The sequence below is a fragment of the Actinoplanes sp. NPDC000266 genome (assembly GCF_042899005.1).
Lineage (GTDB): Bacteria > Actinomycetota > Actinomycetes > Mycobacteriales > Micromonosporaceae > Actinoplanes.
Window position 1 is genome coordinate 56,827 of record NZ_JBIAZI010000005.1, and the last position, 223,469, is coordinate 280,295.

Below are 223,469 nucleotides of genomic sequence, written 5' to 3' on the forward strand. Positions count from 1 at the left end.
CATGGACGAGTGGATCAAGAAGTACCAGTCGCAGTGCTCCGACGCGAAGGTCGACTACCAGGCCACCGCCTCGGGCGCCGGCATCCAGGCCTTCATCGCGGGCACCGCCGACTTCGCGGGCTCCGACTCGGCCCTCAAGGAGGAGGAGCAGCCGCAGGCCGACGCCAAGTGCGCCGGTGGCACCGCCCTCAACCTCCCGATGGTCGTCGGCCCGATCTCGGTCGTCTACAACCTGGACGGTGTCGACAACCTCCAGATCGACGCGCCGACCCTGGCCAAGATCTTCGACAGCAAGATCACCAAGTGGAACGACCCGGCGATCGCCGCGCAGAACTCGGGCGCCAAGCTCCCGGACACCGCCATCACCGCCGTGCACCGCTCGGACGAGTCGGGCACGACCGACAACTTCACCAAGTACCTGAGCAAGGCCGCCGAGAAGGACTGGACCTACGGCAACGCCAAGGCCTGGAAGGCCAAGGGCGGCACCGGCGCGGCCAAGTCGGACGGTGTGGCCAGCGCGGTCAAGAGCACCGCCGGCTCGATCTCGTACGTCGAGCTCTCCTACGCGGAGAACAGCGACCTGCAGAAGGCCAAGGTCAAGAACGGTGCCGGCGAGTACACCGAGCTGACCGGCGAGTCGGCCGGTAAGGGCATCGAGGGCGCCAAGATCACGGGCACCGGCAACGACCTCAAGCTCAGCATCGACTACAACGCCACCACCGCCGGCGCGTACCCGATCGTTCTCGTGACCTACGAGATCGCCTGCAGCAAGGGCAGCGCCAAGGCCGCCTCGCTGAAGAACTTCTTCGCCTACACCTCGAGCACCGGTGGCCAGGACGCCCTGGGCGACCTCGGCTACGCGCCGCTGCCGGAGACCATCCGGGCCAAGGTCGAGACCGCCGTCGCCTCGATCTCCTGACCGTCACCAGATAGTCAAATCCCTCCGAGACGACAGCGAGCGAGCAGATGGGTGACTACCCCTCCCGCTCGGAGAACGCCACCGCCGGCGACCTGGGTGTGACAGAAAGCCACACCCGGGCCGCCGGCCTCGGCGTATCCCCGAGCAGTTACGAAGAACCCCCGTTCGGCGGCGGTGGCGCCCTCCCCAGGAAGAAGCGCTTCTCGATGGAGAGCGGCTTCCGGGGCCTCTCCGTCGGCGCGGGCGCGATGGTGCTGGTCATCATCGTGGCCATCGCGGTCTTCCTGATCTCGAAGGCCGCGCCGGCCATCAGCGCGGACAAAGAGAACTTCCTGACCTTCAAGCAGTGGTTCCCGAACGAGACCGAGCCGCGGTTCGGCATCGCCGCGCTGGCCTTCGGCACCGTGCTGACCTCGGTGATCGCCCTGCTCGTGGCGGTGCCGATCGCCCTGGGCATCGCTCTGTTCCTGTCGCACTACGCGCCCAAGCGGCTGGCCACGCCGCTGGGCTTCGTGATCGACCTGCTGGCCGCCGTGCCCAGTGTCGTCTTCGGCCTCTGGGGCCGCGACGTCTTCATGGAGCCGGTCCGCAACTTCTCCGAGTGGCTCAACAAGTACTTCAGCTGGATCCCGATCTTCGGCGGCGACGGCCCGTTCGGCCGCTCGGTCCTGCTCGGCAGCCTGGTGCTGGCGATCATGGTGCTGCCGATCGTCACCTCGCTCTCCCGCGAGGTCTTCCTGCAGACCCCCGGCATGAACGAGGAGGCCGCCCTCGCCCTGGGCGCCACCAAGTGGGAGATGATCCGCACCGCGGTCCTGCCGTACGGCAAGCCCGGCGTCATCGCCTCCGTGATGCTCGGCCTCGGCCGCGCGCTCGGCGAGACGATCGCCCTGGCGCTGACCCTCGGCGTGGTCTTCAACATCTCGTTCAACGTCATCGAGAACGGCGGTAACTCGATCGCCGCCAACATCGCCAACGCCTTCGGCGAGGCCAACGAGACCGGCCGCGGCGCCCTGATCGCCTCGGGTCTCGTCCTCTTCGCCATCACCCTCGTGGTGAACATGGCGGCTCGGGCGATCATCTACCGTCGGCGCGAGTTCCGGGACAGTGCGGCATGACCCTTCTGCAGAACGAGGCGTCCGACGTCGTCATGACGCCGGACAACATCCGGACCAGGAAGCTGCCGGTCGCCTACAACATCGGCATCGCCGTGGCCGCCCTGGCCATCGCCGCGGCGATCGTGTTCCCCACCGGCATCGGCAACTGGGTGCTCGTCGTCGTCCTCGGCGTCGTGTTCTACCTGGTCGGCCTCCAGATCGTGGCCGGCCGCATCGAGGGCCGGCGCGCGGCGCGCAACCGCATGTGGCAGGCCGCCATCTACTGCGCCTGTGTGCTGGCGATCCTGCCGCTCGCCTCGGTCGTGTGGACGCTGGTCTCCAAGGGCGTGTCCCGCCTGGACGGTGACTTCTTCGGCAGCTCGATGAACAACATCGGCGCCCGCGACCCGAACGGTGGCGCCTACCACGCCATCATCGGCACCCTGGAGCAGGTCGGCATCGCCACGCTGATGGCCGTGCCGCTCGGCGTGCTCGGCGCGATCTACCTGGTCGAGTACGGCAAGGGCAAGTTCGCCAACACGGTCCGCTTCTTCGTCGACGTCATGACCGGCATCCCGTCGATCGTCGCCGGTCTGTTCGTCCTGTCGTTCTGGGTGCTGATCGTCAGCCCCTGGTTCAACAACGGGACGCCGCGCTTCTCCGGCTTCGCCGCCTCGCTGGCGCTGACCGTGCTGATGCTGCCGACGATCGTCCGGTCCACCGAGGAGATGCTGCGGTTGGTGCCCGGCCCGCTGCGCGAGGGCGCGTACGCGCTCGGAGTGCCGCAGTGGAAGACGATCGTCAAGGTCGTCCTGCCGACCGCCCTGCCCGGCATCGTCACCGGCGTCATGCTCTCCGTCGCCCGCGCGGCCGGTGAGACGGCTCCGGTGCTGCTGGTCGCGGGTGGCGCCGCGGCGATCAACTTCGACCCGTTCGCGGGTGGTCAGCAGTCCCTGTCGCTGTTCGTGTACCAGCAGGCGGCCGACGCCTCGCGGTACGCACCGGCCCGGGCCTGGACCGCCGCCCTCACCCTGGTCGCTCTCGTTCTCGTCCTGACGATCGCGGCCAAGCTGCTCGCCCGCCGCTCGAGTCTCCGTTAAGAGGTATCCCCCATGGCCAAGCGCATCGAGGCGAGCAACGTCAGCTCGTACTACGGCAACTTCAAGGCGATCGACAGCATCTCGATGACCGTCGAGCCCAAGACGATCACCGCCCTGATCGGACCGTCGGGCTGCGGCAAGTCGACGTTCCTGCGGTCCATCAACCGCATGCACGAGGTGCTGCCGAACGCCCGCATCGAGGGCCGGCTCACCATCGACGACCAGAACATCTACGACCCGGACGTGGACGTCACGGCGGTCCGCCGGCTGATCGGCATGGTCTTCCAGCGGCCCAACCCGTTCCCGACCATGTCGATCTACGAGAACGTGGTCGCCGGTCTCAAGCTCAACGGCGTCAAGAAGAAGTCGGTGCTGGACGACGCGGCCGAGCAGTCGCTCAAGTCGGCCAACCTCTGGAACGAGGTCAAGGACCGGCTGAGCCGGCCCGGCGCCGGCCTCTCCGGTGGTCAGCAGCAGCGTCTCTGCATCGCCCGCACCATCGCGGTCGAGCCCCAGGTCGTGCTGATGGACGAGCCCTGTTCGGCGCTCGACCCGATCTCGACGCTGGCGATCGAGGACCTGATGTTCAAGCTGAAGGACCGCTTCACGATCATCATCGTCACGCACAACATGCAGCAGGCGGCTCGCGTCAGCGACAAGACCGGCTTCTTCTCGATCGACAAGACGGGCGACCCGGGCCGTCTGATCGAGTACGACGACACGCAGAAGATCTTCAGCAACCCGTCGGAGAAGAAGACCGAGGACTACATCACCGGCCGCTTCGGCTGAGTTCGTCTTTTTATGGAAGGCGCCCTGCTGCTAAGGAATGTGCAGCAGGGCGCCGCCGTCTTCGGTGAATTCCACGCGAGGCTGGACGGGCGTCGCGGCATTGCGGCGGCTCGAGGCGGCGACCACTTCAGCTATTTTTTTGTACGGTCGTAACGAGTCAACGGTCGAGCGCGTCGGTGGGAGCATGGCCAGGCCGTACGCGGCTTCCGGGCCGGACCATTGGGTGCCCTCACTCTCTCCGGAGACGTCGCGGGCCGTCTGGCCTTCCGGCAGGAGAGAGACGAAGAACCAGGTGTCGAACCGCCTCGGCTCGAACTCCGGCGTGATCCAGCGGGCCCAGGGGAAGAGCAGGTCGTCGCGCAGGCGCAGGTGGTGACGGTCGAGGAGCTCGGTGAGGGTCTGCTCGCGGGCGGCCAGGGCGACGCGCTCGGCTTCCCATTCGGCGGTGCTGACGTCTCTGATCGTGCGGTCGGGTTGCTCGACCGGACCGGCCAGCAGGACCCCGGCCTCCTCGAAGAGCTCGCGGGCCGCGGCGCCGACCACCGCGCGGGCCTGCTCGTCGGGCACGCCGAGCAGCCGGGACCAGTCGTCGCGGATGGTGAGAGGGCGGTCTGACGGATCCACGCCGCCGCCGGGGAACGCGTAGAGGCCGCCGAAGACCATCGTGGTGGCGCGCTTCAAGACGTACAGCTGGAAGGAATCGCCCGAAGGGCGCAGAAGCACGACGGTGGCCGCGTCGCGGACGGAAGCTGGAGTGCCGCTGAACTCGCGTGCCCTTTTGACCATTGCGGGCGGAAGGCTGAATGGTGTCGAGTCGGTCACCGTTCGATCCTCCCCCATCCAACCACCCCACCCGCCACCCAAAAGCGGACTGAAGGCAGTCCGCTTGCGGGTGCGGACGATACCGTAAGGATCATGACCGCACAGAAGGTTCGCTGGGGCATTCTCGGCCCCGGCGGGATTGCCGCCACGTTCGCCGCCGACCTGCCGCTCGTGCCCGGCGCCGAGCTCGCCGCCGTCGGATCGCGGTCGGCCGAGACCGCCACCGCGTTCGCCGAGCGGTTCGGCTTCGCCCGCGCGCACGGCTCGTACGCCGACCTCGCCGCCGACCCCGACGTCGACGTCGTCTACATCGCCACGCCGCACGCCTTCCACGCCGAGGCCGCCCTGCTCTGCATCGAGGCCGGGAAGCACGTCCTGGTCGAGAAGCCGATCACGCTCGACCTGCTGACCGCGGCCGAGGTGGTCACCGCCGCGCGGGACAAGGGCGTCTTCCTCATGGAGGCCATGTGGATGCGGCTCAACCCCGCCATCCGCAAGATCGCCGAGCTGGTCGAGGAGGGCGCGATCGGCTGGGTCAGCGCCATCCACGCCGACTTCGGCCTCCAGGGCCCGTTCGACGCCGAGCACCGGCTGCGCGACCCCAAGCTCGGCGGCGGCGCCCTGCTCGACCTCGGCGTCTACCCGATCAACCTGGTCCACCTGATCCTCGGCACCCCAGCCTCGGTGCAGGCCTGGGCCCACCTGACCCCGGAGCGGGTGGACGAGAACACCGGCGTCCTGCTCGGCTACGAGCCGGGCGCGGTCGCCGCGATCACGTGCAGCATCAACGGCGAGAGCCGCAACAACGCGACGATCACCGGCACCGAGGGGCGCATCGAGCTGCCGCCGGGCTTCTTCGTGCCGCGCTCGTTCCAGCTTCACCGGGCGGGTAAAGAGCCGGAGACCTTCGACTTCCCGTTCGAGGGCAGCGGCTATCAGTTCGAGGCGGCCGAGGTGCAGCGCGCCATCCTGGCCGGCGAGCAGGAGAGCCCGCTCATGCCGCACGCCACGACTCTGGAGATCATGACGCTGCTCGACACGATTCGTGAGGAAATCGGTGTCGTCTACTAGCGACTAGTGTGATCGGATGCCGTCGAAAAAGGTCGGCGGCAAGCCGACGTCGAGCGATGTGGCCAAGGCCGCTGGTGTCTCCCGGTCCGCCGTCTCGTTCGCCTTCAACAACCCCCAGCGCATCTCGTCGGCGACCCGCGAGCGCATCCTCGCGGTCGCCGGCGAGCTGGGATATACGCCCAGCCCGCTGGCCAGGATGCTGCAGTCCGGGGCCACGAACTCGATCGGCGTGCTGCTGCCGCAGAAGCTGGCCCAGGTGCTGGAAAATCCGTACTACGCCCGGTTCCTGATGGGTGTCGGCCAGGTCTGCGACCAGGAGGGCTACACGCTCCTGCTCAGCCCGCCGCTGCAGGACTCGGTGCTCAAGGCCATCCCGGTCGCCGCGGCCGACGGCTTCATCGTCTGCGGTCTGCAGACCGAGGGCGCCGAGGTGGCCGAGCTGGAGCGGCGTGGCGCCCCGTTCGTGCTGATCGACAGCGACCGCTACGAGAACGCGCCGAGCGTCGAGGTCGACGACCGCGGCGGGGCGTACGAGGTGGCCCGCTACCTGCTCGAACTGGGCCACCGGCGGCTGGCCGTGCTCTCCATCGACCCGGGGCCGTTGACCGGCGGCCACCGCGGGCCGCTCGGGCGCCGTCTGGCCGGCATCGGCGAGGCCCTGGCCGGCGTCGGGCTGAGCATGAACGACGTGGCCCTGGCCGAGGTGCCGGTGTCGCGCACCGAGGGATACAAGGCGGCCCGGGAGCTGATGGCCCGTGACCCGCGGCCGACCGCGATCCTGGCCCTGTCCGACGTGCTGGCCTACGGGGCGGTGGACGCGCTGGCCGAGCTCGGGCTGGACGTGCCCGGTGACGTTTCGGTGACCGGGTTCGACGATCTGGCCGAGTCGGCGTGGTTCCGGCCGCGGCTCACCACCGTACGGCAGCCGATCGTGACGAAGGGCCGCACCGCCGCCGACTTCCTCATCTCGGCCATCCGGGGCGAGGACCAGCATCCGCGCCAGGTCCTCGGTACCACGCTGATCGTCCGCGATTCAACGGCTAAACCGGTGATGTAACACGAGTTAGTAACCCTGCTACCGTCACGATCATGAGTGATTCGTGGTGGCGGTCCGCTGTCATTTATCAGATCTACCCGCGCAGCTTCGCCGACGCGAACGGCGACGGCGTCGGTGACCTGCCCGGCATCCGCAGCCGGCTGCCCTACCTGCGCGACCTGGGCGTCGACGCGGTCTGGCTGTCGCCGTTCTACCTGTCCCCGCAGGCCGACGCCGGCTACGACGTGGCCGACTACCGGGTCGTCGACCCGCTGTTCGGCTCGGTGGACGACGCCCGCGACCTGGTCGCCGACGCCCACGACCTCGGCCTGCGGGTGATCGTCGACCTGGTGCCCAACCACTCGTCCGACCAGCACGCGTGGTTCCAGCAGGCTCTCCGGGAGGGTCCGGGCTCGCCGCTGCGCGAGCGCTACCACTTCCGCGACGGCCGGGGCGACCTCCCGCCCAACGACTGGCCCTCCATCTTCGGCGGCCCCGCGTGGACCCAGGTGCCCGACGGCCAGTGGTACCTGCACCTGTTCGCCCCCGAGCAGCCCGACTTCAACTGGGACCACCCGGCGGTGGCCGACGAGTTCCGCACCATCCTGCGGTTCTGGCTCGACCTGGGCGTCGACGGCTTCCGCATCGACGTCGCGCACGGCCTGGTCAAGGAGGCCGGCCTGCCCGACATCGGCCGCGCGACCGAGTGGCACCTGCTCGACGTCGGCGAGAGCCCGTGCTTCGACCGCGACGGCGTGCACGAGATCTACCGCAGCTGGCGGCGCATCCTCGACGAATATCAGGGCGAGCGGATCGCCGTGGCCGAGGCGTGGGCGCCCACCCTGGCCCGGGTGGCCGATTACGTACGCCCCGACGAGCTCCACCAGGCGTTCAACTTCAGCTACCTGGCCACCCCGTGGAACGTCGCCGACCAGCGCGCCGTCATCGACGCGTCGCTGGCCGCGATGGGCGAGGTCGGCGCACCGGCGACGTGGACCCTGTCGAACCACGACGTGGTCCGCCACACCAACCGCCTGCTCCAGACTTCCGAGGGCGACGTGGCCGGCCGCAGGCCCACCGAGGTCGACCCGGTGGCCGGCCTGCGCCGCGCCCGGGCGGCGTCCCTGCTGCTCCTGGCCCTGCCCGGCTCGGCCTACCTCTACCAGGGCGAGGAACTGGGCCTGCCCGAGGTGATCGACCTGCCGCCGGAGGTCCGCCAGGACCCGGCCTTCCACCGGGCCACCGGCCAGGACGGCTACCGCGACGGTTGCCGGGTGCCGCTGCCGTGGTCGGGCACGACGGCCCCGTACGGCTTCGGCCCCGAGGGCGGCCCGTCCTGGCTGCCCCAGCCCGACGCGTGGGCGTCGCTGAGCGTCGAGGCCCAGGACGGCGTGGCCGGCTCCACGCTGACCCTTTACCGGGACGCTTTGGCCCTGCGCCGCAAGCTCCTGTCGGGCGACGACCTGACCTGGCAGGAGGCCCCCGAGGGCCTGCTGGTCCTCGACCGAGGCCCGAGCTTCCGCTGCACGGTCAACATGGGCGTGGCCCCGGTCCGCTTCACCCCGCCGGGTGAGCTCCTGCTCACGAGTGGCCCGGTCGGCGGCACCCCCACCGAGATCGAGCTCCCACCCGACACGACGGTGTGGTGGCAGATCTGAGAATGCTCGCCAGGCCGGGGGACGGTCCCGGCCTGGCGCTCTCTCACCTGCTCTGCGGCCGCGCCGGCCAGGTCCTCCAGGGCGGCGCGAGCGGCGGGGAACGAGACTTCCAGCAGACGCTGCGCGGACTGCGCCGTGGCGACCGGCGCCTCGGGCAGGAGAGGCAGCAGGCGCATGACCGCCGAGTCCGCGCGAGGTTGTGGCTTCGACCCGCTTCGCAGACGATGCGGCGAGTAGCGGCTCGACCAGTGATCCTGCATTTCGCTGAGCTGAGTGACGAACTGCTGCGCCTGCTCGACCGCGACGGCCACCGCTTGGAGGAAGACCCGGAACCACTCGGCGGTGCCGGTCACGGCGGCCTGCCCGTCGATGGGACCGAGATAGCGATAAGCCGTCAGGCCTTCGACGTATTCGCGCGACCGCGTCAGGAGGACGAGGCTCACTGGAAGCACCGCAGCCTGGGTCAGCCCGCGACCGGTCAGGACGGTGTGGATGAGAGCGCGTCCGACGCGTCCGTTGCCGTCCGCGAACGGATGGATGGTCTCGAATTGAGCGTGGGCCAGGGCGGCTTGCAGTAACGGGGCGTGGACCGCTCCCGTGATGTAGTCAGCCAGATCCTCGATCAACCTCGGCACCTCATCGGGCGGCGGCGGCACGAAATCGGCATCGAGCGGATGCCAGTCGCTGCCACCGATCCAGTTCTGGCGATCACGGAGTCCTTGCTGGGGGTGTTCCGGAAGTAGCGCCCGGTGCAGATCACAGAAGGCGCCGGGTCCGATGACCTCGCACACGGCCAGTTCTCCCGCGGCCTGCCGGAGCGTCACGTTGTTGTTCGCCACGAGCCGGGCATTCTCGGTGAAGCCCGCGACTGGCGCCTCCTTGACCGACGCGAACTCGGCCGGCGCCTCCTGCTGCGCGGAGACCTGAAGGCCTTCGATGCGTGAAGAGGCCATCGTCTCGGACCGCAGAAGGAACCGTCCGAGGCTCTCGAGACCCATCGAGCCGCGGGCGCCGGTAAGGCCGTGGACGGCCATCTCGGCCTCGGCTGCCCTGCGAGCTCCTGCTCGCGAGCGGCTCGGTCGGTCCCGGCCTGGCGCCCCTCACTGGCCTGATCCGGTCCGGCGGACGAGCATGTACCCGTACGGCGGCTCCGATCCTCCGGGCTGCGGAGTGCGACCCTCGAAGATCAGGGCGAACCCCGCGGCGGCGAAGCGGTCCTCCATCTCCTGGGCGGAGAGCCAGTACCGGTCGAAGTCGATGCCGAAGCTCTCGACGCGGCTGCCGGGAGCGTTACGGTGCCGAGCGCCGTCGCCGTGCTTGAAGGCGGCCACCAGATATCCGCCCGGCTGCACGACCCGGGCGAGTTCGGCGAAGGCCGGAACCCGGGCGTCCGGCGCCAGGTAGATCAGCGAGAACCAGCACACCACTCCGGCCAGCGACGCGTCGTCGAACGGCAACGCGCGCACGTCGGCGACCTCGTAAGGAAAGCCGGGGTTGTCCCGCCGGGCGACCTCGATCATCTTGGGCGAGAGATCCACGCCGCGCGGCGACAGGCCCCGGCCCGCGAGGTAGGGCAGAAGGCGGCCGGTGCCGCAGCCCACGTCCGCGACGTCAGTGCCCTCGGCCGTGGTGAGCTCGGCGAACAGGTCGAGCATCGCCCGCTCGATGGGCATGCTCTCGAGTACCCCGGTCAGATTCTCGGCGTACCACTCCGACAGCACGTCATGCGCGTTCCGCAGTTCCTCAGTCCCGGTGTCCATCCGGGTAACTTACTGGTGCGGTCGTTAGCCGGCTATCGGGTTGTGCTGCGGCAAGATCGTTAGCTGGCTATCCTTCGATGGTGAAGAGCGTCGAGGTCATGCGCGTCAATGCGGCGCTGAACAAGATGGGCCAGCTTTATCGGGTGGCCAAGGCCCGGCGGCTCGGTGAGCTCGGCCTCCACCCCGGGCAGGACGTCCTGCTCTGGCAGCTGGCCCAGGAGCCGGACGGGATCACCGTGACCGAGCTGGCCGCGCGGCTCGGGGTCGAGCCGCCGACCGCCACCCGCAGTCTGGCCCGGCTCGGCGCCGGTGGGTGGTTCCGGCGGGAGCCGGTGCCGGGGGATCGGCGGCAGGTGCGGATCGTGATCACCGAGAAGGGGCTGAAGTTGATCCCCCGCATCGAGGACGCCTGGAACGACCTGGCCGAGCAGATCATCGGGTCGGCCACGGTGGCCGAGCGGGCCATCGTGCTCAGCGCCCTCGAACGGGCCAACGACCGGCTCCGGGCCGATCTGGGCGACGACGCTCCCGCCGAAAGTTAGCCGAACAACGGGCGCACCAGCAGGTAGATGCCGCAGGCGATCAGGCCGGCGGCCGGGAACGTGGTCACCCAGGCGATCACGATGTTGCCGGCCACGTTCCAGCGGACCGCGTTCAGGCGCTTCGTGGCGCCCACGCCCATGATCGCCGAGGTGATCGTGTGGGTGGTCGAGATGGGTGCGTGCAGCACGTACGCGTTGAAGAAGAGCACCGAGCTGGCGACCGTCTCGGCGGCGAAGCCCTCGGCCGGGCCGAGATCGATGATCTTGCGGCCGAGCGTACGGATGATGCGCCACCCGCCCGAGTAGGTGCCCAGGGCCAGCATCGTCGCCGTGGTGATGTAGACCCACCACGGGATCTCGGTGGGGCTGTCCTGGAAGCCGCCCGTGTAGAGGGCCAGCACCACGATGCCCATGGTCTTCGCCGCGTCCTGGATGCCGTGGCCGACGGACATGGCGGCGGCCGAGAGCGTCTGGGCGTGGCGGAAGCCCCGGTTCAGCTTGCCCGGGTTGCCGCGCCGGAAGATCCACATGATGGCGACCATCACGACGAAGCCCAGCATCAGGCCGACGATCGGCGAGGCGACCATCGGGATCAGCACCTTGTTGACGATGTTGCCCCATTGGACGCTGCCCTGGGAGGAGGCGAGCAGGGTCGCGCCGACCAGGCCGCCGAACAGGGCGTGGGACGAGCTCGAGGGCAGCCCGAAATACCAGGTGATGAGGTTCCAGGCGACGGCGCCGACGACTCCGGCGAAGACGACGCCGAGGCTGGCCACGCCCGGTTCCAGGGTGACCAGGCCGTCGCCGACGGTCTTGGCGACCTCGCCGCCCAGGTGGGCGCCGATGAAGTTGCCGATCGCGGCCATGGCCAGGGCGACCCGGGGGGTCAGGGCCCGCGTGCTGATGCTGGTGGCGATGGCGTTGGCGGCGTCGTGGAAACCGTTTGTGTAATCGAACGCCATCGCGGCGATGATGACCGCCAGGACGGCGATGAGCTCGGGCGACAAGGTCTAGGACTCCTTGACCGCGATGGTCTCGACCGTGTTGGCCACGTGCTCGAAGGCGTCGCAGGCGGCCTCGAGCTCGTCGGCCACCTCCTTCATCTTCAGGACGGTCAGCGCGTCGTACTCGCCGGAGAAGAGCCGGACCAGCAGCATGCGATAGGCGCGGTCGCCCTCGTTCTCCAGGCGGTTGATCTCGATCCAGTACTCGTCGAGACCCTTCATGGCGCGCAGCTTCGGCATCGCCTCGGCGGTGATCTTCGCCTGCTGGTCGAGGACGTTGACCAGCTCGTGCATCTCGCGCGGCAGTGACGGGAGCTCGGTCAGGCCGTACAGGTAAAGAAGATTTCCGACGGCCTCGAGGTGGTCCATCACGTCGTCGAGCTGTGAGCCGAGCGAGTAGATGTCCTCGCGGTCGAACGGCGTGATGAAGGTGGAGTTGATCTTCTTGTACAGATCGTGGGTGATCTGGTCACTGTCGTGCTCGACATCGGTCAGCCGATCGCTGACCGACTGCACGTCCACACCGGGCAGCGCCAGCTCGTTGAGCAGCTCGGTGCCCTTCACGAGGTTGTGCGCCGCCTTCGTGAAGAGCTCGTAGAAGGCTCCCTCGACGGGACGGAATGAGAACTTCACGGGGCGACCTCGATCGGCAAGCTGGGGATGGATCTCCAGGAATGCTAAGGCCTCCCGTGGTTTACCTTTCGTTCGCCTGTTAAACGGGCTCGCGGCGACGATCGCCACGGGGCGCGGTGGGCCTCGGTGAGCCGCGCCGGACGGCCCGGGTCGGCAGCGGCTCGCGGGCCACCCACTCGCTGACCGGATGGCGGCGCAGGTGCCGCGCCAGGCCGCGCTGGTCATTGTCGGCGATGACGTCGACGCCGGCGTCACCCAGCTCCGTCCAGATCGCCTGCCGGGCCTTGCGCGTTCCTTCGGGCAGACCGGAGATCCGCACCGTACGTCCGTCCTCGTGGGCCGAGCGCACCAGCGCGTGCAGCAGATGGCGTTCCTCGGCCGGGATCGGCTCGCGGCCGTCCCAGCCGAACCGGCGGCTCCACGACTCACTGATCATCGGGACGAGCCCCGGAGGCGCGGCCTGGGAGCCGATGTCGTCGAAGGTCCCCTCGGCGAACGCGTACCGCACCCGGTCGGCCGCCAGCAGCTCGCGCACGTCGACGATGCCGGCGATCGAGACCGTGACCGCGCCCGGTGTCAGCTCGTCGCCGTCGCCGTGGCTGAGGAGGGCGGCGTGGTCCCGCAACTGCTGATCGAGCATGCGGTACGCCTGCAGGAGTGTCTCGGCGTCACGGATGGCCCCGGTGAACTCGACGGCGAGCCGGAACGGCGCCTGCTGCCCGCGGGCGAGCCGGCCGCCCTGGGCCCGTGCCCGCGCGAAGAGCGGGGACAGCACCAGCCGGCGCAGCGTGCGGCCGGGCTGCGGCGCTCCGGGGCCGAGGAACAGCTCGCCGTGCGGCCCGGGGGTGACCGGCACGGTCAGGCCGCCCAGGCCGTGCCTCAGCACCGCGGGGAGCGGGTCGAGGTCGGCCGGCCGGGCGATGGCGTGCCCGGCGGCCTGATAGGGACTGGGCCGGCGGACCCGGACCGCGGCCGCGACCGCTCCGGCCACGGCCGCGACCCCGGTGAGGCCACTCACGATCGTCACGGCGTCGTTCACAGCGCACCATCCGTAATAGTCCTAAATGTGCGTTTTCACTGTGTCACATGTGCTACCCACGGCCGGGCAATCTCGTTCAGAATTCCCCCATGCCGTCCGTCGAGGAGTTCGAGGTCCACCGCCCGCACCTGTTCTCGGTGGCCTACCGGATGCTCGGCAGCGCGGCCGAGGCCCAGGACGTGGTGCAGGAGGCCTGGCTGCGCTACTCGAAGAACGCGGACGACGACATCCGCGATCCGCGCGGCTGGCTCACGACGGTCACCGGGCGGCTCTGCCTCGACGTGCTCAAGTCGGCCCGGGTGGCCCGCGAGGCGTACCCCGGTCAGTGGCTGCCCGAGCTGTTCGTCGACCCCGACGACGACCCGGCCGGCACGGCCGAGCGGCGCGACCAGGTCGGCCTGGCCCTGCTCGTGGTGCTCGAGCGGCTCACCCCCGAGCAGCGGGTCGCTCTCGTGCTGCACGACGCCTTCGCCGTGCCGTTCGACGAGATCGCCCAGGTGCTGGGTGGCAGCGAGGCGACCGCGCGCCAGCACGCCTCGCGCGGGCGCCGGGCGGTCGCCGACGGGCAGGTGCGGCACACCACCGACCAGGCCGAGCAGCGCCGCGTGCTGGCCGCCTTCCTCGAGGCCGTGAACGGCGGCGACGTCCGCGAGCTGGCCGCCCTGCTGGCGCCCGACGTGGTGTCGATCAGTGACGGCGGCGGCTGGTTCAACACGGCCCGCCGCCCGGTCGTCGGCGCCGACAACGTGGCCCGTTTCTTCCTGGGCGTGATCACCGGCAAGCGGCTCGGCGACGACGCCGTCTTCACGCCCGCCCTGGTCAACGGGATGCCCGGGGTCTACGCCTCCGGCCGCTACGCCGACGGGCGGCCGCTGCGCGCCGCGCTCGGGCTCACCGTCGAAGGCGGCCGGATCACCGGCATGTTCCAGCAGCTGAACCCGGTGAAAGTGCTAGTCAGCGACCTTCTGTAGGTACTTGTGGAAGTGGCCGGCGAACGGCTCGCTGCCGTCGCCCAGGGCCACCAGCAGCTTGTCGGCGGCCGCGCGGGCCTCCCGTACGAGATCGTCGGGATATCCGAAGAGCTCGCGGTGCTCGGCGAACTCGTCCTCGTCGCGCAGCTCGACCACGCCGGTCGAGCGCCGGCGCACCACGTCGAGGTCGAGGTCGACGATGTGCACCGTGTCGCCCTCCCACCGCGCCGGCGTGGTGATGTCGCAGTAGACCTCACTGGTCCGCGGCGGCGGGTTGAACATGCCCGTCCACCAGGCGTGATGGGGGATGAGCAGGACGAACGGGATCTGCTCGACACTCGGCCGGCCGTGGTAGACCGACGACGTGCCGCGGGTGACACCCACCCACACGCCGAGGTCGTCCTCGTCGAACCGGCGGGCCGGATAGTCCCGGTGGGCCGAACCGTCGTACTTGGTGTAGACGACCCGGACCGTCTCGTTCGGCATGCGAGAACCCTAACGGTGGTCGGCTTCTGTCGGTGGTGGCGGGTACCGTCTCCGCGTGCCCGCAGCTACGAAGAAGAAGGCCACCGCCGAGCAACTCCTCGCCGCCGCCGTCGGGGCCGTCCCCGGCGGAGCCGCCCGCCCCGGCCAGCAGGCCATGGTGGCGGCCATCGACAAAGCCATACGCGACCGTGAGCATCTGCTCGTCCAGGCCGGCACCGGCACGGGCAAGAGCCTGGCCTACCTGACCCCTTCGCTGCTCGTGGACGGCCCCGTGGTGATCTCCACCGCCACCCTGGCCCTGCAGAACCAGCTCGTCGAACACGACCTGCCCCGCCTGGCCGCGGCGGTCGAGCCGGTCCTCGGCCGCAAGCCCACCTTCGCCGTGCTCAAGGGCCGCCACCACTACCTGTGTGTGGCCAAGATGGAACACGCCGACGAGGAGGCGCCGACCGACACGCTCTTCGACGACGCGCCGCCGCAGCGGGCCACCCAGTGGCTGGGCGAGGCGGGCAAGCTCGGCAAGCAGATCCAGCGCCTCCAGGCCTGGGCCGAGAAGACGAAGACGGGCGACCGCGACGAGCTCGACCCGGGCGTCGACGACACCGCCTGGCGCCAGGTCTCGATGCCGGCCCGCGACTGCGTCGGAGCGGCCAAATGCCCGTACGGCGCCGAGTGCTTCGCCGAGGCCTCCCGCGCCCGGGCCCGCGAGGCCGACATCGTGGTGACCAACCACAGCCTGCTCGCGGTCGACATGCTGGCCGAGCGCCACATCGTCCCGCCGCACAAGCTGCTGGTCATCGACGAGGCCCACGAGCTGGCCGACCGGGTCTCGGCCGCCTCGCAGGCCGAGCTGACCCCCGACGCGGTCGAGCGCTCGGCCCGCCGGGCCCGCACCCTGATCCCGCCCGCGGTGTCCGAGTCGCTGGCCGAGGCGGCCGACGCGCTCACCGTCGGCCTGGCCGACGTGCCGGCCGGCCGCATCACCTCGGGCCTGCCCCAGCCGCTGCGCCACGCGCTCACGCTGCTCGAGTCGGCCACCCGGGCCGCGCTCACCGCGATCGGCGACGTCAAGTCCGACGATTCCGACCCGGTCCGCAAGCAACAGGCCAAGGCCGCGATCGGCGACCTGAGCGACACCGCCCAGCGCCTGCTCGAAGAGGACGCCTTCGACGTCGCCTGGGTCGAGAAATCCGACATGGGCTCCGGCCGCCGCGCGCTCGTGGTGGCCCCGCTCTCGGTCGCCGGCACGCTCTCCCAGGGCCTCTATGCCGATCGCACGGTCGTCGCCACCTCGGCCACCCTGACCCTCGGCGGCCGCTTCGACACGGTCGCCCGCTCGCTCGGCCTGCCCGTCGCCGCCTCGGCGCCGACACCGGCCACCGAGGCACCCACGGCCTCGGGCGACGGCTGGACATCACTCGACGTCGGATCACCCTTCGATTACCCCAAACAGGGCATTCTGTACGTCGCCGCGCACCTGCCCCGTCCGCAGATGTCCGGCCTGCCCGACGCCGCCGGCGAGGAACTGGTCAAGCTGGTCGAGGCGCTCGGCGGCCGCACGCTCGGGCTCTTCTCGTCCCGCAAGGCGGCCACCCAGGCCGCCGAGCTGCTGCGCGCCCGCACCGACCTGCCGATCCTGCTCCAGGGCGAGGAGTCGCTGCCGCTGCTGGTCCGCAAGTTCCGGGAGCAGAAGGAAAGCTGCCTGTTCGGCGTGATGTCGCTCTGGCAGGGCGTCGACGTGCCGGGCGATTCCTGCCAGCTGGTGGTGATCGACCGCCTGCCGTTCCCCCGCCCCGACGAGCCGCTGGCCGCGGCCCGCTCGGCCGCCGTGGACGCGAACGGAGGCTCCGGCTTCGCCTCGGTCAGCGTGCCGATCGCCGCGGTCCGCCTGGCACAGGGCGTCGGCCGCCTGATCCGCGCCACCGGCGACAAGGGCGTGGTCGCGGTGCTCGACTCCCGGCTCGAAACGGCCCGGGGCTACGGCGCGTTCCTGCGCAAGTCACTGCCCCCGTTCTGGTACACGACCCGCGCCGACGTGGCCGTCGGCGCCCTGCGGAGGCTGGCCGGCAAATGATTCAGATCGCCTGCACGTTCGTCGTCGACGCCACCGGCGCCCTGCTGCTCCAGCTGCGCGACGACAAGGCGCCGTACTACCCGAACGTCTGGGGCCTCCCGGGCGGCTCCGTCGAGGAGGGCGAGACCCCGGCCGAGGCGTCGGTGCGCGAGCTGTGGGAGGAGGCGTCGATCGGCCCGTCCGAGCCGGTGCGGTTGTTCGCCCGCCAGGAGCTGCCGTCAGAGGGCAGGGTGAAGAATTACTTCTACGCCCCCACCGACGCGACCCAGTCCGACGTGGTCCTCGGCGAGGGCGCCGCGATGCTGTTCATCCCGCCCGCCGAGGTGCCGGCCCGCCCGTTCACCCCCGGCACGGCCGAGATCGTCGACCGCTTCCTGGCCTCCCCCGAATACGCGGCCCTCCGCCGATGACCGACCAGCCACCGACAACGAACTCCCCGCCCGGGGCCGGTTATCCGTCTTCCGCGGGTGGCTTTCCGCCGGAGGCGCCGACGAAGCGGCGATGGTGGCTCATCGGAGTGGTCGGGGCGTGGATCGTGGTGGTCGCGGTCCTGGCGGTCTGGTCGGTCGGGCATGAGCGGCCCACCGTGCCCGAGCAGCGTGACATCGGGCTGGCCGTGGCCGACCTTCAGCGGGCGGCCGGTGCCCTGGTGGCGGCGGCCGAAGGGCCGGGCCGGGCGGTCGTGCTCGGCGAGCTGGAACTGGTCGACGGCTGCCGGGTGACTCCCGTGCGCGAGGGTGTGGCCGGGGCGCGGGACGTGACCGTCTACGTGCCTCGGGGCGACATGAAGACCTCGATGGAGGCGATCAGCAAGGCGCTTCCCGGCGGCTACCAGACCGAGCTGGGGGAGGGGCGCGGCGGCACGCGGCTGTCGTTCCACTCCGATGCCGGTGACTTCATCGGCGTCGACGGCACGGCCGAGGCGACCGCCCAGGTGCTGACGCTGCGGCTGTCGACGGGTTGCCGTCCCCGCGCGGACGATCTCGACCGCGAGGATCCGCGGGCCGGCCCGGCTCCGGCCATCTTCCAACGGGCCGTGCGGGCTCTGGGGCAGGGCGACACCCCGGAGACCTTCGCCGCCCTATGTCCCGATGAAACGGTCGTGGCGACGTACGTCGCGGCTGGTGTGCCTCTGTCGAAGGACCTGGCCGCCGCTCTGGCCACGGTCAGCGACGGCGCCGAGGTGATCCGGGCCGACAAGTCGGTGCGCGCCTATCGGATCGGCTCCGACTCGCTCGTGGTCAGCCCGGACGGGGACCTGTTGAGAGTCAGCGTCACCACCGGCTGCGCCGCTCAGTAGACGAGAGCCTGGGCGCCCTCGCCCATGATCTCCTCGACGAAGGCGGCGGCGCCGGCTATGCGGATGCCGGGGAGGACGTCACCGGGAGTGATGTCGCGGCGGGCCGCGCACTGCGTGCAGACCGTCACCCGGCCGCTGGACAGCAGCAGGTCGAGCAGGTCGGGCAGGGGGGCCGCGTGCGGGAGCTCGAACTCGGCGGCCCGGCCGGGCAGGGCGAACCAGGCCGACTCGCCGGTCAGCCAGAACGACACGTCCACGCCGGACGCCGCGGCCGTGGACGCCACCGTGAATGCCTGTGAACAGCGCTCGGGGGCGTCGGCCCCGGCGGTTGCCTTGACGACCAGCAAGCGTGCCATGAGGGCCAGCATAGGATGGGCCGGTCATGGTTACGGAAATCGGGTTCGTGAGCCTGCTCGTCGCCGGTCTGGGCGGCCTGGCGGGCGGTTTCGGCTATTTGGCTATGCGCGTTTCTAGGGGGCGTTGGTGAGTGAGAATCCTTTGGGCCCGCCGCCCTGGCTGAACGCTCCTCCGGTCGAGGCTTATCCCTACGAGGACACCCACGACCTTCGTTCCGGCCCCGATCTGCACCCGGCCCTGCTGGGCCTGCTGCCGTTCATCGGCCTGTGGCGCGGCCGCGGGCAGGGTGGCTTCCCCGAGGAGCAGGACTACGACTTCGCCCAGGAGGTGCGGATCAGCCACGACGGCCGTCCGTTCCTGCGCTGGGACTCGCGCTCGTGGCGGCTCAACGAGGCGTCCGAGGCGACCGGCGAGTGGATCGTCGAGTCGGGCTTCTGGCGGCCGGTGCTCAACGACGGCCGGGCCACCGACGAGATGGAAGCCACGATGATCACCGCCGACGGGGTGGCCGAGCTCTACGTCGGCAAGGTCATCGGCACCACGCGGCTGGAGATGGAGGCCGACGCGATCGCGTACGTGCCCTCGGGCCTGGCCGTGACCGGTGGCCAGCGGCTCTTCGGCATCGTCGACGGGGCGCTGCTCTACGCCCATGAGCAGGCGGTGGGCCAGAGCGGCCTGCGCCCGCACATGTCGGCGCGGTTGCTGCGCATCGGCGGCTGAGTAAAAGAGCGTAATCTTCGTTACGTGTCCGCCACTTCGCTAGCCGCCATGCTCCGGGAGCGTGGCCTGCGGCTCACCCCGCAGCGCCAGCTCATCCTCGAAGCAGTGCACGAGCTCGGCCACGCCACGCCCGAGCAGGTGCACAACCACGTGCGTGAGCGGGCGGCCGGCGTCAACATCACGACGGTCTACCGCACGCTCGAGCTCCTCGAGGAGCTCGGGCTGGTCAACCACACCCACCTGTCCCACGGGTCGCCGACCTACCACACGGCGGGTGAGGATCAGCACGTTCACCTGGTCTGCCGTGGATGCGGGTCGATTTCTGAGGTAGACCCGTCGGTGATGCAGCCGGTCACCGACCGGCTCCTCGCCGAGCGGGATTTCCGGGTCGACGTCGGCCACGTCTCGCTCTTCGGGGTCTGCGGGGACTGCAAGGAGCTGTGAGATGACAGTCGTGATGGCCGAGGATCTCGACCCCACGTCCACCGACGCGGGTGTGCCGGTGCACTACGGCGACCCGATGCGCGAGCAGCGCACCCTGGCCACCGCCGTGGGCCTGGTCGACCGGTCCCACCGGAACGTGATCGCCGTGCCGGGCGAGGAGCGCGCCTCCTGGCTCCACACCCTGACGACTCAGCATTTGTCGGATTTGTCGGAGGGCACCGGGACCGAGCTGCTCGTCCTCTCGCCCAACGGCCACGTCGAGCAGCACGCGTACGTCACCGAGGACGGCACGACCGCATGGCTCGACACCGAGCCCGGTGCCGGCGCCGGTTTGCTGAAATATCTGGAAATGATGCGGTTCTTCACGCGAGTCGAGCCGCGCGACGCCACATCCGAGATGGCCGTCCTGTCACTCGTGGGCCCGGGCGCGGCCGACCTGTTCCCCACGCTGGCGGCGCCGCGGATCAGCGAGGTTCCAGGAGCGAAATTCGCCGCCGGCGAGGTGCCGGGTCATTCCACGAGTGTGTACGCCGTGACGCCTTACGCCGGGGGCCTGGCTCGACGCGTACCCCTGGGAATTGATCTTCTGATTCCGAGGGCCGAGAAGACGGCCGTCATCGAGAAGCTCGGGGTGCCGCTGGCCGGCCTGTGGGCCTATGAGGCGATCCGCGTCGAGCACCGCACGCCCCGCCTCGGCTGGGAGACCGACCACCGCACGATCCCGGCCGAGGCCGACTTCATCGCCGCCGCCGTCCACCTGGACAAGGGCTGTTACCGCGGCCAGGAGACGGTCGCCCGGGTGCACCACCTGGGCCGCCCGCCGCGCCGCCTCGCGCTGCTCCACTTCGACGGCGTCGCCACCGACCAGCCGCCGGCCAAGGGCACCCCGGTCGTCCTCGGCGACCGCGAGGTCGGCTTCATCGGCACCGCCGTCCGTCACCACGAGTTGGGCCTGATCGCCCTGGCCGTGCTCAAACGCAACGTGGCCGACGACGCCGAGCTGAAGGTAGGGGAGTCCGCCGCCGCGATCGATCCGGCCTGAGGCAGGATCGGTGCCATGACCGGTACCGTGATCACCGTCGCTCCGACCGGCGCCGAGAGCAGCAAGGCAGCCGTACCCGCGCTGCCCGTGACCCTCGACGAGCTCGTGGCGACCGCCAAGGAGTGCGAGGCGCTGGGCGCCTCGATCATCCACGTGCACATCCGTGACGACCGCGCCGAGCCGACCCTCGATCAGGGCCGGCTCCGCGCGACCGTCGCCGCGTTGCGCGAATCGACCGACCTGATCGTGCAGCTGTCCTCGGGCGGCGCCGTCACCGACCCCGAGTCCGGCCGGCTGGCCGTGCTCGACGCCGGACCCGAGATGGCCTCCTGCACGATGGGCACCGTCAACTTCGGCGACGGCGTCTTCCTCAACCGCTGGGAGTTCATCGTCGACCTGCACACCCGGATGCAGGACCGGGGCATCGTGCCGGAGTACGAGATCTTCGACCTGGGCCAGCTCGCCACGCTCCAGCGCCTGCTCGGGCAGCACGGCCTGCCGTTCGGCGGGCACGTGCACGTCGACCTGGTGATGGGCGTGCCGGGCGGCATGCCGGGCACGCTGGCCGCGCTGGCCGCCTGTGAGCAGGCCATCCGCGATCTCCCGGCCGGCACCACCTTCTCGGCCACGGGCATCGGCCGTACGGCGATCCCGGTCATCCTGGCCTCGCTCTCGGCCGGCGGCCATCTGCGGGTCGGCATGGAGGACACCGTCACGTACGCCAAGGGCCGCCCCGTCGAGTCGAACATGCAGCTGGTGGCCCGCGCGGCCGGCTTCGCCCAGCTCGCTCAGCGCCCGCCGCTGACCACCGCCGAGACCCGTGAGCTGCTGGGAGTCCCCCCGTCCAACCACCCCGCCGCCGCCCTTGATCGGACTAGAGGCTGAAATGATCATCGCTGAGGTGGTGCGCTCCGGTTTCGTCGAGAGCGTGCACCACGGTTCGGTCGCTGTCCTCGGCGGCGAGAGCCGCGGAGACGTCACCAGCCCGGTCTTTCCCCGGTCGTCCAACAAGCCGATGCAGACCGTCGGCATGCTGCGCGCCGGCCTGGTGCCCCGCGACGCCGCCGACCTGGCCCTGATCAGCGGCAGCCACTACGGCGAGCCGTTCCACGCGCGGCGGGTCCGGGAGATCCTCGAGGGCGCCGGCCTGGATGTCGGCGCCCTGCGCTGCCCCACGGCCCTGCCCCTCGCCGAGAAGGACCGGGACGCCTGGGTCCGCGGCGGCGGCGGTCCCGAGCGGGTCCTGATGAACTGCTCCGGCAAGCACGCGGGCATGCTCGCCACCTGCGCGGCCAACGACTGGCCGCTGGAGACGTACCTCGACCCGAAGCATCCTTTGCAGGTGGCGATCGCCGAGGCGGTGACCGATCTGACCGGCGAGCCGATCGCCGCGACCGGGGTCGACGGCTGCGGGGCGCCCGTGCTGGCGATGTCGCTGACCGGCCTGGCCCGCGCGTTCCAGCGGCTGGTCGAGGCCGATCCCGGCACGGAAGAGCGCCGGGTGGCCGACGAGATGCGGGCGCATCCCGAGCTCGTGGCCGGCACCGGGGCCGACGACACCGTGCTGATGGGCGCGGTGCCGGGCCTGCTGGCCAAGGGTGGCGCCGAGGGTGTCGTGGCGGTGGCCGTGCCGTCGGTGGGCGCGATCGCCATCAAGGTCGACGACGGTGGCATGCGGGCCCGGACGCCGGTACTGCTGGACGAGCTGCGCCGGCTCGGCGTGACCGTGCCGGTGATCGAGGAGCTGGTGCTGGGCGGCGGGGAACCGGTCGGGGTGGTCCGCCCGGTCCGGTGAGACGTCTCACGCTAGCTCTTGTTAGCACTTTGCTTGCAAGAGCTAGCACTCCGCGCTACCTTCGAACGCATGGCCGCACCGAAGGATCTGCCTCAGGACATCGGTGGTTTCATCCGTGACCTGCGGCAGACCGCCAAGATCTCGCTCCGCCAGCTGGCCGACAAGGCCGGTGTGAGCAACCCGTACCTGAGCCAGATCGAGCGCGGCCTGCGCAAGCCCAGTGCCGAGGTGTTGCAGCAGATCGCCAGCGCGCTGCGGGTGTCGACGCCCGCGATGTACCTGCGCGCCGGCCTGCTGGACAGCGAGGGTCAGCAAGGGGTGCTGGCCGCCATCGCCGCCGATCCCGAGCTCACGATCGCGCAGAAGCAGTCGCTGTCACAGATCTACGAGACGTTCCGTAACGAGAACCTGCGCAACCAGCCGGCCGACGAAGCCCCGCAGACCGTCGAGGAGACGACATGACCGAGCAGACCAACACCCGCTTCCCCGCCCCGATCTACGCCGCCGCCGGCGCCGGTGACCTCGCCTACCAGCAGCTCCGCAAGCTGCCGGCCGTGGTCAACGTGCTGAGCGAGCGCGCCGCCGCCTCTCTGCGCACCTACAACGAGCAGGCCGGCACCAAGGCCGCCGAGCTGCGCGACAAGGCCGCCACCACCGACTTCGACGCCCTGCGGGGCAACGCGGCCAGCGTGGCCACCTCGTTCGCCCAGATCGCCCAGGACCGCGCCCTCGCGGCGTACACGGCCCTGGTCGCCCGTGGCGAGCGCGTCGTCGGCACCGGTGTCGTCGAGGCCGCCGACGTGGTGAACGCCGACATCGAGACGACCGAGGAGACCAAGGTCCTCGAGGCCGCCGACGCCACCAAGGAGGTCGCGGCCGCTCCCGCGACGCCGAAGCCGCGCAAGCGCGCCCCGAAGTCCGACACCAAGTAGTCATGATCCGCGGGGCTCGGCAGTCGCTGGGCCCCGCGGCATAGACTTCTCCTCATGGCCTCTTCCGCGCCGATCTTCTACGACGACGTGCTCGTCTATCTCGGCCTGCTCCTGCTCATCCTTTCGCTGGTCGTGCAGGCGGTGGCGCTGATTCACTGCCTGACCCAGCGCGGTGACGGGTTCCAGGCCATCGGGACCTTGCCGAAAGGCGCCTGGGCGGCGATCCTGGCCGTCTGCATCGTGCTGACCCTGCTGCTCGGCAGCGGCGCGACCGGCATCTTCAGCCTGATCGGCATCGCCGCCGCCCTGATCTACCTGCTGGACGTCCGCCCCGGGCTCAAGGATCTGTCGGACGGCAAAGGCTTCTGGTGAGGCGGTTCGGCCCGCCCCCGCCCGATGGCGGGCCTCGCCTGCTGCGTGCCGATTCCACGGGTCCGCGTTCCGGGCGGCCCACGCTTCCCGGTCCGCCGACCGAGATCATTTCAACCCCTTCCGGTGTACGCCTGGAGATGCTCACGACCGGGGTGGGTGAGCCGGTCACCGTGTTCGCGCATGGACTGGCCGGTGACATCTCGGGCACCCGTCCGCTGGGCTCGGCCGTCGCCGGCCGGCGGGTCTTCTTCCACTTCCGCGGCCACGGGCGGTCCGAGGCGCCGGCCGGTCCGTGGAGCTTCGGCGACCTGGCGAGCGACCTGCGCTCGGTGGCCGACCTGACCTCGGCGACCCGCGCGGTCGGCGTGAGCATGGGCTCGGCGGCGCTCTGCCGGCTGCTGAGCGAGACCCCTGACCGTTTCGAGCGGGTGGTCCTCTACCTTCCCGCGTCGCTCGACGGCACCCGCCCGGCCGCGGCCGAGGAACGGGTGGAGCGGCTCCTGTCCGCCGTCGAGTCCGGCGAGGCGGCGTCGATCGCCGCGGCCGCCGAGAGCGAGCTTCCGCCGTCGGTGCGCAACACGCCGACCGGCTGGTCGTACCTTCGCCAGCGGGTCGAGCAGTTGCAGCGCGACGGCCTGGCGGCCGAGCTGACGACGCTGTGGCACGAGCCGGCGGTCGCCTCTCCCGAGACGTTGCGCGCGTTCTCCGGCCGGGCGCTGGTGATCGGCTGTCTCGGCGACGAGGTGCACCCGGTGGCCTGGGCCGAGCAGGTGGCCGGCCTGCTGCCGGGCGCGGAGCTGCACGTCTACGACCGGCCTGCGGTGTTGTGGAACAACCGTCGCGAGCTGCGCGAGCGCGTCTCCCACTTCCTGAACGCATAGAAAAGGGCCCGCGTGAGCGGGCCCTTTCTCGCGTCGAACTCAGCTGTTGAGCGTGATCTGGCGCCAGTTCAGGCCGCTCCAGTTACCGACCTTGTCGGCCGCCTGGTACTGCGGCTCGATGATCCAGCCCTTGGTCAGGCCGGTGACCGGCACCGACCAGGTGCCCGAGGCGGAGACCGCCGACATGCCGAAGACGCTGTCCGGCAGCGTGTTCAGGTTCTGGCCGGTGTAGCGGACCCAGCTACGGGCGCCGAAGTTGTAGTAGTACTCGACGCCGGAGGTGTTGTACTTCCACAGGAAGACGGCGGCGATGTCCGCCCCCGACTGGCTGTCGCTCGCGGTGCCCCGGATCGTCGACCACGAGCTGGCCTTGTTCGGGCTGGCCGGATAGGTCAGCGCGACCGACGGCGCGGTCGCGTCGGTGACCACCGACAGCGGGGCCGTGGTGACCGGAGCCGCCTTGCCCTGCTTGTTCTTCACCGTGATCTGGGGACGCCAGGTGCCCGGGCCGAACCAGTGCTCGACCGTGGTCGAGGTGCCGTCGCGCAGCAGCGTCCGGGTGCCGTCGCCCCAGCTGGCCCAGGTCGCGTCGGAGTTGGCCGGCACGCCGCCGGCGTTCCAGACGGCGAGGTTCTCATAGGACTCGTACGTCCAGACGGTGGAGTTCTTCCACGAGTACGTGCCGGCTGGCGCGGTCACGGCGACGGTCGAGCCGGCCGGGAACGTGCCGGTGCCGGCCGCCTCGCCGTCGCTCAGCGCGACCTCGATCGGATAGCTCCGGGCGGTGGTGTACTTGTGGGTCCACGACGTCACGGCGCCGGTGGCGACCGTCGTGGTGTTGTCGCCCCAGTTGATCGTCTGCGTGAGCAGCGCGGGGTCGGTGACGTCGTCGTCGGTGAGCGCGGTCTGCGTGAGCGTGACCGTCTGACCGGGCCAGATCGCCAGACTGTCCAGGGTGTAACTGCCGACGGGCGCGGCGCCGGCCGCGAGCGCGGGAGTGGCCACGCCGACGATGCCGGCGGCCAGGGTCAGAGAGAGGAGTGATGCGAGCTTCATGGTGTACCCCCGTGGGCGTGCTCTCCCGTCCCGACAGAGGGGAGCCAGCGGACAGTACCGGCACCGACCGGAATTGATCAACCCCGTTCTGCCCGCCGGGCCGTAACCTTTCGCGCCTGTGCGGCTGTTGTTCACAGCGTGCGGTTATCCCCTAAATCAGTTTTTTTCGGACTCGTGGCGTTGGGCCTGCCCATCGCGGTGTCGATCGGATGGTCGCTGGCCGCCCCGGCCAAGCGCCCGGCGGCGGTCGGCCTCCCCGGCGGTGAGGGCGCCCTCGGCTCCGCTCCGCGGCCCGCGGACACCACGCCGATGACCACGGTCCGCTACTCGCCCCGGCCGGACCGCCCGGTCCCGGCCACGCCGACGGTGACCCCGTCCGCTCCCGTGACCTCCGCGGCGGCCACGCCCAGCGCGACGGCGACCGCCGTTCCGGCCACGACGACGACCCCCGCGCCCGCCACCACCACGTCGGAGCCGCCTCTGCCGCCCCTGACGCTGCCGCCGGTGCCGACCCCCACCGAGATCACCACGACCGCACCGCCCAGCGAGCCGGCCGACCCGAGCACCGGACCGAGCCCGTCGGCGACGTGATCCCAGGCCCTAAAATGCCGGGTTGTGAACGTTGACGCCAAGCCGCTCGGGGCGGCCCGCAGGTTCCTGATCGGGGCCGGGCTGCTCGCCCGCGGGCTGGGCATCCTGCTGCGCCGTCCCAAGCTGCTCGCGCTCGGGCTGATCCCGGCCCTGATCGCGGGCGTGCTCTACGCGACCGCGCTGTTCTTCCTCATCGACTTCCTGCCCGAGCTCTCCGACGCGGTCACCTGGTTCGCCGACGACTGGGGCGAGACGTGGGGCGACCTGGTGCAGGTGCTGGCCGGCGCCGGGCTGCTCGGCGTGGCCGTGGTGGTCGGCGTGCTGTCGTTCACCGCGGTCACGCTGCTCATCGGCGACCCGTTCTACGAGCGCATCTCCGAGCTGGTCGAGGATCAGCTGGGCGGTGTGCCGGACGCCGTGGAGACCGGATTCTGGCCGTCGCTGGGCCGCAGCCTGGTCGACTCGCTGCGCCTGATCGGACTGTCCATCCTGGTCGGCATCCCGCTGTTCCTGCTCGGCTTCCTGCCCATCGTCGGCCAGACCGTGATCCCGGTCCTGGGCGGCGCCGTCGGCGGCTGGCTGCTGGCGGTCGAGCTGACCGGCGTCCCGTTCCAGCGCCGCGGCCAGCGGTTGCGCCACCGCCGCGCCGTGCTGAAACAGAACAAAGCCCTGGCCCTGGGCTTCGGCGTGGCCGTGTTCTGCTGCTTCCTGATCCCGCTGGGCGCCATCCTCCTCATGCCCGCCGCCATCGCGGGCGCCACCTTGCTCTCCCGCGAGGTGCTGGGTCACCCGACGGCGGCCGGGCGGGCGAGTGCGGCGGCGTCAGGCGGAGTCGCGGACCACCAGCTCGGTCGGTAGGACCACCGCGTCGGGCAGGCCCGGGTCGCCGTTGATCAGGCCGAGGAGCTGGCGGGCCATCGTGCGGCCCATGTCGGCGATGGGCTGGCGGACCGTGGTCAGCGGCGGGTCGCTGTATCGGCTGATCTCGAAGTCGTCGAAGCCGATCACGGCCACGTCGCCGGGGACGCGGCGGCCGGCCTGGCGCAGGGCGGCCAGGGCGCCGTGGGCCATCATGTCCGAGGCGGCGAAGACGGCGTCGATCGCCGGGTCGGCCTCGAGCAGCGAACGCATGGCGGCCAGGCCGGATTCGCGGGTGAAGTCGCCGAAGGCGGTGCGCTGCGGGAGGCCGGCCTCCTCCAATGTGGCCCGATAGCCGGCCAGCCGGTCGATGCCGGCCACCATGTCCTGCGGGCCGGCGATGGTGGCGATGCGCTTGCGGCCCCGGGCGACCAGATGACGTACGCCCGCGGCGACGCCCCCGAAATGGTCGACGTCCACATAGGGCACCTCGGCGCCGCCGATCGGGCGGCCGCTGCAGATCACCGGGATGCCGAGCCGGACCAGCGTGCCGGGCAGCGGGTCGGCGCCGTGCATCGAGGCGAACATGACGCCGTCGACGTGGCCGGCGACCGCGTACCGCTCCACCCGGTCGTGGCTGCGGGCCGAGCCGGCCATCATCAGCACGAGCTGCTTGTCGGCCGCTTCGAGCTCGACGCCGGCGCCGCGGATGATCGCCGGGAAGAACAGATCGTCGGAGAAGACCCGGTTCGCCGTCTCCGGCAGGATCAGCGCGATCGATTCGGTGCGCTGGGTGACGAGGCTGCGGGCGGCCTGGTTGGGCACGTAGCCGAGCTCGTCGACGGCCCGGTTGACCGCCTCACGGATGGAGGCGGCCACCGAGGTCGATCCGTTGACGACGCGGGAGACGGTCGCCCGGGACACCCCGGCGCGGCGCGCCACTGCTTCCAGGGTCGGCCGCTCCCGCGTCACCACAAAAGATCACCCTTCGTCAGAACCCGGCGCCGCGATGCCGTTGCGCCGGATCACCTCCCGGTACCACTTCGCGCTGTCCTTCAGCGTCCGCTGCTGGGTGGCGTAGTCGACGTGCACGACCCCGAAGCGCTTGCGGTACCCCTCGGCCCACTCGAAGTTGTCCATCAGCGACCAGACGAAGTAACCGCGCAGATCGACGCCGGCCGCCAGGGCATCATGGCAGGCCCGCAGGTGGCCGTCGAGGTACTCGACGCGGCGGGTGTCGTGGACCTCGCCGTCGGCCGACGGTCCCTCGGGATAGGCGGCGCCGTTCTCGGTGATCATCAGCGGCGTGCCCGGGTAGTCCTCGTGGATCCGCTTGAGGTGGCTGGTCAGGCTGGCCGGCTCGATGAGCCAGTTCATGTCGGTGACCGGGCCGTTCGGCGCGCGGTAGGCGATGCCCTCACTGCCCGGCTGGTCGAGCGCGGCCGGGGTTCCGGGCTTCGCCGAGACGTACGCCGGCTGGTAGAAGTTGATCCCCAGCACGTCGATCGGCGCGTTGATCGTCTCGAGGTCGCCGTCCTTGATGATCGAGGACGGGTCGACGAACCGGGACATGTGCTCGAGCACGTCGGCCGGATATTCGCCCTTGAGCAGCGGGTCGTAGAAGATCCGGTTGGAGAGCCCGTCGATGATCCGGGCCGCGTCGCGGTCGGCCGGATTGTCGGCGTCGACCGGGAAGACGACGGCCGGGTTGATCGTGATGCTCACGCTGCGGGCGCCGGCCGAACGCAGCGCCCGGGCGGCCAGGCCGTGGCCGAGTAGCAGGTGGTGCACCGCGGTCAGGGCGGCGGCCGGCTCCTGGCGGCCCGGCGCGTGCACCCCGCTGCCGTAACCGAGGTAGGCCGAGCACCACGGCTCGTTCAGCGTGGTCCACGTGCCGACCCGGTCGCCGAGGCGGCCGTACACGATCTGGGCGTACTCGGCGAAGGCCTCCGCGGTCTCACGGTTGGGCCAGCCGCCGCGGTCCTCGAGGGTCTGCGGCAGGTCCCAGTGGTACAGGGTGACCGTCGGGTCGATGCCCTTGCCGAGCAGCTCGTCGGTGAGCCGGTCGTAGAAGTCGAGGCCCTTGGCGTTGACCGGGCCGTTGCCGTCGGGCTGGATCCGCGGCCAGGCGATGGAGAACCGGTACGACTTCAGGCCCAGGTCCGCCATCATCGCCACGTCCTCGACGTAGCGGTGGTAGTGGTCGCAGGCGACGTCGCCGGTGTGCCCGCGGTAGACGCGTCCCGGCGTACGGCTGAAGGTGTCCCAGATGGACGGGCCGCGACCGTCCTCCCGCGCCGCGCCCTCGATCTGGTACGACGCCGTGGCGGCGCCCCAGATGAAGCCGTCGGGGAAGGTGATCCCGGCGAGGGCCGGCTCAGCCGACGTGGAGGTGACGGTTGCCGTCATGCGTTCCCCGCTTCCTGGGTGTGCTGCTCGTAATCCGAACTTAACCGGTTCATCATAGGGACGGAATCGGTCCCGGGATGGTCCGTAAGTCGAATTTAAGCCGTTACCCAGCCTGCAAGGCGGCGATCAGCCGAGGGTCTCCGGTGACGACCAGGCGGTCGGTGCGCTGCCGCCCCATGAGCACCAGCAGCAGGTCACTGGCGGTGCCGGTGGCGTGCGCGCGGGCGTGGTGATCGTCGTCGTCGAGGATCGTGCTGGTGTCGAGCAGCGCCACACCCATGCCGCGCAACCGGACGAACCACTCATGTCCGACGTCGTTGGCGACCAGGTGGACCACGCCGCGCAGATCGGTCGGCCCCGTGCGGCGGCCCGCCGGCAGCCAGGTGTCGAGCACCTCGCCGATGCCGTCGGCGGCCAGCTTGGTCTCGATCGGGGTGGGCCGGCCGACGGCGGACTCGGCGTCCCAGCGGCGCAGCGAGATCTCGTGCGCCGTGCGGCGGTGCCAGAAGCCGGCCGTCTTCGCCTGTGGCGCCCAGTTCCAGGCCGGGATGTCGGCCTCGAGCGCTTCGAGGGTCTCGATGGTGCCGGTGAGCTCGCGGCGCAGGCCGTCGAGCTGGGTCTCCCAGTCGGGGCGCGGCGGCACCGGCAGCTCCTCGGGCCGGGTGGTGACGCCCCGCGGCGTGTAGTCGCGGACGAAGCGCAGGAACGAGGTCACCTGCTCGACCAGCGGCGCCGCGGCCTCCGGACCCGCCTGAGCGACGGCGTCCTGGAGCGCGGGGCTGTCGGCCCGCAGTGCCGCGAGCCAGAAGTCTTTCGTCGCGTGCAGCCTGTTCATCGCGATGCTCTCCGCTCCACCGGACCGCCGATGAGATGCCCCGAACCCGTTGAGCCTAGGGTTGGTGCCGTGCATGACCTTAGTGCCGCACCGCAAACCGACCTGTCGGCGTACACGACGCTACGCCTCGGCGGGCCACCCGGCGAACTCACGATGGCCACCGAAACGGACGAACTGCTGTCTTTGGTGCGTAAAGACGCGCCGATCCTTCTTCTGGCGGGCGGCAGCAACGTCGTCATCGGCGACGAGGGCTTCGGCGGCAGCGTCGTGCTGATCCGGACGCGGGGGATTCGCGAGGTTTCGCCGGGCGTGCTGCGGGTTGCCGCGGGCGAGCCCTGGGACGATTTCGTCGCGTACGCCGTGACGAACGGTTATTCGGGTGTGGAGTGCCTGTCCGGCATCCCGGGCTCGGCCGGCGCCACCCCGATCCAGAACGTGGGGGCGTACGGGGCGGAGGTCGCTCACACGATCGTGGCCGTCCACGCGTACGACCGGCGGAGCGACACGGTCCGCGCCATGACGCCCGAGGAGTGCGGCTTCGCCTATCGGGCCAGCGTCTTCAAGCACAACGACCGCTACGTGGTGCTGGAGGTCGACTTCCGCCTGGAGCGCTCGGACGAGTCGGCGCCCATCCGCTACGCCGAGCTGGCCCGCAACCTGGGCGTCGAGGCGGGTGACCGGGTGCCGCTGCTGCAGGCCCGCGAGACCGTGCTGAAGCTGCGCGCGGGCAAGGGCATGGTGCTCGACCCCGACGACCGGGACACCTGGTCGGTCGGGTCCTTCTTCACCAACCCGGTGGTGAGCGCTCAGGAGTGGGCGGCGCTCGGCCTCGAGGCGCCGCACTGGCCCGGCGCCGGCGGATCGGTGAAGATCCCGGCGGCCTGGCTGATCGAGAACGCCGGCTTCCCCAAGGGCTTCGCCGGCGACGGCGTCGCGATCTCGACCAAGCACACGCTGGCCCTGACCAACCGCGGCACGGGCACGACGGAGTCGCTGCTCGCCCTGGCCCGCACGGTCCGCGACGGTGTCCGCGACCGCTTCGGCGTCGAGCTGCACCCGGAGCCGGTGCTGGTCAACTGCCAGCTCTGAATCACTCCCAGCCGAAGACCTGGGTGTAGTACGGCACCCCGTTCGCGGCGTAGACGACGCCGGTGCCGATCGAGTGGGCGCCGCAGTTGAGCATGTTGGCGCGGTGCCGCGGGCTCGCCATCCAGGCGCCGACGACCTCGCTCGCGGTCCGGTAACCCCAGGCGATGTTCTCGCCCGACGGCTGCTCGTATCCGGCCTGGTGCGAGCGGCGCACGAAGGTGGTGCCGTCGTTCCAGACGTGGCTGAACCGGCCGGTCCGGGCCATGTACCAGCTCTGCCGCACCGAGGCGACGATCAGCTCCTGGTCGACGGAGAGCTGTCCGCAGCCGTTGGCCGCCCGCTGCTGGTTGGTCATGGTGACCACCTGGGACATCAGAACCGCCGGGGCCACCGCGCTCGGTGTCAGTGGGGGCGCCGGCACGACCGCCTGGGCCGCGCCGGCCGTCGCGAGCAGAAGAGCCGGAGTGACGGCGAGCGGTAAGAGACGTCGCAGCACAGGTGCCCCCAATCCCCGAATGCGCGGGCCGAGTCGCCCACCAGGCCTATCGCATCCGTTTATCGGGCGTACGTCCCTTCTTTGCCCGAAACCGGAATAGACGTCGGTTTTCGTGTCACGCTGAGGGGATTCAGGCGTGACCGGGGGCCGAGCAGGTCCTCCGGGTGGCGCGGAGAACCCGCCCCGGCGGGCGATTAGCCCGCTAAACTGTCACTGTCCGTAAATAGGCCGTGACATCACGCTATCGTGGGTTTGCGCGGTTGGTTCCGAAGCTCGCGGTCGCGAGTGACGCCGAGCAAGACATCGATCTTCCACCGGACGCCGAACACGGCGTGCCCGGGCGGACGGTCGTGCCCGGACGGCAGTGCGCGAGCGAGGGGTGGGGGCAGGGTGAGCACAGCATGAGTCGCCTACTCGTGGTCGAGGACGATCCGGACATCGCGCTCGCCCTGCGGTTGCTTTTCAGCCGTGCGGGTTACGAGGTGGCGCACGCCGGAGACGGCCGGACCGGTCTCAAGGAGGCGTACGCCGAGCACCCCGACCTGGTGGTGCTCGACGTCGGCCTGCCCGAGATGGACGGCTGGCAGGTGCTCGAGCGGCTGCGTGACGTCTCCGACGTCCCGGTGCTCGTGCTGACCGCGCACGGCCAGGAGGCCGAGAAGGTGCGCGGCCTGCGCGGCGGCGCCGACGACTATCTCACCAAGCCGTTCGCCAACAACGAGTTGCTGGCCCGGGTCGAGGCCCTGCTGCGCCGCTCCTCCAGTGGGCAGAACAGCTGGGCCAGCCAGGTCTACGACGACGGGCTGGTGCATCTCGACCCGACCAAGCGCCGGGTCTACGTCAAGGGCGACGAGAAGCGCCTCACGCCGACCGAGTTCCGGCTGCTGAACGCGCTGGTCCGGCACGCCGGCGCGGTGCTCAGCCCCAATCAGCTGCTGACGCAGGCGTGGGACGACCCCACCGGCATCGGACAGGAACGGGTGAAGTTCGCCGTGCTGCGGCTGCGCCGCAAGCTCGGCTGGTCCGATCCCGACGACTCACCCATCGAATCCGTCCGCGGGTTCGGCTACCGCTACCGCCGTCCGGGCGGAGAGGGCTGAAATTTCCCATTCGGTCGACCTCCGGGTGTCCTCAGATGTCGCGTTCAACCGTCGATGAGGGCTGTGGGAAGGCGAGCAGGAGGTAGTAAGCGTGGAAGACCTTGGTGAAATCGTCGGCGAATTCCTTATGGAAAGCCACGAGAACCTGGACCAGATCGACCGTGACCTGGTGGATCTGGAGCAGGAGCCCAACTCCCGCGATCTGATCTCCCGAATCTTCCGGGCGATCCACACGATCAAGGGCACCAGTGGCTTCCTGGCGTTCACGCGCCTGGAGACCCTCGCCCATGCCGGCGAGTCGCTGCTGTCCAAGCTGCGCGACGGCGTCATGCCGGTCACGCCGTCGACGATCACCACCCTGCTGGCCACGATCGACGGTGTGCGCTCGATCCTCGCCTCCATCGAGGAGAACAGCAACGAGGGCGACGTCGACATCGAGAGCATCATCGCGCAGGTCCACGCGCAGATGAACGCGGGCGCCGAGCCCGCGCCCCCGGCCGAGCCGGCGGCCGCGGCCGAGGCCGAGGCCGAGGCCGAGGAGGCGCCCGAGCCGATCGCCGAGACGCCCGCCCGGCCCGCGCCGGAGCCGGTGGAGAACCAGCGCAAGCCGGTAGGCGAGATCCTGGTCGAGTCGGGCGCGGCCCAGCCGGCCGACGTCAGCTCCGCCCTGCAGCAGCAGATCGAGGGCGACGAGCGCAAGCTCGGCACGATCCTGCTCGACGAGGGCAAGGCGCAGCCGGCCGCGGTCAACGAGGCGCTCCAGCAGCAGGCGCCCAAGCGCAGCATCGCCGACAGCGCCATCCGCGTCGACGTCGACCTGCTCGACACCCTCATGAACATGGTCGGTGAGCTGGTGCTCGCCCGTAACCAGCTGGTCCGCGGCGTCATGGAGATCGGCGACGCCACGCTCGTCCGCAGCGCCCAGCGGCTCGGCATGATCACCAGTGAGCTGCAAGAGGGCATCATGAAGACCCGCATGCAGCCCATCGAGCACATCTGGTCGAAGCTGCCCCGAGTCGTCCGCGACCTGAGCAACTCGCTCGGCAAGAAGGTCGAGCTCGTCATGGAGGGCAAGGAGACCGAGCTCGACCGGAGCCTGCTCGAGGCGGTCAAGGACCCGCTGACCCACCTCGTGCGTAACGCCGTCGACCACGGCATCGAGGATCCGGAGCGCCGGGCCGCGGCCGGCAAGGGGCCCGAGGGCACCCTGACGCTGCGCGCCTATCACGAGGGCGGCCACGTCGCGGTCGAGGTCGCCGACGACGGCGCCGGCCTGAACGTGGACCGCATCGCCCAGAAGGCCGTGGAGAACGGCCTGCTGCGGGCCGAGCAGATCCCCAACATGGACAAGCGCGACATCATGGCGATGGTGTTCCAGCCCGGCTTCTCCACCGCGGCCAAGGTCACCAACGTCTCCGGCCGCGGCGTCGGCATGGACGTCGTCAAGACCAACATCGAGAACATCGGCGGTGCGGTCAGCGTCGACTCGACGCCCGGCGAGGGCACGGTCTGGCGGCTCACCATCCCGCTGACGCTCGCCATCATCCAGGCCCTGACCGTCGACTGTGGCGACCAGCGCTACGTCGTGCCGCAGGTGGCGGTGCTCGAGCTGGTCTTCATCGACGGACAGTCCACCAAGATCGAGTACGCGTCGGGCGCGCCCGTCTACCGGCTGCGCGGCAAGCTGCTCCCGCTGGTGCGCCTGGACAAGGCGCTCGGCTTCGAGGTCGCCGGCGACCAGGGCGTCTACATCATGGTGCTGCAGGCCGACGGCCGGCGGTTCGGCCTGGTCGTCGACCGGGTGCTGAACACCGAAGAGGTCGTGGTCAAGGCCCTCAACAGCAGACTCAAGGACATCGGCCTGTACGCCGGCGCGACCATCCTGGGCGACGGAAAGGTCGGCCTGATTCTCGACGTGTCGTCGCTGGCCCGGCGCAGCCATCTGGCCGCCGACGCCGAGCGCAAGGGCATGGACTCGTCGTCGCGGGCCGCGGGCGTGGCCGGCACGGGCGAGCGCCTGCTGGTCACCGCGGTCGGCGAGCGTCGGGTGGCGATCCCGCTGGACACCGTCACCCGGCTCGAGGAGTTCCCCCGGGACCGCATCGAGCACGCCGGCTCGCGGGAGGTCGTGCAGTACCGAGGGCAGATCCTGCCGCTCGTGCGCTTGTCCCACCTGCTCGGCGCGTACGGCGAAGAGCCCGAAGGAGACACGGTGTCGGTGGTCGTCTACAGCGAGGGCGGGCGCAGCGTCGCCCTGGTCGTCGACCGGATCGTCGACATCGCCGAGAACTCGACCACGGCCCGCCGCGACGCGGAGGAGGACGGCCTTGTCGGCACTGCGGTGATCCAGCAGCGGGTGACCGAGCTGCTCGACGTCCGCCGCGCCATCCTCGCCGCCGACCCGAACTTCTACACCGACCTGGAGAACGACGAGATGTTGGTGGAGGCCTGAGATGGCGAGCCGGCAGTTCGCCACCTTCGAGGTGGCCGACCAGCTCTTCGGCGTCGAGGTGCACACGGTGCAGGAGGTGCTCTCGTACAACGAGTACACCCCCGTGCCGCTCGCGCCGCCGGCCGTCGGCGGGCTGTTCAACCTGCGCGGTCAGGTGATCGCCGCGGTCGACCTCCGGGTCCAGCTGGGGCTGGTCCGCAAGGCGCTGCAGGGCCCGGTCATGAACGTGATCCTGCGGGGTGACGGCGAGCCGGTCAGCCTCGTGGTCGACAAGATCGGTGAGGTGGTCGACCTCGACGAGGCGACGTTCGAGCCGCCACCGGACACGCTCAGCGGCCCGACCCGGGAGCTGGTGGTGGGCACGTTCAAGCTGGACGGCCGGCTGATGCTGGCCCTGGACGTCAACCAGGCCGTCGACACGCACCGCGCCACCACCTGATGTACAGCCTCGTCAGCGCGCCGGTGCTCGGCTTCGACCTGACCCGCCTCAGCGGCGGGTCGGCGACGGCCGAGGTCGTGCTGCGCGGACTGCGGTTGAGCGCGGACGACCTGCCGGTGCTGGCCGAGCGCCTGCCCGACGAGGGGGTCCGCGGACCGCTCTGGGTCGAGGTGGAGAGCGCGGCCCGCCGGATGCCCTCGCTCAAGGGGATGTCCAAGGACGACCCGGCGGGCAGCCTGGCCCTGGTCGAGCGCGCGCCCATCGGCTCGGTCGACGCGCTGCTGACCTGCGTGCGCTACGACGTGATGGCCTGGACCTGGACCGGCGCCGGCCGGGACGCGACGCAGTCCGAGGTGGCCGCCGCGGCCACCGGCCTGATCTGCGACGCCGCCGTGGCCAGCTATCTGCGCGAGGTGCTCGACTCGGACACCCGCCGGCGGCTGGGCGCGGGCTGGGTGGCGGCGATGCGCCGGCTGCCCACCGGCGCCCCGATCGACCTGGGCCCGCACCACTACACGGTCTCGGCGCTGCTCGACCGGTTGCGCTCGTTGCGGTCGGCGGATCTCAGCCGGCTGGTGTCCTCGGCGGAGGACGCCCGCCGCAACGCCGGCGGCTGGTCGCCGGCGGTGCATTCCGCCTCGTGGGCGGCTTATCTCTCGGATCGGGTCCGCACCGCCGCCGCGGCGCAGATGCTGTTGGTACAGGCCGTGGACACGGCCGCGATCCCGCTGGCCGACCGGGCCGGCGGCGTCTGGAACATGCTCAGCGGCGCGGTGCAGGCGCTGGTGGTGCGGGATCTTCTGGATACCTCCACCGCCCATCGCCTTCTCGCACCTGTCGTCGCCGCTCTCGGCCCCGCGTGGCTCGGGTGAGGGGAGGTGGTCAGATGATTTCGGTCCTCGTCGTGGACGACTCCGTGGTGGTCCGGCGTTTGATCGTGGACGCACTGGGCGGTGCGGAGAACATCGAGGTCGTCGGCACGGCTTCGAACGGTCAGCTGGCGCAGGCCAAGATCGACCAGCTCAAGCCCGATGTGATCACCATGGACATCGAGATGCCGCAGATGGACGGCATCGAGGCGGTCCGTGAGCTGCGCAAGCGCCACAAGCACATCCCGGTGATCATGTTCAGCACGCTGTCCGCCTCGGGCGCGACGGCGACGCTGGAGGCGCTCTCGGCCGGCGCCACCGACTACGTCACGAAGCCCAGCAACGTCGGGTCCGTGAACGAGTCGATCGCGGCCGTGCGCAACGAGCTCGTGCCGAAGATCTACGCGCTGGCCGGCCGGAAGCGCCCGGGCGCCGCGCCTCCGAGCGCGCCGGCCCGGCCCGGCGCCGCCCCTCCGGCCCGCCCGGCGGCCACCCGGCCCGGTGCGGCTCCGCCCCGCGCGGGCCTGCCGCCCTCGGGACCGGGACGTCCCGGAGCGGCGCCACCCGGCGCGGCACCGGCCCGTCCCGCCAAGAAGGCGGGCGCGGGCGGCCGGGTCGACATCCTCTGCATCGGCTCCTCCACGGGAGGACCCGACGCCCTGACCAAAGTGTTGCAGGGCCTGCCGTCGGACTTTCCCGTGCCGATCGTGGTCACCCAGCACATGCCGCCCGTCTTCACCAAGATGTTCGCCGAACGGCTGGACCGCAGCACTCCGCTGCGGGTGGTCGAGGCCGGTGACGGGATGGAACTGACGCCCGGGTGGGCGTACATCGCACCGGGAGACAACCACCTGGTGTTCCACCGCCGGGGCACCGCGACGCTGACCCAGCTCAGCGGCGCGCCGCCGGAGAACTCCTGCCGCCCGGCCGTGGACGTGATGTTCCGGTCGGTGGCGGCACTTTATGGCGCTTCGGCGTACGCGACCGTGCTGACAGGAATGGGACACGATGGACGAGGTGGTGCGAAAGTGCTGAGAGACGCGGGCGCCGAGGTGCTGGCGCAGGACGAAGCCACCTCGGTGGTGTGGGGCATGCCGGGCGCGGTCGTCGGGGCCGGGCTGGCGGACGAGATCCTTCCGCTCGACCGGATCTCGGCCCACCTGGTCAACCGCATCAAGAGCGGCCGATCGGCGGCGGTGGCCCGATGACTCTCTCGCAAGCCGAGTTCGCCTTTGTCTCGCAGCTCGTACGGCGTGAGGCCTCGATCGTGCTGGCCCCGGGCAAGGAATATCTGGTCGAGGCCCGGCTCATCCCGGTCGCCCGGGCCGTCGGCGCGGCGAACGTCACCGAGTTCCTGGCCGATCTCCAGCGCCGGCCCAACCCACAGAACCAGCGCAAGATCATCGACGCCCTGACCACGAACGAGACCTCGTGGTACCGGGACCGGGAGCCGTTCTCGGCGCTCACCGACGTGGTCCTGCCCGAGCTGATCAAGTCGCGCGGGGCGACCCGCAAGATCCGGATCTGGTCGGCCGCCAGCTCCAGCGGCCAGGAGGCGTACAGCCTGGCCATCACTCTCTCGGAGAACCTGCCGCCGGGCTGGTCGTTCGAGATCATGGGAACCGACATCTCGACCGAGATGGTCAAGCGCGCCGAGACCGGTGAGTACAGCCAGGTCGAGGTGAACCGTGGGCTTCCCGCCCAGCAGCTCGTGCAGTACTTCGAGCGGGCCGGCGCGCACTGGCGGATCAACGCGAATCTGCGCCGCAACGTGTCGTTCAAGTTGATGAACCTGACCGCGCCGTTCCCGGCCATGCAGCCGTTCGACGTGATCTTCCTGCGGAACGTCCTGATCTATTTCGACGTCGCCACCAAGCGCAACGTGCTGCAGAACATGGCCAAGGTGCTGCGGCCCGACGGCTGGCTCTTCCTGGGCGCGGCCGAGACGACGATCGGTATCGACGACAACTACGAGCGGGTGGCCGCCGGCCGCACGTCCGCCTACCGAGCACGTACCGGAGCGCCCGCGGGCGCCGCGAGAAGGGTGTGAAGCCGCGATGCGCGCCATGGTGATCGACGACTCCCGCGCGATGCGCATGATCCTCAAGCGCATCGTCTCGAAGCTGGACTTCGAGGCACTGGAGGCAGGCGACGGCCGTGAGGCCCTGGACCTGCTGGCCACCCTGGATGAGGTGCCCGAGCTGGCCCTCATCGACTGGAACATGCCCAACATGAACGGGCTCGAGTTCGTCACGAACGTCCGGGCTGATCCGCGTCTGCGAGAGATGACGCTGGTCATGGTCACCACCGAGAGCGAACAGAGCCAGATCGTACGAGCGCTCGCCGCGGGCGCTCACGAGTACGTGATCAAGCCCTTCACCGAGGGCGCGATGATCGAAAAACTGGCCCTGCTGGGCCTCGTCCCGACCGGAGCGAATTCATGAGCGTCGAAGTCGAGGTCAACGAGAACGACCTCGCCGAGATGGTGGAGCAGGTGTGGGAGTCGTACCTGGATCCAGAGGGCATCAGCCCGCTGATCCCGACGTACGACGAGAACCAGCCCTCCGAGGTGCACTCCTCGGTCTCCATCACCGGATCCTGGACCGGGCACATCGTGTACGCCTCCTCGACGCCGGCCGCCCGCCGGGCCGCCGCCGCCTTCCTCGCCATGGAGATGGACGAGGTCAGCGAGGAGGACGTGTCGGATGTGCTCGGTGAACTCGCCAACATCGTTGGCGGCAACGTGAAGGCCATGCTGCCCCCGGGAGCACTGCTCTCCCTGCCGCAGGTGGTGCTCGCGCCCGAATCGACCGCTCGCTTTCCCAACACCGAACGCATCAGTGGCGTCTACGGGGTCTGGGACGGCGAACCGGTGTCCATTTCCATGTGGCAGAGCCGCGGCGACAACAAGGAGGGCGCGGAATGAAGATTCTCATCGCTGATGACAGTCGGGTGATGCGGCAGATCGTGGTCCGCACGCTGCGCCAGGCCGGCTTCGGCGACCATGAGCTGATCGAGGCGGCGGACGGCCAGCAGGCGTTCGACATGGCCAAGTCGGAGAACCCGGATCTGGTCCTCTCGGACTGGAACATGCCCGGGATGACCGGCATCGAGGTGCTGCGGCAGCTCCGGGCCGCCGGCAACGACATCAAGTTCGGTTTCGTGACATCGGAGAGCACGCCTGAGATGAAGGATCAGGCCGACGCCGCCGGTGCGCTTTTTTTCATCGTGAAGCCCTTCTCGGCTGAGCGATTCGATGAGGTCTTCGCTCCTATTTTGGGATGATTACGACATGTCTGATGTCTCGGTTCTTCCAGGCACCCTGGCCGTCCGCAACCTCTTTGAGGACCTGCTCGGCCGGGAAGTGACCGTCAGCCCCGGCGACCCGCTCTCCGCGGACGAGGTCAACACCTCGACGATCGCCATCTTCACTGACAACGCACAGCAGATCTACGGCGTGCTCGGGATGGATCTCACCCTGTCGGCCAACGCCGGCGCCGCCCTCGGCCTCCTGCCGGCCGGCGCCGCGGAGGACAGCATCGACGAGAAGAAGCTCTTCCCGAACCTCGCCGAGAACGTCTTCGAGCTGTGCAACGTGCTGACCAGCCTCCTCAACCGGGAGGGCGGCCCGCACATCAAGATGTACCAGGTGATCTACCCGGGCGATCCGCTGCCGGCCGACGCCCGCGCCCACCTCATGGCGCTCGGGCGCCGCGTCGACCTCACGGTCGAGGTGAACCGGTACGGAAAGGGAAAGTTCAGCCTTTCCCTCGCGCCGTGATCCGACGAACGAAGAAAACGCGGGGCCGCCTTTCGGGGCGGCCCCGCGTTTTTTGTCGCTAAGCAAATCCGCAGACCTGTCGAAGCGTAGTTCGAGCTAGCTATAAGGACAGGAGTGCGTGATGACCTCACCGACTTCCGGCTCCACGGGACCATCGGGAACATTCGGCGCAGGGGCCGCCGCCGCCGCGGGCAAGGCCGCCGTTCCCGAGAAGCCCAAGTCGCTCGGCGACAAGGACACCTTCCTCAAGCTGCTGGTGGCCCAGCTGAAATACCAGGATCCCAGCAAGCCGGCCGACTCGACCCAGTTCCTCGCCCAGACGGCGCAGTTCACTCAGGTCGAGAAGCTGGGTGAGGTCGCCGACATGCTCAAGGGGCAGCAGCTGGTCGGCGCCAGCTCCCTGGTCGGCAAGACGGTCACCTACATGGACGAATCCGGGGCCAAGCTCACCGGAGTCATATCGGCGGCGAAGCTCAACGGCGACAGCGAACCGACTCTGCGGATCGGGAACACGGAAGTGCAGCTGTCCAAGGTCATGGAAATCCAGACGCAGGCGGACGCCGCGGCCCAGGCGGCCGCGATGGCGGCGCCGCTCACGCCGCCGGCGGGAGCACCACCGGCGGCGGCGCCTCCGGCGCCGAAGCCCGCTCCGGCGGCCGCGCCCACGGACAAGACCTCAGAGACACCCCAGCTGTAATCCTCAACCGCGAAGGACCTGACTCATGCTGCGCTCTCTCTACTCGGGCATCAGTGGCCTGCACGCCCATCAGATGATGATGGACGTCACGGGTAACAACATCGCCAACGTCAACACCGTCGGTTACAAGGCCAGCTCCGTGCAGTTCCAGGACACGCTGAGCCAGATGACCGGCGCCGCCGGCTCCCCGCAGGACGGCATGGCCGGCACCAACCCGGCCCAGGTCGGCCTCGGTGTCCGCAACGCCGGCATCACCTCGAACTTCAGCCAGGGATCGGCGCAGACCACCGGCAAGGCCGGCGACATGATGATCCAGGGTGACGGCTTCTTCATGACCCGCCGCGGCCAGGAGGAGCTCTACACCCGGGCCGGCTCGTTCTTCTTCGACGCCAACGGCACGCTCGCCACCGCCACCGGTGACCCTGTGCAGGGGTGGACGGCCGAGGACGGTGTGGTCAACACGGCGGCCAAGCCCGGCGACATCAAGATGCCGCTGGGGCAGAGCATCGACCCGCAGCCGACCAACAAGATCGAGATGAAGGGCAATCTGTCCTTCGACGTGCCCGAGGACGTCACGGACGTCTCGACGATGGATCCGATCGAGATCCCGTTCAAGGCGTTCGACAAGTTCGGCACCCCGGTCAGCCTCTCGGCGTACTTCAAGCGCACTTCCGACGAGGGGGTGGACCCGGGGACGTACGACGTCAGTGTGGGTCTGTCCGGTGACGCCGCCGGCGCCAAGCCCATGACCGAGAACGGCGGCTCGCTGAGCTTCACGGCGGGAAAGCTGGACGCGGCGTCGAAGACACTGTCGTTCACCGGTCTCTCCGACCTCAACAGCAACCTCAGTGACGAGCTCTCCATCGACGGCGGCGACCTGACGATGTTCCACGGCCTCACCGAGGCCCGGGTCTCCGACTCGAACGGCAACGCGGCCGGCACGCTGGCCTCGCTGTCGTACACCGTGTCGGACACGGGCCAGATCATCGGCGCCTTCAGCAACGGCCAGAAGAAGATCCTCGGCCAGGTCGCCCTGGCCACCTTCAAGAACGTGAACGGTCTCGAGAAGACCGGTGACTCCATGTACCGCTCGACGGTCAACTCCGGCCTGGCCCAGGTCGGCACGCCCACCAGCTCCGGCCTCGGCCAGGTGATCAGTGGCGCCGTCGAGATGTCGAACGTCGACCTGGCACAGGAGTTCACCAACCTGGTCATCGCCCAGCGTGGCTTCCAGGCCAACTCCCGGGTCATCACGACCTCTGACGAGCTCCTCCAGGAGCTCGTGAGCATGAAGCGCTAGTCGTAGCAGCAGTCCGGCCGGCGGCCGGGACGAGCCCTTGAGGGTTTCGTCCCGGCCGTTGTCTTTCAGCCGATCGGCTGCACCCGAAGCGCGACCGTATGGATCTCATCGGCAACCGTCAGGTCGCCGAAGTACACGGTGAAGGGCCACGGAGGGTCCTACAGCCCAGGACCACACCACCACCCAAGGACGGATGATCGTGATCCTTGTAACCCGCATCAACGGTGCCGTGTTCGCCCTCAACCCCGACCTGATCGAGCGCGCCGAGTGCACGCCCGACACGGTCATCACCTTGGTCGACGGCACCAAATACGTCATCGCCGAGTCAGTTCCCGAGTTCATCGATTCAGTGCGCCACTACCGCGCCTCGTTGATGTCTCAAGCAAGTCGCCTCGAGGCTCAGCCCGCGGCCGCCGCCATCCCGTCTGACGACGACCACGACGCCCAGGTGCTCTCGCTGCACCGGAAGGACCGCTGAACATGGATATCTCAACGATCGTCGGTGTAGTTGTTGCCTTCATCATCGTCTTCACGGTGCAGATCCTGGAGGGCGGCACACCGACCTCCATCATCCTGATCCCCTCGATGCTCCTGGTGTTCGGTGGAGCGCTCATGGCCGGTATGGCCGGCGGTGTCCTCAAGGACACGACGGGCATCGGCGCCAACCTCAAGAAGGCGTTCCTCGCCAAGGTCACGCCGCCGACGCAGCTGGTCGACAGCATCGTCAAGCTGGCCGAGCGGGCCCGCCGCGAGGGCCTGCTGGCTCTCGAGGACGCGGTCAAGACGGTCGAGCACCCCTTCCTCAAGCGCGGTCTGCAGCTGGCGATCGACGGCACCGACCCGGAGGAGCTGCACGACGTCCTGCACGCCGAGATCGCGGCCAAGAAGAAGGCCGACAAGGCCGGCATGAAGCTCTTCGAGAACATGGGCGGCTACGCCCCGACGATCGGCATCATCGGCACGGTCATGGGCCTGGTGCACGTGCTCGAGAACCTCGACCAGCCCGAGACGCTCGGTCACTCTATCGCCGCCGCGTTCGTCGCGACCCTGTGGGGTGTGCTCAGCGCCAACGTGATCTGGCTCCCGCTCGCCGCTCGCCTCAACCGCCTCAGCGGCATCGAGGCCGAGGAGATGGAACTGGTCGTCGACGGTGTCCTGGCCATTCAGGCCGGCTCCAACCCGCGTCTCGTGGCGCAGAAGCTCCGCAGCCTCCTCCCGCCGGATGAGGCCAAGAAGGCCGAGGCGGCCGCGAACACCAAGAAGGCGGCGTAACGCATGAGCTCAGGCGGGGGAAAGCGGAAGCAGCGTCATGAGGAGCACGAGGAGCACGTCAACCACGAGCGCTGGCTCGTGTCGTACGCCGACATGCTCACCCTGCTGTTCGTACTGTTCGTGGTGCTCTACTCGATGAGCAGCGTCGATCAGAAGAAGTTCGCCGAGCTGGCGGCCGGTCTGTCGGCCGGCTTCGGAGCGCAGAGCGCCGCCTTCTCGGGTCAGACCTCGACCCTGGACGGCGCCGGTCAGAGCACCGAGGTCGTGGCGATCGACCCGGGCGCCAACCCGGGTGACGGCAAGGCCGGCTCGTCCAACCTGACGGCCAAGCAGCAGGAGGCGGTCAAGGCCGCGATGGCGGCGGAGGACCGCAAGGCGGCCTCGGCCAACGCTCAGGCGGCGACCAAGGAAGCCGAGAACCTCAAGAAGATCGAGAACCAGATCTCCGACGTGCTCGCCAAGCAGAAGCTGCTCGGCACGGTCAAGTTCACCATCGACCGGCGCGGCCTGGTGGTCACCGTCCTCACCAACGACGTGGTCTTCGCCGGCAACCGGGCGGAGCTCAAGGCGGGTGGCAAGACGATCCTGGACGCCATCGCCCCGACCCTGAAGAAGCTGCCCAACAACATCGAGGTCGACGGCAACACCAACCAGCTCAAGGTCCAGACGTCCTACTACCCGAGCGGCTGGGAGCTCTCCGCCGCCCGCGCCTCGACCACGGTGCGCTACCTGGTCGGCAAGGGTCTCGCCAAGAACCGCATGACGGCCGTCGGTTACTCCGACACCAAGCCGCTGATCGACCCGGCCGACCCTCGGTCGGTCACCATGAACCGCCGTGTCGACATCGTCGTCCTGACCACGCTGACCGCCGACCAGGCCGCGCTTCTGCCGGCCGCCTCCGGCTCGGACAGCAAGCTGCACACCGGCCAGACCTCGTCCCAGGCCAAGGCGGCTCAGGACGCGGCCACCGCGGCCGAAAGCACGACTGAGTCCAGCACCACGTCTACCGCACACAACTGAGGGGGAGTACCGATATGAGCACCGAGCAGACCGCGGCCGCCGAGGCGCCGAAGAAGTCCAAGAAGATGCTGATGATCATCGTGATCGCCGCAGTCGTGCTGCTGGGCGGTGGCGCCGGAGCGTTCTTCATGCTCAAGGGCGACAGTGCCGAGGCCGCCGAGCCCGAGAAGGGCGTGATCACCGCGATCGACGAGGCGCTGACGATCAACCTGGCCGACGGCCACTACCTGAAGCTGGCCTTCTCGCTGCAGCAGACCGCTGACGCCGCCGAGGCGGTCGACACCAGCGAGGCGATCGAGCTGGCGATCGACGAGTACACCGGCAAGAAGGTCGCCGAGCTCGAGACCGAGAAGGGCCGCACGGCCATCAAGGAAGAGCTGCTGGCGAAGATCGAGAAGGCCTACACCACCAAGGACGACGTCAAAGAGGTCATGGGCATCTACTACACGCAGTTCGTGACTCAGTAAGACGGCACTTCGGGCGGGTTCACTTCGGTGACCCGCCCGAAACGCGTTTAAGGGGACGAAACGGCGCTCCGGCTCAGCCGCTCCGGAAACGAGCCGATGGGGACAACGTGACCACCGCCGCACGCTCCCCGGGCCGGATGTCGCGTCGTGGGCAGGGCGCAGGGCCGGCCCCGTACGACTTCCGCCGTCCCATCAAGCTCTCCCGCGAGCACGTCCGTACGTTGCAGATGGCCTTCGAGACGTACGCCCGAAGTTGCGGAACCCTGCTGACGACCCGGCTGCGCGCCGTGAGCAGCGTCAGCCTGGTCTCGATCGAGCAGCTGAACTACGACGAGTACGTCGCCTCCCTCAACAACCCCACGGTGATCGCGGTCGTGGTCCTCGACCCGCTGCCCGGCTCGGCCCTCATGGAGATGTCCACCTCGGCCGTGATGTCCGCTATTGATCACATGCTGGGCGGCCCCGGCGGTCCACAGCCGGAGCGGCCGCTGACCGAGGTCGAGATGCCCCTGCTGCGCGGCCTGCTGGAGCGGATGCTGAGCGAGCTGCGGTACGGCTTCGAGAATTTGGTCGAACTCCAGCCCAAGCTCAAGGACATCGAGTACAACGCGCAGTTCCTGCGCACGCACCAGCCGGGCGACGCCTGCGTGATCGCCACCTTCGACATGAAGATCGGCGCCGAGGAGTGCCTGGCCAGCATCTGCCTGCCGTTCAACACGATCCTTCCGGTGCTCTCCCGCACCGAGGCGGTGGTGCTCAGCGACGCCGAGCGGGCCACCAAGGACATGGCGCTGCGCAACATCACCGCCGGGCTCTCCGCGGCCCCACTCGACGTGGCTATCCGATTTCAGCCCATTCGCATGCGTACCGATGACATCGTGGACCTACGGCCCGGCGACGTCGTCCCGTTGGGTCACCCGACCAGCCGGCCGCTCGACGTGACCGTGAACGAGACCGTTTTCGCCCATGCAGTTCCCGGTAATCAGGGGGCTCGGCTCGCCTGCCTCGTGGTGCCGTCCCCCAAGGAGTCCTCGCCCAAGGAGTCTGGCCGCCCATGACCGCGCCCACCATCACCGCGCCGCAGCTGGCGCTCGCCCGGACGGCCGCCGAGGCCGCGCTCGCCGTCCTGCCCACCAGCCGCCCGCTGGCCGTCGCCGACCCGGTCACCGCCACCGCGGACATGCTGTCCGAGGGGCAGGCGGTGACCGCCAGGTTCAGCGGCGCGGCCACCGGCGAGGTGGTCGTGGTGGTCGGGCAGGACCTGGCGGACGCGCTCAAGGAGAGCCCGATCGGCGAGCTCGACCTGACCGCCGCCGTCCGGCCCGCGCTCGAGGCCGCGGCCCGGGCCTTCGGGCCGGTGGTGCTCGATCCGGGCACGGTGATGGAGCCCGGCGTCGCGCTCAGCGCGCTCGCCACCAAGGACGACGCCATCGCGGTCCCGCTGGTCGAGGGCCAGGAGATCCGCGCCGTCCTGGCCCTGGCGCTGACACCGTGGCCGACCGACGATCCCGCCGCCGGCGGCGGGGTGGCCCGGCGGGAGTCGGCGTCGCCGGCGATGGCGATCCGCGGCGGCCTGGACATGCTGCACGACGTGGAGATGGAGGTCTCGGCCGAGCTGGGCCGGACCCGGATGAGCGTGCGCGAGCTGCTCTCGCTCACCCCGGGCGCGATCGTCGAGCTCGACCGGGCCGCCGGAAGCCCGGCCGACCTGCTGGTCAACGGCCGCCTGATCGCCCGTGGCGAGGTGGTCGTGGTGGACGAGAACTTCGGCATCCGGATCACCGAGATCGTCGCTCCCGGCGCCGAAGGGTAAGGCCTTGTTCGAGCTGGCCCTGCGGATCGGTTTCTCGCTCTTCGTCATCCTGGGCATGATGTGGCTGCTGGCGCGCCTGATCCGCCGGCCGCTGGGACGCGGGCACGGCCCGCTCGTCGTGCTCAACCGGCAGCAGCTGACCCGGAGCGCGGCGGTGGCCGTGATCCGGGTGGCCGACCGGGCGATGATCCTCGGGGTCACCGACCAGCACGTGAGCCTGCTCGGCGAGGCCGACGTCGCCGATTTCGAGAAGCATCCGCACGAGCACCGCGACCACCTCGAGGTCGGCGCGGACCTGACCCCCGGCGAGCTCGCGTCGCTGGGCGGCGAGCTGCCCGGCCGGCATCCCGGTGCGCCCGGCCGGCTCGAGGGCTCCCTGCTCTCGCCGCGCACCTGGTCGCAGACCATGAGCTTCCTGCGTGATCGGACGACCCGGCGATGATGCGGCGCGCACTCCTGCTGATCTTCGCGAGCCTCGGGCTCGCGCTCGTCCTGCTGCCCGGCCCCACGCCGGCCGCCGCCGAGCCGAGAGTCAGCGAGCGTGCGCCGGCTTCGGTGGTCGTGGCGTTGCCCGAGCGGGCGCCGGCGCCTCCCTCGCCGCCCAGCCGCCCCGGTCAGCCCAACATCAACGTCAACATCAACGGCACCAACCCGGACGGCAGCCGGCCGTCGACGTCGCTGATCATCATGCTGGGCCTGACGGTCCTCTCGGTCGCGCCGGCGTTGCTGCTGCTCTGCACATGCTTCACCAAGATCTTCATGGTTCTGGGCATCACCCGTAACGCCCTCGGCCTGACCTCGATGCCACCCAACCAGGTGCTGGCCGGTCTGGCCCTGTTCATCAGCCTGTTCATCATGGGGCCGACGGTGTCCGCGATGAACGAGCAGGGCGTGCAGCCCTATCTGAAGGGCGACAAGACCCAGTCGCAGGCGTTCGAGGCCGGCGTGAAGCCGCTGCGGGAATTCATGTGGAGCACCACCCGCGAGGAGGAGGTCGCGCTGCTGGTCAAGCTGTCCGGCGAGGAGCGGCCGAGGAACCGCGACGACGTCGAGCTGACCACGCTGATCCCGGCCTTCATCCTCTCCGAGCTGCGGGCCGCCTTCATCATCGGCTTCGTCATCTTCATCCCGTTCCTGTTGATCGACATGGTCGTCTCGGCGTCGCTCATGTCGCTGGGCATGATGATGCTGCCACCGGTCACTATTTCTTTACCCTTCAAGCTCTTGCTGTTCGTGCTGGTGAACGGCTGGGGGCTGATCCTCACGGCGCTCGTGGCGTCGTACAAATGAATCTCGACCTCGCGGTCGCCGACCTGCTCGCGATCATGCTCGGCGCGGCGCGCACCGGGGCCTGGCTGATGATCTGCCCGCCGTTCAACTCGCGGCTCATCCCGGGCCCGGTCAAGGCGCTGCTCTCGGTCGGTCTCACCCTGCCGCTCGCGCCCTATCTGCGCGGCACAGTGCCGTCGCTGGAGACCTCCGACATCGTCTTCAGCGCCGCCCTGCAGGTCTTCGTCGGCGCCGGGCTCGGCTTCGTCACGGCGCTGCTGTTCGCCGCGCTGCAGGCCGCGGGCGACCTGCTCGATCTGTTCGGCGGCTTCACCCTGGCCATGGGGTACGACCCGCTCTCGCAGAACCAGAGCTCGGTGTTCGGCAAGTTCTACAACCTCGTCGCGGTCACCCTGCTGTTCGCCACCGAGGGCCATCAGATGGTGCTGCGCGGCTTCCTCCAGTCGTTCCGGACGGTGCCGCTCGACGTCACCTTCTCACTCGGCACCTTCAGCGAGGTGCTGCTCAAGGGCATCGGCGACATGTTCGTGGCGGCCATCCAGATCGCCGGCCCCCTGGTCGCCGTCCTGTTTCTCACCGACTGCGCGTTCGGCCTGCTCAACCGGGTCGCCCCGGCGCTCAACGCGTTCCAGCTGGGCTTCCCGGCCAAGATCTTCCTGGTCCTCCTGCTGTCCGGCATCGCGATCACCGCGCTGCCCGGCGTGATCGGCAAGGTGGTGGACCGCGCGGTCAGCGCGGTCCTCCAGCTCACCGGCGGCTGAAGGGGGGTGCGCCATGTCGGGCGAGAAGACCGAGCAGCCGACACCACAGAAACTCAAAAAGGCCAAGCGTGAAGGCCAGATCGGCCGTACGCAGGACATCGGCGCCTGGTTCGGCATGCTCGCGGCCAGCATCCTGCTGCCCCGCACCATGGAATCGGCCATGAAGCACGCCGAAGAGGTCATGGTCCAGGTCCCCGACGTCATCGCGAACCCGCAGCCGTCGCAGGCGCTCTACATCCTCAAGGAGGCGATGTTCGGCGCCGCCTGGGCCGTGCTGCCGCTGGCCATGACGATGATGGCGGTCGGCGTGGCGGCGGCCGGGGCGCAGGGCGGCATCCGGGTCGCGACCAAGCTGTTCATCCCGAAGTTCAGCCGGCTCAACCCACTGCCCGGCATCAAGCGGATGTTCGGCCCGCAGGCGCTCTGGGAGGGCACCAAGGCGCTGGTCAAGACCGCGGTGCTGGCGGGCGTGCTCTACACGACCACCAAGGACGTCATCCCGGTGCTGATGACCGCCGGTCAGCTTCCCCTCACCTCGCTGATCGGCGAGGTCACCGACTCCATCCTCGGCCTGATCCGGGCCGCGTCGGTGGCCGGCATCGTGATGGCCGCCGCCGACTACTTCGTGGTCCGCCGCCGCACCAACAAGCAGCTGCGAATGACGAAGGAGGAGGTCAAGCAGGAGTACAAGAACACCGAGGGCGATCCGCTCATCAAGGCGCAGATCCGCGCCCGGCAGATGGCCATGTCCCGCAACCGGCAGATGGCCGACGTGCCGACGGCCGACGTGGTGCTGGTCAACCCGACCCACGTGGCGGTGGCGCTGCGCTACGAGCCGCAGAAGGGCGCGCCCCGGGTGGTGGCCAAGGGCCAGGGCCCGCTGGCGCTCAAGATCCGCGAGCTGGCGGCCGAGCACCGGGTGGCGATGGTCGAGGACGTGCCGCTGGCCCGGGCTCTCTACGGCAGCACCGAGGTCGGCGCCGAGATCTCGGCCGAGTTCTTCGGCTCGGTGGCGAAGGTGCTGGCGTTCGTGATGAGCCTGAAGGCCAAAGGATCGGCGGCAGGCCTGCACCGCAGCCCCAATTCCGCCTCAGCTGCCGCATAACACGAAATACGGAGATTTCCTCACATCGGTACCGCGAACGCGAGAAGATCGGCACGTAAGTGAGGGGACCACTCGGGGGAGGTGCCGTGAAGAACCGCAATCTGAGCCGGCTCGCCGTACCTGTCGGGGTCATCGGCATCATCCTCATGATGGTCGTGCCGATGCCGACCTTCCTGCTCGACCTGCTGCTCGCGGTCAACATCACGGCGGCTCTCCTGATCCTGCTGACCAGCATGTTCGTACAGAAGCCGCTGGATTTCTCGGTCTTCCCGGCCCTGCTGCTGGTGGCCACCCTCTTCCGCCTCGCGCTCAACATCAGCGCCACCCGGCTCGTGCTGCGTGACGGCGACGCCGGCAAGGTGATCCACGCGTTCGGCAGCTTCGTCGTCGGTGGCAACCTCGTCATCGGCCTCGTGATCTTCCTGATCCTGGTCATCGTCCAGATGGTCGTGGTCACCAAGGGCGCCGAGCGGGTGGCCGAGGTCGGCGCCCGGTTCACCCTCGACGCCATGCCCGGCAAGCAGATGGCCATCGACGCCGACCTCAACGCCGGGCTGATCGACGAGGAACAGGCCAAGAAGCGCCGGGCCGAGGTGGCCGAGGAGGCCGAGTTCTACGGCGCGATGGACGGTGGCTCGAAGTTCGTCAAGGGCGACGCCATCGCCGCCATCATCATCACCCTGATCAACCTGGTCGGCGGCTTCGCCATCGGCGTGGCCCAGCAGGGCATGTCGGCCTCCGACGCGATGAACCACTACAGCCTGCTGAGCATCGGCGACGGCCTGGTCTCGCAGATCCCGGCCCTGCTGCTCTCGGTGGCCACCGGTCTGATCGTGACCCGCTCGGCCACCTCCGGCGACATGGGCTCCACCGTCACCGCCCAGCTCAGCCAGAACAAGCTCGCGCTGCGCATCGGCGGCGCCGCCGCCCTCGCCCTCTGCATCATCCCGGGCCTGCCCAAACTGCCCTTCCTCGTGGTCGGCATCGCCGTCCTGGTGTTCGCACAGCGGATCAAGGACCCGGTGCCGGAGGCCGAGGTGGCCGCGGCCGAGGCGGTCGAGATGCCGCCCGCCGACTCGCCGGAACAGCTGCTCGGCGAGATGCGGGTCGACCCGCTCGAGCTGGCCCTCTCACCCGACCTGGTCGACCTGGTCGACGCCAGCAGCGGGGACCTGCTCGACCGGGTCCGCGCCCTGCGCCGCAAGATGGCCATGGAGCTCGGCGTGATCATGCCGCCGGTGCGCACCCGCGACGACCTCGACCTGCCGCTCTCCTCGTACGCGATCCGGATCTCGGGCACCGACGCCGGCACCGGCGAGGCGCCCCCGGGCACCGTGCTGGCCATCGGCGACGGCCTCCAGGGCCTGCCCGGCCGGGCCGGCGTCGAGCCGGTCTTCGGCCTGCCCGGCAAATGGGTCCCGTCCGAGCTGCACTATCAGGCCGAGCTGTCCGGCGCGACGGTCGTCGACCGGGCCAGCGTGATCATCACGCACCTGGCCGAGGTGGTCCGGAGCAACGCGAGCCGCCTGCTCGGCCGCGAGGACGTGCGCGCGCTGACCGAGATGGTCAAGCGCACCCACCCGGTCGTGGTGGAGGAGCTGACCCCGTCGATCCTGAGCCTCGGCCAGATCCAGAAGGTGCTCCAGGCGCTGCTCGACGAGGGCGTGCCGATCCGCGACCTGGTCCGCATCTTCGAAGCGCTCTCCCTTCGAGCGAAAGTCACCGTCGACCCCGACTCCCTGGTCGAGGCCGCCCGGGCCGCGCTGGGCCCGGCCATCGCCGCCCAGTACGCGACCGGCGGCCGCCTCACGGTGATCACGCTCGACCCCATGCTCGAGCAACAACTGCTCGAATCGCTGCGGCCCAGCGAGACCGGCGCCTTCATGGCGATCGACGGCATGCGTGCCGAGGCGATCGTCACCGAGGCAGCCCGGCTCGCCGAGACCGCGGAACAGCAGGGACTGGCACCGGTGCTGGCCTGCTCGCCACAGCTGCGGCTGCCACTGATGCGGCTACTGCGTGCCGGCTCGCGCCGGGTGCAGGTGCTGTCGTACGGCGAAATCTCTGGTTCCACAGCACAGATCGAGACGATAGGGGTGGTGAACGGTGCCTACGCGGGTGCTGCTTGAGGGACCGGCCATCGAGCCGTTGCTGGCTCAGGTGCGCGATGAGTACGGCTCCCGTGTCCGGATCATCTCAGCCGACAAGGTCCGCAGTGGCGGCGTCGGCGGCTTCTTCGCGAAGCAGCATTACGAGCTTTCCGTGGAAGTGCCGGACGGGAACGAGGACGGGAACGACATGCCACAGCGATCGAAGACGGCCGACAACGGCCAGCACAGCCTGGAACGGCTCCTCGAGCGGGCCGAGTCGCAGGACCGGATGGACGATCCGGCCCGGCCGGCGTTCGGCTCGGCCACGCCCCGCTCGGTGACCCCGGCGTCCTTCGCCGCGGCCCGGCCGAAGCCGCCGGCGGCCGAGCCCCAGTTCGGCGCCGACGAGGGCCGGCACGCCGCCATCGGCGACACCGGCGCGGCGTTCGCCGAGCTCATGGCCGGGCTCGACGCCACCGGCGGCGGGACGGCCACCGAGCGGTCGCGGCCCAAGCCGCCGCCGAAGGAGGAGACGCCGACGGTACGGCCGTTCCGGCCGGCCGCGGCGACCGAGTCGGCGGTCAACGCCGGGATCAAGCCGCAGGCCTTCGAGCCCCCGCCGATGCCGAACATCCAGCCCCAGTCGCCGGCCGCGCCACCGGCGGCCCCGGCCCCGGCCGCGCCCGCCGCCGCCTCGGTGTCGCCCGCGGCCCCGGTGGCCGAGGTCGCGCCGCAGTCACCGGCCCACGCGCACAACCTGGCCGAGCACATCGGCGGGTTCGCCGCCACCGAGGTCGAGGTGGACGAGCCGCCGGCCCCGGCTCCCGCCACCGAAAGTTACGAGTTCCGGCAGGTCACGCCGGTCTCCGCGGTGCCCGCCACCCCCGAGCCGCCCTCGGCCTCGGAGCAGGTGGTCAGCAACCTCGTCTCGGTCGGCATGCCCGAGGCGATGGCGCGGCAGATCACCGGCTCCGACACCTACGCCGGAGTGCTGAGCGTGCTGGCGGCCCGCCCGTCGGCGCCGAGCATCCCCGACGGGCCGGGCGAGATCCTGGTCCTGGCCGGCGACATCAACATCGCGGTGCCGATCGCCCGGCAGCTCCTCGAGAACATCGACGTGCCGGAGAACCACCTGCTGCTGGCCGCGCCGTCGACGGCCGGCACCGGGCTGCACTCGTCCCGGCTCATCTCCACCGCCGAGGCGGCCGAGGCCCGCGCCGAGAAGCTGCACCAGGCCGAGCAGTCGTGGGTCGTCGTCCTGGACGCACCGGTCGGCGGCACCGACCCGCTCTGGGTGAACGAGATGTGCGACGCGATCGGCGCCACCGCGCTGTGGGCGGTCGTCGACGCCACCCGCAAGACCGCCGACACCGGCCGCCACCTGCGCACCCTCGGTGAGGTCGAGGCCCTGGTCGTGCACAGCGTCGAGCTCACCGCCGACCCGGGCTCGGTGCTCGGCCTGGACCTGCCGATCTACTCGCTGGACGACAGGCCGGCCACCCCGCACGCGTGGGCCGCCATGCTCTGCGCGCGGATCGCCTCCGACGTGGCGCCGGTCGCGGCCGCGCCCCGCCGGGTCACCCGATCGGTACGCCAGCCGTGATACGCCCGTCGGTCCTGCTGTTCGCGCTCCTGATGAGCGCGCCGGCGCTCTACCGCTACGTGCTCGACGAGGTCGACATCACCCAGGTGCTGATCCGGTTCCTCATAGCGGTGCCGATCGCGGCCCTGCTCCTGGCCGGGCTGCGGTTCGTCACGGCCGGCTACGGCCGTAAGGACGAGGAGAAGGGCACGCCGGTGACGCCGACGCCGCTCGAGGGCCAAGAGGCCTGACCGACAAGGAAAAGGACCGGCTCCCGCCGGTCCTTTTCGTCGTATCCGCTTCGTCGTATCCGCGCCTCGCGCGAGACGCTGTCAGGCGTGGATGTCGAGGCGGCTGTCGCCCGGGACGGCCCGACGGATGGCCGGAGCCGGCTCGGTCGGCAGGGCGGTCTCGGCCGGCTCGGCCCGGCCGGCGCCCGGGAAGCTCGCGGCGAACTGCTGCCGCGCCTGCTCCTGCTGGTTGCCCTGCCGCAGGTCGAGGTTCGTGTTGCCGAAACCGGCGTCGTTGAGCTCGCGGCGCAGGTCGTCCATCGCGTTGCGCAGCGCCTCGTTGCCGGCGTCGGTGCTGCCCGAGAGCTGCACGGTGATGTCGCCGTTGCGGATCTCGGCCACCACCTGGACCGGGCCCAGATCGACCGGATGCAGGTGGACGGTGAGCCGGTGCACGCCGTCGGCGTCCAGCTTGAGAGGGACGATCCGCATCGCGAGCTGGGCGGCGGGCGGGCTGGGCACCTGGGACGGCGGAGGCGGCGGCGCGGCCGGAGCGGCGGGCGCGGCCGGTGCGGCCGCCTGCGGTCCGGAGACACCGGCCATGCCGGCCTGGCCGAGCGCGCCGGGGTTGGCCGCGCCGTCGGGGGCCACACCAGGCGCCGCGGCCGGATTGACCGGATTGGCGGAGGGTGCGGGGGCCGATGAGCCGGCCTCGGCGGTCTCGGTGGGGACCGTCGCGGCCTCCGGCTGATTCTGTACGTCGGTAGGTGCGGCCGCGGTGGCGTCGGCCGGAGCCGGCGCCGTCTCCGTGCCGGTGGCTGGAGCTGCGGTGGCGGGAGCGCCGGTTGTCGGGGCGCCGGTCGCCGGCGCGGTCGCGGTGGCCGTTCCGGCCATGGCCGCCTGGGTGAGGGTCGCGGCGGGGTCCTGAAGGGCGAGCCGGCCCGACCCGTCCGGAGCGGTGGCCGGGGTCATCACCGACACGCCGTCCTGCGCGAGCTGGGCGGCGAACTCGGCCGGAATGGGCGTGCCGGCCTGGCCGGTGGCGCCGGGCTGGGCGCCGGCGACGGCGCCGGGACCGCCGAGGCCGAGACCGAGGGCCGAGCGGCCGGTGGCGGCCTGGGCGGCGGCGGCCTGCGCCTCGGGGTTCAGATGGGCGCCGGTGGGTGGCAGGCCCAGGGCGGCCGGCGTGGCGCCGGCTGTCGGGGGCGCGGCCGGGCCGCCGGCTAGCGCGACTCCGCCGACCGGCATGTTCGGGCCGCTGCCGGGGGCGGTTGTGGTGGTTTCCTGGGCTGTCGGGACGGGCTGGGTGGTGGTGGGCTGGGCGGTGGCGGCGGCCTGGGCCGCGCCCGCGGTGGCGGCGGCCAGGGCTCCGGCCAGAACGCCGGCCGCGGCGTCGGCCGTCTTCACCTCCGGCGCCGTCAACGTCTCGCTGGTCTTCGCCTCGCCGGCCTTTGCCTCGGTGCCGGTCGTCTCGGTGGTTTCCTCGCCGTCGGGACGCTTGGCGCTGCCGGGCGTCTTCGCGGTCTGCTTGTCCTCGGGGCGCTTGCCGTCGGCCCGCTGGGCCTCGCCATCGGGCGTACGGCTGTCGTCGGCCTTTCCGGCCTTTTCTGCCCTTTCAGCTTGGTCGGCGCGGTCAGCGCGGTCAGCGCGGTCAGCGCGGTCAGCGCGATCAGCTCGGTCAGCTCGGTCAGCTCGGTCGGCGCGATCAGCTCGGTCGGGCCGGTCCGCGCGATCTCCCCGGTCCGTTCGCTCGACGCGGTCTGCCTTTTCCGATTTATCGGTCTTATCCGGTCGCTCCGTCCGGTCCGAGCGGCGGTCGGAGGCCGCACGCCGGTCCGCCGCCGCCCGATCGGCGTCGGCCCGGTTGAGGCGGGCCCGGTCCGCGGCCTCACGCTGCAGGGCGTTGCGGCTGGCGGCGGCCCGCTGGTCGGCGGCCTGATCAGCGGCCCGGTCGGCCGCGCGATCGGCCGCCCGGTCCGCCGCCGCGCGGTCGGTGGCGGCCCGGTCGGCCGACCGCCGTTCGTCGGCCCGGCCCTGCGCGGTCCGCTGCCCGTCGTCCTGACCCGGGCGGCTCAGCTCGGCCGACAGCGCGGAGTCGAATTCGTCCCCGCCCTCGCCGCGCTTGGCGCCCGGACGGCGGCCGATGTCGGCGACCGACGCGCGGTCCGCTCCGCTGACGGAATTCGGGCTCTTCATGAGACTTCTCCTCGGTGTGGCTCAGCCGCCCAGGGCGGCCAGAGCCTTCTGGACCTTCGGGACGTACGCCTGGGTCTCCGAGAACGGCGGGATGCCGCCGTACTTGTGCACCGCCCCGCCGCCGGCGTTGTAGGCGGCCAGGGCCAGCGGCAGCGACTTGAACTCGCGCAGGTTGCGGGCGAGCAGCTTGGCGGCGCCGTTGATGGCCTGCTCCGGATCGAACGAGTTCTTGACGCCGAGGCCCTTCGCCGTCGACGGCATGATCTGCATGAGGCCCTGCGCGCCGGCCTTGCTGACCGCCTCCGGGTTGTAGCCCGACTCGACCTTGGCCACGGCGGCCAGCAGCTTCGGCGATACGCCGTACCGGTTGCCGGCCTGCACGAAGAGATCGGCGTAGGGAACGCCGGTCAGGGAACTGCCACCCCGCAGGCTGGCCGGGCGGACCGCCGCGGCGGCGTTCTGCGCGGCCACCGCACCCGTGTCGCCGTCCGACACGACCCTGCGGATGTGAGTCGGCTTCTCGTACACACTCTGGATCTTGACCTGGTCACCCGGCTTGGGCGCCGCGATCATCTTGTTGTCACCGACGTAGATGGCGACATGATCGACGGGGGAGTCGAAGGCCAGGATGTCGCCCGGCTTGGCCTGGGCCAGGTTCGGCACGGCCTCGCCCACCTTGGCCTGCTGGTACGACAGGCGGGGAACCTTGACGCCGAGATCGGCGAAGGCCCGCTGCACGAGCGACGAGCAGTCCAGCCCCTTGGCCGGATCGGTGCTGCCGAAGACGTACGGCGTGCCCAGATATTTCTTCGCCGAGTCGACCACCGACTGCCCGGTCGCGGCACTGTTCAGGCGCATGCCGGGCGCGCCGCCGGTGGCGTTGGCCAGAGCCGAGGCGAAGTTGCTGCCGCCGGCCGTGGTCACGGTGCCGTTCGCGGCGGTGCCGGTGGCACCGGGCGCCGGGTTGACGGGTGTCAGGCCGAGCTGGCCCTGCAACTCCTGGATGCGGTTGAGCACCCCGGCGACGCCCCTCACGCGTCGCTCCCGCCACCCCGGGCGGCGTTGCGCGCCTTGCTCGTCATCGCCAGCTCGTCCAGGTTGGCCTGGTCCTTGCGCAGATCGTGGGCACGCACCATCTCGGCGTGCCGCTCCGCCATCATCTCGACGGCCCGGCGGCGCTTGGCAGCGTCGGCCAGCACGGCCATACGTTCACGCTCCAGCTCCTCGGCCTCGGCCACCATGCGCTGGGCGCCCATGAGCGAGGCGGCCAGAGACTGCCGGGCCGCGATCGACGCGACGATGGCACGGGCGGTGCCCTCGGTCGGAGCCTCAGCGCCGACAAGATCGAGATGCCGGCGCTTGACCAGGGCCTGAGCATCACGAACATCGGCCCGAGACTGGTTCACGGCACCGCGGGCGACATCCTCCTGAGCCTTACGGGCACGCAGTACGGGCGAGAGTCGGAAGAATCGGTTCAAGATCGCCTCCCTGGCACACGGGCATACGGCGCCCTCACCACAAAAGGTCGGCTCGCACACCGTTTCGCTGAGCCGCTGCACCCGAGTCGCAACTCAGCTGCTGGCTGCGCTTCGCTCCGCGGGCGATCGCCTTGTAACCGGTGACTTGGCAGTCGGTTCTCCGCCACCCGCACACCCCGCGGGCGTCGGAGAACCGAATGCCAAGTCACCGGCGGCGATCGCGGGTGCTCCACCAGCTTCACCCGTCACGCGTCGCCCGTCGCCCGTCGCCCGTCTCCGCGCTCCGGCGCGCTGCCTCGCCGCAGCCCGTCAGCCGTCATCGTGCCCAGCGCGCTGTCTCGCAGCTTGCAGCCCACGTTGTCCGTCACGCGCCCGCGTTGCCTCGCAGCCCGTCTCCCGTCGCTCGTCAGCCGTCATCGTGCCCGGCGCGCTGCCTCGCAGTTTGTAGCCCGTCACCGCGCCCCGAGCGGCCCGAAGCCCGTCGGCCGGCCGCCAGCCGCCATCGTGCTCAGCTTCCCGGCCTCGCAGCTTGCAGCCCGTCGCCTGGCACGCGTCGCCCGTCACCGCGCCCGCCCGCTGGCTCGCAGCTCGCAGCTCGCAGCTCGCAGCTCGCGGCCTGCCGGCCGTTGCCGCGGCCGAGCGCTGCCGCGCAGCTTGCAGCTCGTGGCCTGGCACGTGGTTCGGCATCCGCCGTGTGGCTTTGCCGGCTGTCTGATGGTCGGCTCCCGTTGCCGTCAGTTCGACATTGTTGCGCGGTCTGCTGGTGGAGTGGGCTCTGTCCACAGGTGTCGTGGTTGTCCACAGGGATACGCACGATCTTGTGGTTTTCGCGAGGATGTGTGGCAGAGGCGGGGGTCCCCCTGGGAGGGCGGGGACTGCCTTGGTGAGTGGAGTCTGCGGTGGTGGGCGTAGGCCTCTGGGTCAGCTGCCGGCGGCCTGGATCAGGGCGTGCAGCTGGGCCCACGCCTGTTCGGCGGTGACGCGTTCGTCCAAGCCCTGGCGCAGGAAGGCGTTGATGTGCGGATAGATGGCCGTGGCGCGGTCGGCGTCCGGGTTGGTGCCCGGCACGTACGCCCCGATCTCCACCAGCTCCCTGATGTCGCGGTGGGCCGCCATCAAGCGGCGCAGCTCCGTCGCGTCCGACTTCTGCTGCGGGGTGGTGATTTTGTTGGCTACCCGGGAGATCGAGTCGAGGGCCTGGATGCTCGGGAAGTGCCCGGCCGTGGCCAGCTTCCGATCCAGCACGATGTGCCCGTCCAGGATCGAGCGGGCCGCGTCGGCGATGGGCTCGTTGTGGTCGTCGCCCTCGACCAGCACCGTGTAGAGGCCGGTGATGCTGCCTCGCGCTCCCGGCCCGGCCCGCTCCAGCAGTGACGCCAGCATCGCGAAGACCGACGGCGGATAACCCCGGGTGGCCGGCGGCTCGCCGACCGACAGGCCGACCTCACGCTGCGCCATCGCCGCACGCGTCACGCTGTCCATCATCAGCAGCACGTCCGCGCCCTCGTCCCGGTAGTACTCCGCGATCCGGGTCGCTACCGCGCCCGCGCGCAGGCGTACCAGCGGTGGCGTGTCCGACGTCGCGATCACCACGATCGAGCGGGCCAGGCCCTCCTCGCCCAGGTCGTGTTCGATGAACTCGCGGACCTCGCGGCCGCGCTCACCGACCAGGGCCACCACGTTGAGCTGGGCCGACGTGCCTCGGGTGATCATGCTCATGAGGGTCGACTTGCCGACGCCGGAGCCGGCAAAGATGCCGATGCGCTGGCCTCGGCCGCACGGCACGAGGGTGTCCAGGACCCGTACGCCCAAGGGCATCGGCGCGTCGACCAGCTGCCGTTCCATCGCCGACGGCGGCGCCGCGTCGATGCTGACCAGCTGGCCGCGCAGCGGTGGGCCGCCGTCCATCGGGCGGCCGAGGCCGTCCAGGATGCGGCCCTGCAGGTCGGGACCGACCGCCACCCGCAGCGGGCCGCCCGTGTTGACCACGGGAGTTCCGGTGCCCAGGCCGGCGATCGGGCCGAGCGGCAGGCAGGACAGCTTCTCGCCGTCGAGCGCGGCCACCTCGGCGTACACCGCCTCCGGGCCCTCGCCCATCTGCAGCAGGTCGCCGACCCGGGCGTCGATGCCGGCCACCGTGACCCGAAGGCCGACCGCGCCGACCACCTTGCCGCGGGTGAGCGGCCGGGCCGCCTCGAGGGCCGCGCTCATTCGATGCCGGAAGACGTCCGTCATGAAGCTGCCTCCTAGATTCGCAGCGCCTCGCGCGCCCGGTCCACGGCCGCCGCGATCGTCGCGTCGACCGTGCCCATGCCCGTCTCGGCCACCGCGTCGCCGGGGCGCAGCCCGCCGTCGGGGCGCAGGCTGATCTGGCGCCCCTCGTACTCGAAGTCGGCCTCGCCGTTCTCGCCGACCAGGGTGTGGAAGTCGTCCGGGTGCAGGCTGACGACCAGCCGGCCGGCCTCGGGGGCGGCCGCCATGGCCCGGCGCAGCGCGTCCATGCCGCGGCCCTGCGGATCGTCCACGACCCGCCCGATGATCGCCTCGGCCAGTTCGAAGGCGTGCGCGAGCAGCACCTCCTGCAGTTCGGCGAAGGTCGGCATCAGCTGGTTCTCCAGCTCGGTCACGGCCCGGCCGAGAGCATTGACGGCCTGTACGAGGGCGGCCGCGCGCCGCTGCTCGAAGGCCTGGGCGCCGGCCTGGGCCCGGGCCGCCGCGGCCTGCGCCTCGACGGCCGCCTCGCGCTGGCCCTGCGCCCATCCCTCGGCGTAGCCCGCGGTGCGGGCCTGCTGTTTGGCCCGCTCGATGGCGTCGCTGTCGGCCGGTATGCCGGTGCGCAGGTCGACCGAGAAGCGGGCGGCCGCGGCCGAGTCGGCCATCGAGCCCCGCAGGACGGGGCGGCTCTCAGGCGATGAGCTCATCGGCCTCGCCGCCGCGCTGAACCTCGATCTGACCGGAGTCCTCGAGCGAGCGGATGACCGACACGATCTTGGCCTGGGCCTCCTCGACCATCTTGACCTTGACCGGGCCGAGCAGGTCGATCTCCTCGAGCAGGTTCTCGCGTCCACGCTCGGACAGGTTCTTGGTGACCTTCTCGCGGACCGTCTCGGGCACGCCCTTGAGGGCGGTGGCCAGGTCGGCCGGTTCCACCTGGCGCAGCACGAGCTGGATGGCGCGGTCCTCGAGGTTGACGATGTCCTCGAACATGAACATCCGGCGCCGGATCTCCTCGGCCAGCTCGGGGCTGCGGGCGTCCAGGGCTTCCAGGATGAGGCGTTCGGTCGTACGGTCGGCGCGGTTGATGATGTCGACCAAGGGTTGCAGACCGCCGACGGTGGAGAGCTCGTCCGGCTGGAGCACCGTCGACAGCTTGCGCTGGAGCGCCTGCTCGACCTGGCGGATGATCTCCGGCGAGGTGCGGTCCATGACCGCGATCCGGTGTGCGACCTCGGTCTGCACCTCCAGCGAGAGGCCGGCCAGGATCGACGAGGCGAGCGCCGAGGGGATGTGGGCGAGCACCAGCGCGATCGTCTGCGGGTGCTCGTACTGCACGTACGACAGCAGTTGCCGGGGGTCGGCGTGGCTCAGGAAGTTGAAGGGGATGTCGTTCATCGAGGCTTCGAGCCGGTCGAGGATCAGCGCGGCCCGTTCCTTGCCCAGCGAGGCCTCGAGCAGCTCGCGGGCGTAGTCCATGCCGCCCGACCCGGCGTACCGGGTCGTCGCCATGGCGTAGAACTCGTCCATCACGTCGTCGACCTGTGTGGGGTCGAGCTTGCCCAGGCGAGCGATCTCGGCCGAGATCATCTCGACCTCTTTCTCGGACATCTGGGCCATGATGTGCGCGGACTGTTCCTTGCCGAACTGGACCAGCATTATGGCGGCCTTGCGCACGCCCGTCATCGACATGGTGGTGAGCGCCGGTGTGGGTGTGGTCAACGCGTACTCCCTCGGACCGTCGGCAGAAAGACCGTCAGCAGAAAAGGCGGCGACCGGCGATCACCGGCCGCCGCCAAGGCGTCAGTGCGTCGCGTCCGCGGCCAGCCAGCCGCGTAGAAGCACCGCCATCTCGTCAGGTTGATCCTTGACCATCTGCTCGATCTCCCGCTGGCGTTCCTGGCGAGCCTGCACGTTCGTGTCGTCCATGGCGGCGGTTCCCGCCTCCAGCATCTGAGCGGGGATCGCCTGGTTCAGCTCGGCCAGGCGCTGTGCCTCCAGCGCCGCCTGCATGTCCTCCAGGTGCTTGCGCTCCTCGGGGGTGAGCCCGCGGCGCTTCTTGCTCTTGCGGCTGAACCGCCAGGCCAGGAAGAGCAGCGCCAGGACGATCGCGCCGAGCGCGCCCGTCTTGATCAGCGACATCTGCTTGGCCTGCTCCGCGGCCGTCGTCGAGGCGCTCAGGGCGTTCTGCGCGGCCTGGGCGGCGCTGGTGTCGAACGGCATGGCGCTGACCGCGATGGTGTCGCCCCGGGTGGCGTCGATGCCGGCGGCCGCGCTGACCAGCTGCTGCACCTGCGCCGGGTCGATGGCGGTGGAGGCGTTGCTGTTCAGCAGGACCGCGACGGCCAGCCGGTCGATGCCGCCGGGCGCGCTCTTGCGGGTCTCCTGGGTCTCGTTTATCGCGTTGTTCTTGACGCTCGTGCTGTTCTCGTACTGCCCGGCGTCGGTGCCGCTGCCGCCGGTGGTGCAGCCGGGGCCGGAGACGTTGTCCGGGCCGAGAACGCCGCCGGCGCAGTTCTGGTCCCCGTTGTACGCCTCGCGGCTGTTGCTCTCCGACAGGGCCGGGACCGACGGGTCGGCGTTGTAGGTCTTGCTGGTCGTCTGGCTCTGGTCGAAGTCGAGCTCGGCGGTGGTCGTGACCACGGCGTTGCCCTGGCCGACGACGCTGTCGAGCATCTTCTGCAGCGAGCTGTTCATCCGGTTCTGGAAGGCGACGGTCTGCGCCTCGGTGCCGCTGTCGCCGCCGGTGCCGATGGCCGCACCACCACCGGTCGAGAGGATCTTGCCGTCCGCGCCGGCCACGGTGATCTGGGTCGGGTCGAGGCCCTCGACGCTGGACGCCACGAGGTGCACGATCGATTGCACCTGGTCGCTGCTCAGCGGCTGGGTCGAGCTCGAGGCGACCAGCACGGAGGCGGTCGGCACGTCCTGGTTGTCGGCGAAGACGTCCTTCTGCGGGATGACGAGGTGCACGGTGGCCGCCTCGACGCCCTCGATGGACTTGATCGTGTTGGAGAGCTCACCCTCCAGCGCGCGCTGATAGTTCGTGTGCTGCATGAAGTCGCTGGTGGTGATGCCCTGCTGGTCGAGCAGGGAATATCCGGTGCCGGCGTCGCCGGGCAGCCCTTCGCTGCTCAGCGAGAGCCGCAGCTCGTTCACCTGGTCCTGCGGTACCAGGACGGTCTGGCCGTCGTTGGCCAGCTCGTACTTGGTGCCGGCCTTCTGCAGCGATTCGACGATCGCGCTGGCGTCCTTGTTCGACAGGTTGTTGAAGAGGATCGAGTAGTTCGGCTTCGACGCCCACGTGGCGAAGAAATACGCGCCGACGATGAGGGCGACGACTGCCGCGATCGTGACGGCCTTCTGTCCCGGGGTGAAGGACCGGAACGTGTCCGTGACGCGGCGAACCGGAGCGGGAAGGCGGTCGGTCATGTCAGGCCTGCATCCTCATGATCTCTTGGAACGCTTCCACGGCCTTGTTGCGGACGGCCAGCGTGAGCTGCATTCCGAGCTGCGCCTCGTTGGCGGCCATCGTGTACTGCGCCGGGTCCTGCAACTCGCCGGTGGCGACCTTGGTCGCGAGATCCTCGGCGTTGTTCTGGCTGGCCTGCACGCTTTCCAGGCCGCGGGAGAGCATGCTGGCGAAGCTTTCGTTGGGGCCCTGTGCCTCTTGGGCGCGGGTGGCGCCGGTGGCCAGCGACTCGGCGCCGCCGGCGCCTCCGGTGCCGCTGATCCCGCCGGTGACCGCGTCGATGCCGGACAGGCCGGCGACGCTGGAGAACCCGCCGATCGGGCTGATCGCGGAAGTCATGGCCTACCTCACTTCCCGAGGTTGATCGCCGCTGTGTAGGAGTCACGGGCACGGTCCACCACGGCGAGGTTCGCCTGGTAGGCACGTTGCGCCATCATCATCTGGGCCATCTGCGAGCCGAGGTCGATGTCCGGCTTGCGGACGTAGCCCTCCGCGTCGGCCAGCGGGTTGTCCGGCTCGTGCACGAGAACACCCTCGGCGCTGCCGAACTGCACCCCGCCGACCTGGGCGCCGTTGCCGTCCTGGGCCTCCTGGGCGACGACGTAGCGGGCCTGGAACGCCTTCTCCGAGGTCCGGCTGACGTTGTTCATGTTGGCGATGTTGTCGGACACCGCGTCCAGCCACTTGCGGTAGACGGTGACGCCGGTGCCGGCGACACCGAGAGCGTTGAAGGTACTCATCGTCAGGCTCCCTTGATGGCTTCGCGCAGCATCGAGTACTTGTGGTCCAGCGCCCGCATGGTCAGCTGGTAGCGCATCGTCGTGTCGATGTGGGAGATGGTCTCCTGGTCGAGGTTGACGTTGCTGCCGTTGAGCCGGGTGGGCTCGAGCGAGTTCTGGACGTTCGGTGCGACGCCGAGCGGTGACATGCCCTTCGCGACGGCGCTGCGCAGCGCATCCTCGAATTCGACCTTACGGGCCCGGTAGCCGGGGGTCTCGATGTTCGCGATGTTGTTGGCGATGGCGCTCTGCCGCTGCGCGAGACCCGCGACCGCGACCTTCAAGGAATTCGAGGAGATGTCGTCGAACACAGCAGCTCCTTGCTGGGAGAGTCAAGGTGCCGTTCCGTGGCGTTCCGGGGAGCAATCCGTTGCTCGTACCATGCAGTTCGGCCCGACCGCCGATCCGCTGAGCGCGAAACGGTTGCTGACTGGTTGCACGCAAACGTCCCGGGAACCGCTGAGCGGGTTCCCGGGACGTTTGTCTGCTTTTTACATTGCCCGGTCGACGTAGAGCGGCCGTTTGACCGCCTCGCCGGTCTCGATCCGGGTCGTCACCGCGATCTGCTGGCGGTTGGCGGTCAACCGTCGTGCGATCTCCTGAGCTGCTTTGAGCTGCCTGGTGAGGATCTCGTCGGCGCGCGGCTTGAGCTCCAGCGGCAGCGCGCCGAGGTCGGTCGGCGGTTTCCACAGGTTGGCCGGCGGGGTTTCGGCGTGGCGATGCTCGTCGGCGAGCATCGCCTCGACCGAGGCCACGTCGAGCTCCAACTCGTCGAGGGCCGCGCTCCAGGCGCCGTTCCAGCCTCCGCCGGAATCCTCACAGCTCACGGGAAGGCCCTCAGCCCGCGACCGCCGAGGCGGCCGCCTCGCGCCAGGCGTCGCGCAGCGGCTCGAGGAAGCCCCGCACGGCCGCGATCCGGTCGGCGTCCTTGGCGATGTTGGCCCCGATCAGCTCGGTGAGCACGTAGCCGTAGAGGTTGGCCAGGCCGGGCGCGCCCGACCAGGCCTCGACGTCGAGGCTGACCTGGAGCTCGATGACGATCTCCTGGGCGTGCGTGATCTTCTCGTGCGCGGTCTCCGTCTCGCCGGCGCGTACCGCCTCCTCACCCTGCATCAGGTCGAGGATCAGGCGGTCGTACAGCATGATCAGCAGTTTGGCGGGCGAGGCGGTGTTGATCGAGTCCTGAAGGTAGCGGTCACGCAGATTCGGGGCGGCCATGGTTCTCCTCGGTCAGGTGCGGACGGGCTGGTGGATGAGGGCGGGTCAGAGGCCGGAGAGCTGTCCGGCGAGCCAGCTCGACTGCTCCTTCATCTTGCCGAGGGAGACCTCGAGGTCGGAGTACGTCTTCTGGAGCGCCGCCTTGCGTGATTCGAGGCGGAGATCCCAGTTCTCGATCTGGCTCGTGAGGTTGTCGATCTCGTTGTTGCGGCCGGTGATCACCGAGGTGACGTTCTTCGACTGGTCGACCGCCAGCGTCCTCATCTGGTCGCCGAACGCGATGGCGGCGGCCTGGAACGCCGTGGGGTCCTCGCCGTACTTGGCCTTGAAGGTGGCGGTGTTGAAGGTGAGCTGGCCACCGCGGGAGAGCTCGACGCCGAGCTTGGCCAGTGTGGTGTTGAGGGTCTTGTCGACGCCCGGGTTGGTCGTCTCGTCGTACGCCGGATTGTCGTAGGTCAGACCAAGGCTGATCTTGCTGAGGATCGCCTGCGACATGTTGCGGACCATGAAGTCGCCGGTCAGCGGCGAGCCCTTCTTGGTCGCGGCGTCGTACCGGGTCTGGTTCGCGACCTCGGTGAGGGTGCCGTTGACGGCGTCGACCAGGGCCTGCATCTTCGCCGCCATGCCGCTGACGTCCGATTCGGCGCTGATCGTGACGTCGTTCTCCATCTTCGAGACGGTGATCGAGACGCCGGGCATCAGCGTGGTGAAGGTGTTGGTGGCGCTGGTGACGCTGTAACCGCCGGCGACCCCCTCGCCGCCGCCGATGTCGAGGCGGGCGTCCTTGGCCTGCGCCACTTCGACGAGGTCGAGGCCGGACAGGCCGTTGTCGACGGTGAAGCCCGCGGCGGCGCCGGTCTTGGCCCCGCTGAGCTGGAGGATGTTCTCGTTGCCGCCGGTGGTGACCAGGACGGCCTTGACGCCGATGCCGGCCGCGTTGATCGCGTCGGCGACGCCCTGCGCCGTCTTGTCCTCGCCGAGGTTGACGGTCTTGGCGGCGCCGCCGACCGTGAACTCGATCGTGGCGGCGCCGGTGATGTCGCCGTCCTTGGCGACCTTGGCCGTGTTGATCTGGTTACCGGCCAGCGCGCCCACGTTGAAGATCGTGGTGCCGGAGGCGGTGTTGGTGCCGCCCGTGCCGGTGGCCGTGACGGTGGCCGAGCTCGACGTCGGCTTCACCGCGCGCCAGGTGGCGAGCTTGCCGATGTCCTCGGCGGCGGTCTTGAGGGCGGAGAGCTTGGAGTTGACCGATTGGTAGGAGGTGACCGCGGTCTGCGCCGTGGAGACCTTGGTCTTGAGCCGGTTCTGCGGGGCCGCCTCGACCTGCATGAGCTGCGAGATCACGGACGAGGTGCTGAGACCACTGACGAGGCCGTCAACCGAAGTGGACACGGGCGCCTGCCTTCCGGTGCGAAAGAGGTGCGGAAAAACAAGTGGGGGAACCGGCATGTTCCGCCGGCTTCCCCCACCTATTCGGTCGCACGGCCGGGAGATTAGCTCCCGACGGTGGCAATTCGGTTAGCGCAGCAGCGAGAGAACGTTCTGCGCCGACTGGTTGGCCTGCGACAGCATCGACGTGCCGGCCTGGGTGAGGATCTGCGAACGGGTGAAGGAGACCATCTCCTGCGCCATGTCGGTGTCACGGATACGCGACTCCGACGCGGACAGGTTCTCCACCGCCACGTTCAGGTTGTTGATGGTGTGCTCGAAGCGGTTCTGGACGGCACCGAGCGAGGCGCGGCTGTCGGAGACCGACTGGATCGCCTTGTCCAGCACGTCGATCGCGGCGTCCGGGTCCTTGGTGAGGTCCAGAGCGCCGGTGCCGAGCGTCTCGGAGTCGACCGCGCCGATGTTGATGTTGATGCTCTCGGTGCGGTTGGCGCCGACCTGGAACTTGCCGGTGTTGCCGCCGTCGACCTTCTCCATGGTGGCCGAGGTGCCCAGGTCCGCGATCGCGTCGATCTCGAGCCCGCTGGAGGCCGCGCCGATCGAGAAGGTCGACGTGGGCACGTTGGTGCCGGTGTTGTTGCCGTCGTCGGCCATCTTGGTGCGGGCCGACATGGAGACCTCGGTGCCCTGGTAGCCGGCGGCCTTGAGCGCGGTCTGCATCTTGTCGTTGACGACCGCCGCGACGTCCTGAGCCGTCGTGGCGTTGGCGAAGTCGGCCGCGTCGATCTTTACGTTGATCGCCAGCTCGGTCTCGCCGTCGGCCGGGTCCAGAGTCTTCTTGCCGGCGATCGACGTGATGTTGAAGTCCATGCCGCCGGCCTTGACCGCCGCGAGCGCGTCCTCGTCCTTCACGGCGGTCGACGTCGTCTTCTCGGTGGTGCCGAAGGCGCCGCCGAGAAGCTTGGACTTGCCGAACGCGGTGGTCTCGCCGATGCGGTCGAGCTCGGCGTTCAGCTGCTGCATCTCCTTGTTCGAGGCCTTGGCGGCCTCGGAGTCGGTGGCGCCCGAGTTCGCCGTCTGCACGGAGAGGTCACGCATACGCTGAAGGATCGAGGTGACCTCGTTCAGCGCGCCCTCAGCGGTCTGCGCGACGCTGACGCCGTCCTGGGTGTTGCGGACGGCGACCTTGAGACCGCCGATCTGCGAGCGCAGGCCCTCGGAGATCGAGAGGCCGGCCGCGTCGTCCGCCGCCCGGTTGATCCGGAAACCACTGGACAGCTTCTCCAGCGACTTCGACATCTGGCTGTCGGTGACCGACAGGTTCCGGTAGGCGTTCTGCGCGGCGATGTTCTGGTTGATACGAAGACCCATGAGTAGTTCCTCCTTGAGGGGTCTCTATGCCGGCCCGTCCTTGGAGCCGAGGCGTACGCCATTCCGTTCGGCGCGACGCCGACGGTTCATGAAGCAGTGTGCGAGATTTCTTCGCTCTTTTCCGGCGAACCCGGAGAAAGGCCTCGAACCCGTAAATGGGCCGATTCGGGGGAAATCCCTCAGCGGAGTGGGGGACGTGCCGACCTGTCCGAATGAGCGGGCTCGTCAGTGGGGACGTGCCCGACCCGAGGCGAGACGGAGGTCCAGGGGTGAGTCTGACCGACCTGGCCAGCGTCCTGTGGCGGTCACGTGAGCTGCTCGAGATGCTGTTGTTCAAGCTTGAGGAGGAGCAGCTGCTCCTCGCCACCGGGCGCTCGCGCTGGCTGAGCCACGCCACCCGCGAGGTCGAGGTGGTCCTCGACCAGATCCGCCAGACCGAAGTCATCCGGGCCGCTTACGCCCAGGACTGCGCCGTCGAGCTGGGCCTGCCGGCCGAGGCCTCGCTCGGCGAGCTCGCCGACGCCGCCCCCGAACCCTGGGGCGACCTGCTGCACCAGCACCGCAAGGCCTTTCTGCTGCTGACCTCCGAGATCAGCGCCCTCGCCGACGTGAACCGCGACCTGCTCACCGCCGGTCAGCGCGCGGCCCGCGAAACCATGCTCGCGTTCGCGGAAACTGTGGAAACGTACGGACCGCAGGGGCAGACCGTTTCGGGCGGCGTCCGCCGCTCCAGCCTGGTTGATGAGGCAATCTGATGGCTAGTTCCTTCGGCGGTTTGAACACGGCGCTCACCTCGCTCTACGCGCAGCGCCGCGGCCTGGACATCTCCGGGCAGAACGTCGCCAACGCCAACACCGAGGGCTACACGCGGCAGAAGGTCCGCATGCAGTCGCAGACCGGCAGCCTGAACCCGGGCGTCTACGCGACGACCACCCAGGTGGGCAACGGCGTGACCGTCTCGTCGGTCGAGCGTGGCCGCAACGAATATCTGGAGCAGCGCGGGCGTACGGAGCACGCGAACTCCTCGTACATGGCGACCCAGAAGTCGTCGTACGAGCAGATCGAGAGCGTGCTCGCCGAGCCGAGCGACACCGCGCTCCAGGCACGCATGCACGACATGTGGGACGCCTGGAACGACGTGGCCAACAACTGGCAGGACTCGTCGACGCGCACGGCGCTGATCGAGCGCAGCCAGACCGTCGCGACCACCCTGAACGACACCCACGCGTCGCTGGACAACCAGTTCACCGCGAACCGCAGTCAGGCTCAGGCGTTCGTCAGCCAGGTCAACAACCTGTCGGCGCGGATCGCCGACATGAACCAGCAGATCGTGGTGGCGCACGCGTCCGGCCTCGAGGCGAACGAGCTGATGGACCAGCGCGACACGCAGATCATGCAGCTGTCCGAGCTGACCGGCGCGACGACGCAGAGCAAGACGAACGGCGCGATCAACGTCTATCTCGGTACGGCCCCGCTGGTCAGCGATTTCAATACGCGCACAGTGGAACTGAGCGGCCCGCCGTCGCTCGCGGCGTGGACCGAGGACAACCCGGTCGCTCTCAAGTGGACGGACACCGACGCGCCGGTGACCACCGGTGGTCAGATGGGCGCGATGTTCGACACGATGAACAACATCATCCCCACCATCTCGGGCCAGCTCGACGACGTGGCGGCCGCGCTCGCCAAGAACGTCAACGACGCGGTGATGGCCGGCTACGACATCAACGGCGACGAGGGCACGGCGTTCTTCGAGGGCACCACCGCCGGCGAGATCAAGGTGCTGGTCACCACCGCCGACAAGGTGGCGTTCTCGGCCGGCAACCCCAAGGACATCGATCCCGAGAAGGCCGCGATGGACCACGGCGTGGCCGACTCGCTGTCGGAGATGGGCACGTCGCCGGACGGGCCGGACGCCGCGTACCAGAGCATGATCGGCAAGCTCGGCGTGGCCTCGCAGGCGTCCGCGCGGCGCAGCGACATCCAGGACGCGGTCACCGACCAGGTGGACACCGCGCGCCAGGCCGAGTCGGGCGTCAATCTCGACGAGGAGATGACCAACCTGCTGACCTTCCAGCGGGGTTACGAGGCCGCCTCCCGCGTGCTGACCACTATCGACTCGATGCTCGACCAGCTGATCAACCGCACCGGCCTGGTCGGCCGATGACGAGGGGGACAGCATGACGATTCCGAGCCGGGTCACCGATTCGAGCATGTCGCACCGCATGCTCGGCGATCTCCAGCGCAGCATGGGCCGCGGCCAGAAGCTGCAAGCGCAGATCTCCAGCGGCAAGCAGCTCAGCAAGCCGTCCGATTCGCCGACCGGCACCGTCACCTCGCTGCAACTGCGTGGCGAGCTGCGCGCGACCCAGCAGTACACGCGCAACGCGGACGACGCGGTGGGCTGGCTGGGCACGGTCCAGGACAAGCTCGGCGCCGCCTCGAGCCAGATCATCCGCGTACGCGATCTGACCGTGCAGGGCCTCAACGCGGCCTCCGGCGACGACGGCGCGCGTTCGGCGCTGAAATACGAGATCGACAACATCCGGCAATCGCTGATCGGCGAGGCCAACACCAGATATATGGGCCGGCCGGTCTTCGGCGGCACCACACCCGGCGACGTGGCGTTCGACGACACCGGGAAGTACGTCGGCAACACCGCCGAGACCACCCGTACGGTCGGCCCGAACGCCCGGGTCCGCATCGAGTCCAACGGTGTCGACGCGTTCGGCGCCAACGACAGCGACACTCAGCTCTTCACGGTGCTGAGTGACATTTCCAAGGCATTGGACGACAACGATCACGAGGCGCTGGACGATGCGCTGGGTCGACTCGATTCGGCCCACGATTTACTAAAGTCCACCCTTTCGGACGTTGGCGCCCGATATAATCGGATTACGCAGATGAAGCAGTCAGCAGACGACCATCTGCTGTCCGTGACGTCGCAGCTGTCCGATATCGAGGATGTCGACCTGCCCAAGGCGATCATGGAATTGCAGATCCAGCAGACCTCGTATCAGGCCGCCCTGGCCGCCTCGGCCAAGGTGATCCAGCCCTCGCTCATCGATTTCCTGAGGTGACCATGAGTACTCGCACCGCGTACCGACCCATCGAGGCCTCCATGACCGACGCGTCAATGGGCCTGCCGACCATCACCATGGCGGTGCCCATGCCGGGCTTCCCGGCACACCGGGAGTTCGTCCTGGTGCGGCTGAACGAGGACGGTCTGCTCTACGCGTTCACGTCCATCGAGGACCCGGAGCTGCGGTTCCTCGTGGCGCCGCCGGAGCCCTTCTTCCCGGACTACGCGCCGGAGATCGAGAAGGAGGTCTTCGCGGCCCTGAACAGCAAGGACCCGGACCGTCTGCTCCTGCTGACCGTCATCACGGCCGGCCAGAACGAGACCACGGCGAACCTGCTGGCGCCGATCGTGGTCGACCGGGACAGCATGCGTGCCATGCAGGTCGTGCTCAGCGGCTCCGGCCTCCCGGTCCGCGCGATCATGAACCGGGCCTACTGAACCGTCTCGGGCGCGGTCGCGGTCCCCGCGACCGCGCCGTCTCGCGATGCTGTCCGTCCACGGATGGAGGAGGGCACCGACGATGCTCGTACTGACCCGGCGCGCCGGGGAAAGCGTGATGATCGGCGACGACGTCATCATCACTGTGCTCGAGGCGCGCGGCGATGTGATCCGGCTGGGCATCCAGGCTCCGCGTGACGTGCAGGTGCATCGGGAAGAGGTGTACCGGGAGCTGCAGGCGGCCAACAAAGAGGCCGCCTCGCCGACGGAGGACGAGGTCCAGGCGGTCTCGAAGCTGCTGCAGGGACCGGACACGACGGTGTGAGCGTGGCGGGCGCACCGCCACGCTCTCTTCCTGAACTGCAGGACAGTTGCCAAGGGAGATGCGATGTCGCGACTCGCCCACCTCGGGATCGCCAAGCGGCTGACGTTGATCGTGGTGGTCGGCGCCGTCATGCTGGCCGCCCTCGCCACGATCTCACTGGTCGGGCAGGACCGGCTCGCCGACCAGGCCGATCTGGTGTCCCGCCTCCAGCAGGGACAGGCCGCGCTGAACCATCTGGACACCCGGCAGAGCGAGCTCAAGGTGGACGCCTACCGCTCCGCCCTGGGTCAGGACGTCACGCAGGACGTCCTGGACGACGTGCAGTCGTCGACCGAGGCGGCCGACGCCGTGGTGGCCGCGAATCTGCCCGGCGACATGGCGGCCACGTTCGCCGACGACCGTCCGGACTTCGTCGACTTCAGCGCCTTCATCACCGAGTTCACCACCGCGGCCAAGGCCGGCACCGGCTCGGTGACCTCGCGGCTCGGCGAGATCGCCGAGCGGAACAACAAGACCGACGACGAGCTGGGCGCGCTGGTCGACCAGGTGACCGCCGCGGTCGAGTCCGAGCAGGCCGACATGACCACGACGGTCAACCGCATCCGTACGCTGTCGCTGGTCGTCGCCCTCGTCGGGCTGATCCTGCTGGTGGCGCTGGCCATCCCGCTGGCCCGTTCGATCCTCGTGCCGGTGCGCACGCTCGGCGCGGTGATCGACGCGCTCTCCCGTGGCGACCTGACCGGGCGGAGCAACATCACGAGCCGCGACGAGCTCGGCCGCATGGCCGCCGGACTCGACGGGGCGCTCGAGTCGATGCGTACGTCCATGGCCACCATCGGCCGTGACGCCGACGCCCTGGCCGAGGCCGCGGGTCAGCTCTCCGTGGTGGCCGTGCGCATCTCCGAGGCGGCCGAGAACACCGACCGGCAGTCGGCCGCGGCCGCCGCCGAGGCCGAGGAGATCTCCCGCAACGTGCAATCGGTGGCCGCCGGCTCCGAGGAGATGGGCCTGGCCATCCGCGAGATCTCCCGCAACACCAGCGAGTCGGCCCAGATCGCCTCGGTGGCGGTCTCCGAGGCGGCCCGCGCCACCGACACCGTTCGGCAGCTCGGCGACTCCTCGGCCGAGATCGGCAACGTCATCAAGCTGATCACCTCGATCGCCGAGCAGACCAACCTGCTCGCCCTCAACGCCACCATCGAGGCGGCCCGGGCCGGCGAGGCCGGCAAGGGCTTCGCCGTGGTCGCCAGCGAGGTCAAGGACCTGGCCCAGGAGACCGCGCGGGCGACCGAGGACATCGGCAGCCGGGTCGCCGCCATCCAGCAGGACACCAGCGGCGCGGTCGAGGTCATCTCGCGGATCTCCGAGGTGATCGCGCAGATCAACGAGTTCCAGACGACCATCGCGTCGGCCGTCGAGGAGCAGACCGCGACCACCGGCGAGATGAGCCGCAGCATCGCCGAGGTGGCCAATGGCTCCTCACGCATCGCCACCAACATCGCCGATGTCTCGGCCGCCAGCGCCGAGTCGGTGCGCGGCGTCGAGCAGACCCGCCAGGCGTCGGGCGACGTCTCGCGCACGGCCGACGAACTGCGCGACCTGGTCGGCACGTTCCGGCTCTGAGAGCACGCACCCGGACCGCACCGGCCGCACACCGGGGTTGACAACACCGCTGCTCCACTCTCTTGGTCATAGGGAAAGCCCGACCAGCCAGGAGAGAACGTGACCGCAGAGCGGGAATCAGTCGTCAGCGCCGTCGAGGCGCTGGATCTGACGACGGACGCGCATGTGCACACCGGCTTCTCGGCCGGGCGGGACAGCGTCGGCGTGATCGTCTCCGCGGCCGACCAGGCCGGCCTCAGGGCGCTGACCTTCGCCGATCAGGTCGGCCCGGACAGCACCTGGCTGCCGGCGTACGCGGACGCGATCGCCCGGGCCCGCCGCCGCACCGACCTGACCCTGCGCGTCGCCGCCGAGATCGAGGTCGTGCGCCCCGACGGCTGGCTGGCCATGCCGGCCGACCTCGGTCATGTCGAGGCGGTCTCGGTGGCCGTCTCCGGTCTGCCGCTGGAGCGCGGCGTGCTCGGGCCCCGGGACGTACGGGCCCTGATCGCCACCGGCGAGATGACCGCCGAGCAGGTCGCCGAACGCCTGGTGGCCACCACCATCCTCGGACTGCGCCGGGCCTGCCGGTACGCGCCGACCCAGCTCGCCCGGCCGTTGCGCCTGCTCACCGACGTCGGCCTGGACGACGCCGTGCTCTCCGCGGACCTGGTCGCCGCGCTCGCCGCGGCCTGCCGCGAGACCGGCACCCTGGTCGAGATCAGTGAGGCCTGGCGCAGCCCGTCGGGCCGGATCGTGGCCATGCTGCGTGCGGCGGAGGTGGCGATGGTGCCCGCGAGTGACGCCCGGTACGCGGCCGAGGTCGGGCGCTGGCAGTACGTGCGCCGGGTCTGATCGAAACCGACTTCGCTTAGTTATCGCATACGTACTCTCAGTCATGCCGACAGTCGGCACCCGCAGGCATGGGAGAGATGCGATGAGTATGGTTCAGCAGGCCATCGAGGTGAGTGCACCGTTGCACACGGTGTACGAGCAACTCGCCGCGTTCGAGAACTACCCACGGTTCATGAGTGGCGTCCGTGAGGTCACCGCGATCGGCGGCGACCAGACCCACTGGATCATGGATGTCGAGGGCAAGACGCGCGAGTTCGACGCCCAGATCACCGAGCGCCGGGTGGACGAGCGCGTGTCGTGGTCGACCATGGAGGGACCACTGCTGGCCGAGACCCTCACGCTGCGGCCCCTGGGCGAGACCAAGACGCAGGTGGTGGCCCAGCTCGAGGCCGACATCGCGTTCCTCATGCCGAACGACCGGCACGGCCAGCAGTCGCTCACCCGCCGGCTCAAGGACGACCTGACCGCCTTCAAGGGCATGGTCGAGGGCGGCGTCAGCACCAAGCGCCTCACGCCGTCGCCGGCCGCCGTCGCGGCCCGGGCCCGCAACCGGCCGCCGCACCCCGGCGCGGGCTGGGGGACGAGCGCGGCCGAGCGCAGCAACGCCAGCACCATCGACCTTCCGCACCACCGTGGCCTCCCGGCCAACTCGGGCACCAATGTGGACATCACCTCGGCGCCCGGCATCCGCAGCGCCCGCGACCTCGACGACGTGCTTCCGCCCGGCCGCCGGATCGCCGGGAACGGCCCGGTCAGCGGCGCCGCCGGCACCGCCCCGATGGGCGGGCGCACCCCGCAGAAGGACACGTGGGGCGACGGCATGATCAACGAAGAGGACCGGGGCAGCGCCCACGATCGGTAAGCCCGGAACGCTCAGACGGGGGCGAGCTCGAAGGTGACGACGAGCTTCGCCCCCTGTGGCGTGGCCTGCTCGTAACGGACCGAGCCGCCGTTCGCCTCGACCAGGTGCCGGACGATGAACAGGCCCAGACCGGCGCCGCGCATGAACCGCCCGAACAGGTTGGGCAGCAGCTCGTCGGCGATGCCCGGCCCGTTGTCCCGCACGGCCAGCTCGACCGTGTCGCCCTGGCGCCCGGCGCTCACCTCGATCGGCGGCGATCCGTAGGCGACCGCGTTGTTCACCAGGTTCTGGAGTACGGCCGTGACGTGCCCCCGGTCGGCCAGGGCCGACAGGTCGTCCTCGACCAGGACGCGGATGTCGCACGAGGTGGCCGCGGCCACGGACTCGGCCACCTCGCGCAGCGGCACCGGCGCCCGCCGCGCGGTGACCGAGCCCATGTCGAGCCGGAACAGCAGCTGGAGATCGTTCATCATCTTGATCAGCCGCTGCGTGTTCTTGTCGATCTTCGTGGCGAGCTCGAGCCGGATGTCGTCGGGCAGGTCGTCCCAGTCCGCGCGCAGCAGCTCGGCCAGGCTGGCGATCGAGCTGATCGGCTGGGCCACGTCGTGGGTGAGCATCGAGGTCAGGTCGTTCTTGAAGGTGAGTGCCGCCTCGAGCCGGGTGTTCGCCTCGCGCAGCATGGCGTTGCCGCGCTCCAGCTCGGCCGCGTGCTCACTGAGCGTCTCCTCGGCCCGCTTGCGGTCGGCGATGTCGACATAGGTGGCCACGTACGCCCGCGGGTCGCCCCGCTCGTCGGGGACGGGGGCGACCGTGGCCAGCACGGGGACCGTGCTGCCGTCGACCCGCGGAAGGAGCCAGTCGCCGCCGGCCGGCGGCAGGGGCGGGGGATCGAGGCGGACCGGCTCGTCGGCGCCGTGCCCGGTGAGCTCGCGCCAGCGGCGGTTGACGTCGATGACCCGGTGGTTGGCGTCCATCACCATCACGGCCTCGTTCATCGACTGGAGCAGCGTGGCCGCGAACTTCTCGCGGTCCTCGAGCTCGCCGACGAGCCGTTGTTGCTGTCGTTCGGCGCCGTGCAGCGTACGGATGAGATGGCCCAGCAGAACGAGGGCGGCCACCGCCACGAGGGTGGCGATGGCCGGGCCGGGATGGCCGGCGACGCCGAGCGCGCCGATGGCGGCGGCGAAGATCATCAGAAGGTGGGCGAAGCCGTGCACGACCCGGCCGGCGATCCGGTGTGACACCGGGAGAACCTGGAGCAGCAGGCCCAGTCCGGCCGGGACGAGCGCGGCCGCCGGATCGGCCAGCAGGCCGTCCGGCGGAGCACCTCGAAGGGACATGAGCAGCGCCGCGGCGCCGAAGACGGCGACCGCGACACCGGCACACCCGGCGGTCAGCCGGGACAGCCTGCCCACGTCGTGCGCCGCACTCTGCACCCGATCCCCTCAAGATATGAGGAAACGAGCATATCGCGGCGAAAGAGCATTAAGCGGTTACTTTCCCGCCCACTCGAAGCCCTGCTCGAGCGTGATCCGCTCGCCGACCCGGCTGATGTCCTCGTGGTGCCGGTTCGCGTGGTGCCCGCAGAAGGCCAACTCGCCGCCGCTGGTCAGGGTGACCGTCAGACGGGCGGCCGCGCTGCAACGGTCGCAGCGGTCGGTCAGCGAATCGACGGTGACGATCTCGGGCGACAGCAGGCTGGACATATCGCTCTCCTTGCTCGGTGGCGGTGTGTAGCGGTACTCCGGGTAGATCGGTCCTCCGCCGCACGGCTTTAGCTGTTCTCTTCGATCTTCCTGGGGCAACGCACCGCTCCGGGTGCGTTGCAACCCACGTGCAACCTTGCGGATCCCGGAGCGCCTCGCGACCCACCGCACCCTTTCCCTCAGACGCCCTTCGGCATGCCTTTCACCCCCGGGGAAGTGGCCGAAGCAACTGAGAGGAAGAACCTTTGCGCATCGCCACGATGCTCACCGGCGCCGCCGTCGCGCTCGCCTGCGCCGTTCCGGGAGCAGCCGTAGCCGCACCGAAGACCACCGCCACCTGGGGGCTCGACCGGATCGACCAGCGGGCGCTGCCGCTGTCGACGTCGTACGCCGCGCCGACCGGCGCCGGCGTCACCGTCTACGTGATCGACACCGGCATCCGCACCACCCACAAGGAGTTCGGCGGCCGGGCCGGCGACGGCTACGGGCCCGCCGGCGACTGCAACGGCCACGGCACCCACGTGGCCAGCACCATCGGCGGCGCCACCTACGGTGTCGCCGAGGACGTGAAGCTGGTCGGTGTGCGCGTGCTCGACTGCAAGGGCAACGGCTCCTACAAGCAGATCATCGCGGGCATCGACTGGGTCGCCAAGCAGACCGCCCGTCCCGCGGTGGCCAACCTCAGCCTCGGCGGCACCACCAGCAAGGCGCTCGACGACGCGGTCGACCGGGCCGTCGCCAAGGGGATCACCGTCGTCGTCGCGGCGGGCAACGACAACCGCGATTCCTGTACGCAGTCACCGGCGCGCACCCCGTCGGCGATCACCGTGGGCGCCACCGACCAGAAAGACACCCGGTGGTCGTCCTCGAACTACGGGTCCTGTGTCGACATCTTCGCCCCCGGTGTCCGTATCGAGGGCGCGTCGACCGCGTCGAACACCGCCGTCAAGCTGATGAGCGGCACCTCGATGGCGGCGCCGCACGTGGCCGGGGCGGCCGCTCTCGTGCTCGCCGCGCACCCTTCGTACACGCCGGCGCAGGTCCGTGACGAGCTGGTGGCGCAGGCCGGGACGGGCTCGATCCGCAATCCGGGCAAGGGCTCGCCCAACCGGATGCTCTACACGGGTTACCTCAGTCGCTGAAAGGGCCTTTCGTGCAACCTCGCGCGGATAGCGTGAGGTCTCGGCTCGGTTCGGTTCGTTAGTCACCAGGAGGACCCATGTCGCAGGCGCCCGAAACCGATACGCGACCCACCGTCCTGGTCGTCGACGACGAGGAGGACCTGCGCGACATCATGCGGCGCATGCTGGAACGGCGAGGCTTCGACACCCTGATCGCGGGCGACTCGACGCAGGCCATCGAGGCCTGCCGTCAACATCCCGGCGACATCGACATCCTGATCACCGATCTCGGGCTGCCCGGCGTCTCCGGCGGCGAGCTGTCCCGCTCGGCCACCGAGCTCCGCCCGGAGATGCGCGTCGTCTACATCTCCGGGTTGCCCAAGGAGATCGCCGTCGCCGACGGCCTGATCGCCGAGGACGCCCTGCTGGTGAAGAAGCCCTTCAGCAGCGAGGCTCTGGTGGAGACGTTGCGCTCCGTGCTTTGATCGCCCCGTCCCCGAAGAGGCGCCGCCGTCCCTGACGGCGGCGCCTTTTTGTGCGCTGCTCCCGATCGGCAACCGGCTGGGCACCGCGCCCGCTCCCACGGCGCCCGACTCTTATGGCAGACGTTATTCACCCCCTGGGGTCGGGCCGGTCCGCTGCGGAGGACCGGCCCGGCCTTTATCCAGGCCAGGGCACGGTGAGTTCGCCCAGCCGCCAACGGCCGGGGCCGTCCCGCACGGGCCAGCCCTCGTCGCGCATCCGGCGCACGGTGGCGATCCAGCGCTGGCGCGGGCCGAACGGGGTGGCCTCGGTCTCCCAGGCCCGGCCGAGAGCACGCAGCAGGTCGTGCACCGGCTCGCCCGGCACGTTGTGGTGGATCAGCGCCTTCGGCAGCCGCTCGGCGAACGTCGCCGGATGATCCAGATCGGACAACCGGGCCGAAAACGTCAGCGTGCTCGGCGTCCCGTCCTCGACCACGGCCCAGGTGGCGACGCGGCCCAGCTCGTCGCACGTCCCCTCGATGAGCACGGCCCCGGTCGCGGTCATCTGCCGCCAGGCGGCGCCGACGTCCTGTTCGGGGTACTGCCGGAGCACGTTGAAGGCCCGCACCACGACCGGGCGCAGGCCGGCCAGCTCGAAACCGCCACGCCGAAAGGCGAGGAGCGGGGGATCGGCGTACGGCTGAGCGGCCTCCACCCGTACCGGATCAATCTCCAGACCCACCACCGCGACATCCGCACGGACCGCCACCGCCAGCCGGCCCCGCAGCTCCACGGCCGTGACCGGCGTGGCGCCGTACCCCAGGTCGATGACCAGCGGCTGCGGCGCGTCGCGCAGCAGCGCGCCGCAGCGGAACGCGATGAAATTGTCGACGCGACGCAGCCGGTTGGGATTCGTCGTCCCCCGCGTGATCTCGCCGACCGGCTGCTGAGTCTTCTTAGGCATGCCCTCCTGGCCCTACGCCTCGTTCGCACGCTTCGGTGCAGTCGGTCATGCCGGCCTATTTCTCCCGGTAGACCTTGTGCTGAGCCGCCTGGGCGATCGGCCGGACGACGATGCGGTCGAGGTTGACGTGGTGGGGACGGGTCGCGGCGAAGGCGATGATGTCGGCGATGTCGTCGGCGGTCAGCGGCTCCTTGACGCCCTGGTAGACCGCGTCCGCCTTGGCCTGGTCGCCGCCGAAGCGCTTGAGCGAGAACTCGTCGGTACGGACCATGCCCGGGTCGACCTCGATGATCCGGACCGGCTTGCCCGACAGTTCCAGCCGCAACGTCCCGACCAGCGCCGTCTGGGCGTGCTTGGCCGCCGTATATCCGCCGCCGCCCTCGTAGACCGTGAAGGCCGCGGTCGAGCCGACCGTCACGATCGTGCCCGCGCCGCTCGCCTCCAGAGCCGGCAGCAGGGCCTTGGTCATCCGCAGCGAGCCCAGGACGTTCACGTCGTACATCCACTGCCAGTCACCGACCGACCCGGACTCGACCGGATCGAGACCGGCGGCGCCGCCGGCGTTGTTCACGAGCAGCGTGACCGGGCCGCCGAGTCCGGTCACCGCGGCGGCCAGGGCCGACACCGACTCGTCGGACGTGACGTCGCACGCGACCGCCGTCGCGGCCGGCCCGATCTCCTTGACCAGCTCCTCCAGCCGGTCGGCGCGCCGGGCCGCCGCCACGACGTGGAAGCCCTCGGTGGCGAGGCGGCGGGCCGTCGCCTCGCCGATGCCGCTGGACGCGCCAGTGACCACTGCGATGTTCTGCATGACCCCATCCTTCCCGATGAAATGGGTCACCCCCGGTGGGCTGCATGGTGGTTCGGCCCACCGGGACGGGGAAGATTAATGACTGCGCAATAATCCCCGCGTATATGCCGGACAATGGAGGATAAATCGTGGCAGAATGGCCGACCCCCCGGCGCATCGCCACCCTCTCCGTGCACACGTCCCCCCTCGAACAGCCGGGCACCGGCGACGCGGGTGGCATGAACGTGTACATCGTCGAGGTCGCCAAGCGCCTCGCCCGGCGCGGCGTCGAGGTGGAGATCTTCACCCGCGCCACCCGCGGTGACCTGCCGCCCTGCGTCGAGATGGCGCCCGGCGTGCTCGTCCGGCACATCACCGCCGGCCCGTACGAAGGCCTCGAGAAGGAAGAGCTGCCGGCCCAGCTGTGCGCCTTCGCGAACGGGGTGCTGCGGGCCGAGGCGGCCCGTCCGCCGGGCCACTACGACCTCATCCACTCCCACTACTGGCTCTCCGGCCAGGTCGGCTGGCTCGCCCGCGAACGCTGGGGCGTGCCGCACGTGCACACCGCGCACACCCTGGCCAAGGTCAAGAACAGGCTGATCGCGGCCGGCGACCGGCCCGAGCCGCGCGCCCGCGTGATCGGCGAGGAGCAGGTGATCGCCGAGTCCGACCGGCTCGTCGCCAACACCCGCTTCGAGGCCCGCGACCTGGTCGCCTACTACGAAGCCGACCCGGCCCGCACGGCGGTCGTGCAGCCCGGCGTCGATCTCGAGCGCTTCCGGCCCGGCCCGGCCGACCGGGCCCGCTTCGGACTGCCGGCCGACGGCAAGGTCATCGCCTTCGTCGGGCGCATCCAGCCGCTCAAGGCGCCCGACGTGCTGATCGCCGCCCTGGCCGCGATGCGCACCAAGGACGTCACCGTGGTGATCTGCGGTGGTCCCAGCGGCAGCGGCCTCGACCGGCCGACCTCGCTGATCGAGCTGGCGGCCTCGCTCGGCGTCAGCGCGTCGGTGCGCTTCCTTCCCCCGCAGAACGGCGACGGGCTGGCCGCGCTCTACCGCAGCGCCGACGTGGTGGCCGTGCCGTCGTACAACGAATCCTTCGGTCTTGTCGCCCTCGAAGCGCAGGCGTGCGGCACGCCGGTGGTGGCCGCCGCGGTCGGTGGCCTGGTGACGGCGGTCCGTGACGGGGTCAGCGGGCTGCTGGTCGACGGGCACGATCCGGCGGCCTGGGCCGGGGTCCTCGACGACCTGCTCGACGCTCCGCGACGTCGCAAACTGCTGTCGGCGGGCGCGGTCGCGCACGCGGCCGACTTCTCCTGGGACCGTACGGCGGAAGGCCTGCTCCGGGTCTACCGTGAGGCGGTGACCGAGCACCGCGAGCTGATCAGACAACGCCTGGAGGCTTACGCATGGTGACCGAGTTGATCGAGAAGGCGCTGGCCGAGCGGGAGCTCGAGTGGGACACCACCGGTCCCGGGTCCTATGTGGTCACGCTGCCCGGCACCCACAAGCTGAAGACGGCCTGCAATCTGATCGTCGGCGAGCATGCCCTGCGCGTCGAGGCGTTCGTGATGCGCCGGCCCGACGAGCGTCACGAGGAGTTGTGGGCGTGGATGCTGCGCCGCAACGCCCGGATGTACGGGGTGGCGTTCTCGATCGACGCGGTGGGCGACATCTATCTGACCGGCCGGGTCTCGCTGAAGGGCCTGGACGAGGACGAATTGGACCGTCTGCTCGGCTCGGTGCTGACCTATTCGGACGAATCCTTCGACACGATGCTGGAGATCGGCTTCGGTTCGTCGATCCGCCGTGAGTGGGAGTGGCGCGTCAAGCGGGGCGAGTCCCTGGCCAACCTCCAGGCGTTCAAACACCTGGCCCCACCGGCCTAGCGTGTGTCGGCGTGAATTGTCCGGGTACTGAGAACAGTGATCGGACAATGCCGATGGATTAGTGAGGTGAACCGGCGTGGCTGCCACGAAGACCGCCAAGAGCCGAAACGACACTCCGAACACTCCGGACGTGAGCGAAAGCAAGATCGCCCGGATGAAGGCCGCCGAGCTGCGCCGCGAGCTGAAGAGCCGCGGCGTCAAGAACACCGACGACCTGAAGAAGCCGGACCTCGTCAAGAAGATGGTCAAGGCCGCTCGCCGCGACGCCGGCAAGAACCCGACCAGCCACAACGACACCCCGAACACGCCGGGGGTCGACGAGAGCGAGATCGCCCGGCTCAAGGTGCCTCAGCTGCGGGCACGCCTTTCCGCGTACGGCGTCAAGGGAACCGGGGATCTGAAGAAGCCCGAGCTCGTGAAGAAGCTCATCAAGACGCTGACCTCGGCCTCTGGGAGCTCTGGTGGCAAGTCCGCCGCCTCCGGCGGCAAGCGCACCGGTAAGAAGGCGTCGAAGTCCCTCAAGTACTCGCAGGAGATCACCTCGACCGGCGACAAGCCCGAACGCCTGGGCCGCTCCCTGGTCACCACCGACCACGAGGTGATCCGGCAGTGGGCGAAGGCGCGCAAGGCGGTCCCGTCCACGGTCGCCGGAACCCAGCACGACGGACACCTCGGCGTGCTGCGCTTCGACTTCCCCGGATACGACGAGTCCGACCGGCTCGTCGAGGTCAGCTGGGCGGAGTGGTTCGAGGCCTTCGACAAGCGCCGGCTGAACTTCATCTACCAGCAGCGGCTGACGAGCGGCAAGCGCAGCAACTTCTTCCAGCTGGAGAACCCGGACGAGTGAGGGGCGGCCCATATTGGGCCGGTCAGCAGGACATATGTGTGATTGGTCATCCGCCGATCGGCCAAAAGTCGGTGACTGTGACGGTCCAGACAGATGGCAGACAGCCAAGTGGCTTGTAAGGCTTGACCGGCCCAACTAGCGTAATCAATGGACGCCGGACCGTTAGTTCGGGGAACTGGTTGACCGGAGACGGTCACCGCGGCCGGCGTTTGGGGACGGGTGGCATATGCCGTTGGGGGACGGCGCGACCCGAGACCGGCGGTTAGTGCGGGCGACGCCTATGGGGATGGGCGTCGTCCGCCGCCGCCGGTGCAACAACTCTCGACTCTCTTACTCGCACGCCGTGACCGGCTTGTTAAGGCCCGCGCGGTGTTCTCGCGCCTTGATGCCTCTCGTGCTGTGATCTCGCGCGGGGTTGTCGCCTGTGCGCGCTGGCCCGACTTCTTCGAGGGTGCGCTCTGCGGCGTGGTCTTGACCAGCCACGGCTCCCGCCCTACCAGGCTGTGGTCCCGCGCTCGGTCAGGCTGCGACGGATGCTCGGCCGGGCTGCGACGCGCGCTCACCAAGCCGCGCCCGACGCTGACCATGCTGCGGCGCCGTGCTCAACCGGCTTCCAGGCCGCGCCCCACCTGCCGAGTCGCTGGCGGCTGGTTGTTGGCGGCTGGTTGTTGGCGGCTGAAAGGGCTAAGAAGTGGTCACTGTCTGGGCTGTTTCGGAGCGGATGGCGGCTACGCGGCGTTCGCGGGCTGGGCCGGCTGCCAGGTGCAGGGCCGCGGCTGCTGCGCCTACGGAGCCGACTATCAGCCAGTGGGCGTCGCCCAGGTATTGCAGGCCGGCGCCACCCAAGGCGGGGGCCAGGAAAGACGCGGCGGGGAAGGCCAGGAAGAAGACTGCCTGGTAGCGGCCTCGTAGCTCCAAGGGGGCCAGCTCCGAATTGATCTCGGCGTTGGGTGGGGCGGCCAGCATGCCGCCGATCGTCCAGATCACCGCCGCCAGGAGGTAGAGCGGCAGGTGGTCGGCCAGCGTCAGCACGGCGAAGCCGATGCCGTTGATCAGTAGGGCTACGGCGAGTACCCGGTGTTTGCGGTGGCCGTCGATGATCCGTGGCACGAAGAGCTGGCCGACCACGATCAAGGCCGCGCCCAGCGACACGACCACGCCGTAGGCCGACGGGCTGAGGTGGTCGTCCTGCATCGCCAGCGGGACGATCGTGCTGGCCTGCGTGTAGATCAGCGCCTGGAGCACGGTCAGGCCCACGAAAGCCAGGAAGATCCGGTCGGTCAGCACCACTGCCAGGCCGCGAGGCCGGCCGCGTTCAGGCTTCGAGGGCCGCGGGGGCGGGAAAGCGGCGGCATCGGTGGCTGGGCGGGGGCGGTGGCGCGGGAGGGTTTCGGGGATCTTCCAGGCGATCAGCAGGGCCGTGGCCAAGGTGGAGGCGGCGTCGATCAGAAAGAGGCCTACGTAGCTCCAGGTGGCCAGCACGCCGGCGATCAGGGAAGCCAGGGCCATGCCCAGGTTGAAGGCCCAGAACTGGAGGTTGAAGGCTCGGGAGCGGCGTTCTGCGGGGACCACGTCGATGATCGCGGCCACGAAGGCGGGCTGGGGCATCGACTGGAAGAGGCCCAGCAGCAGGCACAGGGCGGCGATCACGCCCAGGTCGGGGCTGAGGGCCAGGCCGGCCAGCGTCGCCGCCACGATGAAGTGGGACAGCAGCAAGGTGCGGCGGCGGCCCCAACGGTCGGTGAGGACGCCTCCGGCGAGCGTGCCGATGATGCCGCCGATGCCGTACGTGCCGACGATCAGCCCGGCCTGTGCGGTGCCGGCGCCTCGCTGTGCGGTCAGGTAGAGCGAGAGGAACAGGACCGCGAAACCGCCCACGCGGTTGATCAGGATGCCGGTCCAGAGATACCAGTAGGTCGCCGGGAGTCCGCCCGCCGTGTCCCGAAGCCAGCCGCGCACCGTGCCCCCGTTAGGAAACCTTGTTAACAGTTCAAGGGGGAGGCTAGCGCGCGAAACCCGCTCTGTCTTCCTGGTTTCCTATCGGGCGGATGCCTCTTTGATGATCTCGGGCGGAATGTCCGCCACGGGCTCCGCCTCGGCCGGCGGCAAGGCGCCGATCGCCACGGTCGCGGCCGCCGAGCTGGAGGGCTCGGTTATCGCGGCTATGCGACGGCGGCGGCTCGGGGCGGCTACCAGGTGGCCCAGGGCGACCAGGGCGCACACCGCGAAGCAGCCCAACCACAGGGCCGCGTCGCCCAAGTGCTCCTGGGTGAAGCCGCCCAGCACCGGGGCCAGCGCCGTCCCGGCCGACCACGACAGGGAGCTCAACCCCTGGTAGCGGCCCCGCAGTGAGGCCGGCGACAGGCCGGCCACCGTGGCCGCGTTCGACGGGGACTGGAGCATCTCGCCCAGCGTCCAGATCACCACGGTCAGCGCGAAGAACCAGGCCGCGTCCGCGAAGGCGGTCAGGCCGAAACCCACCCCGATGATCAGTGAGGCCACGGCCAGCACCCGGGCGTTGTCGTGGCCGCCGATCAGCTTCGGGATGAAGAGCTGGCCCAGCACGATCAGGACGCCGTTCACGGCGATGACCGCGCCGTACGTGGCCGCCGACAAGCCGTCCGAGGTCATCGCGATCGGCAGCGTCGACATGTGCTGCATCATCACGACGACGCCGCCCAGGGAGACCAGGAGATAGCCGACGAAGATCCGGTCGCGCAGGACCGTGCCGAGGCCGCCGGGGCTTGCCTGCCGCCGTACGTCCGGACGGGCCGGCCTTGTCTCTTTCACGAAGAGCAGGAAGACCGTGGCCGTGATCAGGGTGCTGGCCGCGTCGACCACGAACAGCAGGAGGTAGTCGGCCTTCGCCGCCAGCCCGGCTCCCACCGAGGACAGCGCGAAGCCCAGGTTGATCGCCCAATAGTTCAGCGAGTACGCCCGTACGCGGTCCTTCTCCGGCACGACGTCGACCATCATGGCCGAGAACGCCGGGCGCACCGCTTCGCTGAAGAAGCCGAGCAGGAACGTCGTGGCCAGGATCTGCCCGTAGTCGTGGGCGAAGCCCAGGGCGAGCATCAGCGCCGCCGCCCCGAACTGGGCCACCAGCATCGTCGGCCGGCGTCCCCAGCGGTCGGCGAGCACCCCGCCGGCCGTCGTGCCGAGGGCGCCGCCGACGCCGTACAGGCCGATGACCAGGCCGGCCTGGCTCTGGGAGAAGCCGCGTTCGGCGGTCAGGTAGATCGCCAGGAAGATCACCACGAACGAGCCGAGGCGGTTGATCAGCGTGCCGGTCCAGAGAAGCCAGAACTGCCGTGGGAGACCACCGATGGCCTGGCTGAACCAGCGCTGCACGCCGCACCTCGATCTTGAAGTAAGTAGTGATCAAGCTCCATTCCCTTACAACCTAGGGGTACGCGCAACTCCGTTTCCACGTGGTGGTCGCCACTGGTGGGTACACGCCCGCCGCGAAACCGCCTGCGGCAGGATGGAGCGCATGACAGGGACTTTGGTGCTGCTGCGACACGGCAACAGCGAGTGGAACGCCAAGAACCTCTTCACCGGCTGGGTCGACGTCGACCTCGACGCCAAGGGTGAGGACGAGGCCCGCCGCGGCGGAGAGCTCCTCAAGGCGCAGGGCGTGCTGCCGGACGTGGTGCACACCAGCGTCCTGCGCCGCGCCATCCGGACCAGCGAGATCGCGCTGCACATCGCCGACCGCCACTGGATCCCGGTGAAGCGTTCCTGGCGCCTCAACGAGCGCCACTACGGCGCTCTGCAGGGCAAGGACAAGAAGCAGACCCTCGAGGCGTACGGCGAGGAGCAGTTCATGCTCTGGCGCCGGTCCTACGATGTGCCGCCGCCGCCGATCGAGCGCGACTCGGAGTTCGCCCAGTTCGACGACCCGCGGTACGCGCTGCTCCCGCCGGAGGCGCTGCCCACGGCCGAGTGCCTCAAGGACGTGCTGGTCCGCGCGCTGCCGTACTGGTATGACGAGATCGTCCCGGATCTGCGGGCCGGCAAGACGGTGCTGGTCGCCGCGCACGGCAACTCGCTGCGCGCCATCGTCAAGCACCTCGACGGCATCTCCGACGAGGCGATCGCCAAGCTGAACATCCCGACCGGCATCCCGCTGCGTTACGAGCTGGACGACAACCTGCGCCCGGTCACCGCCGGCGGCACGTACCTCGACCCCGAGGCGGCCAAGGAAGCGGCGGCCGCGGTCGCCAACCAGGGACGCTAGAACAAAGCAAAGGGCCGGGACGCCCCCGTGGCGTCCCGGCCCCCGCGCCGGCCAGGCGAGCGGATCGCTCAGCTCTGGTCGGCCACCTTGTCTCCGGTGATCAGGTAGACCAGCTGCGCGCCGACGTTCACGGCGTGGTCGGCGTAACGCTCGTAGAAGCGGCCCAGCAGGGCGCCGTCGATCGCGGTCTCGGCGCCGTACGGCCAGTCGTCGGCGAGCATGATGCGGAACAGCTCACGCTCCTGCTCGTCGATCTTGTCGTCGTCCTTCTCCAGTGCCGCCGCCAGCTCGGCGTCGGGGCTGGCCAGGAGCTTGGTGATCTCCCCGGCCATCTCGTCGGCCACCTCGGCCATCTTCTTGAAGACCGGGCGGAGCTCGGCCGGGACGGCCGGCGACGGGTGGCGGCGCATGGCGGTCTTGGCCACGTGCTCGGCCAGGTCGCCCATCCGCTCGATGTCGGCCGAGATGTGCAGGGCGGTGATGACCATCCGGAGGTCGGACGCGACCGGCGCCTGGCGGGCGATGGTGTCGGCCACCTTCGTCTCGACCTGGCTGTAGATGGCGTCGATCTCGACGTCGCGCTCGATGACCGACTCGGCGGCCTTGAGGTCGGCGGTCAGCAGCGCGGTGGTCGCGTTCCGCAGCGCGGTGCGCACCCCTTCTGCCATGGTCACCAGCAGGCGGGTGACCTCGTTGAGGTCGGCCTGGAACTCCTCGCGCATGTTGTCTCGTCCCCAGGGGCTCGCGGTCGCCCCGAAACATGGCGCGACCTTGGTTGATGTACAGGCTAGGGGTGCACAGCAGCGGTCACGTGAACGGCAATGAACGACGCTGGGCGCAGTGGTGAACATTATTCGACGTGCGCCCGGTTTGTCCGTATTCCCCTACTGCTCAGGTAAACAATGACCCTACGATCGCAGCGTGGACCTGGTGTACGGCATTCTCCTGACCCTCGTCGCGCTGGCCGTCGGCGTGGCAGCGGGGATCTTCATCGCCCGTGCCCGTAGGTCACCCGGGTCGGACGTCGCCGCCTCCCGGAAAGATGAGGGAGGACGCGCCATCAACAACGAGGATGAGCACACCGGTAAGCACAGCATGAAGGGGCTGGGTCGCAAGAGCCTCGACTCGCTGCGCGTCGGCGTGGTGGTCCTCGACGCCGAGGATCACCCGGTGCTGGTCAACCCGGCCGCCCGAGCGATGGGCCTGCTCCGCTCCGGCGGCGCTCCGGGCACCATCGCGGCCCACCCGATCCTGCGCACGCTGGCCGGACAGGTGCGGCGTACCGGCGTACGGCGGGAAGTCGAACTTGATCTTCCGCATGGCCGCACCGGCGCCGCGCAGGCGCCGCTCGGCCTGCACCTGCGGGCGGTGGCGCTGAACTCGACGCACGTGGCGGTCGAGGCGGCCGATGTCACCGAGTCGCACCGGCTGGCCCGCGTCCGCCGGGACTTCGTGGCCAACGTCAGCCACGAGCTGAAGACCCCGATCGGCGCGCTCCAGCTGCTGGCCGAGGCGCTGCTCGACGCGACCGAGGTGCCGGCGGCCGAGGCCGTCGAGGGCGAGGAGCCCAACGAGGACCTGCTCGCGGCCCGCCGGTTCGCCGAGCGGATCCACCACGAGTCGGCCCGGATGGGCCGCCTGGTCAACGAGCTGCTCGAACTGACCCGGCTCCAGGGCGCCGAGCCGCTGCCCACCCCCGAGCCGGTCGCGCTCGACTGGGTGATCGCCGAGGTCATCGACCGCACCCGCACCACCGCCTCGGCCAAGAACATCGAGGTGGTCTACTCCGGTCCCAAGGGCGCTACCGTTTACGGCAGCGACAGTCAGGTGGCGACCGCGGTGACCAACCTCGTGGAGAACGCGATCGCGTACTCCGGAGACGACACGAAGGTCGAGCTCACCCTGCGTCATGAGGACGACTGGATCGAGATCGACGTGGCCGACCAGGGCATCGGCATCGCGCCGCACGACGTCGACCGGATCTTCGAGCGGTTCTACCGAGCCGATCAGGCCAGGTCACGCTCGACCGGCGGCACCGGTCTGGGCCTGGCCATCGTCAAGCACATCGCCACCAACCACGGCGGCCGGGTCGACGTGACCAGCAGCCTCGGCGACGGCTCGACGTTCACTCTGCGCCTACCGGCGCGTCCCCCGGAAGCCCCCTTGCCGTTACCGACGGCAATTGAGATCGAGTCCGGTGCTGGCGGGCGTTGAGCCTGTGAGCCGGAAGATGGAAGGAACCACATTGGCCCGCGTGCTCGTGGTCGAGGATGAGGAGTCGTTCTCCGACGCCCTGTCGTACATGCTGCGCAAGGAGGGCTTCGAGGTGTCGGTCGCACCGACCGGAACCTCGGCCCTGACGCAGTTCGACCGGACCGGTGCCGACATCGTGCTGCTCGACCTCATGCTTCCGGAGATGTCCGGCACCGAGGTCTGCCGTCAGCTGCGTCAGCGCTCGGCCGTCCCGATCATCATGGTCACCGCCCGGGACAGCGAGATCGACAAGGTCGTCGGCCTGGAGATCGGCGCCGACGACTACGTCACCAAGCCGTACTCGCCGCGCGAGCTGGTCGCCCGGATCCGCGCCGTGCTGCGCCGTCAGGGCACCGAGGCGGCCGAGGTCTCCACCCCGACGCTGGCCGCCGGCCCGGTCCGGATGGACGTCGAGCGTCACGTGGTGACGGTCGACGGCAGCGGCGTCCAGCTCCCGCTGAAGGAGTTCGAGCTGCTCGAGCTGCTGCTGCGCAACGCCGGACGGGTGCTCACCCGCGGTCAGCTGATCGACCGGGTCTGGGGCGCCGACTACGTCGGTGACACCAAGACCCTCGACGTCCACGTCAAGCGGCTGCGTTCCAAGGTGGAGCCCGAGCCGTCGGCCCCGCGCTACATCGTCACGGTGCGCGGCCTCGGCTACAAGTTCGAGCCCTGATCCCCGTCCAACCGCCCCACCACCGCCCTTAAGCGGTCTGAAGGCAGCCTTATAGCGACTCCGGAGGCGCGGCGGGCTCACGTCCGCCGCGCTTCTTCGGCATCCCGGCCTTGACCGTGGCCGGGTGCACCGCGGTCAGGCCCTTGGCCAGGCGGTCGGCGCAGAGCTCGGCCAGCTTGTCGTACGCGGACTTGCCGACCAGGGCGATCAGCTCCGGCGCGTACGAGAGGTACATCGGCTCGGTGCCGACGTGGGCGTCCGGCGACGACGTGCACCACCAGTCGAGGTCGTGGCCGCCCGGTCCCCAGCCGCGCCGGTCGAACTCGGTCAGCGTCGACTGGAGCACCTTCGTACCGTCCGGGCGTTTGATCCAGTCCTGTTCCCGGCGCACCGGAAGCTGCCAGCAGACGTCCGGCTTATAGGTCAGCGGGTGTACGCCGTCACGCAGCGCCTGCGCGTGCAGCGCGCAGCCGCCACCACCGGCGAAGCCGGCGTCGTTGAGGAAGACGCACGGGCCGTCCTCGGACTGGATGGCCGTGCGGCGGGCCGGCTTGGCCCCGTCGATCGTGTCCATCTCGGTGTAGTTCTTGAAGCCCCGGCGGTAGTGCTGCCAGTTCTCCGGGGTGAGCTTGGCCGCGGCCGCCTTCACCCTGTTCTCGTCGTCGGCGTCGGTGAAGAACGCGCCGTGCGAGCAGCAGCCGTCCTGCGCGCGCCCGGCCACGATGCCGTGGCAGGCCGAGCCGAAGACACACGTCCATCGCGACAGCAACCAGGTCAGGTCGGCCCGGACCAGGTGCTTGTCGTCGTCGGGGTCGAGGAACTCGATCCACTCACGAGGAAAATCGAGGTCGACCTCGGCGGCACGGGCGGCTGCCGCAGCGTCGAGGACGATGCGGATCTGTTGACGGCGGCTCACCAGGCTCAGCGTACGCGCGCGGGGGACCGGCACCACGTCGCCGCCCGGTATGGCCGTATATACCCGGTAGAGGAGACGGCGTACGCGACAAACGGGTCTACGCTTGATGACGTGAGTTCCCGCGTCCCCGTGCTTCTGTCCAGCTCGTCGGTCTTTCCCGAGCCGACCGCGGCCGCGTTCGAGCTGGCCGCCACGACCGGCTTCGACGGTCTCGAGGTCATGGTGTGGACCGACCGCGTCAGCCAGGACGCCGGCGCCCTGAAGGGTCTGGCCGATCACTACAACGTTCCGGTGCTGTCGGTTCACGCGCCCTGCCTGCTGGTCACCCAGCGGGTGTGGAGCACCGATCCCTGGGAGAGGCTGAGCCGCGCGGCCGAGCTGGCCGAGACGCTCGGCGCCCCCACGGTGGTGGTGCACCCGCCGTTCAGCTGGCAGCGCGACTACGCCAAGAACTTCTCGGCCGGCCTGGCCAAGATCCAGGCGCGGCATCCCGACCTCGACTTCGCGATCGAGAACATGTTCCCGGTGAAGATGGCGGGCCGCTGGTTCGTGCCCTACACGCCCGGCTGGGACCCGACCGAGACCGGCTTCGACGCCTACACGCTCGACCTGTCGCATTGCGCCGCGTCCCGCATCAACTCGCTGGCCATGGCCGACAAGATGGGCGCCGGCCTCAAGCACGTGCACCTCGGCGACGGCACCGGCGAGGGCCGCGACGAGCACCTGGTGCCCGGCCGGGGCAACCAGCCCTGCGCCGAGCTGCTGCGGTCGCTGTCGGCGCGCGGTTTCACCGGCTCGGTCGCCCTGGAGGTCTCCACGCGCAAGGCACCGAGCCGCGCCGCCCGAGAGGCCGACCTGCGCGAGTCTCTGGAGTTCGCCCGCCGGCATCTCAAGCCGGCGGAGTCACCCACTCCAGCGATTACGCGGGGGTAAGTGTCGCCGCCCGCTTCCTCGCGCGGTGTGCCGCGACGTGGGAACGGGTCGCGCAGCGCTCGGAGCAGAAGCGGCGGCAGTTGTTGGACGAGGTGTCCAGATAGACGTTGCCGCAGCGCTCGTCGGCGCAGATGCCGAAGCGGGCGCTGCCGTATTCGCAGAGCCAGACCGACAGGCCCCACGCGGCGCCGGCCAGATATTCGGAGCTGACCGACGCGCCGCGGCTGGTCACGTGCATGTGCCAGTCGCCGGCGTCGTGCCCGGAGATGCGCGGCTGCACGGGGTACACCTCGAGCAGCGAGTTCAGCTCGGTGACGGCCTCGGCGTCGCGGCCGCTCGTGCCGTACTCGAAGACGTCGCGCAGGCGCCGCTGAGCGCGGCGGAAGACGGCCACGTCCTTTTCCGCGACCTCCTCGCGCATCCAGCCCTGCTCGTCGGTGAACAGGGCCCGCAGCGCGGCGAGATCACTCACCTCCGCGTTGACGAGGTCAACGGCGGTTCGGGCGTACGCATCGAAGTCCACCCGACAAAGGTAGCCGCCCCCGCCGCCCACGAACATGGCCCGCGTGCCACTCCCACGATCGGAGGTGGGCCGGACGATACGCTCGGGACATGCTCCGCTCCCTGTTCCTGGCCGCCGCCGGATCGGACCGCCTCGGGCGTCTCGCGGCCGCCGTTCCGGTCAGCCGAAAGGTCGCCGGCCGCTTCGTAGCCGGTGACGGGGCCGGCGACGCCGTGCGCACCGGCCGCGCGCTGGCCGACGACGGGCTCTACGTGACCTTCGACCACCTGGCCGAGGAGACGCGGAGTGCCGAGCAGGCCGTGGCCGTCCGCGACGAATACCGCGCCCTGCTGTCCGCGGCCAAGGCGGCCGGCCTGACCCCGGCCGCCGAGGTCAGCCTGAAGCTGTCGGCGCTGGGCCTGCGGCTCGACGAGCGGCTCGCCTACGAGCACGCCCAGGCGATCTGCGTGGCCGCGTCCGAGGCCGGCACGACGGTGACCCTGGACGCCGAGGACCACACCACCACCGACGCGGTGCTCGAGATCCTGGCCGAGCTGCGCAAGGACCACCCCGGCACGGGGGCGGTGCTCCAGGCCTATCTGAGGCGCACCGAGGGCGACTGCCGCGAGCTGGCCACGGCCGGGTCGCGGGTGCGGCTCTGCAAGGGCGCCTACGCCGAGCCCGAGTCGGTGGCCTTCCAGTCCGCTCTCGACATCGACAAGTCGTTCGTCCGCTGCCTGAACATCCTGATGTCGGGTGACGGCTACCCGATGATCGCGACGCACGATCCGCGGCTGATCGCGATCGCCGAGGACCGGGCGCGCTGGTTCGACCGCCTGCCGGAGGAGTACGAGTTCCAGCTCCTCTACGGCGTACGTCCGGAGGAGCAGGCCCGGTTGGCGGCCGGCGGCAACGTCGTGCGGGTCTACGTGCCGTACGGGATCAACTGGTACGGCTACGTCGTGCGCCGCCTCGCCGACCGACGGTAGACACCGTGTCCGTCCCCAAAAGCAACAATTGGGGCAGAAACGGGGCACATCCGGCGTGTCGGCCTTGACTTTTTCCGGCCTTTTTCACGGAACGCATCGCGTTGGTCACAGCCGTATCGATACCGTTCTGATGACACGCACGTTCTCCGCCGCGTCGCAAATGCTTTCCACTCCGCGCGCGGCCCGTGCCTGCGAAAGGATCGGTGCGTACGAGATGACGGGTCCAGCCCAGACCGAGGAACGGCTCTCGGAGGTGCGGTTCCTGACCGTCGCCGAGGTGGCCTCTCTGATGAGGGTCTCCAAGATGACGGTCTATCGGTTGGTGCACGGCGGTGACCTCACCGCCGTCCGGGTCGGCCGGTCCTTCCGGGTGCCCGAGCACGCCGTGCACGAGTACTTGCGCGGCGCTTTCTCCCAAACGGCCTAGGCCGTTTTGGCCCGGCGCTCGCCGGGCTTGTACGCTGGTGCGGTTGGCTCCGGACTGCTCTGCGCGCCCGGGACCCGTTCAGCTCGGATGCGGGACGTGCCATCGCGCACGCGCCGGTCCGATCCACCAGTTTCGAGAGGCATGTCGTATGGGCTCCGTGGTCAAGAAGCGCCGCAAGCGTATGGCGAAGAAGAAGCACCGCAAGCTGCTGCGCAAGACCCGCGTCCAGCGTCGCCGTCTGGGCAAGTGATGGTCGGCCGGGCGTGATTCCCGGCCTTCCCGTCGCTTGCCGCACGCATCGCACCCGTACGCATCGGAAGGTGCGCCCGACGTGACCTCTCCGCCCAGCGTTGTCGTGGTCACCGGAGTCAGCCGATATCTCGGCGCCCGGGTGGCCGCGCGTCTCGCCGCAGATCCCCGGGTCGACCGTGTCGTCGGCCTGGATCCGCTCGACCCGCCGGCCGCCCTGCGCGACCTCATGGCGGACGTCGAGCTGATCCGGGCCGACGCCCGTGCGGCCTCGGGCGCCATCGCCGAACTGGGTGCCGAGGCTCTCGTGCACCTGGCGGTCACCAGCGCGCCCGACGCACAGCACGGCGGCCGGGCCGCGATGAAAGAGCAGAACGTCATCGGCACGATGCAGCTGCTCGCCGCCGCGCAGGGCGCTTCCCGCCTGCGCAAGCTCGTGGTGCGTTCGTCGACGGCCGCCTATGGCGCGTCGTTCCGCGACCCCGCGGTCTTCACCGAGGACACCGAGCCCCGGGCCGTGCCGCGGGGCTCGTTCGCGCGCGACATCCTCGACATCGAGGGCTACGTGCGCGGTTTCCGCCGTCGCCGTCCCGAGGTGGCGGCCACCGTGCTGCGCTTCGCGCCGTTCATCAGCTCGACCGCCGACACGACGCTGACCCGCTACTTCTCCCAGCCGGTGGTGCCGACCGTGTTCGGCCGCGACGCCCGGCTCCAGTTCGTGCACGTCGACGACGCGCTGGAGATCCTGCACCGCTCGGTCATCGAGGACCACCCCGGCACCTTCAACGTGGCCGGGACCGGCGTGCTGGCGCTGTCGCAGGCCGTCCGCCGGGCCGGGCGCATCTCGGTGCCGCTGCCCGAGGGCACGCTCTCCACCTTCGCCGGCCTGGCCCGCAACGTCGGGATCGGCCAGATCGGCTTCGACCAGATCGACCTCTTCGTGCACGGCCGGGTCGTCGACACCACGCGGCTGGTCCGCGAGTTCGGCTTCACCCCGCGCACCACGTCCGAGGCGTTCGACGACTTCATCAGGGGCCACGCCGGCGGCTCGCTCACCGACGACCGGCTGGCCGTCGCCGAGCAGGCCATCCTGGACGGCATCAGGCGGGTCCGGGGCAACGCCGAGGCCGCCGCGGTGACCGGCGGGAGCGAGTCATGAGCCAGGACGAGTTTCGCGACATGCTGCCCGGCAACGCCGACTTCGTCCTGCCCCGGCCGGCCGAGCCGGTCCGGGTCAACGGCCGCCGGCCCATCCCGGAGGAGCCGCGGATGAACGGGCACGCCGAGCCGCCCTCGCCGGCCGAGCCGGACGCGGCCCTGGACGTCTGGGACCAGCGGGTGGCCAACGGGCTCGCCTTCCTGCGCCGGCGGCTCGCCGGGACGTACGAGGTGGACGAGTTCGGCTTCGACCCCGAGCTCACCGACGCGGTCTTCCATCCGCTGCTGCGGGTGCTCTACCACGATTGGTTCCGCACCGAGGTCTTCGGCATCGAGAACATCCCCGACTCCGGCGGCGGGCTCGTCGTCGGCAACCACTCGGGCACGCTCGCGCTCGACGCGCTGATGCTCTCGGTGGCGATCCGCGACAAGCACCCGCGCGAGCGCCACCTGCGTCTGCTCGGCGCCGACCTGGTCTTCCGCATGCCGGTGGTGAGCGAGCTGGCCCGCAAGTCGGGCGTCACCGTGGCCTGCAACCCGGACGCCGAGCGCCTGATGAGCACCGGCGAGCTGGTCGGCGTCTTCCCCGAGGGTTTCAAGGGCATCGGCAAGCGTTTCGCCGACCGTTACAAGCTCCAGCGCTTCGGCCGCGGCGGCTTCGTCTCGGCGGCGCTGCGCACCGGCACCCCGATCGTGCCGGTGGCGATCGTCGGGGCCGAGGAGATCTATCCGATCCTGGCCGACATCAAGCCGCTGGCCCGGCTGCTCGGCGTGCCCTACTTCCCGGTCACGCCGACCTTCCCCTGGCTCGGCCCGCTGGGCCTGGTGCCGCTGCCGAGCAAGTGGATGATCCAGGTCTGCCCGCCGATCCCGACCGCGCACCTCACCGAGCTGGCCGACGACCCGATGGTCGTCTACAACCTGGCCGACCAGGTGCGCGAGACGATCCAGGCCACGCTTCTCGAGCTGCTGGAGAAGCGGCCCGATCCGTTCGCCCGCTGACGTCGTCGGTGGGCGGTTTCCGCCTATAATGACAACGAGGGGCGGTCCGGTAACTCCCGGCAACCGCCCCTCGCCATGTCCGTAACCTTCTAGTCGCCGAAGATCCCTTCCAGCAGGCCGCCGAGCGGGCCCTTCTCGCTGGTGTCGCCGGTCGTGTCGCCCGTGCCCGGGTCGATCAGCGGCGTCTCCGACGGCACCGGGGTGCCACCCAGCGGCAGCTCGGGCGTGCTCGACGGGACGACCTGACCGGTCACCCCGCTGTTGCCCTTGACCTTCGTGCCGGCGGTGGTGCCGGGCTCCGCGGTCGGATCGGTCTTCTGCGGAGTGACCTTGGCGTCCTTGCTCGGCTTGCTCGTCGCCTTGCCGGTCTGCCCGGAGGACGGACGCGACGAGGTGGCCGACGGGCCGTCCGTGTCGTCGGCACAGCCCTTGAGCTTGGGGCCCAGCGTGTCCGAGCCGTTGGTGGCCACGGGCGAACACTTGAGACCCGTCCGCAGGCCGGCCGAGCGCTCGCTGACCGTCTCGAGCAGCGCCAGCGAGCGCGTGGCGCGCTCCCGGTTGCCCGTGCTGAGCTGGTCGAGCCTCGGCATGAGCGTGCCGCGCTGCCGGTCGACGAAGCCGTCGATCGTGGTCAGCGGCTTGGCGTCGCGGTTGGCCACGGCCGCCGTGGTGAGCTGCTTGACGCCCTTGCGGGTGTCGGCGTCCATGTCGTCCAGCACGCCGGCGAAACCGCTGTCGCCGCCCTTCATCGCGGCCGCCTCGGCGAGCCGGTTGCGGGCGAAGTCGAGTGACAGCTGACCCCGGCTGACGTCCGAGCCGGCCATGGCCAGCTGGGCGCGTTCGGTCGAGCGCTTGACCCCGTACAGGGCGTCGCCCGGTGATGCGTTCTCGCTTGCCGCGGAGATTCCGGAGACCGCCAGCGCGCCGGCGGCAACGCCGATCACGATCGCGCCGCGGGCCCGGATACGGCCGCCGTGCCCCAGCAGCCCGGCGCGGAGGCCGGTGCGGGCCGTCGACGCCGGGCCGGTGGCGGGCTCGGCGACGGCGGTGGCGGTGCGGCCGATGCCGTCCCGCTCGGCGGTGGCCACCAGCATGGCCCGCAGTCCGGTGCGGAACTCGGAGTCCACCCGGACCCCGGGCCGCGCGCCGGAGAGGCTGTTGCCGATGGCGACCAGCTCGGCGAGCTGCTCATCGGCCTGGCCGCGGCTGTGATGCCGGCGGCCGCCGGTGTTCTCGTCGAGAAGCTCCGCGAAGCGCTCGGCGCTCCGCCGGTCCAGGAATTCGAAATTCACCGCGGGCACCTCCCCTCGCTCGTGAGTGTCTCGTCGGCGGCATCGCCGACGGTCGCGACGAAATCGGGGGCCTCCAGGGCCGCCCGGGGTCGCACTCGGACAAACGCGCGACACGCGTCCCCGGTTACGGGGGCGAGCGCCCGGCATCGGGTAATGGAGGTGGCCCCCGTCACGCTGTGCCGCGGGCGTCGCCGGGCTGGGGCCACGCGCCGCTCGGTGCGGGCGGTCATACCTGGAACCCCTCGGGCAGGAGACGGGCGAGCGCTCTCACCGCCCGGTACTGAAGGGCCTTGATGGCGCCCTCGTTCTTGCCCATGGTCTGCGCGGTCTCGGCCACCGAGAAGCCCTGGAGGAAGCGGAGCACGATGCACTCCTGCTGCTCGGGGTTGAGCTGCTTGACCGCGGTGAGCAGGGCGACGTTGGTGATGTGGTCGACCACCGCCGACTCCGGGCTGCCCTCGGGACCGCGGTCCTCGCGGTCGGCGTCGAGCACGTCGCCGGTGGTGACCTCGAGCCGGTAGCGGCCCGACTTGAAGTGGTCGGCGACCAGGTTGCGGGCGATGGTGACGAGCCAGGCGCCGAGGTCGCGGCCCTGCCAGGTGAAGCTGCCGATGCGCTTGAGGGCGCGCAGGAACGTGTCCGAGGTGAGGTCCTCGGCGAGCTGGCGGTTGCCGACCCGGAAGTAGACGAACCGGAAGACCGTGTCGACGTACCGGTCGTAGATCAGGCCGAACGCCTCGGCCTCGCCGGCCTGCGCGCGCTCCACCAGCGCCCAGACCTCGGCGGCGGCGTCGCCCGGATCGGGGCGGGCCGGATATTTCGGCTGCGACGGCTCGGTCGGCGGGCTGGTGGTGCTCTGCGCCGGCACCACGACCGTCTGCTCGCCGGGCGCCGTCTCGGGCAGCTGGCTGCGCTGACCGGCGGTGGGCTGCGGCGGGGGCATGCCGGGCCGGCCGGGCACGGCCACCCGGCCGCCGCCGGCCATGGGCTTCGCGTTGCCGGTCGGCGGGATCCGGTGCCCGGGCGCCTCGTTGACGTGCGGGCGGTTGCGGGTCCGCTTGGGGCCGTCGCCGCGGATCGTGTTGACGATCAGGTCGTCGAACGCGCCGACCGAGCGGCGGAGGACGGTCAAGCCGTCGCCCAATGCGAGGCGGGCCGCGAACACGTCGCGGTGGTACGGGTCCCCGGCGTAGACATGGCTCACTGCGCCTCCTTCACCCGGCGGGGCTGCTGCTTCGACTGCTGCTGATCCGTCCCGCCAGACGTGGATGCGCAGCATGGGCGTGCATTTTGTGGCACAGCGGCCTCCTCGGGATGAGGGGTGATCACTCATAGCAAAAGGGGTGGGGTGGCCTAAAACGTCAGACCGACCTCACCCAGGGCTGTGGAGTCCGTTACACAGACGCGAAGTATCACGGACGCCGGACACACGGAGTCGCACACCGTGTGCGCTGTGTGCGGCTGCGCAGAAAATAGTACGAAGTGGCGCAGACAAGACACAAGGAACGTCTGCCACGATGGCCGACACGGCTCGGCGCGCGACGGACAACTTGTCCGGCACCCACTTCCGTGGCGCTTTGTGCCAGACTCGTGCCTCGTGGACGAAGCAGCCCGCGACCCGGTCGCCGGAGCCGCCGCGCGCAGGCCCGACGGTCTCGCCCTGATCACCAACGACGCCGAGCTGACCTGGTCCCAGGTCCACGAACGGGTGGACGAGGCCGCGCGCTCCATCGCCGCCGCGACGGCGCCGGGTGACCGCGTCGCGATCGTGCTCGGCAACTCCATCGAGTTCGTGACGACGTATTACGGCGTGCTCCGGGCGGGGCGGGTGGCGGTGCCGCTCAACCCGGCCTACACGGCTGACGAGAGGGACTACGCGATACGGGACTCCGGGGCCGCCCTGGTGATCGCGAGTGCCGGGGGCCCGCGCGAGCCCGTACGGACGGAAACGCCGCCCGATCTCGCCGTCCTCCTCTACACCTCGGGGACGAGCGGGCGGCCGAAGGGCGCGATGCTGACCCACGCCGCGCTGGCCGCCAACCACGATCAGCTGGACGCGATCGAGCCGGCGGTCGTCGGCCCGGACGACGTGGTGCTGCTCGCTGTGCCGCTGTTCCACGCGTACGGCCTGAACACCGGCCTGGGCTCGGTCGTGCACCACGCCGCGACCGGTGTGCTGGTCGACCGGTTCGACCCCGGAGCGTCGCTCGAGGTCATCGCCTCCCGGGCGGTGACCGTCGTGGTCGGCGTGCCCGGCATGTACGCGGCGTGGTCACAGCAGCCCGGGGCCGGCATCGCGATGCGCTCCGTGCGGACCGCCGTGTGCGGCGCGGCCCCGCTGCCCCCGGACGACGCGGCCCGGTTCGCCGCCACCACCGGCCGGAGCGTCCTGGTCGGGTACGGGCTGACCGAGACCGCCCCGGTGCTCACCACCACGGCCGTCAGCGACCGGGGCAAGCCGGGCTCGATCGGGCGGCCGTTGCCCGGCGTCTCCCTGCTGCTGCGCTCGGCGGCCGGCCAGGTGCTGTGGCGCGACGGCACCCCGTCGCCCGACGACGACCTGGCCGAGCTCGACCTGTCGGTGGAGGACTCGGCCGGCACCGACCCCGGCGAGATCGTGGTGCGCGGGGCCAACCTGTTCTCCGGATATTGGCCGGACGGGCGGGGCGGTCCGGGCCCCGACGGCTGGTGGGCCACCGGCGACGTGGCTTATGCGGACGCCGACGGCGATCTCCACCTGGTCGACCGGCTCGACGAGCTGATCCTGGTGCGCGGCTTCAACGTCTACCCGGCCGAGATCGAGCGGGTGCTCGACACCCACCCCGGCGTGGCCGAGGCGGCCGTGGTCGGTGTGCCCGATCCGGACACCGGCGCGCGGCCCCACGCGTACGTCGTGACCGCGCTCGACCCGCCGCCGACCCCGGCCGAGCTGCAGGTCTTCTGTGCCGGGCAGCTCGCCCGGTTCAAGGTGCCGTCGATCGAGCTGGTGCGTGAGCTTCCCCACTCGGCGACCGGCAAGGTACGCAAGAGGGAGTTGTCATCGTGAGCCGCGTGACCCTGATCAGCCGGACCGGCTGCCACCTGTGCGAGGTCGCCGAGACCACGCTCGACCGGATCGTCCCTGGCCAGTGGAGCCGGGTCGATGTCGAGTCGTCGATCGAGCTGGAGCGCGACTACGGCGACCGCGTGCCGGTGGTGCTGCTCGACGGGGACGAGCACGGATATTGGAAGGTCGAGGAGGCCCGCCTGCTGCGCGATCTGTCCAGGCCGCCGGGCGAGCCGCGCCTGTAGGTTGTTCGCCGTGACACGCAAGCACCTGGTCTGGGACTGGAACGGCACCCTGCTCGACGACCTCCACCTGGTGGTCTCGTCGACGAACGAGGCCTTCGCCTCGGTCGGCGGCCGGGCGGTCGGCGCCGACGAGCACCGCTCCCGGTTCCGCCGGCCGGTGGCCGAGTTCTACGCCGAGATCCTCGAGCGCGCGGTCGGCCAGGAGGAGTTCGAGGAGCTCGACCGGATCTTCCACGACGCGTACCGGCTGGGCCTGACGAACATGACGCTGGCCGCGGACGCCTCGGAGGCGCTCCGGTCGTGGCCGGGCACCCAGTCGCTGCTGTCCATGTGGTTCCACAAGGAACTGGTGCCGGCCGTCGAGACGTACGGGCTGACCGGTGTCTTCACCCGGGTGGACGGCCTGCGCACCGAGATCGGCGGGCATCTGAAGGCCGGTCATCTGGCCGAGCACCTGGCCGAGCTGGGCCTGGCCGGTTCCGACGTGGTGCTCATCGGCGATTCGCTGGACGACGCGGCGGCGGCCGAATCCGTCGGCGGGGTTTCGGTGCTCTATACGGGGGGATTCACCGACCCCGTCCGATTGCGGGCGTCCGGTCGCCCGGTGGCGGACACTTTGGTCGAGGCTGTCGAGATCGCCCGGACGCTGGCATAATCAAGTAGCACTCAGTTGGATCTTTGTCCAGCCATCCGATCAAGATCGCGATTTGTGCACGCCTTCACAAGCGCCTACTCTTTGACTTCGAAGAGCCCCGCTAGCACAGCCGGTTCAACCAGGCGTTCGTGGGTTCCCCGCAGGTTCGCAACCTCGTCGGCACGGAGTCAGATGAGTCAGCAGCGTCACGGAAGCACGCCCGGCCATGTCCGTGGCGACAATGCCGTCCAGGCCTTCCCGGATCTGCCGGAGGCCACTATCGCGCGCCTTCCCGAATATCTCCGCGCCCTGCACAACCTGGGTGAGGCCGGCGCGGACACCGTCTCCAGCGAAGGCCTCGCGGCCGCGGCGGGGGTCAACTCCGCCAAGCTCCGCAAGGACCTCTCCCACCTCGGCTCGTACGGCACGCGCGGCGTCGGCTACGACGTCACCCTGCTGATCGAGCAGATCGAGTACGTCCTCGGTCTCGATCAGCGCCGCGCGGTCTGCCTCGTCGGCCTCGGTAACCTCGGTCACGCGCTGGCCGGCTACGACGGCTTCGCCAGCCGCGGCTTCAAGATCGTCGCGCTCTTCGACGCCGACGAGTCCAAGGTCGGCGAGCGCATCCACGGCCTCGCCGTGCGGCACATCTCCGACCTCGGCCGGGTCGCGGTCGAGGAGAAGATCGCCATCGGCGTGATCGCCACCCCGCCCGGCGCCGCCCAGGCGGTGGCCGACGTGCTGGTCGACGCGGGCGTCACCAGCATCCTCAACTTCGCACCCTGCGTGCTCTCGGTGCCGTCGAACGTCGACGTCCGCAAGGTCGACCTTGCCATCGAACTGCAGATTCTCTCATTCCACGAACACCGCAAGGCATCGCTGACCGCGCTGCCGGGCGGCCGGTCCGCCTCACCGGCGGGCAATCAGGAGGCGGTCGGGTCGTGAATCTCCTCAGCGTCGGTGCGTCCTATCGCACCGCCGATGTCGCCACGCTGGAACGCCTCGCCATCCCCGACTCAGCGGTGCCCGACCTGCTCTCCAAGCTCGTCGCCCAGCCGTACGTCGGTGAGGCGGTCGTCCTGTCCACCTGCAACCGGGTGGAGATCTACGCGGCGGTCACCACGTTCCACGGTGGCCTCGGCGACATCTGCAACGTGCTCTCCGAGGTCTCCGGCATCCCGGCGACCGAGCTCGCCGGTCATCTCTACGTGCACTACGACGAGGCCGCGGTCCAGCACTCGTTCAAGGTCTCGGCCGGTCTCGACTCGATGGTCGTGGGCGAGTCGCAGATCCTCGGGCAGCTGCGCGACGCGTACCACGTGGCCACCGAGAACGACTCGGCCGGACGGCTGCTGCACGAGCTGATGCAGCAGGCGCTGCGGGTCGGCAAGCGGGCGCACGCCGAGACCGGCATCGACCGGGCCGGCCAGAGCGTCGTCACCGCCGCCCTCGAGGTCGCGGAAAGTCACCTGGGCTCCCTCGAGGGCAAGAAGGCGCTGGTCGTCGGGGCCGGCGCCATGGGCGCGCTCTCGGTCGCCACGCTGACCCGGGCCGGGGTCGGCCCGCTGCGGATCACCAACCGCAGCGCCGACCGCGCCGAGCGGCTGGCCGAGGCGTACGGCGCCACGGCCGTGGCCTACGACGACCTGGACGAGGCGCTGCGCGAGGCCGAACTGGTGATCACGGCCACCGCCGCCACCGATCCGGTGCTCACCCGGGCCCGGCTCGAGGCGGCGGCGCCGCTCGTCGTGCTCGACCTGGCCGTGCCGCGCGACGTCGCCCCGGACGCCTACGGCGTGCCCGGCGTCACGATCATCGACATCGACAGCCTGGCCGCGTCCCGCCGTTCGGCCCCCGCGGCCGCCGAGACCGCCGCGGTCGAGCAGATCGTCACGAGCGAGGTTGATCACTTTCTGGGCTGGCTGCGCGGGGCGGAGATCGCCCCGACCGTGGCCGCCCTGCGTACGCGCGCCGAGGACGTGGTCAGCGCCGAGCTGCGCAAGCTCTGGGGGCGCCGCCCCGATTTCAGCGAGGAGCAACGGGGCGACATTTCCCGTACGCTGCACCGGGTTGTTCAGCAGCTGCTGCACTCACCGACCGTGCGGGTGCGCCAGCTGGCCGCCGAGCCCGGCGGTGACCAGTACGCGGCCCTGCTGCGCGAGCTGTTCGACCTGGACGTGCCGCACGCCACGCCGGCCAACGCGGTGCCTGAGATCGGAGGAAAAGCGTGAGTACCCCGCTGCGCCTCGGCACACGAGGCAGCGCGCTGGCGCTCGCTCAGTCGCAACAGACCGCGGACGCGCTGACCGAGGCCACCGGCCGCCCGGTCGAGCTTGTGCGCATCGTCACTTCGGGTGACCGCTCGTCGGCGCCCGTGGCCCAGCTCGGCGTGGGTGTCTTCGTCTCCGCGCTGCGCGACGCGCTGCTCGCCGGCGAGATCGATTTCGCCGTGCACTCGTACAAGGACCTGCCCACCGGCCCGCAGGCCGGCCTGCACATCGCGGCCGTGCCCCCGCGCCAGGACCCGCGCGACGCTCTGATCACCAAGGGCAACCGTACCCTGGCCGAGCTTCCGCCGGGCGCGCTCGTCGGAACCGGCGCGGTGCGCCGAATCGCGCAACTGCATGCTTTGGGCCTAGAGTTGCAGGTCACGCCGATCCGCGGGAACGTCGACAGCCGGATCGCCCGGGTCCACGGACCCGAGGCAGATCTGGACGCCGTCGTCCTCGCCCGGGCCGGCGTGGCGCGTCTCGGCCGCACGGCTGAGATCAGCGAGACGCTCGACCCGATGCTCATGCTGCCGGCCCCCGCTCAGGGCGCGCTGGCCGTGGAGTGCCGGGCCGACGACGCCGACCTGGTCGAGCTGCTGGCCGTGCTCGACCACGCACCGTCCCGGGCCGCCGTCGTGGCGGAGCGGGCGATGCTGGCCACGCTCGAGGCCGGGTGCTCCGCCCCGGTCGCGGCACATGCCGAGCTCGCCGAGGGCGAGACCGGCGACGAGATTTACCTGCGCGGTGCGGTGATCAGCCCGGATGGGGTTCGAGCCATCCGGCTGTCGCGCACCGGAACGCCCGCCGACGCGGCGGAGATCGGCAAGGCGCTCGCCGCCGATCTCCTCGACGCCGGCGCCGATACCCTGATGGGGAGCACAGAATGACCACCCGCACCGCCCGCAAGCCAGCCGGACGCATCGCGTTCGTCGGCGCCGGACCCGGCGACCCCGAGCTGCTGACCCGCCGCGCCCACGCCGCGCTCACCGATGCCGACCAGGTGGTCTTCGACCGGGGCGTTCCCGAGTCCCTGCTGACCGCGATCCGGGCCGAGGCCAAGCCGGACGCCCAGTTCAGCCCGGCCGAGGGCGCGCCCGGCGACGTCGCCAAGGTGCTCCTCTCGGCCGCCAAGTCCGGTCTGTCGGCCGTGCACCTCGTGGCCGGTGACCCCTTCGGTCACGAGGCCGTGGTCAAGGAGGTGCAGGCGGTCGCCCGCACCGCCGTGCACTTCGAGGTCGTTCCCGGCCTGGGCCAGGCCGAGGGCGTGGCCACGTACGCCGGTGTCCCGCTGCCCGGCGTCCGCGTCACCGCCGACGTCGGCGACGTCACCACCCTCGACTTCGACGCGCTGGCCGCGGCCGCGCTCAAGGGCTCGTTCGCGGTGGCGGTCGACGCCGGCGACCTCGCCGCCGTCCGCGACGGCCTGCTCGCCTCGGGCGTCGAGCCCGGCACCACGGTCGCGGTGACCGGCGACGGCACCGGCGAGACCCAGTACACGACGACGTCCACGGTCGACAGCTTCGTCGCCGCGGCGCTCGGCTTCACCGGCCGGGTCGTGCTCACGGTCGGCGGCGACGTCGCCGAGCGCGACGCCATGAGCTGGTGGGAGAACCGCCCGCTCTACGGCTGGAAGGTCCTGGTGCCGCGCACCAAGGAGCAGGCCGGCGCGATGAGCGCCCGGCTTCGGGCCTACGGCGCCATCCCGTGCGAGGTGCCGACCATCGCGGTCGAGCCGCCCCGCACCCCGGCCCAGATGGAGCGCGCGGTCAAGGGCCTGGTCGACGGCCGGTACGCCTGGGTCGTCTTCACCTCGGTCAACGCGGTCCGCGCGGTCTGGGAGAAGTTCGACGAGCACGGTCTCGACGCCCGCCACTTCGGCGGCGTGAAGATCGCCTGCATCGGCGAGGCCACGGCCGAGGCCGTGCGCGCCTTCGGCATCCAGCCCGAGCTGGTGCCCGCGGGCGACCAGTCCAGCGAGGGCCTGCTGGCCGAGTTCTCGCCGCACGACGAGATCCTCGACCCGGTCGGCCGGGTGCTGCTGCCCCGGGCCGACATCGCCACCGAGACGCTGGCCGCCGGCCTGATCGAGCGGGGCTGGGAGGTGGACGACGTGACCGCCTACCGGACGGTCCGCGCCGCGCCGCCGCCGGCCGAGATCCGCGACGCGATCAAGTCGGGTGGCTTCGACGCGGTGCTGTTCACCTCGTCCAGCACCGTCCGCAACCTGGTCGGCATCGCCGGCAAGCCGCACGCCCGCACGGTCGTCGCGGTGATCGGCCCGAAGACCGCCGAGACGGCCACCGAGTTCGGCCTGCGCGTCGACGTCCAGCCCCAGCACGCCTCTGTGCCGGACCTGGTCGAGGCGCTGGCGTCGTACGCGGTGGAGCTGCGCGAGAAGCTGGCCGCCATGCCGGCCAAGCAGCGCCGTGGCTCGAAGGTCCAGGGACCCACAGCCCTCCGCTTCCGCTGAGTCTTAGGGGTTGTCATGTCGTACCCGGAGGTTCGTCCCCGCCGCCTGCGCCGCTCGCCGGCCATGCGGCGCCTCGTCGAAGAGGTCCGGCTCTCGCCGGCCGAGCTGGTCCTGCCCCTCTTCCTGAAGGAGGGGCTGACCGAGCCGCGCGAGATCAGCTCGCTGCCGGGCGTCATGCAGCACTCGCGGGAGTCGCTGCGCAAGGCCGCCCACGAGGCGGTCAGCGCGGGCGTCGGCGGCCTCATGCTGTTCGGCGTGCCGACCAACGAGCACAAGGACGAGACCGGCTCGGCCGGCCTCGACCCGGACGGCATCCTCAATGTCGGCATCCGCGACCTGATCTCCGAGGTCGGCGACTCCACGGTCGTCATGGGTGACCTGTGCCTGGACGAGTTCACCTCGCACGGGCACTGCGGGGTCCTGGCCGCCGACGGTTCCGTGGACAACGACGCGACGCTGCCGTTGTACGCCCAGATGGCGGTGGCCCAGGCCTCCGCCGGTGTGCACATGGTCGGGCCGTCCGGCATGATGGACGGTCAGATCGGGGTCATTCGCTCAGCGCTCGACAAAGCGGGCTATCAGGACGTCTCGATCCTGGCCTACTCGGCGAAGTACGCGGGCGCCTTCTACGGCCCGTTCCGCGAGGCCGTGGAGTCGACGCTGCAGGGCGACCGCCGGCAGTACCAGCAGGACCCGCCGAACCTGCGTGAGGCCCTGCGCGAGGTCGACCTCGACATCGCCGAGGGCGCCGACATCGTCATGGTGAAGCCCGGCCTGCCCTACCTCGACGTGATCGCCGCGATCCGCGAGCGGGTCACCGTCCCGGTCGCGGCCTACCAGGTCTCCGGCGAATACGCGATGGTCGAGGCGGCCGCCCGCAACGGCTGGATCGACCGCGAGCGCGTGATCCTCGAGTCGCTGACCTCGATCAAGCGGGCCGGCGCGCAGATCACCCTCACCTACTGGGCGACCGAGGTCGCTCAGAAACTCCGCTGACTAGTCGTCGTTGACGATCGTCCCCTCGCCGCTTCCGTCGATCAGGCGGACGGCGTCGAGGGCGACGATCTCCAGTGTGAGCGTCTCGTCCGACTCGCGCAGCCGGTCACCGCGCACCTGCACTCCGAAGTCGACGGTGACCGCGCCGGCCGGGATCGACCGGCAGCCCAGGTACGGGTCGAAGTCGGCCAGGGGCAGCGTCGTCTCGCCCGGCACGGTGGTCGCGCAGACCGTGACGGCCCGGCTCAGCGGCCGGGTCACGGTCACCGGGAAGACCAGCGCCACCTTGCCCGTGTTGCCCTCGACCACCCGGGCGTCGCCGACGGAGATGCCGGCCCGGGACTGGAACCGGGCGACCTGTGGATCGTGGTCGCTGGTGCCGTCGGTGAAGTCGGCGTTGATGTGGGCCGCCCGCATGTCGACCAGGTCGCGGTAAAAGCCGTCGTTGACGAAAAGCTGGTCGAGCGTCTGAGCCTGGCCCTCGAAGACGTACGAGTAAGCGGCGGCGGGCGTCTTGGCCACCAGGTCGTCCCACAGGTTGTGCAGCCCGGTGTCGTACAGCGGGCCCAGTTGGTCGCCCGGTGCGGCCGGAACCGGGTCGTCGGGCCGGGGGAAGACGTTCAGGTCGCCGCCCAGGATGACGCGGGCATGCGGATCGGCCGCCTCGATGGCGTCGACGATCGCCGCCCCGTACGCCGCCTGTTCCCGCCGTTGACCCACCCGGGTGTCCGGACCGGACGAGAAGTGGTTGCTGATGGCCCAGAGGCTGCCGCCCGGGGCCGTGGTGACCTCGAAGCGCGCGACCTGAGGGGCGCGGGTGTAGACGTTGGCGCCGTCGACGCCGGTCGACACGTCGACGTCGGCCGGGAGCACGGCGTTGAGCGTCTTCGGGTTCGAGACCTCGGCGTTGCTCGGCAGAGGAGCGCCCCGATAGGTGACCTGCGGCATCAGACCGAGCACGGGATCGGTGGCGCGGGGAGTGGCGAGCCGCAGCCGATCCGTACGGTAGAGGAATCCGGAGACGATGCCGCGCGCGTCGGCCCCGCTGCGGTCGAAGGCCGCGTCGTACTCCTTGCCGATCTTCAGGGCCAGCTCCTGCAACGTGTCCGGTTTGCCGTCGGCGGCGTCGCAGGTCAGCTTGCCGCCAGCGACCCGGCAGATGTCCTGGTCCTCGGCCTCCTGCACGAGCAGCAGGTCGGGGCGGTGCAGGTCGTTCCTGATCTGGCCGGCTATTCGGGCCAACCGCTCGTCGTACGCGGCCTGGCCGGCCGGCACGTAGTCGAAGGGCGGCCGGACGCCCGGGCAGCCGGTGTTGCCGGCGAAGTCGCAGCCGTCGGTGGGGTCGTCGCGGAAGTCGTAGAGGTTCTCCAGGTTGAACGTGGAGATCGCCAGATGGTGGCCGCCGCGAGCGGGCGGGTTGTTCCGCGCCGGGTCGGGCCCACGGTCGTACGCGATGGCGCCGACCTGAATGCCGTATTTGCCGAACGCGTAGTAGACGCCGCCGACCGCGTCGTCCCGCACCCGGTCGAAGGTGCGGGCGGCGGGCAGCACGACGCCGCTGTCGCCGGCGGCCGCCTTGACACCCATCGGGCCCAGCATGATCCGGTTGCGGTTGCCGTTGTCGACCGTGCCCGGCAGGTCATCCAGGGGATGCGCGTCGCGGAAAACCCTTCGGCTGTACGGGTCGTCGCGGTCCAGAAGCGCGTCATCACGATCGATGAGCCACGTCTCGGCGTCGTCGGTGGACGCGTACGTCTTGGTGTTGGAGACGGCGGCGGAACCTTTCCGGACCCGCAGCTGGGCGCCCTCGTGCTGCTCCCAGAAGGGGCTGTCGCCGGCCGGCGGGACAGCGTCGTCGATCTGGATCTCGGTGGCCACGTCGAGGCCGGTGGCCAGGGTGGTGACCCATTCGGCGCTGGTCAGCTCGGTGAGGTTGAAGTATTCGGCGACGCGGGCGTTGACGACGATCTCGTCGCCGACCTTGGGGGCGTATCCGCCGATGAGCGTGGTGAACGAGCCCATGTAGACGAAGACGCCGTCGGAGCTGGCCGGATCGCCGTCCGTGTCGGTTTTGCGGCTTTGCAGGAAGAAGCCGTACTGCTCGACGCCGGCGTCGGTGTGCGAGAGGGCGAGCTGGGCGACAACGCCGCGCACCTGATATTTGGCGCTGCTGGAGCCGTTGCCGCTGGCCGGGGCGTACGGCGATCGGGCGTTGACGCCTTGCACCGCACCCACCGTCAGCGGCGGGTCGGCCGCGTGCGCCACCCCGGGCAGGAGCACGCCGAGGGCGAGGATCGGCGCCGTGAAGAGCGCGCCCAGCAGGTGAGTCCCTCCACGACGGACCATACGCCCGACAGTAGAGCAGAGGTCGAACCTAGTCGATGGGTTCGAGGCTTTGTACGAGTTGTGACACGTCGGCGCCGTACTCAAACCAGTCGCGATCGGGCAGATAGCCCAGCTCGGCGTTCACCTTGAGCATGGACTCGCTGTGCTGCGCGTTCCAGGTCTGCACCTCGCGCAGGTCGGGCTCGGCCCGGCGAAGCTCGAAGAGCATGCGCGCCTTGAGTGCCCGGTCGATGCCGTAGCCACGGTGGTCACGCACGACGATGGTGTCGTACTGGTCGGCGCGTTCCGGGTGTTGCGCGGGGACGACGACTTCGGTGAGGCCGGCGACGACACCGGTGGACTCGTGGATGGCGAGCACGATGTACGGCTTGAGGCCGCGCTTGTGCAGCGTTTCGAGGGAGTCGCGCAGCCGTTGCGGATCGGAGGAGCGGGGAGCGAGGTCGAGATCGTCGTCGTCGTCCTGCGCTTCGAGCTTGGCTTGCGCGTACGCCTCGAGCAGGTGGTCGGGCGGCCCGCCCGGGTGATATTCGACCCGGTAGCCGCTGCCGATGGCGGTGGCCATGGCGTCGAGGGCCGGCCAGTCCACCCCGGACAGGGTGAGCACGCTGCGCGTTTCGACATACTCCCGCTCGAATCCGAGCGACTCGTAGAAGGCGATGGCCGGCGTCCCGCCGATGGCTTCGACGCCGATGGTGGAGAAGCCTTCGAGATAGGCCCGCCGGGCCGCGACGGCGACGAGTTGCCGCCCGAGCCCGCGGCGCCGCAGCCGGGGATGCACCATGATCTCGAGGACGCCGATGTCGCCCAGCAGCAGCATGCTGACGTGCGCGAAGATCTCGCTCTCACCCTCGGGTAACCGATCGTCCTCGGCGACCCAGCTGATCCGCCGCTCACCGGGCATGGTCTCGGCGAGGTAGTCACGGACCTGAACGTCCTGCCACGGCGGGTCGTCGGGAAGGTCGGTGGCAAGCACCGCGTTCACTGTCTCCACGAGCGACCGGATCTCCGCCGCCGAGGCGGTCCGGGGATCCCACTCACGCACCCTCACCCGTACAGCTTGCCGGTAACGGTGCCTTCTGGGAAGGTCTGGGACCGTAAATGTGTAGGTATCGTCACCGTGCGTGCAACATTTGGCCTCAACCGCGACTGCGCTGCCCGTAGTCGTTGGCCGCCTCGAAGACCTTCTGCGCGTACGGCCGAACGGCGTTGTAGGAGAAAATCGCATCCCACCAGGCATCGGCCCGGGCCAGATCACGCCCGCCCTGGCACAGGTAGGTGCCCGCGGTCAGTGACGCATCGTCGATGTCGTTGGGGTCGGCCACCCCGTTGTTGTCGGCGTCCACCTTGAACTGGTTCCAGGTCGCCGGAATGAACTGGAGAGGCCCGACGGCCCGGTCGTAGGTGGTGTCGTTGTCGAGGGCGCCCCGATCCGAGTCGGGGATGAGCTGCCGCCCACCCTTCCCGTCGAGCGGCAACCCGAAGATCCCCGGCTGAACCACCCCGTCGGCCCCCAGCACGGACCGGTTGGCACTGCCGTGATCGGACTCCACCTTGGCGATGGCGGCGATGGTGGTCCAGCTGAGATGACAGTTCGGCATGGTCTTGGCCAACACGAGTTCGGTGTACGCATAGGCCTGCACCGCCACCACGGGAATGCCGACCTTGGTGCCCACCTGCCCCGCCCACCCAGCGAGAGCATCGGCGGGCCGCCCGCCGGTCTGGGTCGCCACGGTGGGCGCGGCGGTCGCCGAAGTCCCCACGGTGGGCAGGCCGGCCCCCGGAACCCCGCTGGGCACCGCGGCCGGCGCGCTCCCCACGGGCGCACTGCCCACCGGAAGCCCACCCGGAACGGCTGCCGAAGGCACGGCTCCACCACCCGCTTCGAGGGGGAAGCCGGGCGTCGCGCTGGGGTTGGGGGCGGCCTTCAAGGCCTCGGGCACCAGATAGGCCCCCGCGGTTCCCGCCGCCCCGAGAAGCAGAACGGCCACAACCGCCGGCACGACAAGCCGCCCACTGGGCCGCTTGGCCCAGGCGGCGGTGTTGCGCCCGGCCCGCCCCACAAGCCGAACAGGGGCCGCTTGCCGAAGCCCGCCACTCCGCTTCTTGGCGTGACTCCCCGAACGCGCCCCTTCGGCGCCTTTGCCGCCGGCACCAGAAGCCGCCGCCCCACCCGCGCCGTCCCCCTTCGCTGGGGCGTCGCCCTTCCCTGCGCTGTCGCTCTTCCCCGCGCCCTCTGTTGCGCCTGCGCTCTCCGCTTTGCCCGCGCCGTCGCCCTTGCCCGCGCTCTTACTCGTGGCGTCGGCTTTGTTCGTGCCGTCGCTCTTGCCCGCAGTGTCGGCCGCCGCGGAGGCGCCAGCCTTGGTCACGCTGGCGGGTTTGTCGCCGCTGTCGCCCTTGGGAGCGGCTTCCGGCTTGCTCGGACTCTCGGCAGCGCTCGAGCTCGCGGCCTGGCCCGTCTTCGTGCCGGAGGTGCCCGCGGAAGCGGCTCCGGCGACGTCCGCGCCTTCCTTACTGGTCACGTCGGAAGGCTGGGCGGCATATGACGCCGGGTTCGCCCCTCCGGCTTCACCGGCGGGCGGGTCGGTCGGAGCCGCGGCCGTGGTGACCGACGGTGCCGCGCCGATCGACGGGCCCGCGCCAATCGTCGGCGTCGTGCCTCCAGGCGGGGGAGGGGTCGTGCTCCCCGCCGAGGTGACGGCTGTAGCGCTTCCATCGTTCGTTCTGTCCGCGGGGCCGCCCTTGTCGGCCGGCTCGCTCTTCGGTGTGGCGTCGCTCGTGGGCGCCCCCTCGGGGGCCGCGCCGGAACTGGCCAGCGGCCCACCCTGATGCGGCGCCGAGGCGCGCAGCTCGGGCTCGGTCACCTGGTCCTTCTGCCGCTTCACCACGCGGACGACACTACCCAACCGAAGCATGGCCGCGAGAGCCCGATTCGAAGCCTGTGGATAACCCACACCCGCCTGTCCACAGGGTGAATTCCTGTCGGTCGGAGGCCCTACTCTTCTCCCATGCCCCGTTACGATTTCCGCTGCCGCGCCTGCGGCGACACCTTCGAGGTCAACCGCCCCATGCGCGAAGCCTCCGAGCCCACGAGCTGCCCCCAGGGCCACACCGACACGGTCAAACTCCTGTCCACGGTCGCCGTCACCGGCCGCACGAGCAGCACCTCCGCCCCACGACCCGCAGCCGGCGGCGGTGGCGGCTGTTGCGGAGGCGCCTGCGGCTGCTGACCCGGCAGGCCCACCTGACGGCCACCCCACGCCGACCCGACCGACCAGCCAACGACGCCGTCCGGCCCGGCGCCGGCGAACTGCGTGCCGTCCGACCTCGCGCCCAGGACTCGCACAGACCCTCTCGCTGACGCTTGTCTCGGCCGCCTCGTCCCTGCCTCGTGGTGCTCTTCGTCCCGCGGCGCCTCCCTATTGCGGCCGCCGCCCTGGCTGTGCTGCCCGCGTCGACCGCAGTGCCCCATCTGCTGCCTGGGATGACCGCAGTGCCCGCTCTGCTGCATGCGATCGCCCGCGCGCCGACCCTGCTGGTTGAGCTAACCCTGTTCTGTGCGGCTCTTCGCCTCGCCCTGGCCCGTTGCGCGCTGACTTCGCTGTCCACTGGCCGTGGCCTGTGCTGACTGACCCGCCTCCACCTCGCGCCGGTCCTCGTTGCGCTCGTGACGCGGTCTGGCGTTGGTCTGGTCTGGCGCTGACCCGGTCGGGATGCGACCCGCTGCTGCGTCGTGTCGATCCCACTCGGGTCGGCTCCCCACTCGGGTCGGCTCCCCACTCGGGTCGGCTCCCCACCCGCGCTGGACTCCAATCCGCGTTGACTTCGACTCGCGCGGCCCCTTCGGGGATGGCGCCGCGTCAGCTGATCGTGAGCGGTGCGCCTCGATGGTCGTCCGGTTCCGGTGGTCGGCATTTCGCTATGAATGGTCCTTTAAGGTCGTAACACTCGATCGGCTCGGCCGGACGCCATCTGGGCATATGGCCTGGTCGGACGCTTGATTGTGGCCAATTCCACGAACTTGACCTTCTCTGGCGGGTGACCGTGGGCGGGAAATGGTGTGACTGGTCGTCGCAGGGGCTGTTAGCTGGGGAAACGCGGTCTCGGGGTGGTTGGCGGGCAGCGTGAGGGGCGTGTCGGGGGTGTCGCACAAAGTGACTCTTGCGGGGGCGGCCGAACGGGTGGGCGGAACTGGCCGAGAGCGGCGTGTCTTGGCTCGATCCATTTCGTTACGTCACGCGTAGTGCCGTGTGGAAACGTCGATGACCCCTGCGGGTGTCCTCCGTCCGGGGTCGGCCGCAGCGGGCGGATGGTTACCGTCCGTTTCTACGATGGCCGGTGACGCTGTGATACGGCAGCATGAGATCGCGACTTGCCGAAGGGGGCGGAGGTTCCACCGTGTCGGGACGAACCGAGCTGCCGAGTGGGCTGGTGACCTTTGTGTTCACCGATATCGAGGGCTCGACGCGATTGGCCCGGATGCTCGGCGACGACTACGGCGCGGTTCTCAATGATCACCGCACAGTGATGCGCGCTGCTCTGCGTGACTTCGATGGTGTTGAGCTTTTCACTGAGGGTGACTCTTTTTTTGTCGTCTTCCAGGACGCGGCGGCGGCGGTGGCGGCGTGTGTGGAAGCGCAGCGGCGACTGTCCGCACACGACTGGCTCAGTTCGGAAGTCGCACCGCGGGTGCGGATGGGCATGCACACGGGATGGGCTCGGCCGACCTGTGGGGAGCGCGGGGGTGAGTACGCCAGCATCGAGGTCCATCGGGCTGCCCGCGTCTCGGCCGCGGCCCACGGGGGCCAGATTCTGTGCTCCGGCGCCACCGCCCGGGCCGTTCGGCTCACATCCGAAATATCGGTAACGAACGCCTATACGGCACCTATCCTGGCGGCGGCTCCCGCCGGCCCGTCCAGGATCCCGGCCGACATCGGCATCCGAACGCCGGCGCCCGAGACGATCAAAGGGCACGGGGAAAGCGAAGGCAGGGAAGAAAGCGCGAGACGCCTAGGAGAAGCCCTCCGCGAGATCGAGCTGCTCGATCTAGGCGAGCATCGGCTGAGAGGCTTCGACGACTCGGACCGGCTCCTTCAGGTCCTGGCCCCGGGCCTGGACGGGGACTTCCCACCGCCTCGCACCCAGAAAGCGCCCGTCCACAATCTCCCCGCCGAGCTCAGCCCTTTCGTCGGGCGGCGCGCCGAGGTGGCCGAGGTGGCCGAACTCGTAGGCCGCCACCGCGTCGTCACCATCACGGGGAGCGGCGGCGCCGGCAAGACCCGGCTGTCGCTTGCCGTGGCGGCTCAGGTGCTTCAGACGTACCCCCAAGGGGTCTGGACCGTCGATGCCGCCGGCGCCGCGGAAGGCCTCGCCGATGTTCTCGGCGTGCGCAGCGAGCCCGGGCGGCCGATTCTCGACTCGCTGCTCGAGCATTGCGCCGAGCGGCGGATGCTTCTCGTGCTTCAGACCGCCGAGGCCGCCAAGCCCTCGGCGCTCATCCGGCGGCTGCTCGCCCGTTGCCCTGGTGTCAGCGTGCTGGTCACCGGGCGGGCGCCGGTCGGTGTGCCCGGCGAGTTCGTGTGGCGGATTCCGCCGATGTCGCCGGCCGATGTGTTCGCGCTGCTCAGTGAGAGGACTGCGGCCGCTCGGGGCGGGGAGGACGGCGTCGATCTCGCGAAGGTGGCGGCCCGGATGGAGGGCTCACCGTTGATGATCGAGCTGGCGGCGGCTCGGCTGCGGCTGCTCTCGGCCTCGCAGCTCGCCTCCCGGCTCGATGATCCGCTGGCCGCGCTCGACCCGGTGGCCGGGATCGAGGATCGGCACGACAGTCTCGAGGCCAACCTGGACTGGTCGTACCGGCGGCTCACCGGTCAGGCCCAGGGTCTGCTCCGCCGGCTGGCCGTCTTCGCCGACTCCGTCGATCTCGGGATCGTCGAGTGGTGCGGTGTCGATGCCCTCGGCGCGCTCGGCGAGCTTGCCGACCACTCCCTCGTCGATGTCGTTCCCGGGCCCCGCTACCGGCTTTCCGGGCAGGTCCGTGCCTTCGCCTCTCGCCGGCTCGTGGCCGGCGGTGATGAGCGGGAGGCTCGCGACCGGCACACCGCCTGGTCGCTGCACATGCTGGACAGCGTCGCCGTGGACACCGACGGGCAGCCCCGGACGGTGAGCCTGACCGCCTTCGCGCCCTATGTCGCCGAGTGGCAGGCCGCCCTGCGCTGGGCCGCCACCCACGGCAGCGTGCGGTCGGGACTGCGCCTGGCCATCGCCCTCGACCCGTGGTGGCGTGAGCACGGCGGCGCTGGTGAGGGGCGTGACCTGCTGTTCCGGCTCTATCGGCGGCTCGACGGGGCCGACGTCGAGCCCGCCGTCGTCGCCGACGCCTATCTGGTGCACGCCGGCCTGGCCGCCGACAAGGCCGAGCGGACCCGCTTCCTCGAACGGGCCGAGGCTCTGGCCCAGGACGATCCGGCTCTTCTCGTACGGGCCATGGCCGGTCACCGGGCCACGCTGCTCGACGCCGGGCGGTACGACGACGCCGAGCGCCTGTGCCGCGACGTGATCGCGACCGCGGAGCGGCGGGGCGTGGCCGAGGCCGCCATGCCCGCCGTCATCGCCCTGGCCGAGCTGCTGTGGCGCCGTGACGCGCTCAACGAGGCGTCCGAGCTGCTCGGCGGCGCCCGCCAGTGGGAGGCGAGCCGCCCCGAGGACCGGGGCCGGCGCACCGTGGACTGGCTCCTCGGCATGGTCGCGCTGCGCCGCGGTGACCTGGTCGCCGCGCACGATCACCTGGTGGTCGCGCTCCGCTCCCGGCTGCGGCACGGCTTCCGGGGCGCCGCCGCCGACGCGGTCGCCGCCATCGCCGTGCGCTGCTCGCTCGGCGGCGATCCCACCTCGGCCGCCGTGCTGTTCGGCGGGGCCGAGGCGGCCAAGGGCGCCCGCCGCACCGAGATGTTCGGGCGGTTCTGGTCGGCGCGGCAGTTGTCCCTGCGGAGCGCGCTGGGGGATGCCGCCTTCGACGCCGCGTACGCCGAAGGGGTCGGTCTGGGTTTTGACCGGATCGTCGCGATGGCCCTGGCCGTCGAACACCCGGACCTGGAGGACGGCGCGACGAGGTTCGCCCAGGCGAGCGCCTGAAGCGTCAGCGCATGATCCGGGACGCCCGGTCCAGATCGGCGCCGCGGACCTTGGCCAGCGAACCGAAGACGTGCACGGCCTGGTAGTAGATCCACGCCACGCTGTAGCAGGCCGAGCGGGCCACCGAGCGGTACTCGGAGCAGACGCGCTTCATGTCGGCGTAGAAGGTGTCGTCCACCCGGTCCTTGTTCTGGTCGAACAGGCCCTCGTCCTTGTAGTTGCGATAGCCGAAGTCGTGGTGCACGCAGGCGTTGGTGAAGTCGAAGCCGAGCGGCCGTTCCGGGCTGGCCGAGCAGTAGTCGGTGGTCCAGTCGAAGCCGTACGCCGCCCACTTCTCCCGGTCGAGCCGGGCGCTGTTCCAGGCGGCCGTACTGGCCGCGGTCGGCTGGGTCCAGGAAGCGAGGACGGAAAGCCGGTCGACGGTGGCCGAGGCGGGCAGCGCGGGGAACAGCACGGCGGCCACGAGGGCGAGGACTACCACTATGCGTCGCGTCATGGCTCAGGCTGTTCAATCGTCAGTCGTGGATACAACGACGCACCTGCGCATTTTCGGATCCTGCCGATTCGAACCTTCCCGGGCGCCAATGACTATGGTGTGTGACGTGCGGGGAGTCACATGATCCATTTACCTCGGGTCCGTCAGGGGCCCCTTCGGGCGCTCGGCGTCCGGCTTGCGCTGGCGGTCGCGCTCGTCGTCTCCACTGTCGTGGTCATCTACGCCGGTCGCAGCGGCTATCGGGACGTCAACGAGGACGGCCTCACCCTTCTCGACTGCTTCTACTACGCGGTCGTGTCGCTCTCGACGACCGGATACGGCGACATCACGCCGGTCACCCCGCACGCCCGCCTGGTCAACATCCTGATCATCACCCCGGCCCGCGTGCTCTTCCTGATCATCCTGGTCGGCACCACCCTCGAGGTGCTCACCGATCAATACCGCAACAGCCTGCGCGTCAGCCGGTGGAGGCGAAAGTTGAAGGACCACATCGTCATCTGCGGGTACGGCACCAAGGGCCGGGCCGCCGTCGCGGCCCTGGTGGAGACGGGCTACGACAAGTCCCGCATCGTCGTGGTCGAGAACAGGCCCGACGGCGTACGCCAGGCCGCCGCCAACGGGCTCGCCACCATCGAGGGCAACGCCACCCGCTCGGCCGTGCTGCTCGAGGCCGACGTCAAGAACTGCAAGGCCGTCATCATCGCCACCGACAGCGACGAGGCCTCGGTTCTCATCACTTTGACCGTACGGCAGCTGACCGCCGGGCAGGTGCGGATCATCGCCGCCGTCCGCGAGCAGGAGAACTCGGCGTTGCTCAAGCAGAGCGGCGCCCACCACGTGATCGTCTCGTCGGCCACCGCCGGCCGCCTGCTCGGCCTCACGACCACCGCGCCGCCGCTGATCGACGTGGTGGAAGACCTGCTCACCCCCGGTCAGGGCATGGCGCTGGCGATGCGCAGCGCCGAGCGGGCCGAGGTCGGCCGCAACCCGCGCGAGCTGCGCACGCTGGTGGTCGCCCTGATCCGCCGCGGCAAGGTGCTGCCGCTCGGCGGTGAGCAGGCCTTGAGCATCGACACCGGCGACATGCTCGTCTACATAAGGGACGACGAAGCCAGTGTCGACGTCGCGGTCTAGAGGATGGTCCAGGTGTCGGCGGCGTTGAGCAGGTCGTCGAGCATCTGATCGGGCGAGCCGTCGGTGCGGGCGTCGTTCAGCTGCTTGGCGATCAGCTCGTCGTAGGTGGGCCGCTGCACGTCACGGAACACCCCGATCGGTGTCGTGCCCAGGTCGGATCCGGAGAGGCGGGACAGGGCGAAGGCGTACGCCGGGTCGTCCACCGAGGTGTCGTGGACGATGGCCTCGCCACCCTCCTGCACCTTGAGCCCGAAGCCGCCGGCCGGATGGGTCACCGAGAACTGGTTGTCGGCCCCGAAGGTGACCGGCTGCCCGTGCTCGAGCCGGATCAGGTGGTCGTCCCGGCTGCTCGCGTCCTTGATCAGCTCAAACGCGCCGTCGTTGAAGATGTTGCAGTTCTGATAGATCTCGACGAACGCCGAGCCCTGATGGTCGGCCGCCGCCCGCAGCACCGACTGGAGGTGCTTGCGATCGGAGTCGATCGTGCGGGCCACGAACGTCGCCTCGGCGCCCAGGGCCAGCGACAGCGGGTTGAACGGCGAGTCGGCCGAGCCCGCCGGCGTCGACTTGGTGATCTTGCCGAGCTCGGACGTCGGCGAGTACTGCCCCTTGGTCAGCCCGTAGATCCGGTTGTTGAACAGCAGGATCTTCAGGTTCACGTTCCGGCGCAGCGCGTGGATCAGGTGGTTGCCGCCGATCGAGAGCGCGTCGCCGTCACCGGTGACCACCCAGACCGACAGGTCGGGCCGCGACGCCGACAGGCCGGTGGCGATCGCCGGCGCCCGGCCGTGGATCGAGTGCATGCCGTACGTGTTCATGTAGTACGGGAAACGCGACGAGCAGCCGATGCCGGAGACGAAGACGATGTTCTCCCGCGGGATGCCGAGCTCGGGCATGAATCCCTGCACCGCGGCCAGGATCGCGTAGTCACCGCAGCCCGGGCACCAGCGGACCTCCTGATCGGATTTGAAGTCCTTGGCCGTGAGCTTCAGATCAACCATTCTTGACCACGTCCTCCAGCATGTTCTCCAGCGTCGCGGCCGTGAACGGCAGACCGCTGACCTGGTTGAAGGGCAGAACGTCGACGAGATAACGCGCCCGGATCACCTGGGCCAGCTGCCCGAGGTTCATCTCCGGGACCACGACCTTGTCGTACGCCCTGAGCACCTCACCGAGGTTGGGCGGCAACGGTGACAGATGCCGCAGGTGCGCCTGGGCGATCGGCAGCCCCCGCTGGCGCAGGGCACGGCAGGCGGCGCCGATCGGCCCGTACGTCGAACCCCAGCCCAGCACCAGCACACGCGCCGCCTCGTCGGCGTCCTCGACCTCGACGTCGGGCACCTCGATGGCCTCGATCCGCGCGGCCCGGGTGCGCACCATGAATTCGTGGTTCGCCGGGTCGTACGAGATGTCGCCGGTCTTGTCGGCCTTTTCCAGACCGCCGATGCGGTGCTGCAGCCCCGGCGTGCCCGGGATGGCCCAGGGACGGGCCAGGGTCTGAGGATCTCTGAGGTACGGCAGGAAGCGCCCGTCCTCGGCGTTCGGCGCCGTCGCGAACTCCACCGACAGGTCGGGCAGCTCGCTCGCCGACGGCAGCAGCCACGGCTCGGAGCCGTTCGCCACGTAGTTGTCCGAGAGCAGGATGACCGGCGTCCGGTACGTCAGCGCGATGCGAGCCGCCTCGATCGCCGCGTGGAAGCAGTCCGACGGGGACTTCGGCGCGATCACCGCGAGCGGCGCCTCGCCGTGCCGCCCGAACAGCGCCATGTTGAGGTCGGCCTGCTCGGTCTTGGTCGGCATGCCGGTCGACGGGCCGGCCCGCTGCACGTCGACGATGACCAGCGGCAGCTCCAGCGCGATGGCCAGTGAGATCGTCTCGCCCTTGAGCGCCACACCGGGCCCGCTCGTGGTCGTCACACCGAGGGCGCCGCCGTACGACGCGCCCAGCGCCGCCCCGATCGCGGCGATCTCGTCCTCGGCCTGCATGGTCGTGATGCCGAACTTCTTGTGCTTCGACAGCTCGTGCAGGATGTCGGAGGCCGGGGTGATCGGATAGGCGCCCAGGAACAGCGGCAGCTTGGACCGGACGGCCGAGGCCACCAGGCCGAGGGCCAGCGCCTGGTTGCCGGTGATGTTGCGATAGGTGCCCGGGCGCATCTTGGCCGGCTTGACCTCGTAGCGCACCGCGAAGTCCTCGGTGGTCTCACCGAAGTTCCAGCCGGCCTGGAAGGCCGCCTTGTTGGCCGCCACCAGCTCGGGGCGCTTGGCGAACTTGCGCTCCAGGAACCGGATCGTCGACTCGAACGGGCGTGAGTACATCCAGCTGAGCAGGCCCAGCGCGAACATGTTCTTGGCCCGCTCGGCGTCCTTCTTCGAGATGCCGTGATCGGCCAGCGCGCCCACGGTCATCGAGGTCAGGGCGACCGGATGGACCGCGTATTCGCCCAGCGAGCCGTCCTCGAGCGGGCTGGCCGCCCACCCGACCTTGGCCAGGCTGCGCTTGGTGAACTCGTCGGTGTTGACGATGATGTCGGCGCCGGCCGGCAGATCGGCCAGGTTGGCCTTGAGGGCGGCCGGGTTCATGGCGACCAGCACGTTCGGCGCGTCGCCGGGCGTGAGGATGTCGTAGTCGGCGAAGTGCACCTGGAAGCTCGACACGCCCGGCAAGGTGCCTGCGGGGGCGCGGATCTCGGCCGGGAAGTTGGGCAGCGTCGATATGTCGTTGCCCAGCTGGGCCGTCTCGGATGTGAATCGGTCACCGGTCAGCTGCATGCCGTCGCCCGAGTCGCCCGCGAACCGGATGACCACCCGGTCCAGTTGTTCGACCCGTTTCGCTCCAGCGGACACGTTCCCAACCTCCAAAGGTTGCCGGCCGGCCGGGGATGGTCATCTATGAGCCGGCCCGCAGAACTAGTCACTTCCAGACTACGTCGGCGCTCCTTACTCACCGGGCGTGAGCCGTTGACCACAGTAGCCAGGTGAGGCTTGCATGAACCAGAAGAGTCCACTATCCGGCGGCCGAGTGCCACCTAATGGGTTCGGCTAGGCTCCGAGGTCGTGGACGGTTATCTCGGGTCGTACGCCACGCTCGGGCTGGTGGCCGCCGCCGGCGTGCTGGTCTTCGTCGGCGCCTTCGCGGCCAACAAGCTGCTCCGCCCGGCCGACCCGGCCCAGCCGGCCGGCAAATACGTCTCGTACGAGAGCGGCATCGACCCGGTCGGCGGCGACTGGGCGCAGGCGCAGATCCGGTACTACGTCTACGCGTACCTCTATGTGCTTTTCGCCGTTGAGGCCGTTTTTCTCTTCCCGTGGGCGGTCGTGTTCGACCTGCCGGGTTTCGGCCTGACCACCGTGACCGAGATGGGAGTGTTCGTGGCGGTGCTGGCCCTGGGCATCCTTTACGCCTGGCGCAAAAAGATCCTCACCTGGACCTGAGATCACACCCGCGTACCGGTCGGGGTGGCGGGCTCGCCACGCACAGCGCGGCGTGCCAACATCTTGCGCATGGGCCAGCTTCTCCTCTTCATCGTCGTGGCGTTGGTCGTGGCCGCGATCGTGTTCGGCGTGACCGTGATGATCGGTGGCAACGACAGCGCGCTGACGCCGGTCGAGCCCGACGGCCGGGCCGTGCCGCTGCCCAGCGACCGTCCCCTCGGCGAGGAGGACGTGACCCACACCAAGTTCGACGTCGCCTGGCGCGGCTACCGCATGGCCCAGGTCGACCAGGCGCTCCAGCGCGCGGCGTACGACATCGGCTACAAGGGCGAACTCATCGGCGTGCTCGAGGCCGAGGTGACCGCGCTACGCGAGGGCCGCGTGGCCGACGCCGACGTGCTCCGCCGCGCCCGCGAGGCGGCCATAGCGCCCGTCACGCCCCCGCCCGCACCGGCGCCCGCGCCCGTGCCCTCGGCCGAGTCCGCTCCCGAGCCGGTCATCGAGATCACCACCGTGCCGGCCGACGAGCCGGTGGCCAAGCAGTGAGCGCGACCGACCCCGGCCTGGGCGACGCCGCCAAGCCCGGCACCGGCGAGGTCACGGCCACGGTCATCGTCGACGCGCCCGCCCCGCGGGTCTTCGCCGCGTTCCTGAGCTGGGAAAAACAGTCCGAGTGGATCCCGTTCACCAAGGTTCGCGTGGTCGAGGGCGACGGCGGCGAGGGCAGCCTGGTCGAGGCGATCACCGCCATCGGCCCGGCCGCGCTCCGCGACGAGCTGCGCGTGGTCAAGGTCAACGCCCCTTATGAGGTACGCGTCGTGCACTGCGGCCGCTTCCTCCGCGGACCCGGATCGATGCGCTGCACGGCCATGTCCGGCGACCGCACCCAGGTCGTCCTGCACGAGTGGTTCCACTTGCCGGCCGGCCCGGTCGGCAAGATCGCGTGGCCGGTGCTCTGGCCCGGCTCCAAGCTGAGCTTCACCGGCGCCCTGAAGAAGTTCGGCCGCCTGGTCGAGCAGGGCCGGCTGCCCTAGCAGGTTTTGTCGTACGGCGGCTCTACGGTGGTCGCCATGACAGATGACGCCGGGCTCGTGATCGGCCTCGACGGGCGTGCCCGCTGCTTCTGGGGCGGCTCCAGCCCCGACTACGCGGCCTATCACGACGACGAGTGGGGCAGGCCGGTCCGCGGCGACGACGCGCTCTACGAGCGGCTGTGCCTGGAGGCGTTCCAGTCCGGCCTCTCCTGGATCACCATCCTGCGCAAGCGCCCGGCGTTCCGGGCCGCCTTCGCCGGCTTCAAGATCGAAAAAGTGGCCACGTTCTCCGACGCCGACGCGGCCCGCCTGATGACCGACACCGGCATCGTCCGCAACCGGATGAAGATCGAGGCCGCGATCGCCAACGCCCGCGCCGCCGCCGACCTGCCGGGCGGGCTCACCGAGCTGCTCTGGTCGTTCGCCCCCGACCCGCGCCCGGCCCGCCCCAAGACCCGGGCCGACGTCCCGGCCATCACCCCGGCGTCCACGGCCATGGCCAAAGATCTGAAAAAGCGCGGCTTCCGCTTCGTGGGTCCCACCACGGCGTACGCGTTGATGCAGGCCACGGGCATGGTCGACGACCATGTGGCGGGTTGTTGGGTCCCACCGCTCAAGGCCCACCCCCGCGCATGATGGGATGGAGCCCATGGGTCAGTGGGCGGTGATCATTCCGGCGGACAGGTGGGCCGACGAGAGGTTGTTCCACCACGACACCGTCACGGTGTCGGCGGGCGCGTCTTCGGTGGCGCCGGACGACGAGGTGTTACTGGTCGCCGACGGCACCGTGGTGGCCCTGGCCCGCGCCGCCAAGACCAACGGCGACGAGCTGGTGCTCACCTACCTGCGGCGCTCCTTCGACAACCCGGTCCCCGCCACCGGCCTGACCGACGGCGACGTGGTCCCGGTCGACACCGAGACGTTCCGCCGCTTCGCGACGGCCCTGGGCGCCGAGCCCACGACCCCGAACCGCCCGACCTGGCTGGTCAGCGTCGCCCTCCCCATCGAGGCAACGACTCCAGCCGAGGCCGTACGCCAGTTCTGGTCCCACGTGCTGGAGCTGGGCCCCGCCGAACTCCCGACTTATGTGTGGCCTTCCGGCGACGAGCTGGCCATGCAGGCCTTCGTCCTGGGCGCCGAAGCAAACCAGGACCCCGAAGAAGAAGACGAAGACGACTGATCCCGCACCTTGCGGGGCGGCGCCGCCGCCTGGTCCTCCTTCGCTCGACCCTGGGGCTGAGCGCTTCCAGCCCAGCCCCAGGGCCCAGCAGACTTCAGCCGCCCAGTGACGTGGCGGCGGAGCGGATGGCTGACGCGAAGTAGCTGACCTGCGTGTAGACGCCCGGCTTGTTCGGGCGGGCGCACCCGTCACCCCAGCTCACGATGCCGACCTGGATCCAGGCGTTCGCCGCGTCGCGGCGGAACATCGGGCCGCCCGAGTCGCCCTGGCAGGTGTCGACGCCGCCCGCCGTGTAGCCGGCGCAGATCTCGTTGCTCGCGATGACCTCGCCGCCGTACATCGACGACGAGTTGCAGGTCGCGTCGCTCACGAACGGGACCGTGGCCTTGAGCAGGTAGCGCTGCTGCGCGCCGCCCTCGCGGGCCGCTCCCCAGCCGGAGATCGTGAACGTGCCCGAGTCGTACGCCGTGGTCGTGGCGATCGGCAGTGTGGCCAGGCCGGTGACCGGGCTGGCCAGGCGGATCAGCGCCCAGTCCTTGCCGGAGCCGTTGTAGCCGGGCGCGCGGAGGACGTAGTTCGACTTGCGCGTGATCTTGCTGGTGGAGTTCAGGTCGACCACGCCGAGGGTGGCCGTGATCGACGTGTTCGTGCCGGTGGCGCTCACGCAGTGGGCCGCGGTGAGGACCAGCGTCGGGCTGTAGAGGGCGCCGCCGCAGCCCATCGACAGCCGCACCATGAACGGGAACTCGCCCTGAGCGGCGCGCGTGCCGCCGACGACGGACGGCGTCGGGTCGACCGACGCCGCGGCGGCCGGGGACGCGATCGCGCCGCCCGCCGCCATGGTCAGCGCGGCCATCGCCACGCCGAAGAAGTTCCGCCACTTGACCATTTCGGCCCTCCCACGGGGGTACGCGCGCCCGGTAGGACGCGTCGGGAGGAGCCTATGCATCGAGCCTTATAAATGTGACGATCCCAAAACCGTCATATCAGCGGCCTTCGAAGACCGGCTTCTGCTTGGCCACGAAGGCGTCCACCGCGTTCTTGTGGTCGGCCGTCGCCCCGCAGATGGCCTGGGCCTGCGCCTCGGCCGCCAGCGCGTCCGACAGCGTGCCGGCGTCGCCGATGGACAGCTCCCGCTTGATCGCCCCGTAGGCCACCGTCGGGCCCGCCGCCAGCCGGGCCGCCAGCTCCTGGGCCACCGGCAGCACCTGCTCGTCATCCTCGGTCAACCGCGAGAGCAGGCCCATCTGGTACGCCGCCTCGGCCCGGACCGGCTCGGCCAGCAGCAGCAGTTCCAGCGCCCGCGCGTGCCCCACGATCCGCGGCAGCGACCACGAGACCCCGCTGTCGCCGGCCAGGCCCACGTTGGCGAAGGCCATCAGGAAGCCCGTCTTGGGCCCGCCGACGCGGAAGTCGGCCAGCAGGGCCAGCGAGGCGCCCGCACCGGCCGCCATGCCGCGCACCGCCGCCACCACCGGCTTGGGCATGCTGGCCAGCCGCTGGGCGATCGGGTTGTAGTGCACCCGCACCGTGTCCAGGTCGGTGCGGCCCGACTCGAGCTGCTCGGCGTGCTCGCGCAGGTCCTGGCCCACGCAGAAGGCGTTGCCGGCTCCGGCCAGCACGATCGCCCGGCAGGACTTGTCGGACTCCAGGGAGGCCAGCGTGTCGCGCAGCGCTTCCTTGAGGTCGATGTCGAGCGCGTTCATCGCCGACGGCCGGTTGAGCGTGAGGGTGACGACAGCGTCGGTGCGGTCGACGAGCAGGGAGTCTGTCATGAGTCTGAGAATCCCACACGACTGCGAGTCGCGGACTGCAGGCAGCGCTCCACATATCGGTCGGCCGCGGGCCGCAGCCGGGCCGCGTGGCGGTCGAAGAAACCGGCCGCGCTCGTCCCCGGCCAGCGCGGCGGCAACAGCGACGTCGGCAGGTGCGGGTCACGGAACAGGAACGATCGCCACGAGTGGACCAGGCGGAACCGGGCCGCGTACGCCTCCTCGTCGCTGCTGCGGGCGTTCACCGTGGTCACGACGGGTCTCAGGTCGGACACGAATTCCTCGTAGGAGCGGGCCAGCTCGGGCAGGTTCCAGGCCTTGCCGACCACCTCGGCCGCGCCCGGTGAGCCGGCCGCGTGGGCGGCGCTGAACCGCTCGTACGGCACGGCGGCGTCGGTCAGCACCGTGTCCACCTCCTCGGTGGCCCGGGGCGCGACCCACGCGTGCTCGCCCAGCGATCCGTAGCCGAGGAAGGTCAGCCGGGCCGCGTCGCGCCGGGCCAGCGGGCCGTGCAGCAGGATCAGGTCGAACTTGCCGTCCCAGCTCACGCGTCCGGTCCGGTAGATTCGCGCCGCCGCCTCGTCGAGACGGCGGGCGGCTTTCGGGGTCAGCAGATATCCCGGCCCGGAGACCAATCGCATAGGGTGCAACCAGCCTTGGCGCACCATGCGGGACACCGCGGTGCGCACAGCGGGAGGAGCGATGCCGAGTGGCGCGAGCAGCTTGACCAGGGCCGCGACGGGTGCGCGCCCGCCTCGCGGGCGGAGATAGTCGCCGTACAGGTCGAAGAGTGCGGACCGCGCCTGCATGACCGCACATTGTGACAGCCCGAAAGGCGATATGCTAGACGCTGTCACATCCGCCCGGGCTGGGTTTGGGTTCGCCGGTGTTCATCAGGGAAAATGTTTGATCGGCACGGTGGGCCGCTCTGCGTGATGACGCGCAAAGGCCCCTCGGCCGCCGGTCGGATACGAGGTACCACGTCACGTGGGGCTGAGCACGTGACCGTTGACAAGTGGCTGTGGGGCAACCCACCGACACCCTGATGTGGGTCTGAGGGGAGACAAGATGGCGGCGATGAAGCCGCGGACGGGCGATGGTCCGCTGGAGGTCACCAAGGAGGGTCGGGGCATCGTCATGCGTGTCCCGCTGGAAGGTGGTGGCCGTCTCGTCGTTGAGATGACTCCGGACGAGGCCAGCGCGCTGGGTGACGCGTTGAAGTCGATCGCCGGCTGACGTTTCACGCGAGCCCGCCGGTACGGTACCGCCCGTACCGGCGGGCTTTCCACGTCTTCGAGAAAGGTCATGCTCCCGTGTTTCCGATCCGGCTGACCGACCACCTCGACGACGGCCTGACCCGCGTGGTGCCGATCGGCTCGCTGGGTCCACTGTCGCACGTCGACGGCGCCCTCGGTGACGAGATCGCCGCTCTGGGTGACCACCCCGATCCTGTGATCGTTCTGCGCCGGCCGCTGAGCCGCCCGGCGAAAGTCCTGCTGGTCGACGCGACCTCCGGCTGGCGAGCCGCCGGCGCGGCCATCGCGCGCGAGACCGGCGAGCCGCTCCAGATCCTGCTGGGCCAGGAGGGCGAGGAAACCGATGTCCGCGACCTGGCCGAGGGCCTCTGGCTCGGCGGCTACCGCTACCGCGACGCGCTCCAGGAGCCACGCACGGCTCCGGTCGATCTGGTCACGACCAGGCCTGAGGTGTACGCCCGTAGCCTGGCCCGGGCGCGGATAGCGGCCCGCGCCACCTGGTTCGCGCGCGACCTCACCAACACACCACCGAACCTGAAGATCCCGGACTGGTTCGCCGAGGAGATGTCCGGCGCGTCGGCACGTCGGCCCGGCATCGCGGTCCGCGTCCACGCCGGCGCCGGCCTGGAGCGCTTCGGCGGCCTGCGCGCCGTGGGCGGCGGCTCGAAGTGGCGTCCCTGCATGGTCGAGATGACCTGGCAGCCGCCCGGCGCGGCCACCCACGTGGTGCTGGTCGGCAAGGGCATCACGTTCGACAGCGGCGGCCTCTCGGTCAAGACCCGCGAGGGCATGAAGCGGATGAAGAACGACATGGCCGGCGCGGCCGCGGTGGCCGCGGCCACGCTGGGCGCGGCCGACCTCGGCCTGCGGGTGCGGATCACCGCGCTCATGCCGCTGGCCGAGAACGCCATGAGCGGCTCCGCGTTCCGCCCGGGCGACGTGATCACCCAGTACGACGGCACCACCACCGAGACCACCAACTCCGACGCCGAGGGCCGCCTGGTGCTGGCCGACGCGCTCGGCTACGCGGTCGAGGGCCTCGACCCCGACGTGATCGTCGACCTGGCCACGCTGACCGGCTCGCAGAAGGTGGCGCTGGGCCCGGAGATCTCCGCCCTCTTCACCGACAACGACGAGCTGGCCGACGCCCTGCGGGCGGCCGGCGAGCGGGCCGGGGAGAAGATGTGGCGTATGCCACTGCCGGCCGATTACCGCGACCTGCTCCGCAGCGACGTGGCCGACCGGCACAGCTCACCCATGAGCTCGCCCGGCGCGGTGGTGGCCGCCCTGTTCCTGCGCGATTTCCTCGGGCCGTACGCGGACCGCTGGGCCCACATCGACATGGCCGCGCCCGCCTGGAGCGACACCCAGGAGCTCGAGACGGCGCGCGGCGCCACCGGCTGGGGCGCCCGGACCCTGCTGCGCTATCTCTCAGCGCTTGACGGCGGTCAGTAGACCGCCGCCCGACGAGATCACCGCGGGGATCCACTCCTCGGACTCGCGCACCGCGCGGACCGTCTCGCGGATGGTCAGCGTCTCGACGTCGCGGGCCGACGGGTCGGAGATGCGACCGCCGGCCAGCACGCCGTTGATCACGAGCGCGCCGCCCGGGCGCAGCAGCCGCAGCGCCTCGTCGGCGCAGGCGCCGAACTCGGTCGGGTCGGCGTCGACGAAGACCAGGTCGTACGCGCCGTCGGCGAGCCGGGGCAGCACGTCGAGCGCCCGCCCCGTGATGATCCGGGTGCGCGACGGCGCGAACCCGGCCTCGGCGAAGATCCGCCGGGCGATCCGCTGGTGCTCGTTCTCGACGTCGATGGTCGTGAGCACCCCGTCCGGCCGCATGCCCCGCAGCAGCCAGACACCGCTCACCCCCGTACCGGTGCCGATCTCGACCACCGCCTTGGCGCTGCCCGCGGCGGCCAGCAGGCGCAGCACGGACCCGGCGGCCGGGGTGACGCTGAACAGGCCGACCTCGTGGGCGAGGCTGCGCGCGGTCTGCAGCACGATGTCCTCGTCCGCGTATGCCTCGGCGAACTGGGAACCGTTGGTGGCCGGCTGGGGACCGATCGAGCGGGCTGACGGGACGATGACGAACCTCCGGGAGCGGCTGAGGATGCGCATAAAGAGTAAAGCGATGCTCCTCTAGCACGCACCTAGGCGTCGATGGGATAAAAGGGCCGGGGAGAGGCAGCACGAGGGATCCGTGTCATTCTGGAGGGGGAGCCGGGCGGAACATGAGTGGAGGCACCGACGTGACCGACGGTTGGAACGCGCGTCCCACTCCGCCGCCTGCCAATGGTCAACCACCCACGCCCTGGCCGTCCGACGCGCTGTGGTCCGGGTCGATGGCCGACCCCTGGCGTGACCCGTACGCTCCGGCCGCCGTCGTCGTGCAGAGCGGCCCGCAGGCCCCCGGCCCACAGCCGGAGCCGGTCGCCGACCCGGACGCGCCGCGCCGTTCGTACACCCCAATTCTCTTGATCTGCCTGGTCACCGCGCTGCTGGCGGGTGGCCTGGGCGGCACCCTGGGCTACGTCTTCGCCGTGCGCGGCGGGGTCGGCGGAGGCGCCGCCTCGAGCCTGGGAGCGCCGGCCGAGGACGCGCCGGCCGCGGCCAACCGGGCCCCCGACTCGCAGGCCGGCGTGGCCAAGAAAGTGCTGCCCAGCGTGGTGACGGTCCGGGTGACCGGCGCCATCGGCTCCGGCTTCGTGGTGTCCAAGGACGGCTACGTGATCACCAACGACCACGTGGTCGAGGGCGCCGACGACGACACCATGTCGGTCGCGTTCAGCGACGGCTCCACGGCGAGCGCCAAGGTGGTCGGCCGCGACCCCGAGTCCGACATCGCCGTGATCAAGGTCGCCAAGTCGAATCTGACGCCGGTCGCCATCGGCAACTCCGACTCGATCGCGGTGGGCGACCCGGTGCTCGCCTTCGGCTCACCGCTGGCGCTGGTCAACACGGTCACCGCCGGCATCGTCAGCGCCCTCGACCGCACCATCGAGGCCGGCGGCGAGTCGGGCGGCACGACCCGCTACTACGCGGCCATCCAGACCGACGCCGCGGTCAACCAGGGCAACTCGGGCGGCCCGCTGGTGAACGCGGCCGGCCAGGTGGTCGGGGTCAACTCGGTGATCCGCTCGGTCGGCGGCACCGACACCGAGGCCGGCAACATCGGCCTGGCCTTCGCCATCCCGATCAACCAGGCCCGCCGGGTGGCCGGCGACATCATCGACACCGGCAAGGCCCGGCGCACGGTGATCGGGGCCGAGGTCGCCACCGGCGGCACCAGCGCGACCGGGGCCCGGCTGCGCTCGGTCGAGCCCTCGGGCCCGGCCGCCACCGCGGGCCTCAAGGCCGGCGACGTGGTCATCAAGATCGACGGGCACGCGGTCGAGGACGGCACCGATCTGATCGCCCTGGTGCGCAAGTACGCTCCGGACTCGACCGTCTCCGTGGAGTACCGTCGCGGCACCAAGACCCAGACGGCGTCGGTGACATTGGTCGCGGACTCCAACTGAACCACTTCGGGACTGCCACCTGACAGGTTCCGTGCGTAGGCTGGTCGCGGAGACAAGGGAGGCAGCCCTCATGTTCGAAAACCTGAACTGGTGGGAGATCGGCGCGCTGCTGCTGCTGGCGCTGCTGATCTTCGGTGAGCGGCTGCCGAAGGTGATCAGCGACGGCATGCGCATGCTGCGTGGCCTGCGCGCCATGGCGCAGAACGCGACGAGCGACCTCAACCGCGAGCTCGGCACCGACCTGCAGCTGCAGGACCTTCACCCCAAGGCGTTCATCCGCAAACACCTGATCAGCGAGGACGAGGAGGCGGCGCTCCGCAAGCCGCTCCAGGGCCTCCTCGAGGACGTGAAGTCCGATCTGAACGGCGTGAAGACCGGCCTGTCCGAGGTCGCCGACGCCGCCGACATCAAGAAAGCGCCCTCGGCCCCACCGTCGACAGCGGTGGCACCGAAGGCGCGAACCTTGGATCTGGACGCTACTTAAGCCCTCTTGGTCGTGACCGAGAGGCCCAAAGGCTTGCCGATCAGCGAGTCGCGGCGGACGGCCAGCTTGGCGGCTACGGCGTCGAGGGCCTTGGCCGCCGGCGCGTCCGGAGCGGCCAGCACGATCGGGTCGCCGGCGTCACCCGCCTCGCGGACCCGGGTGTCCAGGGGCACCTGACCGAGCAGCGGCACCGAGGCGCCGATCGTGGTGGTCAGCGAGTCGGCCACGGTCTGCCCGCCGCCCGCGCCGAAGACCTCCATGCGCGAGCCGTCCGGCAGCTCCAGCCAGGACATGTTCTCGACGACGCCGATGACCCGCTGGTGGGTCTGCAGCGCGATCGCCCCGGCCCGCTCGGCCACCTCGGCGGCCGCGGTCTGCGGGGTGGTGACGATCAGGATCTCGGCGTTGGGCAGGAGCTGGGCCAGCGAGATCGCCACGTCGCCGGTGCCCGGCGGCAGGTCGAGCAGCAGCACGTCGAGGTCGCCCCAGTAGACGTCGGCCAGGAACTGCTGGAGCGCGCGGTGCAGCATCGGGCCCCGCCACACCACGGCCGCGTTGCCCGCGGTGAACATGCCGATCGAGATCACCTTCACGCCGTGCGACTGCGGCGGCATGATCATCTCTTCGACCCGGGTCGGCCGGGCCTCGACGCCCAGCATGCGGGGCACCGAGTGGCCGTAGATGTCGGCGTCGATCACACCCACCGACAGGCCCCGCTTGGCCAGGGCCGCGGCCAGGTTGACGGTGACGCTGGACTTGCCCACGCCGCCCTTGCCGCTCGCTACGGCGTACACCCTCGTGCGAGAGCCGGGCTGGGCAAAGGGAATGACCGGTTCCGCTCCAGCGGAACCACCGCGCAGCGTGCTCTGCAACGCCTTGCGCTGCTCCTCGGTCATCACACCGAAGTCGATGCTCACCGAGGAGATGCCGGGAATCTTGGTCAGGGCGGCCGTGATGTCGTTGTTCAGCTTGTCGCGCAGCGGGCAGCCGGCCACGGTGAGCAGCAACTCGACCCGGACCGAGCCGTCGGCGACAGTGAAGCCCTTGACCATGCCGAGTTCGGTGATCGGGCGTCGGATCTCGGGGTCGTCGACCGTGGCCAGAGCGGCCTGAATCGCGTCCTCGATGGTGGAGGCGGGAGCGGACATGACTGCCATGCTACGTCGCTCCTTACCGGGGCTCGGCGTCCCAGTCCTTGCGGTCCTCCTCCCAGTCGGAGCGCGCCCGCTTCTCCCGCCGGTGTGCCGCCTCGTCCAGTTCGTCGGCCAGCCGGGCCAGCTCCGAGCGCAGGAAGTCGCGGGTCGCGACCTCGCCCAGCGCGATCCGCAGCGAGGCGATCTCCCGCGCCAGATATTCGGTGTCGGCCTTCTGCATGGCGGCCCGCCGCCGGTCCTCCTCCATCGCCAGCCGGTCCCGGTCGGTCTGCCGGTTCTGCGCGAGCAGGATCAGCGGCGCCGCGTACGACGCCTGCAAGGACAGGATCAAGGTCAGGAACGTGAAGGTGTACGGGTCGAAGCGCAACCCTTCCGGCGCCAGCGTGTTCCAGAGGAACCAGACGGCGATGACCAGCGTCATCCACACGATGAACTGGGCCGTGCCCATGTAGCGGGCGATGTTCTCCGACCACTGCCCGAACGCCTCCGGATTGAACCGGGGCAGCCGCACCCGTCCCGGCTCGACGGGCTGATCCAGGCGGTCCCGCCGCGGCTCGGTCACAGCACGACCTCATCCGTGTCGTCGACGCCGAGGTTGTCGCGCTCACGCCAGTCACGCGGCAGCGAATGGTCGAGCACGTCGTCGACGGTCACCGCGCCGACCAGCCGGCGCGTCGAGTCGATCACGGGCATCGCCACCAGGTCGTACGTCGCCATCCGCTTGATGATCTCGGCCAGGGGGGCGTCGGGACGCAGGGGCTCGATGTCGTTGTCGACGATGCCGCCGAGGATCGACGACGGGGCCTCACGCAGCAGCCGCTGGAAATGCACCATGCCGAGGTATTTCCCACTCGGCGTGGCCGACGGCGCCCGCGCCACGAAGACCTGCGCGGCGACCACCGGGGACAGCTCCGGCTCCCGGATGCGGGCCAGCGCCTCGGCCACCGTCGTGTCCGGCGTGAGGATCACCGGCTCCGAGGTCATCACACTGCCGGCCGTGCCCGGGCGGTAGTTCATCAGCTGCCGGACCGGGTCGGCCTCCTCCGGCTCCATCAGGTCGAGCAGCACGGTCTGCTCGGCCTTGGGCAGTTCGGCCAGCAGGTCGGCCGCGTCGTCCGGATCCATGCGTTCCAGTACGTCGGCGGCCCGCTCCCGGTCGAGGCGGACCAGGATCTCCACCTGATCGTGCTCGGGAAGCTCCTCGAGCACGTCGGCCAGCGTCCGGTCGCTGAGCGCGGCCGCGACCTCGTTACGGCGGGCGTCCGGCAGATCCTGAAGGGCGTTGGCCATGTCGGCCGGGCGCATCTGCTCGAGCAGGGCCAGCAGGTTGGAGGTGCCCTGCGTGTCGGTCGGCCCGACCAGCCCGCGCACCCGCTCGTACTCGGCCTGGAAGACGTGCCCGCGGCGGGTCAGCCGCCCGGTGTGCTCCCGCACGGCGACCCGGGTGACCAGCCACTCGTTGTTCCGGTTGAGATCCATCCCGATGTCGACGACGACGCCCGGGGTGGCCGTGCCCTCGCCGTGCTCGGGCACCACCTCGACCCGGCGGTCGAGCAGATCCTCGATGACCAGCAGCTCGTTGGGCCGCTTCTCGAACCGGCGCAGGTTGAGCACCCCGCTGGCCAGCACGACGTTCTCGGCGTCCATCGACGTCACCCGCCCGATCGGCAGGAAGATCCGCCGGCGCAGCGCCATCTCGGCCACCAGCCCGACGACCTGAGGCGGCCGGCTCGTGGTGCGCAGGCGGACCACGCCGTCGCGGACCCGCCCGACCCGGTCCCCGTTGGGGTCGAACACGGGCAGACCGGCGAGGCGGGCCACATAAACCCTTGTGCCCATGGTCACGCCCTCAGCCTAGGTTAGGGTCCGGACATGTCAGGAGTGGCGTACGAGATCGTCGACGTGTTCACCGATCGCCCGTTCGCGGGCAACCCGCTCGCAGTGGTCTACGGCGCGGACGACTTGGCCGCAGATCAGATGCACACGCTGGCCCGCGAGTTCAACCTCTCCGAAACCGTATTCGTCCTTACCCCCGCAGACCCGGCTGCCACCTATCGTGTGCGGATCTTCACTCCGGAGTCGGAGATCCCGTTCGCGGGTCACCCGAGCGTGGGCGCGGCCGTGACCTCGATGCGCCGCGGCCTCTTCCCGCCCGGCGACGTCATCCAGGAGTGCGGAGCGGGCCTGCTGCCGATCACGGTCACACCGCAGGGCGCGGCCACGGTGACGGGCGGAACGCCGAAACTGGGCCCGGCGCTGGCGGTCGAGCCCCTCCTCGAGATCACCGGCCTGACGGCCGAGGACCATGCGGGCGGTGCCCCCCGTCACGCTGGGGGAGGCTTGGACTGGGTGGTCTTCCCCGTACGTCGTGAAGCGCTCGCCAAAATCAAGATAAACGCCCGAGCGGCCGAGGAGCACGGCATCACCGACCTGAGCGTGGTCGCGTGGGATCCCGTCCGCTCGGAGGCGCACTCCCGGGTCTTCATCCCCGGAAGCGCCGTCCCCGAGGACCCGGCGACGGGCTCGGCGGCCCTGGCTCTGGGCATCTGGCTGGTCGACGCCGGCCTGCTCCCGGCCGACGGCACATCGTCGTACCGCGTCCACCAGGGCATAGAGATGAAGCGCCCGTCCCGCCTGGAGTGCACCGTCACGGCGCTCGCTGGGGCAGCAACCTCGGCAACCGTCGGCGGCCACGTCTGGCCGGTGGCCACCGGCCAGATCGCCGTACCACCGTTTGTGGGTTAGCCGGCCGTTGTCCACACTCGCGGGTTGTCCACAGGGCACCCGCGCGAGGCCGCTGTTTTTCGCGACAATGGCCGTCAGGACGGGGGCCCCCTTGGGAGGGCGGGGTCAGCGTTTGCGGACCTTGTGCAGGCGGAACGGGCGGGTCACCTCGACGCGGGCCGGGGTCTCCCGCGGTGGGGCCGCGCCCGAGTCCTTCGGCAGGTCGGGGCGGCTGAGCGGTGCCTGATCGGGAACCGGCGTCAGCCGTACGACCGCGCAGCCCGTCTCCGCCCACCGGGCCGTCACCTGGTCCGCCGTGCCCGACGCGTTCAGGCGTTTGACCGCCAGCTGGGGCGCCACCGTCTCCCAGTCCTCGCTGCCCGGCGTCAACCTGGTCACCGTCGCCTCGGTGACCAGGATCAGGCCGCCGTTGTCGCCGCGCAGCCGGACTGTGGCCCTGGTCGCCTCGGCCAGGCCGGGCGCGAACTGCTCGCCGGGGCCGCTGACCACGATCAGCGTGCCCTCCAGCGGCAGGCACCACAGTGCCAGCGCCGGCCCGTCCGCGACGGAGATCCAGGCCAGTGCCGCCTTCTTCAGTGCCTCGTCCAGCAGCGGTGAAGTCACCGCCACATCCTAAGCAACCGCCGGCTCTCCGACCCGGGACTGATCGACCAGGCCGACGATCTCGGTCAGTGAGCGGACGGTGCGGCCGGCGAAATTCGTGTCCGCGTCGAACGTCAGGTGGTTGGCCAGGTCGGGGGCGGCCAGCCGGACGGGGGTCATGCCGACCGCGGCGGCGCCGGTCAGTTCGTGGCTGCCCCCGTCGCCCACGTACAGGCATTCGGCGGGCTGGACGCCGAGTTCGTCGCATGCGGCCAGGTAGATCTGCGGGTCGGGTTTGCAGACGCCCAGGCGTACGGAGAAGATCGTCGCGTCCAGCAGGGGCGCCACCGGGAGGCTGGGCAGGAACGCCGGCAGCTCATGTGTGCAGTCGCTGATCACCGCCGTGGACAGGCCGCGGCGCCTGATCGCGGTCAGGGCGCTGACCGCGTCCTCGCGGAGCCGGGTGTCCGCCTTCAGCGCGTCGATCCGGGCCGGCACCCCGGCCCGCACCTGGTCGGTGAGGGGGCGGCCACCGGCCTGCTCGATGACCCACCGTAGGGTGGCTTCCGCGGAGCCGTACCGGCCCCGGGCGCGAGCCCGGAACGTCCGGTCCAGCACTCCGCGGACCGCTTCCGGATCGGCGCCGAGAGCCCGGGCGATCTCGGCGTGCTGGGGTCCGCGCTGGACCGAGCGGGTGAGTGTGCCGAAAAAGTCGAACACGACCGCACGGTATGCGGGCATGGTAAATCAGCCTCCCGGGCATCAGGGGTTCACAGGTGGTCAAAGGGGTCATGCGAAACCTCGGTGACTGTAACGACAGCGTCACTCTCAGTTCAATAGGCGTCGATGAACTGTGGTCTATCAGTCCGCAAGAAGCGACGGCCGGGGATGAATAAGCCCTCATCGCGCGTGAACGGGTCGGCTGTCGCGCTGGTCGTGGCCGTCCTCGCGGTCTCCTCCTCGGCGCCGCTGATCGCCTTCGCGGCCGCTCCGGCCCTGGCCATCGCCTTCTGGCGCAACTTCCTGGCGACGGTCGCTCTCACACCGATCACGTACGGCCCCAGGCGCTCCGAGATCAGGGGCGCCTCCCGCCGGGCCGTGCTCTTCGGCGTGCTGGCCGGGGTGGCGCTGGCCGCGCACTTCGCCACGTGGATGCCGAGCGTCCAGCTCGGCTCGGTGGCCACGGCGACGGCGCTGGTGGCCACGCAACCGGTGTGGCAGGGCCTGATCGCGCTGGCGCAGGGCCGCCGTCCGTCGGTGGCCGGGTGGGCGGGCATCTTGCTGGCCGTGGCCGGCGCCGCCTGGGCCACGGGCGCCGACGTGGGCGTGTCCGGCCAGGCGGTTCTGGCCGACGTCCTGGCCTTGTTCGGCGCGATCTTCGCCGCCGTCTACACCGCGCTCGGCGAGCAGGCCCGGGCCACGTTGAGCACGACCACGTACACGTGGATCTGCTACGGCGTGTGCGCCGTGCTGCTCCTGATCGTCTGCCTCGTCTCCGGCATTCAGCTCGGCGGCTACGACGCGCACACCTGGGCCGCGATCCTCGCCCTGGTCGTCGGCGCCCAGCTGCTGGGCCACTCGATGTTCAACTACGCCTTGCAGCGCACGTCGGCCACCACGGTCAGCGTCCTGATCCTGCTCGAGGTGCCCGGCGCCGCCCTGCTGGCCTGGCTCTGGCTCGGGCAGGCGCCGCGCCCGGCCGCCCTGCCGGGCCTCGCCCTGCTCCTGCTCGGCGTGGCCGTGGTCATTCTCGGCGCCACCCGGTCCAGCCGGCCCGCGGTCGACCCCGTGCTGACCGACTGAGATTCCCCCATTGCGCGGTTCGCGGCTTTCGTTCGTTGAGCCCTGCGGGTCTCGCCTGGCGGGCAGTGCCGGGCCGGGGTAGAGAGGGGGAATGCGATGTACCGCGCTCGATTCCTGGTCGGACTGGCCGCTGCTCTCGGAGCGATCCTCGTGATCGCCGGATGCGGCGAGCAGCCGGAGGACAAGCCCGCCGACCGGCCGGGCCTGACCGGCGGATGGAGCACGGCCGGATGCGAGTTCCACCGCCGGGCCGAGCACGTGCGGATGGCCGGTCTGCTGATGCCGGCCACACCGGCCGAGCTGGAGGCCGCGATGGACCGCGTCGACCGCGGCGGCCGCACCGAGTTCGCCGACAGCTACGCCGGGCTCGAGGTCGACCAGGAGCAGGTGCGCGCGATCGTCTACCGCGTGCCGTCGGCCACCTTCGACCAGTTCATCCGCCGGGCCGCCGAGAACGCCTGCATCGTCGTCCGCGACGCCGACCACTCCGCGACCGATCTCGCCTTCTGGCACGACCGCGTGCTGGCCGACATCCAGTTCTGGACCCACCGGGGCATTCGCCTGGTCTCGATCGGCGCCCGCCACGACGGCGCCGGCATCGAGATCGGCACCCGTGACCTCGAGCGGGCCCGCCTCGAGCTCCCGGCCCGCTACGGCGCCCGGGCCCCGCTCCTGTTCGTCGAGGAGGGACCGGTCCGCCCTTTGTCGCACGGCTGAGGGTGCGCCACGACGGGGGTGATGTTTGCTCTGGGTGAATGGACGGGGCAGGATCGCCGCAGGGTCACCGGCGCGGAGCGTGAGGGCCGCGCGGGAGTGCCGGTTTCGGATGTCTGGTGAGATGGGGATCGACGTGGAAGCGACGGAACCGGAGGAGGCTCCGGTCACGCTGCGGCTGGACGGCAAGGTTGCCCTGGTCACGGGGGCCGGCAGTCCGGACGGGATCGGCTATGCGACGGCACGGCGGCTCCGGGATCTCGGGGCCAGGCTGGCGATCGTGTCGACCACGCGGCGTATTCATGAGCGTGCGGCGGAACTCGGCGTGACCGGGTTCGTGGCCGATCTGACCGACGAGGCCGAGGTGGGCGCGCTCGCCGACGCGATCACCGATCAGCTCGGCGATGTCGAGGTGCTGGTGAACAACGCCGGCCTGGCGAGCCGGGCCAGCCCCGAGGTGCTGCGGCCGGTGGCGCAGCTGACGTACGACGAGTGGAAGTCCGAGATCGACCGGAACCTCAGCACGGCGTTCCTGTGCAGCCGCGCCTTCCAGGGCGGCATGGCCGAGCGTGGCTGGGGGCGGATCGTGAACCTGGCGGCGACGGCCGGGCCGGTCAACGCGCTGCCGACCGAGGCGGCGTACGCGGCGGCGAAGGCCGGCGTGGTCGGTCTGACCCGGGCGCTGGCGATGGAGCTGGTGGCCGACGGGGTGAACGTCAACTGCGTGGCGCCTGGGACGATCTACACGGCGGCGTCGACGGTCACCGAGATCAAGCAGGGCCTGGGTACGCCGATCGGGCGACCGGGCACACCGGACGAGGTGGCGGCGGCGATCGCCTTCCTGTGCTCGCCGGCGGCGTCCTACATCACCGGGCAGATGCTCGTGGTGGACGGCGGCAACAGCGTGCGCGAGGCCGAGTTCCGCTGACCGTGCGCGTGGTCTTTGTGCGCCAGCACGCGCGCACAAAGACCAGCGCGGATCACGGCGACGTCGTGGCCGAGCTGCCCACGGCGATCACCACGATGATCACGTAGCCGATGCAGACCAGCAGGCCCAGGGCGGTGAAGATGTAGCCCAGCCACAGCCCGGCGGTGGCGAGGCCCTCGCCCTGCTCACCGGTCTGGCGGATCTGCTTCTTGGCGATGTGCCCCAGCACGATCGCGGCCGGCGAGAAGACGAACGCGAACACGAGGGCCAGGATCGCCATCGTGTTGGTGCTGGTCACCGGCTGGTACGGCGCGCCGTAGCCGGGCTGGGCGCCGTACGGCTGACCGTAGCCGGGCTGGCCGCTGTACGGCTGGCCGCTGGACGGCTGAGCACCGTAGGGCTGGCCGCTGGACGGCTGAGCACCGTACGGCTGGCCGCTGGACGGCTGCGCGCCGTACGGCTGCCCGCTGGTCGGGTCGTATGGCTGCTGCCCGTAGGGCTGCTGCGGCTGATATGGATCCGGTGTGCCACCGGGGGGATAGGTCATCAGGTCCTCCTCGTTCCCCGGCACGGTACTAGCCGGGGTACAGGGAGAACACGGTAGGTGACCTATTTGAGCCTGGTGAGCTGCCCGACCGCCCGCTCGACGGCGAGACAGCGGTCCTCCACGTAGTCGATGCCGGCCTCCTCGGCGATGCGCCGCGCCTCGGCCGAGGCGATGCCGCTCTGCAGCCACACCGCCGGCGCCTTGATCGCGACCGCCTGGCGCACCACGTCGACCGCGTCGTGCGAGGGCCGGAAGACGTCGACCAGGTCGACCGGCTCGTCGATGTCGGCCAGGGTGCGGAACGCCTTCACCCCGAAGATCTCGTCGGCGTACGGGTTGACCGGAATGATCCGCCAGCCGTGACGCTGCATCTGCAGCGGCACGGAGTGGGAGGGCTTCCACGGATCGCGCGAGGCGCCGACCACCGCGATGACGTTGGCTTCGGCCAGGATCTGTTGTGCGCTCCTCATGCCATCGACTGTAGTTCGATCACAGCAGAGTCAACTGCTGCGGCCGTACGTCCTCCTCGACCGCCCGGGCCTCGGCCGGAGTGGCCCGGTGGAGCCCGTACCGGCGGGCCGCCATGCGCACCCGGGCCACCACCTCCTGCTGATAGGACTGCGGCGAGTACGACCCGTTGCCGTAGAGCTCCCGGTAGCGCGGCGCCAGCTCGGGATGGGTACGGGTCAGCCACGACGCGTACCACTCGCGGGCGCCGGGCCGCAGGTGCAGCGGAAGCGGCGTGACGCTGGTGGCTCCGGCGGCCGCGATGGCGGCGACGGTCTCGTCGATCGACTCGTCGCTGTCGGTGAGGCCGGGCAGGATGGGCGCCATCAGCACGCCGATCGCGAAGCCGGCGTCGGTGAGCCGCCGGACCGCGTCGAGCCGCCGCCGCGGGCTCGGCGTGCCCGACTCGACCGCGCGCCAGGCCCGCTCGTCGACGAAACCGACCGAGAAGGAGAGCCCGACCCGGGTGACCTCGGCCGCCTGTTTCAGCAGATCGAGGTCGCGCAGGATGAGCGTGCCCTTGGTCAGGATGGAGAACGGGTTGGCGTGGTCGCGCAGCGCGGCCAGGATCTGCGGCATCAGCCTGTATCGGCCCTCGGCCCGCTGGTAGACGTCGACGTTGGTGCCCATCGCGATCGGGGCGCCGGACCAGCGGGGCGCGGCCAGCTCGCGGCGGATCAGCTCGCCCGCGTTCACCTTCACCACGATCTTCGAATCGAAGTCGTGCCCGGTGTCGAGGTCGAGATAGCTGTGAGTATGCCGCGCGAAGCAGTTGTGGCTGACCACGCCGTCGGCGATGAAGTCGCTCGTGCCGGTCGTGATGTCGAACAGCGGCAGCGTGAGACCGAGGTCCTCGATGTCGACGACGGCGAGCTGGCGGCCGGCCCGCACGCCGACCCCGGAGGCGTCCAGCGGCGCGCCCTCGGCCCCGGTGAGGTGGCGGAAGCGCAGCGCGGCCCACAGGTCACGGTCGAGCTCGACCACGCCGTTGCCGCGCACCGGGCCGCGGCTGGGCAGGCCGAGGTGGGTCAGCGACTCGGTCACCCGGCTCAGGAACTGGCGGTCGGCGCTGGTGAACGAGATGGCCAGCCGGTCGGCGCGCCCCACCGAACCGAACGCGCCGGCCAGGAAACCGCGGCGCCACCCGTCGGTGGGCATCTCGGGCCAGCGCAGCGCCTCGTGCAGCGGGACGTCCTCGAGGTAGCGCTCGGCGCGCTCCCGGGCCCGGTCGAGGCCGGCGGTGTCACCGCGGACCAGGCCGCACAGGAAGCCGGCCTGATAGTCGGGCGTCTCCTTGGGCGGCTCGGCGAAGTGGCCGACGCCGAACATCAGGTCGCCGACGGCGAGCGCGGGCTGGTGGGCCTCGGCCGGGCTGACATGCCGCCAGCCGCGGGCGGTGAGGAAGCGGTGGTCGCCGCTGGCCACCAGCCGGGTGCCGTCGGCCAGGGTGACCCGGAAGGACGGTTTCGTGGTCGACCAGTGGTCGAGGACGGTGGTCGGCACATAGCGCCGGCAGGCGCCGGCGCCCATGGTGCCCATGATGGCGTCGCCTCGGCGCAGCTCGGCGAGCGGGCGGCTGGTGCCGTCGGCCATCAGGATGGGCGTGTCGCCGGACAGGCAGTAGGAGCAGGCGTGCGAGCACCCGCGGTAGGGATTGACGGTCCACTCGAACGGCACCCGCGAGGCGCCCGGCACCCGGTTGATCAGGCTTTTCGCCTGGATCTCGTAGAACGTCATGCCGGCGAAGCCGGGGGTGTCGAACGAGCGGACGGTGGCGCCGGGCAGCGCCAGCGGCAGGGGTGGAGCCGCCGGCGCTGCCCTGTCCAGGAGCGACCTGTCCAGGAGCGAGCCGCCGTCGGTCGTGGCCGACAGGTTGGACCATCGCATGGCCGATATTCGAACACGCGTTCGATCGTCGTGTCCAGTCGAACACGCGTACCAACGAAAAACCCGCCGGCCCGAACCGGGCGGCGGGTTTTCGAGGTATCTACGTGATCAGTGGCTGTGCGCGGCGAGCTGCTGGCGTACCTCGTCCATGTCCAGCTTCTCGACCTGCTCGATGAGGTTCTCGAGGGCCGACTCGGGGAGTGCGCCCGGCTGCGAGAAGACGATGACGCCGTCGCGGACGGCCATGATCGTCGGGATCGAGCGGATGTCGAACTTCGCGGCGAGCGCCTGCTCGGCCTCGGTGTCGACCTTGCCGAAGGTGATGTTCTCGTGCTTCTCCGAGGAACGCTCGTAGGTCGGAGCGAAGCGGACGCACGGCCCGCACCAGCTAGCCCAGAAGTCGACCAGGACGATTCCGTCCTTGCCGGTGACCTCGTCGAAGTTGTCAGCGGTCAGCGCAACCGTCGCCATGATGTCTCCGTCCACGGGAAATTGGCTTTCGTGCGGTGAAACCCATCCGTCCCACTCGCCATTCCCGCCTCGGCGGCGGATGACACGTGGTCTACAGCACGAATTCGGGACACGGGGTGGGCCGTAGGCCACCCATCGTAACGATAGGTGAGGGAAACGCTCCGGTTAACGAAGCAACTCGTGACGTCCCATTTGCCCCAAATCCAAGAGATCGTTATTGCCCACCGTAATAGGCAACAAACTTAAATGTGACCTGGGTCACACCTGAGTATTCTTCACATCGATACGGACGGTAAGGCAGACTTGCCGCACAAAGCGTGGACGGCGGGTGCCGGGGAGGGCCCCGCCGTTCATTGCGTCTCCCCACTGATCAGTACCGTGAGCGCCCATGATGACCGGTGAGGACGAGACCGCCGAAGTGGGCGTCGGCCCCTGGCCCGGCGAGTGGCCCACCGACGAGCGGTACGACCCGGAGCTGCTGGCCAACGGCGATCGCCGCAACGTGGTCGACCGTTACCGCTACTGGCGCCGCGAGGCCGTGGTCGACGATCTGGACACCCGCCGGCACGGCTTCCACGTGGCCATCGAGAACTGGCAGCACGACTTCAACATCGGCACCGTGGTGCGCAACGCGAACGCCTTCCTCGCGGCCGAGGTGCACATCGTCGGGTCACGCCGGTGGAACCGCCGTGGCGCCATGGTCACCGATCGTTACCAGCACGTGCGGCACCACCCGACGATCGAGGAGTTCGCCGGCTGGGCGTCCGCGTCGGGCCTGCCGGTGATCGGGATCGACAACCTGCCGGGCTCCCGGCCGATGGAGACCACGACTCTGCCGCGGCGCTGCGTCCTGCTGTTCGGCCAGGAGGGCCCGGGCCTTTCCGAGATGGCGCGGGCTGCGTGCTCGGAGCTCTTCTCGATTGCCCAGTACGGCTCCACGCGGTCCATCAACGCCGGGGTGGCCAGTGGCATCGCGATGCACGCCTGGATTCGCGCGCACGCGGGACCCCCGCCCGGGTGAATCTCGCTGATACGTCCGGGTTCTGCGGATCCGCTTGACGAGGGCCTCCGTGGGCCGCACGGTAGTGGATGTGGGTGTCACAGTGAGTTGCCCCAGGTGTGGTGCACAGGTGCGGAAGCCGGACCTGATGCACAGCGACTGGCGCTGTGACAACTGCGGCGATGTGCCGCCGTTCCATGTCGCGGAGCACATCAGCGCCGACATCGTCGACAGCATGCTGCGCCGGCAGAGATCGTCGCCCGAGAAGGTGCCGTTCTGGTGCCCGTGGCCGCTGCCGGCCGGGTGGATGGTCACCGGGGCCGGCTGGGCGGGCGACGATCGCCGGGGTGTGCGCGCCACCGCGATCGCGTGCAGCGGTCCCGAGCCGCTCGCCGGCGGGCCGGCCGACGTCATGTTGATCGCCGAGCAGCCGGGTGTCGGACTGGGCACCAGATTCGCCGGGATCCCCGGCATCGACCCGGGTTATCTGATCGCCGAGGCGCTGGCCGACCCGAGTGGCCATCCTGGACCTCACGCCAAGATCAAAGCGGCCGGGCACCCCACTCCACTGTGGTGCGTCAAGTCCCCTGAGGATCGAAGTGCGTACGTGAGTGAGGCGAAAGGAATGTGGCTCTATGCGGTAGCGTGGCCCGCAAGCGCGGGCTACTTCCTCGCGGAGCACGTCGTCCTGCACGATCTCTCCGAGGGGGTGCCGTCCGAGCTCGTGTACGGAGCGCCGTCACCGTGTCTGCACGGAAAAGCCTGAAACTTGGGCCGTGACCTGCGGAGACGGTATCGGCTTTTCGGCCACATTGTTCACACCGAGCGACGAAGCTGATACCGTCAGTACTGCCGCGGCGCTGACCGTCACCCGCACCCACAGGAGAAGGCTCGCCATGATCAAGAAGGTTCTGACCTGGCTTGGTATCGCGTTCTTGATCTTTTTCATCGCCTTCAACCCGAACTCGGCCGCATCGGTCTTCGAGTCACTCGGAGGCACGATCGCCGATATTGCCCGGGGCTTCGGCACGTTCTTCACGAACCTCGTCGCTTAGCATCACCACATGGGTGGTCCTGCTGAGCCGCATGAGCCTAGACGCGAGGGTGCAGGCCGCCCTCCTGAGGACGACGACGACTACGGGTACAACGACGAGGCGTATGACGACGTCTCCGCCTACGCCCGGCGGGGCCGCGCCTCGGACGGTCCCGGCTACTCGCCCGACGCCGGCTATTCGCCCAGCGCCGGCTACGCCTCCGACGCGGGTTACGCCACGGACGCCGGCTACGCGTCCGACGGCGACCCCGGCGACGAGTACGAGCGGCCCGTCATCACCGAGGACGAATTGGCGGGCCTCGGTCCCGAGGGCGGCGGCGGTCCACGCCGGGTGCTGCCCCTCGAGGACGAACCGACCACTCTGGTCGCTCGCTACCTCTTCCCCACCGAGCGCTACCGCGGCGAGTGGAAGAGACATTGGATCAGCCTCTCCGGCCCGCTCGGCATCGGCGCCGGCGCGACGCTCGCGCTGGGCTACCTGGCCGGCTTCCTGACCCGGCAGAACGTCAACGGCCTGGTGACCGTGGCCGTCCTGATCTGGCTCGGCGTGATCAGCTGGGTCGCCTGGAAGGTCTTCGACTGGTACTTCGACCGGTTCATCCTGACCAACAAGCGGGTCATGGTCGTCAACGGGATCATCACCCGGCGAGTGGCCATGATGCCCCTGTTGAGGGTCACCGACATGAAGTACGAGCAGTCGGCGCTCGGCCGCATGCTCAGCTACGGCACGTTCGTGCTCGAGTCGGCGGGTCAGGATCAGGCGCTGCGCGAGGTCAAATACCTGCCCAACCCCAACGAGCTCTACCTGCGCGTCGTGGAGGAGATGTACGAGCCGCAGGCCGTGGAGGCCCGGCTCGGCAAGGACAGCGAAGGCGACGACGCCTAGCCGTGCCGCGATGTGACGTACGGATCGGGCCGTCGGGAGGCGGCCCGATATACGCGGCCGGTAGCGTTCTCAGGTGACCCGAATCGATCTGCACTGCCATTCGACCGCCAGCGACGGCACTTTGACACCCGCTGAGCTGGTCAAGGCGGGCGCGGAGGCCGGTCTCGACGTCATGGCGATCACCGACCACGACACCACGGGCGGGTGGGAGGCGGCCGCCGCCGCGCGGCCCGAGGGGCTGCAACTGGTGCGAGGGGCCGAGCTGTCCTGCCGCTGGCACGGCGCCGAGCCGCCGATCGCGCTGCACATGCTCGCCTATCTGTTCGACCCGGCCGAGCCGCGGCTCGCGGGTGACCTGGCCCGGCTGCGCACCGACCGGGAGCAGCGCGCCGAAAAGATCGTGAACCGGCTGGCGGCCGACGGCGTGCCGATCACCTGGGACGAGGTGCACGGCTACGCGGCGGGCGGCTCGGTCGGGCGGCCGCACATCGCGCAGGCGCTGATCCGGGCCGGGCTCGTCCGGACGACGACCGAGGCGTTCCATTCGCAGTGGCTGGGCGCGCGTTACTTCGTACCCAAATCAGATCTTGATGTTTTCGAGGCCGTGCGGGCGGTGCGGGCGGCCGGTGGGGTGACCGTTTTCGCCCATCCGCGAGCCACGGTGCGCGGGCGTGTCGTGCCGGACCGGTTGATCGTCGAGCTGGCCGAGGCCGGGTTGTTCGGGCTGGAAGCCGATCACGAGGACCATTCGCCGGAGGAGCGGGCGCACGTGCGGGCCCTGGCCGAGAGTCTCGGGCTGGTCGTGACCGGATCGTCGGACTTCCACGGGACCCACAAAACGGTGCGGCTGGGTGCGTTCCTGACGGCTCCTTCGGCGTACGAGAAAATCGTCTCGGCCGCGACGGGCGTAGCTGTCCTGGGGTGACGCTGGACGCACCGAACTGCGGCGCGGCGGCCCGGCCACCTACCTTGTTCGGGTGAATCTCAAGTTCCTCGGCGAGGTCTTCGTGACCCTCTTGGTGATCGTCGACCCTCCCGGCATGGTGCCGGTCTTCCTCGCGCTGACCGGGACGATGTCGGCCAGGGACAGGGTGCGGGCCGGTTCGCAGGCCGTGCTGCTCGCGCTCGGCGTGATCGTCGGTTTCGCGGTGGCCGGGCAGACCCTGCTCGACTATCTCCACGTGCAACTGCCCGCCCTGCAGGGCGCCGGTGGCCTGCTGCTCGTGCTGGTCGCGTTGCAGCTGCTCACGGGCAAGACCGACGAGCCGGCCGAACAGGGCGGCACCAGCAACGTGGCGCTCGTGCCACTGGGCACGCCGCTGCTGGCCGGACCGGGCGCGATCGTCGCGACCATGCTGTTCGTGCAGCGTGCGGACGGTTTCAACGAATATCTCGTGATCGCCATCGGCATCCTGCTCGTCATGATCACGGTCTGGGTCGTCCTGCGCTTCTCCGGCGTGATCGTCAAGCTGCTGCGCCCGGCCGGCATCGAGGTGCTGACCCGCATCGCCGGCCTGCTGCTGGCCGCCATCGCCGTGCAGTTGATCGCCGACGCGGTCGCGGCCTTCGTGGAGATGTACGCGGCGGCCTTCTGACGGCGTTTCTGTCGTACCCGCCTGGCAGGATTGCACGGTGCCTCCCACCAGATCCCGCGCCGGCGTCCCCGAGCAGCTCGGCTTCGCCGGCATGCCCGAGCGGCTCTTCGTGTGCACGCCGAGCAAGCTGGGCGCCTTCACCGACTGCCCCCGGCGATACAAATACGCCTACGTCGAGCGTCCGGCCCCGCCCAAGGGTCCACCGTGGGCGCACAACTCGCTGGGCGCCAGCGTCCACACGGCGCTGAAGAACTGGTACGGCCTGCCGGCCGATCGGCGGGAGCTGGGCGTTCTGCCCACGCTTCTCAAGAGCACGTGGGTACGCGAGGGCTACCGCGACACCGATCAGGAGCGCACGGCTTACCGGGCGGCGTTGGGCTGGCTGGAGACGTACGTGTCCGGACTCGACCCGGACGACGAGCCGCTGGGCGTCGAACGGACGGTGGCCGCGAAAACGGCCGTGCTGGCCCTGAACGGCCGGGCCGACCGCATCGACTCGCGCCCCGGCCCGAACGGCCCCGAGGCGGTGATCGTCGACTACAAGACCGGCCGCACGGGCACCGGCGCCGACGACGCGCGCGGTTCGACGGCCCTGGCCCTCTACGCGTACGCGGCCCAGCGCGTCTTCCGCCGGCCGAGCTACCGGGTGGAGCTCCACCACCTGCCGACGGGAACGGTGGCCGCCCACGAGCACACCGAGGAGTCGTTGGCCCGCCAGGTCCGCCGGGCGGAGGACACGGCCCGCGACATCATGGCGGCCGAGAAAGCGGTGGCCGAGGGCGCCGACCCCGACGCGGAGTTCCCCACCAACCCCGGCCCGCTGTGCGGCTGGTGCGACTTCCGCCGGGTCTGCCCGGCCGGCGCGGAGACCCCGGCCAAGGAACCCTGGGCGGCGGTGTCCCACCTGACCCCCTGAGCCGTGTTGCGGCTGCTGGTCAGGCGGCGGTTGGTTGGGCCCGGGCCAGGGCGGCCTGGCGCATGGAGCTGTCCCGGTACCGGCGGGGCAGGGTGGCCAGGATCGTGGCGAGCAGCAGGCGCAGGCCCCTGATCGAGAGGTCGGCCGTCACGTCGGTGGTGGGCCAGCCCAGGCCGCCGTACATGCGGCGGGCCCATGGCGGCAGCAGGGCCACGGCCGTGCCGGCGATGCCCAGGTACGCCCAGCGGGTCGGGCCGAGCGTGAGGCCGAGGCGGAAGGCCCGGGGGCCCCACGTCGTCGGTACCGGTGGGACGGTCAGGAACAGGGCGGTCTCGGCGCTGTCGCGGGTCATGCCGAGCTCGGGGCGGACGGCCTCGTAGTAGGCGGCCACCTCGGCCGCGGTCGCGGGCACGGTGGCCGGGTCGAGGCCGACCAGCTCGGCCGCCTTGAGCTGCTCGGTGTAGTAGCGGTCGACCTCGTCGGGGGTCAGCCGCAGGCCGGCCCGGGTGGCGGTGGTCAGGAACGACTCGACCTCGGTGACGTGGACCCAGCGGAGCAGGTCGGGCTCGTCGATGCGGAACGTCTCGCCGTCGCGGGGGTCCACGGCCGTCATCCGGGAGTGCAGGCGGCGCAGCCGGCTGGAGGCCCGCTCGACCTCGTCGGTGCTGCCGTAGATCACGGTGGCGACGTAGGCCGAGGTGCGGGACAGACGGCCCCACGGGTCGGCGCGATAACCGGAGTTCTGCGCGACGCCGGCCACGGCCCGCGGGTGCAGGGCCTGGAGATAGAGGGAGCGGAGCCCGCCCAGCATGAGGATCGGTTCGCGGTGCAGCTTCCAGGTGACCGAATCCGGTCCGAACAGCCCGACGTCGCTCATGTCCTCAAGACTGCCACGCGAACGGCCGAAAGTTGAACCTGTTCAGATAACGGAACTCAGGCTTCGTCGTCGCGGCGTTTCTGGCAGGCCGGGCAGAGACCCCAGAACGTCACCTCGGCCTCGTCGAGCTGGAAGCCGTGGCTGGTGGCGGGCGTGAGGCAGGGGCGCTCGTCGACCACGCAGTCGACGTCGGCGATCTCACCGCAGCCCCGGCAGACGATGTGGTGGTGGTTGTCGCCGACCCGGGCTTCGTACCGGGCCGGGCTGCCGGCCGGTTCCAGCCGCCGGGCCAGGCCGGCCCGGGACAGGGCGCCGAGCACGTCGTAGATCGCCTGGGTCGAGACGGAGTCGAGGCGTACCCGGGCCTGCTTGGCAATTTCCTCGACCTCGAGATGGCCGCCGCCGGTGAGAATGTCCAGCACGGCGAGGCGTGGTTTGGTGACACGCAACCCGTGGTCCCGTAGCAGGTCTTCACCGTTCGGCATCGGTCAATGACAGCACGGATCGGTTGAATCCCCAACCATTGTGCGTGGGAATACCTGCGCCGAGGTGAACCGGGAACCGACGATGGGCGTAAGCGGACACGAGGACGTTTGCGCCGTCAGATACTTCTAAGCTGTCGGCCGACCAGTTCGATGAGGAGGCGTCGTGTTCGACCAGATCAACGGCCTACCGGTGCATGCGCTCGTGCTGCATGCCGCGGTGGTGTTCGTTCCGCTGCTGGCCCTCGGGGCCATCGTGTACGCGCTCGTGCCGCGGTGGCGTCCGAAGCTGGGCTGGGCGGTGGCGCTGCTCGCGGTGGCGGCGCCGGTCTCGACGTTCGTGGCCAAGGAGTCGGGCGAGGAGCTCTACGACCGCCTGGTCGGCCAGGGCCTGAGCGGCCCCGGCAAGGTGATCCTCGACGACCACATGGGCTACGGAACGCGTACGTTCTGGTTCGCACTGGCCCTGGGCGTAGCCAGCCTGGTGCTGGTCGCCCTCACGTGGCGCCGCACCGACCGCCTGCCCTTGATCGGCGAGGCCGCCGGCGCGGTGGTGCTGATCGTCCTGGCCGTGGTCTCCGGCTACTACGTCTACAAGACGGGCGACTCGGGCGCGACCGCCGTATGGGGCACCTACTAGCCCGAACGGCAGTCAGCAACGCCGGCGCGGCGGCCCAGAGAGCCACCGCGCCGGCGTTTCGCTTGCCTGCCGCCGGGCGGTAGTCCAGAAGGCGTGGGCTGGCCGATGGCGCGGGCTGGCCGACGGCGCGGGCTGGCCGATGGCGCGGGCCGGACGCGGGCGCGGCTGCGGGGCGGAAGAGGGCGCGGCGCAGGTCAGAAGATGGCGCGGGCGCAGAGCAGGCACATGAGGATCAGGGCGATGGCCCCCGCGACCAGGCCGACGCCGTAGGTCACCGTGCGAGCTGAACCCTCCGACTCGTCGAGGGCGTCCATGTCCTGACCGGGCATGCTGCGCGGAGGCGGCGGCTGGGAGATCGTGGGTGGCCGCCAGTGCGGCGACGGCGGGGCGGGGTTCGGCGGGCCGGGATAGCTCGCCTCCGGCTTCGGCTCGGGCCCGGTGGACTCAAGCGGCGGACCGGGCACGGGAGAGTCAGGATCCGGTCGCTGCCAGTAGGAGTCGTCCGGTACGCCGGTGGGGCTGCTCACGTTCACCGACGGTACAGCCGAAGGGGGAAGACTTCCGCAGCGGCGCGGGCCTACCCTCTAAGACGTGGACATCCTGGATGAGCCCGAGCGCGACTTGGACGGCGAACGCGAGGTCGACTTCGAGTCCGAGGAGGCGCCCGTTCTCCCCGAGCAGACCCGCGACGACACCGAGCGTGGCTGGGGCGAACGCTCCTTCGACAACGACGATCGCCTGCTCGAGGACCGCCCGCCCCACTGGTGAGACCGGCCGGCTCAGCCGGGGCGGATGAGGACCGCGAAGCCGTGGCTGGACGTGGCCACGGCGCGCTCGGCCTCGGCCGGTGAGAGGGCCAGCAGAAGACCGCCGGTGGTGGGGTCTGACGCGCCGGTGACCGTGAGGACCAGAGCGGCGGCGGCGACCGAGGTGGTTGCGCCCTTGTCGTCCAGGCGCAGCAGGTCGACCCGGTTGCCGGGCTTGACCAGCGAGAGCGCCGTGGGGTCGGCCAGCCGAACGGGAACACCGACGGTCCCGGAGGGCACGATGCCGCCGGAGACAGAGGCGCCCGAGGACCCGGACAGCGCTGCCGAAGACCCGGGTAGCGCCGCGGGATCTCCCGGCGGCGCGGCGGGGTCTCCCCGCGGTTTGGCGGTCGAGGAGCCTCGTGAGGTGGCGCCTGAGCCGTCGGGTGGTGCGCCGGATGAGTGGACGCCATTACCGGACGGCTGTGTGACCGCCGCGCCCGTGGATGGTTCGCACGTCGGTGGAGGTGACCACGACACCAGGGCGGCGAGGGTCAGCAGGGCCGCGACCGCCGCGAGGCGTAGCAGCGTGCCGCGGGCCGGCCGACGCCGCCGCACGGGATCGAGGCGCCCTTCGCCGCTTGCGCGGCTTGCGTTCCCGTGCGGCAGGGGGATGGCTCGCCCGAGCCGGGACTTGCTCGATCCGGCCATCGTCCGGTCCCCTCTCGCTCGCCCTGGCGTCGTGGTCTCGGCGCCGGATCGAACGTTAGGCGGAAGGGAAGATCGCTCGCTCCGGGCCTGTGGACAACGCCGGACTGTGGATAACCGGCGCGAACCCAGGTGATTTTGGTAGGGATCGGCGCGGCCCACAGGAAAGGCGCGGACGGCCGGCGCGTGGGGTGTGGGCCGGAACGGGCGCGGATGCGCGAAGATCGCGCCAGGGGAGTCCTGGCGCGATCTCGAGTGGGCCTCTAGGAAGCGGCGGGTGCCTTCGTGGTCGACGAAGACGAGCTGGTGGTCGACGACGACGACGATGAGGACGACGTCGTGGAAGAGCTCGACGACGAGTCGGAGCTGGAGCCTGACGAGGTGGAGCTCGGCGCGTCGGACTTCTTCGTGGCCTCGCCGTTCGTGGCGGACTTCTCGGCGCTCACGTTTCCGGAGCGGGAGTCGTTGCGGTAGAAGCCCGAACCCTTGAAGACGATGCCGACCGAGTTGAAGACCTTGCGGAGCTTGCCGTCACAGTTCGGGCACTCCGTCAAAGCCGGGTCGGAGAACGACTGCACGGCCTCGAGCTGGTGGCCGCATTCGGTGCAGGCGTACTGGTAGGTAGGCACGGCTCCTCCGGATCTTTCGGCTGTTGGCACTCGCCAACTCCGAGTGCCAATGTTGCGCCATCGGAGGTCATTTCGTCCACTCGAACGGCGGGTTGAGGGTTGGGCGGACGTCACTTCCGGGTCAGGAATAGACCACCGTGCGGGGTGATGACCCCGTGCACCGGCCGGTCGTGCGGCTCGGCCGGCACCTCCGCGAGCAGCTCGCCGTCGTGCAACAGCGCCACCACGAGGGCGCCTGATGAGACTCGGGACAGGGCTCGGTCGTACGAACCCCCGCCGCGACCCAGGCGCAGACCGCGACGATCCACCGCCAGGGCGGGCACGAGCACCAGCCCAGCCTCCCCGATGCCCGACACGCCCAGCCGGGGGCCGGGCGGCGAGAGCAGCCCGTGCGGCCCGCTTTCGAGCGAACCCGAATACTCGGCCCAGTCCAGGTCGTTGTCCGGCCGCAGCACCGGCAGCAGGACGCGTGCCTCGGCCGCCAGCGCGGTGATCAGGCCGGGGCCGCCCGGTTCGGTGCCGATCGGGACGTATGCGGCGATCGTGGACGGGTGCTCAGACCGTACGAAAGCAAGCACTTGATCTTGAAGGAGGGTGGCCGCGGACGAGGGCGCCTGACGCCGGGCCGTGAGCAACTGACTGCGGAGTGCGATCTTGGCGGTGCGAGATCTTTCCGCGTCACCGGTTAAATCGGGCATGCAACACCCCCTTTTGAAAAGCGGCAAACGGTGCACACTATGTCAGCATCGCTCCAAAGAGGGCCACTCCCGGGAGGATGCGTGACGCTACGTGGCCGACTGACCACCGCCTTTCTGGTGGTCGTGCTCGGTCCGGTCCTGCTCGGGTCCATCTTCGTCGCCCTGACCGTCACCACGGTGAGCCGGGACCGGACGGCCGAGCGGCTCGACAGTGCCGCGACCACCGTGCGGACCAGTGTCGCCGCCGCCTGCCGCCAGCTTCAGGTGGTGGCCGACGCCGTGGCGGTGGTGCCGGAAAATGACCGGGCCGCGGTGGCGGGCCAGCTGATCGCGCGCGGCCTGGCCACCGGCATCGAGATCGGCGCCGCGCCGCTGGCCCGGCAGAGCTGCTCGGCGGAGGGGCGGGACGCCATCGCCGCCCAGTCGGTCGTCGGCGGCGTCACCATCGCCGCCTCGCAGGCCATCGACCGCGCGTTCCTCGACCGGCTCAGCGCCACCAGCCGCACCCGGGTGACGCTGACCGTCGCGAACGAGACCGGGCAGACCCTCCACCTCGCCCCCGGGCCCGGCCAGCCCCTGCCACTCACGCTCACCGTGCCGACGACCAGGCCGACCTTTCTGTACGCCGTACTCGCGGCCGTCGCCCTCTGTGCCGCCCTGGCCGCCGTGCTGGTCGCGCGCTGGCTCGCCCGCACCACCACCCGGCCGCTCGGTGAGCTGGCCTGGGCCGCCGGGCGCGTGGCCGACGGCGACCTGGACACCCGGGTGCCGATCCTGCGCCCGGACGAGCTGGGCCGGCTGGCGGCCACCTTCAACCGCATGACGCGCGAGCTCCAGGCGTACGTCCAAGCCCTCACCGCCAGCCGTGACCAGCTCCGCGGTCATCTCGCCATCCTCGGCGAGACCCTCTCCAGCACCCACGACCTCCAGCGCATATTGCAGGTCATCCTGCGGACCGCGCTCGCCGCCACCGGCGCCCGGGCCGGGCTCGTGCTGCTCATCCACCCGGCGAGCGGGCAGCTCGTCGCCCAGTGCGGCGTCGGCCTGGCCGGCACCTGGGACCTGCCCGACGCCGACCTGCCCCAGCAGCGCCTGCCGGTCGGCGAGGGCGTGCTGGGCGGGGTCGCCGCCAGCGGCGAACCCCGCCGGGGGCAGGGCGAGCTCGCCTCCGCCGAGCCACCCTGCCTGAGCTACGTCGCCGTGCCGATCTGCGCGCCCGTCGAGGCCGAGGACGAGCCCGAGACCCTCGGCGTGCTCGCCCTCTACGACCGGGTCGGCGGAGACTCCTTCGACGACGCCGACCTGCACACCCTGCGGACCTTCGCCGGGCAGGCCGGGGTGGCCGTGCACAACGTGCGGATGCACGAGGAGGCGCAACGGCTCTCGCTGACCGATCCGCTCACCGGCCTGTGGAATTACCGTTACCTCCGTGAGTCGTTGCGCCGGGAGGTGGAGAGGGCGAGCCGGTTCGGGCGCATGCTCGCGGTGCTCGTGCTCGACCTGGACCACTTCAAGGACGTGAACGACACGTACGGGCACGCGGCCGGCGACGCGGTGCTGAGCGAGTTCGCCCGGCGCATCCGGATCGGGCTGCGCGAGGTCGACGTGGCGTTCCGGCAGGGTGGGGAGGAGTTCGTGGTGCTGCTGCCGGAGACCGACGCCTACGGCGGGGCGATCGTCGCCGAACGGCTCGGCGCCGCCGTGCGCGACCGGCCCGTGCCGATCGACCCGCTGCGGCCCGACGACCTGCTCATCCCGGTCACCGTGTCGATCGGGGTCGCCGTCTATCCCGAGCACGGCGCCGGCGCGCAGCAGGTCCTGGCCGCGGCCGACGCCGCGCTCTACGCCGCCAAGAGGGCCGGCCGGGACACATTTCGCCTGGCCGAGGCCGGGGATGTGACAAATTCGCGGGTTTCCCCAACAGTTCATGAAGGAAACTTGGATCCCAAGACGGCCGTGCCGACCGGGCCACGACCGCCCGGGCAGGCACGCGGCCGTTAGTCTCGCTGCATATCACGGGCACGATCGACTTGAAGTGAAGGTGCGGTGACCTCGATGACCTCGAACGCGCAAGCGTCGGGCCGCCGGGCGGTGAAGGCCGTCATCCCCGCGGCCGGGCTGGCTACGCGTTTCCTGCCGGCCACCAAGGCCGTGCCCAAGGAGCTGCTGCCCGTCGTCGACCGTCCCGTGCTGCAGTACATCGTGGAGGAGGCGGCCGCCGCCGGTATCACCGACGTCCTGCTGGTCACCGGCCGCGGCAAGACCTCGATGGTCGACCACTTCGACCGCCGGCCCGACATCGAGGCCCGGCTCGCCGAGAAAGGCGACAGTCAAAGGCTTGCGGCCGTACGCCGTACGAGTGACCTCGCGGATATCTACACCGTCCGCCAGGGCGAGCCGCTCGGCCTCGGCCACGCGGTCGGCACCGCCGCGTCGCACGTCGGCGACAACGCCTTCGCCGTGCTCCTCGGCGACGAGTTCGTCGAACTGGACAAGCCGCTCCTGCCCGACATGCTCGACCTCCAGGCCCGCACCGGCGGCATCGTGCTCGCCCTGGGCGAGGTCAAGCCGGAGGAGACCTCGCGCTACGGCATCGCCTCGGTCGCGCCTTCCGGGGACGGCGACGACGTCGTACGGATCACCGGCCTGGTCGAGAAGCCCGCGCCCGACGAGGCGCCGAGCAACCTGGCCGTCCTGGGCCGCTACGTCCTGCCCGCCTCGATCTTCGAGGCGATCGCCGACACCAAGCCCGGCAGCGGCGGCGAGATCCAGCTGACCGACGCCATGGCCCAGCTGCTGGCCGACGGAACGCCGGTGCACGGCATCGTCTACCGCGGCCACCGGTACGACACCGGCATGCCGCTCGGCTACCTGCAGACGGTCGTCATGCTGGCGGCCAAGCGCGACGACCTGGGCGAGGAGTTCCGGAGCTGGCTGGCCGAGTTCGTCGCCGGCGGTGCGAGGGGATGACGGCCACGGCCGATGCCGAGGCGGCCGCCAACGAGCTGAAGCCTCTCGCCGAATACCTGGGCAGCGTGCTGCGCAGGCTCCGGCCGCTGCCTCCGCTCGACCTCGACCTCACCCAGGCGCACGGCAACACCCTCGCCACCGACGTGCTGGCCCCGCATCCCTACCCGGCGTTCGACCAGGCGGCGATCGACGGGTACGCGGCGCGCTGGGAGGACCTGGGCGGTGCGGGCCGGGTCGGCTCACACCCCTCCTTCGGGCGGGTCGAGGGCGGACCGCGCCCGGTCCGGCTCAACGTCGTCGGCGACCTCGGCGCGTCCAGCTGGCGCCCGGTCCGGCTCTCACCGGGCACGTGCTTCTCGGTGGCGGCCGGCGCCCCGCTCCCGATCGGCGCCGACGTGGTCGTGCCCGTGCACTGGACCGACCAGGGCATGGCGGCCGTGGAGATCCTGCACGCGCCGAAAAGGGGCTCGGGTGTGCGCCGGGCCGGCGACGAGATCGCGGTCGGCCAGGTGCTGGCGCCCAAGGGCGCGTACGTCACCCCGGCCATGGTGGCGACCTTCGCCGCCTCCGGCATCGGGCACGTGGTCGTCCGGCCCAGCCCGCGGGTGGTGGTCGTGGCCACCGGCGACGAGCTGGTGGACGTGGGCCGGCCCAGCCAGCCCGGGCAGGTGGTCGACGCGAACTCGCACGCGCTGACCGCGGCCGCGGTCGAGGCGGGCGCGCTGGCGTACCGGATAGGCATCTGTGACGACGACCCGGAAGGCCTCCGCGGCCTGCTGGAGGACCAGACCCTTCGGGCCGACCTGATCATCACGACCGGCGGCACCGGCACCGGGCCGGGCGACATGCTGCGCCGGGTCCTCTCCCGCCGCGATCCCGGCCGCGGCGTCGTCGAGTTCACCGACGTGGCCCTCTGCCCCGGCAGCACCCTCGGCTTCGGCACGGTCGGCGGCGAAGAGGTGCCGGTGATCTGCCTGCCCGGCGAGCCCGGCTCCGCCCTGATCGGCTTCGAGGTGCTGGCCCACCCGGTCATCCAGCTGCTGGCCGGGGCCGAGCCGGTGTTCCGCCCGAGCGTGAAGGCGCATCTGCTGGAGACCGTCTCCTCACCCGGTGGCCTGCGCGAGTTCCGCCCCGCGTTCGTCACCGAACGGCGCGGCGGGGGACATACGGTGCAGCCGCTGGCCGGTGGGCCGTACACTCTCTCCGGCCTTGCCGAGGCCAACGGCCTGCTGGTCCTCGGTGAGCGCGTCACCACGGCGGCCGCCGGCTCGACCGTGGACGTGTTGCTCCTCGACCGGAGGCGATGATGCTGGGGTCCACGCCCGGATGGCCTGCCGTCCTGGCGGACGGACCCGTCGTGCTGCGCCCCTACAAGCGCAGCGACGCCCGAGCCTGGTCCGACGTGCGGATCGCCAACCAGAAATGGCTGGCACCCTGGGAGTCGGCCCCACCCGGCCCGTGGTCCGAGATGAACTCGGCGCGCGCGTTCGGCTACGTCTACCAGGACATGAAACGCTCGGCCCGGCGCGGCGAGAGCATGCCGTTCGCGGTCTGCCTCCAGGAGAACGGCCGGGAACGCCTGGTCGGCCACCTGAATCTCGGCAACATCGTCCGGCGGGCGTTCAGCTCGGCCTACGCGGGCTACTGGGTCGACGCGCGGGTGGCCGGCCGCGGCGTCATCCCGACGGCGCTGGCCCTGGCCGTCGACCACGCCTTCGGCGCCGGCGGGCTGCACCGCATCGAGGTCAACATCCGCCCCGAGAACAAGCCGTCCCGGCGCGTGGTCGAGAAGCTCGGCTTCCGCGAGGAGGCGTACCACCAGCGCTACATGCACATCGACGGCAGCTGGCGAGACCATCTCGGATATGCCCTGACCAGCGAGGAAGTGGCCGCCGAGGGCGGTCTGCTGGCCCGCTGGCGCCGCGTGCGCGCCTGAGGAGGCGCTTGACACGCCCGGCGCGCCGTGACCATTTCCGCAGCTCGCGCCCGTAGCCTCGGGGAGATTGGGTCTTGCGGTCCGCGGCCGGGAGTTGTAAAAGCGGACCGCCCGTAGCTGACGGGAGGGGTGAGGGTGCCGACCTCGGTGCTCCTCGCCGTCCTCACCGCGGCCGGTCTGCTCGCTCTCGCGCCCGCGCTCGTGCGCCGGTACGACGCCACCGAGCGGCTGGCCGCGGAGCGGGCGTCGTCGACGGCGAGGGTGCTCCAGCGCCACCGCCGTCGCCGAACCGTGCCCGGACGCCGACCGATCAACCCGGGCCGGCTGGTTTCGGTTACGGTTTCACCCGCTTTGTCGCCGCAACGACCCCGGCTGCGGCTGGTGAAGCCCGGCCGCCGCCCGGCCCGGCGGGTACCCACCCGCCGGCACACCCCGGCGGTCGTACGCCGTAGGCGGGTCTTCGCGGCGCTGATCCTGCTCAACCTGATCGAGCTGATCGGCGTGCTGGCGGTCGGCCCCGGTTTCTGGATCGGCTTCGCCGTGACGTTCACGCTGCTGGTGATCGACCTGATCCACCTGCGCAACCGGGCCATAGCGGACCGAAGGCGCCGCCGCGAGGAGGCCCGGGAGGCAGCCTGGCTGGCGGCCCGCCAGGCCGAGGTCCGCCGCGAGCAGGCCCGCCGCCAGGCGGCCCGCCGGGAGGCGCAGCGCCGCTTGGCCGCCCAGAAGGAGGCGGTGCGCCGGGCCGCGATGGGCTTGGATCAGGACCTCCCGCCGGCGGTGACGGCCTCGGTCTCGTACCGCCGAACGGGTGGCCTGCGGGGCCGGGCGTACGAGGCGGGCGGCCGCCACCACACGGCATGAGCACCGTTGTGGGGGTCGGTTCGCGGGGAGCCTGCGCAACCTGTTAGCCTTGCTGCGGTTCCACGGACAGGTCCGGGGGATCGGTTAGGGGCTGTGGCGCAGTCTGGTAGCGCACCTCGTTCGCATCGAGGGGGTCTGGGGTTCAAATCCCCACAGCTCCACCAACCAATCATCAGGCGAGCACTCGTTTATCGAGGCTCGCCTTCTGCTTGTCCAGTGCCGTCGCCCGCAGGAGTGATGACGGCGCGCATAAAATATGCAAACATCAGTCCGGCCGTTCTCGGATATGCATATATTTGCAAAAGGGGGCCTCCGGATGACGGGTGCCGAAGCCCAAATGAGCGATATGCCCGGCCGAGTTGCCCGATGGGTGGCGGCCGGTGAGCAATATGACGTCGAGTTCAAGGGCGAGCGGCGAGAGCGGCTCAACGACCAGGACCTTGTCGAAGCGATCGTGTGCCTCGCGAACGGCCGCGGAGGGGTCCTCCTCGTTGGTGTTGAGGACGATGGCGTCATCACCGGTGCGCGACCGCGGCATGAGTCCGGAAGAACCGATGTTCTGCGTGTCCAAGCCCTGGTTGCCAATTCGACGCAGCCGCCGCTGTCCACCAACGTTGATCTGGTGGAGGTCGAGGGCAAGGAAGTCATGGTCATCGACGTGCCTGACAGCCCTCGTGTGATCGGGACGACGAGGGGCACATATGTGCGCCGAGCGACAGGCGGCGATGGCCGTCCTACCTGCATGCCGTACCACGCCCACGAGATGCTCGCCCATGAGGTGGACCGAGGTGCGGTGGATTGGGCCACCCTCAATGTGGGAGGCGCGGCATGGGCGGATCTCGATCCACTTGAGTTCGAACGTGTACGGCGGCTGGTTTCGAATTCCGGTGCTTCGGCCGACCGACTGCTGGGGACCTTGTCTGATCGGGAGATCGCGAGCGCCCTCGGGCTCGCTCGCCTCGATGACGGCGTGACGGCCGGAGCACTTCTGCTCTTCGGCAAGGTTGACGCCATCCGCCGGTATCTTCCGACCCACGAAGCCGCGTTTCAGGTGCTGCGAGGGCTGGACGTTCAGGTCAACGACTTCCTTCCCTATCCGTTGTTCCGGCTCGCCGAGGAGCTCTTCAGCCGGTTCGAGGCACGGAATCAGGAGGAGGAGGTGGAGTTCGGCCTGCTGCGTGTGCCTGTATCCACCTACTCGGAGACCGCCTTTCGCGAGGCCGTGGCCAATGCGCTCGTCCACCGTGACTACACGCGTCGCGGGGCTGTGCACGTGCAATGGACCGACGAGCAGTTGGAGGTGTCCAGTCCCGGAGGATTCCCTAGAGGTGTCACGCTGGACAACCTGCTTGTAGTGCCGCCCCATCCGCGCAGTCCGATACTGGCCGACGCCTTCAAGCGCACGGGACTCGTCGAACGGACCGGCCGTGGCATCAACCGCATGTTCGTGGAACAGCTGAGAGTCGGCCGATCGGCACCGGACTACGGTCGCAGCTCGGCGAGTCATGTGGTGGCCATCCTGCCCGGTGGTCCGGCCAACCTGCCCATCACTCGCTGGATCTCCGAGCAGGAGAGGGGGATCGGCATGCCCCTCGGTCTCCCCGAGCTCCAGGTGTTGTCCGAGTTGTTTCGTGAGCGCCGGGCGAGTACGAGCGACCTGGCCAAGGTCATGCAGCGAACGGATGCGGAGACCCGCAATCTTCTCAACCGCATGGTCGAGCGAGGCTGGGTGGAACCCCGCGGAGACGGAAAGGGCCGAAGCTGGCATCTCTCGGCGTCGGTCTATCGAGCTCTGGAGACGCCCGCCGGCTACGTACGCGTGCGGGGATTCGACCCACTGCAGCAGGAACAGATGGTGCTGCAGTACGTCGACTCACACGGTCAGATCACCCGCGCGGAAGCGGCTGACCTTTGCGCGCTCACCTCTGCCCAAGCCAGTCTCCTGCTCAGACGACTGGCCCGGGACGGCAAGCTTGATTCCGTTGGTGAACGAAAAGGAACCAGGTACGTGAGGCCGGGCGACACCGGAGCTTAGTGGTACCAGGCGAGCCGTGCACGGTGGGCCGACAACGGTGCGCTGAGGGCCGATTTTGCTGGTCAGAGTGTCGATAGCGTCGGGCTGGCTATGACACTCACGGAACAGACTGGGCTGGATTTCGGGCGGCGGCTCCGGGAGCTGCGTGTTCGCGGTGGCATGACCCTCGAAGGGCTGGCCGAGGCGTCCGGGGTCAGCGCCCGGGCCATCAGCGACATGGAGCGCGGGCGCAGCCGGACGCCGCAACCCCGGACGGTGAGCGCGCTCGCGAAAGTGCTCGGCGACGGTCAGGAGCTGGGCCGGCTGGCGAAGGCGGGGCGGGAGACCGCCGCCACCGGGCGGCCCCGTATGTGTGATCTGCCTCGGCGTAGCGGGCACTTCGTGGGGCGTGCGGACGAGCTCGCCTCGATCGGCGCCGCGTTCCGGGTGGCGGGCTCGGTCACGGTTGTGCACGGGCAGCCCGGTGTGGGCAAGACGGGGCTGGCCATTCGGGCCGCCGAGCTGGGGCGGGAGCTTTTCCCGGACGGGTGCTTCTATCTGGACCTTCGCGGCACCGAGCCTGGGGGCGGTGCGACCGTCGGTGAGGCGCAGACCGTCCTCCTGCGGGCGCTCGGGGTCAGCTCGCGGCAGATCGCCCGCGGGGACGAGGAGCGCGGCGGGCAGTTGCGGGCGCTTCTGGGTCAGCGGCGCTGCCTGCTGATCCTGGACAACGCCGCTGGTGAGGGGCAGGTGCGGGAGCTGCTTCCGGGGGACGGCGGCGCGGTCGTCGTCACCAGCCGGCGGGTGCTCGGTGGTCTCGAGGCCGTACGGCGGATCGCTTTGGCGCCTCTGCCGGCGGATGAAGCCGTCGAGCTGCTCGGCGGCGCGGGAACGAACAACGGCGAGATTGCGCGGCTCTGCGGTTATCTGCCGTTGGCTCTGCGGATCGCGGCCACGCTCGGCGACCACGATGTGCTGGCCGACGCCGATCGGCGGCTGGCCATGCTGACGCCGGTCGAGAACGCGATCGCCGCCTCGTACACCCAATTGCCCGAGACGGCCCGGACCGTCTTCCGCAGGCTGGCCCATGTGCCCACCTTGTCCTTCTCGGCTGCCGCGGCGGCGGCCGTGGCCGAGCTCGACCGGTACGACGCCGAAGATGTGCTGGAGAAGCTGCTCGACCGGGGGCTGTTGCAGCCCGAAGGCCATGACCGTTATCGCTTCCACGATCTGATCAGGCTGTTCGCTCAGGCGCGGCTGCGGGACGAGGAGCCCGCCGTGGTGCGGCGTCGTGGCGAGCAGCGGCTGATCGACTGGTATCTGGACACCGCCATCGCCTCGGGGCGGTTGTTCGAGCCGGACTACGACGGCGGCCCCGAGCAGTGGGGTCCGGCCCAGGCCTGGCTCCAGGCCGAAGTGGACGGCTGGTTCGAGGCCATGCGCCGGGCGTCAGCCGGGGGCCGGCACCAGCGTGTCGTCGATGTGGCGGAATCGCTTCATTGGTACTCGGACCGGACGTACAGCATCGATCCCTGGTCTTCGATCTTCACGCTCTCGCGGGAGTCGGCCGAGCGGCTGCCGGACCGGCGGCAGGAGGTCGTGCACCGCAACTACCAGGCGTGGGCGCTGTCGTTCTGTGACGGGCGGTTCCCGGAGACCGTGGAGCAGGCCTTGGCGGCGTACGCGATGGCAGTCGAACTGGGCGATCTCAAGGAGCAGGCGGCCTCGCTCATCTACGCCGCCGACGCGTACGCGCAGATGGAGGAGCGGGACAGGGCGCTGGAGCTGATGCGGCGCTCGCTGGAGCTGGCCGAGACCGCCGGTGATCACGACGGGTACGTCCAGACGCTGATCGGCATCGGCGCCAACCTGCACGGGATGGGCCGCCCCGAGGAGGCCGCCGAGCAGTATCGGCACGCGTTGAAAGAGGTCGAGCGGCGGCCGCTCGCGCCCGCGCCCGAGTTGGCGGCCCGGGTGACCGCCTCGGTGTTCCTTGCGCATGAATACGCGCAAATGGAGCGCTGGGACGAAACCGTGGCGGCCGCCGAGGTCGCGCTGCCGCTGGCCGAGGAGTTCGGCGAGCCGCACCTGCTGGGCCGGGTGCACCTGGCGCTGGGCCTGGCGTGCCGGGCCCGCGGCGAAGAAGCGGGTTCGAAGTTCGCCGCGGCGGTCGCGCATTTCCGGCGCAGCCAGGTCAAGACGCAGTGGTCGGCGCAGGCGGAAGTTCTGCATAACGTTCCGCATGGTCCGCCCCGCGGCCCGCTGTTTGCATGAGATCACCGATCGAGAGGAACCTCATGCCAACGCTCAGCCGCCGCGCTGTCCTGGCCGGCTCCGCGGCGATAGCCGCCACCGGGGTGCTGGCAACGCCGGCCGCCGCCACCGGAAAGAAGAAAAAGCCCACTATCGTCCTGGTGCACGGCGCCTTCGCCGACGCCTCCGGCTGGAACGGGGTGCTGAGCCGGCTCATCCGGTCCGGCTACCCGGTGCTCGCGCCGGCCACCCCGCTGCGCGGCGTCGCGTCCGACGCCGCCTATCTCACCAGCATCCTCGCCACCATCGACGGCCCAATCGTCCTGGTCGGACACTCGTACGGCGGGATGGTGATCACGAACGCGGCCACCGGCAACCCGAACGTCAAGGCGCTGGTCTACGTGGCCGCCTTCGCGCCTGCGGCCGGCGAGACGGTCTACGGACTGCAGAACAAGTTCCCCGGCACCAAGCTCGGTCAGCCGCAGCTCGAGATCCGCCCCTACAGGCAGAGCGCCGACGGCTACGTGCGCCGCGAGTACTTCCACGAGATCTTCGCGGGCGACCTGCCCCGCGCCACCGCCGACCTCATGTGGGCCGGTCAGCGGCCGGGCGACGTGCACACGCTGGACGAGGCGTCCGGGGCGCCGGCCTGGCCGGACGTCCCGTCGTACTACCTGGTCGCCCGCCACGACAACCTCATCCCGGCCGCGGCGCAGCGGTTCATGGCCAAGCGGGCCGGCGCCCGCACGGCCGAGGTGAACGCCTCCCACGCCGCGATGATCTCCCAGCCCGGCGCCACCGCCGACCTGATCGAGAGGGCCGCCCGATGAGCTACGTGACCACCGTCGACGGCACGGAGATCTTCTACAAGGACTGGGGCACGGGCCGTCCGGTCGTGCTGGCGCACGGCTGGCCGCTCAACTCCGACAGCTGGGAGGCGCAGCAACTCTTCCTGGCCTCCAACGGATATCGGGCCATCGCGCACGACCGCCGCGGGCACGGCCGTTCCACGCAGACGTGGGGCGGCAACGAGATGGACACGTACGCCGATGATCTGTCCGCCCTGCTCGAGCACCTCGACCTGTGGAACGTGACGCTGGTCGGCTTCTCCACCGGCGGCGGCGAGATCACCCGGTACATCGGCCGGCACGGTACCTCGCGGGTGGCCCAGGCCGTGCTCGTCTCCGCCGTGCCGCCGTTCATGCTCCGCACGCGGGACAACCCCGACGGCGTGCCGGTCAAGGTCTTCGACGATCTGCGGGCCGGATCGCGGGCCGACCGGTCGCAGCTCTACCGCGATCTGGCCGACGGGCCGTTCTTCGGCGGGCTCGCCTCGCAGGGCATCCGGGACGCCTTCTGGCTGCAGTCGATGGCGGCGGGGCACCGCAACGCGTACGAGTCGATCGCCGCCTTCTCCGCGACCGACTTCCGCGCCGACCTGGCCAAGTTCGACGTGCCCACGCTGGTGATCCACGGCGACGCCGATCAGGTGGTGCCGTTCGACGTCGGCGGCAAGTCCTCGGCCGCGCTGATCAAAGACTCCGAGCTGATGGTGTACGCCGGCGCGCCGCACGGCATCACCGACACCCACAAAGAGCAGCTCGGGGACGACCTGCTGGCCTTCATCAAGGAGTACGACGCATGAGCACCATCGTCCTGATCCACGGCCTGTGGGTGACCCCGCGCAGCTGGGAGCACTGGATCTCGTACTACGAGGCCAAGGGCCACACCGTCGTCGCGCCCGCCTATCCCGGCTTCGAGGCCGAGGTGGAGGCGCTGCGCGCCGACCCGTCGCCGATCGCCTCGGTGACCGTGCCCGAGACCATCGCCCACCTCGAGAAGGTCATCACGGCCCTGCCGGAGAAGCCGATCCTGATCGGGCACTCCTTCGGCGGCACGCTGACCCAGCTGCTGCTCGACCGCGGGCACGGCGCGGCCGGCGTGGTGATCGACTCGGCGCCGCCGGAGGGCATCCGGGTCACGCCGCCCTCGCAGATCAAGTCGCTGTTCCCCATCCTGAACAACCCGGCGAAACGGCACCAGGCCGCCGGCTTCACTCCCGAGCAGTGGCATTACGCCTTCGCCAACACGCTGTCGGCCGAGGACTCGCGGGCGGCGTACGACCGCTACGCCATCGCCGCGCCCGGGAGCTGGGTCTGGGCGTACGGCCTGATCGCGAACTTCAAGCCCGGCAAGCAGGAGACCTGGGTCGACTATCACAACCCGGACCGTGCTCCGCTGCTGTTCATCGCGGGCGGCGAGGACCACATCATGCCGCCGTCGGTGAACCGCTCGAACGCCCACCACTACAAGGGCGAGGGCACGATCACCGAGTACGTCGAGGTGCCGGGCCGCTCACACTGGACCTGCGGCGAGCCGGGCTGGGAGAAGATCGCCGACCGGGCGCTCGAATGGGGCCTACGGCACGCCTAGAACGCCCGCGAGCTGGGCGCGCCGGGTGATGCCGAGCTTCGGGTAGATCCGGTAGAGGTGTGAGCCGATGGTGCGGTGGGACAGGAACAGCCGCCCGGCGATCTCGCGGTTGGTCAGTCCCTCCGCCGCCATGGCGGCGATCTGCAGCTCCTGCGGGGACAGCTTCTCCCGTACGGCTTCCCGCCGCTGTCCACTGTGCTCGCCCGCGGCCCGGAGCTCGGCGCGGGCCGCGTCCGCCCAGGGCGCGGCCCCGAGCAGGTCGAACGTGTCGCGGGCGGTCCGCAGCAGGTCCTTCTTGTGCCGGCGGCCGACATGGAGCTGGAGTCGCGCACGGTAGAGCGGCCACCGGGTGACGATCTCGGTCGTGTCCGGATTCGTCACCACGGCCGCGTACTCCGCCGCGACCACGAGGATCGGCGCGCCGACCCGCTCGGCCAGCTCGGGCAGCTCGGCGATCAACTCCCGCGCCTCGGTCAGCCGGCCGGCGCCGACGGCGGCGTCGAGCAGATCGGGCACCAGCCACCAGCGCATGTAACGGTGATAGGTGGGTTCGGCCGGATCGAAGGTCCGGGCCAGGACGCCGTACGCCTCGGAAGCCTCACCCCGGAAAAGAAGGATCAGACCGCGCGTCTGGGCCAGCGCCACCTGGATGTATCGCATGCCGGCGGCGAGCGGGCTGGCCGCGACCTCGTCGATCAGCCGGGTGGCCTCGTCGAGGTGGCCCCGCATGGCGGTGATCGCGGCGATGCTGGTCTGCGCGGCCATCGCGTAGAAGGCCTCGCCCGTCTCCTGGGCCAGCCCGCGCGCCTCGATCAGCTCGGCGTGCGCCCGGTCCCACTGTCCGAGCCACAACCGTCCCCAGTTGCTGCCGCCGAGCAGCCGGGCCAGCACGCCGAGCCGCCCCTGGGCCCGGGCGTCGGCCACCGCCTCGTCGATCGTGCTGGAGCTGCGCTCGAAGTCGCCGAGCACCAGGGCCGCGCTGCCCAGCCACCGGGCCGCCTCCGGGCCGTTGTAGTTGTTGATCTTCTGGAGCACCTCACGGCCGCTCTCCTCCGGGACCGTGTACGCGAGGATCGCCAGCGACAACGGATCATCTTGGACCAGGGCCCTGATCCGGAACCGCGCCGCCGCGGTCTCCGGCCCGGTCACCTGGAAGAAGCAGCGCGACGCGGCCCGCCACAGCACCTGCCGGCCCACCTCCGGGTGGCCCGCCTCGATGGCCGCCTCGGCGATGTCGGTCAGCTCCTCGACCCGCCGCAGCGGATCGGTGTAGCGCGGATAGCGGACCACCTCGAGCACATTGGCCAGCCGGGCGCGCTCGACCGGGCCTTCGCGGCCGAGGTCGTTGCCGGCCAGCATCTGCTCGACCTCGTGCCGCGCGCCGACCTCGCTGGCCAGCTCGGCCGCCCGCAGGGTGAGCCGGCCCGGCCGGTCGGTCAGCTCACCGGCCCGGCGCAACGCGGCCACAGCCGCCATCGTGGCGCCGCGGGCGCGGGCCCGCTCGGCGTAGAGCTCCAGCTCCGCGGCCAGCCCTTCGTCGGTGCCGACGGCGGCCGCCGCGAGATGCCACAACCGGCGGTCCGGGAAGTCGGCGAGCTGCTCGGCCAGCGCCCGGTGCGCGGCCAGCCGGCCGGCCAGCGGCGCCCGCTGATAGACGGCCGAGCGCATCAGCGGATGCCGGAACCGCAGGCTCGCCCCGTCCAGCTCGATCAGCTCGGCGTCGATCGCCCGCTGCACGTCGTCGATGCTCGCGCCGGACGCGGCCAGCAGCCGTTTGAGGTCGCAGTTGGTGTCGGCCGCCAGCACCAGCAGAAGGCCGGCCGTGCCGGTGCCCTCGGCGCGGGCCGCGAAGGCCCGTTCGAGCCGGCTGTTCAGCGGCAGGGTCTCGTCGAGCGGGCTGCCGGCCGCCGTCTTGGGCAGCTCGACCAGGGCCAGCGGATTGCCGGCGGCCTCGGTCAGCAGCCGCTGCCGGGCCACGGCCGACAGGTCCGGCGCGTGCGCGTCCAGCAGGGCGGCCGCGACCTCACCGGGCAGCCGCCCGATCTCCAGGTCGGGCAGACCCGACTCCCGCGACAGCAGCCGCGTGGCCCCGACGGCCAGCACGGACTCAGCGCCGATCCGCCGGGCGACGAAGGCGAGCACGTCGCCGCTCTCCTTGTCGAACCAGTGCAGATCGTCGAGCACGAGCACCACCGGCGCGGCGTCGACGATCAGCTCCAGCGCCGACCGGGCGACGGCGTACAGGTCGCTCTCTTGAAACCCCATTTGTGTCGTCAGGGGAAACAAGAGCTGATGGAGCGCCGCGTACGGCAACCGGGACTCACTCTCGACGCCGGTGGCCCGCAGAACGCGCATCCCGCCGGCTTCCGCCTCGACCACCTGAAGAAGGGCGGTCTTGCCGATCCCCGCCTCACCCCGGATGACGAGCGCGCCACCGCGCCCCTTCTTCGCCCGGCCGAGGAGGTCACGCAGCAACCTCACCTCGGCATCCCGCCCCACCAGCACGTTCGCATTCTGTCATCAGCAGTAGCGATCGCAGTCGTTCGACTGAGCGGTGAGCCCGGCCCTCGGTGCGAGACTGCGGACCGTGACGTTCGCTTCGCTGCTCCGCTCCCACCGGCGCGCCGCCCGCATGACCCTGCGGGACCTGGCCGACGCGTCCGGCGTGAGCGCGCGAGCGATCAGCGACATGGAGAGAGGCCACAGCACGGCCCCGCAGAAGCGCACATTGGACGCGTTGGCGTCGGCGCTCACCCTGGATCCGGCCGAGCACCACACCCTGATCGAAGCGGCGTCCGAGGCCCGGACGTTCCGCTCCCGGCCGTCCTACGCCCCACCCCGGGACGTCCCCGACTTCACTGGCCGGGCCGCCGAGCTGGCCGTGCTGTCCCAGGCCCGCCGGGCGGTGATCCACGGCCAGCCCGGGGTGGGCAAGACGGCCTTGGCCGTGCACGCCGCCACCGGCGCCGAGACCCACTTCCTCGACTGCCGGACGGGAGACCTGCACAACCGCCTCCAGAGGATCCCGGCCGACGGTCTGCTGATCCTCGACAACGCGACCTCGGAGCCGGTCCCGCTACCACCCACCACGGCCAGGGTCTGGATCACCAGCCGGCGGCGGCTGCCGGCGCTGACCGACGCCACCCACATCCACCTGAAGCCCCTGACCCCACCGGAGTCGGCGACGCTGCTGACGGAGATCATCGGCACCACCGACCCGGCCGTCGCGCAGGTGGCCGACTATTGCGGCCACTTGCCGCTGGCCTTGCGCATAGCCGGCAACCGGGTGGCCGGCCGCCCCGGCTGGACGATGACCCACTTGGCCACCCGCCTCGCCGACGAGTCCCGCCGCCTGGCCACCCTGACCGCCGGCGACCTCTCCTTGGAGGCCACGCTGGCCCAGGCGTTCGCCGCGTTGTCCGCCCCAGCTCGCGCCGTCTGCCGGGCCACCGCCCAGCTCACCGACTTCACCGCCGGCACTGCCGCCACCCTGACCGGGGTGCCGGAGCCCGAGGCCCACAGGGCGGTGTCGGAACTGCTGGACCATGACCTGATCCACCCCAACGACGGCGGCACCGGCTACCGCCACCGCCCGTCGACGCGGATGCACGCCCTGTTCTCTGTTCGGTAATCACCGAACAGCGCCGGTACATGTCCGACGGCTGCGGGGCTCAGCCGGGTCAGGTTCGGTTGGGTGGGGTGTGGGAGCGGCGCCACTGGCTGGGGGTCTGGCCGTATCGGGACTTGAAGCGGCGGGCGAAATGTGTGGGATCCCGGAAGCCCCAGCGGTGGGCGATGGTGGCTATCGGCAGGTGGGCCCGGCTGGGGAGGGCCAGCTCGTGGTGGATGCGGTCCAGGCGCTGGTCGATGATCCACTGTTCGAGGCTGAGGCCGGCGGCGGCGCAGAGCTTGTAGAGGTGGCGTACCGAGATGTTGTGGGCCGCGGCGATCCGCGCCGGGGTCAGTGACGGGTCGTCCAGGTTCCGGCGGGTGTAGGCGCGGATGCGGGTCAGCAACGTCTCGGCGAAGACCTGGCGGGTGTGCTCCGTGGATCCGGCGGCCGAGACCAGCAGGGCCCGGGCCAGGTCGACGCTGGCCGCGGCGACCTCGGCGGCGGCGATGTCGCCGGTGATCGCGGCGGGGTTGCGGGCCAGCTGGGTGATGTGTTCGGTGACCAGGCGGTAGAGCGGGCTGGCGGTGATGCCGGGGGTGGCCCGGCGCACCACGTCCAGGGGCAGGCCCAGCTGGTCGAACGGGATCTGCAGGCAGCCGGCGGCGCCCTCGCCGGACCAGGAGAAGTCGTACGGGGCCGACAGGTCCACGGCCAGCAGGTCGCCGGGTGGGACGACGCGCCGGTGGCCGTGCTGGTCGATGTGGCCGTCGGCCCGGCGCTGGACCGACAGGGCGATCACCGGCATCACGTCCTGCCGGGCCAGTTTGGCCGTGCGGAGCAGGCGGATGCCGGTGGAGCGGTGGGTGAAGATGTTGGCGCCGCCCAGGTCCCACACCTCCAGCCTCGCGTGCACGGGACCTCTCGGGTCCTCGTGCAGCACGTGGCACGGCGCCGACGCGTACATCATGGCGGTGTGCACGGCCTCGACCCGGTCGGTGTCCGGAAGGTGTTCGGTGTCGAGCACGTACCCCATGCGATCAGCTTGCCCGCTGGTCAGGCCGCGGGGGAGACGCCTTTCGGGCAGATGATCAGCAGGCAGGCGTCCACCCGGACATCGTCGATCACCGGGCCGTAGCCGGCCGGGGTGGTCGTGCTGGCGAACTCCAGGCGGAAGGAGTCGCTCTTGGCCAGGACGTACGCCGTACGCCGGGTGAAGCCCATGTTCGTCGCTGTTCTACCCGTCGTGTCGAAGGACAGGGCCTGGATGAGCTTGCCGTTGACCCGCAGTTCGCCGGTCTTGACCACGGGCGGCCCGGCGTAGTTGCCGGCCAGGTCGTACGTGATGCGGTAGGTCAGCAGCGGCTCGGTGGGGAAGGTCGCGGTGACCGCGCCCTGCTGTCCACCGTCGAGGTCGAGGTTCTGCCGGCCCTCGGTGACCTGCCACAGCGAGTTGCTCGCCACGTCGACGTCGCCTTTGGTCACCGTCCACGGGCCCAGTCGCGTGCCCGTGGCGTACCGGTAGTAGGCGCCTTCGACGTACGGCTGCTCGAAGCCGCCGCCGAAGGTCGCCGCCAGGAGGACAGCCAGGAGAGTGTGCACGCTCATTCAACGGGCATATCGGGCAAAAGGTGTGTTACCAGGTGGTCCAACCGCCGTCGACCACGACGTTGGCGCCCGTGGTGAAACTGGAACGCGGAGAGGCCAGGTAGAGCACCGTGGTCGCGATCTCGGCCGGATCGCCGACGCGGCCCAGCGGTGTCTGCTCGGCCAGCTTCTTCAGCAGCACCGGGTCGCCGCCCTCGCCGGGGAACGGGCCGGGCGTCACGCAGTTGACCCGGACGCCGGCCGGGCCGAGCTCGACCGCGGCGTAGCGCGTGAGCTGCACGATCCCCGCCTTCACGGCGCCGTAGTAGGGCGGGTTGCCCGCCTCCGGACTGGAGTAGAGATGCGGCTTCGGGCTGACCACGCCGTACATCGAAGCAACCGTGATCACCGAGGGCGAGCTGTCGGCGGCCGCCGTCTCCAGCAGGTCACGGGTCGAGGCGAGCAGGCGCTGGAACGCGCCGAGGGCCAGGTCGGCCGCCTCGATGTAGTCGGACGGGCGGGCCGAGCGCAGCGAGCCGCCGCGGCCCACATGCGCGTTGTGCACCAGCACGTCGAGCCGGCCGCCGGCCTCGCGCAGCCGGTCGCCGAGCGCCGCCACGTCGTCGTCGGAGGTGACGTCGCACCGCGCGGCCACGCAGTCGCCGCCGATCCTCCCGGCGAGCGCCTCGAGGCGGCCCTGGTCGCGGCCCACCAGCCAGGTCGTCGCGCCGGCGCCGGCCAGCGCCGACGCCATCACCTGGCCGAGGCGCCCGGTCGCGCCGGTCACCACGGCCACCTTGCCGTTCAGTCCGAAGAGGTCGGCCGGCGTGATCACGCGGACCACCGGCTCGGGTCGAGCAGCTCCACCGGCATCTCGGGCAGCTCGCGCAGCACCTGCTCGCGCTCGGCCTCGGTCAGCGGCTTGCGGCTGACCAGCGCGGCGTTGCGCCGCAGCTGCTCCTCGGTCTCGGCCCCGACAACGAGCGAGGTCACCCACGGCAGCGACAGCAGATAGGCCAGGCAGAGATCGGCGCGGTCCTCACGCCCGAGCTCGATCACCAGACCGTCCAGTGCGGACACGACGTGATCGCGCTGGTCATCGGGGTAGTTCGGCCAGCGCACGCTGCTTCCGGCGACGAGCAGACCCTGGAGGTACGCACTGCGCACGGTCACCACGAGATCGGGCCGCTCGGCCAGGGCCGCGTCGAGGTCGCCGGCCAGCCAGCGCCGGTCGAGCAGGTTGCAGGGCAGCTGCACGTAGCCGAGATCGGGCAGGTCGAGCACCCGCCGCAGCTCGTCGGGCGACTGCACCGACACGCCGACCCGGCCGGCCTCGCCCGACTCCAGGCAGCCGCGCAGGTCGTCCCAGCCGTCGGGGGCGTCGGCCGCGCGGTGCAGCAGGATCGTCAGTGGACCGGCGACACGCAGGGCGGCCCGGCTGGCCTCGACGCTTTCCCGGACCGCGCCTCCGGGCGCGATCTTGGTGACCACGGAAAGATCGAGGTCGCCCAGCGCCGCCCCGATCCGCCGCTCGCTGTCGCCGTAGGCGCGCGCGGTGTCGAGGTGGGTGACACCCAGGTCACGCGCCGTGGCCAGCATGCGGGCCGTGGCGTCGTCGTCCGGCACGCCAGTGCGGTTGGCGATGCCGTACGCCCCGCCGAGCTGAGCCGTGCCCAGCACCAGCGCTGATTGGCGGTACGCGCCGCGTGCCCGGACCGGTACGACCGGCCCGCCGTGGTCTGTCATCGGTTGTCCTTCGTCGCTTGTGGCGGTGCTAGGCTTTCGCCCCGACCGACCGTATTAGATCCGTCGTCGCGCGAAACCACAGGGTGGACATGCACCACGCCAATTACTACTACGGCCACGCCCACGTGCTTGCCCGTTACGCCCAGCTCGACGAGTGGATGCATCCCCCGCGCATGCAGGGCTACCTGCAACACGGGTGGAACATCGGCGACGGCCTGGCCCCGGGTGTGCCGTTCGTCGAGGGCAGCCGGCTGTGGGTCTGGTCCGAGCAGGTGCGCCGCCGGGCGTGGTCGCAGGGCCGCCGTGACGTCGTCGCCATCGGTTCCCCGTTCGCCTATCTCCTCGAGATGAACGAGACGCCGGTCGACGAGTCGAAGCGCGAGGGCACGATCTTCTACCCCTTCCACGGCTGGGAGGGGCAGCAGGTGATGGGCGATCACCAGCGCCTGATCGACGAGCTCAAGGCGCACGAGACCGGCCCGATCACCGCGTGCCTCTACTTCAACGAGCACAAGGTCCGCAAGATCCGCAAGCTGTACGAGGACGCCGGCTTCCGGGTCATCTGCCACGGCTACCGCGGTTTCTGGTGGCGCGACCACGACCGGGACTTCCTGGTGCGCCAGCTGGCCGAGCTGCGCCGCCACAAGCGCGTGATCTCCAACCGCCTGTGCAGCGCCATCTGGTACGGCCTGCTGGCCGGCGCGCAGGGCGCGGTCTACGGCGACCCGATGGTGCTCGAGGACGCCGACCCGACCTTCGGCGGCGAGCCGCGGCTGCGGCGGCAGTGGCCCGAGGTCTACGGCTACGACCCCGACCCGGTGGTCGCCCGCGAGATCGCCAAGATCGAACTCGGTGCGGACATCCTGGCCACCCCCGAGGAGCTGCGCACGCACCTCGGCTGGCCGGCCGCGACCCGCCCGCTGCGGTCGTGGAAAAAGTCCGAAACGGTGGGATAGCTACTTTCGGGTGGTACCTCTGAAGCAAGTCTTCGGAGGTGACGGCATGAAAGCTCCCCTGCCCGACAATGAGATCGACCGGCTCACCGCGCTCTACGCGCTCGACATCCTCGACAGCGCGCCCGAGCAGGATTTCGACGACATCGTCGCGCTCGCCTCGAACGTGTGCGGCACGCCGATGTCGCTCGTGACCCTGGTCGACACCGACCGGCAGTGGTTCAAGGCGAAGATCGGCACCGAGGCGACCGAGACCGATCGGGAGATCTCGTTCTGCTCGCACGCGATCCTCGGCCGCGACCTGCTCGTGGTGCCGGACGCGACGAAGGATCCGCGTTTCGCCGACAACCCGACGGTGACCGCCGAGGACGGCGTCCGGTTCTACGCCGGGGCGCCGCTGGTCACCACCGACGGCTTCGCGCTGGGCACGCTCTGCGTGGTCGACAACGAGCCACGCAAGCTGGATGTCGAGCAGCTCCAGGCCCTGCGCGCGCTGGCCCGGCAGGTCACCTCACAGATGGAGCTGCGCCGGCACGCGATCGCGCTGGCCAACACCACGGCCCGGCTCCAGGAGCTGGAGCGGCGCAAGGACGACCTGGCCGGCCTGGTCGGCGGGGACCTGCGGGCGCCGCTGCGGCTGATGTCGCAATATCTCGGCAAGCTCGGCAAGACCGGTGTGCACGACGCCGAGATGGGCGACCTGGTCAGCCGGGCGGTCGCGGGGCACATCCGCGGCTTCCTCGACCTGGCGCACCACCTGACGTCGATGGCCGACGCCGGCTTCGGCAGCGAGAGCCTGCACATGCGGCAGATCGACCTGACCCGGATCACGCAGCGGGCGGTCGAGGCGGTACGCCCCATCGCCGCCACCAAGCAGATCTGGATCCTCAACCAGGCCGGCGGACCGGCCATGCCGATCATCGCCGACCCGGTGCGGCTCGAGCAGGTGCTCACCCACCTGCTGTTCGCGGCGGTGAAGTACACGCCGTCCGGCGGCCGGGTCCGGGTCGGCACCGAGATCGAGTCGGGCCCGACGGTGCGCCTCGACGACATGGACATGCCGGACGGCATGCGCCCCGACCTGTTCCCGCACCTGTACTACGGCGCGATCGCCAACCCGTCGACCGTGCCCGGCCCCGACCGCGGGCTGGCCGTGGCCAAGAAGATCCTGGACGCGCACCACGCGACGGTGGCGCTGTCGGACCGGCCCGGCGACGGGACGTCACTGCACGTGGTGTTCCCGTTCGCCGACCTGACGCCGACCGACATGGTCGAGGACCTGATCGCGGCCTGATCAAAGGAATGGGCCCGCCTTTCCGGCGGGCCCATGATCATCCCTTGAGCTTCTTCTTCACCGCGCGGGCGAACTGCTTCGGGTGGCGGATCTTCGCGACCTTGCGGGCCGTGTCGTGCAGCTTGAGCACCGGCGAGTTGCGGTACTGCCGCAGCTCGTCACGGAGCTTGCGCAGCTGCGCCTCGCGGGTCTTGAGGCTCGCGTCGCGGAACCGCAGCGTCCGCTCGAGGCCGAAGACCTTGCCGGCCAGCTCCTTGATCCGCTTCTTGTCCTCGTCGGTGTCGGCGAGCGCGGTGGCCACGTCCGGCACCTCGGCCGGGGCCGGCGCGAACGCCCCGGCCAGCTCCCGGCCACGCGCCAGCAGCTCGGGGGTGGCCTCGACGCCGGACATGCCGAGCCAGGTGGTCACCAGGTCGTCGCTCTCGACCATCCACGGCGGCCACGGGTGGCGGCGGTGGGCGGCGATGAGGCGGTCGCGGAACCGGAACCAGGAGGCGGCCAGCAGCTCCTCGCGGCTCGCGCCCTCGGGCGCCTCGGTGAGGCCGCGGGCGAAGCCGTCGGCCGCCGGGTAGAGGTCGTCCAGCGGGAAGCTGTCGACGCGGGCCGCGTACGCCCGGAAGCCGGGCACGTCCTCGGCCGCGGCCAGCCGGAACAGCTCGGTCTCGGCCGAAACCGAGTCGGGCACGACGCGGTCGCCGACCGTCCAGCCCGCCTCGCCGAGGTCGAGGCTGTGGGTGGCCGTGTACGCCGTGTGGGTGGCGCCGGCCGGTCCGAGCACGGCCAGCCAGCCGGGCGCCACCGCGCCGAGCAGGCCGGCCCGGGCCGCGGCGTCGGCGCCGGTGGTGATCGGGGCGACCAGCGGGGTGTGCGCGGCCGCGGCGGCCAGGCCCTCCAGGGCCAGGCGGGCGCCGGGCCGGCCGGGGCGGGTGCCCGCGGCGGCGGCCGAGTCGAGCAGCGTGTGGGTCTCGCCGGCGGCGTCGAACGAGGCGTACAGGCGCGCGCCCGGAAGCGCGGTGAGCACCTGGTCAGGCGAGGTGGGCCGCTCGGGGTCGTCGTGCAGCGGGCGCCACTCGTCGTCGCCGTGCCGGGCGTCCACCGGGCGCCGGTCGTAGAGACCGGCCAGGCCGAACTCGTTCTCGACGCCGATCAGCACCACCGCGTCCGGGCCGGCCAGCCCGGTGACCAGGGCGGCCCGCTGCGGCCAGTTGAGCGCCGGCGAGTCGTAGCCGAGGACACGGTCGAGGCCGTCGGCCGCGACGATCAGGTCGTAGGGCCCGTTGGCCAGGCCGTCGAGCGCGCCCGCGACGATGCTGACCTCGGCCGAGGGGAACGCCTCGCGCAGGTCGGTGGCGTCGCTGACCGAGCGGATCAGCACGGTGACGTGCTCGCTGCGGGCCGCCACCAGCGTGATCAGCTCGTGGCTGTGCGGGCCGGCGATCAGCGCGCGGGACGCCCGGGCCGGCAGCGCGTCGGTGAGGAAGGCCAGCAGCGCGTCGCCGCCCGCGGGCTTGCGGAAGCTGGTGTAGTCGGTCCAGGGCTGGATCTCGCCGCGGACGACCTCGATGTCAGTCATGGTGGTTCCAATCGAAGAGAGACCGCATCTCGGCGGGCGACATCATCCAGTCCTTGCCGAGCTCGTCGTCGGTGATCGCGCGGGCGGTGGCGAGATCGATGTCCTTGCCCAGCATGTCGGGCCAGAGGCGGGCGATGCGGGACTGGCCGCCGAACAGCGGGTTGTCGCCCTCGAGGGCCATCGCGTCACCGTAGACGGCCGGCTCGCACCCGGCCGCGACACCGTAGAAGATCGCCGTGGCCAGACGGTTGGAGGCGACCCGCTTGAACCGGCGGAACGCGGCCAGCTGCTTGTAGAGGAACTTACGGTCGGTGCCCTCGTAGTTCCATCCGCGCTTGCCGAAGCAGATGACCTCGAAGCCGGCCTCCTCGTACGCCCGGCGCACGTCGGCCCGCTCGTACTCGGTGTAGTAGAGGCTGATCGTGACCGGCTCGGTCTCGGTCTCCTTGATCTCGCTGATCAGGCGGGCGTGGTCGCCCTCGATCTTGGCGCCCAGGCCGCCCGGGGCGTCCCAGCCGTGGAAGAGGAACCACAGCGTGCCCTCGCGGTCCTCCTCCTTCACCTTGCCCAGCTCGGACTCGAGGTCCATCAGGTAGAGGAACGGCGCGCCGGTCACCGCGTAGTTGCGGCGGCTCAGCGCGTGGCCGCGCCGGCGGGGCGCGTCGCTCCAGACGAACCGCCAGGCGCCGTCGAAGAACTCGTGCACCGGGTTCCAGCCGCAGCCCACGTTCCAGCCGTGCTGGAGATAGCCCGGGATGCGCGGCGGGAACTCGTCGTCCAGGCCGCAGTGACGGGCCAGGATGTGCGTCAACCCGTAGTAGTGGTTGTGGTGATGCATGGGATCAGTCCATCTCCAGGTGCAGGATGCCACTGCGGGCCCGCAGGACCAGCTTGCCCAGCCGGCGGGGGAGCCGGCTCACCAGGAAGCTGTCGGCCTGTACGGCGTACGGCGTGCCGCCCTCGGGCGAGGCGAACAGGGCCCAGTTCAGATCCTCACCCTCGGACAGGTCGTCCAGTCTCGTCGACGCCGTCCACCGCTCGTCGTCCAGGGTGATCTGCACCGGCGCGTCGATGCCGTCGTCGGAGTTCGGCAGGAAGCGGCGCCAGGTGATCCGGCTGTAGTCGGTGCCGGCCCAGCGGGGGCCGGAGACGCTCAGATAGGTGGCGTCCGGAACCGCCACGACGTCGTCGGCGAAGACCTGGGCCGGCGCCTCGATCAGGTTCAGGTACATGCCGGGGCTGCGGCTCACCGCGACCACGCGGCCGCGGCGCTCGGCCAGCACACCCTTGTCGAGGCCGGTGATCGACATCATGAACTGGTTCTTGCCGTCGTGCATGCGGGGCACCAGGACCGTACGCAGCAGGAACGGGTCGTCGGGCTCGGTCACGCCGATCAGTTCGTCCAGCGGCACCCGGGCCGTGAAGTCGTCCATCGCGCCCTGCCGGACGCGCTGCACCGGCACGTGGACGGCGCCGACCGAGTGGCTCAGCCGCAGCTCGGGCTCCTCCAGGCGGGAGGCGAGCCGGCCGGTCAGCACGAGCTCGTCGCCCTCGACCTCGGCCGTGGTCAGCTCGACCGTGTTGCGCCGGAACTCGAGGAAGACCCGGCCGTCGCCGCCGTTGAGCGGCTGCACCCAGACGTCGCCGACCCAGTCGCCGACCGGATATTGCAGGCCGCCGGCGGCCAGCGCACCGCGGCGCTTGAGGCCGTGCGACCGGACCTCGACCGTGATCTGCGCCTTCTTCACCGAGTCGGAGAGCGAGGCCAGCAGCGTACGGGGGATGCGGGTGACGAAGCCGACGGGCCGGTTGTCGCCGTGCGTGTCGTGCTCGACGATCCGCTCCACCGGCAGATCCTGGGACTCCTTGCCCCAGGTGAGCGCGACCCGGATCTCCGACTTGGCCGTGGTCGGCAGGTGGGCGATCTCGGCCGTGCCGTGCAGCACGAGCGCGTCGTCGGCCCAGGAGAGGTCACGCACCGCGGTGCGGACGTCGAGCTCGGCCCGGGGCAGCGTGTAGAGCGAGGCCGCGACCTTGGAGCCTTCGCGCAGGCCCGGATATTGCCCCTCGTAGCGCCAGGGGAGCATCGGGTGCCGCCGGGCCCGTACGCCGCCACGGAGGCCGCCGTCGGCCCGGAAGCGGGCCAGGTTCTGCAGCAGCTCGGAGTCGCCGGACTGGAGGGCTTCGTATTCGAGGCGGGCGAACGTCGACGACTCGGCGAGCACGGCCGGGTCGAGCCGGCTGCTGAGCCGCTTGCCCAGGGCCAGCAGCGGGGTCATCTCGTGGTCGGCCGCGGACGCGAACGACTGGACGATGGTGGTCAGGTCGACCGTGGCCAGGTGGCGGTGCACCTCGGCGCGCAGCTCGGGGGCGCGCTTGTCGACCAGGTCGAGCACCATCTCGGCCGAGACGACACGGTCCTCGATGTTGGCGAACTGGAACTTGAGCTGGGTGATCGACTCGCCCGACTCGCGCTCACGCCAGTAGTAGACCGGCACGGCCAGGCAGTCGACGGTCACGGCGTCGATGTGCGCCCGCAGGGTGACCGGGTAGTCCTCGTAGCGGATCGCCGGGAACTGGTATTTGAACTGGTCCCAGAAGGAGCGGCGGTAGACCTTGTTCCACACCATGCGGTCGATGGCCAGGCCGGGGTGGTCGAAGATGTGTGTGGCCTTGCGCAGCTTGCCGTAGCCGGCGCGGTGCACGTACGACTGCCGGACGCCGTAGGTGTTGTTGAACCGGCGCGCGTTGCCGCCGGCCAGCGACGAGGCGGTCTCGTCGAGCGAGTTGACCATGATCTCGTAGGCGTACCGCGGGATCAGGTCGTCGCTGTCGACGAAGGTCAGATATTCGCCCTGCGCGTGCTTGACGCCCGTGTTGCGGGCCGGGCCGAGGCCCTGGTTTTCCTGGGTGACGATCCGGAAGCGGGGATCGGCCTCGCAGTGGGCGCGGGCGATCTCGGCGCTACCGTCCGGTGAGCCGTCGTCGACGAGGATGACCTCGAAGTCGGTGAGGGTCTGCCGGGACAGCGAGTCCAGGCAGTCGCCTATGTACCGTTCGACGTTGTAAAACGGGACGACGATGCTCAGCCGCGGAGTCACCTCGCTTCCTCACCGGGACGTGACAGAGACGGTGAGCGATGGAGCTGCAGCATGACACCAGTTCCTGCGAGGAGCGCGGGGGACTTGGCGATGTTGCCTGGCCCAAGAAGACAGAACCAGAGCCTGAAGATGAACTCTGGATGAACTTGTGCCGTACGAGCGGTGAAGTGAGGCGTACATATCCCTAAACATCCGATAGGCCTATTTTGTGATTCAGCGAACCCCCCGTCCGTTTCCGCCGTCCTGTGAGCACATCGGCCCGTGCCCCGCTCGGCTGCAGTTCGAGCGGGGCACGGGCCGACGATCACCCGGTGCGTACCGGGCCCGAGCCGCCACCCGGGGGCGAGCCGGCTGACGGAAGATCGCGGGGATCGAGCTCGGCCGTGCGGGCCGGCTGCGACGGGACCACCGGCCGGGCGAGCGCGCGTCCCGACGCCGGATGCTGGTCGTCGCGGGCCTGCCCGAGCGTCGAGGGCCAGGTGTCCACGACCGGGGCCACGTCCCGGCCGGACGGCGCCGCCACCGCGTCGGCCCGGGCGCCGAGCCCGGCCCGGTGCAGCTTGTGCCAGCGCAACCGGCCGCCGGTCAGCGCGGTGGTGGCCGACTGCATCAGCACCAGGTACATCAGCTGGCGATAGGCGAACTGCTGGAGGGGCAGGCGCCACAACGGCTTGAGCGACTCCTTGTCGAACCGGAACGCCACCGCCGCGGTGAACAGCTGGAGGGCCAGCATGCCCAGCCAGGCCACCACGGTCTCCTCGAGCTCCCAGAAGACCAGGCCGTAGACGAGCATGATGTCGACGACCGGGGCCAGCATCGGCAGCGCCACCCCGAACAGGGCCAGGAACGGCAGGCCGATCCGCCCGAAGCGGCCCGACGGCCCGGAGTCCAGCAGGGCCCGGCGGTGCTTCCACATCGCCTGCATGGTCCCGTAGCTCCACCGGTAGCGCTGGCGGTAGAGCTGCTCCAGCGTGGCCGGGGCCTCGGTCCAGGCCTTCGCCTTCTCGGCGTAGACGACCTTCCAGCCGGCCCGCAGCAGCGCGATGGTGACGTCGGTGTCCTCGGCCAGCGTCTCGTCGCTGACCCCGCCGACCTGGGACAGCGCCTCGCGGCGGAACGCGCCGATCGCGCCGGGCACGGTCGGCATGCAGCCGAGCACCTCGTACAGCCGCCGGTCCAGGTTGAAGCCGATCACATACTCGATGTGCTGCCATGCCGCGACCATCCGCTCCCGGTTGCCGACCTTGACGTTGCCGGCGATCGCGCCGACCTTCGGGTCGGCGAACGGCTGGACCAGCTCCCGGATCGAGTCCGGCTCGAAGATCGTGTCGCCGTCGACGGTGACGATCAGGTCGTGCCGGGCCAGCGCGACACCCGTGTTCAGGGCGTTCGACTTGCCGCCGTTGGGCACCCGGACGACCCGGACGTTGGGCAGCCGCATCTGCTCGACCAGGGCGGCGGTGCCGTCGGTCGAGCCGTCGTCGACGACCACCACCTCGATGTCGGGGTAGTCGCCACCGGCCAGCGACCGGACGGCGGCCTCGATGCCCTCCTTCTCGTTGTACGCGGGCACGATCACCGACACCGGCTCGACGACCGGCCGGCCCCAGCTCCAGCCGGGCTTGCGGCGCTGCCGGGCGTGCCGGGTCGCGAGGAGCAACAACAATGCCGTACGCCCGATGGTCAGCGTCCCGACCAGCAGGAACAATCCCGCGATGACCCAGACGAGCCCGTCCGCGAGGCGGACCGTCCAGATCACCGCCGTGCCCCGCCAGACGTCGGTGCCGGGCGCCTCGGGATTCTCGGCCAGCAGGGGCACGGGCGCGGCCTTGGCGGCGGCGGCCTTGTTGCTCTCGGCGATCGTGCCGTTGAGGCCCTCGGTGACCGTGGTGAAGCGATAACCCTTGGCCTGCATCATCGGGATGTAGCTCTCGAGCGCCCGGACCGTCTGCGAGCGGTCGCCACCGGCGTCGTGGAAGAGCACGATCGCCGAGGCGCCGCCGTTCGGGGTGGCGTTCCGGATGATCCGGCGCACGCCCGGCAGCTGCCAGTCCTCGCTGTCCAGGTCGTTGACGACGACCAGGTAGCCCTGCTTGCCGGCGTCCTTGATGATCTTCCAGTTGGTCTCGTCGATCGCGGCCGTCTTCGACGAGTAGGGGAACCGCGCCAGGTTGGTGTGCACGCCGGTGGCGCGGGCGATCGCGACCTGCGTCTGCGACAGCTCCAGGTTGCGCCGCCACGGCGCGATCAGCTGGAGGTTGGGGTGGGTGAAGGTGTGCAGGCCGAGCTCGCTGCCCTCGTCGGTGATCCGCTTGGCCAGCGCCGGGTGGCGGGAGACCTCGGAGCCGACCACGAAGAACGTGCCGTGCGCGTTGTGCCGCTTGAGCACGTCGAGCACCCGGGGCGTCCAGGTCGGGTCGGGGCCGTCGTCGAAGGTCAGCGCGATCGTCTTGGCCGGCATGCGGCTGGTGCTCTCCTGGCCGCCGGTGGTGTTGATGACCGGACCGCCGCCGAGGATCTCCGGGGGCACGCCGGCCTGGTCGCCGACCTCCGACTCGGCGTGGTCGCCCTTGAATTCGGCGTTCACGTACGCCTGGACGACGAGCACGGCGACGAAGACGCCGAGCAGCAGCGTGCCGAGCAGGACGCGCGGAGCGGGCAGCAGCCGGCGGCGGACGGGCCCGCGGCCGCGAGCGCGGCCGCGGGCGCGCCGGGTGGGCATGGGAGGGGTCACGAAGGCACCTTGGAAGTGAGGGGGTCAGCGGGCGGCTCAGGGGCGGCGGGCGGCTCAGGCGCGGCGGGCGGCGGCGTGGAACCGGAACCCGACCCGCCGGAGCCCGAGCTGCCGCCGGTGCCGCCCGAGGTGGTGCCGGATCCGCCACCGCTCGTGCCCGACCCTCCCCCGTTGCCGCCGGAGGTCGTGCCGGAACCGGAGCCGGAGTTGGTTGAGCCCGAGCCGCCGGGGCTCGGGCTCGGGTCGTCGTCGACGGCGCTTCCGCCGCCGCCACCGCCCGTTCCGCCGCCACCGCCCGTTCCGCTACCGGTGCCACTTCCCGTGCCGGTGCCGGCGCCCGTGCCGCCGCCGGTGTTCGGGGCGGGCGGAGGCGGAACGGGTGCGGCCGGCGGCTTGGTCGTGGGCGGCGGGGTGGTGGTGCCCGGCCCCGGGCCCGTCGTCGTCGGCGTGGTCGGCGGAGTGGTCACGACGCCCGACTCCAGCGGCCGCGAGGTCGTCGGCTTCGGCTTGGGTGTCGGCTTGACCGTCTTGGTGGGCTTCGGCGTGGCCGACGGCGGCCGGGACGACGACGTCGGCACCCGGGCCGACTCCAGGCGCGGCGCGAGGCGGCGCTCAGGCGTCCGGCGGGCCTCGGCCACGAAGACGGCCGTCGCCTTCGGGGCTGGTGTCGGGCTCGGTGGCGGCGCCGGGGCCGGCGCCTTGGTCTCCTTCTCCTCGGGCTCCAGCCCGGGCAGCGGCAGCACCGCGCTGGAGCGGACCGGACCGCCCGCCAGGCTCACGCTGATCAGGCCGCCGTACACCATGACCAGCGCGCCGAAGGCGTAGGCGAGCCGCCGCAAGAACCTGCTGCGGCGCCCGGTGCTGTCCACGAACACCGGGGCGGGCTGCGAAACGGAGATCACCTCGGTATCGGGGATCTCGATCGCGGCGAATTGCGGGTTTTCTGGCTCGTGCGAAGTCACGCGGCGAGCTTAAAAATATTTATGGCGATCTTGAGGGCCCTCACTCGGGAGGGTGACGGATGATCGCCGACGGGAATCAACCGAAATGATGAGCGTCAACGTTTGACCAGATGGGGGCCGGTATGTGCCGCTCGGAAAGGCAACGCTCTGAGCAGCAGTGCAACGGCGAATGAATCGAGGTTACGCGAATTCGGACAACCGTTAACTGTCGCTTTGCCGACAGTGAAAGAAGCTAAAAGCCGAAGCCTATTCACGCGGCGATATGCCGTACAAAAACAGGTTAAAGGCCTTTGTCCGGTTTGTCCAAACGGCTTGATCGAAATTTGAAAGTTCGGCACGCGACCCGTTGTGCGTGACATCGGAGGTCGTTAAGCTTTGTGGTGCGCGCCCCTATCGCCCGCTTCCCCCGTGGCAGGCGATCGGGGCGCGCTCTTGCTTTCCGCGGACTCCATTGCGCGGACTCCATTGCATGGCGCTCGAGACGACTCGCGCCGGCAGTGTCGAGCACTACCGGCGCGGTGTGAGGGTCCGGACGACCGCCTAGATCCAGCGGCCGCCCAGCCACATTCGTTGCGACCAGCTGTCGTACGGAATCAGCTGTCCCACGAAGATCGGATAGAAGTAGGCGAAGCACAGCGCCACCGCGACCACGTACGCCGTGACCACGATGGTGCCGATCAGCTGGCGGTCCGTGCGGCCCGGGCCGGCGGCTATGCCCTCCTTCGGCGTCATGATGGCGCCGAGCACGTAGACGACGGCCAGGATCAGGAACGGCAGCGCGGGCAGGACGTAGAACGAGAACATCGTCCGGCCGTCCTTGATCGCGTAGTAGAACCACGGCAGGATGCCGGCCACCGCGCCCGTGCCGATCGCCCAGGCCCGCCAGTCACGCCGGGCGAAGCCGAACCAGACCAGGGCGGCCAGCGCCGGCAGGAACGACCACCACAGGATCGGCGTGCCGAGCAGCAGCACCTCGCGGGCGCAGCTCGTCGCGCCGCAGTCGCCGCCGTTGTTCCAGTAGAAAGCGACCGGCCGGCCCAGCAGCAGCCACTGCCACGGCCACGACTGATAGACGTGGCGCTCGGTCAGCCCACTGTGGAACTTGTACGCCTCGGAGTGGTAATGCCACAGGTTCATCAGCGCGCCGAAGACCGGCGGCTCGCTGAGCCCGTTCGCCTCCCGGTAGTGCCGGAAATAGCCGTCGTCGGTGACGAACCAGCCGGTCCAGGCGGCCAGGTAGATCACGAAGCTGATGGCCAGGCTCAGGATCAGCCAGCCGAGATCGCCGATGATGCCGGCCAGGACCGGCCCCCGGATGCCGGCCGACCGGCGGGCCTGCACCCGCCAGACGATCACCAGCGCCGCGAAGAACGGGGCGAAGGCCAGGGCGCTCCACTTCACGCCGCAGGCCAGTCCGAAGGTCAGCCCGGACACCAGCAGCCACCACGGCACGATCCGGGGCACGGCCGGCGTCTTCTCCGGATCGAACCCGTTCTCCAGCGCCCGCAGCAGGCCGCGCCGATAATGATCGCGGTCGAGCACCATCGCGGCGAACGTCATCAGCACGAACAGCCCGAGGAAGATGTCGAGCAGCGAGGTGCGCGAGAGCACCAGCTGGAAGCCGTCCAGCGTCATGAGCAGCCCGGCCAGCCCGGCCAGCAGCACCGAATGGAACAGCCGGTAGGCGACCCGGATCAGCACCAGGATCATCAGCGTGCCGGCCACGGCCGGCATGAGCCGCCAGCCGAGCTCGTGGTTGCCGTAGATCAGCTCGCCCAGCGAGATCAGCCACTTGCCCAGGGGCGGATGAACCACATAAGCCGCGCTGTTGGTCTTCTCGTCCCACTCGACGCCGTGGTGGAGCATGTCCCAGGCGTCGGTCGGGTAGTAGACCTCGTCGAAGATGTAGCCCCTGGGGCTGCTGACCCCGTTCAGCCGCAGGATCGCGGCGATCACCACGATCACGCCGGTGACGATCCACGAATGCGGGTTGAGCCAGTTGTCGAGCGTGGTCAGCCGCCGCCGGACGACCTCGGGAACCGCGCGCAGGCCACCGGGCTCCGGAGCCTCGACGGGCGGTTCCGGGGTGGTTTCTTTCTCCGCTGTCGCCGCCGTAGTCACCCCGCGATCGTAGAAGGTACGCCTGAGAGCCGACGCCCGCCGTCGCCGCGGCGCGTCATGTGATGGACTTTCCGTCGTGTCTTCCGCAGAGAACGCTTCCGGCCGGGTCGTGCTGCTCGGCGCGCCGCTGGGCAACGTCGGCGACGCCTCCACGAGGCTGCGCGAGGTCCTCTCCACGGCGGACGTGATCGCCGCCGAGGACACGCGCCGCCTGGCCCGCCTCACCCGCGATCTGGGCGTCACGGTCTCCGGGCGTGTCGTCTCCTACTTCGAGGGCAACGACGAGAGACGTACGCCCGAACTGGTCGAGGCCCTGGCCTCGGGCGCCGTGGTCGCGGTGGTCACCGACGGCGGCATGCCGAGCGTCTCCGACCCCGGCTTCCGGCTGGTCCGAGCGGCCCTCGACGCCGGATATCCGGTGACGGCGGCGCCCGGGCCGAGCGCGGTCACGACCGCCCTGGCGCTCTCCGGCCTGCCCAGCGACCGGTTCGTCTTCGAGGGCTTTCTTCCCCGTACGGGTTCTCACCGGCGCTCCCGCCTGCGCGAGCTCGCCGCCGAACCCCGCACGCTGGTCCTGTTCGAGGCGCCGCACCGCATCGCGGGCACCCTGGCCGACCTGGCCGCGATCTTCGGCGCCGACCGGCCGGCCGCGGTCTGCCGTGAGCTGACCAAGACGTACGAGGAGATCCGCCGCAGCACGCTGGAGGAGCTGGCCGCCGACGCCGCCCGCGAGGAGTTCCGGGGCGAGATCACCCTGGTCGTGGGCGGAGCGCCGGCCGGGCCGGCAGTCCGCCCGGCCGACGAGGACCTGCGGGCGGCCGTCGCGGAGCGGGAAGCCGCGGGGCAGTCGCGCCGGGACGCGATCCAGGCCGTCGCCGACGAGTACGGGGTGAAGAAGCGCGAGGTGTACGCGCTGGTTCATCAGTCCTAGTAAGCGGCTGCCAGGAAGCCGGCCAGCAGCGCCAAAGGGCCGGCCAGGCTGAGCAGGACGGCGCCCCGGCGCGCCCGGGCGGACGGAAGCTGACGTGCCCGGGTGACGCCCGCGATGGCGTACCCGCAGAGAAGCACCAGGGCGAAGCCGAGCATCCAGCGCAGTTGCAGGAGCGCCCCGGTGCCGCCCAGATAGGCCTGCTGGCTGTCCGGGCTGACCATCTTGGCCGGCGTGACCGCGCCCGGCTGGCGGCCGGTGCCCTCGACGCCGAGCAGGGTCACGCGGGCGATGGTGTAGCCGCCGTCGTCGGCGGTGAACTGCCCGGCGCAGCGCTGGGTGACACCGGTGCCGGTGCAGACGGTGGTGGTGGCGTTGCCGGGATCGCCGTGGCCGACGGCGAGCCAGAACGGTTCGGCGCTGACCCAGGCGAAGAAGGCGGCGACCAGGCCGAGAGCGACCAGCGAGACCTGGGCCGAGAGGGGAAGGCCGGCCGAGCGGCGGCTGTGCCGGGGCTTGCCGGCCGAGCGGCGGGGCTCCTCGGGCCGTACCTCGATCGTGTCGTCGACCCGGTCGTGCCAGAAGGGCGAGTTCTCGAGCCGCTCGAGCCGGGCGTCGGTGGCCGGGGACCCGGTCAGCGGGGGCAAGGGCTCGGTCGGCCGGGCATGGGCGCCACCCTGCCGGGGGCGCCGGACGACGGGCGGCCGGGCGGGCGCGGCCATGGGCTCGAGAGGGACGGTGGGGCGGTTGCGGGCGCTGGGCTCCGGAAGAACCATGACGTCCTGATCCGCCGGCGGCGGCGTCACCGTCCCGGGCGAGGCAGTTTCAGCCGTCGCGGGCGGCATTTCTCCGGCGGGCTGGGTCTCCGCGCCGGGCTGGGTCTCCGCGCCGGGCTGGGTCTCCGCGCCGGGCTGGGTCTCCGCGCCGGCCTGAATCCCCGCGCCGGCCTGGATCTCCGCGCCGGCATGGGGCTCCGCGCTGGGCCGAGTCCCGGCAGCGGCCTGCGTCCCCGCGCCGCCTGGCGGCTGTGCCGTCGCGGTCCCCGGCTGGTCGGTCGCCGCGATCGCCTGGAGGGCGTTCGGCGTGGCCGCTCTCCTTGCCGTATATCCGGCGGGCGGGCGCAGCGGGTCGTAGCGGTGTGGGTCCGGCCGGTCGTGGTCCCGCTCGACGGCGACGAAACGGGCGACCGCTTCGGCCGGCGGAGCGGCGGACGCGACAACCGGCGCCGCGGTGGCGTCGGCCGACGGAGCCCGCCCTTCAATGGCCGTCGCATAGCCCTCGGCCGGCCGGGCGGCGATGGGCGTAGCGGATCCCTCGGCCGGGGCGGCGATGGGTGTGGCGGATCCCTCGGCCGGGGCGGCAATGGGCGCGGCGGATCCCTCGGCCGGGGCGGCGATGGGCGCGGCGGATCCCTCGGCCGGGGTGGCGATGGGCGCGGCCGGCTCAGCGATGGGTGCGGCTGGTTCCTCGATCGGTGGGGCGATCGCGGCGGCCGTTGCGGGCGGGGTCAGCTCGGCCGCCGGTGGGACGGCGCGGGGCGGCGCTGTGGGATCCAGGGCCCCGGCCACGTCCTGGGCCGCGGCCGCGTGGGCGTCGGCGGCCTCGCCGGTGTAGGTCTTGGCGACCGGGGGCTCCAGTGTGCCCGTACCACCGGAAGGGTCTTGACCTTGATTGGCGGACGCGGGGCGCCGTCGCGGGTGGCGTGGGCGGGAAGGCCGGTCGGTCTCGCCGCGCCACCAGGCCGCGTCGGGATCGGCGAACGACCACGGGTCGCCCTCGCTGCGAGGCGTTTCCCCAGGCTGTGGCGTGTCTCCGAGCACGTTTCCATTTGACTACGCGGGGTGGCGATGGGCAGGTTCAAATTCGGGCGTGTCGGAATAAATGCGGATCTCGCTCAGGGCGGAGCGAATCCCGTCGCGGCGCGAGGGGGCGGCTCACTACGCTTGTACCTCATGAGTCACGTTCTCGCCGCGGTTGCCTGGCCTTATGCCAACGGCCCGCGCCACATCGGTCATGTGTCCGGCTTTGGAGTGCCCTCCGACGTTTTCAGCCGTTACATGCGCATGGCCGGTCACGACGTGCTCATGGTCTCCGGCACGGACGAGCACGGCACGCCGATCCAGGTGCAGGCCGACGCCGACGGGGTGACCCCGCGTGAGCTCGCCGACCGCTACAACCGGGTGATCGTCGAAGACCTGCATGGCCTCGGACTGTCGTACGACCTCTTCACCCGCACCACGACGCGCAACCACTACGCCGTGGTGCAGGAGCTGTTCGGGGCGCTGCACCGCAACGGTTACATCGTGGCGCGCACGACGCTGGGCGCGAAATCGCCCTCCACGGGCCGCACCCTGCCCGACCGCTACATCGAGGGCACCTGCCCGATCTGCGGCTACGAGAGCGCCCGGGGCGACCAGTGCGACAACTGCGGCAACCAGCTCGACCCCGAGCAGCTGATCAACCCTCGCTCCAAGATCAACGGGGAGACCCCGGAGTTCGTCGAGACCGAGCACTTCTTCCTCGACCTTCCGGCCTTCGCCGAGGCGATCGGCAACTGGCTCGACCAGCGGGAAAACTGGCGGCCCAACGTCCTGAAGTTCTCCCGCAACCTGCTCGACGACCTCCAGCCCCGTGCCATCACCCGTGACCTGGAGTGGGGCGTGCCGATCCCGCTCGACGGCTGGCGCGACCGCAACGACAAGCGCATCTACGTGTGGTTCGACGCGGTCATCGGCTATCTGTCGGCCTCCATCGAGTGGGCCCGCCGCTCCGGCGACCCCGAGGCGTGGCGCAAGTGGTGGTCGGCCGACGGCGCCGGCAAGGACTCCCAGGCCTACTACTTCATGGGCAAGGACAACATCGTCTTCCACTCGGTGATCTGGCCGGCGCTGCTGCTGGGTTATTCGGGCGAGGGCGACAAGGGCGGCGAGCCGGGCTCGCTGGGCCGGCTCAACCTGCCCACCGAGGTGGTCAGCAGCGAATATCTGACCATGGAGGGCAAGAAGTTCTCCTCGTCGCGCCGGGTCGTCATCTACGTGCGCGACTTCCTGGAGCGCTACGACGCCGACGCCCTGCGCTACTTCATCGCCGCCGCCGGCCCGGAGTCCAACGACACCGACTTCACCTGGGCCGAGTTCGTACGCCGCAACAACGACGAGCTGGTGGCCGGCTGGGGCAACCTGGTCAACCGGTCGATCTCGATGGCGGCCAAGAACTTCGGGGCCATTCCCGAGGCCGGCGAGCTGACGGCCGAGGACGAGGCGCTGCTCGCGGTGGCCCGGGCCGGTTTCGGTACGGTCGGTGAGCTGATCTCCAAGCACAGGCAGAAAGCGGCTATCGGCGAGGCGATGAAGGTCGTGGCCGAGGCGAACAAATACCTCTCCGAGCAGGCGCCCTGGAAGCTGAAGTCCGAGGAGGACAAGCCCCGCCAGGCCACCATCCTGCACGTGGCGCTCCAGGTGGTCAGCGACGCCAACACGATCCTGACCCCGTTCCTGCCGCACTCCGCGCAGAAGGTCTTCGAGCTGCTCGGCGGTGAGGGCGTGCACGCGCCGATGCCGCGCATCGACGAGGTGGACGACCTCGACGGCGGCCCGTCGTACCCGGTCCTCCAGGGCGACTACACGGTCGGCACCCGCTGGGAGTCGGTCCCGCTGGTCGCGGGCACGCCGCTGTCGGCCCCGAAGCCGGTCTTCAAGAAGCTCGAGCCCTCAGTGATCGAAGAGGAACTGGCCCGTTTGGGCTAGAGCGCATAGGGGATGTCGGCGATGTGGTGGTCCATCAGCTCGCCGACCGGGGCCCAGGCCTCGTAGACGCCTCGTTCGTAGCAGCGGGCGCCGGTGTTGCTCAGCGCATCGGCGTCCGGGCGGATCAGGCGCAGGCGGGCCCACGCGTCGTCGCGCTGCAACACCCAGCAGGGCACGCCGCGCCACAGCGCCTGCTCGGCGCGGCGGCTCAGGGTCGACACCGCGTAGCGGGCGGCGCGGGTCAGGGCCCGGACACGGAATTCGCTCGGCGGGTCGGCGACCGCCTCGTACTCCTTGTCCTTGATCGTCCCGACCAGCTTGGCCGAGCCGGGCGTCGTGCAGGGCACGTACTCGCGGTCCGGGCTCACCCCGGGCAGATTGTCGAGCAGCCCCCGCCAGCGCGGCCCGGCCAGCCGCAGCCAGCCGTGCTGCTCCGGCTGGTACGTGTAGAGCAGCACCTCCTCGCCGCCCGGCACGTACGCGATGATCTGCGCGTTGGCCGGCATGGGCAGATCGGCGAAGCCCGCGGTGACGTACTCGGGAATGAGATCGTCGTTGCTGGGCGTGAAGCCCGTGCCGAGCACCATGGCCCCGATGCGCGAATGTGCGGGCAGCATCGAGAGCCCGGGCTGGGCCGGCCCGGCCGGCACCTCGTAGTCGATCGGATCGGTGGCCCGCCAGCGCAGCGCGAACGCCACCTCGTCGTCGGCCGTGCCGTCGGTGCGCAGCAGCGCCAGGTCGCGCGGATCGTGCAGGTGCGCGATGTCGCAGGAGCGGTAGCAGAAGCCGTACGGAAGCCAGCCGCCCAGATGGCCCGAGACCTGAGCCGGCGACAGCACCTTGGTCATCCGGGTCCCGCGGTGGATCGCGGCCGTGGACCGGATCTGGCGCAGCAGCGGATCGCCGAGGTGGTCGGCGGACTGAGCCATCCGCAGAACCTGCTGCCAGCCGAGGTCGCGGCGCAGCGGTGCGGACAGGGGCGGCTCGAGCGGATCAGAGCCGATCACACTGTCCTCGCCGGTCACAGTCACGGTCAGTGAAAGTAGGTCACACCGGTTGACTCCAGGTGAACAAACAGTGTCCGGCGGGTCCAAGTGCAGAATGTCTCACATGTCAACGTCACCGTCAGAATCCCGCCGGAAGAAGGCCGCCCGGCGCGCCGGCGAGTTTCCCGCCGCACCGGAGCCTCTCGCCGTCCCGGTCTTCGACAGCCACACCCACCTGGACATCACGATCCAGGAGGCGGGAGTGCCGGGCGGCCCCGGCGCCGACCCGGTCGAGGCCCTGATCACCGCGGCGGCCAAGGCGGGCGTGGACCGGATCGTGCAGGTCGGCGTCGACGAGCAGTCCTCCCGCTGGGGGGCCGAACTGGCCGCCCGCCACCCGTCGGTGCTGGCCGCGGTGGCGCTGCACCCCAACGACGCGCCGCTGCTGGCCGATCTGGACGAGTCGCTGCGCGTCATCGAGGCGCTCGCGGCCGAGCCGAGGGTGCGGGGCATCGGCGAGACGGGCATGGACACATTTCGTACGGGTCCTGACGGCCGCGAGGCGCAGGAGAAGAGCTTCCGGGCCCACATCGCCATCGCCAAGCGCCACGGCAAGGCCCTGATCATCCACGACCGGGACGCCCACGAGGACGTACTGCGGATCCTCGACTCCGAGGGAGCGCCGGACACGGTCGTCATGCACTGCTTCTCGGGCGACGCCGCCTTCGCCGCCGAATGCGTACGCCGAGGCTTCCACCTGAGCTTCGCGGGCACGGTGACGTTCGCCAGCGCGGGCGCCCTGCGGGAGGCCGCCGCGCTCACCCCGCCGTCACAGATCATGGTGGAGACCGACGCGCCGTACCTGACCCCGGTGCCGCACCGGGGCCGCCCGAACGCGTCGTACCTGATTCCGTTGACGGTCCGGGCACTGGCCGAAACTCGAGGTCAGGACGTGGACGAGCTGTGCGCCGCGATCTCGGCCAACGGCGAACGGGTGTTCGGCCCTTGGCGCTGATCATTCGATCCAGGCGCGGGTGTTCAGTTCGGCGCCGAGGCGGCTGAGGGTCTCGGCGAACGTGCGCGGAGCGGCGTTGATCGGGCCCCGGGAGACGAAGCGGACCGCCCAGCCCGTGCCCTCGGCGATGTTGAACATGCGGAAGCGGACCAGGCTGCCCCGATCGTCCGGCTCGACCGACGTGACCCCGCGGTACCACCACGCGCCCTCGATGGTCACCGAGCGGGCCGCGCGGTCGATCGCCACGCTCATCCTGCTGCCGTCCTGGATCACTTCGAACTGGTCGCCGACGTCCGTCTCCTCGATCGTGCCGGTGACGGCGATCGGGGAGCGGCCGCCGGGACGCACGTCGAGCAGGACGGCGGCCACCGCTTCAGGGGTGGCCTCGACCACCCCGCGTAACGCCAGCAACTCGCTCATGGCTCGTTTGTACCCCGCGGCGGCCCTCCCCGTAGGCTCTGAACCCATGGCTGACGCTCTTCTCGGCCCGGCGGAGATCCGGGAACTGGCCGCCCGTCTCGGCGTGGCGCCCACCAAGAAGCTCGGCCAGAACTTCCTGCACGACCCGAACACGATCCGGCGCATCGTCGCCGCGGCCGGGCTGCGGCCCGACGACGTGGCGCTCGAGGTCGGCCCGGGGCTGGGCTCGCTCACCCTCGGGCTGGTCGGCGCGGTCCGCCATGTGCACGCCGTCGAGATCGATCCGCGGCTGGCCGCCGCGCTGCCGGAGACCGTCTCCGACGCTCATCTGACCGTGCACAACGCCGACGCCCTGCACGTGCGGGCCGGGATTTTCGAGCCGGCGCCGACGATGCTCGTGGCCAATCTGCCGTACAACGTGGCGGTTCCGGTGGTGCTCCATCTGCTGGCCGAGCTGCCGACACTGCGCGGAGGTCTGGTCATGGTGCAGAAGGAGGTCGCCGACCGGCTGGTCGCCGGTCCGGGTTCCAAGGTGTACGGGGTTCCGTCCGTCAAACTGGCCTGGTATGCCGAGGCGCGGTCGGCGGGCAAGGTGCCGCCGGCGGTGTTCTGGCCGGTGCCCAATGTGGACTCGGGACTGGTCGCGTTCACCGCGCGCACCCCTCCGGGTGGTGTCGACCGATCGGCTGTCTTCGCTGTCGTGGACGCGGCCTTCGCCCAGCGGCGCAAGACCCTGCGGGCCGCCCTGGCCGGGTGGGCCGGCGGCGCCGACCGGGCCGAGAAGCTGCTGGTGGCGGCCGGAATCAGCCCGCAGGCCCGCGGCGAGTCCCTGACCGTCGAGCAGTTCACCGCGATCGCCGGGGCGGCAAAACAGTCGCCCTCCGGCGGTAAGCTCAGCCCGACCGAAGCGCCGCCCCAGGAGGTGGACTCATGACCGCGCAACCGGCTGGTGAACTGGAGTGGGCACCGGACCCCATTCGACAGCGCAACCGGGCTTACACGATCGAAGACGTCCTGAAGATGCGCGTCGGTGCCCCCCGAGTCGAACTTCTGGCCGGAGCCCTTTCCGTGGTCCCCACGCCGAGCGGAGCGCATCAAAAGATCAGTGGTCTGCTCTGGATGTGGATGCTCAGGCATGCGCCGACCACCTTCGAGCCTCTTCTGGCGGTCGGCATCCTTGTCGGCGTCCGGGAGACTCTTGAGCCGGATGTCCTGCTCCTGCATAAACCCGTCGATCTCGAGCACCATTTCTTCGATGCTGACCAGGTGAGCGTCGCGGTGGAGATCGTGTCGCCTAGCACCAAGCGGCGAGATCGTCTGGAGAAACCAGCTCAATACGCGAAGGTGGGCGTCCCGCACTACTGGCGCATCGAGCAGGACCCCGTCCATGTCTATGCCTACGACCTTGTCGGTGGCTGCTACCAACTGGCTGCTGATGCAGAGGATGAGCTTGTGCTGAGCGCGCCGTTTGAGATCAAGTTGCCTATTCGGGACATCACTCCGTGACGGAGGCATGGGGGCCGGACGATGACGAGCCTCGCCGGCATCACGGGCCGGTGCGGGTGCGGGTCCCTGCGAAGATCAATCTTCATCTCGGGGTCGGGCCGCTGCGGGCCGACGGGTTCCATGAGCTGAACACCGTTTATCACGCGATCAGCCTGTTCGATGAGCTGACGGCGCGGGCCGGGGACACGCTCACCCTCACCATGGAGGGGGAGGGCACCGGTGCGCTGGAGCTCGACGAGAGCAACCTGATCATTCGGGCGGCCAAGGCGCTCGCGGCGCGGACGCGGATGCCGGCTTACGCGCGGCTGCACCTTCGTAAGACCATTCCGCTGGCCGGTGGGCTGGCCGGGGGCAGCGCCGACGCGGCGGCCACGCTGATCGCCTGCGACATGCTGTGGGGGACCGGTCTCTCCCGTGACGAGCTGGCCGAGGTGGGTGCCACCCTCGGGTCCGACATTCCCTTCCTGTTGCACGGCGGCACGGCCCTGGGCACCGGGCACGGTGAGACCGTCAGCCCGATCCTGGCCCGGCCCACCACGTGGCACTGGGTGGTCGCCATCGCCGACGGCGGTCTTTCCACGCCGGCCGTCTACCGCAAGCTCGACGAGCTGCGTGACAGCTCCTTCCCGCCCAAGGCGCTGGGCGACCCCGACGAGCTGATGACCGCCCTGCGCCAGCGTGACCCGGCCGTGCTCGGGGCGGCGCTCGGCAACGACCTTCAGCCGGCCGCGCTCGCGCTGCGGCCCGAGCTGACCGAGGTGCTCAAGGCCGGGCAGCGGGCCGGCGCGGTGGCCGGGCTCGTCTCCGGGTCGGGGCCGACCTGCGTCTTCCTGACCACCGACGCGGGGCACGCGGCCCGGGTCGCGGCCGAGATCAACGCGGCCGGGGTGTGCCGGGAAGCGGTCACCGCGCGGGGGCCGATGCCGGGCGCGCGGGTAACCTAGACCGCATCGTGGCAAACATCATCAACCTCGACCGGGTCTCCAAGGGCTACGGCGCCGCCGGTCAGCTGCTCACCGACGTCTCTCTCGGCCTCGACGACGACGCCCGCGTCGGCATCGTCGGCCTCAACGGGGCGGGCAAGTCGACACTTCTCCGCATGCTCGCCAAGGGCGAGGAACCCGACTCCGGCCGGGTCACCCACCGGCGCGACCTGCGCGTCGCCACCCTTCCGCAGACCTTCGCCCTCGACGGCGAGGCGACCGTGCGCGACGTCGTGCTCGGCACCGCCTGGCTGTCCGACGGCATGGGCGCCGAGCACGAGTGGGCCGGCGACGCGGGGGTGCGGGCCATCCTCGACGGCCTCGGCATGGGCTATCTCGGGCTCGACACCCCGGTCGGCCCGATGTCCGGTGGCGAGCGCCGCCGGGTCGCGCTGGCCGCGCTGCTGGTGCGCGAGAACGATCTGCTGATCCTCGACGAGCCCACCAACCACCTCGACGTGGCCGGTGTCGACTGGCTCGCCCGCTACCTGCTGTCGACCCACCGGGGCGCGCTCGTCGTGGTCACCCACGACCGCTGGTTCCTCGACGCCGTCTGCACGGCGACCTGGGAGGTCGTCGACGAGCAGGTGCACGCGTACGAGGGCGGCTATGCGGCCTGGACCCTCGCGCGGGCCGAACGCCAGCGGGTCGCCGCCGTCGTCGAGGCCCGGCGGCAAAATCTGCTGCGCAAAGAGATCGCCTGGCTGCGGCGGGGCCCGCCGGCGCGTACGTCCAAGCCGCAGTTCCGCATCGACGCCGCGAACGCTCTGATCGCTGACGTGCCGCCGGTGCGCGACACCGTGAGCCTGCAGAAACTGGCCACCAGCCGGCTCGGCAAGCAGGTCTACGACCTCGAGGACGTGACCCTCAACGCCGGCCCCAAGCCGATCTTCAAGGGCCTGACCTGGCAGGTCGGGCCGGGTGACCGGTTCGCGATCCTGGGCGCCAACGGCGCCGGCAAGACCACGCTGCTGCGCCTGCTGGCCGGGGTGACCACGCCCGACGGCGGGCGCCTGGTCACCGGCTCGACCGTGCGGGCCGCGTTCCTGTCACAGGAGCTGAAGGAGCTGCCCGGCGAGCTTCGCCTGCTCGAGGCGGTCGAAGAGGTCGCCAAGCGGGTCAAGCTGGGCGACCGGGAGCTGTCGGCCGGTCAGCTGGCCGAGGTGTTCGGCTTCACCGACAAGCGCATCTGGACGCCGGTCAGCGACCTCTCCGGTGGTGAGCGCCGGCGTCTGCAGCTGCTGCGCCTGCTCGCCACCGAGCCGAACGTGCTGCTGCTCGACGAGCCGACCAACGACCTCGACACCGACACGCTGGCCGCGCTGGAGGACCTGCTCGACTCCTGGCCGGGCACGATGATCGTGGCGAGCCACGACCGCTACCTGGTCGAGCGGGTCACCGACACGGCGTACGGCATGTTCGGCGACGGCCGTCTGGTGCATCTGCCCGGTGGCATCGACGAATACCTCGAACGCGCCGCGTCGGGGCTGGGGCCCGCGGCGGGCGTTTCCACGGGCGTACCGGGGAAAAGCGCGGAAAGCGCGACTGGCCTCTCCGCGGCCGAGGTGCGGCAGGCTCGCAAAGATCTGGCCAAGCTGGAACGGCAGCTGGCCAAGCTCGACGAGCGCGTGGTCAAGATCAACGAAAGCCTGGCTCAGCACGGCAGCGACTACGGCAAGATCGTAGAGTTGGACGCGCAGCTCAAATCGGTACAAGAGGAACGCGCCGCGGTCGAGGAGGCCTGGCTCGAGCTCGCGGAGCAGGTGCCCGGTAACTGATCCGGGGGGTGTGCCTGCGCCGCTTGACCGGGATACGCGAGAATCGGCGTGTACAACACCTGACCTTGGAGACGGACACCATGGCGCACACCCCGGTAAACCACCCGCTGCGGCCGCTGTACCGCGCGCTCGGCCTCCTGGTCGGCGCCTACCTCATCGTGTTCGCCATCGTCGGCTTCATCCAGACCTCCGGCGAGAGCTTCACCGGTGACAACGGCGAGCGGGTCCTCGGCCAGGGCAGCAACCTGCTGTGGTCGATCATCTCGCTGGTGCTGGGCGCGATCGTGCTCGGCGCCGCCGTCATCGGCCGCAACCTCGACGTCGAGGCGTACAAGTACGTCGGGTGGGCGCTGCTGGTCTTCGGCAGCTACGAGCTCGCGGCCAGCCGCACCGACGCCAACTTCCTCGGGTTCACGGTGTCCACGGTCGTGGTCACCTACCTCGCGGGCATCATCCTCATCACGGCCGGCCTCTACAGCAAGGTCGCCGAGCCGAGCAAGGCCGGCGCCCCGCGCCAGGTGCGCGAGGGCCGCACGGCCTGATCTCAGCGAACCGGAAAGGCCCGCCTGAACGGCGGGCCTTTTCTATTTCACCTTGCGGGTGATCAGGGTCGGTTTCGGCTCGAGGTTGGACAGGCCGTTCCAGGCCAGGTTGACCAGGTGGGCCGCGACCATCTCCTTCTTGGGCTTGCGGGCCTCGCGCCACCATTGGCCGACCAGCGCGACCATGCCGACCAGGGCCTGCGAGTACAGCTCGGCGAATTTCGGGTCGAGACCGCGGCGGCGGAACTCGTCGCCCAGGATGTGCTCAACCTGGTGGGCCACGTCGTTCATCACGCTGGAGAAGTTGCCGGCCGGGGACAGCACCGGCGACTCGCGCACCAGCACCTGAAAGCCGTGCGGCTCGTCCTCGATGTAGTCGAGCAGGGCCAGCGCCGCCTGTTCCAGCAGCTCACGGGGGTGCCCCGCGGTCAACGCGCTGGCGATCCGGTCGAGCATCGAGCGCACCTCACGGTCGACGACCACCGCGTGCAGCCCTTCCTTGCCGCCGAAATGCTCGTAGACCACCGGCTTGGAGACCTTGGCCCGGGCCGCGACCTCCTCCACACTGGTCGCGTCGAAGCCGCGCTCGGCGAACAGTTGGCGGCCGATCGAGATCAGCTGCTCCCGCCGCTGCGCGGCCGACATGCGAACCCGGGGGGCCGCGGGCGGCCGCTGGCGGCGGGTGCGGGGGCGCTCGTCGTCGATGGGATCCGTCACCCGGCCATCTTGACAGCCTTGGCGGCCAGCCGTTCAGGGCTGGGCCACTTCACGTTGTACGCCGCGCCGGCGCGCTCGAGGAGCCAGATGAACCGGGCCGAGATGTCGATCTGACCGCGCAGCACGCCGTGCCGCGCGCAGGTCGGGTCGGCGTGGTGCAGGTTGTGCCAGCTCTCGCCGAGCGACACGATCGCCAGCGGCCAGAAGTTGGCCGCCTTGTCGCCGTTGCGCACCTCGAACGGGCGCTCGCCGTAGACGTGGCACACCGAGTTGATCGACCAGGTGATGTGGTGGAGCAGGCCGACACGCACCACGCCGGCCCAGAAGAAGGCGGTCAGCGCACCCTGCCACGACCAGGTCACCAGGCCGCCGATCAGCGCCGGGCCGAGCGTCGAGAAGATCACGACGGCCGGGAAGAACCGGTCGATCCGGTTGATGTCCTTGTCGGCCAGCAGGTCGGGGGCGAACCGTTCCCGGTTCGACAGCTGGCGGCTGAACATCCAGCCCATGTGGGCGAAGAACAGGCCCTTGGTCAGGGCCCAGTATCCGGTGCCGTAGCGCCACGGCGAGTGCGGATCACCCTCCTGGTCGCTGAACATGTGGTGCCGGCGGTGGTCGGCCACCCACTGGATGATGTTGCCCTCGATGGCCAGTGAGCCGGCCAGCCCGAGCGCGACCCGCAGCCAGCGCTTGGCCTTGAACGAGCCGTGCGTGAAGTAGCGGTGGAAGCCGACCGTGATGCCCAGGCCGGAGATCAGGTAGAACACGGCGCCGATCGCGACGTCGGACCAGGCGAGCCAGCCGCCCCAGGCGACCGGCACGGCCGCGAGGACGGCCAGGAAGGGGATGACGACGAATCCGTAGAGGGCGATGAGGATGCCGCGCGACTGCGGGCCGTCGGTGAGGGGTTTGGGGGCGGACTTCTCGGCCGTGGATGTCATGACACCTCACTGATCCGGGGGAGATCAACTACTTACGGCTACGTCACCGTAACTTACGTGCCCGTAGCTTTGGGAGATCCCACTGTCGGGATTGCGGCCGGTGAGCATGGCGGGCGTGCCGCTAAGATGTGACCGGTGGATGGATCCCGAACGGGAAAAGTCCGAATGGTCCCGGATCGTCTAATGGTAGGACCGCGGCTTTTGGTGCCGTTTATAGGGGTTCGAATCCTCTTCCGGGAGCAGTCTGTCCGCGCGGCTGTGTGTGTCGCCGCCCCTCCGCGTCAATCTCTCTACTGCGAGCAATGGAGTACCGCGTGAGCCAGTCCCCTCGTCGTACCGTCGTCGTTCTCGCCGCCGGTGAAGGCAAGCGGATGAAGTCCGCGACGCCCAAGGTCCTGCACCCGCTGCTGGGCCGCACCCTGGTCGGTCACGTGCTGGCCGCCGCCGAGCCGGCCGGCGCCGAGCAGGTGATCGTGGTCGTCGGCCACAAGGCCGACCAGGTCAAGACACACCTCACCGAGATCGCCCCGACCGCCGTCCCGGTGCTTCAGGCCGAGCAGAACGGCACCGGCCACGCGGTGCGCATCGCGCTCGAGGCCGTGCCCGACGCCACCGGCACGGTCGTGGTGCTCAACGGCGACGTGCCGCTGCTGCGCCCCGAGACCGTGTCCGACCTGATCGCGGCCCACGAGGCCGGCCGGCGCGGCGCCACCGTGCTGGCGGCCGAGGTGCCCGACCCGGCCGGCCTGGGCCGCATCGTGCGCGACGCCGCCGGCAACCTCGAGCGCATCGTCGAGGAGCGCGACGCGTCGGCCGACGTCAAGGCGATCCGCGAGATCAACGCGGGCATCTACGCGTTCGACGTGGCGTCGCTGCGTGAGGCGCTCTCCAAGCTGTCCACCGACAACGACCAGGGCGAGGAATACCTCACCGACGTCTTCGGCCTGCTCGCCTCGGCCGGCGACCCGGTCGGCGTCTTCGTGGCGCCGGACGCTCAGGAGACGCTGGGCTGCAACGACCGGGCCGAGCTGGCCAAGCTGCGCGCGCTGCTGCGCGACCGGGTGAACGAGGCCTGGATGCGCCGCGGGGTGTCGATTCTCGACCCGTCGACCACGTGGATCGACGTGACCGTGACGCTCGAGCCGGACGCCGAGATCGACCAGAACTCGCAGCTGATCGGCGCGACCAGTGTGGCCGGTGGTGCCATCGTGGGTCCCGACACGACGCTGATCGACACGACCGTCGGCGCCGGCGCGGTGGTCCTGCGCACCCACTCGATCGGCGCCCAGATCGGCGACGAGGCCACGGTCGGCCCGTTCTCGTTCCTGCGCCCGGGCACCAAGCTCGGCCGCAAGGCCAAGGTCGGCGGCTTCGTCGAGACCAAGAACGCCGAGCTGGGCGACGGCGCCAAGGTGCCGCACCTGTCGTATGTGGGCGATGCCACGATCGGCGCCAAGTCCAACATCGGCGCCGGCACGATCTTCGCCAACTACGACGGCGTCAACAAGAACCACACGACCGTGGGCGAGGCCGCGTTCGTCGGCTCCGACACCGTGCTGATCGCGCCGGCCACGATCGAGCCGGGCGCGTACGTGGCGGCCGGCAGCGCGATCTCGGGCACGGTCCCCGCGGGCGCTCTGGCCGTGACCCGGGCGCCGCAGCGCAACGTGGAGGGCTGGGTGGCCCGCCGCCGGGCCGGCACGGTGTCGGCCGCGGCGGCCGAGCGCTTCCAGGAGGCCAAGGCCCCCGAGGGTGAGATCTCCGAATCGGAGTGAAAGACGATTGAGGTGTACGGCCCGGGCGGCATCCGCCTGGGCCGTCGCTGTGCAAAGTCCGGGCGGTTCCTGTGCAAAAAGCGAACGCCGTGCGGCCGTGCGGTAACTGCGGGAAGCTGGGGGTACACCCGCCGGTGGCGGCTATCCGACATCAGGGCCTGCCGGCGCGCTCGAACGGTGATGATCCAGGTGCGCTCGGTGGTGCGGTAGCGGCCGGGTGAACCCGTTCTGACCAGGAGTGATCCGCTGGGGGTGAGGCATCCCACCCGGTGCCCGCGTAACGTGGCGCTTCGGTGGCCTCGGGGGATACTTCACTCGATCACATCCCCACCCCCTCGATCCAACGGGAGTAGCGAGCCGATGGGCAGCATCGTCGCGGAGAACCGTAAGAGTCTGATGCTTTTCTCCGGACGTGGTTTCCCGGAGCTGGCGGACGAGATCGGCCAAGTGCTCGGCGTCGCGCCGACCCCGGCCGACTCGTACGAGTTCGCCAACGGTGAGATCTTCGTCCGGTTCAAGGACTCGGTCCGTGGCTCGGACGCGTTCGTCGTGCAGTCGGTGACCGAGGGCGTCAACCGATGGGTCATGGAGACCCTGATCATGATCGACGCGCTGAAGCGCGGATCGGCCAAGCGCATCACCGTGGTCCTGCCGTTCTATCCGTACTCGCGGCAGGACAAGAAGCACCGCGGCCGCGAGCCGATCTCGGCCCGCCTGGTCGCCGACCTGCTGAAGACCGCCGGCGCCAACCGGATCCTCACCGTCGACCTGCACACCGCGCAGATCCAGGGCTTCTTCGACGGGCCGGTCGACCACCTGTTCGCGATGGACATCCTGGCCGAGCACGTGCAGAAGAAGTACGCGGGCCGGCCGATGACCGTGGTCGCGCCCGACTCGGGCCGGGTGCGCGTGGCCGAGCGGTGGACCGACCGGCTGGGCGGCTGCCCGCTGGCCTTCATCCACAAGACCCGTGACCCGCTCAAGCCCAACCAGGTCGTGGCCAACCGCGTGGTCGGCGAGGTCGAGGGCCGGGTCTGCCTGATCGTCGACGACATGATCGACACCGGCGGCACGATCACCAAGGCGGCCGACATCCTCTGGGACGAGGGCGCGGCCGATGTGATCGTGGCCTCGACCCACGCGCTGCTCTCCGATCCGGCCACCGAGCGGCTCAAGAACAGCCGGATCAGCGAGCTCGTGGTGACGAACACACTGCCGCTGCCCCCGGAGAAGCGGCTCGACAAGATCACTGTGTTGTCCATCGCCCCGCTGCTGGCCCGGGCGATCCGTGAAGTCTTCGACGACGGCTCCGTGACCACGCTCTTCGGTGGTCTCAGCTGAAACCTCTACCGGGTGAAGTTTGCGCGGACTGCCGCAGCGGACCGGACCCGCTGAGGAGTGCGCTCAGGCTGTGGGTAAGATAGTGCGGTTGCCACGGCGAGGGTGCCCCGCGGTCTGCTGAGGTTCGCAGCCATTTCGGGGGCACCGTGATCGACGCGGTGCTCCGGGCCTGTGCCCAGCGCGCCCCCTTGCCCGGCAGCGCCGACGACGGCCTCCAGCACCTTCCGGTGGCCGATCAGCACTGCCGCAGCCCGCCGACTTAGACGCAGCCCGATCGAAGAGTTTCAGGAGTTTCCCCGTGTCCGAGGTAAAGATCAGCGCCGAGCCCCGCACCGAGTTCGGCAAGGGTGGTGCCCGCCGCACGCGCCGGGCCGGTTTGGTGCCCGCCGTGCTTTACGGCCACGGCGAGAAGCCGCAGCACATCGCGCTGCCGGCCCGTGAGTTCGCCGCCGCGATCCGGCACGGCGGTCTCAACCAGGTTTTCACGATCGACATCCAGGGCGCGTCCGCCGCGACGCTCGCCCTGCCCAAGGCGATCCAGCGTGACCCGATCAAGGACACGTACGAGCACGTGGACCTGATCATCGTCAAGCGCGGCGAGAAGGTCCAGGTCGACGTCCCGGTCAACCTGACCGGCGAGGCCGCCCGCAACACGCTCGTCGTGCACGAGTCCAACACCCTGGCCGTCGTGGCCGACGCGCTGCACCTGCCGAGCGGCCTCGACGTCTCGATCGAGGGCCTCGAGGCGGGCGCGCAGATCACCGCCGGCGACGTGACGCTGCCGAGCGGCGTCGAGCTGGCCGTCGAGCCCGACTTCGTGCTGGCGATCGTCTCGCAGGCGCAGACGGCCGAGCAGCTCGAGGGCGAGTCGGCCGAGGGCGCCGAGGCGCCGGCCGAGGGCGAAGAGGCTCCCGCCGCGGAGTAACAAGGATCGGGCTGTGATCGGGGAAAGTGCCACTGGGCACTTTCCCCGATACGCGTTTGTGGAGGAACTTGTGACTGAGGACGCGCCGTGGCTGGTCGTTGGGCTGGGCAACCCCGGTAAGGAGTACGCCGGGAACCGGCACAACGTGGGCTTCATGGTGGCCGATCTGCTGGCGTCCCGGGTGGGCGCCAAGTTCGGCCGGTCCAAGCGCGCCCACGGCGAGGTGGCGGAAGGGCGTCTCGGTTTCGGTGGGCCCAAGCTCGTACTGGTGAAGCCGCTGACCTTCATGAACCTGTCCGGCAACGCGGTCGTCTCGCTGGCCCAGTTCTTCAAAGTGCCGGTGTCGAACGTGATCGCCGTGCACGATGAGCTTGATGTGCCTTTCGGTCAGGTACGGGCTAAGCGTGGCGGTGGTGAGGGTGGCCACAACGGACTGCGTTCGATGTCGAAGTCGCTGTCGAGCAAGGAGTACGCCCGGGTCCGTTTCGGGGTCGGCCGTCCGCCCGGGCGGCAGGATCCGGCGGACTACGTGCTCTCCGACTTCTCCGGCGTGGAACGCAAGGAGCTGGACTTCCTCATCGACCGGGCGGCCGACGTGGTGGAGGCGATCGTGCTCGAGGGTGTCGAGTGGGCGCAGAACAAATACCACGGCGGTTGATCTCACGGGGCTCGAACGGATAGATCATTTGGGCGGTTTTGTCCGTCTCTCGATCCCGTGACGCGTTCGACCGTCCGTCCGTTGGTCACACGTACGCACCGGTTCGGTGCGTTTTGACCGGCGTACGGGGGAGGTTCGGTATGCGGCAGGACCTGTCCGCGCCGCGAGAGTCGGTGCTGACCGAGCCGACAGTTCTGCTTCCGGAGATCGGGCGGCCGGAGGAGCACGGCCACGAGCCTCCCGAGGGGTACGGCTGGGCCAACCACCCGCCGGCCAACCAGGGCCCGAAGAAGGCCGTCGCGCGGAACTCGAGAATCCCGGCCCCGGTCGTGCCGCTGAGCCCGCCCCCGGCCGGCGCCGGCTCGCGATCGAGCGAGGAGCGGACCCACAGCGGCCCGGTCAAGGGCGGCGCGGGTGGCGGGAAGCCGGACAACGCGCCGCCGCGGGCGGGGACGGAAGCGGCTGATCCCGCGCGCAACCACGCGGTCGATCGGCACTGGTCGCAGCGGCGCAACCGCTCGGCGGCGGTGCGACCGCAGGCCCGGCCGTTCATCCGGATGCGCGGGCGGCACGCGGCCATGTCGCGGCGGCAGCGCTGGGAGCGCAGCTACGTCCGCTCGCTGGTGCTGTGCGACCTGGTGGCCGGCACCGCGGCCGGCGCCACCGCCTTCGCCCTGCGCTTCGGTGACGAGGTCACCACCTACAACCGCGGCTACATCCTGCTCTCGGCCCTGCTGCCGGTGCTGCTGCTCGTCGTGCTGGCGGTCTCGCGGGCGTACGAGCGGCGCTATCTGTTCGTCGGCACCGACGAATATCAGCGCGTGCTCCGCGGTGGGGTCGGGCTGATCGCGGGTGCGGCCCTGGTGTCGTACGCCCTCGATCTCGATCTGGCCCGAAGTTATGTCCTGGCCGCCCTGCCCACGGCGATCGTCGCGTCGGCGGTGCTGCGCTTCGCCTTGCGCAAGCGGCTGCACCTGGCCCGGGCCCGGGGCGAGAACCTGCGCCGGGTGATTCTGGTCGGGCACGAGCTGTCGATCATCGGCATGGCCCGGCAGTTGCGGCGGGAGCGCTACCACGGGCTCGAGGTGGTCGGTGCCTGCCTGCCGCCGGGCCACGACGGCGCCGGGGTCAGCGGCTTCGTCGTGTACGGCACCTTCGACGATGTGGCCGGCGCGGTCGAGCAGGCCGACGCCGACACCGTCGTGGTGCTGAGCTGCCCCGAGCTCGACGGCGAGCAGCTGCGCCGGCTGGCCTGGCGGCTCGAGCGGGACGAGGTCGACCTGGTGGTGGCCAGCGCGCTGGTCGACGTGGCCGGCGCCCGCACCACGATCCGGCCCTTCGACGGGCTGCCGATGCTGCACGTCGAGCATCCGCGGCTGCACGGCGGATCGAGGCTCGTCAAGGAGGCGGTCGACCGGCTCGGGGCGCTGGCCCTGCTCGTGATCTTCGGCCCGCTGCTGCTGGGCGTCGCACTGTGTGTGCGGGTCACCTCGCGCGGGCCGGTACTCTTTCGTCAGGTGCGGGTGGGTCGTGACGGCAGTCACTTCCGCATCTACAAGTTCCGCAGCATGTATGTCGATGCCGAGGCCCGCCTGGCCGAGCTGAGGCATCTCAACGAGCACGACGGTGTGCTCTTCAAGATCCGGGACGATCCGCGGGTCACCCCGGTCGGGCGATATCTGCGCCGGTTCTCCCTGGACGAGCTGCCGCAGCTGCTCAACGTGGTGCTGGGGCAGATGTCGCTGGTGGGCCCGCGCCCGCCGCTGCCGGCCGAGGTCGCGGCGTACGCCGACGACGTGCGGCGCCGGCTCGCCGTCAAGCCGGGCATGACGGGCCTGTGGCAAGTATCCGGACGTTCGGATCTACCGTGGGAGGAAGCGGTCCGGCTGGACCTGCGCTATGTGGAGAACTGGTCGCTGAGTTTGGACCTGGTCATCCTGTTGCGCACGATGACGGCGGTGGTGCGGTCATCTGGAGCGTACTGAAATCTTGGGGAGACGAACTGTGGGCGAGCGGACAGAGACGTCGGCGCGCATGACCTCGCAACGGGAGAGCACGGACTCCGGCCACGCGCCGGTGACCGACGGCGCCTTCGCCCGCTGGCTGGCCGACCGGGCCGGCCAGGCGCTGCTCCAGGTGCGTGCGGAGATGGGGCACGGCGACGGCGCCGCCCTCAAGGCGGCCGGTGACAAGGCCGCGCACGACCTGATGAAGGCCGAGCTGGCGCGGTGGCGCCCGGCCGACGCGGTGCTGTCCGAGGAGGACGACCACGCCCGCGCGGCGTGGCGCGACGGCGAGCCGGGCAGCGTGCGCCCGGAGCGGCTGAACGCGGGCCGGGTCTGGATCGTCGACCCGCTCGACGGCACCCGGGAGTTCTCCGAGGAGGGGCGGTCCGACTGGGCCGTGCACGTGGCCCTCTGGACGGCCGACTGCGGCAGCCCGTCCTGCCTGGCCGCGGGCGCGGTCGCGATGCCCGCGCAGCACCGGACGATCGCCACCGACCATCCGCCGGCCTATCCGCCGCTGCCGCTGGAGTCGGCCACGGGCGGGCCGATCCGGATCGCGGCCAGCCGCACCCGTCCGCCGGCCTTTGTCACGACACTGGCCGAGGAGCTCGGGGCCGAGCTGGTGCCGATGGGCTCGGCCGGCGTGAAGATCGCGGCGGTGATCAACGGCGACGCCGACGCGTACGTCCACGCGGGCGGCCAGTACGAGTGGGACTCGGCCGCGCCGGTCGCTGTGGCGCTGGCCACGGGCCTGCACGCTTCCCGTATCGACGGTTCTACGCTGAGATACAACGAGGCCGACCCTAAGTTGCCGGACCTGGTGGTGTGCCGTAAGGATCTCGCTCCTCGGTTACTTGCAGCGTTGCAGCGTCACCTTCCGTCAAAATGACGGTTCCCCCTAGGTAACACAACAGCGCCGAAAAGCCGGAAAGGTCTGGAACCCACCGATGAGCCAGACAAAGCCGTACCGCGTCTCGCATCTCGATGCCCTCGAAGCCGAGGCCATCTTCGTCATGCGCGAGGTCATGGCCGAGTTCGAGCGTCCCGTCCTGCTGTTCTCCGGGGGCAAGGACTCGATCGTCATGCTGCGGCTGGCCGAGAAGGCCTTCGCCCCGGCCCGCATCCCCTTCCCCGTCATGCACGTCGACACGGGCCACAACTTCCCCGAGGTGCTCGACTACCGCGACACCCGGGTCGCCACCCTCGGCCTCAACCTGGTCGTGGCCAGCGTCCAGGAGGCGATCGACACCGGCCTGGTGCGCGAGCTGCCCGACGGCACGCGCAACCGCATCCAGACCCCGGTGCTGCTGGCCGCGGTCGAGAAATACCGCTTCGACGCCCTCTTCGGCGGCGCCCGCCGCGACGAGGAGAAGGCACGCGCCAAGGAGCGGATGTTCAGCTTCCGCGACGAGTTCGGCCAGTGGGACCCGAAGAACCAGCGGCCCGAGCTCTGGGCCCTCTACAACGGCCGGCACCACCCGGGCGAGTCGATCCGGGTGTTCCCGCTCTCCAACTGGACCGAGCTCGACATCTGGCACTACATCGCCAAGGAGCAGGTGCCGCTGCCGAGCATCTACTACGCGCACGACCGTGAGGTCGTGGAGCGGGGCGGGATGTTCTACGCGGTCAACGAGTTCATCCAGCTCAAGGACGGCGAGACGTCCGAGGTGCGCCGCGTCCGCTACCGCACGGTGGGCGACGCCTCGCAGACCGCGGCCGTGCTGTCCGAGGCCGACACGGTGGAGAAGGTGATCGACGAGGTCGCCGCGACCCGGATCACCGAGCGTGGCGCGACCCGCGGTGACGACAAGGTCAGCGAGGCCGCGATGGAAGACCGCAAGCGAGAGGGTTACTTCTGATGAGCCAGGCCGTCCTGGAGAACGAGACGGCGCCTTCGGCGCGCATGGACCTGTTGCGGTTCGCCACCGCCGGCAGCGTCGACGACGGCAAGTCCACCCTGATCGGGCGTCTTCTGTACGACACCAAGACCATCTTCGCCGACCAGCTGGAGGCCGTCGAGGCGGCCAGCGCGTCGCGCGGTGACGAATACACCAACCTGGCGCTGCTCACCGACGGCCTGCGGGCCGAGCGCGAACAGGGCATCACCATCGACGTGGCCTACCGCTACTTCGCCACGCCACGGCGCAAGTTCATCATCGCCGACACCCCGGGGCACATCCAGTACACCCGGAACATGGTCACCGGCGCCTCCACGGCCGACCTGGCGCTGATCCTTGTCGACGCGCGCAAGGGCCTGGTCGAGCAGTCCCGCCGGCACGCGTTCCTGACCTCGCTGCTGCGGGTGCCGCACCTAGTGCTCTGCATCAACAAGATGGACCTGGTCGACTGGGACAAGGCGGTCTACGACCGGATCGCCGACGAGTTCACCTCGTTCGCGGCCAAGCTCGAGATCACCGACCTGACGATCATCCCGGTGTCGGCGCTCAACGGCGACAACATCGCGTCGCGCTCGGAGAAGAGCCCCTGGTACGACGGCCCGTCGCTGCTGCACCACCTGGAGCACGTGCACATCGCCAGCGACCGCAACCTGGTCGACGTGCGCTTCCCGGTGCAGTACGTGATCCGCCCGCAGTCGACCACGGTCACCGACTACCGCGGCTACGCCGGTCAGGTCGCCTCGGGCGTGCTCAAGCCGGGCGACGACGTGATGGTGCTGCCGTCCGGCCTGACCAGCAAGATCGAGGCCATCGACACCGCGGACGGGCCGGTCGACGAGGCCTTCCCGCCGATGTCGGTCACGGTCCGGCTGGCCGACGAGATCGACATCTCGCGCGGCGACCTGATCTGCCGCCCGCACAACGCGCCGGCGGTCGCCCAGGACATCGAGGCGATGGTCTGCTGGATGGACGAGTCGGCGCCGCTGCGCGTCGGCGGCAAATACGCCATCAAGCACACCACGCGCTCGGCCCGGACCGTCGTGCGCGGCCTGCAGTACCGGCTGGACGTCAACACCCTGCACCGGGACGAGGCGGCCGGCGAGCTGAAGCTCAACGAGATCGGCCGGGTGCGCCTGCGCACCACCGTGCCGCTGCTCGCCGACGAATATCGTCGCAACCGCACCACCGGCGGCTTCATCCTGATCGACGAGAGCACCAACCGCACGGTCGGCGCCGGAATGATCATCGAAGCCCAGTAGTTCTTTCGAGGCCGCCCGGCATCGCCGGGCGGCCTCGAACGTTTCAACGTCGCCGTGGTGGCAGCAGCGTCGCCCAGACGACCTTTCCGGTACGGGTCGGCAGCGATCCCCACGCTGTCGCCGTGCCGTCCACGAGCCGCAGGCCGAGCCCGCGCTGGTCGAGGGGCCGGTCGCGGCGTACCCGGGCCGGCTTGATCAGACGCGGCGGGTCGGGGCAGAGATCGGCCACGTTCATGTGCAGACCGGGTCCGCGCAGGCTGACCACCACCGTCGTCTCGGTGCGGGCGTGCTCGACCGCGTTGGTGACCAGCTCCGACATGACGGTCCGGCTCGTGTGCAGCAGGTCGGGGAGATCCCAGGCCAGACAGGCGTCGCTGACCAGGTTGCGGGCCAGGCTGGGCGCCTCGGGGTCGGGCCGCAGCGTCAGGGTCAGGCGCTCGGTCAGCGGCAGCCGGCCGGCGATCGCCACCCGGGCCTGTCTGACCTTGGCGTAGACGGGCAGGTGGTTGCGGGCGCCGAGACGCTGGAGCCGGTCGGCCAGCGGCAGGTCGGGCGGGACGCAGAGGGCCAGCTGGACCGGCGGCTCCATGGTCGCGGCGGTGAGCCGGGCGGTGATCCAGGTCGGCGCGCTCCGCGCCTCGGGGTCCTCCAGGCCGGAGAGGTCCACGATGATCGCCTCGGGATGCCCGGCCAGGCACTTCTGGAGCCGGCTGGTGGTGCGCTGCCACAGCGCGCGGTCCCAGGGGCCGGCGACGGTCAGCAGGGCCACCGAGGCGTCGGGGTCACTCTCGACATGCACGACGGGCTCCTCGGCAAGCAGACACGCTGCGCTCATGGACATGCGGCCACGGTAATCGCGAACGCAGATCCTTTAGCCGGTGCTTAGCTCCGCCGGGTGATCGGACTTAAGTACTGCAACGTTGTATAGTCCACATTCGTGCCGCCGGGCCTCAAGGATGTCGCCGCGCGGGCCGGCGTGTCGATCAAGACGGTCTCCAATGTCGTCAACGGTTACGTGCACGTGGCCCCGGCGACGCGCGCCCGGGTGCAGGCCGCCATCGAGGCGCTCGGCTACGTGCCCAACATGGCCGCCCGTCAGCTGCGCAGCGGCCGTTCCGGGGTGATCGCCCTGGCCGTGCCCGAGCTCCAGTCGCCGTACTTCGCCGAGATCGCCGGCCTGATCGTGCAGGCGGCCGAGCAGCGTTCCTGGACCGTCCTGGTCGACCAGACCGACGGGCAGGCCGAGCGCGAGCGCAACCTGGTCGCCGGGCTGCGCCGGCACGCCATCGACGGGCTGATCTTCAGCCCTCTCGCCCTGGCCGGCGAGGAGCTGGCGGTGGAGAGCGGGACCCCGATGGTGCTACTGGGCGAGCGGGTGTGGCACGGGCCGGCCGATCACGTGGCGATCGACAACACCGCGGCCGCGGCCGACGCGACCCGCCATCTGGCCTCGCTCGGCCGCCGGCGGGTGGCCGCGATCGGCGTGCAGGACCGGCCCTCGGCCGTGACCGCCCACCAGCGGCTGGCCGGCTATCGGTCGGTGCTGGCCGAGGCCGGGCTGCCGAGCATCGAGACGCCGGTGGAGAGCTTCCACCGGGCCGACGGCGCGGCCGCGATGGCCCGCCTGCTGGACGGGGACGAGCCGCCGGACGCGGTCTTCTGCTTCAACGATCTGCTGGCCCTGGGCGCGATCCGCACGCTGCTGGAGCGTGGCCTGAACGTGCCCGGCGACGTCGCCGTGATCGGTTTCGACGACATCGAGGACGGCCGCTTCTCCACCCCGACGCTGAGCACGATCGCGCCGGACGCCCCGCGGATCGCCCAGCTCGCCGTGGACCTGCTGGCCGAGCGTCTGGCCGACGGCGCGGCCGCGAACGGCGCGCCGCGGGAGCTCCGCGTCGACCACCGCCTGGTGGTCCGCGAGAGCACGTCCGCCTGAACAAAGTTACGGCGTGATTTCAGAACGTTTACCGCCGTCTCTTTACAACGATGAATGCAACGTTGTAAAAACGTGGCATGGCAGTGGCGCACCTCACCCTCGATCCCGCCTTCTCCGTCGCACCGGTCGATCGCCGGCTCTTCGGCTCCTTCGTGGAGCACATGGGCCGCTGCGTCTACACGGGCATCTTCGAACCCGGCCACCCCACCGCCGACGACGACGGCCTGCGCGGCGACGTGCTCGAGCTGGTCCGCGAGCTCGGCGTCAGCACCGTGCGCTATCCGGGCGGCAACTTCGTCTCCGGCTATCGCTGGGAGGACGGCGTCGGCCCGCGCGGCGACCGTCCCCGGCGCCTCGACCTGGCCTGGCGGGCCCTGGAGAGCAACGCCTTCGGCCTCAACGAGTTCATGCGCTGGTCGAGCCTGGCCGGCGTCGAGCCGATGATGGCGGTCAACCTCGGCACCCGCGGCGTCGAGGCCGCGGCCGAGCTCGTCGAATATTGCAACCTGCCCGACGGCACGGCCGCCGCCGACCTGCGCCGCAAGCACGGCGTGGCCCGGCCGCACGACGTGAAGCTGTGGTGCCTGGGCAACGAGATGGACGGCCCGTGGCAGATCGGCAGCCTCACCGCCCTCGAGTACGGGCAGCTGGCGGCCCGGGCCGGGCACGCGATGAGGCGGGTCGACCCGAGCATCGAGCTGGTCGCGTGCGGCAGCTCCAACTCGGGCATGCCGACCTTCGCCTCATGGGAGGCCACGGTCCTCGAGCAGGCCTACGACCAGGTCGACTACATCTCGCTCCACAACTACTACGACCCGGAGAAGTACGACGAGGCCACCTTCCGGGCGTCCGCCGTCGACCTTGACGGGTTCATCGACAACGTGGTGGCCACGGCTGATTTCGTACGGGCCAAGCTGCGCCGCTCGAAGCGCATCAAGCTCTCGCTCGACGAGTGGAACGTCTGGTACCAGAGCCGCTTCACCGAGCCCGAGGACCGGGAGATCGAGGAGCTGCCGGCGCTGATCGAGGACGACTACAACGGCACCGACGCCATGGTGGTCGGCAACCTGCTGATCAGCATGCTGCGTCACGCCGACCGGCTGGCCGTCGGCTGCCAGGCCCAGCTGGTGAACGTCATCGCGCCGATCCGCACCGAGCCCGGCGGCCGGGCCTGGCGGCAGACCATCTTCCACCCGTTCGCGCACACCGCCCGGCTGGCCCGCGGCACCGTGCTGCGGCCCGCGCTGACCGCACCGTCGATGGACACCGGCCGCTACGGCGAGGTCCCCGCGGTCGACGCCGTCGCCACCCACGACGAGGAGACCGGCGCGCTCACGGTCTTCGTCGTCAACCGCGGCACCGAGCCGGTGCCGCTCGACCTCGATCTGCGCGCCTTCCCACGGCACCGCCTGGCGCGGCACTTCACGCTCACCGGCGAGACGGCTGTCTCCCCGGGGAACGAGCTCGTCCTCCCGCCCGTCTCCTGGCACGCCCTGTGCCTCACTCCCGAGGAGTCATAGTGAATCTTCAATTCTCCCGACGGGGCCTGCTCGGTCTCACCGCCGGCGCCGGCGGAGCCGTCCTGCTCAGCGCGTGCGGCGACAGTGGACCGAACGAGAAGGTCACCGGCGGTGGGCAGAACGCCGCGCCGGCGCCCACCGCGTACACCGGTCCGAACGTGGCCCTGGCCTTCTGGAACGGCTTCACCGGCGGCGACGGCCCGTTCATGAAGAAGCTGGTCGACCAGTTCAACACCGAGAACCCGAACATCAAGGTCTCGATGAACACGTACCAGTGGGCCGACTACTACCAGAAGGTGCCGGCCGCGGTCGCCACCGGCAACGGCCCCGACATCGGCATCATGCACGTCGACAACGTGGCCACCAACGCCGCCCGCGGCGTCATCCTGCCGCTGGAGGACCTGGCCAAGGCGCTGAACTTCAAGGCCGAGGACTTCTCGCCGCCGGTGTGGAACGCGGGCGTCTACAACAACACCCGCTACGCGATCCCGCTCGACGTGCACCCGCTCGGCTTCTTCTACAACAAGACGGTCATGGAGAAGGCCGGCCTCGACCCGTCGAAGCCGCCGACCACCAATGACGAATATCTCGACGCCCTCGACAAGATGAAGGCCAAGGGCATCCAGGGCGACTGGGTCACGCCGTTCGAGTTCACCGGCAGCATGCAGTTCCAGTCGCTGCTGTGGCAGTTCGGCGGCAACCTCTTCGACGAGCAGGCGACCAAGGCGCTCTTCGCCGAGCAGCCCGGCGTGCAGGCGCTGACCTGGATGACCGACCACATCAAGAACGGCTGGAGCCCCAAGAACGTGGCCCAGGACGCCGACCTCGTGTCCTTCCGCAACGGCAAGAACGCGTTCAACTGGAACGGCATCTGGACCATCAACACGCTCAAGGAGGACAAGAACCTCCAGTGGGGCGTGGCGCCGCTGCCGCAGATCGGCACGCAGAAGGCGGCCTGGGCCGGCTCGCACCAGTTCGTGCAGTTCAAGCAGAAGGCCAAGGACGACAACAAGCTGGCCGCGGGCAAGGTGTTCATCAACTGGATCAGCCAGCACTCGATCGAGTGGGCCAAGGGCGGTCAGGTGCCGGCCCGGGCCGAGATCCGGAACAGCGCCGAGTTCAAGGCGCTGCCGGAGCAGTCGGCGATCGGCTCGCAGATCGACGACCTGCACTTCCTGCCGCCGAAGCCGGGTATCGCGGAGGCCATGGCCACCGTGGTCACCGCGATCAACGAGGCTGTCCTGGGACGTAAGGAGCCGGCCAAGGCGCTGTCCGACGGCGCCGCCAAGGCCAACCAGCTCCTGGAGCAGAACGCGAAGAAGTATGGCGGCTGACCTGGCAGTCAAGGAGCAGACGAGGACGGAGTCGCGTGCCGGTGGCCGGATCAGGCGTACCGGCGCGCTCACCCCGTACCTCTTCGTTCTGCCGTACTTCGTGGTCTTCGCGACGTTCGTGCTGGCGCCGGCGGTCTACGGGCTGTGGATCAGCCTGCACGACTGGGACTATCTGCTGCCCGGCAAGCCGTTCGTGGGGCTCGACAACTACAAGGCGCTGTTCGACTCGAGCTCGGCCGTCTTCGGCTTCTTCTGGGAGAGCATGTCGGCGACCGGGATCTTCACGGTCCTCAGCGTGCCGTTGCTCCTGACCGTGCCGCTGGCCATCGCGTTGATGCTCAACCGCAGCTTCCCGGGTCGCACCTTCTTCCGGGCGGTCTACTTCGCGCCGTACGTCCTCGGCGTCGCGGTGATCGGTGTGCTCTGGCGATTCCTGCTCGACCCGAACCTGGGTGTGGTCAACGCGATCCTGCCCGGCAGCGCTCCGTGGACCACAGCCCTCCCCTGGGCCTGGGTCACGCTGGTGGGCGTCACGGTCTGGTGGACGCTCGGCTTCAACGCGGTGATCTACCTGGCCGGTCTCCAGGACATTCCGAAGGAGTTGTACGAGGCGGCCCGCATCGATGGCGGCGGTAAATGGGCCGAGTTCCGCCACGTGACGCTGCCCGGCCTGCGCCCGGTGCTGCTGTTCGTCACCGTCAACACGATCCTCGTGTCGGCCAACATGTTCGGGCAGTCGTACCTGATCACGCAGGGCGCGCCCGGCACCGAGACCCGCACCGCGATCATGTACATCGCCCAGGTCGGCCTGGCCGACTACAAGATGGGCAGCGCGGCCGCGATGAGCTATCTGCTGACCGTCGGCCTGCTGCTGATCAGTGCGATCGTGTTCCGCCTGTTCCGGGAGAAGGACACATGAGCCGCGTCAAGCCTGTCGCCTGGTACACCATCCTGATCGGACTCAGTCTGGTCTTCATCGCGCCGCTCGTGTGGATGTTGCTGACGGCCTTCAAGACGCCGGGCGAGGCGACCCGGGTGCCGCCGACGGTGTTCCCGCAGGAGCCCACCACGAGCGCGTTCGGCACGCTCATGGGCAACGATCAGACGCCGGTGCTGCGATGGTTCCTCAACAGCGTGCTGGCCGCGACCGGGCAGGCCCTGCTCGTGCTGGCGGTGGCCTCGATGGCCGCGTACGCCCTGGCCCGGCTGGAGTTCCGCTTCAAGCGGGCGATCTTCGGCATGATCATCGCGACGCTCTTCATCCCGAGCTTCGTGCTGATCATCCCGAACTTCCTGATTGTCGACCGGTTCGGCATGCTCGACACCCTCTGGGCGCTGATCATCCCGGGTGCGGCCGGCGCGTTCGGCGTCTTCTTCCTGCGGCAGTTCTTCCTGAGCCTGCCCCGGGAGCTGGAGGAGGCGGCGGTGATCGAGGGCGCCAACTCGTGGCAGATCTTCACGAAGGTGGTGCTGCCGCTGTCCAAGCCGGCCCTGGCCACCCTCGCGGTGATCAGCTTCCTGACCAACTGGAACGACTTCATCTGGCCGATCTACGTGCTGTTCAGCCCCGAACAGTTCACGCTGCCGCCCGGCCTGGCGATCCTCCAGGGCGCCTACACGATCAACTACCCGGTGATCATGGCGGGCGCGCTGGTGGCCAGCATTCCGGTGCTGCTGCTGTTCATGGTGGCGCAGCGCTACGTGATCGAGGGTGTCTCCCGCTCCGGCCTGAAAGGATGATCATGCGACGCCTGCTGGCCGCTGCGGCGGCCCTGCTCCTGCTGCCCGCCGTGACGGCCGCCGGAAAACCCGGCACCGGCCAGGCCGGAAAGCCCCGTCCGCAGAACCCCGTCTCGTCCTCCTTCGCCGACACCTTCGCCGATCCCGTGATCGTTCGCGGTGACGACGGGCTCTATTACGCCTTCGGGACGACGGACCCGCTGCGTGAGGGCGAGCGCACGCCCCATCGCATCCCGATCGCGCGCTCGGCGGATCTCACCCGCTGGGCCTATGCCGGCGACGCCTTCGGCGACGAACTGCCGCCGTACGCGGCGGCCGGCGCCTCCTTCTGGGCGCCCGACGTCCGCAAGATCGGCAACCGCTGGGTCATGTACGTGACCGTCACCGAGACGACCACCGCGCCCGGCGCCTCGGCCATCGGCGTGGCCACCGCGCCCAAGCCGACCGGCCCGTGGACCTTCGCACCCGAGCCGGCCGTGCCGCCGCGCGCGGCCCCGGACGGCGGCTGGTGGTGGACGTTCGACCCGTCCCAGCTCACCACGCCCGACGGCCGCAAATACCTGTACTACGGCAGCTACTTCGGCGGCATCTGGGTCAGCGAGCTCACCGCCGACGGCCTGCGGATCACCGGCACGCCGACGCGGGTCGCGATCGACAACAAGTTCGAGGGCGCGTACGTCGTCCGGCGTGACGGCTGGTACTACCTGTTCGCCTCCTCGGCCAACTGCTGCGCCGGCCCGACCACCGGATATTCCGTCTCGGTGGGGCGCTCGCGCAGCCCGCTCGGCCCGTTCACCGACCGCGACGGGCTGCGGCTCGACGTCTCCCGGGCCGGCGGCACCCCGGTCATCGCGCCGAACGGCAACCGCTGGGTCGGCACCGGCCACAACGGACTCGTCACCGATCGTTCCGGCCGGGACTGGTTGGTCTATCACGCGATCGACCGCGACGACCCCTATCTCGACGAGCCGTTCGGCGTCAACGAGCGCCCGATGCTGCTCGACCGTCTCGACTGGATCGGCGGCTGGCCCACGGTCAACCGCGGGGCCTGGGCCTCGGACGGGCCGAGCGGGACCGCCGTCACGCCGTCGCCGGGCCGTCTCCTGCCCGCGTACTCGGACGAGTTCGGCTCGCTCGGGGCCGGCTGGGACTTCGTACGACCGGACCCGGCCGTGACCACCGCCGGGGGAGCGCTGCGCTGGCCGGTGCAGGGCGCCGACCTGACCGGCACGTCCAACAACGCCGGGGTCCTGCTGCGTGACCCGCCGCCCGGCCGGTGGATCGCCGAGACGAAGCTGACGCTTCCGCTCGGCGAGGACACGGTGCGCAACTACCAGCAGGGCGGCCTCATCGCGTACGCGAACGACGATCTTTTCGCCCGGCTCAGCACGGTGGCGATCTGGAACACCCGGCAGGTCGAGTTCGGCAAGGAGATGCCGTACGCCGGCGCGCTGTCCTACGGAGGCACGATCGCCGGCACCCCCGGACTGGAGACCACGTGGCTGCGCCTGGCCCACCGGGTCGATCCGGTCAACGGCGAGCACGAGTACCGGGCCGGCGTCAGCCGTGACGGCAAGCGCTGGACGTGGGGCGGGGTGTGGACCCTGCCCGCCGGCAGCGCGCCCCGCGTCGGGCTGATCGCGCACGGCGGCGCCGAGCCGGCGGTCACCGCCTCGTTCGACTACCTCCGGTTCTACCGCTGGTGAGATGGTTGACGATCGCCGTGGTGGCGCTGCTCGCGGGCTGCACCACCACGGCGCCCACCCCCGAGGACAAAGTGGACACCTTCATCAATCCCGTGTTCGACCAGAACTTCCCCGATCCGGGCGCGCTTCTCGTCGACGGAACCTGGTACGCGTACGGAACCAACAACGCGACCGAGAACGTGCCCGTCCTGACCTCGGCCGACCTCGTGCACTGGACCGCCGCGGGCGACGCGCTGCCGCAGGTCGGCAAGTGGGCGTCGAAGGGGCACACCTGGGCGCCCGAGGTGATCGAGGGGCCGGACGGCACCTATCTGCTCTATTACACGGCCCGCTCGACCGGGACGAACGTCCAGTGCGTGGGTGTCGCCGTCGCGTCCGCGCCGGGCGGCCCGTTCGCCGACGACGCGGACGAGCCGCTGGTCTGCCAGGCCGGGGAGGGCGGCTCGATCGACGCCAGCCCCTATCTCGACGAGTCCGGCGGCCGCTGGCTCTACTGGAAGAACGACGGCAACGCGATCGGGCAGCCGACGTATCTGTACGGCGCCCGGCTCGATGCCTCCGGCGCCAGGATCGTGGGGGAGCGGACCCGGTTGCTGCGCAACGACGCCGACTGGGAGGCGCACGTCATCGAGGCGCCGCAGATGGTGCGGCACGACGGGAAGCTCTATCTCTTCTACTCGGCGAACGCGTTCGACGCCGACGCGTACGCCTTGGGCTACGCCACCTGTGACACTCCGCTGGGCCCGTGCCGCAAGGCGGCGGAGAACCCGATCCTGCGGTCGTCGGCCGCCGCGGCCGGTCCCGGACACGGCTTCCTCGTCACCCTGCCCGGCGGTGCGACCTGGATGCTCTACCACGCCTGGCCGGACGGCGCGGTGGGCAGCGTCGCGCCCGGCCGGCAGCTCTGGCTCGACCGGGTCGACTGGATCGACGGGCGCCCGGTGGTCAAGGGGCCGACGGCCGAGGCGCAGCCGGTTCCTTAGGACTCGTCCTTGTGGTGGTGGCGGCCCTCCGCCACTTCCTCGATCGCCTCGACGATCGAGCCGGTCAGGTCACCGGCCGGAACGGCGATGCTCTCGCCGTAGCCCTCGGCGGGCTCCCGCTCGGGCTGCGGCGCGGTGCCGTCCCCGGCGAAGCCGAACTCGTTGGGCTCGTCCTGCTCTGTTTCCCGTGGAGTGGTCATGCCCCTGCGCATACCCGCGGGGGCATGACCTGAAGCGTTGCTAGGCGGTGACGGCGGTCGCGCCCGGACCGGCCGTGACGGTCCAGCACGTGGGTGCCTTGAAACCCCTTTCGGCGTACGCCGCCTCGACCGCCCCGGTGGTCACATCGGCCTTGCCGGCCTCGATGAGGGCCAGGACGCAGCCACCGAAGCCGCCGCCGGTCATCCGGGCTCCGAGGGCGCCGGCCGCGATCGCGGCCTCGACCGCGACGTCGACCTGGGCCACGGTGATCTCGAAGTCGTCACGCATCGAGGCGTGGCCGGCCGTGAGCACCGGGCCGATCTCGCGGACGCGGCCCTCGCGCAGCAGGGCGACCGTGTCGAGCACCCGCTGGTCCTCGGTGACGATGTGGCGCACCCGGCGGCGCATCACGTCGTCGTCGAGGCGGGACAGCGCGCCGTCGAGCTCGGCCACCGAGACGTCGCGCAGCGCGGGGACGCCCAGGATGGCGGCCGCCTCCTCGCACGACTTGCGGCGAGCGCCGTATTCGCCGTCGACGTGCTGGTGCGGGGCGTTGCTGTTGATGACCAGGATGGCCAGGCCCTCGGCGGCCAGGTCGAACGGGATCTGGTCGACCTCGAACGAGCGGCAGTCCAGGAAGAGGGCCTTGCCCTCCTGACAGCGGATCGACGCCGACTGGTCCATGATGCCGGTCGGCGCGCCCACGTAGACGTTCTCCGCCCGCTGGGCGATCGACGGGCGCCGGTCGAGCGGAACCTCGAGGCCGCCCAGGTCGATCAGCGCGGTCAGCACGGCCGACTCGAGGGCGGCCGACGACGACAGGCCGGAGCCGAGCGGCACCTCGGAGGCGAGCGCGATGGTCGCGCCGGGCACCTCGTGGCCGTCCTCGGCCAGGGCCCAGACGACGCCGGCCACGTAGGCGGCCCAGCCGGTGACCTCGCCGGGCTGGGTCAGCCCGAAGGTGACGGCCTCGTCGGTGAAGGTGGAGCAGACGGTCCACTCGCCGGCCGGAGCCAGGCTGGCCGCGGCCACGGTGCGCTGCGGCAGGGCGAACGGCAGCACGAAGCCGTCGTTGTAGTCGGTGTGCTCGCCGATCAGGTTGACCCGGCCGGGAGCGGCCCAGAGACCTTCGGGCTCGGCGCCGAACTGCTTGCGGTACGCCTCTACGGCGTCGTTGATGACACTCACAGCACATGCTTTCGGTAGAAGGTCCACGCGTCGCCGATCATGTCCTGGAGCGTGTTCTTCTCCGGGACCCAGCCCAGGTCCTCGCGGGCGCGGGCCGACGAGGCGACCAGGGTGGCCGGGTCGCCCTCGCGGCGCGGGGCGATCTCGACCGGCAGCTCGGCCCCGGTGACCTCGCGGGCCGCCTCGACGATCTGGCGGTTGGAGAAGCCGGTGCCGTTGCCCAGGTTGTAGATGCGGTGCTCGCCCGGGGTGGCGGCGTCCAGCGCCAGCAGGTGGGCCCGGGCCAGATCTTCCACGTGGATGTAGTCGCGCACGCAGGTGCCGTCGGGCGTCGGGTAGTCGTCGCCGAACAGCTGGAGCTTGTCGCGCTTGCCGGCCGCGGCCTGGAGCGTGATCGGGATCAGGTGGGTCTCGGGGTCGTGACGTTCGCCGATCTCGTGGCCGTCGCGGATGTAGGCTCCGGCGACGTTGAAGTAGCGCAGCGAGACCGCGGCGAGGTTGTGCGCGAACGTCTCCGAGGTGAGCGCGTAGTCGAACGCCAGCTTGGTGGCGCCGTACGTGTTCGTGGGGGCCTTGGCCGCGTTCTCGGTGATCGGCAGCTCGACCGGGTTGCCGTAGACGGCGGCGGTGGAGGAGAAGATGACCCGCGGCACCCGGGCGGCGCGGATCGCGTCGAGCAGGGCCAGCGACTTCACCACGTTGTCGTGCCAGTACAGCTCGGGCTTGCTCATCGACTCGCCGGCCTGGATGAGCCCGGCGAAGTGCAGCACCGCGTCGAAGCCGGCCTCGGGGGTCAGCACCTGTGCGGCGTCGGCGATGTCGGCCTGGACGAAGGTGGCGTCGGGCGCGACGGCCTCACGGAAGCCCCGGACCAGACTGTCCAGGACCACTACCTCGTGGCCGGCGTCGAGCAGCAGGCGGCTGGTGATGCTGCCTACGTAGCCGGCACCCCCGGTGACGAGCAGTTTCACGGTGTGGTTCCCCTTAGCTGGGCTTGTCAGTCAAGCCTACGTTCCATCACTTTCGCTCAAAAGTCAACAGGTTCGAACATGCGGCGGGTGCCACCGGGGTGTTCGCGGTCCGGCCTTGCGGGCTGACACAATGGGCCCATGTCCGATCTCGCCCGTCGCCCGCGCGTGCTTTCCGGCATTCAGCCGACCGCCGACTCGTTCCACCTCGGCAACTACCTCGGCGCGGTGCGCAACTGGGTGGCGATGCAGGAGACCCACGACGCGTACTACTGCGTCGTCGACCTGCACGCGATCACGATGGGCCACGACCCGGCCGCCCTGCGAGCCCGCAGCCGCATCTCGGCCGCGCAGCTGCTCGCCGTCGGGCTCGACCCGGAGCGCTGCACGCTCTTCATCCAGTCCCACGTGCCCGAGCACGCGCAGCTCGGCTGGGTGCTCAGCTGCATCACCGGCTTCGGCGAGGCCGGCCGGATGGTCCAGTTCAAGGACAAGTCGGCCAAGGCCGCCGACACCACCACCGTCGGCCTGTTCACCTATCCGATCCTCCAGGCGGCCGACATCCTGCTCTACCAGGCCGACCAGGTGCCGGTGGGCGAGGACCAGCGGCAGCACCTCGAGCTGACCCGCGACCTGGCCCAGCGGTACAACTCCCGCTTCGGCAAGACGTTCACGGTCCCCTCGGCGTACATCGTCAAGGACACCGCGAAGATCACCGACCTCCAGGACCCGACGGCCAAGATGTCGAAGTCGGCCTCCTCGCCCAACGGCATCATCGAGCTGCTGGAAGACCCGGCCCGCTCGGCCAAGAAGATCAAGTCGGCGGTCACCGACACCGGGCGCGAGATCCTCTACGACGAGGAGAACAAGCCGGGCGTCAGCAACCTGCTCACCATCTACGCCGCGCTCACCGCGCGGACCATAGACGAACTGCTCGAGCAGTACGAGGGACGCGGTTACGGCGACCTCAAGAAGGACCTGGCCGAGATCGTGGTCGAGTTCGTCAAGCCGATCCAGGAGCGCACCAGGGCCTATCTCGACGACCCCGGATATCTCGACAAGGTGCTCGCGATCGGCGCTGAGAAGGCCCGCTCGGTCGCGTCGGTGACGCTCGCCGAGGCGTACAAGAACATCGGTTTCCTGGCCCCGGCACGCGAGATCTGACCGCTGTGTCGGACCCCCATCCAACCACCCCGCCGCCGCCCTTGACCGGACTGAAGGCTCCCCTCTTTACCAAGATCGGCGTCGCGATCGACATCCCCGAGCCCTGGGGCGAGCAGCTGACTCGCCGCCGGGCCGAGGCGGGCGATCCGCAGGCGGCGTACACCCCGGCCCACGTGACGCTGCTGGGGCCGACCGAGGTGCGCACCGAGGCGCTGCCGTCGATCGAGCGCCATCTGGAGAAGGTGGCGGCGGCCCAGCCGCCGTTCACCATCCACCTGCGCGGCACCGGCACGTTCCGGCCGATCACCGAGGTGGTCTTCGTGACGCTGGCCGTCGGCATCAGCGAATGCGAGCTGCTGGCCGAGGCGATCACGTCGTCCGACGAGGTCAACCGCGATTCCCGGTTCCCCTATCACCCGCACGTGACGATCGCTCAGGACGTGCCGGCCGAGGCGCTGGACGCGGCGTTCGACGATCTGGCCGGATTCTCGGCGAAGTTTCCGGTGCCGGCCTTCACGCTGTTCTCGCACGGCGGCGAAGGCCCGTGGAAACGCCGCCGCGACTACCCGTTGGGCACCTAGTTTTTCCGCTACCTTCAGCGCGTGAATCCGATCGATCGGGCGTACGACACCGCGGAGATGCAGATTCTCCGGTTGCGCCGGCGCTCGAAATATTTCGATCACCTCAGCCGGGCCCTGCTGCGTTTCTGGGAGGCGCAGGGTGGGCGGCTGGCCGCGGCCATCGCGTACTACGGCTTCTTCGCGGTCTTCGCGCTGCTCCTGATCGGCTATTCGATCTTCGGCATCCTGCTCGACAACAACAAGGAGCTGTTCGAGGTCGTCAGCGACTTCCTCCGGCAGAATCTGCCCTTCCTCGACGTGCCGGCCATCCTGGCCAGCGGCAAGACGGTCGGCATCGTGGGCATCATCGGCCTGACCTTCACCGGCATCGCCTGGGTCGAGGCGATCCGCTCGTCGCAGCGGCTGATCTGGCGCCTCAACGAGCAGCCCGGCTACATCGGGGTGCGGCAGGCGCTCGACCTGCTGGTGCTGCTCGGCATCCTGGCGCTGCTCGCGCTGAGCCAGCTCGCCGTCTACGGCCTGGAGAAGCTGCTGGCCTGGATGGCCGACGGCATCGTGCAGTCCACGGTGAGCTGGATACTCACCGTGGCGGTCAACATGTTGCTCGCGGCGGCTCTGCTGGCCGCGGTGCCGAGGCTGCGGATGACGGTGCGGCGGATGGCTCCGCCGGTCGTGCAAGTCGGCATCGGTGTGACATTGCTCAACACGGTGGGCAAGTCCTTCGTCGGCCTGGTGCAGCGCAACCCGGCCTACGGACTCGTCGGCTCGGCCGTCGGCGTGCTGGTCTACCTGTACGTCTTCAATCAGCTGCTGCTCTTCGGGGCGGCCTGGGCGGCGACCAGCCCGCACGGCCGCGTGATCGACCTGTCAGCTGACGATAAAAGTGCTCCCGTGGGGCAAAATACCTGGATTCGGCACAGCCGCCCGGAATGATGTGCCCGTGGGCACTCTCGTGACGCTCGACCTGCCCGCCGGATCGCCGGTGGCCGACCTTCCCTGGGTCATCACCATCGGCGCGCTCGGCGACGAGGAGGACTGGGAACCCGTGGTCTGCGGGCCGTACGAACGCGCGCACGCGCTCGCCCTGGCCCAGGCCGTCGTGGCCGACGAGGACCTGCTGGCCGTGGTGGAGCCGCTGCTGCCCCGTCCCGACGCCGAGGCCATCCGGGAGGAGATCGCGCTGGCCCGGGCCGTGGCCGAGGCGCCTCCCGAGGAGCAGGACCAGGAGGAGTACGAGACCCGGCGGGTACGCCCGGGCCGCCCGCCCACCGAGGCCGAGGTGCGCGAGGGATGGTCACGGATAGCGGCCCGGCTGTCCGTCCCTACCGGTTGAACAGCTCCCGGATCCCGCGCATGTAGGTCTCCTTGTCTGGCCCGCCGGTGAGCAGCCGTTGCAGGGCGTATCCC

The 223,469-nt window shown here is 70.4% G+C and carries 225 protein-coding genes, 2 tRNA genes and 7 pseudogenes (2 of these 234 only partly in view); 150 read left to right on the plus strand and 84 right to left on the minus strand.

The window, feature by feature from the left end; all coding sequences use genetic code 11:
- The 4 genes in view from pstS to pstB are tightly spaced (at most 47 nt apart) and all read left to right on the plus strand, a layout consistent with a single transcriptional unit that may run on beyond the window.
- A protein-coding gene (pstS, locus tag ACFY36_RS20695) for a phosphate ABC transporter substrate-binding protein PstS (RefSeq protein ID WP_499747616.1) crosses the window boundary here: on the plus strand, positions 1-919 show its 3' portion. 176 nt of this gene lie to the left of the window's left edge; only the last 919 of its 1,095 coding nucleotides appear in the window; its start codon lies beyond the left edge, outside the window; it ends in the stop codon at positions 917-919.
- A 47-nt stretch (positions 920-966) separates the two neighbouring features.
- Entirely contained in the window at positions 967-2,037 is a 1,071-nt protein-coding gene (gene pstC, locus ACFY36_RS20700; protein ID WP_499747617.1) for a phosphate ABC transporter permease subunit PstC, read from the plus strand.
- Positions 2,034-3,116, plus strand: a complete 1,083-nt coding sequence (pstA, locus tag ACFY36_RS20705) for a phosphate ABC transporter permease PstA (protein ID WP_499747618.1) — start codon at positions 2,034-2,036, stop codon at positions 3,114-3,116. Before pstC ends, pstA begins: the two co-directional genes overlap by 4 nt.
- Positions 3,117-3,128: 12 nt before the next feature.
- Positions 3,129-3,905: a phosphate ABC transporter ATP-binding protein PstB gene (gene pstB, locus ACFY36_RS20710; protein WP_499747619.1), complete on the plus strand. Its 777-nt coding sequence runs from the start codon at positions 3,129-3,131 to the stop codon at positions 3,903-3,905.
- 30 nt (positions 3,906-3,935) lie between these two features.
- Here pstB and ACFY36_RS20715 read toward each other — a convergent pair whose 3' ends face one another.
- On the minus strand, positions 3,936-4,745 hold the full coding sequence (locus tag ACFY36_RS20715; RefSeq protein WP_499747620.1) for an NUDIX hydrolase: 810 nt from the start codon (positions 4,743-4,745) through the stop codon (positions 3,936-3,938).
- A 75-nt stretch (positions 4,746-4,820) separates the two neighbouring features.
- Here ACFY36_RS20715 and ACFY36_RS20720 point away from each other — a divergent pair, with 75 nt between their 5' ends.
- From ACFY36_RS20720 to ACFY36_RS20735, 4 genes are all read left to right on the plus strand, one after another.
- Positions 4,821-5,798 carry a Gfo/Idh/MocA family protein gene (locus tag ACFY36_RS20720; RefSeq protein ID WP_499747621.1) on the plus strand — a complete coding sequence of 326 codons (978 nt, stop codon included), beginning with the start codon at positions 4,821-4,823 and terminating at the stop codon, positions 5,796-5,798.
- 16 nt (positions 5,799-5,814) lie between these two features.
- Positions 5,815-6,855, plus strand: coding sequence for a LacI family DNA-binding transcriptional regulator (locus ACFY36_RS20725; protein WP_499747622.1), 1,041 nt, complete (start codon positions 5,815-5,817; stop codon positions 6,853-6,855).
- A 32-nt stretch (positions 6,856-6,887) separates the two neighbouring features.
- Positions 6,888-8,492, plus strand: coding sequence for a glycoside hydrolase family 13 protein (locus tag ACFY36_RS20730; protein WP_499747623.1), 1,605 nt, complete (start codon positions 6,888-6,890; stop codon positions 8,490-8,492).
- Between the two features lie 248 nt (positions 8,493-8,740).
- Positions 8,741-9,070 carry a hypothetical protein gene (locus ACFY36_RS20735; protein ID WP_499748219.1) on the plus strand — a complete coding sequence of 110 codons (330 nt, stop codon included), beginning with the start codon at positions 8,741-8,743 and terminating at the stop codon, positions 9,068-9,070.
- Here ACFY36_RS20735 and ACFY36_RS20740 read toward each other — a convergent pair.
- A pseudogene (locus ACFY36_RS20740) lies at positions 9,032-9,331 on the minus strand (Fic family protein); the annotation flags it as partial. The gene ACFY36_RS20735 and the pseudogene ACFY36_RS20740 sit on opposite strands and share 39 nt — an antisense overlap.
- Here ACFY36_RS20740 and ACFY36_RS20745 point away from each other — a divergent pair.
- On the plus strand, positions 9,242-9,436 hold the full coding sequence (locus ACFY36_RS20745) for a hypothetical protein (protein ID WP_499748220.1): 195 nt from the start codon (positions 9,242-9,244) through the stop codon (positions 9,434-9,436). The pseudogene ACFY36_RS20740 and the gene ACFY36_RS20745 sit on opposite strands and share 90 nt — an antisense overlap.
- A gap of 156 nt (positions 9,437-9,592) precedes the next feature.
- Here the strand turns inward: ACFY36_RS20745 and ACFY36_RS20750 are convergent, their stop codons facing one another.
- On the minus strand, positions 9,593-10,252 hold the full coding sequence (locus tag ACFY36_RS20750; RefSeq protein WP_499747624.1) for a class I SAM-dependent DNA methyltransferase: 660 nt from the start codon (positions 10,250-10,252) through the stop codon (positions 9,593-9,595).
- An 80-nt stretch (positions 10,253-10,332) separates the two neighbouring features.
- On the opposite strand from ACFY36_RS20750, the gene ACFY36_RS20755 reads away from it, so the two are divergent.
- Positions 10,333-10,794: a MarR family winged helix-turn-helix transcriptional regulator gene (locus tag ACFY36_RS20755; protein ID WP_499747625.1), complete on the plus strand. Its 462-nt coding sequence runs from the start codon at positions 10,333-10,335 to the stop codon at positions 10,792-10,794.
- Here the strand turns inward: ACFY36_RS20755 and ACFY36_RS20760 are convergent.
- The 3 genes from ACFY36_RS20760 to ACFY36_RS20770 form a co-directional block, all read right to left on the minus strand.
- Entirely contained in the window at positions 10,791-11,801 is a 1,011-nt protein-coding gene (locus ACFY36_RS20760; protein WP_499747626.1) for an inorganic phosphate transporter, read from the minus strand. The genes ACFY36_RS20755 and ACFY36_RS20760 overlap by 4 nt on opposite strands.
- 3 nt (positions 11,802-11,804) lie before the next feature.
- A complete protein-coding gene (locus ACFY36_RS20765) occupies positions 11,805-12,431 on the minus strand; it encodes a DUF47 domain-containing protein (protein ID WP_097317667.1) in 627 nt (208 codons plus the stop codon).
- A 79-nt stretch (positions 12,432-12,510) separates the two neighbouring features.
- Entirely contained in the window at positions 12,511-13,458 is a 948-nt protein-coding gene (locus tag ACFY36_RS20770; protein ID WP_499747627.1) for a PI-PLC domain-containing protein, read from the minus strand.
- 101 nt (positions 13,459-13,559) lie between these two features.
- Between ACFY36_RS20770 and sigJ the strand changes: the two genes are divergently transcribed.
- The gene (sigJ, locus tag ACFY36_RS20775; RefSeq protein WP_499747628.1) at positions 13,560-14,441 is read left to right on the plus strand and encodes an RNA polymerase sigma factor SigJ; all 882 of its coding nucleotides are present in this window, start codon (positions 13,560-13,562) and stop codon (positions 14,439-14,441) included.
- On the opposite strand, the gene ACFY36_RS20780 is transcribed toward sigJ, so the two are convergent.
- On the minus strand, positions 14,421-14,927 hold the full coding sequence (locus tag ACFY36_RS20780) for a DUF402 domain-containing protein (protein WP_499747629.1): 507 nt from the start codon (positions 14,925-14,927) through the stop codon (positions 14,421-14,423). The genes sigJ and ACFY36_RS20780 overlap by 21 nt on opposite strands.
- 55 nt (positions 14,928-14,982) lie before the next feature.
- Here ACFY36_RS20780 and ACFY36_RS20785 point away from each other — a divergent pair, with 55 nt between their 5' ends.
- From ACFY36_RS20785 to ACFY36_RS20795, 3 genes are read left to right on the plus strand one after another with little or no spacing between them, the layout of a single operon-like run.
- On the plus strand, positions 14,983-17,001 hold the full coding sequence (locus ACFY36_RS20785; protein ID WP_499747630.1) for an ATP-dependent DNA helicase: 2,019 nt from the start codon (positions 14,983-14,985) through the stop codon (positions 16,999-17,001).
- Positions 16,998-17,411, plus strand: coding sequence for an NUDIX hydrolase (locus ACFY36_RS20790; protein WP_499747631.1), 414 nt, complete (start codon positions 16,998-17,000; stop codon positions 17,409-17,411). Before ACFY36_RS20785 ends, ACFY36_RS20790 begins: the two co-directional genes overlap by 4 nt.
- Positions 17,408-18,301: a hypothetical protein gene (locus ACFY36_RS20795; protein WP_499747632.1), complete on the plus strand. Its 894-nt coding sequence runs from the start codon at positions 17,408-17,410 to the stop codon at positions 18,299-18,301. Before ACFY36_RS20790 ends, ACFY36_RS20795 begins: the two co-directional genes overlap by 4 nt.
- On the opposite strand, the gene ACFY36_RS20800 is transcribed toward ACFY36_RS20795, so the two are convergent.
- Positions 18,295-18,669, minus strand: a complete 375-nt coding sequence (locus ACFY36_RS20800; RefSeq protein ID WP_499747633.1) for a DsrE family protein — start codon at positions 18,667-18,669, stop codon at positions 18,295-18,297. The genes ACFY36_RS20795 and ACFY36_RS20800 overlap by 7 nt on opposite strands.
- Before the next feature lie 14 nt (positions 18,670-18,683).
- Between ACFY36_RS20800 and mtfM the strand changes: the two genes are divergently transcribed.
- The 10 genes and pseudogenes from mtfM to ACFY36_RS20850 all read left to right on the plus strand — a co-directional run bounded on the left by mtfM (position 18,684) and on the right by ACFY36_RS20850 (position 24,844).
- Positions 18,684-18,788, plus strand: coding sequence for a small membrane protein MtfM (gene mtfM, locus ACFY36_RS20805; RefSeq protein WP_284044707.1), 105 nt, complete (start codon positions 18,684-18,686; stop codon positions 18,786-18,788).
- The gene (locus ACFY36_RS20810) at positions 18,782-19,378 is read left to right on the plus strand and encodes a heme-binding beta-barrel domain-containing protein (RefSeq protein WP_499747634.1); all 597 of its coding nucleotides are present in this window, start codon (positions 18,782-18,784) and stop codon (positions 19,376-19,378) included. The genes mtfM and ACFY36_RS20810 overlap by 7 nt, the downstream gene beginning before the upstream one ends.
- A gap of 48 nt (positions 19,379-19,426) precedes the next feature.
- Positions 19,427-19,822, plus strand: coding sequence for a Fur family transcriptional regulator (locus tag ACFY36_RS20815; RefSeq protein ID WP_499748189.1), 396 nt, complete (start codon positions 19,427-19,429; stop codon positions 19,820-19,822).
- 1 nt (position 19,823) lies between these two features.
- Entirely contained in the window at positions 19,824-20,864 is a 1,041-nt protein-coding gene (gene ygfZ, locus ACFY36_RS20820) for a CAF17-like 4Fe-4S cluster assembly/insertion protein YgfZ (protein ID WP_499747635.1), read from the plus strand.
- A 15-nt stretch (positions 20,865-20,879) separates the two neighbouring features.
- Positions 20,880-21,749 (plus strand): beta-keto acid cleavage family enzyme, encoded by an 870-nt coding sequence (locus tag ACFY36_RS20825; protein ID WP_499747636.1) that lies wholly within the window; start codon positions 20,880-20,882, stop codon positions 21,747-21,749.
- A gap of 1 nt (position 21,750) precedes the next feature.
- A complete protein-coding gene (locus tag ACFY36_RS20830; RefSeq protein ID WP_499747637.1) occupies positions 21,751-22,659 on the plus strand; it encodes an asparaginase in 909 nt (302 codons plus the stop codon).
- A 69-nt stretch (positions 22,660-22,728) separates the two neighbouring features.
- Positions 22,729-23,118: pseudogene (locus tag ACFY36_RS20835) on the plus strand (helix-turn-helix domain-containing protein); the annotation flags it as partial.
- Positions 23,118-23,591, plus strand: coding sequence for a hypothetical protein (locus ACFY36_RS20840; protein WP_499747638.1), 474 nt, complete (start codon positions 23,118-23,120; stop codon positions 23,589-23,591). The pseudogene ACFY36_RS20835 and the gene ACFY36_RS20840, both read left to right, overlap by 1 nt.
- A 54-nt stretch (positions 23,592-23,645) precedes the next feature.
- The gene (locus ACFY36_RS20845) at positions 23,646-23,963 is read left to right on the plus strand and encodes a DUF2516 family protein (protein ID WP_097317681.1); all 318 of its coding nucleotides are present in this window, start codon (positions 23,646-23,648) and stop codon (positions 23,961-23,963) included.
- Between the two features lie 137 nt (positions 23,964-24,100).
- Positions 24,101-24,844, plus strand: a complete 744-nt coding sequence (locus ACFY36_RS20850; protein ID WP_499747639.1) for an alpha/beta fold hydrolase — start codon at positions 24,101-24,103, stop codon at positions 24,842-24,844.
- Between the two features lie 39 nt (positions 24,845-24,883).
- On the opposite strand, the gene ACFY36_RS20855 is transcribed toward ACFY36_RS20850, so the two are convergent.
- Positions 24,884-25,900 carry a hypothetical protein gene (locus tag ACFY36_RS20855; protein WP_499747640.1) on the minus strand — a complete coding sequence of 339 codons (1,017 nt, stop codon included), beginning with the start codon at positions 25,898-25,900 and terminating at the stop codon, positions 24,884-24,886.
- Positions 25,901-26,074: 174 nt separating this feature from the next.
- Here ACFY36_RS20855 and ACFY36_RS20860 point away from each other — a divergent pair, with 174 nt between their 5' ends.
- The gene (locus ACFY36_RS20860; RefSeq protein WP_499747641.1) at positions 26,075-26,491 is read left to right on the plus strand and encodes a hypothetical protein; all 417 of its coding nucleotides are present in this window, start codon (positions 26,075-26,077) and stop codon (positions 26,489-26,491) included.
- A gap of 24 nt (positions 26,492-26,515) precedes the next feature.
- Positions 26,516-27,349, plus strand: coding sequence for an EI24 domain-containing protein (locus ACFY36_RS20865; RefSeq protein WP_499747642.1), 834 nt, complete (start codon positions 26,516-26,518; stop codon positions 27,347-27,349).
- Here the strand turns inward: ACFY36_RS20865 and ACFY36_RS20870 are convergent.
- The 3 genes from ACFY36_RS20870 to ACFY36_RS20880 form a co-directional block, all read right to left on the minus strand.
- Positions 27,314-28,324, minus strand: a complete 1,011-nt coding sequence (locus ACFY36_RS20870; RefSeq protein WP_499747643.1) for a LacI family DNA-binding transcriptional regulator — start codon at positions 28,322-28,324, stop codon at positions 27,314-27,316. The genes ACFY36_RS20865 and ACFY36_RS20870 overlap by 36 nt on opposite strands.
- A gap of 6 nt (positions 28,325-28,330) precedes the next feature.
- Positions 28,331-29,758, minus strand: a complete 1,428-nt coding sequence (locus ACFY36_RS20875; protein WP_499747644.1) for a GH1 family beta-glucosidase — start codon at positions 29,756-29,758, stop codon at positions 28,331-28,333.
- A gap of 103 nt (positions 29,759-29,861) precedes the next feature.
- A complete protein-coding gene (locus ACFY36_RS20880) occupies positions 29,862-30,593 on the minus strand; it encodes a maleylpyruvate isomerase mycothiol-dependent enzyme family protein (RefSeq protein ID WP_499747645.1) in 732 nt (243 codons plus the stop codon).
- Between the two features lie 69 nt (positions 30,594-30,662).
- Between ACFY36_RS20880 and ACFY36_RS20885 the strand changes: the two genes are divergently transcribed.
- Positions 30,663-31,682 carry a UDP-N-acetylmuramate dehydrogenase gene (locus ACFY36_RS20885; RefSeq protein ID WP_499747646.1) on the plus strand — a complete coding sequence of 340 codons (1,020 nt, stop codon included), beginning with the start codon at positions 30,663-30,665 and terminating at the stop codon, positions 31,680-31,682.
- 1 nt (position 31,683) lies between these two features.
- Here ACFY36_RS20885 and ACFY36_RS20890 read toward each other — a convergent pair whose 3' ends face one another.
- Positions 31,684-32,178, minus strand: coding sequence for a CAP domain-containing protein (locus ACFY36_RS20890; RefSeq protein WP_499747647.1), 495 nt, complete (start codon positions 32,176-32,178; stop codon positions 31,684-31,686).
- A 401-nt stretch (positions 32,179-32,579) separates the two neighbouring features.
- Here ACFY36_RS20890 and ACFY36_RS20895 point away from each other — a divergent pair, with 401 nt between their 5' ends.
- The 25 genes from ACFY36_RS20895 (at position 32,580) to ACFY36_RS21015 (ending at position 54,467) form a co-directional block, all read left to right on the plus strand.
- Complete coding sequence (locus ACFY36_RS20895; RefSeq protein ID WP_097317690.1) at positions 32,580-33,278, plus strand: response regulator transcription factor; 699 nt, start codon at positions 32,580-32,582, stop codon at positions 33,276-33,278.
- Between the two features lie 91 nt (positions 33,279-33,369).
- Positions 33,370-35,730: a chemotaxis protein CheW gene (locus tag ACFY36_RS20900; RefSeq protein ID WP_499747648.1), complete on the plus strand. Its 2,361-nt coding sequence runs from the start codon at positions 33,370-33,372 to the stop codon at positions 35,728-35,730.
- Between the two features lies 1 nt (position 35,731).
- A complete protein-coding gene (locus tag ACFY36_RS20905) occupies positions 35,732-36,169 on the plus strand; it encodes a chemotaxis protein CheW (protein WP_097317692.1) in 438 nt (145 codons plus the stop codon).
- Positions 36,169-37,041: a hypothetical protein gene (locus ACFY36_RS20910; RefSeq protein ID WP_499747649.1), complete on the plus strand. Its 873-nt coding sequence runs from the start codon at positions 36,169-36,171 to the stop codon at positions 37,039-37,041. Before ACFY36_RS20905 ends, ACFY36_RS20910 begins: the two co-directional genes overlap by 1 nt.
- A gap of 14 nt (positions 37,042-37,055) precedes the next feature.
- Positions 37,056-38,246, plus strand: a complete 1,191-nt coding sequence (locus ACFY36_RS20915) for a protein-glutamate methylesterase/protein-glutamine glutaminase (RefSeq protein ID WP_499747650.1) — start codon at positions 37,056-37,058, stop codon at positions 38,244-38,246.
- Positions 38,243-39,088 carry a CheR family methyltransferase gene (locus ACFY36_RS20920; RefSeq protein WP_498655701.1) on the plus strand — a complete coding sequence of 282 codons (846 nt, stop codon included), beginning with the start codon at positions 38,243-38,245 and terminating at the stop codon, positions 39,086-39,088. Before ACFY36_RS20915 ends, ACFY36_RS20920 begins: the two co-directional genes overlap by 4 nt.
- 7 nt (positions 39,089-39,095) lie before the next feature.
- Positions 39,096-39,482, plus strand: a complete 387-nt coding sequence (locus ACFY36_RS20925; RefSeq protein ID WP_097317696.1) for a response regulator — start codon at positions 39,096-39,098, stop codon at positions 39,480-39,482.
- Entirely contained in the window at positions 39,479-39,964 is a 486-nt protein-coding gene (locus ACFY36_RS20930; RefSeq protein WP_499747651.1) for a chemotaxis protein CheX, read from the plus strand. The genes ACFY36_RS20925 and ACFY36_RS20930 overlap by 4 nt, the downstream gene beginning before the upstream one ends.
- Positions 39,961-40,323, plus strand: a complete 363-nt coding sequence (locus ACFY36_RS20935) for a response regulator (protein WP_097317698.1) — start codon at positions 39,961-39,963, stop codon at positions 40,321-40,323. Before ACFY36_RS20930 ends, ACFY36_RS20935 begins: the two co-directional genes overlap by 4 nt.
- Before the next feature lie 7 nt (positions 40,324-40,330).
- Positions 40,331-40,819 (plus strand): hypothetical protein, encoded by a 489-nt coding sequence (locus tag ACFY36_RS20940; protein ID WP_499747652.1) that lies wholly within the window; start codon positions 40,331-40,333, stop codon positions 40,817-40,819.
- Between the two features lie 121 nt (positions 40,820-40,940).
- A complete protein-coding gene (locus ACFY36_RS20945) occupies positions 40,941-41,516 on the plus strand; it encodes a flagellar hook assembly protein FlgD (protein ID WP_499747653.1) in 576 nt (191 codons plus the stop codon).
- Between the two features lie 25 nt (positions 41,517-41,541).
- Positions 41,542-42,816, plus strand: coding sequence for a flagellar hook protein FlgE (locus tag ACFY36_RS20950; RefSeq protein WP_499747654.1), 1,275 nt, complete (start codon positions 41,542-41,544; stop codon positions 42,814-42,816).
- A gap of 193 nt (positions 42,817-43,009) precedes the next feature.
- Positions 43,010-43,294, plus strand: coding sequence for a flagellar FlbD family protein (locus tag ACFY36_RS20955; protein ID WP_499747655.1), 285 nt, complete (start codon positions 43,010-43,012; stop codon positions 43,292-43,294).
- A 2-nt stretch (positions 43,295-43,296) separates the two neighbouring features.
- On the plus strand, positions 43,297-44,088 hold the full coding sequence (locus tag ACFY36_RS20960; protein WP_499747656.1) for a motility protein A: 792 nt from the start codon (positions 43,297-43,299) through the stop codon (positions 44,086-44,088).
- Between the two features lie 3 nt (positions 44,089-44,091).
- Entirely contained in the window at positions 44,092-45,108 is a 1,017-nt protein-coding gene (locus tag ACFY36_RS20965; RefSeq protein WP_499747657.1) for a flagellar motor protein MotB, read from the plus strand.
- A 14-nt stretch (positions 45,109-45,122) separates the two neighbouring features.
- Complete coding sequence (locus ACFY36_RS20970) at positions 45,123-45,575, plus strand: flagellar basal body-associated FliL family protein (RefSeq protein WP_499747658.1); 453 nt, start codon at positions 45,123-45,125, stop codon at positions 45,573-45,575.
- Between the two features lie 107 nt (positions 45,576-45,682).
- Positions 45,683-46,633 (plus strand): flagellar motor switch protein FliM, encoded by a 951-nt coding sequence (locus ACFY36_RS20975; protein ID WP_498692651.1) that lies wholly within the window; start codon positions 45,683-45,685, stop codon positions 46,631-46,633.
- Entirely contained in the window at positions 46,630-47,388 is a 759-nt protein-coding gene (gene fliN / locus ACFY36_RS20980; protein WP_499747659.1) for a flagellar motor switch protein FliN, read from the plus strand. The genes ACFY36_RS20975 and fliN overlap by 4 nt, the downstream gene beginning before the upstream one ends.
- 4 nt (positions 47,389-47,392) lie before the next feature.
- Positions 47,393-47,830: a FliO/MopB family protein gene (locus ACFY36_RS20985; RefSeq protein ID WP_499747660.1), complete on the plus strand. Its 438-nt coding sequence runs from the start codon at positions 47,393-47,395 to the stop codon at positions 47,828-47,830.
- Entirely contained in the window at positions 47,827-48,678 is an 852-nt protein-coding gene (fliP, locus tag ACFY36_RS20990) for a flagellar type III secretion system pore protein FliP (protein ID WP_499747661.1), read from the plus strand. Before ACFY36_RS20985 ends, fliP begins: the two co-directional genes overlap by 4 nt.
- Complete coding sequence (locus ACFY36_RS20995) at positions 48,675-49,439, plus strand: flagellar biosynthetic protein FliR (RefSeq protein WP_499747662.1); 765 nt, start codon at positions 48,675-48,677, stop codon at positions 49,437-49,439. The genes fliP and ACFY36_RS20995 overlap by 4 nt, the downstream gene beginning before the upstream one ends.
- Before the next feature lie 13 nt (positions 49,440-49,452).
- Positions 49,453-50,544, plus strand: coding sequence for an EscU/YscU/HrcU family type III secretion system export apparatus switch protein (locus ACFY36_RS21000; RefSeq protein ID WP_499747663.1), 1,092 nt, complete (start codon positions 49,453-49,455; stop codon positions 50,542-50,544).
- An 86-nt stretch (positions 50,545-50,630) separates the two neighbouring features.
- Complete coding sequence (flhA, locus tag ACFY36_RS21005) at positions 50,631-52,673, plus strand: flagellar biosynthesis protein FlhA (protein ID WP_499747664.1); 2,043 nt, start codon at positions 50,631-50,633, stop codon at positions 52,671-52,673.
- On the plus strand, positions 52,651-54,237 hold the full coding sequence (locus ACFY36_RS21010; RefSeq protein ID WP_499747665.1) for a hypothetical protein: 1,587 nt from the start codon (positions 52,651-52,653) through the stop codon (positions 54,235-54,237). The genes flhA and ACFY36_RS21010 overlap by 23 nt, the downstream gene beginning before the upstream one ends.
- Positions 54,234-54,467: a hypothetical protein gene (locus ACFY36_RS21015; protein ID WP_499747666.1), complete on the plus strand. Its 234-nt coding sequence runs from the start codon at positions 54,234-54,236 to the stop codon at positions 54,465-54,467. The genes ACFY36_RS21010 and ACFY36_RS21015 overlap by 4 nt, the downstream gene beginning before the upstream one ends.
- 81 nt (positions 54,468-54,548) lie before the next feature.
- On the opposite strand, the gene ACFY36_RS21020 is transcribed toward ACFY36_RS21015, so the two are convergent.
- The 14 genes from ACFY36_RS21020 to ACFY36_RS21085 form a co-directional block, all read right to left on the minus strand.
- Positions 54,549-56,642, minus strand: coding sequence for a flagellar hook-length control protein FliK (locus ACFY36_RS21020; protein WP_499747667.1), 2,094 nt, complete (start codon positions 56,640-56,642; stop codon positions 54,549-54,551).
- Positions 56,643-56,663: 21 nt separating this feature from the next.
- Positions 56,664-57,677: a transglycosylase SLT domain-containing protein gene (locus ACFY36_RS21025; protein WP_499747668.1), complete on the minus strand. Its 1,014-nt coding sequence runs from the start codon at positions 57,675-57,677 to the stop codon at positions 56,664-56,666.
- Entirely contained in the window at positions 57,674-58,180 is a 507-nt protein-coding gene (locus ACFY36_RS21030) for a flagellar FliJ family protein (protein WP_499748190.1), read from the minus strand. Before ACFY36_RS21030 ends, ACFY36_RS21025 begins: the two co-directional genes overlap by 4 nt.
- Before the next feature lie 861 nt (positions 58,181-59,041).
- Positions 59,042-60,355, minus strand: coding sequence for a FliI/YscN family ATPase (locus ACFY36_RS21035; RefSeq protein WP_499747669.1), 1,314 nt, complete (start codon positions 60,353-60,355; stop codon positions 59,042-59,044).
- Positions 60,356-60,366: 11 nt separating this feature from the next.
- The gene (locus ACFY36_RS21040) at positions 60,367-61,041 is read right to left on the minus strand and encodes a FliH/SctL family protein (protein WP_499747670.1); all 675 of its coding nucleotides are present in this window, start codon (positions 61,039-61,041) and stop codon (positions 60,367-60,369) included.
- Positions 61,025-62,056 (minus strand): flagellar motor switch protein FliG, encoded by a 1,032-nt coding sequence (fliG, locus tag ACFY36_RS21045; protein ID WP_498655677.1) that lies wholly within the window; start codon positions 62,054-62,056, stop codon positions 61,025-61,027. The genes ACFY36_RS21040 and fliG overlap by 17 nt, the downstream gene beginning before the upstream one ends.
- 81 nt (positions 62,057-62,137) lie before the next feature.
- Positions 62,138-63,766 (minus strand): flagellar basal-body MS-ring/collar protein FliF, encoded by a 1,629-nt coding sequence (gene fliF / locus ACFY36_RS21050; RefSeq protein WP_499747671.1) that lies wholly within the window; start codon positions 63,764-63,766, stop codon positions 62,138-62,140.
- 1 nt (position 63,767) lies between these two features.
- A complete protein-coding gene (gene fliE / locus ACFY36_RS21055) occupies positions 63,768-64,145 on the minus strand; it encodes a flagellar hook-basal body complex protein FliE (RefSeq protein WP_499747672.1) in 378 nt (125 codons plus the stop codon).
- An 8-nt stretch (positions 64,146-64,153) separates the two neighbouring features.
- Positions 64,154-64,546 carry a flagellar basal body rod protein FlgC gene (locus ACFY36_RS21060; RefSeq protein WP_498655674.1) on the minus strand — a complete coding sequence of 131 codons (393 nt, stop codon included), beginning with the start codon at positions 64,544-64,546 and terminating at the stop codon, positions 64,154-64,156.
- Positions 64,547-64,548: 2 nt separating this feature from the next.
- Positions 64,549-64,896, minus strand: coding sequence for a flagellar basal body rod protein FlgB (gene flgB, locus ACFY36_RS21065; protein ID WP_498655673.1), 348 nt, complete (start codon positions 64,894-64,896; stop codon positions 64,549-64,551).
- 180 nt (positions 64,897-65,076) lie between these two features.
- On the minus strand, positions 65,077-65,412 hold the full coding sequence (locus ACFY36_RS21070; RefSeq protein ID WP_499747673.1) for a hypothetical protein: 336 nt from the start codon (positions 65,410-65,412) through the stop codon (positions 65,077-65,079).
- A 10-nt stretch (positions 65,413-65,422) separates the two neighbouring features.
- The gene (gene fliS / locus ACFY36_RS21075) at positions 65,423-65,803 is read right to left on the minus strand and encodes a flagellar export chaperone FliS (RefSeq protein WP_499747674.1); all 381 of its coding nucleotides are present in this window, start codon (positions 65,801-65,803) and stop codon (positions 65,423-65,425) included.
- Between the two features lie 45 nt (positions 65,804-65,848).
- On the minus strand, positions 65,849-67,195 hold the full coding sequence (fliD, locus tag ACFY36_RS21080; RefSeq protein WP_499747675.1) for a flagellar filament capping protein FliD: 1,347 nt from the start codon (positions 67,193-67,195) through the stop codon (positions 65,849-65,851).
- A gap of 126 nt (positions 67,196-67,321) precedes the next feature.
- A complete protein-coding gene (locus ACFY36_RS21085) occupies positions 67,322-68,563 on the minus strand; it encodes a flagellin N-terminal helical domain-containing protein (protein ID WP_499747676.1) in 1,242 nt (413 codons plus the stop codon).
- Between the two features lie 269 nt (positions 68,564-68,832).
- Here ACFY36_RS21085 and ACFY36_RS21090 point away from each other — a divergent pair, with 269 nt between their 5' ends.
- From ACFY36_RS21090 to ACFY36_RS21125, 8 genes are all read left to right on the plus strand, one after another.
- Positions 68,833-69,318 carry a flagellar protein FlgN gene (locus ACFY36_RS21090; protein WP_498655668.1) on the plus strand — a complete coding sequence of 162 codons (486 nt, stop codon included), beginning with the start codon at positions 68,833-68,835 and terminating at the stop codon, positions 69,316-69,318.
- Positions 69,318-70,727 (plus strand): flagellar hook-associated protein FlgK, encoded by a 1,410-nt coding sequence (gene flgK / locus ACFY36_RS21095; protein WP_499747677.1) that lies wholly within the window; start codon positions 69,318-69,320, stop codon positions 70,725-70,727. The genes ACFY36_RS21090 and flgK overlap by 1 nt, the downstream gene beginning before the upstream one ends.
- 13 nt (positions 70,728-70,740) lie before the next feature.
- A complete protein-coding gene (locus tag ACFY36_RS21100) occupies positions 70,741-71,640 on the plus strand; it encodes a flagellin N-terminal helical domain-containing protein (protein ID WP_499747678.1) in 900 nt (299 codons plus the stop codon).
- A gap of 41 nt (positions 71,641-71,681) precedes the next feature.
- Complete coding sequence (gene fliW, locus ACFY36_RS21105; RefSeq protein WP_360246901.1) at positions 71,682-72,080, plus strand: flagellar assembly protein FliW; 399 nt, start codon at positions 71,682-71,684, stop codon at positions 72,078-72,080.
- Between the two features lie 82 nt (positions 72,081-72,162).
- Positions 72,163-72,405, plus strand: a complete 243-nt coding sequence (csrA, locus tag ACFY36_RS21110) for a carbon storage regulator CsrA (RefSeq protein WP_499747679.1) — start codon at positions 72,163-72,165, stop codon at positions 72,403-72,405.
- Positions 72,406-72,468: 63 nt separating this feature from the next.
- Positions 72,469-74,028: a methyl-accepting chemotaxis protein gene (locus tag ACFY36_RS21115; RefSeq protein WP_499747680.1), complete on the plus strand. Its 1,560-nt coding sequence runs from the start codon at positions 72,469-72,471 to the stop codon at positions 74,026-74,028.
- A gap of 99 nt (positions 74,029-74,127) precedes the next feature.
- Positions 74,128-74,862, plus strand: coding sequence for a hydrolase (locus tag ACFY36_RS21120; protein ID WP_499747681.1), 735 nt, complete (start codon positions 74,128-74,130; stop codon positions 74,860-74,862).
- An 82-nt stretch (positions 74,863-74,944) separates the two neighbouring features.
- On the plus strand, positions 74,945-75,724 hold the full coding sequence (locus ACFY36_RS21125) for an SRPBCC family protein (protein WP_499747682.1): 780 nt from the start codon (positions 74,945-74,947) through the stop codon (positions 75,722-75,724).
- Positions 75,725-75,735: 11 nt separating this feature from the next.
- On the opposite strand, the gene ACFY36_RS21130 is transcribed toward ACFY36_RS21125, so the two are convergent.
- Together ACFY36_RS21130 and ACFY36_RS21135 are read right to left on the minus strand one after the other, a co-directional pair.
- On the minus strand, positions 75,736-77,160 hold the full coding sequence (locus ACFY36_RS21130; protein WP_499747683.1) for a sensor histidine kinase: 1,425 nt from the start codon (positions 77,158-77,160) through the stop codon (positions 75,736-75,738).
- Between the two features lie 57 nt (positions 77,161-77,217).
- Positions 77,218-77,430, minus strand: a complete 213-nt coding sequence (locus ACFY36_RS21135; protein ID WP_097317735.1) for a DUF7455 domain-containing protein — start codon at positions 77,428-77,430, stop codon at positions 77,218-77,220.
- 245 nt (positions 77,431-77,675) lie between these two features.
- On the opposite strand from ACFY36_RS21135, the gene ACFY36_RS21140 reads away from it, so the two are divergent.
- Positions 77,676-78,572: a S8 family peptidase gene (locus ACFY36_RS21140; RefSeq protein ID WP_499747684.1), complete on the plus strand. Its 897-nt coding sequence runs from the start codon at positions 77,676-77,678 to the stop codon at positions 78,570-78,572.
- 77 nt (positions 78,573-78,649) lie between these two features.
- Positions 78,650-79,036: a response regulator gene (locus ACFY36_RS21145; protein ID WP_360246887.1), complete on the plus strand. Its 387-nt coding sequence runs from the start codon at positions 78,650-78,652 to the stop codon at positions 79,034-79,036.
- A 175-nt stretch (positions 79,037-79,211) separates the two neighbouring features.
- On the opposite strand, the gene ACFY36_RS21150 is transcribed toward ACFY36_RS21145, so the two are convergent.
- Positions 79,212-79,979 (minus strand): class I SAM-dependent methyltransferase, encoded by a 768-nt coding sequence (locus tag ACFY36_RS21150; RefSeq protein ID WP_499747685.1) that lies wholly within the window; start codon positions 79,977-79,979, stop codon positions 79,212-79,214.
- A 55-nt stretch (positions 79,980-80,034) separates the two neighbouring features.
- The gene (locus ACFY36_RS21155) at positions 80,035-80,790 is read right to left on the minus strand and encodes an SDR family oxidoreductase (protein ID WP_499747686.1); all 756 of its coding nucleotides are present in this window, start codon (positions 80,788-80,790) and stop codon (positions 80,035-80,037) included.
- Between the two features lie 128 nt (positions 80,791-80,918).
- On the opposite strand from ACFY36_RS21155, the gene mshA reads away from it, so the two are divergent.
- The 3 genes from mshA to ACFY36_RS21170 all read left to right on the plus strand — a co-directional run bounded on the left by mshA (position 80,919) and on the right by ACFY36_RS21170 (position 83,507).
- Positions 80,919-82,187 (plus strand): D-inositol-3-phosphate glycosyltransferase, encoded by a 1,269-nt coding sequence (gene mshA, locus ACFY36_RS21160; RefSeq protein ID WP_499747687.1) that lies wholly within the window; start codon positions 80,919-80,921, stop codon positions 82,185-82,187.
- Entirely contained in the window at positions 82,181-82,660 is a 480-nt protein-coding gene (locus tag ACFY36_RS21165) for a type III secretion system chaperone family protein (RefSeq protein WP_499747688.1), read from the plus strand. The genes mshA and ACFY36_RS21165 overlap by 7 nt, the downstream gene beginning before the upstream one ends.
- Positions 82,661-82,790: 130 nt before the next feature.
- Positions 82,791-83,507 (plus strand): hypothetical protein, encoded by a 717-nt coding sequence (locus ACFY36_RS21170; protein WP_499747689.1) that lies wholly within the window; start codon positions 82,791-82,793, stop codon positions 83,505-83,507.
- Positions 83,508-84,191: 684 nt separating this feature from the next.
- Here ACFY36_RS21170 and ACFY36_RS21175 read toward each other — a convergent pair.
- Together ACFY36_RS21175 and ACFY36_RS21180 are read right to left on the minus strand one after the other, a co-directional pair.
- Positions 84,192-85,466, minus strand: a complete 1,275-nt coding sequence (locus tag ACFY36_RS21175) for an MDR family MFS transporter (RefSeq protein ID WP_499747690.1) — start codon at positions 85,464-85,466, stop codon at positions 84,192-84,194.
- A gap of 78 nt (positions 85,467-85,544) precedes the next feature.
- The gene (locus ACFY36_RS21180; RefSeq protein WP_499747691.1) at positions 85,545-86,858 is read right to left on the minus strand and encodes an MDR family MFS transporter; all 1,314 of its coding nucleotides are present in this window, start codon (positions 86,856-86,858) and stop codon (positions 85,545-85,547) included.
- A 142-nt stretch (positions 86,859-87,000) separates the two neighbouring features.
- Here ACFY36_RS21180 and ACFY36_RS21185 point away from each other — a divergent pair, with 142 nt between their 5' ends.
- Positions 87,001-87,747, plus strand: a complete 747-nt coding sequence (locus tag ACFY36_RS21185) for a phosphoglyceromutase (RefSeq protein WP_179854980.1) — start codon at positions 87,001-87,003, stop codon at positions 87,745-87,747.
- A 68-nt stretch (positions 87,748-87,815) separates the two neighbouring features.
- Here the strand turns inward: ACFY36_RS21185 and phoU are convergent, their stop codons facing one another.
- Positions 87,816-88,469, minus strand: coding sequence for a phosphate signaling complex protein PhoU (gene phoU, locus ACFY36_RS21190; protein ID WP_499747692.1), 654 nt, complete (start codon positions 88,467-88,469; stop codon positions 87,816-87,818).
- Positions 88,470-88,668: 199 nt separating this feature from the next.
- Between phoU and ACFY36_RS21195 the strand changes: the two genes are divergently transcribed.
- Both ACFY36_RS21195 and ACFY36_RS21200 read left to right on the plus strand, forming a co-directional pair.
- Entirely contained in the window at positions 88,669-89,961 is a 1,293-nt protein-coding gene (locus ACFY36_RS21195) for a sensor histidine kinase (RefSeq protein ID WP_499747693.1), read from the plus strand.
- Positions 89,962-89,992: 31 nt separating this feature from the next.
- Positions 89,993-90,676 carry a response regulator gene (locus ACFY36_RS21200; RefSeq protein ID WP_097317745.1) on the plus strand — a complete coding sequence of 228 codons (684 nt, stop codon included), beginning with the start codon at positions 89,993-89,995 and terminating at the stop codon, positions 90,674-90,676.
- Between the two features lie 49 nt (positions 90,677-90,725).
- Here ACFY36_RS21200 and ACFY36_RS21205 read toward each other — a convergent pair whose 3' ends face one another.
- Complete coding sequence (locus ACFY36_RS21205) at positions 90,726-91,592, minus strand: DUF3109 family protein (protein ID WP_499747694.1); 867 nt, start codon at positions 91,590-91,592, stop codon at positions 90,726-90,728.
- A 111-nt stretch (positions 91,593-91,703) separates the two neighbouring features.
- Between ACFY36_RS21205 and ACFY36_RS21210 the strand changes: the two genes are divergently transcribed.
- On the plus strand, positions 91,704-92,525 hold the full coding sequence (locus ACFY36_RS21210) for a sugar phosphate isomerase/epimerase family protein (protein ID WP_499747695.1): 822 nt from the start codon (positions 91,704-91,706) through the stop codon (positions 92,523-92,525).
- Here the strand turns inward: ACFY36_RS21210 and ACFY36_RS21215 are convergent.
- On the minus strand, positions 92,512-93,048 hold the full coding sequence (locus ACFY36_RS21215; protein WP_499747696.1) for a CGNR zinc finger domain-containing protein: 537 nt from the start codon (positions 93,046-93,048) through the stop codon (positions 92,512-92,514). The two genes, ACFY36_RS21210 and ACFY36_RS21215, sit on opposite strands and share 14 nt — an antisense overlap.
- An 89-nt stretch (positions 93,049-93,137) precedes the next feature.
- Here ACFY36_RS21215 and ACFY36_RS21220 point away from each other — a divergent pair, with 89 nt between their 5' ends.
- From ACFY36_RS21220 to ACFY36_RS21240, 5 genes are all read left to right on the plus strand, one after another.
- Positions 93,138-94,016 (plus strand): proline dehydrogenase family protein, encoded by an 879-nt coding sequence (locus ACFY36_RS21220; protein WP_499747697.1) that lies wholly within the window; start codon positions 93,138-93,140, stop codon positions 94,014-94,016.
- Positions 94,017-94,230: 214 nt separating this feature from the next.
- A complete protein-coding gene (locus ACFY36_RS21225; RefSeq protein WP_097317749.1) occupies positions 94,231-94,443 on the plus strand; it encodes a helix-turn-helix domain-containing protein in 213 nt (70 codons plus the stop codon).
- Between the two features lie 148 nt (positions 94,444-94,591).
- Positions 94,592-94,693: a 30S ribosomal protein bS22 gene (locus ACFY36_RS21230; protein ID WP_007465623.1), complete on the plus strand. Its 102-nt coding sequence runs from the start codon at positions 94,592-94,594 to the stop codon at positions 94,691-94,693.
- Positions 94,694-94,774: 81 nt separating this feature from the next.
- Positions 94,775-95,851 carry an NAD-dependent epimerase/dehydratase family protein gene (locus tag ACFY36_RS21235; RefSeq protein ID WP_499747698.1) on the plus strand — a complete coding sequence of 359 codons (1,077 nt, stop codon included), beginning with the start codon at positions 94,775-94,777 and terminating at the stop codon, positions 95,849-95,851.
- Positions 95,848-96,852: a lysophospholipid acyltransferase family protein gene (locus tag ACFY36_RS21240; RefSeq protein ID WP_499747699.1), complete on the plus strand. Its 1,005-nt coding sequence runs from the start codon at positions 95,848-95,850 to the stop codon at positions 96,850-96,852. Before ACFY36_RS21235 ends, ACFY36_RS21240 begins: the two co-directional genes overlap by 4 nt.
- 410 nt (positions 96,853-97,262) lie before the next feature.
- On the opposite strand, the pseudogene ACFY36_RS21245 reads toward ACFY36_RS21240, so the two are convergent.
- Positions 97,263-98,153 (minus strand): annotated as a pseudogene (locus ACFY36_RS21245) (DUF5667 domain-containing protein); the annotation flags it as partial.
- A 217-nt stretch (positions 98,154-98,370) separates the two neighbouring features.
- A complete protein-coding gene (locus tag ACFY36_RS21250; protein ID WP_499748191.1) occupies positions 98,371-99,237 on the minus strand; it encodes an ECF subfamily RNA polymerase sigma factor, BldN family in 867 nt (288 codons plus the stop codon).
- Positions 99,238-99,741: 504 nt separating this feature from the next.
- Here ACFY36_RS21250 and ACFY36_RS21255 point away from each other — a divergent pair.
- The 8 genes from ACFY36_RS21255 (at position 99,742) to hemB (ending at position 107,805) form a co-directional block, all read left to right on the plus strand.
- Positions 99,742-101,190, plus strand: coding sequence for a class I adenylate-forming enzyme family protein (locus tag ACFY36_RS21255; protein ID WP_499747700.1), 1,449 nt, complete (start codon positions 99,742-99,744; stop codon positions 101,188-101,190).
- Positions 101,187-101,435, plus strand: a complete 249-nt coding sequence (locus ACFY36_RS21260; RefSeq protein WP_499747701.1) for a glutaredoxin family protein — start codon at positions 101,187-101,189, stop codon at positions 101,433-101,435. Before ACFY36_RS21255 ends, ACFY36_RS21260 begins: the two co-directional genes overlap by 4 nt.
- Positions 101,436-101,445: 10 nt before the next feature.
- Positions 101,446-102,090, plus strand: a complete 645-nt coding sequence (locus tag ACFY36_RS21265) for an HAD family hydrolase (RefSeq protein WP_499747702.1) — start codon at positions 101,446-101,448, stop codon at positions 102,088-102,090.
- A 171-nt stretch (positions 102,091-102,261) separates the two neighbouring features.
- Positions 102,262-103,014: a redox-sensing transcriptional repressor Rex gene (locus ACFY36_RS21270; protein WP_499747703.1), complete on the plus strand. Its 753-nt coding sequence runs from the start codon at positions 102,262-102,264 to the stop codon at positions 103,012-103,014.
- The gene (locus ACFY36_RS21275) at positions 103,011-104,300 is read left to right on the plus strand and encodes a glutamyl-tRNA reductase (protein ID WP_499747704.1); all 1,290 of its coding nucleotides are present in this window, start codon (positions 103,011-103,013) and stop codon (positions 104,298-104,300) included. Before ACFY36_RS21270 ends, ACFY36_RS21275 begins: the two co-directional genes overlap by 4 nt.
- Positions 104,297-105,226: a hydroxymethylbilane synthase gene (gene hemC, locus ACFY36_RS21280; protein ID WP_499747705.1), complete on the plus strand. Its 930-nt coding sequence runs from the start codon at positions 104,297-104,299 to the stop codon at positions 105,224-105,226. Before ACFY36_RS21275 ends, hemC begins: the two co-directional genes overlap by 4 nt.
- Entirely contained in the window at positions 105,223-106,809 is a 1,587-nt protein-coding gene (locus ACFY36_RS21285; protein WP_499747706.1) for a bifunctional uroporphyrinogen-III C-methyltransferase/uroporphyrinogen-III synthase, read from the plus strand. The genes hemC and ACFY36_RS21285 overlap by 4 nt, the downstream gene beginning before the upstream one ends.
- 15 nt (positions 106,810-106,824) lie before the next feature.
- Positions 106,825-107,805, plus strand: coding sequence for a porphobilinogen synthase (gene hemB, locus ACFY36_RS21290; RefSeq protein WP_499747707.1), 981 nt, complete (start codon positions 106,825-106,827; stop codon positions 107,803-107,805).
- Here hemB and ACFY36_RS21295 read toward each other — a convergent pair.
- From ACFY36_RS21295 to ACFY36_RS21305, 3 genes and pseudogenes are all read right to left on the minus strand, one after another.
- A pseudogene (locus ACFY36_RS21295) lies at positions 107,806-110,046 on the minus strand (lamin tail domain-containing protein); the annotation flags it as partial. It lies immediately after the preceding gene.
- A gap of 133 nt (positions 110,047-110,179) precedes the next feature.
- Positions 110,180-111,199: a GNAT family N-acetyltransferase gene (locus tag ACFY36_RS21300; protein WP_499747708.1), complete on the minus strand. Its 1,020-nt coding sequence runs from the start codon at positions 111,197-111,199 to the stop codon at positions 110,180-110,182.
- An 88-nt stretch (positions 111,200-111,287) separates the two neighbouring features.
- Complete coding sequence (locus ACFY36_RS21305) at positions 111,288-113,036, minus strand: lytic murein transglycosylase (RefSeq protein WP_499747709.1); 1,749 nt, start codon at positions 113,034-113,036, stop codon at positions 111,288-111,290.
- Positions 113,037-113,156: 120 nt separating this feature from the next.
- Here ACFY36_RS21305 and ACFY36_RS21310 point away from each other — a divergent pair, with 120 nt between their 5' ends.
- Positions 113,157-113,378, plus strand: a complete 222-nt coding sequence (locus tag ACFY36_RS21310) for an FmdB family zinc ribbon protein (RefSeq protein ID WP_499747710.1) — start codon at positions 113,157-113,159, stop codon at positions 113,376-113,378.
- A 1,168-nt stretch (positions 113,379-114,546) separates the two neighbouring features.
- Entirely contained in the window at positions 114,547-117,282 is a 2,736-nt protein-coding gene (locus ACFY36_RS21315) for an adenylate/guanylate cyclase domain-containing protein (RefSeq protein ID WP_499747711.1), read from the plus strand.
- 4 nt (positions 117,283-117,286) lie between these two features.
- Here the strand turns inward: ACFY36_RS21315 and ACFY36_RS21320 are convergent, their stop codons facing one another.
- A complete protein-coding gene (locus ACFY36_RS21320; RefSeq protein WP_499747712.1) occupies positions 117,287-117,778 on the minus strand; it encodes a phospholipase in 492 nt (163 codons plus the stop codon).
- A gap of 120 nt (positions 117,779-117,898) precedes the next feature.
- Here ACFY36_RS21320 and ACFY36_RS21325 point away from each other — a divergent pair, with 120 nt between their 5' ends.
- Positions 117,899-118,912 carry a potassium channel family protein gene (locus tag ACFY36_RS21325; RefSeq protein ID WP_499747713.1) on the plus strand — a complete coding sequence of 338 codons (1,014 nt, stop codon included), beginning with the start codon at positions 117,899-117,901 and terminating at the stop codon, positions 118,910-118,912.
- Here ACFY36_RS21325 and ACFY36_RS21330 read toward each other — a convergent pair.
- Entirely contained in the window at positions 118,909-119,913 is a 1,005-nt protein-coding gene (locus ACFY36_RS21330) for a 2-oxoacid:ferredoxin oxidoreductase subunit beta (protein ID WP_499747714.1), read from the minus strand. The two genes, ACFY36_RS21325 and ACFY36_RS21330, sit on opposite strands and share 4 nt — an antisense overlap.
- The gene (locus ACFY36_RS21335) at positions 119,906-121,759 is read right to left on the minus strand and encodes a 2-oxoacid:acceptor oxidoreductase subunit alpha (RefSeq protein ID WP_499747715.1); all 1,854 of its coding nucleotides are present in this window, start codon (positions 121,757-121,759) and stop codon (positions 119,906-119,908) included. The genes ACFY36_RS21330 and ACFY36_RS21335 overlap by 8 nt, the downstream gene beginning before the upstream one ends.
- Positions 121,760-121,969: 210 nt before the next feature.
- On the opposite strand from ACFY36_RS21335, the gene ndhC reads away from it, so the two are divergent.
- The 5 genes and pseudogenes from ndhC to ACFY36_RS21360 all read left to right on the plus strand — a co-directional run bounded on the left by ndhC (position 121,970) and on the right by ACFY36_RS21360 (position 124,561).
- Positions 121,970-122,347: an NADH-quinone oxidoreductase subunit A gene (gene ndhC, locus ACFY36_RS21340; RefSeq protein WP_499747716.1), complete on the plus strand. Its 378-nt coding sequence runs from the start codon at positions 121,970-121,972 to the stop codon at positions 122,345-122,347.
- A gap of 69 nt (positions 122,348-122,416) precedes the next feature.
- Positions 122,417-122,875, plus strand: a pseudogene (locus ACFY36_RS21345) (DivIVA domain-containing protein); the annotation flags it as partial.
- A 14-nt stretch (positions 122,876-122,889) separates the two neighbouring features.
- Positions 122,890-123,381, plus strand: coding sequence for an SRPBCC family protein (locus tag ACFY36_RS21350; RefSeq protein WP_499747717.1), 492 nt, complete (start codon positions 122,890-122,892; stop codon positions 123,379-123,381).
- A 36-nt stretch (positions 123,382-123,417) separates the two neighbouring features.
- A complete protein-coding gene (locus ACFY36_RS21355; RefSeq protein WP_499747718.1) occupies positions 123,418-124,017 on the plus strand; it encodes a DNA-3-methyladenine glycosylase I in 600 nt (199 codons plus the stop codon).
- Between the two features lie 13 nt (positions 124,018-124,030).
- Positions 124,031-124,561, plus strand: a complete 531-nt coding sequence (locus ACFY36_RS21360) for a hypothetical protein (RefSeq protein WP_499747719.1) — start codon at positions 124,031-124,033, stop codon at positions 124,559-124,561.
- A 94-nt stretch (positions 124,562-124,655) separates the two neighbouring features.
- Here ACFY36_RS21360 and ACFY36_RS21365 read toward each other — a convergent pair whose 3' ends face one another.
- The 3 genes from ACFY36_RS21365 to ACFY36_RS21375 all read right to left on the minus strand — a co-directional run bounded on the left by ACFY36_RS21365 (position 124,656) and on the right by ACFY36_RS21375 (position 127,142).
- Positions 124,656-125,450, minus strand: coding sequence for a S1 family peptidase (locus ACFY36_RS21365; RefSeq protein WP_499747720.1), 795 nt, complete (start codon positions 125,448-125,450; stop codon positions 124,656-124,658).
- A gap of 97 nt (positions 125,451-125,547) precedes the next feature.
- A complete protein-coding gene (locus tag ACFY36_RS21370; RefSeq protein ID WP_499747721.1) occupies positions 125,548-126,336 on the minus strand; it encodes an enoyl-CoA hydratase-related protein in 789 nt (262 codons plus the stop codon).
- A complete protein-coding gene (locus tag ACFY36_RS21375) occupies positions 126,333-127,142 on the minus strand; it encodes a PaaX family transcriptional regulator (RefSeq protein WP_499747722.1) in 810 nt (269 codons plus the stop codon). Before ACFY36_RS21375 ends, ACFY36_RS21370 begins: the two co-directional genes overlap by 4 nt.
- Positions 127,143-127,401: 259 nt before the next feature.
- Here ACFY36_RS21375 and ACFY36_RS21380 point away from each other — a divergent pair, with 259 nt between their 5' ends.
- Positions 127,402-127,569: a DUF3117 domain-containing protein gene (locus tag ACFY36_RS21380; RefSeq protein WP_014694782.1), complete on the plus strand. Its 168-nt coding sequence runs from the start codon at positions 127,402-127,404 to the stop codon at positions 127,567-127,569.
- Positions 127,570-127,646: 77 nt separating this feature from the next.
- A complete protein-coding gene (locus ACFY36_RS21385) occupies positions 127,647-129,044 on the plus strand; it encodes a leucyl aminopeptidase family protein (RefSeq protein WP_499747723.1) in 1,398 nt (465 codons plus the stop codon).
- Here ACFY36_RS21385 and ACFY36_RS21390 read toward each other — a convergent pair.
- Positions 129,021-129,593: an O-methyltransferase gene (locus ACFY36_RS21390; RefSeq protein ID WP_499748192.1), complete on the minus strand. Its 573-nt coding sequence runs from the start codon at positions 129,591-129,593 to the stop codon at positions 129,021-129,023. The genes ACFY36_RS21385 and ACFY36_RS21390 overlap by 24 nt on opposite strands.
- Before the next feature lie 248 nt (positions 129,594-129,841).
- On the opposite strand from ACFY36_RS21390, the gene ACFY36_RS21395 reads away from it, so the two are divergent.
- On the plus strand, positions 129,842-131,110 hold the full coding sequence (locus tag ACFY36_RS21395; protein WP_499748193.1) for a S1C family serine protease: 1,269 nt from the start codon (positions 129,842-129,844) through the stop codon (positions 131,108-131,110).
- Between the two features lie 70 nt (positions 131,111-131,180).
- Positions 131,181-131,594 (plus strand): twin-arginine translocase TatA/TatE family subunit, encoded by a 414-nt coding sequence (locus tag ACFY36_RS21400; RefSeq protein WP_499747724.1) that lies wholly within the window; start codon positions 131,181-131,183, stop codon positions 131,592-131,594.
- Here ACFY36_RS21400 and ACFY36_RS21405 read toward each other — a convergent pair.
- From ACFY36_RS21405 to ACFY36_RS21415, 3 genes are read right to left on the minus strand one after another with little or no spacing between them, the layout of a single operon-like run.
- The gene (locus tag ACFY36_RS21405; protein ID WP_499747725.1) at positions 131,591-132,742 is read right to left on the minus strand and encodes an Mrp/NBP35 family ATP-binding protein; all 1,152 of its coding nucleotides are present in this window, start codon (positions 132,740-132,742) and stop codon (positions 131,591-131,593) included. The two genes, ACFY36_RS21400 and ACFY36_RS21405, sit on opposite strands and share 4 nt — an antisense overlap.
- A gap of 22 nt (positions 132,743-132,764) precedes the next feature.
- Positions 132,765-133,310, minus strand: coding sequence for a DUF1003 domain-containing protein (locus tag ACFY36_RS21410; RefSeq protein WP_499747726.1), 546 nt, complete (start codon positions 133,308-133,310; stop codon positions 132,765-132,767).
- A complete protein-coding gene (locus ACFY36_RS21415; protein ID WP_499747727.1) occupies positions 133,307-134,593 on the minus strand; it encodes a magnesium transporter MgtE N-terminal domain-containing protein in 1,287 nt (428 codons plus the stop codon). The genes ACFY36_RS21410 and ACFY36_RS21415 overlap by 4 nt, the downstream gene beginning before the upstream one ends.
- A 27-nt stretch (positions 134,594-134,620) precedes the next feature.
- Between ACFY36_RS21415 and ACFY36_RS21420 the strand changes: the two genes are divergently transcribed.
- A complete protein-coding gene (locus tag ACFY36_RS21420; RefSeq protein ID WP_499747728.1) occupies positions 134,621-135,493 on the plus strand; it encodes a PhzF family phenazine biosynthesis protein in 873 nt (290 codons plus the stop codon).
- 105 nt (positions 135,494-135,598) lie between these two features.
- On the opposite strand, the gene ACFY36_RS21425 is transcribed toward ACFY36_RS21420, so the two are convergent.
- A complete protein-coding gene (locus tag ACFY36_RS21425) occupies positions 135,599-136,096 on the minus strand; it encodes a hypothetical protein (protein WP_499747729.1) in 498 nt (165 codons plus the stop codon).
- Between the two features lie 9 nt (positions 136,097-136,105).
- On the minus strand, positions 136,106-136,816 hold the full coding sequence (locus ACFY36_RS21430; protein ID WP_499747730.1) for an HAD family hydrolase: 711 nt from the start codon (positions 136,814-136,816) through the stop codon (positions 136,106-136,108).
- A gap of 147 nt (positions 136,817-136,963) precedes the next feature.
- Between ACFY36_RS21430 and ACFY36_RS21435 the strand changes: the two genes are divergently transcribed.
- The 3 genes from ACFY36_RS21435 (at position 136,964) to ACFY36_RS21445 (ending at position 139,520) form a co-directional block, all read left to right on the plus strand.
- Positions 136,964-137,878 (plus strand): DMT family transporter, encoded by a 915-nt coding sequence (locus ACFY36_RS21435; RefSeq protein ID WP_499747731.1) that lies wholly within the window; start codon positions 136,964-136,966, stop codon positions 137,876-137,878.
- Between the two features lie 96 nt (positions 137,879-137,974).
- Positions 137,975-138,595 (plus strand): hypothetical protein, encoded by a 621-nt coding sequence (locus ACFY36_RS21440; protein WP_499747732.1) that lies wholly within the window; start codon positions 137,975-137,977, stop codon positions 138,593-138,595.
- Between the two features lie 109 nt (positions 138,596-138,704).
- Complete coding sequence (locus ACFY36_RS21445) at positions 138,705-139,520, plus strand: SDR family NAD(P)-dependent oxidoreductase (RefSeq protein WP_498692543.1); 816 nt, start codon at positions 138,705-138,707, stop codon at positions 139,518-139,520.
- 52 nt (positions 139,521-139,572) lie between these two features.
- Here the strand turns inward: ACFY36_RS21445 and ACFY36_RS21450 are convergent, their stop codons facing one another.
- The 4 genes from ACFY36_RS21450 to trxA all read right to left on the minus strand — a co-directional run bounded on the left by ACFY36_RS21450 (position 139,573) and on the right by trxA (position 142,932).
- Complete coding sequence (locus ACFY36_RS21450) at positions 139,573-140,067, minus strand: DUF4190 domain-containing protein (RefSeq protein ID WP_499747733.1); 495 nt, start codon at positions 140,065-140,067, stop codon at positions 139,573-139,575.
- A gap of 62 nt (positions 140,068-140,129) precedes the next feature.
- The gene (locus ACFY36_RS21455) at positions 140,130-140,537 is read right to left on the minus strand and encodes a CoA-binding protein (RefSeq protein ID WP_499747734.1); all 408 of its coding nucleotides are present in this window, start codon (positions 140,535-140,537) and stop codon (positions 140,130-140,132) included.
- 19 nt (positions 140,538-140,556) lie between these two features.
- Complete coding sequence (locus tag ACFY36_RS21460; protein ID WP_499747735.1) at positions 140,557-142,461, minus strand: intein-containing Rv2578c family radical SAM protein; 1,905 nt, start codon at positions 142,459-142,461, stop codon at positions 140,557-140,559.
- Positions 142,462-142,569: 108 nt separating this feature from the next.
- Positions 142,570-142,932 carry a thioredoxin gene (gene trxA / locus ACFY36_RS21465; protein ID WP_499747736.1) on the minus strand — a complete coding sequence of 121 codons (363 nt, stop codon included), beginning with the start codon at positions 142,930-142,932 and terminating at the stop codon, positions 142,570-142,572.
- A gap of 391 nt (positions 142,933-143,323) precedes the next feature.
- Between trxA and ACFY36_RS21470 the strand changes: the two genes are divergently transcribed.
- The 7 genes from ACFY36_RS21470 to ACFY36_RS21500 all read left to right on the plus strand — a co-directional run bounded on the left by ACFY36_RS21470 (position 143,324) and on the right by ACFY36_RS21500 (position 148,383).
- Positions 143,324-143,953: a TrmH family RNA methyltransferase gene (locus tag ACFY36_RS21470; RefSeq protein ID WP_499748194.1), complete on the plus strand. Its 630-nt coding sequence runs from the start codon at positions 143,324-143,326 to the stop codon at positions 143,951-143,953.
- Between the two features lie 82 nt (positions 143,954-144,035).
- On the plus strand, positions 144,036-144,698 hold the full coding sequence (locus tag ACFY36_RS21475) for a DUF6758 family protein (protein ID WP_499747737.1): 663 nt from the start codon (positions 144,036-144,038) through the stop codon (positions 144,696-144,698).
- Positions 144,699-144,708: 10 nt separating this feature from the next.
- Positions 144,709-144,987 (plus strand): hypothetical protein, encoded by a 279-nt coding sequence (locus ACFY36_RS21480; RefSeq protein ID WP_498662061.1) that lies wholly within the window; start codon positions 144,709-144,711, stop codon positions 144,985-144,987.
- Positions 144,988-144,996: 9 nt separating this feature from the next.
- Positions 144,997-145,872 (plus strand): PH domain-containing protein, encoded by an 876-nt coding sequence (locus tag ACFY36_RS21485; protein ID WP_499747738.1) that lies wholly within the window; start codon positions 144,997-144,999, stop codon positions 145,870-145,872.
- Positions 145,873-145,945: 73 nt separating this feature from the next.
- The gene (locus ACFY36_RS21490) at positions 145,946-146,797 is read left to right on the plus strand and encodes a PHP domain-containing protein (RefSeq protein WP_499747739.1); all 852 of its coding nucleotides are present in this window, start codon (positions 145,946-145,948) and stop codon (positions 146,795-146,797) included.
- Positions 146,798-146,849: 52 nt separating this feature from the next.
- Positions 146,850-147,467, plus strand: coding sequence for a MarC family protein (locus ACFY36_RS21495; RefSeq protein ID WP_499747740.1), 618 nt, complete (start codon positions 146,850-146,852; stop codon positions 147,465-147,467).
- Positions 147,468-147,558: 91 nt separating this feature from the next.
- Positions 147,559-148,383, plus strand: coding sequence for a RecB family exonuclease (locus ACFY36_RS21500; protein WP_499748195.1), 825 nt, complete (start codon positions 147,559-147,561; stop codon positions 148,381-148,383).
- A 19-nt stretch (positions 148,384-148,402) separates the two neighbouring features.
- On the opposite strand, the gene ACFY36_RS21505 is transcribed toward ACFY36_RS21500, so the two are convergent.
- Both ACFY36_RS21505 and ACFY36_RS21510 read right to left on the minus strand, forming a co-directional pair.
- A complete protein-coding gene (locus tag ACFY36_RS21505) occupies positions 148,403-149,260 on the minus strand; it encodes an oxygenase MpaB family protein (protein WP_499747741.1) in 858 nt (285 codons plus the stop codon).
- 56 nt (positions 149,261-149,316) lie between these two features.
- Positions 149,317-149,745 carry a Fur family transcriptional regulator gene (locus ACFY36_RS21510; RefSeq protein WP_499747742.1) on the minus strand — a complete coding sequence of 143 codons (429 nt, stop codon included), beginning with the start codon at positions 149,743-149,745 and terminating at the stop codon, positions 149,317-149,319.
- 163 nt (positions 149,746-149,908) lie between these two features.
- Here ACFY36_RS21510 and ACFY36_RS21515 point away from each other — a divergent pair, with 163 nt between their 5' ends.
- The gene (locus ACFY36_RS21515; RefSeq protein WP_499747743.1) at positions 149,909-150,382 is read left to right on the plus strand and encodes a DUF2231 domain-containing protein; all 474 of its coding nucleotides are present in this window, start codon (positions 149,909-149,911) and stop codon (positions 150,380-150,382) included.
- A gap of 194 nt (positions 150,383-150,576) precedes the next feature.
- Here the strand turns inward: ACFY36_RS21515 and ACFY36_RS21520 are convergent, their stop codons facing one another.
- Positions 150,577-150,909, minus strand: a complete 333-nt coding sequence (locus ACFY36_RS21520; RefSeq protein WP_499747744.1) for a translation initiation factor 2 — start codon at positions 150,907-150,909, stop codon at positions 150,577-150,579.
- 64 nt (positions 150,910-150,973) lie between these two features.
- On the opposite strand from ACFY36_RS21520, the gene ACFY36_RS21525 reads away from it, so the two are divergent.
- On the plus strand, positions 150,974-151,150 hold the full coding sequence (locus ACFY36_RS21525) for a hypothetical protein (protein WP_499747745.1): 177 nt from the start codon (positions 150,974-150,976) through the stop codon (positions 151,148-151,150).
- Between the two features lie 11 nt (positions 151,151-151,161).
- Here the strand turns inward: ACFY36_RS21525 and ACFY36_RS21530 are convergent, their stop codons facing one another.
- On the minus strand, positions 151,162-151,428 hold the full coding sequence (locus ACFY36_RS21530; protein WP_499747746.1) for a hypothetical protein: 267 nt from the start codon (positions 151,426-151,428) through the stop codon (positions 151,162-151,164).
- A gap of 693 nt (positions 151,429-152,121) precedes the next feature.
- Between ACFY36_RS21530 and ACFY36_RS21535 the strand changes: the two genes are divergently transcribed.
- Complete coding sequence (locus ACFY36_RS21535; protein ID WP_499748221.1) at positions 152,122-152,310, plus strand: hypothetical protein; 189 nt, start codon at positions 152,122-152,124, stop codon at positions 152,308-152,310.
- A gap of 62 nt (positions 152,311-152,372) precedes the next feature.
- On the opposite strand, the pseudogene ACFY36_RS21540 reads toward ACFY36_RS21535, so the two are convergent.
- Positions 152,373-152,579 (minus strand): annotated as a pseudogene (locus ACFY36_RS21540) (FmdB family zinc ribbon protein); the annotation flags it as partial.
- Positions 152,576-153,163: a 5-formyltetrahydrofolate cyclo-ligase gene (locus ACFY36_RS21545; protein ID WP_499747747.1), complete on the minus strand. Its 588-nt coding sequence runs from the start codon at positions 153,161-153,163 to the stop codon at positions 152,576-152,578. The gene ACFY36_RS21545 and the pseudogene ACFY36_RS21540, both read right to left, overlap by 4 nt.
- Before the next feature lie 81 nt (positions 153,164-153,244).
- Here ACFY36_RS21545 and ACFY36_RS21550 point away from each other — a divergent pair, with 81 nt between their 5' ends.
- The 11 genes and pseudogenes from ACFY36_RS21550 (at position 153,245) to ACFY36_RS21600 (ending at position 165,633) form a co-directional block, all read left to right on the plus strand.
- Positions 153,245-155,164, plus strand: coding sequence for a diguanylate cyclase (locus tag ACFY36_RS21550; protein ID WP_499747748.1), 1,920 nt, complete (start codon positions 153,245-153,247; stop codon positions 155,162-155,164).
- A 54-nt stretch (positions 155,165-155,218) separates the two neighbouring features.
- Positions 155,219-156,133 carry a UTP--glucose-1-phosphate uridylyltransferase gene (locus ACFY36_RS21555; protein WP_499747749.1) on the plus strand — a complete coding sequence of 305 codons (915 nt, stop codon included), beginning with the start codon at positions 155,219-155,221 and terminating at the stop codon, positions 156,131-156,133.
- Entirely contained in the window at positions 156,130-157,440 is a 1,311-nt protein-coding gene (locus ACFY36_RS21560; RefSeq protein ID WP_499747750.1) for a molybdopterin molybdotransferase MoeA, read from the plus strand. The genes ACFY36_RS21555 and ACFY36_RS21560 overlap by 4 nt, the downstream gene beginning before the upstream one ends.
- On the plus strand, positions 157,437-158,069 hold the full coding sequence (locus ACFY36_RS21565; RefSeq protein WP_499747751.1) for a GNAT family N-acetyltransferase: 633 nt from the start codon (positions 157,437-157,439) through the stop codon (positions 158,067-158,069). The genes ACFY36_RS21560 and ACFY36_RS21565 overlap by 4 nt, the downstream gene beginning before the upstream one ends.
- A 135-nt stretch (positions 158,070-158,204) precedes the next feature.
- Positions 158,205-158,933 carry a divisome protein SepX/GlpR gene (gene sepX / locus ACFY36_RS21570; RefSeq protein WP_499747752.1) on the plus strand — a complete coding sequence of 243 codons (729 nt, stop codon included), beginning with the start codon at positions 158,205-158,207 and terminating at the stop codon, positions 158,931-158,933.
- Positions 158,934-159,020: 87 nt separating this feature from the next.
- Positions 159,021-159,097, plus strand: a tRNA-Ala gene (locus ACFY36_RS21575).
- Between the two features lie 152 nt (positions 159,098-159,249).
- A complete protein-coding gene (locus ACFY36_RS21580) occupies positions 159,250-160,968 on the plus strand; it encodes a DNA glycosylase AlkZ-like family protein (RefSeq protein WP_499747753.1) in 1,719 nt (572 codons plus the stop codon).
- A gap of 90 nt (positions 160,969-161,058) precedes the next feature.
- Positions 161,059-163,221, plus strand: a complete 2,163-nt coding sequence (locus ACFY36_RS21585) for a helix-turn-helix domain-containing protein (protein ID WP_499747754.1) — start codon at positions 161,059-161,061, stop codon at positions 163,219-163,221.
- 23 nt (positions 163,222-163,244) lie between these two features.
- A complete protein-coding gene (locus tag ACFY36_RS21590) occupies positions 163,245-164,030 on the plus strand; it encodes an alpha/beta fold hydrolase (RefSeq protein WP_499747755.1) in 786 nt (261 codons plus the stop codon).
- Positions 164,012-164,845 (plus strand): annotated as a pseudogene (locus ACFY36_RS21595) (alpha/beta fold hydrolase); the annotation flags it as partial. The gene ACFY36_RS21590 and the pseudogene ACFY36_RS21595, both read left to right, overlap by 19 nt.
- On the plus strand, positions 164,842-165,633 hold the full coding sequence (locus ACFY36_RS21600) for an alpha/beta hydrolase (RefSeq protein WP_499747756.1): 792 nt from the start codon (positions 164,842-164,844) through the stop codon (positions 165,631-165,633). The pseudogene ACFY36_RS21595 and the gene ACFY36_RS21600, both read left to right, overlap by 4 nt.
- Here the strand turns inward: ACFY36_RS21600 and ACFY36_RS21605 are convergent.
- A complete protein-coding gene (locus tag ACFY36_RS21605) occupies positions 165,619-168,138 on the minus strand; it encodes an AAA family ATPase (RefSeq protein WP_499747757.1) in 2,520 nt (839 codons plus the stop codon). The genes ACFY36_RS21600 and ACFY36_RS21605 overlap by 15 nt on opposite strands.
- A gap of 82 nt (positions 168,139-168,220) precedes the next feature.
- Between ACFY36_RS21605 and ACFY36_RS21610 the strand changes: the two genes are divergently transcribed.
- On the plus strand, positions 168,221-169,264 hold the full coding sequence (locus tag ACFY36_RS21610) for a helix-turn-helix domain-containing protein (RefSeq protein WP_499747758.1): 1,044 nt from the start codon (positions 168,221-168,223) through the stop codon (positions 169,262-169,264).
- Between the two features lie 49 nt (positions 169,265-169,313).
- Here ACFY36_RS21610 and ACFY36_RS21615 read toward each other — a convergent pair whose 3' ends face one another.
- From ACFY36_RS21615 to ACFY36_RS21630, 4 genes are read right to left on the minus strand one after another with little or no spacing between them, the layout of a single operon-like run.
- Positions 169,314-170,279, minus strand: a complete 966-nt coding sequence (locus tag ACFY36_RS21615) for a helix-turn-helix domain-containing protein (protein ID WP_499747759.1) — start codon at positions 170,277-170,279, stop codon at positions 169,314-169,316.
- 20 nt (positions 170,280-170,299) lie between these two features.
- Positions 170,300-170,851 carry a DUF642 domain-containing protein gene (locus ACFY36_RS21620; protein ID WP_499747760.1) on the minus strand — a complete coding sequence of 184 codons (552 nt, stop codon included), beginning with the start codon at positions 170,849-170,851 and terminating at the stop codon, positions 170,300-170,302.
- Between the two features lie 28 nt (positions 170,852-170,879).
- Positions 170,880-171,665, minus strand: a complete 786-nt coding sequence (locus ACFY36_RS21625; protein WP_499747761.1) for an SDR family NAD(P)-dependent oxidoreductase — start codon at positions 171,663-171,665, stop codon at positions 170,880-170,882.
- Positions 171,662-172,576 carry an aldo/keto reductase gene (locus ACFY36_RS21630; RefSeq protein ID WP_499747762.1) on the minus strand — a complete coding sequence of 305 codons (915 nt, stop codon included), beginning with the start codon at positions 172,574-172,576 and terminating at the stop codon, positions 171,662-171,664. Before ACFY36_RS21630 ends, ACFY36_RS21625 begins: the two co-directional genes overlap by 4 nt.
- An 89-nt stretch (positions 172,577-172,665) precedes the next feature.
- Between ACFY36_RS21630 and ACFY36_RS21635 the strand changes: the two genes are divergently transcribed.
- Both ACFY36_RS21635 and ACFY36_RS21640 read left to right on the plus strand, forming a co-directional pair.
- The gene (locus ACFY36_RS21635) at positions 172,666-173,532 is read left to right on the plus strand and encodes a hypothetical protein (protein ID WP_499747763.1); all 867 of its coding nucleotides are present in this window, start codon (positions 172,666-172,668) and stop codon (positions 173,530-173,532) included.
- 46 nt (positions 173,533-173,578) lie between these two features.
- A complete protein-coding gene (locus tag ACFY36_RS21640; protein WP_499747764.1) occupies positions 173,579-174,823 on the plus strand; it encodes a GAF domain-containing sensor histidine kinase in 1,245 nt (414 codons plus the stop codon).
- 37 nt (positions 174,824-174,860) lie between these two features.
- Here ACFY36_RS21640 and ACFY36_RS21645 read toward each other — a convergent pair whose 3' ends face one another.
- From ACFY36_RS21645 to ACFY36_RS21670, 6 genes are all read right to left on the minus strand, one after another.
- A complete protein-coding gene (locus tag ACFY36_RS21645) occupies positions 174,861-176,396 on the minus strand; it encodes a Med9 domain-containing protein (RefSeq protein WP_499747765.1) in 1,536 nt (511 codons plus the stop codon).
- Positions 176,389-177,234: a hypothetical protein gene (locus tag ACFY36_RS21650; protein ID WP_499747766.1), complete on the minus strand. Its 846-nt coding sequence runs from the start codon at positions 177,232-177,234 to the stop codon at positions 176,389-176,391. The genes ACFY36_RS21645 and ACFY36_RS21650 overlap by 8 nt, the downstream gene beginning before the upstream one ends.
- Before the next feature lie 4 nt (positions 177,235-177,238).
- The gene (locus tag ACFY36_RS21655; protein WP_499747767.1) at positions 177,239-179,497 is read right to left on the minus strand and encodes a glycosyltransferase family 2 protein; all 2,259 of its coding nucleotides are present in this window, start codon (positions 179,495-179,497) and stop codon (positions 177,239-177,241) included.
- Between the two features lie 304 nt (positions 179,498-179,801).
- Positions 179,802-182,231, minus strand: a complete 2,430-nt coding sequence (locus ACFY36_RS21660) for a bifunctional polysaccharide deacetylase/glycosyltransferase family 2 protein (RefSeq protein WP_499747768.1) — start codon at positions 182,229-182,231, stop codon at positions 179,802-179,804.
- On the minus strand, positions 182,228-183,193 hold the full coding sequence (locus ACFY36_RS21665) for a hypothetical protein (protein WP_499747769.1): 966 nt from the start codon (positions 183,191-183,193) through the stop codon (positions 182,228-182,230). Before ACFY36_RS21665 ends, ACFY36_RS21660 begins: the two co-directional genes overlap by 4 nt.
- 540 nt (positions 183,194-183,733) lie before the next feature.
- On the minus strand, positions 183,734-185,314 hold the full coding sequence (locus ACFY36_RS21670) for a dolichyl-phosphate-mannose--protein mannosyltransferase (protein WP_499747770.1): 1,581 nt from the start codon (positions 185,312-185,314) through the stop codon (positions 183,734-183,736).
- A 76-nt stretch (positions 185,315-185,390) separates the two neighbouring features.
- On the opposite strand from ACFY36_RS21670, the gene rsmI reads away from it, so the two are divergent.
- Positions 185,391-186,245: a 16S rRNA (cytidine(1402)-2'-O)-methyltransferase gene (gene rsmI / locus ACFY36_RS21675; protein ID WP_499747771.1), complete on the plus strand. Its 855-nt coding sequence runs from the start codon at positions 185,391-185,393 to the stop codon at positions 186,243-186,245.
- On the opposite strand, the gene ACFY36_RS21680 is transcribed toward rsmI, so the two are convergent.
- Positions 186,242-188,062: a hypothetical protein gene (locus ACFY36_RS21680; RefSeq protein ID WP_499747772.1), complete on the minus strand. Its 1,821-nt coding sequence runs from the start codon at positions 188,060-188,062 to the stop codon at positions 186,242-186,244. The two genes, rsmI and ACFY36_RS21680, sit on opposite strands and share 4 nt — an antisense overlap.
- Positions 188,063-188,194: 132 nt before the next feature.
- On the opposite strand from ACFY36_RS21680, the gene metG reads away from it, so the two are divergent.
- Complete coding sequence (metG, locus tag ACFY36_RS21685; RefSeq protein WP_499747773.1) at positions 188,195-189,988, plus strand: methionine--tRNA ligase; 1,794 nt, start codon at positions 188,195-188,197, stop codon at positions 189,986-189,988.
- Here metG and ACFY36_RS21690 read toward each other — a convergent pair.
- Positions 189,985-191,019: a hypothetical protein gene (locus ACFY36_RS21690; RefSeq protein WP_499747774.1), complete on the minus strand. Its 1,035-nt coding sequence runs from the start codon at positions 191,017-191,019 to the stop codon at positions 189,985-189,987. The genes metG and ACFY36_RS21690 overlap by 4 nt on opposite strands.
- A gap of 70 nt (positions 191,020-191,089) precedes the next feature.
- On the opposite strand from ACFY36_RS21690, the gene ACFY36_RS21695 reads away from it, so the two are divergent.
- Positions 191,090-191,989: a TatD family hydrolase gene (locus tag ACFY36_RS21695; protein WP_499747775.1), complete on the plus strand. Its 900-nt coding sequence runs from the start codon at positions 191,090-191,092 to the stop codon at positions 191,987-191,989.
- Here ACFY36_RS21695 and ACFY36_RS21700 read toward each other — a convergent pair whose 3' ends face one another.
- Complete coding sequence (locus ACFY36_RS21700) at positions 191,990-192,409, minus strand: hypothetical protein (protein ID WP_499747776.1); 420 nt, start codon at positions 192,407-192,409, stop codon at positions 191,990-191,992. It lies immediately after the preceding gene.
- A 46-nt stretch (positions 192,410-192,455) separates the two neighbouring features.
- Between ACFY36_RS21700 and rsmA the strand changes: the two genes are divergently transcribed.
- From rsmA to ACFY36_RS21725, 5 genes are all read left to right on the plus strand, one after another.
- On the plus strand, positions 192,456-193,343 hold the full coding sequence (rsmA, locus tag ACFY36_RS21705; protein WP_499747777.1) for a 16S rRNA (adenine(1518)-N(6)/adenine(1519)-N(6))-dimethyltransferase RsmA: 888 nt from the start codon (positions 192,456-192,458) through the stop codon (positions 193,341-193,343).
- Positions 193,340-193,915, plus strand: coding sequence for a Uma2 family endonuclease (locus tag ACFY36_RS21710; protein ID WP_499747778.1), 576 nt, complete (start codon positions 193,340-193,342; stop codon positions 193,913-193,915). Before rsmA ends, ACFY36_RS21710 begins: the two co-directional genes overlap by 4 nt.
- On the plus strand, positions 193,912-194,859 hold the full coding sequence (locus ACFY36_RS21715; protein ID WP_499747779.1) for a 4-(cytidine 5'-diphospho)-2-C-methyl-D-erythritol kinase: 948 nt from the start codon (positions 193,912-193,914) through the stop codon (positions 194,857-194,859). Before ACFY36_RS21710 ends, ACFY36_RS21715 begins: the two co-directional genes overlap by 4 nt.
- Before the next feature lie 8 nt (positions 194,860-194,867).
- Entirely contained in the window at positions 194,868-196,676 is a 1,809-nt protein-coding gene (locus ACFY36_RS21720) for an ABC-F family ATP-binding cassette domain-containing protein (RefSeq protein ID WP_499747780.1), read from the plus strand.
- 65 nt (positions 196,677-196,741) lie between these two features.
- Entirely contained in the window at positions 196,742-197,218 is a 477-nt protein-coding gene (locus tag ACFY36_RS21725; protein ID WP_499747781.1) for a DUF4383 domain-containing protein, read from the plus strand.
- Positions 197,219-197,260: 42 nt separating this feature from the next.
- On the opposite strand, the gene ACFY36_RS21730 is transcribed toward ACFY36_RS21725, so the two are convergent.
- Positions 197,261-197,863, minus strand: a complete 603-nt coding sequence (locus tag ACFY36_RS21730; RefSeq protein WP_499748196.1) for a TetR/AcrR family transcriptional regulator — start codon at positions 197,861-197,863, stop codon at positions 197,261-197,263.
- Positions 197,864-197,931: 68 nt separating this feature from the next.
- Positions 197,932-198,876: an acyl-CoA desaturase gene (locus tag ACFY36_RS21735; RefSeq protein WP_499747782.1), complete on the minus strand. Its 945-nt coding sequence runs from the start codon at positions 198,874-198,876 to the stop codon at positions 197,932-197,934.
- Between the two features lie 169 nt (positions 198,877-199,045).
- Between ACFY36_RS21735 and ACFY36_RS21740 the strand changes: the two genes are divergently transcribed.
- The 9 genes from ACFY36_RS21740 (at position 199,046) to cysN (ending at position 208,738) form a co-directional block, all read left to right on the plus strand.
- Positions 199,046-199,116, plus strand: a tRNA-Gln gene (locus ACFY36_RS21740).
- Between the two features lie 74 nt (positions 199,117-199,190).
- Positions 199,191-200,651 (plus strand): bifunctional UDP-N-acetylglucosamine diphosphorylase/glucosamine-1-phosphate N-acetyltransferase GlmU, encoded by a 1,461-nt coding sequence (gene glmU, locus ACFY36_RS21745; RefSeq protein ID WP_499747783.1) that lies wholly within the window; start codon positions 199,191-199,193, stop codon positions 200,649-200,651.
- Positions 200,652-201,011: 360 nt separating this feature from the next.
- The gene (locus ACFY36_RS21750; RefSeq protein WP_203768357.1) at positions 201,012-201,992 is read left to right on the plus strand and encodes a ribose-phosphate diphosphokinase; all 981 of its coding nucleotides are present in this window, start codon (positions 201,012-201,014) and stop codon (positions 201,990-201,992) included.
- Positions 201,993-202,290: 298 nt separating this feature from the next.
- Complete coding sequence (locus tag ACFY36_RS21755) at positions 202,291-202,917, plus strand: 50S ribosomal protein L25/general stress protein Ctc (protein WP_499747784.1); 627 nt, start codon at positions 202,291-202,293, stop codon at positions 202,915-202,917.
- A 70-nt stretch (positions 202,918-202,987) separates the two neighbouring features.
- A complete protein-coding gene (gene pth / locus ACFY36_RS21760; protein ID WP_097317834.1) occupies positions 202,988-203,575 on the plus strand; it encodes an aminoacyl-tRNA hydrolase in 588 nt (195 codons plus the stop codon).
- Between the two features lie 140 nt (positions 203,576-203,715).
- Positions 203,716-205,560: a sugar transferase gene (locus tag ACFY36_RS21765; RefSeq protein WP_499747785.1), complete on the plus strand. Its 1,845-nt coding sequence runs from the start codon at positions 203,716-203,718 to the stop codon at positions 205,558-205,560.
- Between the two features lie 49 nt (positions 205,561-205,609).
- Positions 205,610-206,470, plus strand: coding sequence for a 3'(2'),5'-bisphosphate nucleotidase CysQ (locus tag ACFY36_RS21770; RefSeq protein ID WP_499748197.1), 861 nt, complete (start codon positions 205,610-205,612; stop codon positions 206,468-206,470).
- Positions 206,471-206,528: 58 nt separating this feature from the next.
- Positions 206,529-207,440, plus strand: a complete 912-nt coding sequence (cysD, locus tag ACFY36_RS21775) for a sulfate adenylyltransferase subunit CysD (protein ID WP_499747786.1) — start codon at positions 206,529-206,531, stop codon at positions 207,438-207,440.
- A complete protein-coding gene (gene cysN / locus ACFY36_RS21780) occupies positions 207,440-208,738 on the plus strand; it encodes a sulfate adenylyltransferase subunit CysN (RefSeq protein ID WP_499747787.1) in 1,299 nt (432 codons plus the stop codon). The genes cysD and cysN overlap by 1 nt, the downstream gene beginning before the upstream one ends.
- A gap of 43 nt (positions 208,739-208,781) precedes the next feature.
- Here the strand turns inward: cysN and ACFY36_RS21785 are convergent, their stop codons facing one another.
- Positions 208,782-209,579 carry an ATP-binding protein gene (locus ACFY36_RS21785; protein WP_499747788.1) on the minus strand — a complete coding sequence of 266 codons (798 nt, stop codon included), beginning with the start codon at positions 209,577-209,579 and terminating at the stop codon, positions 208,782-208,784.
- 96 nt (positions 209,580-209,675) lie between these two features.
- Here ACFY36_RS21785 and ACFY36_RS21790 point away from each other — a divergent pair, with 96 nt between their 5' ends.
- The 7 genes from ACFY36_RS21790 to ACFY36_RS21820 all read left to right on the plus strand — a co-directional run bounded on the left by ACFY36_RS21790 (position 209,676) and on the right by ACFY36_RS21820 (position 217,960).
- On the plus strand, positions 209,676-210,677 hold the full coding sequence (locus ACFY36_RS21790) for a LacI family DNA-binding transcriptional regulator (RefSeq protein WP_499747789.1): 1,002 nt from the start codon (positions 209,676-209,678) through the stop codon (positions 210,675-210,677).
- A 77-nt stretch (positions 210,678-210,754) separates the two neighbouring features.
- On the plus strand, positions 210,755-212,197 hold the full coding sequence (gene arfA, locus ACFY36_RS21795; RefSeq protein ID WP_499747790.1) for an arabinosylfuranosidase ArfA: 1,443 nt from the start codon (positions 210,755-210,757) through the stop codon (positions 212,195-212,197).
- The gene (locus ACFY36_RS21800; RefSeq protein ID WP_499747791.1) at positions 212,197-213,531 is read left to right on the plus strand and encodes an ABC transporter substrate-binding protein; all 1,335 of its coding nucleotides are present in this window, start codon (positions 212,197-212,199) and stop codon (positions 213,529-213,531) included. Before arfA ends, ACFY36_RS21800 begins: the two co-directional genes overlap by 1 nt.
- Positions 213,521-214,450 (plus strand): carbohydrate ABC transporter permease, encoded by a 930-nt coding sequence (locus ACFY36_RS21805; RefSeq protein ID WP_499747792.1) that lies wholly within the window; start codon positions 213,521-213,523, stop codon positions 214,448-214,450. Before ACFY36_RS21800 ends, ACFY36_RS21805 begins: the two co-directional genes overlap by 11 nt.
- Positions 214,447-215,271 (plus strand): carbohydrate ABC transporter permease, encoded by an 825-nt coding sequence (locus ACFY36_RS21810; protein WP_499747793.1) that lies wholly within the window; start codon positions 214,447-214,449, stop codon positions 215,269-215,271. Before ACFY36_RS21805 ends, ACFY36_RS21810 begins: the two co-directional genes overlap by 4 nt.
- Before the next feature lie 2 nt (positions 215,272-215,273).
- Positions 215,274-216,977 carry a family 43 glycosylhydrolase gene (locus ACFY36_RS21815; protein ID WP_499747794.1) on the plus strand — a complete coding sequence of 568 codons (1,704 nt, stop codon included), beginning with the start codon at positions 215,274-215,276 and terminating at the stop codon, positions 216,975-216,977.
- Positions 216,974-217,960, plus strand: coding sequence for a glycoside hydrolase family 43 protein (locus ACFY36_RS21820; protein WP_499747795.1), 987 nt, complete (start codon positions 216,974-216,976; stop codon positions 217,958-217,960). Before ACFY36_RS21815 ends, ACFY36_RS21820 begins: the two co-directional genes overlap by 4 nt.
- Here the strand turns inward: ACFY36_RS21820 and ACFY36_RS21825 are convergent.
- Genes ACFY36_RS21825 through galE form a run of 3 tightly spaced genes read right to left on the minus strand, consistent with a single transcriptional unit; the run spans position 217,957 to position 220,320 of the window.
- On the minus strand, positions 217,957-218,160 hold the full coding sequence (locus tag ACFY36_RS21825; protein WP_203768406.1) for a hypothetical protein: 204 nt from the start codon (positions 218,158-218,160) through the stop codon (positions 217,957-217,959). The genes ACFY36_RS21820 and ACFY36_RS21825 overlap by 4 nt on opposite strands.
- A 40-nt stretch (positions 218,161-218,200) precedes the next feature.
- Positions 218,201-219,349: a galactokinase gene (gene galK / locus ACFY36_RS21830; protein ID WP_499747796.1), complete on the minus strand. Its 1,149-nt coding sequence runs from the start codon at positions 219,347-219,349 to the stop codon at positions 218,201-218,203.
- Complete coding sequence (gene galE / locus ACFY36_RS21835) at positions 219,346-220,320, minus strand: UDP-glucose 4-epimerase GalE (protein WP_499747797.1); 975 nt, start codon at positions 220,318-220,320, stop codon at positions 219,346-219,348. The genes galK and galE overlap by 4 nt, the downstream gene beginning before the upstream one ends.
- Before the next feature lie 138 nt (positions 220,321-220,458).
- Here galE and trpS point away from each other — a divergent pair, with 138 nt between their 5' ends.
- From trpS to ACFY36_RS21855, 4 genes are read left to right on the plus strand one after another with little or no spacing between them, the layout of a single operon-like run.
- Entirely contained in the window at positions 220,459-221,481 is a 1,023-nt protein-coding gene (trpS, locus tag ACFY36_RS21840; RefSeq protein ID WP_499747798.1) for a tryptophan--tRNA ligase, read from the plus strand.
- A 41-nt stretch (positions 221,482-221,522) separates the two neighbouring features.
- Positions 221,523-222,062: a 2'-5' RNA ligase family protein gene (locus ACFY36_RS21845; protein ID WP_499747799.1), complete on the plus strand. Its 540-nt coding sequence runs from the start codon at positions 221,523-221,525 to the stop codon at positions 222,060-222,062.
- Between the two features lie 21 nt (positions 222,063-222,083).
- Entirely contained in the window at positions 222,084-222,995 is a 912-nt protein-coding gene (locus ACFY36_RS21850; protein WP_499747800.1) for a YihY/virulence factor BrkB family protein, read from the plus strand.
- A gap of 7 nt (positions 222,996-223,002) precedes the next feature.
- On the plus strand, positions 223,003-223,395 hold the full coding sequence (locus ACFY36_RS21855) for a hypothetical protein (protein ID WP_499747801.1): 393 nt from the start codon (positions 223,003-223,005) through the stop codon (positions 223,393-223,395).
- On the opposite strand, the gene ACFY36_RS21860 is transcribed toward ACFY36_RS21855, so the two are convergent.
- Positions 223,385-223,469 carry the end of a TetR/AcrR family transcriptional regulator gene (locus ACFY36_RS21860; protein ID WP_499747802.1) on the minus strand. Its footprint extends 500 nt past the window's final position, so only the last 85 of its 585 coding nucleotides appear in the window; its start codon lies off the right edge, out of view — the gene reads right to left on this strand; its stop codon occupies positions 223,385-223,387. The two genes, ACFY36_RS21855 and ACFY36_RS21860, sit on opposite strands and share 11 nt — an antisense overlap.

Coding starts and splice junctions, on each gene's coding strand:
- ACFY36_RS20895 (WP_097317690.1), top strand. CDS start 32,580: ATGAGTCGCCTACTCGTGGTCGAGGACGATCCGGACATCGCGCTCGCC.
- flgK (WP_499747677.1), top strand. CDS start 69,318: ATGGCTAGTTCCTTCGGCGGTTTGAACACGGCGCTCACCTCGCTCTAC.
- mtfM (WP_284044707.1), top strand. CDS start 18,684: ATGGTTACGGAAATCGGGTTCGTGAGCCTGCTCGTCGCCGGTCTGGGC.
- pstC (WP_499747617.1), top strand. CDS start 967: ATGGGTGACTACCCCTCCCGCTCGGAGAACGCCACCGCCGGCGACCTG.
- ACFY36_RS20935 (WP_097317698.1), top strand. CDS start 39,961: ATGAAGATTCTCATCGCTGATGACAGTCGGGTGATGCGGCAGATCGTG.
- fliF (WP_499747671.1), bottom strand. CDS start 63,766: ATGACCGACCGCCTTCCCGCTCCGGTTCGCCGCGTCACGGACACGTTC.
- trpS (WP_499747798.1), top strand. CDS start 220,459: ATGTCCGATCTCGCCCGTCGCCCGCGCGTGCTTTCCGGCATTCAGCCG.
- ACFY36_RS21115 (WP_499747680.1), top strand. CDS start 72,469: ATGTCGCGACTCGCCCACCTCGGGATCGCCAAGCGGCTGACGTTGATC.
- ACFY36_RS21320 (WP_499747712.1), bottom strand. CDS start 117,778: ATGACGCGACGCATAGTGGTAGTCCTCGCCCTCGTGGCCGCCGTGCTG.
- ACFY36_RS20875 (WP_499747644.1), bottom strand. CDS start 29,758: ATGACGGCAACCGTCACCTCCACGTCGGCTGAGCCGGCCCTCGCCGGG.
- ACFY36_RS21225 (WP_097317749.1), top strand. CDS start 94,231: ATGACGGGTCCAGCCCAGACCGAGGAACGGCTCTCGGAGGTGCGGTTC.
- ACFY36_RS21125 (WP_499747682.1), top strand. CDS start 74,945: ATGAGTATGGTTCAGCAGGCCATCGAGGTGAGTGCACCGTTGCACACG.
- csrA (WP_499747679.1), top strand. CDS start 72,163: ATGCTCGTACTGACCCGGCGCGCCGGGGAAAGCGTGATGATCGGCGAC.
- ACFY36_RS21165 (WP_499747688.1), top strand. CDS start 82,181: ATGGTGACCGAGTTGATCGAGAAGGCGCTGGCCGAGCGGGAGCTCGAG.
- rsmA (WP_499747777.1), top strand. CDS start 192,456: ATGGCTGACGCTCTTCTCGGCCCGGCGGAGATCCGGGAACTGGCCGCC.
- ACFY36_RS21325 (WP_499747713.1), top strand. CDS start 117,899: ATGATCCATTTACCTCGGGTCCGTCAGGGGCCCCTTCGGGCGCTCGGC.
- ACFY36_RS21150 (WP_499747685.1), bottom strand. CDS start 79,979: ATGCCTAAGAAGACTCAGCAGCCGGTCGGCGAGATCACGCGGGGGACG.
- ACFY36_RS21155 (WP_499747686.1), bottom strand. CDS start 80,790: ATGCAGAACATCGCAGTGGTCACTGGCGCGTCCAGCGGCATCGGCGAG.
- ACFY36_RS20790 (WP_499747631.1), top strand. CDS start 16,998: ATGATTCAGATCGCCTGCACGTTCGTCGTCGACGCCACCGGCGCCCTG.
- ACFY36_RS21815 (WP_499747794.1), top strand. CDS start 215,274: ATGCGACGCCTGCTGGCCGCTGCGGCGGCCCTGCTCCTGCTGCCCGCC.
- ACFY36_RS21380 (WP_014694782.1), top strand. CDS start 127,402: ATGGCGGCGATGAAGCCGCGGACGGGCGATGGTCCGCTGGAGGTCACC.
- fliP (WP_499747661.1), top strand. CDS start 47,827: ATGATGCGGCGCGCACTCCTGCTGATCTTCGCGAGCCTCGGGCTCGCG.
- ACFY36_RS21825 (WP_203768406.1), bottom strand. CDS start 218,160: ATGACCACTCCACGGGAAACAGAGCAGGACGAGCCCAACGAGTTCGGC.
- ACFY36_RS21770 (WP_499748197.1), top strand. CDS start 205,610: ATGACCTCGCAACGGGAGAGCACGGACTCCGGCCACGCGCCGGTGACC.
- ACFY36_RS21695 (WP_499747775.1), top strand. CDS start 191,090: ATGTCTCACATGTCAACGTCACCGTCAGAATCCCGCCGGAAGAAGGCC.
- ACFY36_RS21135 (WP_097317735.1), bottom strand. CDS start 77,430: ATGTCCAGCCTGCTGTCGCCCGAGATCGTCACCGTCGATTCGCTGACC.
- ACFY36_RS21585 (WP_499747754.1), top strand. CDS start 161,059: ATGACACTCACGGAACAGACTGGGCTGGATTTCGGGCGGCGGCTCCGG.
- ACFY36_RS21700 (WP_499747776.1), bottom strand. CDS start 192,409: ATGAGCGAGTTGCTGGCGTTACGCGGGGTGGTCGAGGCCACCCCTGAA.
- ACFY36_RS20855 (WP_499747640.1), bottom strand. CDS start 25,900: ATGAAGCTCGCATCACTCCTCTCTCTGACCCTGGCCGCCGGCATCGTC.
- ACFY36_RS21270 (WP_499747703.1), top strand. CDS start 102,262: ATGAGTCAGCAGCGTCACGGAAGCACGCCCGGCCATGTCCGTGGCGAC.
- ACFY36_RS20725 (WP_499747622.1), top strand. CDS start 5,815: ATGCCGTCGAAAAAGGTCGGCGGCAAGCCGACGTCGAGCGATGTGGCC.
- ACFY36_RS21405 (WP_499747725.1), bottom strand. CDS start 132,742: ATGTCCGCTCCCGCCTCCACCATCGAGGACGCGATTCAGGCCGCTCTG.
- ACFY36_RS21020 (WP_499747667.1), bottom strand. CDS start 56,642: ATGAAGAGCCCGAATTCCGTCAGCGGAGCGGACCGCGCGTCGGTCGCC.
- ACFY36_RS21785 (WP_499747788.1), bottom strand. CDS start 209,579: ATGTCCATGAGCGCAGCGTGTCTGCTTGCCGAGGAGCCCGTCGTGCAT.
- ACFY36_RS20995 (WP_499747662.1), top strand. CDS start 48,675: ATGAATCTCGACCTCGCGGTCGCCGACCTGCTCGCGATCATGCTCGGC.
- ACFY36_RS20850 (WP_499747639.1), top strand. CDS start 24,101: ATGCTCACGACCGGGGTGGGTGAGCCGGTCACCGTGTTCGCGCATGGA.
- ACFY36_RS21730 (WP_499748196.1), bottom strand. CDS start 197,863: ATGTCGGCCGCGCAGCGGCGGGAGCAGCTGATCTCGATCGGCCGCCAA.
- ACFY36_RS21230 (WP_007465623.1), top strand. CDS start 94,592: ATGGGCTCCGTGGTCAAGAAGCGCCGCAAGCGTATGGCGAAGAAGAAG.
- ACFY36_RS21445 (WP_498692543.1), top strand. CDS start 138,705: ATGTCTGGTGAGATGGGGATCGACGTGGAAGCGACGGAACCGGAGGAG.
- ACFY36_RS21455 (WP_499747734.1), bottom strand. CDS start 140,537: ATGAGGAGCGCACAACAGATCCTGGCCGAAGCCAACGTCATCGCGGTG.
- pstB (WP_499747619.1), top strand. CDS start 3,129: ATGGCCAAGCGCATCGAGGCGAGCAACGTCAGCTCGTACTACGGCAAC.
- ACFY36_RS21560 (WP_499747750.1), top strand. CDS start 156,130: ATGACGGCCACGGCCGATGCCGAGGCGGCCGCCAACGAGCTGAAGCCT.
- fliW (WP_360246901.1), top strand. CDS start 71,682: ATGACCGACGCGTCAATGGGCCTGCCGACCATCACCATGGCGGTGCCC.
- ACFY36_RS21035 (WP_499747669.1), bottom strand. CDS start 60,355: ATGACGGACGTCTTCCGGCATCGAATGAGCGCGGCCCTCGAGGCGGCC.
- ACFY36_RS20915 (WP_499747650.1), top strand. CDS start 37,056: ATGATTTCGGTCCTCGTCGTGGACGACTCCGTGGTGGTCCGGCGTTTG.
- ACFY36_RS21450 (WP_499747733.1), bottom strand. CDS start 140,067: ATGACCTATCCCCCCGGTGGCACACCGGATCCATATCAGCCGCAGCAG.
- ACFY36_RS20795 (WP_499747632.1), top strand. CDS start 17,408: ATGACCGACCAGCCACCGACAACGAACTCCCCGCCCGGGGCCGGTTAT.
- ACFY36_RS20840 (WP_499747638.1), top strand. CDS start 23,118: ATGACCGAGCAGACCAACACCCGCTTCCCCGCCCCGATCTACGCCGCC.
- ACFY36_RS21485 (WP_499747738.1), top strand. CDS start 144,997: ATGGGTGGTCCTGCTGAGCCGCATGAGCCTAGACGCGAGGGTGCAGGC.
- ACFY36_RS20965 (WP_499747657.1), top strand. CDS start 44,092: ATGAGCTCAGGCGGGGGAAAGCGGAAGCAGCGTCATGAGGAGCACGAG.
- arfA (WP_499747790.1), top strand. CDS start 210,755: ATGGCAGTGGCGCACCTCACCCTCGATCCCGCCTTCTCCGTCGCACCG.
- ACFY36_RS21580 (WP_499747753.1), top strand. CDS start 159,250: ATGACGGGTGCCGAAGCCCAAATGAGCGATATGCCCGGCCGAGTTGCC.
- ACFY36_RS20815 (WP_499748189.1), top strand. CDS start 19,427: ATGCTCCGGGAGCGTGGCCTGCGGCTCACCCCGCAGCGCCAGCTCATC.
- cysD (WP_499747786.1), top strand. CDS start 206,529: ATGAGCCAGACAAAGCCGTACCGCGTCTCGCATCTCGATGCCCTCGAA.
- ACFY36_RS20970 (WP_499747658.1), top strand. CDS start 45,123: ATGAGCACCGAGCAGACCGCGGCCGCCGAGGCGCCGAAGAAGTCCAAG.
- ACFY36_RS20910 (WP_499747649.1), top strand. CDS start 36,169: ATGTACAGCCTCGTCAGCGCGCCGGTGCTCGGCTTCGACCTGACCCGC.
- ACFY36_RS21810 (WP_499747793.1), top strand. CDS start 214,447: ATGAGCCGCGTCAAGCCTGTCGCCTGGTACACCATCCTGATCGGACTC.
- ACFY36_RS21805 (WP_499747792.1), top strand. CDS start 213,521: ATGGCGGCTGACCTGGCAGTCAAGGAGCAGACGAGGACGGAGTCGCGT.
- ACFY36_RS21555 (WP_499747749.1), top strand. CDS start 155,219: ATGACCTCGAACGCGCAAGCGTCGGGCCGCCGGGCGGTGAAGGCCGTC.
- metG (WP_499747773.1), top strand. CDS start 188,195: ATGAGTCACGTTCTCGCCGCGGTTGCCTGGCCTTATGCCAACGGCCCG.
- ACFY36_RS21440 (WP_499747732.1), top strand. CDS start 137,975: ATGTACCGCGCTCGATTCCTGGTCGGACTGGCCGCTGCTCTCGGAGCG.
- ACFY36_RS21185 (WP_179854980.1), top strand. CDS start 87,001: ATGACAGGGACTTTGGTGCTGCTGCGACACGGCAACAGCGAGTGGAAC.
- hemB (WP_499747707.1), top strand. CDS start 106,825: ATGTCGTACCCGGAGGTTCGTCCCCGCCGCCTGCGCCGCTCGCCGGCC.
- ACFY36_RS21505 (WP_499747741.1), bottom strand. CDS start 149,260: ATGAGCGACGTCGGGCTGTTCGGACCGGATTCGGTCACCTGGAAGCTG.
- ACFY36_RS21355 (WP_499747718.1), top strand. CDS start 123,418: ATGACAGATGACGCCGGGCTCGTGATCGGCCTCGACGGGCGTGCCCGC.
- ACFY36_RS20945 (WP_499747653.1), top strand. CDS start 40,941: ATGACCTCACCGACTTCCGGCTCCACGGGACCATCGGGAACATTCGGC.
- ACFY36_RS20845 (WP_097317681.1), top strand. CDS start 23,646: ATGGCCTCTTCCGCGCCGATCTTCTACGACGACGTGCTCGTCTATCTC.
- ACFY36_RS20750 (WP_499747624.1), bottom strand. CDS start 10,252: ATGGACACCGGGACTGAGGAACTGCGGAACGCGCATGACGTGCTGTCG.
- ACFY36_RS21000 (WP_499747663.1), top strand. CDS start 49,453: ATGTCGGGCGAGAAGACCGAGCAGCCGACACCACAGAAACTCAAAAAG.
- ACFY36_RS20950 (WP_499747654.1), top strand. CDS start 41,542: ATGCTGCGCTCTCTCTACTCGGGCATCAGTGGCCTGCACGCCCATCAG.
- ACFY36_RS20925 (WP_097317696.1), top strand. CDS start 39,096: ATGCGCGCCATGGTGATCGACGACTCCCGCGCGATGCGCATGATCCTC.
- ACFY36_RS21240 (WP_499747699.1), top strand. CDS start 95,848: ATGAGCCAGGACGAGTTTCGCGACATGCTGCCCGGCAACGCCGACTTC.
- ygfZ (WP_499747635.1), top strand. CDS start 19,824: ATGACAGTCGTGATGGCCGAGGATCTCGACCCCACGTCCACCGACGCG.
- ACFY36_RS20720 (WP_499747621.1), top strand. CDS start 4,821: ATGACCGCACAGAAGGTTCGCTGGGGCATTCTCGGCCCCGGCGGGATT.
- sigJ (WP_499747628.1), top strand. CDS start 13,560: ATGCCGTCCGTCGAGGAGTTCGAGGTCCACCGCCCGCACCTGTTCTCG.
- ACFY36_RS21735 (WP_499747782.1), bottom strand. CDS start 198,876: ATGACATCCACGGCCGAGAAGTCCGCCCCCAAACCCCTCACCGACGGC.
- ACFY36_RS21460 (WP_499747735.1), bottom strand. CDS start 142,461: ATGCGATGGTCCAACCTGTCGGCCACGACCGACGGCGGCTCGCTCCTG.
- ACFY36_RS21085 (WP_499747676.1), bottom strand. CDS start 68,563: ATGGGTCTTCGTATCAACCAGAACATCGCCGCGCAGAACGCCTACCGG.
- ACFY36_RS21145 (WP_360246887.1), top strand. CDS start 78,650: ATGTCGCAGGCGCCCGAAACCGATACGCGACCCACCGTCCTGGTCGTC.
- ACFY36_RS21590 (WP_499747755.1), top strand. CDS start 163,245: ATGCCAACGCTCAGCCGCCGCGCTGTCCTGGCCGGCTCCGCGGCGATA.
- ACFY36_RS21330 (WP_499747714.1), bottom strand. CDS start 119,913: ATGGTTGATCTGAAGCTCACGGCCAAGGACTTCAAATCCGATCAGGAG.
- ACFY36_RS21420 (WP_499747728.1), top strand. CDS start 134,621: ATGTCAGGAGTGGCGTACGAGATCGTCGACGTGTTCACCGATCGCCCG.
- ACFY36_RS20930 (WP_499747651.1), top strand. CDS start 39,479: ATGAGCGTCGAAGTCGAGGTCAACGAGAACGACCTCGCCGAGATGGTG.
- ACFY36_RS20940 (WP_499747652.1), top strand. CDS start 40,331: ATGTCTGATGTCTCGGTTCTTCCAGGCACCCTGGCCGTCCGCAACCTC.
- ACFY36_RS20955 (WP_499747655.1), top strand. CDS start 43,010: ATGATCGTGATCCTTGTAACCCGCATCAACGGTGCCGTGTTCGCCCTC.
- ACFY36_RS20800 (WP_499747633.1), bottom strand. CDS start 18,669: ATGCTGGCCCTCATGGCACGCTTGCTGGTCGTCAAGGCAACCGCCGGG.
- ACFY36_RS20905 (WP_097317692.1), top strand. CDS start 35,732: ATGGCGAGCCGGCAGTTCGCCACCTTCGAGGTGGCCGACCAGCTCTTC.
- ACFY36_RS21375 (WP_499747722.1), bottom strand. CDS start 127,142: ATGCAGGCGCGGTCCGCACTCTTCGACCTGTACGGCGACTATCTCCGC.
- ACFY36_RS21510 (WP_499747742.1), bottom strand. CDS start 149,745: ATGCCGAACGGTGAAGACCTGCTACGGGACCACGGGTTGCGTGTCACC.
- ACFY36_RS21430 (WP_499747730.1), bottom strand. CDS start 136,816: ATGCCCGCATACCGTGCGGTCGTGTTCGACTTTTTCGGCACACTCACC.
- ACFY36_RS21600 (WP_499747756.1), top strand. CDS start 164,842: ATGAGCACCATCGTCCTGATCCACGGCCTGTGGGTGACCCCGCGCAGC.
- ACFY36_RS21750 (WP_203768357.1), top strand. CDS start 201,012: ATGGGCAGCATCGTCGCGGAGAACCGTAAGAGTCTGATGCTTTTCTCC.
- ACFY36_RS21640 (WP_499747764.1), top strand. CDS start 173,579: ATGAAAGCTCCCCTGCCCGACAATGAGATCGACCGGCTCACCGCGCTC.
- ACFY36_RS20880 (WP_499747645.1), bottom strand. CDS start 30,593: ATGAACAGGCTGCACGCGACGAAAGACTTCTGGCTCGCGGCACTGCGG.
- ACFY36_RS21630 (WP_499747762.1), bottom strand. CDS start 172,576: ATGACAGACCACGGCGGGCCGGTCGTACCGGTCCGGGCACGCGGCGCG.
- ACFY36_RS21500 (WP_499748195.1), top strand. CDS start 147,559: ATGCCCGAGCGGCTCTTCGTGTGCACGCCGAGCAAGCTGGGCGCCTTC.
- ACFY36_RS21635 (WP_499747763.1), top strand. CDS start 172,666: ATGCACCACGCCAATTACTACTACGGCCACGCCCACGTGCTTGCCCGT.
- ACFY36_RS21545 (WP_499747747.1), bottom strand. CDS start 153,163: ATGCCCGATTTAACCGGTGACGCGGAAAGATCTCGCACCGCCAAGATC.
- ACFY36_RS21100 (WP_499747678.1), top strand. CDS start 70,741: ATGACGATTCCGAGCCGGGTCACCGATTCGAGCATGTCGCACCGCATG.
- ACFY36_RS21040 (WP_499747670.1), bottom strand. CDS start 61,041: ATGAGCTCATCGCCTGAGAGCCGCCCCGTCCTGCGGGGCTCGATGGCC.
- ACFY36_RS21285 (WP_499747706.1), top strand. CDS start 105,223: ATGACCACCCGCACCGCCCGCAAGCCAGCCGGACGCATCGCGTTCGTC.
- fliE (WP_499747672.1), bottom strand. CDS start 64,145: ATGACTTCCGCGATCAGCCCGATCGGCGGGTTCTCCAGCGTCGCCGGC.
- ACFY36_RS20730 (WP_499747623.1), top strand. CDS start 6,888: ATGAGTGATTCGTGGTGGCGGTCCGCTGTCATTTATCAGATCTACCCG.
- cysN (WP_499747787.1), top strand. CDS start 207,440: ATGAGCCAGGCCGTCCTGGAGAACGAGACGGCGCCTTCGGCGCGCATG.
- ACFY36_RS21220 (WP_499747697.1), top strand. CDS start 93,138: ATGCTCCGCTCCCTGTTCCTGGCCGCCGCCGGATCGGACCGCCTCGGG.
- ACFY36_RS21650 (WP_499747766.1), bottom strand. CDS start 177,234: ATGCATCACCACAACCACTACTACGGGTTGACGCACATCCTGGCCCGT.
- ACFY36_RS21470 (WP_499748194.1), top strand. CDS start 143,324: ATGACCGGTGAGGACGAGACCGCCGAAGTGGGCGTCGGCCCCTGGCCC.
- ACFY36_RS21645 (WP_499747765.1), bottom strand. CDS start 176,396: ATGACTGACATCGAGGTCGTCCGCGGCGAGATCCAGCCCTGGACCGAC.
- pstA (WP_499747618.1), top strand. CDS start 2,034: ATGACCCTTCTGCAGAACGAGGCGTCCGACGTCGTCATGACGCCGGAC.
- ACFY36_RS21365 (WP_499747720.1), bottom strand. CDS start 125,450: ATGGTCAAGTGGCGGAACTTCTTCGGCGTGGCGATGGCCGCGCTGACC.
- ACFY36_RS21620 (WP_499747760.1), bottom strand. CDS start 170,851: ATGAGCGTGCACACTCTCCTGGCTGTCCTCCTGGCGGCGACCTTCGGC.
- ACFY36_RS21360 (WP_499747719.1), top strand. CDS start 124,031: ATGGGTCAGTGGGCGGTGATCATTCCGGCGGACAGGTGGGCCGACGAG.
- ACFY36_RS21765 (WP_499747785.1), top strand. CDS start 203,716: ATGCGGCAGGACCTGTCCGCGCCGCGAGAGTCGGTGCTGACCGAGCCG.
- ACFY36_RS21400 (WP_499747724.1), top strand. CDS start 131,181: ATGTTCGAAAACCTGAACTGGTGGGAGATCGGCGCGCTGCTGCTGCTG.
- ACFY36_RS21565 (WP_499747751.1), top strand. CDS start 157,437: ATGATGCTGGGGTCCACGCCCGGATGGCCTGCCGTCCTGGCGGACGGA.
- ACFY36_RS21615 (WP_499747759.1), bottom strand. CDS start 170,279: ATGGGGTACGTGCTCGACACCGAACACCTTCCGGACACCGACCGGGTC.
- phoU (WP_499747692.1), bottom strand. CDS start 88,469: ATGCGCGAGGAGTTCCAGGCCGACCTCAACGAGGTCACCCGCCTGCTG.
- ACFY36_RS21710 (WP_499747778.1), top strand. CDS start 193,340: ATGACCGCGCAACCGGCTGGTGAACTGGAGTGGGCACCGGACCCCATT.
- ACFY36_RS21310 (WP_499747710.1), top strand. CDS start 113,157: ATGCCCCGTTACGATTTCCGCTGCCGCGCCTGCGGCGACACCTTCGAG.
- ACFY36_RS20715 (WP_499747620.1), bottom strand. CDS start 4,745: ATGGGGGAGGATCGAACGGTGACCGACTCGACACCATTCAGCCTTCCG.
- ACFY36_RS20825 (WP_499747636.1), top strand. CDS start 20,880: ATGACCGGTACCGTGATCACCGTCGCTCCGACCGGCGCCGAGAGCAGC.
- fliS (WP_499747674.1), bottom strand. CDS start 65,803: ATGGCCGCCCCGAATCTGCGTGACCGCTACCTTCAGGACTCGATCAAC.
- ACFY36_RS20920 (WP_498655701.1), top strand. CDS start 38,243: ATGACTCTCTCGCAAGCCGAGTTCGCCTTTGTCTCGCAGCTCGTACGG.
- ACFY36_RS20830 (WP_499747637.1), top strand. CDS start 21,751: ATGATCATCGCTGAGGTGGTGCGCTCCGGTTTCGTCGAGAGCGTGCAC.
- trxA (WP_499747736.1), bottom strand. CDS start 142,932: ATGGCGACGGTTGCGCTGACCGCTGACAACTTCGACGAGGTCACCGGC.
- fliN (WP_499747659.1), top strand. CDS start 46,630: ATGACCGCGCCCACCATCACCGCGCCGCAGCTGGCGCTCGCCCGGACG.
- ACFY36_RS20960 (WP_499747656.1), top strand. CDS start 43,297: ATGGATATCTCAACGATCGTCGGTGTAGTTGTTGCCTTCATCATCGTC.
- ACFY36_RS21435 (WP_499747731.1), top strand. CDS start 136,964: ATGAATAAGCCCTCATCGCGCGTGAACGGGTCGGCTGTCGCGCTGGTC.
- ACFY36_RS21370 (WP_499747721.1), bottom strand. CDS start 126,336: ATGACAGACTCCCTGCTCGTCGACCGCACCGACGCTGTCGTCACCCTC.
- ACFY36_RS21060 (WP_498655674.1), bottom strand. CDS start 64,546: ATGAGTACCTTCAACGCTCTCGGTGTCGCCGGCACCGGCGTCACCGTC.
- ACFY36_RS20780 (WP_499747629.1), bottom strand. CDS start 14,927: ATGCCGAACGAGACGGTCCGGGTCGTCTACACCAAGTACGACGGTTCG.